Source organism: Aquabacter cavernae, assembly GCF_003993795.1.
In the GTDB taxonomy this organism is placed as follows: Bacteria; Pseudomonadota; Alphaproteobacteria; order Rhizobiales; family Xanthobacteraceae; genus Aquabacter; species Aquabacter cavernae.
This window is the reverse complement of sequence record NZ_RWKV01000004.1, coordinates 56,938-244,806: the sequence shown is the minus strand read 5'-3', so window position 1 is coordinate 244,806 and position 187,869 is coordinate 56,938. Positions and strand designations below refer to the sequence as shown.

At 68.0% G+C, this 187,869-nt stretch carries 168 protein-coding genes and 1 pseudogene (1 of these 169 only partly in view); 95 read left to right on the top strand and 74 right to left on the bottom strand.

Translation table 11 applies throughout. The features are described from left to right. Together EJJ38_RS04295 and EJJ38_RS04290 are read left to right on the top strand one after the other, a co-directional pair. Positions 1 to 108: pseudogene (locus EJJ38_RS04295) on the top strand (IS5/IS1182 family transposase); the annotation flags it as partial. Positions 109 to 304: 196 nt separating this feature from the next. Continuing rightward, positions 305 to 1,531 (top strand): hypothetical protein, encoded by a 1,227-nt coding sequence (locus EJJ38_RS04290; RefSeq protein ID WP_205666099.1) that lies wholly within the window; start codon positions 305 to 307, stop codon positions 1,529 to 1,531. A 28-nt stretch (positions 1,532 to 1,559) separates the two neighbouring features. On the opposite strand, the gene EJJ38_RS04285 is transcribed toward EJJ38_RS04290, so the two are convergent. Together EJJ38_RS04285 and EJJ38_RS04280 are read right to left on the bottom strand one after the other, a co-directional pair. Next, positions 1,560 to 2,114 carry an ActR/PrrA/RegA family redox response regulator transcription factor gene (locus tag EJJ38_RS04285; RefSeq protein ID WP_127088875.1) on the bottom strand — a complete coding sequence of 185 codons (555 nt, stop codon included), beginning with the start codon at positions 2,112 to 2,114 and terminating at the stop codon, positions 1,560 to 1,562. Between the two features lie 100 nt (positions 2,115 to 2,214). Next, positions 2,215 to 3,528 (bottom strand): ActS/PrrB/RegB family redox-sensitive histidine kinase, encoded by a 1,314-nt coding sequence (locus EJJ38_RS04280; RefSeq protein ID WP_205666098.1) that lies wholly within the window; start codon positions 3,526 to 3,528, stop codon positions 2,215 to 2,217. 262 nt (positions 3,529 to 3,790) lie between these two features. On the opposite strand from EJJ38_RS04280, the gene EJJ38_RS04275 reads away from it, so the two are divergent. Together EJJ38_RS04275 and EJJ38_RS04270 are read left to right on the top strand one after the other, a co-directional pair. Continuing rightward, complete coding sequence (locus tag EJJ38_RS04275) at positions 3,791 to 5,149, top strand: polyhydroxyalkanoate depolymerase (RefSeq protein ID WP_127088874.1); 1,359 nt, start codon at positions 3,791 to 3,793, stop codon at positions 5,147 to 5,149. Positions 5,150 to 5,315: 166 nt separating this feature from the next. Further along, positions 5,316 to 6,038, top strand: a complete 723-nt coding sequence (locus tag EJJ38_RS04270) for a M48 family metallopeptidase (protein WP_245454101.1) — start codon at positions 5,316 to 5,318, stop codon at positions 6,036 to 6,038. 84 nt (positions 6,039 to 6,122) lie between these two features. On the opposite strand, the gene EJJ38_RS04265 is transcribed toward EJJ38_RS04270, so the two are convergent. The 3 genes from EJJ38_RS04265 to EJJ38_RS04255 all read right to left on the bottom strand — a co-directional run bounded on the left by EJJ38_RS04265 (position 6,123) and on the right by EJJ38_RS04255 (position 9,755). Then, positions 6,123 to 6,527 carry a DoxX family protein gene (locus tag EJJ38_RS04265; RefSeq protein ID WP_127088872.1) on the bottom strand — a complete coding sequence of 135 codons (405 nt, stop codon included), beginning with the start codon at positions 6,525 to 6,527 and terminating at the stop codon, positions 6,123 to 6,125. A 912-nt stretch (positions 6,528 to 7,439) separates the two neighbouring features. Continuing rightward, positions 7,440 to 8,531 carry an AbrB family transcriptional regulator gene (locus EJJ38_RS04260; protein WP_127088871.1) on the bottom strand — a complete coding sequence of 364 codons (1,092 nt, stop codon included), beginning with the start codon at positions 8,529 to 8,531 and terminating at the stop codon, positions 7,440 to 7,442. A 30-nt stretch (positions 8,532 to 8,561) separates the two neighbouring features. Beyond that, positions 8,562 to 9,755 carry a pyridoxal phosphate-dependent aminotransferase gene (locus tag EJJ38_RS04255; RefSeq protein ID WP_127088870.1) on the bottom strand — a complete coding sequence of 398 codons (1,194 nt, stop codon included), beginning with the start codon at positions 9,753 to 9,755 and terminating at the stop codon, positions 8,562 to 8,564. 256 nt (positions 9,756 to 10,011) lie between these two features. Here EJJ38_RS04255 and EJJ38_RS04250 point away from each other — a divergent pair, with 256 nt between their 5' ends. From EJJ38_RS04250 to EJJ38_RS04230, 5 genes are all read left to right on the top strand, one after another. Then, entirely contained in the window at positions 10,012 to 10,602 is a 591-nt protein-coding gene (locus EJJ38_RS04250) for a malonic semialdehyde reductase (protein WP_127088869.1), read from the top strand. 324 nt (positions 10,603 to 10,926) lie between these two features. Next, a complete protein-coding gene (gene rho / locus EJJ38_RS04245; RefSeq protein WP_127088868.1) occupies positions 10,927 to 12,192 on the top strand; it encodes a transcription termination factor Rho in 1,266 nt (421 codons plus the stop codon). Between the two features lie 213 nt (positions 12,193 to 12,405). Continuing rightward, entirely contained in the window at positions 12,406 to 12,699 is a 294-nt protein-coding gene (locus EJJ38_RS04240) for a hypothetical protein (RefSeq protein ID WP_127088867.1), read from the top strand. 283 nt (positions 12,700 to 12,982) lie between these two features. Further along, complete coding sequence (locus EJJ38_RS04235; protein ID WP_127088866.1) at positions 12,983 to 14,419, top strand: glycosyltransferase family 4 protein; 1,437 nt, start codon at positions 12,983 to 12,985, stop codon at positions 14,417 to 14,419. A gap of 129 nt (positions 14,420 to 14,548) precedes the next feature. Beyond that, a complete protein-coding gene (locus EJJ38_RS04230) occupies positions 14,549 to 16,030 on the top strand; it encodes a glycosyltransferase family 4 protein (protein ID WP_127088865.1) in 1,482 nt (493 codons plus the stop codon). A 136-nt stretch (positions 16,031 to 16,166) separates the two neighbouring features. Here EJJ38_RS04230 and EJJ38_RS04225 read toward each other — a convergent pair whose 3' ends face one another. Next, positions 16,167 to 18,173, bottom strand: coding sequence for a thioredoxin domain-containing protein (locus EJJ38_RS04225; RefSeq protein ID WP_245454100.1), 2,007 nt, complete (start codon positions 18,171 to 18,173; stop codon positions 16,167 to 16,169). 30 nt (positions 18,174 to 18,203) lie between these two features. Between EJJ38_RS04225 and mnmE the strand changes: the two genes are divergently transcribed. From mnmE to mutS, 7 genes are all read left to right on the top strand, one after another. Further along, entirely contained in the window at positions 18,204 to 19,502 is a 1,299-nt protein-coding gene (gene mnmE / locus EJJ38_RS04220) for a tRNA uridine-5-carboxymethylaminomethyl(34) synthesis GTPase MnmE (RefSeq protein ID WP_127088863.1), read from the top strand. Positions 19,503 to 20,130: 628 nt separating this feature from the next. Next, positions 20,131 to 22,017, top strand: coding sequence for a tRNA uridine-5-carboxymethylaminomethyl(34) synthesis enzyme MnmG (gene mnmG / locus EJJ38_RS04215; protein WP_127088895.1), 1,887 nt, complete (start codon positions 20,131 to 20,133; stop codon positions 22,015 to 22,017). Positions 22,018 to 22,055: 38 nt separating this feature from the next. Continuing rightward, positions 22,056 to 22,751 carry a 16S rRNA (guanine(527)-N(7))-methyltransferase RsmG gene (gene rsmG, locus EJJ38_RS04210; protein ID WP_420836865.1) on the top strand — a complete coding sequence of 232 codons (696 nt, stop codon included), beginning with the start codon at positions 22,056 to 22,058 and terminating at the stop codon, positions 22,749 to 22,751. 46 nt (positions 22,752 to 22,797) lie between these two features. Then, the gene (locus tag EJJ38_RS04205; protein ID WP_127088862.1) at positions 22,798 to 23,640 is read left to right on the top strand and encodes a ParA family protein; all 843 of its coding nucleotides are present in this window, start codon (positions 22,798 to 22,800) and stop codon (positions 23,638 to 23,640) included. A gap of 58 nt (positions 23,641 to 23,698) precedes the next feature. After that, positions 23,699 to 24,562 (top strand): ParB/RepB/Spo0J family partition protein, encoded by an 864-nt coding sequence (locus EJJ38_RS04200; protein ID WP_127088861.1) that lies wholly within the window; start codon positions 23,699 to 23,701, stop codon positions 24,560 to 24,562. A gap of 438 nt (positions 24,563 to 25,000) precedes the next feature. After that, on the top strand, positions 25,001 to 26,656 hold the full coding sequence (locus EJJ38_RS04195; protein ID WP_127088860.1) for an inorganic phosphate transporter: 1,656 nt from the start codon (positions 25,001 to 25,003) through the stop codon (positions 26,654 to 26,656). A gap of 156 nt (positions 26,657 to 26,812) precedes the next feature. Next, positions 26,813 to 29,566, top strand: a complete 2,754-nt coding sequence (mutS, locus tag EJJ38_RS04190; protein WP_127088859.1) for a DNA mismatch repair protein MutS — start codon at positions 26,813 to 26,815, stop codon at positions 29,564 to 29,566. A 317-nt stretch (positions 29,567 to 29,883) separates the two neighbouring features. Here the strand turns inward: mutS and EJJ38_RS04185 are convergent, their stop codons facing one another. From EJJ38_RS04185 to ppc, 3 genes are all read right to left on the bottom strand, one after another. Further along, a complete protein-coding gene (locus tag EJJ38_RS04185; RefSeq protein WP_127088858.1) occupies positions 29,884 to 31,320 on the bottom strand; it encodes a hypothetical protein in 1,437 nt (478 codons plus the stop codon). Positions 31,321 to 31,356: 36 nt separating this feature from the next. Next, on the bottom strand, positions 31,357 to 32,652 hold the full coding sequence (locus EJJ38_RS04180) for an adenylosuccinate synthase (protein WP_127088857.1): 1,296 nt from the start codon (positions 32,650 to 32,652) through the stop codon (positions 31,357 to 31,359). Positions 32,653 to 32,782: 130 nt separating this feature from the next. Then, positions 32,783 to 35,584 (bottom strand): phosphoenolpyruvate carboxylase, encoded by a 2,802-nt coding sequence (gene ppc / locus EJJ38_RS04175; RefSeq protein ID WP_127088856.1) that lies wholly within the window; start codon positions 35,582 to 35,584, stop codon positions 32,783 to 32,785. 248 nt (positions 35,585 to 35,832) lie between these two features. On the opposite strand from ppc, the gene EJJ38_RS04170 reads away from it, so the two are divergent. The 5 genes from EJJ38_RS04170 (at position 35,833) to EJJ38_RS04150 (ending at position 42,065) form a co-directional block, all read left to right on the top strand. Further along, on the top strand, positions 35,833 to 37,593 hold the full coding sequence (locus EJJ38_RS04170; protein ID WP_127088855.1) for a type I secretion system permease/ATPase: 1,761 nt from the start codon (positions 35,833 to 35,835) through the stop codon (positions 37,591 to 37,593). Between the two features lies 1 nt (position 37,594). Next, positions 37,595 to 39,298: an HlyD family type I secretion periplasmic adaptor subunit gene (locus EJJ38_RS04165; protein ID WP_127088854.1), complete on the top strand. Its 1,704-nt coding sequence runs from the start codon at positions 37,595 to 37,597 to the stop codon at positions 39,296 to 39,298. Between the two features lie 156 nt (positions 39,299 to 39,454). Then, positions 39,455 to 40,204, top strand: a complete 750-nt coding sequence (locus tag EJJ38_RS04160; protein WP_127088853.1) for an electron transfer flavoprotein subunit beta/FixA family protein — start codon at positions 39,455 to 39,457, stop codon at positions 40,202 to 40,204. Then, on the top strand, positions 40,204 to 41,148 hold the full coding sequence (locus EJJ38_RS04155; RefSeq protein WP_127088852.1) for an electron transfer flavoprotein subunit alpha/FixB family protein: 945 nt from the start codon (positions 40,204 to 40,206) through the stop codon (positions 41,146 to 41,148). Before EJJ38_RS04160 ends, EJJ38_RS04155 begins: the two co-directional genes overlap by 1 nt. Positions 41,149 to 41,183: 35 nt before the next feature. After that, positions 41,184 to 42,065, top strand: coding sequence for a 3-hydroxybutyryl-CoA dehydrogenase (locus tag EJJ38_RS04150; protein ID WP_127088851.1), 882 nt, complete (start codon positions 41,184 to 41,186; stop codon positions 42,063 to 42,065). A gap of 89 nt (positions 42,066 to 42,154) precedes the next feature. On the opposite strand, the gene EJJ38_RS04145 is transcribed toward EJJ38_RS04150, so the two are convergent. Beyond that, entirely contained in the window at positions 42,155 to 42,454 is a 300-nt protein-coding gene (locus EJJ38_RS04145) for an antibiotic biosynthesis monooxygenase family protein (RefSeq protein WP_127088850.1), read from the bottom strand. Between the two features lie 247 nt (positions 42,455 to 42,701). Between EJJ38_RS04145 and EJJ38_RS04140 the strand changes: the two genes are divergently transcribed. Together EJJ38_RS04140 and EJJ38_RS04135 are read left to right on the top strand one after the other, a co-directional pair. Continuing rightward, positions 42,702 to 43,115: an EVE domain-containing protein gene (locus EJJ38_RS04140; protein WP_127088849.1), complete on the top strand. Its 414-nt coding sequence runs from the start codon at positions 42,702 to 42,704 to the stop codon at positions 43,113 to 43,115. After that, complete coding sequence (locus EJJ38_RS04135; protein ID WP_245454099.1) at positions 43,116 to 43,763, top strand: class I SAM-dependent methyltransferase; 648 nt, start codon at positions 43,116 to 43,118, stop codon at positions 43,761 to 43,763. It abuts the gene before it with no gap. A 40-nt stretch (positions 43,764 to 43,803) separates the two neighbouring features. Here the strand turns inward: EJJ38_RS04135 and EJJ38_RS04130 are convergent, their stop codons facing one another. Next, the gene (locus EJJ38_RS04130) at positions 43,804 to 44,181 is read right to left on the bottom strand and encodes a DUF423 domain-containing protein (RefSeq protein ID WP_127088848.1); all 378 of its coding nucleotides are present in this window, start codon (positions 44,179 to 44,181) and stop codon (positions 43,804 to 43,806) included. Positions 44,182 to 44,421: 240 nt separating this feature from the next. Between EJJ38_RS04130 and acs the strand changes: the two genes are divergently transcribed. The 4 genes from acs (at position 44,422) to EJJ38_RS04110 (ending at position 49,604) form a co-directional block, all read left to right on the top strand. Continuing rightward, complete coding sequence (gene acs, locus EJJ38_RS04125; protein ID WP_127088847.1) at positions 44,422 to 46,374, top strand: acetate--CoA ligase; 1,953 nt, start codon at positions 44,422 to 44,424, stop codon at positions 46,372 to 46,374. Positions 46,375 to 46,541: 167 nt separating this feature from the next. Next, entirely contained in the window at positions 46,542 to 47,561 is a 1,020-nt protein-coding gene (locus tag EJJ38_RS04120; RefSeq protein WP_127088846.1) for a sulfate ABC transporter substrate-binding protein, read from the top strand. A 205-nt stretch (positions 47,562 to 47,766) separates the two neighbouring features. After that, positions 47,767 to 48,234 carry a tripartite tricarboxylate transporter TctB family protein gene (locus tag EJJ38_RS04115; protein ID WP_127088845.1) on the top strand — a complete coding sequence of 156 codons (468 nt, stop codon included), beginning with the start codon at positions 47,767 to 47,769 and terminating at the stop codon, positions 48,232 to 48,234. Next, positions 48,225 to 49,604 carry an MmgE/PrpD family protein gene (locus tag EJJ38_RS04110; protein WP_164738398.1) on the top strand — a complete coding sequence of 460 codons (1,380 nt, stop codon included), beginning with the start codon at positions 48,225 to 48,227 and terminating at the stop codon, positions 49,602 to 49,604. Before EJJ38_RS04115 ends, EJJ38_RS04110 begins: the two co-directional genes overlap by 10 nt. Positions 49,605 to 49,742: 138 nt before the next feature. Here the strand turns inward: EJJ38_RS04110 and EJJ38_RS04105 are convergent, their stop codons facing one another. From EJJ38_RS04105 to EJJ38_RS04085, 5 genes are all read right to left on the bottom strand, one after another. Next, on the bottom strand, positions 49,743 to 50,432 hold the full coding sequence (locus EJJ38_RS04105) for a dienelactone hydrolase family protein (RefSeq protein ID WP_127088843.1): 690 nt from the start codon (positions 50,430 to 50,432) through the stop codon (positions 49,743 to 49,745). Between the two features lie 60 nt (positions 50,433 to 50,492). After that, on the bottom strand, positions 50,493 to 51,491 hold the full coding sequence (locus EJJ38_RS04100; RefSeq protein WP_127088842.1) for a tripartite tricarboxylate transporter substrate binding protein: 999 nt from the start codon (positions 51,489 to 51,491) through the stop codon (positions 50,493 to 50,495). Between the two features lie 25 nt (positions 51,492 to 51,516). Continuing rightward, positions 51,517 to 52,494 carry a Bug family tripartite tricarboxylate transporter substrate binding protein gene (locus EJJ38_RS04095; RefSeq protein WP_127088841.1) on the bottom strand — a complete coding sequence of 326 codons (978 nt, stop codon included), beginning with the start codon at positions 52,492 to 52,494 and terminating at the stop codon, positions 51,517 to 51,519. A 36-nt stretch (positions 52,495 to 52,530) separates the two neighbouring features. Continuing rightward, on the bottom strand, positions 52,531 to 54,048 hold the full coding sequence (locus EJJ38_RS04090; RefSeq protein ID WP_127088840.1) for a tripartite tricarboxylate transporter permease: 1,518 nt from the start codon (positions 54,046 to 54,048) through the stop codon (positions 52,531 to 52,533). Between the two features lie 111 nt (positions 54,049 to 54,159). After that, positions 54,160 to 54,756 carry a cysteine dioxygenase family protein gene (locus EJJ38_RS04085; RefSeq protein WP_127088839.1) on the bottom strand — a complete coding sequence of 199 codons (597 nt, stop codon included), beginning with the start codon at positions 54,754 to 54,756 and terminating at the stop codon, positions 54,160 to 54,162. Positions 54,757 to 54,880: 124 nt separating this feature from the next. Between EJJ38_RS04085 and EJJ38_RS04080 the strand changes: the two genes are divergently transcribed. Then, positions 54,881 to 56,479: a rhodanese-like domain-containing protein gene (locus EJJ38_RS04080; protein ID WP_127088838.1), complete on the top strand. Its 1,599-nt coding sequence runs from the start codon at positions 54,881 to 54,883 to the stop codon at positions 56,477 to 56,479. Positions 56,480 to 56,523: 44 nt separating this feature from the next. On the opposite strand, the gene EJJ38_RS04075 is transcribed toward EJJ38_RS04080, so the two are convergent. Next, the gene (locus tag EJJ38_RS04075; RefSeq protein ID WP_127088892.1) at positions 56,524 to 57,198 is read right to left on the bottom strand and encodes a GntR family transcriptional regulator; all 675 of its coding nucleotides are present in this window, start codon (positions 57,196 to 57,198) and stop codon (positions 56,524 to 56,526) included. A gap of 144 nt (positions 57,199 to 57,342) precedes the next feature. Beyond that, positions 57,343 to 58,290: a LysR family transcriptional regulator gene (locus tag EJJ38_RS04070; protein WP_127088837.1), complete on the bottom strand. Its 948-nt coding sequence runs from the start codon at positions 58,288 to 58,290 to the stop codon at positions 57,343 to 57,345. A gap of 164 nt (positions 58,291 to 58,454) precedes the next feature. Between EJJ38_RS04070 and EJJ38_RS04065 the strand changes: the two genes are divergently transcribed. The 4 genes from EJJ38_RS04065 to EJJ38_RS04050 all read left to right on the top strand — a co-directional run bounded on the left by EJJ38_RS04065 (position 58,455) and on the right by EJJ38_RS04050 (position 62,230). Next, positions 58,455 to 59,120 (top strand): RraA family protein, encoded by a 666-nt coding sequence (locus EJJ38_RS04065; RefSeq protein ID WP_127088836.1) that lies wholly within the window; start codon positions 58,455 to 58,457, stop codon positions 59,118 to 59,120. Positions 59,121 to 59,171: 51 nt separating this feature from the next. After that, entirely contained in the window at positions 59,172 to 60,143 is a 972-nt protein-coding gene (locus tag EJJ38_RS04060) for a Bug family tripartite tricarboxylate transporter substrate binding protein (RefSeq protein WP_127088835.1), read from the top strand. Positions 60,144 to 60,209: 66 nt separating this feature from the next. Next, on the top strand, positions 60,210 to 60,671 hold the full coding sequence (locus EJJ38_RS04055; RefSeq protein ID WP_127088834.1) for a tripartite tricarboxylate transporter TctB family protein: 462 nt from the start codon (positions 60,210 to 60,212) through the stop codon (positions 60,669 to 60,671). Positions 60,672 to 60,730: 59 nt separating this feature from the next. Then, a complete protein-coding gene (locus EJJ38_RS04050; protein WP_127088833.1) occupies positions 60,731 to 62,230 on the top strand; it encodes a tripartite tricarboxylate transporter permease in 1,500 nt (499 codons plus the stop codon). Between the two features lie 36 nt (positions 62,231 to 62,266). Here the strand turns inward: EJJ38_RS04050 and EJJ38_RS04045 are convergent, their stop codons facing one another. From EJJ38_RS04045 to EJJ38_RS04025, 5 genes are all read right to left on the bottom strand, one after another. Then, the gene (locus EJJ38_RS04045; RefSeq protein ID WP_127088832.1) at positions 62,267 to 62,890 is read right to left on the bottom strand and encodes a pentapeptide repeat-containing protein; all 624 of its coding nucleotides are present in this window, start codon (positions 62,888 to 62,890) and stop codon (positions 62,267 to 62,269) included. Positions 62,891 to 62,909: 19 nt separating this feature from the next. After that, complete coding sequence (gene leuB / locus EJJ38_RS04040) at positions 62,910 to 64,022, bottom strand: 3-isopropylmalate dehydrogenase (RefSeq protein ID WP_127088831.1); 1,113 nt, start codon at positions 64,020 to 64,022, stop codon at positions 62,910 to 62,912. Between the two features lie 100 nt (positions 64,023 to 64,122). Further along, positions 64,123 to 64,998, bottom strand: a complete 876-nt coding sequence (gene yddG, locus EJJ38_RS04035) for an aromatic amino acid exporter YddG (RefSeq protein ID WP_127088830.1) — start codon at positions 64,996 to 64,998, stop codon at positions 64,123 to 64,125. A 49-nt stretch (positions 64,999 to 65,047) separates the two neighbouring features. Beyond that, complete coding sequence (gene phbB, locus EJJ38_RS04030) at positions 65,048 to 65,770, bottom strand: acetoacetyl-CoA reductase (protein WP_127088829.1); 723 nt, start codon at positions 65,768 to 65,770, stop codon at positions 65,048 to 65,050. Between the two features lie 211 nt (positions 65,771 to 65,981). Further along, positions 65,982 to 67,160, bottom strand: a complete 1,179-nt coding sequence (locus EJJ38_RS04025) for an acetyl-CoA C-acetyltransferase (RefSeq protein ID WP_127088828.1) — start codon at positions 67,158 to 67,160, stop codon at positions 65,982 to 65,984. 270 nt (positions 67,161 to 67,430) lie between these two features. Here EJJ38_RS04025 and phaR point away from each other — a divergent pair, with 270 nt between their 5' ends. Continuing rightward, on the top strand, positions 67,431 to 68,009 hold the full coding sequence (phaR, locus tag EJJ38_RS04020; RefSeq protein ID WP_127088827.1) for a polyhydroxyalkanoate synthesis repressor PhaR: 579 nt from the start codon (positions 67,431 to 67,433) through the stop codon (positions 68,007 to 68,009). 385 nt (positions 68,010 to 68,394) lie between these two features. On the opposite strand, the gene EJJ38_RS04015 is transcribed toward phaR, so the two are convergent. The 3 genes from EJJ38_RS04015 to rpmF form a co-directional block, all read right to left on the bottom strand. Next, positions 68,395 to 69,681 (bottom strand): bifunctional diguanylate cyclase/phosphodiesterase, encoded by a 1,287-nt coding sequence (locus EJJ38_RS04015; RefSeq protein WP_164738397.1) that lies wholly within the window; start codon positions 69,679 to 69,681, stop codon positions 68,395 to 68,397. Positions 69,682 to 69,757: 76 nt separating this feature from the next. Beyond that, a complete protein-coding gene (locus EJJ38_RS04010; RefSeq protein ID WP_245454098.1) occupies positions 69,758 to 70,060 on the bottom strand; it encodes a hypothetical protein in 303 nt (100 codons plus the stop codon). A gap of 333 nt (positions 70,061 to 70,393) precedes the next feature. Next, a complete protein-coding gene (gene rpmF, locus EJJ38_RS04005) occupies positions 70,394 to 70,579 on the bottom strand; it encodes a 50S ribosomal protein L32 (protein WP_012115088.1) in 186 nt (61 codons plus the stop codon). Positions 70,580 to 70,946: 367 nt separating this feature from the next. Here rpmF and EJJ38_RS04000 point away from each other — a divergent pair, with 367 nt between their 5' ends. From EJJ38_RS04000 to EJJ38_RS03990, 3 genes are all read left to right on the top strand, one after another. Further along, positions 70,947 to 71,918 carry a peptidylprolyl isomerase gene (locus tag EJJ38_RS04000; RefSeq protein ID WP_127088825.1) on the top strand — a complete coding sequence of 324 codons (972 nt, stop codon included), beginning with the start codon at positions 70,947 to 70,949 and terminating at the stop codon, positions 71,916 to 71,918. 181 nt (positions 71,919 to 72,099) lie between these two features. Beyond that, positions 72,100 to 73,341, top strand: a complete 1,242-nt coding sequence (gene argJ / locus EJJ38_RS03995; protein WP_127088824.1) for a bifunctional glutamate N-acetyltransferase/amino-acid acetyltransferase ArgJ — start codon at positions 72,100 to 72,102, stop codon at positions 73,339 to 73,341. Next, positions 73,338 to 73,742, top strand: coding sequence for a (deoxy)nucleoside triphosphate pyrophosphohydrolase (locus EJJ38_RS03990; protein ID WP_127088823.1), 405 nt, complete (start codon positions 73,338 to 73,340; stop codon positions 73,740 to 73,742). Before argJ ends, EJJ38_RS03990 begins: the two co-directional genes overlap by 4 nt. Positions 73,743 to 73,746: 4 nt before the next feature. Here EJJ38_RS03990 and EJJ38_RS03985 read toward each other — a convergent pair whose 3' ends face one another. From EJJ38_RS03985 to EJJ38_RS03975, 3 genes are all read right to left on the bottom strand, one after another. Next, the gene (locus tag EJJ38_RS03985) at positions 73,747 to 74,214 is read right to left on the bottom strand and encodes an acyl-CoA thioesterase (RefSeq protein WP_127088822.1); all 468 of its coding nucleotides are present in this window, start codon (positions 74,212 to 74,214) and stop codon (positions 73,747 to 73,749) included. Positions 74,215 to 74,309: 95 nt separating this feature from the next. After that, complete coding sequence (locus EJJ38_RS03980) at positions 74,310 to 74,753, bottom strand: NfeD family protein (protein ID WP_127088821.1); 444 nt, start codon at positions 74,751 to 74,753, stop codon at positions 74,310 to 74,312. A 3-nt stretch (positions 74,754 to 74,756) separates the two neighbouring features. After that, a complete protein-coding gene (locus EJJ38_RS03975) occupies positions 74,757 to 75,746 on the bottom strand; it encodes an SPFH domain-containing protein (protein ID WP_127088890.1) in 990 nt (329 codons plus the stop codon). A gap of 134 nt (positions 75,747 to 75,880) precedes the next feature. Between EJJ38_RS03975 and EJJ38_RS03970 the strand changes: the two genes are divergently transcribed. Next, positions 75,881 to 76,465, top strand: coding sequence for a cob(I)yrinic acid a,c-diamide adenosyltransferase (locus EJJ38_RS03970; RefSeq protein WP_127088889.1), 585 nt, complete (start codon positions 75,881 to 75,883; stop codon positions 76,463 to 76,465). A 48-nt stretch (positions 76,466 to 76,513) separates the two neighbouring features. Here EJJ38_RS03970 and croR read toward each other — a convergent pair whose 3' ends face one another. Continuing rightward, the gene (gene croR / locus EJJ38_RS03965) at positions 76,514 to 76,972 is read right to left on the bottom strand and encodes a 3-hydroxybutyryl-CoA dehydratase (RefSeq protein ID WP_127088820.1); all 459 of its coding nucleotides are present in this window, start codon (positions 76,970 to 76,972) and stop codon (positions 76,514 to 76,516) included. A 219-nt stretch (positions 76,973 to 77,191) separates the two neighbouring features. On the opposite strand from croR, the gene EJJ38_RS03960 reads away from it, so the two are divergent. Further along, positions 77,192 to 77,620: a YbjN domain-containing protein gene (locus EJJ38_RS03960; RefSeq protein WP_127088819.1), complete on the top strand. Its 429-nt coding sequence runs from the start codon at positions 77,192 to 77,194 to the stop codon at positions 77,618 to 77,620. A 98-nt stretch (positions 77,621 to 77,718) separates the two neighbouring features. On the opposite strand, the gene EJJ38_RS03955 is transcribed toward EJJ38_RS03960, so the two are convergent. Continuing rightward, a complete protein-coding gene (locus tag EJJ38_RS03955) occupies positions 77,719 to 78,324 on the bottom strand; it encodes an OmpA family protein (protein WP_127088818.1) in 606 nt (201 codons plus the stop codon). A gap of 36 nt (positions 78,325 to 78,360) precedes the next feature. After that, complete coding sequence (locus EJJ38_RS03950; RefSeq protein WP_127088817.1) at positions 78,361 to 78,780, bottom strand: hypothetical protein; 420 nt, start codon at positions 78,778 to 78,780, stop codon at positions 78,361 to 78,363. Positions 78,781 to 79,199: 419 nt separating this feature from the next. On the opposite strand from EJJ38_RS03950, the gene rimP reads away from it, so the two are divergent. From rimP to pnp, 9 genes are all read left to right on the top strand, one after another. Beyond that, entirely contained in the window at positions 79,200 to 80,063 is an 864-nt protein-coding gene (gene rimP / locus EJJ38_RS03945) for a ribosome maturation factor RimP (protein ID WP_127088816.1), read from the top strand. Beyond that, entirely contained in the window at positions 80,063 to 81,670 is a 1,608-nt protein-coding gene (nusA, locus tag EJJ38_RS03940) for a transcription termination factor NusA (protein ID WP_127088815.1), read from the top strand. The genes rimP and nusA overlap by 1 nt, the downstream gene beginning before the upstream one ends. A 22-nt stretch (positions 81,671 to 81,692) precedes the next feature. Beyond that, positions 81,693 to 82,427: an RNA-binding protein gene (locus tag EJJ38_RS03935; protein WP_127088814.1), complete on the top strand. Its 735-nt coding sequence runs from the start codon at positions 81,693 to 81,695 to the stop codon at positions 82,425 to 82,427. Beyond that, positions 82,424 to 85,603 carry a translation initiation factor IF-2 gene (infB, locus tag EJJ38_RS03930; RefSeq protein WP_127088813.1) on the top strand — a complete coding sequence of 1,060 codons (3,180 nt, stop codon included), beginning with the start codon at positions 82,424 to 82,426 and terminating at the stop codon, positions 85,601 to 85,603. The genes EJJ38_RS03935 and infB overlap by 4 nt, the downstream gene beginning before the upstream one ends. 297 nt (positions 85,604 to 85,900) lie before the next feature. Beyond that, positions 85,901 to 86,317 carry a 30S ribosome-binding factor RbfA gene (rbfA, locus tag EJJ38_RS03925; protein ID WP_127088812.1) on the top strand — a complete coding sequence of 139 codons (417 nt, stop codon included), beginning with the start codon at positions 85,901 to 85,903 and terminating at the stop codon, positions 86,315 to 86,317. A gap of 65 nt (positions 86,318 to 86,382) precedes the next feature. Further along, complete coding sequence (truB, locus tag EJJ38_RS03920; RefSeq protein WP_245454097.1) at positions 86,383 to 87,387, top strand: tRNA pseudouridine(55) synthase TruB; 1,005 nt, start codon at positions 86,383 to 86,385, stop codon at positions 87,385 to 87,387. 121 nt (positions 87,388 to 87,508) lie between these two features. After that, a complete protein-coding gene (locus EJJ38_RS03915) occupies positions 87,509 to 89,107 on the top strand; it encodes an ABC transporter substrate-binding protein (protein ID WP_127088810.1) in 1,599 nt (532 codons plus the stop codon). Between the two features lie 274 nt (positions 89,108 to 89,381). After that, positions 89,382 to 89,651: a 30S ribosomal protein S15 gene (gene rpsO / locus EJJ38_RS03910; protein WP_127088809.1), complete on the top strand. Its 270-nt coding sequence runs from the start codon at positions 89,382 to 89,384 to the stop codon at positions 89,649 to 89,651. Positions 89,652 to 89,875: 224 nt separating this feature from the next. Beyond that, entirely contained in the window at positions 89,876 to 92,032 is a 2,157-nt protein-coding gene (gene pnp, locus EJJ38_RS03905; protein ID WP_127088808.1) for a polyribonucleotide nucleotidyltransferase, read from the top strand. Positions 92,033 to 92,243: 211 nt separating this feature from the next. Here pnp and EJJ38_RS03900 read toward each other — a convergent pair whose 3' ends face one another. From EJJ38_RS03900 to fabA, 5 genes are all read right to left on the bottom strand, one after another. After that, the gene (locus tag EJJ38_RS03900; protein ID WP_245454096.1) at positions 92,244 to 94,268 is read right to left on the bottom strand and encodes a methyl-accepting chemotaxis protein; all 2,025 of its coding nucleotides are present in this window, start codon (positions 94,266 to 94,268) and stop codon (positions 92,244 to 92,246) included. 106 nt (positions 94,269 to 94,374) lie between these two features. Continuing rightward, complete coding sequence (locus EJJ38_RS03895) at positions 94,375 to 95,148, bottom strand: bestrophin-like domain (RefSeq protein WP_164738396.1); 774 nt, start codon at positions 95,146 to 95,148, stop codon at positions 94,375 to 94,377. Between the two features lie 94 nt (positions 95,149 to 95,242). Next, entirely contained in the window at positions 95,243 to 96,091 is an 849-nt protein-coding gene (gene fabI, locus EJJ38_RS03890) for an enoyl-ACP reductase FabI (RefSeq protein ID WP_127088806.1), read from the bottom strand. A gap of 190 nt (positions 96,092 to 96,281) precedes the next feature. Further along, the gene (fabB, locus tag EJJ38_RS03885) at positions 96,282 to 97,499 is read right to left on the bottom strand and encodes a beta-ketoacyl-ACP synthase I (RefSeq protein WP_127088805.1); all 1,218 of its coding nucleotides are present in this window, start codon (positions 97,497 to 97,499) and stop codon (positions 96,282 to 96,284) included. A gap of 66 nt (positions 97,500 to 97,565) precedes the next feature. Next, positions 97,566 to 98,096: a 3-hydroxyacyl-[acyl-carrier-protein] dehydratase FabA gene (gene fabA / locus EJJ38_RS03880; protein ID WP_127088804.1), complete on the bottom strand. Its 531-nt coding sequence runs from the start codon at positions 98,094 to 98,096 to the stop codon at positions 97,566 to 97,568. A gap of 380 nt (positions 98,097 to 98,476) precedes the next feature. Here fabA and mscL point away from each other — a divergent pair, with 380 nt between their 5' ends. Beyond that, positions 98,477 to 98,914: a large conductance mechanosensitive channel protein MscL gene (gene mscL, locus EJJ38_RS03875; RefSeq protein WP_127088803.1), complete on the top strand. Its 438-nt coding sequence runs from the start codon at positions 98,477 to 98,479 to the stop codon at positions 98,912 to 98,914. A gap of 141 nt (positions 98,915 to 99,055) precedes the next feature. Here mscL and EJJ38_RS03870 read toward each other — a convergent pair whose 3' ends face one another. Further along, positions 99,056 to 100,117 (bottom strand): quinone-dependent dihydroorotate dehydrogenase, encoded by a 1,062-nt coding sequence (locus EJJ38_RS03870; RefSeq protein ID WP_127088802.1) that lies wholly within the window; start codon positions 100,115 to 100,117, stop codon positions 99,056 to 99,058. 10 nt (positions 100,118 to 100,127) lie between these two features. Continuing rightward, positions 100,128 to 100,826 (bottom strand): orotate phosphoribosyltransferase, encoded by a 699-nt coding sequence (locus tag EJJ38_RS03865; protein WP_127088801.1) that lies wholly within the window; start codon positions 100,824 to 100,826, stop codon positions 100,128 to 100,130. A 147-nt stretch (positions 100,827 to 100,973) separates the two neighbouring features. Here EJJ38_RS03865 and EJJ38_RS03860 point away from each other — a divergent pair, with 147 nt between their 5' ends. From EJJ38_RS03860 to EJJ38_RS03850, 3 genes are all read left to right on the top strand, one after another. After that, positions 100,974 to 102,017 carry a glycosyltransferase family 4 protein gene (locus EJJ38_RS03860; RefSeq protein ID WP_127088800.1) on the top strand — a complete coding sequence of 348 codons (1,044 nt, stop codon included), beginning with the start codon at positions 100,974 to 100,976 and terminating at the stop codon, positions 102,015 to 102,017. An 86-nt stretch (positions 102,018 to 102,103) separates the two neighbouring features. Next, the gene (locus tag EJJ38_RS03855; RefSeq protein ID WP_164738395.1) at positions 102,104 to 103,555 is read left to right on the top strand and encodes an O-antigen ligase family protein; all 1,452 of its coding nucleotides are present in this window, start codon (positions 102,104 to 102,106) and stop codon (positions 103,553 to 103,555) included. Continuing rightward, entirely contained in the window at positions 103,555 to 104,685 is a 1,131-nt protein-coding gene (locus tag EJJ38_RS03850; protein WP_127088798.1) for a glycosyltransferase, read from the top strand. Before EJJ38_RS03855 ends, EJJ38_RS03850 begins: the two co-directional genes overlap by 1 nt. A gap of 39 nt (positions 104,686 to 104,724) precedes the next feature. Here EJJ38_RS03850 and EJJ38_RS03845 read toward each other — a convergent pair whose 3' ends face one another. Then, the gene (locus tag EJJ38_RS03845) at positions 104,725 to 106,545 is read right to left on the bottom strand and encodes a sugar transferase (RefSeq protein WP_127088797.1); all 1,821 of its coding nucleotides are present in this window, start codon (positions 106,543 to 106,545) and stop codon (positions 104,725 to 104,727) included. Then, positions 106,542 to 107,612: a glycosyltransferase gene (locus EJJ38_RS03840; protein WP_205666097.1), complete on the bottom strand. Its 1,071-nt coding sequence runs from the start codon at positions 107,610 to 107,612 to the stop codon at positions 106,542 to 106,544. Before EJJ38_RS03840 ends, EJJ38_RS03845 begins: the two co-directional genes overlap by 4 nt. Before the next feature lie 155 nt (positions 107,613 to 107,767). On the opposite strand from EJJ38_RS03840, the gene EJJ38_RS03835 reads away from it, so the two are divergent. Genes EJJ38_RS03835 through EJJ38_RS03820 form a run of 4 tightly spaced genes read left to right on the top strand, consistent with a single transcriptional unit; the run spans position 107,768 to position 111,294 of the window. Then, a complete protein-coding gene (locus EJJ38_RS03835; protein WP_127088796.1) occupies positions 107,768 to 108,049 on the top strand; it encodes an STAS domain-containing protein in 282 nt (93 codons plus the stop codon). After that, a complete protein-coding gene (locus EJJ38_RS03830) occupies positions 108,046 to 108,405 on the top strand; it encodes a hypothetical protein (protein ID WP_127088795.1) in 360 nt (119 codons plus the stop codon). Before EJJ38_RS03835 ends, EJJ38_RS03830 begins: the two co-directional genes overlap by 4 nt. Before the next feature lies 1 nt (position 108,406). Further along, the gene (locus EJJ38_RS03825; protein WP_127088794.1) at positions 108,407 to 110,581 is read left to right on the top strand and encodes an SLBB domain-containing protein; all 2,175 of its coding nucleotides are present in this window, start codon (positions 108,407 to 108,409) and stop codon (positions 110,579 to 110,581) included. Between the two features lie 26 nt (positions 110,582 to 110,607). Continuing rightward, on the top strand, positions 110,608 to 111,294 hold the full coding sequence (locus EJJ38_RS03820; RefSeq protein ID WP_127088793.1) for a P-loop NTPase family protein: 687 nt from the start codon (positions 110,608 to 110,610) through the stop codon (positions 111,292 to 111,294). Positions 111,295 to 111,366: 72 nt separating this feature from the next. On the opposite strand, the gene EJJ38_RS03815 is transcribed toward EJJ38_RS03820, so the two are convergent. Both EJJ38_RS03815 and EJJ38_RS03810 read right to left on the bottom strand, forming a co-directional pair. After that, positions 111,367 to 112,839 carry a hypothetical protein gene (locus EJJ38_RS03815; RefSeq protein WP_127088792.1) on the bottom strand — a complete coding sequence of 491 codons (1,473 nt, stop codon included), beginning with the start codon at positions 112,837 to 112,839 and terminating at the stop codon, positions 111,367 to 111,369. Further along, positions 112,839 to 113,504 carry a hypothetical protein gene (locus tag EJJ38_RS03810; protein ID WP_127088791.1) on the bottom strand — a complete coding sequence of 222 codons (666 nt, stop codon included), beginning with the start codon at positions 113,502 to 113,504 and terminating at the stop codon, positions 112,839 to 112,841. Before EJJ38_RS03810 ends, EJJ38_RS03815 begins: the two co-directional genes overlap by 1 nt. Before the next feature lie 438 nt (positions 113,505 to 113,942). Between EJJ38_RS03810 and EJJ38_RS03805 the strand changes: the two genes are divergently transcribed. Genes EJJ38_RS03805 through EJJ38_RS03795 form a run of 3 tightly spaced genes read left to right on the top strand, consistent with a single transcriptional unit; the run spans position 113,943 to position 117,412 of the window. Continuing rightward, on the top strand, positions 113,943 to 115,481 hold the full coding sequence (locus EJJ38_RS03805) for a hypothetical protein (RefSeq protein WP_127088790.1): 1,539 nt from the start codon (positions 113,943 to 113,945) through the stop codon (positions 115,479 to 115,481). A gap of 9 nt (positions 115,482 to 115,490) precedes the next feature. Next, the gene (locus tag EJJ38_RS03800) at positions 115,491 to 116,459 is read left to right on the top strand and encodes a glycosyltransferase (RefSeq protein ID WP_127088789.1); all 969 of its coding nucleotides are present in this window, start codon (positions 115,491 to 115,493) and stop codon (positions 116,457 to 116,459) included. Positions 116,460 to 116,467: 8 nt separating this feature from the next. Further along, positions 116,468 to 117,412, top strand: coding sequence for a glycosyltransferase (locus EJJ38_RS03795; protein WP_127088788.1), 945 nt, complete (start codon positions 116,468 to 116,470; stop codon positions 117,410 to 117,412). Between the two features lie 12 nt (positions 117,413 to 117,424). Here EJJ38_RS03795 and EJJ38_RS03790 read toward each other — a convergent pair whose 3' ends face one another. Further along, complete coding sequence (locus EJJ38_RS03790; protein ID WP_127088787.1) at positions 117,425 to 118,450, bottom strand: GNAT family protein; 1,026 nt, start codon at positions 118,448 to 118,450, stop codon at positions 117,425 to 117,427. A gap of 155 nt (positions 118,451 to 118,605) precedes the next feature. Here EJJ38_RS03790 and EJJ38_RS03785 point away from each other — a divergent pair, with 155 nt between their 5' ends. The 3 genes from EJJ38_RS03785 to EJJ38_RS03775 all read left to right on the top strand — a co-directional run bounded on the left by EJJ38_RS03785 (position 118,606) and on the right by EJJ38_RS03775 (position 121,660). Then, the gene (locus EJJ38_RS03785; RefSeq protein ID WP_127088786.1) at positions 118,606 to 119,478 is read left to right on the top strand and encodes a chorismate mutase; all 873 of its coding nucleotides are present in this window, start codon (positions 118,606 to 118,608) and stop codon (positions 119,476 to 119,478) included. Between the two features lie 134 nt (positions 119,479 to 119,612). After that, complete coding sequence (locus EJJ38_RS03780) at positions 119,613 to 120,737, top strand: pyridoxal phosphate-dependent aminotransferase (RefSeq protein WP_127088785.1); 1,125 nt, start codon at positions 119,613 to 119,615, stop codon at positions 120,735 to 120,737. Further along, positions 120,734 to 121,660: a prephenate/arogenate dehydrogenase family protein gene (locus EJJ38_RS03775; protein ID WP_127088784.1), complete on the top strand. Its 927-nt coding sequence runs from the start codon at positions 120,734 to 120,736 to the stop codon at positions 121,658 to 121,660. The genes EJJ38_RS03780 and EJJ38_RS03775 overlap by 4 nt, the downstream gene beginning before the upstream one ends. Before the next feature lie 124 nt (positions 121,661 to 121,784). Here the strand turns inward: EJJ38_RS03775 and EJJ38_RS03770 are convergent, their stop codons facing one another. Continuing rightward, positions 121,785 to 122,756 (bottom strand): DMT family transporter, encoded by a 972-nt coding sequence (locus EJJ38_RS03770; RefSeq protein ID WP_205666096.1) that lies wholly within the window; start codon positions 122,754 to 122,756, stop codon positions 121,785 to 121,787. Positions 122,757 to 122,782: 26 nt separating this feature from the next. Here EJJ38_RS03770 and EJJ38_RS03765 point away from each other — a divergent pair, with 26 nt between their 5' ends. Beyond that, on the top strand, positions 122,783 to 123,358 hold the full coding sequence (locus tag EJJ38_RS03765) for a helix-turn-helix domain-containing protein (RefSeq protein ID WP_245454095.1): 576 nt from the start codon (positions 122,783 to 122,785) through the stop codon (positions 123,356 to 123,358). Positions 123,359 to 123,441: 83 nt separating this feature from the next. Here EJJ38_RS03765 and EJJ38_RS03760 read toward each other — a convergent pair whose 3' ends face one another. Beyond that, positions 123,442 to 124,509 (bottom strand): DUF2125 domain-containing protein, encoded by a 1,068-nt coding sequence (locus tag EJJ38_RS03760; RefSeq protein WP_127088782.1) that lies wholly within the window; start codon positions 124,507 to 124,509, stop codon positions 123,442 to 123,444. Positions 124,510 to 124,594: 85 nt separating this feature from the next. On the opposite strand from EJJ38_RS03760, the gene EJJ38_RS03755 reads away from it, so the two are divergent. Beyond that, positions 124,595 to 125,149: a gamma-glutamylcyclotransferase gene (locus EJJ38_RS03755; RefSeq protein WP_420836864.1), complete on the top strand. Its 555-nt coding sequence runs from the start codon at positions 124,595 to 124,597 to the stop codon at positions 125,147 to 125,149. Between the two features lie 16 nt (positions 125,150 to 125,165). Here the strand turns inward: EJJ38_RS03755 and EJJ38_RS03750 are convergent, their stop codons facing one another. From EJJ38_RS03750 to ftsE, 5 genes are all read right to left on the bottom strand, one after another. Then, complete coding sequence (locus EJJ38_RS03750) at positions 125,166 to 125,555, bottom strand: hypothetical protein (RefSeq protein ID WP_127088780.1); 390 nt, start codon at positions 125,553 to 125,555, stop codon at positions 125,166 to 125,168. Positions 125,556 to 125,645: 90 nt separating this feature from the next. Then, complete coding sequence (locus EJJ38_RS03745) at positions 125,646 to 126,440, bottom strand: lysophospholipid acyltransferase family protein (protein ID WP_127088779.1); 795 nt, start codon at positions 126,438 to 126,440, stop codon at positions 125,646 to 125,648. Positions 126,441 to 126,542: 102 nt separating this feature from the next. Continuing rightward, positions 126,543 to 127,190, bottom strand: coding sequence for a YdcF family protein (locus tag EJJ38_RS03740; protein WP_164738394.1), 648 nt, complete (start codon positions 127,188 to 127,190; stop codon positions 126,543 to 126,545). 211 nt (positions 127,191 to 127,401) lie between these two features. Next, a complete protein-coding gene (locus tag EJJ38_RS03735) occupies positions 127,402 to 128,352 on the bottom strand; it encodes a cell division protein FtsX (protein WP_127088777.1) in 951 nt (316 codons plus the stop codon). After that, the gene (ftsE, locus tag EJJ38_RS03730; protein ID WP_127088885.1) at positions 128,339 to 128,998 is read right to left on the bottom strand and encodes a cell division ATP-binding protein FtsE; all 660 of its coding nucleotides are present in this window, start codon (positions 128,996 to 128,998) and stop codon (positions 128,339 to 128,341) included. The genes EJJ38_RS03735 and ftsE overlap by 14 nt, the downstream gene beginning before the upstream one ends. A gap of 152 nt (positions 128,999 to 129,150) precedes the next feature. Between ftsE and hpt the strand changes: the two genes are divergently transcribed. Both hpt and EJJ38_RS03720 read left to right on the top strand, forming a co-directional pair. Continuing rightward, entirely contained in the window at positions 129,151 to 129,687 is a 537-nt protein-coding gene (gene hpt / locus EJJ38_RS03725; RefSeq protein WP_127088776.1) for a hypoxanthine phosphoribosyltransferase, read from the top strand. 99 nt (positions 129,688 to 129,786) lie between these two features. Next, complete coding sequence (locus EJJ38_RS03720; protein WP_127088775.1) at positions 129,787 to 131,121, top strand: SGNH/GDSL hydrolase family protein; 1,335 nt, start codon at positions 129,787 to 129,789, stop codon at positions 131,119 to 131,121. Here the strand turns inward: EJJ38_RS03720 and EJJ38_RS03715 are convergent. Further along, positions 131,067 to 132,539 (bottom strand): lipopolysaccharide biosynthesis protein, encoded by a 1,473-nt coding sequence (locus tag EJJ38_RS03715; protein ID WP_127088774.1) that lies wholly within the window; start codon positions 132,537 to 132,539, stop codon positions 131,067 to 131,069. The two genes, EJJ38_RS03720 and EJJ38_RS03715, sit on opposite strands and share 55 nt — an antisense overlap. 204 nt (positions 132,540 to 132,743) lie before the next feature. Here EJJ38_RS03715 and EJJ38_RS03710 point away from each other — a divergent pair, with 204 nt between their 5' ends. After that, positions 132,744 to 133,679, top strand: coding sequence for a glycosyltransferase family 2 protein (locus EJJ38_RS03710; RefSeq protein ID WP_164738393.1), 936 nt, complete (start codon positions 132,744 to 132,746; stop codon positions 133,677 to 133,679). Between the two features lie 44 nt (positions 133,680 to 133,723). Here the strand turns inward: EJJ38_RS03710 and EJJ38_RS03705 are convergent, their stop codons facing one another. Together EJJ38_RS03705 and EJJ38_RS03700 are read right to left on the bottom strand one after the other, a co-directional pair. Further along, positions 133,724 to 136,363 carry a TIGR02302 family protein gene (locus EJJ38_RS03705; protein ID WP_127088772.1) on the bottom strand — a complete coding sequence of 880 codons (2,640 nt, stop codon included), beginning with the start codon at positions 136,361 to 136,363 and terminating at the stop codon, positions 133,724 to 133,726. A gap of 128 nt (positions 136,364 to 136,491) precedes the next feature. Continuing rightward, complete coding sequence (locus tag EJJ38_RS03700; protein WP_245454094.1) at positions 136,492 to 137,034, bottom strand: MarR family winged helix-turn-helix transcriptional regulator; 543 nt, start codon at positions 137,032 to 137,034, stop codon at positions 136,492 to 136,494. A gap of 165 nt (positions 137,035 to 137,199) precedes the next feature. Here EJJ38_RS03700 and EJJ38_RS03695 point away from each other — a divergent pair, with 165 nt between their 5' ends. From EJJ38_RS03695 to EJJ38_RS03680, 4 genes are all read left to right on the top strand, one after another. Then, the gene (locus EJJ38_RS03695; protein WP_127088770.1) at positions 137,200 to 137,730 is read left to right on the top strand and encodes a flavin reductase family protein; all 531 of its coding nucleotides are present in this window, start codon (positions 137,200 to 137,202) and stop codon (positions 137,728 to 137,730) included. A 26-nt stretch (positions 137,731 to 137,756) separates the two neighbouring features. Beyond that, complete coding sequence (locus EJJ38_RS03690) at positions 137,757 to 139,241, top strand: 4-hydroxyphenylacetate 3-hydroxylase family protein (protein ID WP_127088769.1); 1,485 nt, start codon at positions 137,757 to 137,759, stop codon at positions 139,239 to 139,241. A gap of 61 nt (positions 139,242 to 139,302) precedes the next feature. Further along, positions 139,303 to 139,683, top strand: coding sequence for a cupin domain-containing protein (locus EJJ38_RS03685; RefSeq protein ID WP_127088768.1), 381 nt, complete (start codon positions 139,303 to 139,305; stop codon positions 139,681 to 139,683). Between the two features lie 51 nt (positions 139,684 to 139,734). Continuing rightward, positions 139,735 to 141,087 (top strand): amidase, encoded by a 1,353-nt coding sequence (locus EJJ38_RS03680; protein ID WP_127088767.1) that lies wholly within the window; start codon positions 139,735 to 139,737, stop codon positions 141,085 to 141,087. Between the two features lie 76 nt (positions 141,088 to 141,163). Here EJJ38_RS03680 and EJJ38_RS03675 read toward each other — a convergent pair whose 3' ends face one another. From EJJ38_RS03675 to EJJ38_RS03655, 5 genes are all read right to left on the bottom strand, one after another. After that, complete coding sequence (locus tag EJJ38_RS03675) at positions 141,164 to 141,490, bottom strand: PRC-barrel domain-containing protein (protein WP_127088766.1); 327 nt, start codon at positions 141,488 to 141,490, stop codon at positions 141,164 to 141,166. 68 nt (positions 141,491 to 141,558) lie between these two features. Next, entirely contained in the window at positions 141,559 to 141,924 is a 366-nt protein-coding gene (locus tag EJJ38_RS03670) for a helix-turn-helix domain-containing protein (RefSeq protein WP_127088765.1), read from the bottom strand. After that, positions 141,921 to 142,499, bottom strand: a complete 579-nt coding sequence (locus EJJ38_RS03665; RefSeq protein WP_127088764.1) for a Smr/MutS family protein — start codon at positions 142,497 to 142,499, stop codon at positions 141,921 to 141,923. Before EJJ38_RS03665 ends, EJJ38_RS03670 begins: the two co-directional genes overlap by 4 nt. After that, positions 142,496 to 143,704, bottom strand: a complete 1,209-nt coding sequence (gene mltA, locus EJJ38_RS03660) for a murein transglycosylase A (RefSeq protein ID WP_127088763.1) — start codon at positions 143,702 to 143,704, stop codon at positions 142,496 to 142,498. The genes EJJ38_RS03665 and mltA overlap by 4 nt, the downstream gene beginning before the upstream one ends. An 82-nt stretch (positions 143,705 to 143,786) precedes the next feature. Beyond that, positions 143,787 to 144,734 (bottom strand): glucokinase, encoded by a 948-nt coding sequence (locus EJJ38_RS03655; RefSeq protein WP_127088762.1) that lies wholly within the window; start codon positions 144,732 to 144,734, stop codon positions 143,787 to 143,789. A 415-nt stretch (positions 144,735 to 145,149) separates the two neighbouring features. Between EJJ38_RS03655 and EJJ38_RS03650 the strand changes: the two genes are divergently transcribed. Further along, a complete protein-coding gene (locus EJJ38_RS03650) occupies positions 145,150 to 145,869 on the top strand; it encodes a Tim44/TimA family putative adaptor protein (RefSeq protein WP_245454093.1) in 720 nt (239 codons plus the stop codon). Between the two features lie 7 nt (positions 145,870 to 145,876). Here the strand turns inward: EJJ38_RS03650 and EJJ38_RS03645 are convergent, their stop codons facing one another. Continuing rightward, complete coding sequence (locus EJJ38_RS03645) at positions 145,877 to 146,749, bottom strand: LysR substrate-binding domain-containing protein (RefSeq protein WP_127088760.1); 873 nt, start codon at positions 146,747 to 146,749, stop codon at positions 145,877 to 145,879. A gap of 153 nt (positions 146,750 to 146,902) precedes the next feature. Between EJJ38_RS03645 and EJJ38_RS03640 the strand changes: the two genes are divergently transcribed. Then, positions 146,903 to 147,820: a DMT family transporter gene (locus tag EJJ38_RS03640; protein ID WP_205666095.1), complete on the top strand. Its 918-nt coding sequence runs from the start codon at positions 146,903 to 146,905 to the stop codon at positions 147,818 to 147,820. Here EJJ38_RS03640 and EJJ38_RS03635 read toward each other — a convergent pair. Next, the gene (locus EJJ38_RS03635) at positions 147,810 to 148,547 is read right to left on the bottom strand and encodes an RluA family pseudouridine synthase (RefSeq protein WP_127088759.1); all 738 of its coding nucleotides are present in this window, start codon (positions 148,545 to 148,547) and stop codon (positions 147,810 to 147,812) included. The two genes, EJJ38_RS03640 and EJJ38_RS03635, sit on opposite strands and share 11 nt — an antisense overlap. A gap of 199 nt (positions 148,548 to 148,746) precedes the next feature. Between EJJ38_RS03635 and EJJ38_RS03630 the strand changes: the two genes are divergently transcribed. Beyond that, the gene (locus EJJ38_RS03630) at positions 148,747 to 149,271 is read left to right on the top strand and encodes a hypothetical protein (RefSeq protein WP_127088758.1); all 525 of its coding nucleotides are present in this window, start codon (positions 148,747 to 148,749) and stop codon (positions 149,269 to 149,271) included. A 39-nt stretch (positions 149,272 to 149,310) separates the two neighbouring features. Here EJJ38_RS03630 and EJJ38_RS03625 read toward each other — a convergent pair whose 3' ends face one another. After that, complete coding sequence (locus EJJ38_RS03625) at positions 149,311 to 150,159, bottom strand: prephenate dehydratase (RefSeq protein ID WP_127088757.1); 849 nt, start codon at positions 150,157 to 150,159, stop codon at positions 149,311 to 149,313. A 244-nt stretch (positions 150,160 to 150,403) separates the two neighbouring features. On the opposite strand from EJJ38_RS03625, the gene EJJ38_RS03620 reads away from it, so the two are divergent. The 9 genes from EJJ38_RS03620 to EJJ38_RS03580 all read left to right on the top strand — a co-directional run bounded on the left by EJJ38_RS03620 (position 150,404) and on the right by EJJ38_RS03580 (position 160,381). Further along, positions 150,404 to 151,084 (top strand): c-type cytochrome, encoded by a 681-nt coding sequence (locus EJJ38_RS03620; RefSeq protein WP_127088756.1) that lies wholly within the window; start codon positions 150,404 to 150,406, stop codon positions 151,082 to 151,084. A 217-nt stretch (positions 151,085 to 151,301) separates the two neighbouring features. Then, positions 151,302 to 153,191 carry an extracellular solute-binding protein gene (locus EJJ38_RS03615; protein WP_127088755.1) on the top strand — a complete coding sequence of 630 codons (1,890 nt, stop codon included), beginning with the start codon at positions 151,302 to 151,304 and terminating at the stop codon, positions 153,189 to 153,191. After that, complete coding sequence (locus EJJ38_RS03610; protein ID WP_127088754.1) at positions 153,188 to 155,098, top strand: extracellular solute-binding protein; 1,911 nt, start codon at positions 153,188 to 153,190, stop codon at positions 155,096 to 155,098. Before EJJ38_RS03615 ends, EJJ38_RS03610 begins: the two co-directional genes overlap by 4 nt. Before the next feature lie 29 nt (positions 155,099 to 155,127). Continuing rightward, the gene (locus EJJ38_RS03605; RefSeq protein ID WP_127088753.1) at positions 155,128 to 156,237 is read left to right on the top strand and encodes a microcin C ABC transporter permease YejB; all 1,110 of its coding nucleotides are present in this window, start codon (positions 155,128 to 155,130) and stop codon (positions 156,235 to 156,237) included. A gap of 3 nt (positions 156,238 to 156,240) precedes the next feature. Continuing rightward, positions 156,241 to 157,392 (top strand): ABC transporter permease, encoded by a 1,152-nt coding sequence (locus tag EJJ38_RS03600; RefSeq protein ID WP_127088752.1) that lies wholly within the window; start codon positions 156,241 to 156,243, stop codon positions 157,390 to 157,392. A 30-nt stretch (positions 157,393 to 157,422) separates the two neighbouring features. Then, a complete protein-coding gene (locus tag EJJ38_RS03595) occupies positions 157,423 to 157,689 on the top strand; it encodes a hypothetical protein (protein WP_127088751.1) in 267 nt (88 codons plus the stop codon). A gap of 3 nt (positions 157,690 to 157,692) precedes the next feature. Continuing rightward, positions 157,693 to 158,145 carry a type II toxin-antitoxin system VapC family toxin gene (locus tag EJJ38_RS03590; protein WP_127088750.1) on the top strand — a complete coding sequence of 151 codons (453 nt, stop codon included), beginning with the start codon at positions 157,693 to 157,695 and terminating at the stop codon, positions 158,143 to 158,145. Then, complete coding sequence (locus EJJ38_RS03585) at positions 158,142 to 159,773, top strand: ABC transporter ATP-binding protein (RefSeq protein ID WP_127088749.1); 1,632 nt, start codon at positions 158,142 to 158,144, stop codon at positions 159,771 to 159,773. The genes EJJ38_RS03590 and EJJ38_RS03585 overlap by 4 nt, the downstream gene beginning before the upstream one ends. After that, a complete protein-coding gene (locus EJJ38_RS03580; protein ID WP_127088748.1) occupies positions 159,770 to 160,381 on the top strand; it encodes an NUDIX domain-containing protein in 612 nt (203 codons plus the stop codon). The genes EJJ38_RS03585 and EJJ38_RS03580 overlap by 4 nt, the downstream gene beginning before the upstream one ends. An 18-nt stretch (positions 160,382 to 160,399) precedes the next feature. Here EJJ38_RS03580 and EJJ38_RS03575 read toward each other — a convergent pair whose 3' ends face one another. Next, a complete protein-coding gene (locus tag EJJ38_RS03575) occupies positions 160,400 to 161,194 on the bottom strand; it encodes a creatininase family protein (protein ID WP_127088747.1) in 795 nt (264 codons plus the stop codon). 168 nt (positions 161,195 to 161,362) lie between these two features. On the opposite strand from EJJ38_RS03575, the gene EJJ38_RS03570 reads away from it, so the two are divergent. From EJJ38_RS03570 to EJJ38_RS03555, 4 genes are all read left to right on the top strand, one after another. Next, on the top strand, positions 161,363 to 161,854 hold the full coding sequence (locus EJJ38_RS03570) for a MarR family winged helix-turn-helix transcriptional regulator (protein WP_127088746.1): 492 nt from the start codon (positions 161,363 to 161,365) through the stop codon (positions 161,852 to 161,854). A gap of 253 nt (positions 161,855 to 162,107) precedes the next feature. After that, complete coding sequence (locus EJJ38_RS03565; RefSeq protein WP_127088745.1) at positions 162,108 to 162,860, top strand: SDR family NAD(P)-dependent oxidoreductase; 753 nt, start codon at positions 162,108 to 162,110, stop codon at positions 162,858 to 162,860. A gap of 32 nt (positions 162,861 to 162,892) precedes the next feature. Further along, positions 162,893 to 163,849 carry a DMT family transporter gene (locus EJJ38_RS03560; RefSeq protein ID WP_245454092.1) on the top strand — a complete coding sequence of 319 codons (957 nt, stop codon included), beginning with the start codon at positions 162,893 to 162,895 and terminating at the stop codon, positions 163,847 to 163,849. Positions 163,850 to 164,013: 164 nt separating this feature from the next. Then, on the top strand, positions 164,014 to 164,883 hold the full coding sequence (locus EJJ38_RS03555; protein WP_127088744.1) for a type 1 glutamine amidotransferase: 870 nt from the start codon (positions 164,014 to 164,016) through the stop codon (positions 164,881 to 164,883). A gap of 46 nt (positions 164,884 to 164,929) precedes the next feature. Here the strand turns inward: EJJ38_RS03555 and EJJ38_RS03550 are convergent, their stop codons facing one another. From EJJ38_RS03550 to EJJ38_RS03525, 6 genes are all read right to left on the bottom strand, one after another. Next, complete coding sequence (locus tag EJJ38_RS03550; protein WP_127088743.1) at positions 164,930 to 165,841, bottom strand: hydroxymethylglutaryl-CoA lyase; 912 nt, start codon at positions 165,839 to 165,841, stop codon at positions 164,930 to 164,932. Beyond that, the gene (locus EJJ38_RS03545) at positions 165,838 to 167,844 is read right to left on the bottom strand and encodes an acetyl-CoA carboxylase biotin carboxylase subunit (protein ID WP_127088742.1); all 2,007 of its coding nucleotides are present in this window, start codon (positions 167,842 to 167,844) and stop codon (positions 165,838 to 165,840) included. The genes EJJ38_RS03550 and EJJ38_RS03545 overlap by 4 nt, the downstream gene beginning before the upstream one ends. After that, entirely contained in the window at positions 167,841 to 168,617 is a 777-nt protein-coding gene (locus EJJ38_RS03540; protein ID WP_127088741.1) for an enoyl-CoA hydratase/isomerase family protein, read from the bottom strand. The genes EJJ38_RS03545 and EJJ38_RS03540 overlap by 4 nt, the downstream gene beginning before the upstream one ends. Before the next feature lie 220 nt (positions 168,618 to 168,837). Further along, positions 168,838 to 170,445, bottom strand: a complete 1,608-nt coding sequence (locus tag EJJ38_RS03535; protein ID WP_127088740.1) for a carboxyl transferase domain-containing protein — start codon at positions 170,443 to 170,445, stop codon at positions 168,838 to 168,840. 152 nt (positions 170,446 to 170,597) lie between these two features. Next, entirely contained in the window at positions 170,598 to 171,236 is a 639-nt protein-coding gene (locus tag EJJ38_RS03530) for a TetR/AcrR family transcriptional regulator (protein WP_127088739.1), read from the bottom strand. A gap of 239 nt (positions 171,237 to 171,475) precedes the next feature. Further along, positions 171,476 to 173,092 (bottom strand): AMP-binding protein, encoded by a 1,617-nt coding sequence (locus EJJ38_RS03525; protein WP_127088738.1) that lies wholly within the window; start codon positions 173,090 to 173,092, stop codon positions 171,476 to 171,478. A gap of 172 nt (positions 173,093 to 173,264) precedes the next feature. Here EJJ38_RS03525 and EJJ38_RS03520 point away from each other — a divergent pair, with 172 nt between their 5' ends. The 7 genes from EJJ38_RS03520 to EJJ38_RS03490 all read left to right on the top strand — a co-directional run bounded on the left by EJJ38_RS03520 (position 173,265) and on the right by EJJ38_RS03490 (position 181,995). Then, complete coding sequence (locus tag EJJ38_RS03520) at positions 173,265 to 174,119, top strand: ABC transporter ATP-binding protein (protein ID WP_127088737.1); 855 nt, start codon at positions 173,265 to 173,267, stop codon at positions 174,117 to 174,119. Between the two features lie 17 nt (positions 174,120 to 174,136). After that, positions 174,137 to 176,074 carry a long-chain fatty acid--CoA ligase gene (locus tag EJJ38_RS03515; RefSeq protein ID WP_127088736.1) on the top strand — a complete coding sequence of 646 codons (1,938 nt, stop codon included), beginning with the start codon at positions 174,137 to 174,139 and terminating at the stop codon, positions 176,072 to 176,074. A gap of 145 nt (positions 176,075 to 176,219) precedes the next feature. Further along, the gene (locus tag EJJ38_RS03510) at positions 176,220 to 177,113 is read left to right on the top strand and encodes a branched-chain amino acid ABC transporter permease (RefSeq protein WP_127088735.1); all 894 of its coding nucleotides are present in this window, start codon (positions 176,220 to 176,222) and stop codon (positions 177,111 to 177,113) included. A 1-nt stretch (position 177,114) separates the two neighbouring features. Then, complete coding sequence (locus EJJ38_RS03505; protein WP_127088734.1) at positions 177,115 to 178,185, top strand: branched-chain amino acid ABC transporter permease; 1,071 nt, start codon at positions 177,115 to 177,117, stop codon at positions 178,183 to 178,185. Positions 178,186 to 178,247: 62 nt separating this feature from the next. Continuing rightward, positions 178,248 to 179,528, top strand: coding sequence for an ABC transporter substrate-binding protein (locus EJJ38_RS03500; RefSeq protein WP_127088733.1), 1,281 nt, complete (start codon positions 178,248 to 178,250; stop codon positions 179,526 to 179,528). Positions 179,529 to 179,693: 165 nt separating this feature from the next. Continuing rightward, entirely contained in the window at positions 179,694 to 180,542 is an 849-nt protein-coding gene (locus EJJ38_RS03495; protein ID WP_127088732.1) for an ABC transporter ATP-binding protein, read from the top strand. Positions 180,543 to 180,747: 205 nt separating this feature from the next. Then, positions 180,748 to 181,995, top strand: coding sequence for a phenylacetate--CoA ligase family protein (locus EJJ38_RS03490; RefSeq protein ID WP_127088731.1), 1,248 nt, complete (start codon positions 180,748 to 180,750; stop codon positions 181,993 to 181,995). An 11-nt stretch (positions 181,996 to 182,006) separates the two neighbouring features. Here EJJ38_RS03490 and EJJ38_RS03485 read toward each other — a convergent pair whose 3' ends face one another. From EJJ38_RS03485 to EJJ38_RS03470, 4 genes are all read right to left on the bottom strand, one after another. Then, the gene (locus EJJ38_RS03485; RefSeq protein ID WP_127088730.1) at positions 182,007 to 182,594 is read right to left on the bottom strand and encodes a hypothetical protein; all 588 of its coding nucleotides are present in this window, start codon (positions 182,592 to 182,594) and stop codon (positions 182,007 to 182,009) included. 61 nt (positions 182,595 to 182,655) lie between these two features. Beyond that, positions 182,656 to 182,841, bottom strand: a complete 186-nt coding sequence (locus tag EJJ38_RS03480; RefSeq protein ID WP_127088729.1) for a hypothetical protein — start codon at positions 182,839 to 182,841, stop codon at positions 182,656 to 182,658. Between the two features lie 175 nt (positions 182,842 to 183,016). Beyond that, positions 183,017 to 184,312: a flavodoxin-dependent (E)-4-hydroxy-3-methylbut-2-enyl-diphosphate synthase gene (gene ispG / locus EJJ38_RS03475; protein ID WP_127088728.1), complete on the bottom strand. Its 1,296-nt coding sequence runs from the start codon at positions 184,310 to 184,312 to the stop codon at positions 183,017 to 183,019. 129 nt (positions 184,313 to 184,441) lie between these two features. Beyond that, complete coding sequence (locus tag EJJ38_RS03470; RefSeq protein WP_338021842.1) at positions 184,442 to 184,879, bottom strand: Fur family transcriptional regulator; 438 nt, start codon at positions 184,877 to 184,879, stop codon at positions 184,442 to 184,444. A 289-nt stretch (positions 184,880 to 185,168) separates the two neighbouring features. Here EJJ38_RS03470 and EJJ38_RS03465 point away from each other — a divergent pair, with 289 nt between their 5' ends. Continuing rightward, a complete protein-coding gene (locus tag EJJ38_RS03465) occupies positions 185,169 to 185,954 on the top strand; it encodes a 3-hydroxybutyrate dehydrogenase (RefSeq protein ID WP_127088726.1) in 786 nt (261 codons plus the stop codon). A gap of 16 nt (positions 185,955 to 185,970) precedes the next feature. Beyond that, complete coding sequence (locus EJJ38_RS03460) at positions 185,971 to 187,011, top strand: patatin-like phospholipase family protein (RefSeq protein ID WP_127088725.1); 1,041 nt, start codon at positions 185,971 to 185,973, stop codon at positions 187,009 to 187,011. Positions 187,012 to 187,048: 37 nt separating this feature from the next. Here EJJ38_RS03460 and EJJ38_RS03455 read toward each other — a convergent pair whose 3' ends face one another. Further along, positions 187,049 to 187,869: the 3' end of a uracil-xanthine permease family protein gene (locus EJJ38_RS03455; protein WP_127088724.1), read on the bottom strand. 994 nt of this gene lie beyond the right edge of the window; 821 of the gene's 1,815 nt are visible here — the last part of the coding sequence; its start codon lies beyond the right edge, outside the window — the gene reads right to left on this strand; its stop codon occupies positions 187,049 to 187,051.

Sequence of the window (187,869 nt, the reverse complement as noted above, 5' to 3'; positions counted from 1 at the left end):
TTCGCCAAACTCAAGGACTGGCGCCGCATCGCCACACGCTACGACCGATGCGCCCACACCTTCTTCTCCGCCATCTGCATCGCAGCAACCGTCATCTTCTGGCTCTGATCAATGAGTCCTGAACCTAAGTATAACCCCTTGAGGGTCATCTCGATGGCTGTATCGAGGTAGCGTCTAAAGTAGCTAGGTCCCCGCTTCTTGTTGTCGCATGACTTTGATGCGACGGTACGTCCGAGGCTGTTTTCGGATCGAGGGTGGCATGGGGTTCCGGGCGGGTCTTTTCCTTTTTCTCCTCCTCCTGGGGGTGAGGCCCTCCCTGGCGCAGGAGATCTATATCGTCCCCCTCTCCGAGCCGAAGGACCGGACCATCTCGGTGGACCTCATCTGCCAGAAGGACGGGCGGGTCGGCCCCTTCATCAACATTTCCCGCCTGCCCCCGCGCGCGCAGCGCTCCGCCCACATCATCGCCAGCGTGAACATCGTGCGGAACGTGGATGTGTTCGACGGCACCGATCCGAACATGATCCATTTCCCCGCCACCTGGTCCTATGCGGACGGCCCGGCGGGAAAGCCGGGGCTCTATGTGGCGGTGGCCGATCTGCGGGCGCCCGAGACGGCGCCGTTCGTGGAGCGGATGCGCAGCCTCACCAATGATTCCCAGGTCTATATCCTCCAGTTCCTCTCCTCCCGCTTCATCGGCCTCCAGATCGAGCAGGAGCGCTTCCTCACCCAGATCGACAGCGCGGCTGTCAGCAATGCCCGCATCCAGGAGTGCCTGAAGTTCGCCGGGTTCGACACGGCGCTGTCGGCGGTGCGCGCGGAGCTGAAGGCGCCGGTGCAGAAGGCGGAGCTGAAGCAGCTGTGCCTCCAGACTTTCGGCTACAACCGGGCGCTGGAGGAATATGCCGGGCTCAAGCATGAGGCGGCGGCCTGGGTCTCGGGCTATGTCTCCTACCCCTTCGATGCGCGCGCCGAATGCTTCGGCGCCGCCGAGAAGGACAAGGACCGCATCACCACGTCTTTCCTGAAGGCGGCGGCCCAGGGCCTGCAACTGGACTATGCGGGCCTCGCGGCGGCGGCCCGGGCGGCGGAAATCCCCATGGCCACGCTGCTTCTGCTGAAGAAGGACTGGGGCGCGGGCGACCTGCCGGAAGTGGTGGACGCCGAGCGCAGCCGGGAGAAGGCCGATGTCGAGCGCCGGCTGAAATATGTCTATGTGCTCTATGCCCGCATCAAGTCCTGCGAGGAGGCGTTCAGCGACATGCCGAGCCGCCCCTATACGCGGGAGGAACTGGACACATACCGGGGCACCATGTCCCAGCTCTCCACCCAGTATGCGGCCGACTTCAATGCCGACGGACTGTGGGACGAGGCATCGGCCGATTACCCGGCCATGCTGTCGAAGATGCGCTCCAGCATCTGGCTCGATGCTCGGCTGGCGTCGGAAGGCTGCTCGCGAAACGGCAATACGTTCGAGGCGTTCTCGTCCAAGCTGGTGAGCCGGGCAGCCCGGCCGACCAAGGATTTCTGACGCCCGTCCTTCTGACCCCGCCGCGCCGTCAGCGCGGCGCGCGCTTGGCGAGGATGCGCTGGAGCGTGCGGCGGTGCATGGAGAGCCGCCGCGCGGTTTCCGACACGTTGCGCCCGCACAATTCATAGATGCGCTGGATATGCTCCCACCGCACCCGGTCGGCGGACATGGGGTTTTCCGGCGGCGAGGGCTTGTGGTCGCCGCTGGCCATGAGGGCGGCCACCACGTCGTCCGCATCGGCGGGCTTCGCCAGATAGTCCACCGCGCCCAGCTTCACGGCGGTCACGGCGGTGGCGATGTTGCCGTAGCCGGTGAGCACCACCGCCCGCGCGCCGGGCCGGTGGCGCTTGAGGGCGGAGATGACATCGAGGCCCGTGCCGTCGCCGAGCCGCATGTCCACCACCGCGAAGGCGGGCGGCGCGCTTTCCAGACAGGCGAGGCCCTCGGCCACGGATTCGGCGGCGGACACCGCGAAGCCTCGCGCTTCGAGGGCGCGCGCCAGACGCTGGAGGAACGAGCGGTCGTCATCGACCAGAAGGACGGAACGCTCGCTCTCGGCTTCGGGCAGGGTAGCTTCGGACATCAGGCACTTCCTCGACGCTTTTCAGCACACATATTGTTTTCGCGGCTTTTAGACCGGGATGACCCCTGTTGAGGTCAACAGGAGACAATATGTCGCAGAATTAGGCGGCGATCTCCAGCGCGTTCCGCATCCAGGAGATCTTTACCTCGGCGCCGCTATCCGGCGCAGGACGATTTTCCACCCACAACGTGGCGCCGGAGCGTTCCAGCAAGGTCTTGGCGATGAAGAAGCCGAGGCCGAGGCCGCTTTCCTCCTCCGCCGGGTCCTGCCGGTCCCGCCCGCGGCTCGTCACATAAGGCTGGCCGATCCGGTCGCTCACCTCGGGCGAGAAGCCCGGCCCGTCGTCGCGCACCACGATTTCCATGCGGGTGGTGGTCCAGCGGGCCTCCAGCTCCACCCGGCTGCGGGCGAAGTCCACCGCATTCTCCACCAGATTGCCGAGCCCGTAGATGAGGCCGGGATTGCGCGCCAGCACCGGCTCGTCCGAGCGGTCCGGCGGCAGCGCGACGGCGATGGTGATGCCGAAGTCGCGATGCGGCTGCACCACCTCCTCCAGCAGGTGGGAAAGCGGCATGCGGTCAAACGGGGCGTCGCCCGAGCCCAGCGAGGTGAGGGTCTGGAGAATGTCGCGGCAGCGCTTCACCTGGTCGCGCAGCAGGGCGATGTCCTCCGCATGGGGACTGTCCGGCGCCAGCGAGCGCTCCATCTCCTTCACCACCAGGGCGATGGTGGCGAGCGGCGTGCCCAGCTCGTGGGCGGCGGCGGCGGCGAGCCCGTCCAATTGGGAGAGATGCTGCTCGCGGGCGAGCACCAGCTCGGTGGCGGCCAGCGCGTCCGCCAGTTCGCGCGCCTCTTCCGCCACGCGCCAGGAATGCAGGCCGATGAAGCCGATGGACACGGAGATGGCCACCCAGGTGCCCGCCAGGAACAGATCGGGCAGCACCGGCACGTCCGGCCCCGCCCAGGGCAGCGGCCAGTGCCACAGGCCCACCGCCCCCGCGCAGATGGACGCGAAGCCGCCCAGCGTCACGGTGGTGGTCCAGGAGAGGGTGGTGGCCGAGATCATGACCGGGGCCAGATAGAGCAGCGCGAACGGATTGCTGAGGCCGCCGGTGAGATAGAGCAGCGCGGTGAGCTGGAGCACGTCATAGGCCAGAAGCGGGCCGGCCGAGAGATCAGTGAGGCGCTGGGCCACGGGGAAGCGCACCCGCAGCAGCAGGTTGAGCACCACCGACAGGCCGACCGCGCACAGGCAGGGGATGAAGGGCAAGGGGAAGCCCAGCATCAGATGCACCACCAGCAGCGAAACGATCTGTCCGGCCACCGCCAGCCAGCGCAGGCGAATCAGCGTGTCGAGGCGCAGGCCCAGTGTGCGGCCGTGCGCCAGAGCGGCGAAAACAGGGGAAGACATCATGATCGGTGCGCCGTCAAAAGCATCCGGAACGGAACCATAAACAATTGGAAGCGTCTCTTCATCAGAAGTCATTCTTTCTCCAGTGCTTTCGCGCGTCGCGAACGGCACCGGATCGGGCTGGTCGGATGGTGTCGTCTGTATGTACGGAAACGTTTACCTGTGCAGGACTATCGTTCCTGTCCCAGCTTTTCTGGGCAAGAATTGACCGTTTGATCGTTTCACGACACTGTCCTGGCAAAAGAAACAAGGTGAGGCAAACGTGATGGCCATCGGAGAATTCGGCGGAGTGCTGCGCCAGCCGGCGGTGACGGGGACCAATCTCTCCTCGCCGCTCTATTGGATGTACGAGATGGCCCATGCCGCGCTCAATCCCTCGCGCGCCATGGCCGATGCCAGCCGTCTGTTCTTCCGCAATCCCCTCAACCCAGCGTCCCACACCCCCATGGGCAAGTCCGTGGCGGCGGGCCTTGAACTGTATGAGCGCGCCACGCGCCGCTACGGCAAGCCCGACTGGCGCATTCCCCATGTGTCCGTGGCGGGCATGCGGGTGCCGGTGCATGTGAACACCGTGTGGGAGCGCCCGTTCTGCCGCCTGCTCCATTTCGAGCGCGCCTTCGAGCATCCCCCGCGCCGTCCCCAGCCGCGCCTCATCGTGGTGGCGCCCATGTCCGGCCATTACGCCACGCTGCTGCGCGGCACGGTGGAAGCGTTCCTGCCCACCCACGACGTCTATGTGACCGACTGGATCGACGCCAAGCTGGTGCCGCTGGCGGAGGGCGCCTTCGGCCTCGACGATTATGTGGACTATCTCATCTCCATCTTCCGCAGCTTCGGCGGCGACTGCCATGTGCTGGCGGTGTGCCAGCCGGCGGTGCCGGTGAGCATGGCGGTGGCCCGCATGGAGCAGATGGAAGATCCCTATGCGCCGCGCTCCATGATCCTCATGGGCGGCCCCATCGACACCCGCCAGTCGCCCACCGCCGTGAATTTGCTGGCGCAGGAGCGGGGCATCGACTTCTTCCGCCGCAATGTGATCACCCAGGTGCCCTGGCCCCATCCCGGCGCCATGCGCGCGGTCTATCCCGGCTTCCTCCAGCTCAACGGCTTCATGAGCATGAATCTGGACCGCCACCTGATCGCCCATGCGGACCTGTTCCGCCACCTGATCCGGGGCGACGGCGATTCGGCGGAGAAGCACCGCGAATTCTATGACGAATATCTCGCCGTCATGGACCTGGACGCCCGCTTCTACCTGGAGACCGTGGAGAGCGTCTTCATCACCCATGCCTTGCCCAAGGGCGAGATGACCCATCGCGACGAGCCGGTGCGCATGGAGGCCATCCGCAACGTGGCGCTCATGACGGTGGAAGGGGAGAAGGACGACATTTCCGGCGTCGGCCAGACCTATGCCGCCCACGGTTTGTGCCCCCATATCCCCGAGGAGAAGCGCGCCCATTGGCTGCAGCCGGACGTGGGCCATTACGGCGTGTTCAACGGCTCGCGCTTCCGCGCCGAGATCGCCCCGCGCATCTCGGACTTCATCCTCTCCCAGGAACTGCCCCGCCGCGCGGACGGGAGCGCGGGCGTGACCACCCTGCGGCCCCGCATCGTCACAAGCTGAGGAGGGCGCGCCCGACCGGTGTCATCGGCTGTTCCCTTTTCGTCCCAGTGCGGATTAGACTCATCGGGACGTGATTCCCCAGCCCGGTTTGCCGGGCGGGGCGCACCGAAACCCCGCATGGGCCTTTGATCGCATGCTGTTTCGCCGGCAGGACAGGGCGCCGAAAGTGCGCCCGCCCGAGACTATCGAGCTTGCCCTGGAGGGCGAGGTGGTGCGGGTCGCCGTGCGCCGCCACCCCTCCGCCCGTCGCCTCACCTTGCGCGTGCGCGCCGCCACGCGGGACGTGGCCCTGACCGCGCCGCCCCAGGTGTCGCTCGCCACCGCCGATGCCTTCGTCCAGCGCCACCGGGGCTGGGTGCAGGCGCGCCTCGTGCGGCTGCCGGAGAATGTGCCGTTCGCGGACGGCTCCGTGGTGCCCCTGCGCGGCGAGCCGCATCGCATCGTCCACCAACCCGGCGCCCGCGGCACCTGCTGGGTGGAGCGGGACGCGGACGGGGTGGGCCTGATCTGCGTGGCCGGCGACCAGCCCCATCTGGCGCGCCGGGTGCGTGACTTCCTGAAACGACAGGCGCGGGCGGACCTGCTGGAGGCGGTGCGCCGCCACGCCGCCGCCCTGAAGGTGGAGGTGGGGCCGGTGACGCTGCGCGATACGTCGAGCCGCTGGGGCTCCTGCGCGGCGGACGGGGCGCTGTCCTTCTCCTGGCGGCTGATCTTCGCGCCGCCCTCGGTGCTGGATTATCTCGCCGCCCATGAGGTGGCGCACCGGCTGGAGATGAATCACGGGCCGCGCTACTGGCGCAATGTGGAGCGCATCTTCCCCGCCCGGCGCACGGCGGAGGCCTGGCTGCGCGCGAACGGCGCGGGGCTCCACCGGTTCGGCGCGGAATAACTTGGGTGCGGAATAGTTCGGGCGCGGAATAGGCGCCTGTTCGGACAAGAGAAAGGGGAGGAGATGCCTCCTCCCCCGTCCGGCCTATTTGCGTGCGCCCACGGCGTAGCGACCGGCGCCCGCCACGAAATAGAACATGGTGCCGCCGATGAGGCCCAGATTCTTCAGGAACTGGATCTGCTGCATCATGGCCGGGCCGGCTTCGGTGATCTCCCAGAAGCGGTGCGCGGTGAGCGTTGCCACCAGGATGAAGCCGCCGGTCAGAACGGCGGTGATGCGCGGCACAACGCCCAGAATGAGCAGGATCGGAAGCGCGGTTTCCGCCACGCCCGCGACGACGGCCATGGCCTCGGGCGCCGGAACGCCCATGCGGGTCATGTAGCCGGTGGTGCCGCCGAGATCCAAAAGCTTCTTCACGCCCGACGGCAGCAGAAGCACGGCGATGAGGATCCGCCCGGCAAGAAGGGCGAGGTTGTCGAGGAACGTCATGGCTGGGTCTCGCTTGGGTCATGGCGCAGGCGCCGGTGCGACGCTTTTGGTGCGGGCCTTCCTTTCGCGCAATGCGGTCTCGCAACACATGCGTGTGATCGTTTTCTGGATCTCCTACAGGAAATGACGCTGATCATTCGGCGAACCGAAGTCATCGGCGGGGCGGATACACCCCTTCAGGCCCGCCTTCACATCTGCGCGCCGGGTGATTACCTGGAGGAAACCCATATGCGGTGAAGGCTGGGGCAGTCACGACGCATCATGCGGCGGGAAACCGATCCTTCGACTTTCGGAGGGTGGCACCACTGCCGGGCTTCGGTCGCGCGCATGACCTGCCCGATGCGCTGCGGGCGGCAGGCGATGCCGCGATGCGATCCCTCGCGGCGTTTCACAGTAGATTCCAAGTCATAAAACTGTATCATAGTGCCGTCACAACGTGTGATATTTTCTATCTTAGCGTCACGGTCGAGGTTGCAGGCGCCATGGCTATTCAAGCGACGGCGGGGCACGCAGAGGGCGAAGACCGCGTTACGGCTTGAGCGGTCCGACGGTTTTGGAGGTACCCGCACTCTCGCACTCCGCGCCGGTTGAGGGCGGAGGGCCAAAAAGTGTTGTGGTTGCCGGACGGGTACGGTGCTAACGGTTTCGCTTCAGGTTAATGGGGCGAAAAATGAACGGTGAAACAATCGCATCGCGCGCGGAAGCCGGCCCGGACGAACATGTGACTCCGACGTGCCGTCCGTCGAGCGATGGGCGCCGGCCTGCATGGGTGCACCCGCACTGCCGGGAAGTGCACATTGCCAGCGTGACGCTGGCGTCAGGCAACGGCGTTGTCGACGCGGCAGTTCTGTCCTGAGAGACGGGTCAGAACTACGGGCCCGTCCTGAAAAACGGCACTGAGCCCGCTGCGGCTCAGTCCCCCTTTTCCCGCCCCACCTGGAACAGCAGGTGGGCGAAGACCGGCAGCGCCACGGACAGCCCGGCGAAGCGGAAGATGTGGTGGGCGCTCATGAAGGCGGGGTCATAGCCGAGCGCGAAGCCGAGCACCGTCATGGTCTCCAGCGCGCCGGGGGCGAAGGCGGTGATCATCTTTCCCGCATCCTCGCCCGTCACCGCCGCCGCCGCCAGCGCGCAGGCCAGCGAGATGGCGAGCGCCACCACGAACGCGCCCAGCGAGGCGAGCAGGCAGTCCTTCAGGGTGGCGAGCGTCGTGCCCTTGAAGCGCACGCCCACCCCGGCCCCCAGGATCACGAAGGCGGGCACCATGAGCAGATCGGGGATCTGGGCATGGGACCAGTCCATGGCATGGAGCAGCGCGCTGGCCGCGAGGGCGCCGATGAGCATGCCCCCCGGTATCCGCGCGCGCGCCGCCAGCAGGCCGCCGGCGAGGCTCGCCAGCAGCAGCAGCGCCACCTCCAGGACCGAGGACGCCGTGCCCGCGGGCATCGCCACAGGGGCGCTCATGTCCACGCTGCCCACCCGGCCGAGGATCTGGGTCAGCAGGGCCACCAGCAGGAACAGCCGCACCGCCTGGGCGAAGGCGACGCGCCGCATGTCGGCCTCGCTCGCCGCCGCCATGGCGAGCACGGCCGAGAGCGCGCCGGGGGCCGAGGCGTAATAGGCCGTGGCGAGGCTCCAGCCCGCCACCTTGCGCAGGAACAGCGTGACCGCGCCCATCACGCCCACCACGCTGAGCGCCAGGAAACCCATGCTCACAGGCCAGGTGGCGGCCTGGCGCAGCATGTCGGGGGTCAGCGCCGTGCCCATGGAGGCGCCCAGCACCAGGAAGCAGGCGAAGCGCAGGGGTTCGGGCAGGCGGGACGGCGCGCCTGACAGCGCCTGCACCGTCACCGCCACCAGCGCGCCGGACATCCAGGGCGCGGGCAGGCCCAGGAGGAAGAAGCCGATCGCGCCCGCGCTCGCGACGGCAAGCGTCAGCAGCGTCGGCTTGAGGGCGACGCGGAAGCGGGTGCGCAAGGCAGTGAAGGAAAAGCGGCGCGGCATGAAGCGATAGGGCTCGGACGGTCGGGACGATCAGGCGCGGGCGGAAATCCAGGTGGCGAGCCGCCGCGCGGCTTCGCCGAGCTGGCCTTCCCCGCGCGCAAAGCACAGGCGCATGAAGCCCTCCCCGCCCGGCCCGAAGGCGGTGCCCGGCGCGATGCCGACCCCCGCCTCGTCCACCAGCGTGAGACCGAGGCGGCGCACGTCCTCCTCCCCCTCGATGCCGAAGAACAGGTAGAAGGCGCCCGGCGGCTTGGCGAGCCGCACCCGGCCGGTGGCGAGCAGCGCATCCGCCACCAATTCGCGTCCCGCGCGGGCGCGGGCCACCTGCTCGGCCACGAAGCCGTCGCCGTCATCCAGCGCGGCGATGGCGCCCCGCTGCATGAAGGCGGCCACGCCGGAGGTGGAATATTGGATGATATTCTCGATGATCTGGCCCAGCGCGGGATGGGCCTCGATCCAGCCGATACGCCAGCCGGTCATGGCCCAGTTCTTCGAGAAGGTCTGCACGAACAGGATGCGGTCTTCCGGCTCCATCACGTCATGGAAGGACGGCGCCCGCCCGCCCGCATAATGGAACTGGCCGTAGATCTCGTCCGCCACGATCCACAAACCGTGGCGCCGCGCCAGATCCAGCACGAAGGCGAGGTCATCGAGCGTCGCCACGAAGCCGGTGGGATTGGCGGGGGTGTTGAGGAAGATGGCGCGGGTGCGCGGCGTGACGGCGGCGGCAAAACGCTGCCGGTCCAGCGTGAAGCCCTCCGGCCCATAGGCGAAGGGCACGAACACCGGCACGGCGCCCACCTTCTGCGCGGCGGCGGGCGCATTGGGCCAGACGGGAGAGGGAATGAGGATTTCGTCGCCCGGCCCCAGCGCCATGGCGAAGGCGGTCTGGATGGCCTGCATGCCCGAGCCGGTGACGAAGAAGCGCTCGGGATCTTCAGCCATGCCGTAGAGGCGGGCGTGATAGCGCGCGAGCGCGGCGCGCAGGTCCGGCAGGCCGCGCTGCCAGGTGTAGAAGGTCTCGCCCCCATGGAGCGCGCGGGCGGCCGCCTCGCAGATGAAGGCGGGGGTCGGTACGTCGCCCTCCCCGGCCCAGAGCGGGATGGTGCCCTCGCGGCGGCGCCCGTAATTCATCACCTCCACGATGCCACTCTCGGGAAGATCCCGCACATGCGCGCGGACCTGATCGATCATGGCGTCGAGGGCGGGAGACGAGACGGGCATGGGGATTTCCAGGATGCGGCGGGACAGGCGCGCGGACCATAGACGGGTTCGCCGCACCGCGCCTCTGTGGATTTCTCAAGGCCGGGCTTTGGCCCTTGCGCCAGACGTGGACCTCGCCTGACCTTGCGGCATTGCACCGCTGCAAGGGGTGTCTTGCAGCACGGGGGCTTCAAACCGGGCGCCAAAACGCCTAGCTGGAGGATGAGGCCGCCTGCGCGGCCACCTTCCTTAGGTGTAATCCTGCACAGGTGTGACCATGACCTATCGCGTTGACCCTGCCGCCCTCGACACGCTGTTCTTCAAGGCGCGCTCCCATAATGGCTGGACCTCCCAGCCCGTCACCGACGCCGAGCTGCGCTCGCTCTATGAGGTGATGATCCACGGCCCCACCTCGGCCAACACCCAGCCGGCGCGCCTGGTCTTCCTCACCACGCCCGAAGCCAAGGAGCGCCTGCGCCCGGCGCTCATGGAGGCGAATTTGAAGGCGCTGGCCGCCCCGGTCATCGCGCTCATCGGCTATGACCTGGAATTCTACGACAAGATCCCCCAGCTGTTTCCCCACAATCCCGGCTTCCGCGACCTGTTCGTGAACAATCCGGGCATGGTGGAGCCCCACGCCTTCCGCAATTCCTCGCTCCAGGGCGCCTATTTCATCATCGCCGCCCGCGCCGTGGGCCTGGATGTGGGCCCCATGTCCGGCTTCGACCCGGCCAAGGTGAATGCGGAATTCTTCCCCGACGGCAAGGTGAAGGTGAACTTCATCGCCGCGCTGGGCCATGGCGACGAGACCAAGCTGTTCGACCGCCTGCCCCGCCTGCCCTTCGAAGAGGGCGCGCAGGTTCTCTGAGCCGGTCGCTTTTCTTGACGTTTGCGGGCCGCGCGGACCTTCCGCGCGGCCCTTTTTGCGTCCGTTTCCCGTTTCGCTGCGTGAAATGCGCCCAGCCGCCCGGCGGGGGGCTTGCGCGAGGCGGCGCGACTCCGCTAATGTTCCCCTGCTTTCCCCAACGCAGGCGATACGCGCTTCGCTTCTCCGGTCACATCAGAGACTCGGGTCGGCGCGTGAGGCGGAGCCAGATCACCCGGCTTTCCTGAAGACCTGCGGCTCCCCCAGCCCGGTACCCGGCTTCCTTCCGAAGTCGCATGCCCATTCAAGCTTTTGAGGCTTTCCCCGATGCGGGAAGTAAAACTCCAGGATCTCAAGTCTAAAACCCCCGTCGAGCTGCTCGCCTTCGCCGAAGAAAATCAGGTGGAGAATGCGAGCACCCTGCGCAAGCAGGAGCTGATGTTCGCCATTCTCAAGCAGCTCGCCGCGAGCGAGACCGAGATCATCGGCGAGGGCGTGGTCGAGGTGCTCCAGGACGGCTTCGGCTTCCTGCGCTCCCCCGACGCCAATTATCTGCCCGGCCCGGATGACATCTACGTCTCCCCCTCGCAGATCCGCCGCTTCGGCCTGCGCACCGGCGACACGGTCAACGGCCAGATCCGCTCGCCCAAGGAAGGCGAGCGCTATTTCGCGCTTCTCAAGGTCAACACGATCAATTTCGAGGACCCCGAGAAGGCGCGGCACAAGATCAATTTCGACAATCTCACGCCGCTCTATCCCGACGAGCGGCTGAAGCTGGAGCTGGAGGATCCCACCAAGAAGGATTTCTCCGCCCGCGTCATCGACATCGTCTCGCCCATCGGCAAGGGCCAGCGCGGCCTCATCGTCGCCCCGCCCCGCACCGGCAAGACCGTTCTGCTCCAGAACATCGCCAAGTCCATCACCGCCAACCATCCGGAATGCTTCCTGATCGTGCTGCTCATCGACGAGCGGCCCGAGGAAGTCACCGACATGCAGCGCTCGGTGAAGGGCGAGGTGGTCTCCTCCACCTTCGACGAGCCGGCCTCGCGCCACGTCCAGGTGGCCGAAATGGTCATCGAGAAGGCCAAGCGCCTCGTGGAGCATGGCCGCGACGTGGTGATCCTGCTGGATTCCATCACCCGCCTCGGCCGCGCCTACAACACGGTGGTTCCGTCCTCCGGCAAGGTGCTCACCGGCGGCGTGGACGCCAACGCTTTGCAGCGCCCCAAGCGCTTCTTCGGCGCGGCGCGCAATATCGAGGAAGGCGGCTCGCTGACCATCATCGCCACCGCGCTCATCGACACCGGCTCGCGCATGGACGAGGTGATCTTCGAGGAGTTCAAGGGCACCGGTAACTCGGAAGTCATTCTCGACCGCAAGGTGGCGGACAAGCGCGTCTTCCCGGCCATCGACATCACCCGCTCGGGCACCCGCAAGGAGGAGCTGCTGGTTCCCCCGGACGTGCTCAAGAAGATGTATGTGCTGCGCCGTATCCTCAATCCCATGGGCACGGTGGACGCCATCGAGTTCCTGCAGGACAAGCTCCGGCAGGTGAAGACCAATGCGGACTTCTTCGACTCCATGAACACCTGACCGGACACCTGACGGCCCGTCCGTCAGGCTCCCGGCATCCGACATTCCAAGGCGCCGCTCCCCATGGGGCGGCGCCTTTTCTTTTGTCTTTCGCCCTCCACATAGACTAGATATGCAATGGAAAGGTTTTGTTAAGGAGTTGAAGAAATGCTGTTACGTATTCTTTCTGTTTCTTTCATTTCTTTCGCTCTTTTCGCGTGTGTTCCCGAGAAGATGACCAAGCCCGGCGCGTCCCAGTCCGATTATGACGTGTCGCGCACCAAGTGCGAGGCGCGGGCCTGGGCACAACTGCCTGCGGCGCCCAGCACCTATCAGGTGGCTCCGGCCTATTCGTCCAATGCGGGCCACGACTGCGTGAAGAATTCCTACGGCAGCCATGACTGCACGCTCCGCCAGGAATGGCATCCGCCGGTCTATGGCACCAAGGACGCCAATGCGCCGGGCCGCGAGACCATCGTGCGCGCCTGCCTGCTTGAGGACGGCTGGTCCCCCGCCAGCGGCGGCTGATGTGGGCCTGCGTCCCTCGGCACGGCTGATCTTGTCCCGACCCGTCGGACATGCCGGGCGGGACAAGGTCCGTGCAGCAGATCCGCCGTCCGGACGCAGGCGGCGAAGGGCACAGGGACGTGCGCGGGCATTAAGACATTTCCAGGCCTTTGTTCCTGATTATGCTTGCGAAGGCCGGCGGATGGTCATCTTGCTGCGGCGCGACAGGTCAACGGAGCCGGACACGATGGCGGGTGGGAGCGGGGGGGAAGAGCGCGGGGCCCCTCAGGGGCGACGGCTATTGGTGGACTGCTCGCTCACGCCGCTGACCGGTACGCCCACGGGAATTCCGCGCGTCCTGCGCAAATACCTCACCTATGCGCCCGCCGCCGCGCGGGCCGCCGGCATGGACTTCATGGCGGTGGAGATTGCCGCGCCCGGCCGCTTCCGCCGTTTCCGCGAGGTCGGGGAGCCGCGGGCGGATCCTGGCAGGCCCCTGTCCGCCGGGGATATCGGTGCGCGGTGCGCCCTCGTGGTGCTGCGCTATGTGTCGCCGGTGCTGAAGCATCTGTTGCACCTCATCGGCGCCGTGCTGCCTGTGCGCCTGGTGCGCAAGACGACGGATCGCTGGGCCCGCTCGGCGGACAAGTTCGTTTCCAAATTCCGTCGCCGCTTCAACGTGCAGCCGCGTGTGCGTGAGGAGGTGACGTTTCGGCCGGGCGACGTGCTGCTCTGTCCCGGCTGCTTCTATCACATGGACATGGAGGACTACGCCGCCGCGCGGGCGCAGGGCGCCGAGGTGGTGGTGGTCCTGCATGACATCCTGCCGGTGACCGTCCCCCAGACCTTTGAGTATCCCTGGCGGTGGGATTTCAAGCAGCGCATCGTCCAGGCGCTGGATATCGTCGCGCATTTCTACTGCATCTCGCGCCAGACGCAGGACGAACTGAAGCGCTTTGCCGCCACGCTCGACAAGCCGGTCCGCACCGCCGTCGCCTATAACGGCATCGATCCCGTCGCGGTTGGGCCGGTCAGCCCGCCGTCCGATCCCGAACGGCGCGCGCTGTTGGCCCGCCGGCCATGGCTGATGGTTGGCACCGTGGAGCCCCGCAAGGGCTATGGGGAGGCTGTCGCCGCGTTCGAGGCCCTGTGGCGCGCGGGCTATGACCGCCCGCTGGTCATCATCGGCGGCAAGGGATGGCTCGCGCACGAGACCCAGGCTCCCATTCTGGAGTCTCCCTGGCTCGGCAAGAACCTGTTCTGGTTCCGGCAGGTGGACGACGAGACGCTTGCGGCCTTCTATGAGGGGAGCCACGCCTTGCTCGCGGCCTCCATCTCGGAGGGATTCGGATTGCCGCTGCTGGAGGCGCCGGCACATGGCCTGCCGGTGCTCTATCGGCAGGTTCCGGCCTTCCGGGAAATCCTGGGAGACCGCGCCCCCAGTTTCGCCTCCCATGAGGAACTGAAGGCCGGGCTCCTGGACATGGAGGCGCCGGGTCGGCGGGCGGAGATCTGCGCGGCCCTCGCGCAATTGCGTTGGTACGACTGGCCCAGCGTGGTGGAGGCCGTCGTGGCCGATCTCATGGCGCAGACCCGGACGCTCGATGCCTCCATCGTGCCGGAAGAGGTCATGCGTCCCGTCCGTGCCGGGGGCGCGGGGGTGGTCCAGCTGGACGTGGCGCCGGCCGGCAGCCTGCGGGGCGGGATGGAGCCGGTCAGCGGTCGGCAAGTGGCTGTGTAAGCGCGTGCCCAGTGGTCTGGTCCACGGCCGGGGGGCGTGACGTCCTTCGTCAAAGGACGGGACACGTAGTACGATCGGATTGCCGCCGGATACAGTCGATACCTGTGCGGTTGGCGGGGAAGTGGGTGAATGTCAGATTTGGAAACCGGCCGCGCGCCCGCGCGCATCCGGCGCATTATTGTGGACTGCTCGCACATCGCGCCGCATCACGCGCATACGGGGATTCCCCGTGTGGTGATGCGCTATGTGGAGTTGGGCGCCGAGGTGGCGCAGCGGCATGGCGTGTCCATGGTCTGCGCGCAATATATGCACGGCAGCTATCGCCGCCGGTCTGTGGATGCTCTCACGACGCCCGGCGCCGGCTTGCGGGAGCGACCGTCTTTCGGGCTCAAGCTGGCTTTGGAGGCGGGCCGTTACGGCTCGCGGGTGCTGCGTCACGGGGCGGGCCTCATGGCGGCGCTCGTTCCCGCGCGTCCGGTCCGGCGGGCGGCCGAGGCGGTCGCGCACTGGAGCGACGACCTGGTGCCCGCGCTCCGGCGCCGCGCGGCGGCGCGGCGGCCGGCGGGCGAGGCGCTCCGCCTTGGCCCCGGCGATATCCTGTTCTGCCCGGGCTACTGGCACGAAATGGACGCGCAGGTCTATCGGGACGCGCGCGAGCAGGGGGCCGACGTGGTGTTCGTCATCCACGACATCCTGCCCGTGACCTTGCCCACCCATTACCAATATCCCTGGCGGCGGGAATTCGACGAACGGCTCTCGGCCTCGTTCGGCCTCGTCAGCCAGTATTACTGCATCTCGCGCCAGACCCTGGCGGAGGTGGCCACCCATGCGGGCTGGCAGGGCCGGGAGGTGCGCGCCAGCGTCGCCTATAACGGCTTCGATCCCCAGCCCGCGCCCACGGGGACGGACGGGCCGCGCGGCGAGGTGGGCGCGGTGCTCGATCGCGCGCCCTGGCTCATGGTGGGAACGCTGGAGCCCAAGAAGGGCCATGCGGACGCCATCGCCGCCTTCACCCAATTGTGGGAGCGCGGCTATCAGCGCCCCCTCCTCCTGCTGGGTCGCCACGGCTGGATGAGCGAGCCCATCGTCGATGCCATCAAGACCTCGCCCTGGCTGGGCCAGCGCCTGTTCTGGTTCGAGGGGGTGGACGACGCCACGGTGGCGGCCGCCTATCGGCGCGCCCATGCGCTGCTGTTCGCGTCCCAGGCGGAAGGCTTCGGCCTGCCGCTGCTGGAGGCGGTGGCCCACGGCACGCCGGTGCTGGTGCGCGACATGCCGGTCTCACGCGAGGTGATGGGCCCGGGCGATTTCTATTTCTCCGACCGCCGCACCCTCATGGGCGCCATCCAGGCCCTGGAGGCGCCGGAGCGCCGCGCGGCGCTGGTCACCCGGCAGGGCGAGCTGGAGTGGTATCGCTGGCCCGATGTGGTGGAGGCCACCATCCTGGACCTGCTGCGCCGCCCCGGCACGCGCCGCGTGGGCATGGACCTGCTGGGCGACGTGCCGCGCGCGCGCATCCGCCCGTCCCAGGGGACGGATCGCGAGGTGCGCGCAGAAGTGGTGCGCGCAACCGAAGATTGCTCAAAGGTTGTTCCTCTGAGAAGGCCGTAGGCGGCCGATCGCCCCCTTCTCCATACCAAACGTCATCGAGAACAAAACGGCCGCTGGTGATGCTCGCAGGGGCCTCTGACGCGGGGTGATCTCCGCGCCCGCCCCTTGTTGCGCCGCACAAGGACGGTTTTGGCTCTTACGGACCGAAAGCCGCCTTGAGGGCCTCCGGATCGGTCACGGGCAGCGAACAGGCTCCGTCGCGGCACACGAAGGCCGCCCCGGAGGCTGCCGCCGCGTCCGCCTGGGCGCGGGCGAGGCTGCCGGCAGGCAGCTCCTCTCCGCTTCCGGCGCGGATCACCACCCGGTCGAGGAAGGGCAAGGCAAGGGCCGCCGCCGCGAAATCCGCCTGCCGGGCACCCACCACTGCGATCTCGGTGAGGGAGAGGCGGGTGAGAAGCGCGTTCAACGTCGCCCCATGGGCCACGGCATTTTTCGCCGCCGTGCCGGAAACCGCGTCCAGAACCCGGTCGGCCCGCGCCCGCAGATCGTCCCGCCCGGTGAGCGCGGCGAGGCGGAGCAGAGCGTCCGCGGCCACGGCCTGATAGTTGGGCTGGGCCTCGTCCATGGTGGCGAGCGGGCGCACCACCAGCGCGTCCGCATCGTCCGCCGTGAGGAAATAGGCCCCGCTCTGCGGGTCCGTATAATGGCGCTCCAGGGTCTCCAGGAACGCCTCGGCCTTGTGGAGATAGCCCGCCTCTCCGGTCGCCTCATGCAGGGCGATGGCGGCGCGGGCCATGGCGGCATGGTCGCCCGCAAGGCCGGGAAACACCCGTTTGTCCGCCCGCCAGGAATGGGCGAGCCGTCCGTCCTGCTCCATGAGGCGGCACACCGCGCCGAACGCCCGCGCGGCCAGCGCCACCCAGGCCCCCTCCCCCAGATAGGCTCCGGCCCGGGCCAGAGCGGCGATCATCAGGCCATTCCAGTCGGCCAGGATCTTGTCGTCGAGGCCGGGCCGCACCCGCGCCGCGCGGGCGGCCAGCAGCGTGTCCCGCATGGGGGCGAGCCGCGCCTCGTCTTCCGCGCTCACATCGCCCGCCTTCGTGCGGTTGAGGATGACCGCGTGCTCCCAGTTTCCCTCCGGGGTCACGTCATAGAAGCCGCCGAAAAAGGCGGCGTCCTGCGCGCCCAGAACGGCCTCGATCTCGCGCGCGGTCCACACATAGAAGCGCCCTTCATGGCCCTCGCTGTCGGCATCGAGGGACGCGGAGAAGGCGCCCTCCTGCGTCAGCATCTCCCGCTCCAGCCAGCCCACCGTCTCCCGCGCGCGGGCGAGGAAGAGCGTGTCGCCCGTGTCGCGGTAGGCCAGCGCCAGCAGCTCCAGCAGCTGGGCATTGTCGTAGAGCATCTTCTCGAAATGGGGCACCAGCCACATCTCGTCCACGCTGTAGCGGGAGAAGCCGCCGCCCAGATGGTCGTAGATGCCGCCCTCGCACATGCGGTTCAGCGTGAAGGCCATGGTGGCGCGCAGGCTCTCATCCCCGGTGCGCGCGCCGGTGCGCCAGATGAATTCCAGCAGGCCGCATTGGGGGAATTTCGGCGCGCCGCGCAGGCCACCATTCACCCGGTCGAACAGGCCCGCCAATTGGGTGGCGGCCCGGTCCAGCTCCTTCAGGCCGATCACCGCCTGGCCCTGGGGGCGGGCGGCTTCGGCGAGGCGGCTGAGCAGCGCCTCGCGATTCTGCCGGATCTTGTCCGGGCTCTCCGCATAGACCTCCGACACCTGCTGGAGCACGTCCGTGAAGCCCGGCCGGCCATAGCGGGAGGTCTTGGGGAAATAGGTGCCGCCCCAGAAGGGCGCACCCTCCCCGTCCAGGAACATGGTGAGCGGCCAGCCGCCCGCCTCGCCCAGATGATAGAGCGCGGCCATATAGATCTGGTCCACGTCCGGCCGCTCCTCGCGGTCCACCTTGATGTTTACGAACAGTTCGTTCATGAGCCCGGCGACGAACGGATCCTCGAAGCTTTCATGGGCCATCACATGGCACCAGTGGCAGGCGGCATAACCGACGCTGAGCAGCACGGGCTTGCCCGTGCGCCGCGCCTCGGCGAAGGCTTCCGGCCCCCAAGGCCACCAATGGACGGGATTATCCTGGTGCTGGAGCAGATAGGGACTCGTTTCGGCCGACAGGCGGTTCTCGCTCAAGTCCTGCTCCCGAAGTAAGGTGCGCGCGTCATGGCGTGTTATGAGACCATCTATGCTCTGTCCAGCGGGCGCCCGCCCGCCGGCATCGCCGTGCTGCGAATTTCGGGGCCCCATGCCCAGAATGCGGCCCGAACCTTGGCTGGGCATGTGCCCCCGCCCCGCAAGGCCACACTCGCGCGACTCACGGATGCGGCTGGGCATCCGCTCGATCGCGCCATGATGCTCTTTTTTCCCGCGCCCGCCAGCGCCACCGGCGAAGATGTGGTGGAGTTCCACCTGCATGGCGGCCGGGCCGTGGTGGCGGCTGTGATGGCCGCCTTGTCCTCCATCACCGGCCTGCGGCTGGCGCAGCCCGGCGAGTTCACCCGCCGCGCCCATGAGGCGGGAAAGATGGACCTTGCCGAGGTGGAGGGCCTTGCCGATCTCATCGACGCGGAGACCGAGGCCCAGCGCCGTCAGGCGCTGGCCCTCGCATCCGGAGCGCTCTCGCGCCGGGTGGAGGGCTGGCGCGCCCGGCTGGTGCGGGCGCTCATGCTGGTGGAAGCCGGGGTGGATTTCGCTGATGAAGGCGACGTGCCCGATGCCTTGCTCGCCCCGGCGCGGGAGGAGGCTGCCCTCCTGCTGAACGAGCTGGACGCGGCCCTGGAGGATGCCAAGCGCGGCGAGCGGGTGCGCGACGGCCTCGCCGTGGCGATTGCCGGGCCGCCCAATGCAGGCAAGTCCACCTTGCTGAATGCGCTGGCGGGGCGCGAAGCGGCCATCGTCTCCCACATTCCCGGCACCACGCGGGACATTCTGGAAGTGCATCTGGATCTCGCGGGGCAGGCGGTGACGCTCATCGACACGGCGGGCCTGCGGGAGACGGAAGACGAGATCGAGGCGGAAGGCATCCGCCGCGCCCGCGCCCGCGCCGCCTCCGCCGACCTCGTCCTGTGGCTGTCGCCGGACGACGCGCCGCCGCCCGCCGATCTCTCCGGCGCGGTGCGCGTGCGGACGAAGGCGGACATCTGCGAGGCGGCGGCCGATGCTGGAGCGGGTTTGTCTCTGTCCGCCCGCACGGGGGCGGGCATGGAGGCCCTGGTGGCGCTTCTCACCACCCGCGCCGACACACTCTCCGGCCGCGAACCCGCCCTCATCACCCGCGCTCGCCAGCGCATGGCGCTGATGGACGCGCGGGACCATCTGGCGCGCGCCACCATGGCATCGGCCGACGAACTGCTCGCGGAAGACCTGCGCCTCACCGCGCGGGCGCTGGATGTGGTGGTGGGGCGCGTGGATGTGGAGGACGTGCTGGACGCCCTGTTTCGGACCTTCTGCATCGGGAAGTGAGCAGCGCTGGCTCATGAGTCGGGCTGGCGCATGAGCCGCACGGGCGAGGCCACCCTAGGGCTTTGTAGGCTGTTTCACGTGAAACAGGGCCGCGTGGAGGAAGGGTGTCGTTTGCGCCTGACTTGGTCGGGGGGCGTTCTTCCCGTTCCTTTCGGTCCTTCCCCCTCCCTAGCCCTCCCCCGCAAGCGGGAGAGGGGATGCCGTTGTGCTTGGCTATGGATACGGCGCTCTCTTGGGAAGGTGTGCGTGAGTCGGTTTGGGCTCCGCGTAACCCACACGCGCGGCACACTCCCTCTCCCGCTTGCGGGGGAGGGATGGGGAGGGGGAAGGATGCAGAGCGACGGAAGGGGAATGGCGCAGGTCGAGGAGGAGGGGATTGCGTGCCGGCGACGAAAGGGGCTCATGCGTGACGGCCTCCACCGCACGCCCACTCCTCAATGGCACCAAGCCGTCCCGCTCAACGCCCCTCACCTCTTCCGTTTCACGTGAAACACCCCGCCTCCCACCGCCTTGCCTTGACGCCGCCGCGAAAGTCGCGTTTTCCAGAAGTCGAACAGAGATACCCCGCGCAGGACGCGAATGGCGGCGCGCAGCGCCGGAGGAGGCCGGCATGGGCCAGGCGACACAGATGGGCCAGACATTCGACGTGATGGTGGTGGGCGGCGGCCATGCGGGCTGCGAAGCGGCGGCCGCCGCGGCGCGCCTCGGCGCACGCACGGCGCTGGTCACCATGAGCGCGGCGACGCTCGGCGCCATGTCCTGCAATCCGGCCATTGGCGGTCTCGGCAAGGGCCATCTGGTGCGCGAGGTGGATGCGCTGGACGGGCTCATGGGCCGGGTGGCCGATGCGGGCGGCATCCAGTTCCGCCTGCTCAACCGCCGCAAGGGCCCCGCCGTGCGCGGGCCGCGCGCGCAGGCGGACCGCAAGCTCTATGCCCGCGCCATGCAGGACGCGCTCGCCGCGCAGGCGAACCTCACCATCGTGGAAGGGGAGGCGGCCGACCTTCTGGTGCAGGGGGGCTGCGTGACCGGCCTTGTCCTGGCGGACGGACGGTCCTTCACCTGCGGCGCCGTGGTGCTCACCACCGGCACCTTCCTCAATGGCCTCATCCATATGGGCGAGGTGCAGATCCCCGCCGGGCGCATCGGCGAGAAGCCCTCGCTCGGCCTTTCCGGCGCGCTGGCGCGGCTCGGCCTCGCGCTGGGGCGCCTGAAGACCGGCACCCCGCCGCGCCTCGACGGGCGCACCATCGACTGGGCGAGCCTGGAGATGCAGCCGGGCGACGAGGTGCCCGAAGCCTTTTCCACCCTCACCACCCGCCTGCCCAATCCCCAGGTGGAATGCGGCATCACCCGTACCACCACCGCCACCCATGATGTGATCCGCGCCAACCTCTCCCGCTCGGCCATGTATTCCGGGCGCATCGAGAGCAGCGGCCCGCGCTATTGCCCGTCCATCGAGGACAAAGTGGTGCGGTTCGGCGACCGGGAAGGGCACCAGATCTTCCTGGAGCCGGAGGGGCTGGACGACCCCACCATTTATCCCAACGGCATTTCCACCTCCCTGCCGGAGGATGTGCAGCGCGCCGTGCTCGCCACCATTCCCGGCCTTGAGAAGGTGGCCATGGTCCGGCCGGGCTATGCCATCGAATATGACCATGTGGACCCGCGCGAGCTGGCGCCCACCCTGGAGGTGAAGCGCGCGCCGGGCCTGTTCCTCGCCGGGCAGATCAACGGCACCACGGGCTATGAGGAGGCCGCCGCGCAAGGGCTGCTGGCTGGGCTCAATGCGGCCCGCCGCGCCGGGGGCGGGGAGGGGCAGGGTGGGGACGGCATCGTCATCGACCGGGCCCAGGGCTATCTGGGCGTGATGGTGGACGATCTGGTGACGCGCGGCGTCACCGAGCCCTACCGCATGTTCACCTCGCGGGCGGAATATCGCCTGACGCTGCGCGCCGACAACGCGGACCAGCGCCTCACGCCGCTCGGCCTCTCCTTGGGCCTCGTGGGGACGGAGCGCGCGCGGGCCTTCGCGCAGAAGGCTGCCGCCTTGGACGCCGCGCGGGAGCGGGCGCGGGCAGTGAGCCTCACCCCCAATGCCGCCGCCGCCCATGGCCTCCAGCTCAATCGCGACGGCCAGCGCCGCACCGCCTTCGACCTGCTGGCCTATCCGGAGATCGACATGGCCGTCATCTCCCGCATCTGGCCGGACTTCGCGGATCTTTTGCCGGCTATCTCCGAGCAGCTGGAGATCGACGCCAAATATGCCGTCTATCTCGACCGGCAGGCGGCGGATATCGCCACCCTGCGCCGGGACGAGGATCTGGCCCTGCCCGCGGACCTCGCCTATGGCGACCTGCCGGGCCTCTCCAACGAGCTGAAGGCACGGCTGGAGCGGGTCCGCCCCCGCACGGTGGGGCAGGCGGGCCGCATGGAGGGGATGACCCCCGCCGCCTTGGCGCTCCTCGTCACCCATGCCCGGCGCCGGGGACGGGCGGAACGCGCGGCGGTGTGACCCTCGCGAGCGCCGCGAGCATGGTGTGAATAGTGGGGATGATTACCGAGCAGCCGGTAATTTGGCGGAGCAAAGGGCGGATGAGCGGTAATTCCCAGGGCCGTAACGGGGTTGAGCGGCGTGTTTCACGTGAAACCATGGCCCGCCTCGATCTCATCGTTGATCTGCTAATGCATTGGCAGAAAACGATAAACCTCGTCGCCCCGGCGAGCCTCCCCCATGCCTGGACCCGCCACATCGACGATTCGCTCCAACTTCTCGACCATGTTCCCCAAACCCCTCTCCACTGGGTGGATCTGGGGTCCGGCGGTGGATTTCCCGGCCTTGTGGTCGCAGCCGTGCTGGCGGAGCGGGCGGGGAGCGAGGTGCATCTGGTGGAGAGCGACACCCGCAAGGCCGCTTTCCTCCGGGAGTCGGCGCGCAAGGCCGCGTTGCCGGTTCGCGTGCATCCTCAACGCATAGAGCAGGCGGCGCCCGCTCTGGCGGCGGGAACGGACGTGGTCTCCGCCCGCGCGCTGGCGCCGCTCCCCAAGCTGCTGGAGCTGGCCGCGCCCTTCCTCGCCGCAGGGGCGCTGGGGATATTTCCCAAGGGAAAGGATGCGGAGGGCGAATTGACCGCCGCCCGCAAAGGCTGGACACTCGACGCCGAACTTCGCCCGAGCCGCAGCGATCCCGACGCCCGGATCCTGCTGGTGCGGCGGGCGAACCCTGCGGCATCCTCTCCCGCGTCCTGAGACCCATGAGGGCGAAGGCACGGCAGCCAATGCGGAACTGCGGCACATGACCGAACACAGCTTCACCGCCCCGCTGGCCGGCGCGGGCGCGCCGCGCATCCTGGCGCTGGCCAACCAGAAGGGCGGGGTGGGCAAGACCACCACCGCCATCAATCTCGGCACGGCGCTCGCCGCTATCGGCGAAACCGTGTTGGTGGTGGACCTGGACCCCCAGGGCAACGCCTCCACCGGGCTCGGCATCGACCGGCCCCGGCGCAAGATCACCACCTATGACGTGCTCTATGGCGACGCCACCATGCTGGAGGCGGTGCAGCCGAGCGACGTGCCCGGCCTTTATGTGGCGCCCTCCAGCCTGGACCTGTCGGGGCTGGAGCTGGAGATTTCCGGCGAGCGCGACCGCTCCTTCCGCCTGCGCAATGCCCTGCGCGCTTTGGCGGGGGACCCGCAGGCGCCGCGCTTCACCTATGTGCTGGTGGACTGCCCGCCCTCGCTTTCGCTCATTACGGTTAACGCCATGGCGGCGGCCCATGCCATCCTGGTGCCGCTTCAGTGCGAGTTCTTCGCCCTGGAAGGGCTTTCCCAGCTTCTCAAGACGGTGGAGCAGGTGCGCGGGGCGCTGAACCCGGACCTCACCATCCACGGTATCGTGCTGACCATGTACGATGCCCGCAACAACCTGTCCGACCAGGTGATGGCGGATGTGCGCGCCTTCATGGGCGACAAGGTCTACGAGACCGTGATCCCCCGCAATGTGCGGGTCTCCGAGGCGCCGTCCTATGGCAAGCCGGTGCTGCTCTATGACCTGAAATGCGCGGGCTCGCAGGCTTATCTGCGCCTCGCCTCGGAAGTGATCCAGCGCGAACGCGCGGCGCGGGCCGTGGCGGCGTGAGGCAGTTGGATAAAGCGCGGGCAGCAAACAGGCCGACAGGACATAAGGACGTTTGATCATGGCGGAGGAAGGCCGGTCGCGGCTCGGGCGCGGGCTCGCGGCGCTGATGGGGGAGATGGGCGCGGAGGATGCGCGCCCCGCGCCCAGCCAGAAGGGCCGGGCAGGCGCCGGCGTGCCCATCGAGCATGTGCGCCCCAGCCCCCGCAATCCCCGCCGCACCTTCAAGGAGGAGGGGCTGGAGGAACTGGCCGCCTCGATCCGCGAGAAGGGCATCATCCAGCCCATCGTGGTGCGTTCCACGGGGCCGAACGCCTATGAGATCGTGGCGGGCGAGCGGCGCTGGCGCGCGGCCCAGCGGGCCGGGCTCCATGAGGTGCCGGTGGTGGTGCTCCAGCTCTCCGAGCGGGAAGCCATGGAGATCGCCATCATCGAGAACGTCCAGCGCGCGGACCTCAACGCGCTGGAAGAGGCCCAGGGCTACGAGGCCCTCATGGCCCAGTTCTCCTATTCCCAGTCGGACCTTGCCCGCGTCATCGGCAAGAGCCGCCCGCACATCGCCAACACGCTGCGCCTCATGAAGCTGCCGGATACGGTGAAGGCCTATCTGGCCGACGGGCGCATCTCGGCGGGCGCGGCGCGGGCGCTGCTCGCCCATGACGATCCCGAGCGGCTCGCCCGGCAGATCCTGGAAAAGGGCCTGACCGTGCGCGACGTGGAGGCGCTGGCCAAGACCAAGGCCGCCCTCACGCGCCCCGCCGCGCCCGAAAAGGATGCCGACACCCGCGCCCTTGAGAAGCGCCTGTCGGACCTGCTGGGCCTCGGCGTGGTGCTCCAGTCCAAGGGCGAGAAGGGGGAGGTGCGCATCCGCTATTCCGACCTCGACCAGCTCGACGACCTTTGCCGGCGGCTGGGGTTGGACTGAGGGGCGTTCTTCCTCGCAGTCCTGTTCGTTTTCCGCACGAGAGAGGGCGACCATTCCACTGAGGTACGAAGGCCATTCGCGGCTCCGTTCCTCTGTCTAGGTGCACCGCAGATTCCCTCTCCCGCTTGCGGGGGAGGGGTAGGGAGGGGGCCTTCAAGCAGAGCGGCGGTGTGGCGTTTCGAACTGTTGAGCTTTTCCCCCTCCCCAGCCCTCCCCCGCAAGCGGGAGAGGGGGGCAGGGCGCGCTTGAAGGCGGCCGGATGATCGCTTTTCAGCGGTCTCGTTGAGGGAACATTGGGGCACGGCACCCCCGCTTTGCCCCCCGCCTCCCCCTCCCTCCTCCCTCCTCCCCCGAGACGCCGTCCCCTCCCGCCCTCGTCATTCGGCCGTCACGCTCCTGGCGCATCCAACGCACCGCTACAGCGGCAAGGGGGTAGGGATGTCGGGAGCGGCAAGTCCGGCGGGCGGGCACGCGCACAAGCACAAGAAGGAGGCGCCCGGCGCCTCGCTGGACCGCAAGAACGGCACGCTGGAGGTGTTCGCCTTCTTCGCCGTCCTCGTGGGCGGCCTGGGCTATGTGGTGTGGTCCATCTGGGGCGACATGCAGGCGGCGGGCATCAGCAGCCTCGCCATGCTGCCCTTCATCATGCTGCTCCTGGCGCTGCTCATCGCGCTCGCCTTCGAGTTCGTGAACGGCTTCCACGACACCGCCAACGCGGTGGCCACGGTCATCTATACCAATTCGCTGCCCGCCCATTTCGCCGTGGTCTGGTCCGGCTTCTGGAACTTCCTTGGCGTGCTGGTCTCCTCCGGCGCGGTGGCCTTCGGCATCATCTCGCTGCTGCCCGTGGAACTGATCCTGAACGTGGGTTCGGGCGCGGGCATGGCCATGGTGTTCGCGCTGCTCATCGCGGCCATCATCTGGAATCTCGGCACCTGGTATCTGGGCCTGCCGGCCTCCTCCTCCCACACGCTCATCGGCTCCATCATCGGCGTGGGCATCGCCAACCAGATCATCCAGGGCCAGAGCGGCACTTCGGGCGTGGACTGGGGGCAGGCGGCCAATGTGGGCTATTCGCTGCTGCTGTCTCCCGTGGTCGGCTTCTTCGCCGCCGGGCTGCTGCTGCTCTCCATGAAGGCGCTCATCAAGAATCCCGCCCTCTATCGCGAGCCGAAGGCCAACAAGGCCCCGCCGTGGTGGATCCGCGGCCTTCTGGTGCTCACCTGCACCGGCGTGTCCTTCGCCCACGGTTCCAATGACGGGCAGAAGGGCATGGGCCTCATCATGCTCATCCTCATCGGCATCGTGCCCACCGCCTATGCGCTGAACCGCGCCGTGGCGCCGGAGGACGTGGCCCAGTTCCGCGCCCTGACGCTGGCCACCGCCGCCTCGCTTACCAAGACGCCCCTGGCGGACACCACGCCGGTGGACGACATCCAGAGCGCGGCGTCCGTCAATGCGCGCGCCCTGCTCACCGATTATGTGCGCGACCACCAGGTGACGCCCGAGACGGTGCCCGCGCTCGCCCAGGTGGCGCGGGAGATGGGGGCCATGGTGGCCACCACCTCCACCCTCGCGCAGGTGCCGGCGGCGGCGGTGCCCAACATGCGCAACGACATGTATCTGGCCTCCGAGACCATCCGCATCATGCTGAAGACGGGCGACCCCGCCTTCGAGCCGGAGACCAAGGAGAACCTCCTCGCCCTCAAGCGCTCGCTGGATGCGGCGACGAAGTTCATCCCGCTCTGGGTGAAGGTGGCGGTGGCCATCGCGCTCGGCCTCGGCACCATGGTGGGCTGGAAGCGCATCGTGGTCACGGTGGGCGAGAAGATCGGCAAGACCCATCTCACCTATGCCCAGGGCGGCGCGGCGGAGCTGGTGGCCATGGGCACCATCATGGCGGCCGACGAGTTCGGCCTGCCGGTTTCCACCACCCATGTCCTCTCCTCGGGCGTGGCTGGCACCATGGCGGCCAACAAGTCCGGCCTCCAGATGTCCACGGTGCGCAACCTCGCCATGGCCTGGATCCTGACCCTTCCGGCGGCCATCGCGCTCTCGGCGGGCCTCTATGTGCTGCTGCGGCAGATCATGTGAATGACGGGAGGGGGCGCCCGGCGCGGCCCCTTCTGATCCTGCGGAATGATGCAAAAGGCGGTTCGTCCCGGCGAGCCGCCTTTTGCCGTTCGCAAGATCGTGGACGGCGCGGCCCGCTCGCTTCCCACGCGCGGCGCGCGCCACTAGCGTGCCGCCATGGCCGCACTTCCCCAAGACGCTCCACAGGACGTCGCCGAACACCAGACCTCGCCCGACGCCACCCGCGAGGAGGCCCGCGCGGCGGGTCACGTCACGCCGGTCATGGCCCAGTTCGTGGAGATCAAGGCGGCCAATCCCGACTGCCTGCTCTTCTATCGCATGGGCGATTTCTACGAGCTGTTCTTCGAGGATGCGGAGAAGGCGTCCCAGGCGCTGGGCATCGTGCTGACCAAGCGCGGCAAGCATCTGGGCGAGGACATCCCCATGTGCGGCGTGCCCATCTCGCGCGCCGAGGAATATCTCCACAAGCTCATCGCCCTCGGCTTCCGGGTGGCGGTGTGCGAGCAATTGGAGGACCCCGCCGAGGCCCGCAAGCGCGGCGCCAAGGCGGTGGTGCGCCGCGACGTCACCCGCCTCGTCACGCCCGGCACCCTCACCGAGGATGCGCTGCTGGACGCCAAGCGGGAGAACGTCCTTCTGGCGGTGGCCCGCGTGCGTGCCGGCGAAGACAGCCACGCCTATGGCCTTGCCTTCGCGGATGTCTCCACCGGCAGCTTCCGGGTCGCGTCCTCCAGCCAGGAGACGCTGGCGGCGGACCTCGCCCGCATCGATCCCGCCGAAGTGCTGCTCTCCGACGCTGTGTATGACGACCCGGACCTCCGGGAGATCTGGCAGTCGCTGCCCGCCGTCACGCCGTTACCGCGCCAGGGTTTCGAGGGTGCGGGCGCGGAGCAGCGGCTCGCCCAGTTCTTCCGCGTGGCCACGCTCGACGCCTTCGGCAGCTTCGCGCGGGCGGAACTGATCGCGGCTGCCGCCATCGTCGCCTATGTGGAGCGCACCCAGCTCGGCGCCCGCCCGGCGCTCGCCCCGCCCAGCCGCGAGGCCGAGGGCGGTGCCATGCTCATCGATGCGGGCACCCGCGCGAATCTCGAACTGGTGCGCACCACCTCCGGCGACCGGCGCGGCTCGCTTCTGGCCAGCGTGGACCGCACCATCACCGCCGCCGGCGCCCGCCTCCTGGCCCGGCGCCTCTCCGAGCCGCTCACCGACCTTGCCGCCATCCGCGCCCGGCACGATGCGGTGGCGGCGTTGACGGAAGACCCGGAGCGCACCTCGACGATCCGCCGCCGTCTTTCCGGTGCGCCGGACCTTGCCCGCGCTCTGTCCCGCCTGTCGCTGGGGCGCGGCTCGCCGCGTGACCTGCTGGCCATCGGCCAGGGGCTGGAGGAGGGCGCTGCGCTGGCCGCGGATTTCCCGCCCGACGCCCCGGAGCGCCTCGCCGCCTGCGCCCGCGCGCTGGCCGCGCCCGACCCGCGCCTTGCGGGCGAACTCCTCTCCGCCCTCGTGGAAGAGCCGCCCCATCTGCGCCGGGACGGCGGCTTCATTCGTCCGGGCTTCGATCCGGACCTGGACGCCACCCGCGCTTTGCGCGACGAGAGCCGCCGCGTGGTGGCGGCGCTGGAGCGCCGCTATTGCGAGGAGACGGACATCAAGTCCCTCAAGATCCGGCACAATGGGGTGCTGGGTTATTTCGTCGAGGTGACCGCCCAGCATGGCGAGCGGCTGCGCGAGCCGCCCCATCTCGCCACCTTCACCCATCGCCAGACGCTGGCCGGCGCGGTGCGCTTCACCAGCCAGGAACTGGCGGACCTGGAAAGCCGCATCGCCTCGGCGGGTGAGCGGGCGCTCGCCATCGAGCAGGCTTTGTTCGAGCGGCTGGCGGGCGAGGTGGTGGCGAGCGCGGAGCCCATCCGCGCCGCCGCCGAGGCATTGGCGGAACTGGACGTGCATGCGGGCCTCGCGCGCCTCGCCGTGGACGAGCGCCATGTGCGCCCGCACATGACCGAGGGGCTGGATTTCGCGGTGGAGGGCGGGCGCCATCCCGTGGTGGAGCAGGCGCTGGCCCGCGCCAAGGACCCCTTCGTCGCCAATGATTGCGACCTCTCCGCCCCCGAGGGCGCGGAGGGCGGGCGCGTCTGGCTGCTCACCGGCCCCAACATGGCCGGTAAGTCCACCTTCTTGCGCCAGAATGCGCTCATCGCGGTCCTCGCCCAGGCGGGGTGCTTCGTGCCCGCCCGCGCGGCGCGGGTGGGCGTGGTGGACCGCCTTTTCTCCCGCGTGGGCGCGGCTGATGATCTGGCGCGTGGCCGCTCCACCTTCATGGTGGAGATGGTGGAGACCGCCGCCATCCTGAACCAGGCGACGCCGCGCTCCCTGGTGATCCTGGACGAGATCGGGCGCGGCACGGCCACGTTCGACGGCATGTCCATCGCCTGGGCGAGCCTGGAGCATTTGCACGAGGTCAATCGCTGCCGGGCGCTGTTCGCCACCCATTTCCATGAGCTGACGGCGCTCTCCCAGCGTTGCGCGCGGCTCACCAACGCCACCGTGAAAGTGACGGAATGGCAGGGCGACGTGGTGTTCCTCCACGAAGTGGTGCTGGGCGCGGCGGATCGCTCCTACGGCATCCAGGTGGCGCGGCTCGCGGGGCTGCCCCCGGCGGTCATCACCCGCGCCAAGGCGGTTCTGGCGGAGCTGGAAGCGGCCGAGCGGGCCTCGCCGGTCCAGAAGCTGGTGGACGACCTGCCCTTGTTCGCGGCTCTGCGCCGCGCGCCCACGCCCATGGAGGCGTCCCCGGCGGACGACCGCATCGGCACGGCCCTGGATGATCTCCAGCCCGACGAGATGACCCCCCGCGCCGCGCTGGACGCGCTCTATGCGCTGAAGGCCCTGCGGAAGTCACCGGGATAGGACTGATCGCCATTCAGACCGATGGATGGATTCCGGCCTCTTAGGGCCGTCATGCCCGGGCTTGTCCCGGGCATCCATGCCTCTGGGTCGAGTGTGTACCCGGCCGAGCCCCGTGGATGGCCGGGACAAGCCCGGCCATGACGCTGAGTTTTTGAAGGAAACGTCCCGGCCACTTGAATGTCGACAGGCCCTGGAGCGAGCCGCCTTCCCACCCGCGTGCGAAAGGGGCGCGGCCGGCTGCGATATGGCCGGTCGGAATCGTCACTGGGGTGGGAGAGGATGGGCCGCATCGGCCCCGTCTCACAGGGCCGAACCGATCAGTTGGCGGAGGGCGCGGGGACCGGGGACATGGGCGGGGGCACCTGGGGAATGAATTCGCCCCAGGCCGTGAAGGCATCCTGGAATGCCTGGTCGCCCGCCGGACCCTTCTCGAAGGCCAGGATCGCCCGCTTGTTGTTGGTGTAGACGATGGGGATGTCGATCCAGGGACGGCTCTGCAGGAGCTGCAGGTTGCGGTCCTTGTCCACGGGCACGGCCGAGAGGCCCACGAGGAAATAAGTGGGGTTCACCCGCACCGACAGGCCCGCCAGCGGTGCGCCCTGCGCGCTCTCGGTCTGCTTCATGCGGATGCCGGGCACGTTGGAGATGCCGCCATAGGCGAAATCCGGCGGCAGGGTGAAGCTCAGCTCGATGGTGTGCGAGGCCGGAAGCGCCGCGTCCGCATTGCGGCGCAGGGTGAAGGTGGTGCCGAGGCGGCCGGGAATCTGCACGTCGGCGCGGATGCCCACGTCCGGGGGCAGGCCGGGACCGGCATTGAAGGTCTCGGTCTTCCAGGTCACCGTGCCTTCATAGGTCTGGAGACCCTGGCTTCCGCCCGCGGCTTCCTCGAACAGATAGGCGCGCTGGGCGGTCATGCCCTGGCGCGGAGCCGGAGCATTCGGCCGCTGCGCGGGCGCAGCGCCGGACTGGGTGACCCGGTCTGCGCTCTTGGGCTGGTCCTGCCGCGCGGCTTCCGGCGCGGGCGCGGCGGGGGCCGCCGCGACGGGCCGCTCGGTGGCCCCGAACAGGGTCTCGCGGTTCACCACCGCATAGGCGCCACCCGCGATGAGGATGCCGATGAGGCCCACCATGAGCACGGTGCGCTGCCAGCGCGGCTTTCCGCCCGCATCCTTTTCGGCGGGAAGGCGGGGCCGCTCGTGGCGATCCTGCTTCTCCGCCACGCGGCCCCGCGCGAGGGTCGGCCGCGTGATGGTGGATTCGTCCAGCGGCACGTCGTCGTCGCCCGCCGTCTCGGACGCGGCGGCGGGCGTCTCCACGGCCGGGCTTGCCGCCACGGTCTTATCCGCCGGGGCGGTGTCGGCGGCGGGCTTGTCCGCGAGCGCCTTGTCCGCGATGGCTTTCGCGGCCACCAGGGGATCGGGCCGGCCCGCCGGTGCACGCGGCATCTCGGGGAGCGGCGCGGATGTGGGCAGGGGAGCGGCGGGAGGCGAAGGCGGGGCCTCCGCCGCTGCGGGCTCGTCTTCGGTCTCTGCGGGGGCGGGGTCGGGAACCTGGTCCGCCTCCACCCGCCGGATGGCCTCTTCCAGCGCCTGCCGCTCGCGCAGGATCTCGCCCTCGGGAAGCGGGGGCTCGACGCTGCGCAATTGCTTCAGGAGGGCACCCCGCGCGCGGTCATACACCGACTTGCGGCTCTCCCCTGTATTCTGGGAGAGACCGGAAATCGCGCGGACCAGGAGCGGATAATAATCGGCCATGAGCGGTGAGGATGCCCCGGAGAGGAAAAACCTAGGTTAATGCTCGAACGGGTTATGGACGAGAATGGTGTCGTCCCGTTCGGGGCTGGTGGAGAGCACCGCCACCGGGCAGCCGATCAGCTCTTCCACCCAGCGCACATACTTGACGGCGCCGGCCGGAAGATCGGCCCAGGAGCGGGCACCGGCGGTGGATTCCCGCCAGCCCGGAATGGTCTCGTAGACCGGCTCCAGCCGGGTCTGCGCGCCGCCCTCGCTGGGCAGGTGGTCGATCACGCGGCCGTCCAGCTTGTAGCCGACGCACACCTTGATCTCGTCGAAGCCGTCCAGCACGTCCAGCTTGGTCAGCGCGATGCCGGTGATGCCGCAGGTGCGCACGGTCTGGCGCACCAGAACCGCGTCGAACCAGCCGCAGCGGCGCGGACGGCCCGTCACCACGCCGAACTCGCGCCCGCGCTCGCCCAGCGCCCGGCCCACTTCGTCGGTCAGCTCGGTGGGGAAGGGGCCTTCGCCCACGCGGGTGGTGTAGGCCTTGGTGATGCCCAGCACGTAATCGAGCGCGGACGGGCCGACGCCGGAGCCGCTGGCCGCCGAGGAGGCCACCGTGTTGGACGAGGTCACATAGGGATAGGTGCCGTGGTCGATATCCAGCAGCGAACCCTGGGCGCCCTCGAAGAGGATGCGCTTGCCGGCGCGGCGCGCCTGGTCCAGCAGCTCCCACACCCGGTCCATGAAGGGCAGGACCTGGGGGGCGAGCGCGGTCAGTTCGGCGATCAGCGTGGCCGGATCCACTTCCGGCACGCCGAGGCCGCGCCGCAGCAGGTTGTGATGGGTCAGCAGGCGCTCCACCTTGGCGGGGAGCGTGGAGGGGTCCACGAGGTCCACGAGGCGGATGGCGCGGCGGCCGACCTTGTCCTCATAAGCGGGGCCGATGCCCCGGCGCGTGGTGCCGATGCGGGTCTCCGGGCTCGCCGCATTCTCGCGCAGCGCGTCCAGTTCCCGGTGCACGGGCAGGATGAGGGGTGTGTTCTCGGCGATGCGCAGGCGGTCGGGACCGACCACCACGCCCTGCTTGGCGAGGCGCGCCAGCTCGTCCACCAGCGCCTGGGGATCGAGCACGACACCGTTGCCGATGACCGAGAGCTTGCCGGGGCGCACCACGCCCGAGGGCAGCAGGGACAATTTATAGGTGACGCCGTTCACCACCAGGGTATGGCCGGCATTGTGCCCGCCCTGGAAGCGCACCACCACGTCGGCCTGCTCGGAGAGCCAATCGACGATCTTACCCTTGCCTTCGTCGCCCCATTGAGAGCCGACCACGACCACATTGGCCACGGCGGGGTCCTCCGAATTGCCGGGCGCCCAGGAGGCACGCCGCGCAAACACAGCAAAGCCCCGGTTTGGACCGGGGCCGTTGAGAGGGCGTCATAAAAGATCGCGCGGGGCGAGGCAAGGCGCGCCTCGCCTACCCACTGTTGCGAAGGCCCGCCGAGATGCCGTTGATGGTGAGCTGGATGCCGTGCAAAACCTTGTCGCTGGCGTCTCCGCCGCTGGTTTCGTCCGCCTGAATCCGGCGATGGGCCTTCAGCAGCTCGATCTGCACATGGTTCAGCGGATCGAGATAGGGGAAGCGGTTGCGGATGGAGCGGTGCAGCAGGGGATTGCCCTCCAGCAGGCGCGACTGGCCCATGATCTCCAGCAGGCGGCGCACCGTGGTCTCGTATTCCGCCGTGATGCGCGAAAAGATGCGCGCCCGCAGTTCGGCGTCCTCCACCAGCGCCGCATAGCGCGAGGCGACGGCGATGGAGCTCTTGGAGAGCACCATGTCCATGCTGGAGAGCTGGGTGCGGAAGAACGGCCAGTCCCGATACATGGCCCGCAGCTGCGCCATGCCGCCGGGATTGTCGGCGAGGAAGGCGTCCACGGCGGTGCCGAAGCCGTACCAGGCGGGCAGCATCAGGCGGCACTGGGCCCAGGAGAAGACCCAGGGAATGGCCCGGAGCGCCGTGATGGCGCGGGTCTTCTTCCGCGAGGCCGGCCGCGAGCCGATATTCAGCGTGGCGATCTCGGAAATCACCGTGGACGCCCAGAAATAATCCTCGAAGCCCGGCGTCTCGTAGACCAGGCCCCGATAGGCCTCGAAGGCCGACTGCGACAATTTCTCCATGGTCTCCAGGAAGGGCGCGGGCGGGGCGGCCTCGCTCGACTGGAGCAGCGTCGCTTCCAGGGTCGCCGCCACCATGATCTCCAGGTTGCGGCGGCCGACTTCCGGGTTGGAATATTTGGAGGCGATGATCTCGCCCTGCTCGGTGAGGCGGATCTGGCCGTTCACCGCGCCCACGGGCTGGGCGAGGATGGCGTCATAGCTCGGCCCGCCGCCGCGCCCCACGGAGCCGCCGCGCCCGTGAAACAGGCGCAGCTTCACCCCATGGCGCTTGAACACCTCGATGAGGTCGGTCTCGGCCTTGTACAATTCCCAGCCCGAGGTGACGAAGCCGCCATCCTTGTTGCTGTCGGAATAGCCCAGCATCACTTCCTGCACGTCGCCCCGGCTCGCCACCAGCGCGCGATAGGCGGGCAGGCCGAACAGGCGGTCCATCACCTCGGCGCAGGCCCGCAGGTCGCCGATGGTCTCGAACAGGGGCACCACATTGATGGTGCTGGTGCCATCGGCCCGCACGAGGCCCACTTCCTTCAGCAGGAGGGCGGCCTCCAGCATGTCCGAGACGCCCTCGGTCTTGGAGATGATGCAATTGGGGATCACCGCCTCGCCCAGCGCCGCATGGGCGATGGCCGCCTCCCGCAGGATGGCCATTTCCCCCTGCGTTTCCTCGCAATAATCGAGGAAGGGCGAGGAGAGCGGGCGGGCATTGGCCAGTTCGCCCGCCAGCAGCGCGATGCGGGCTTCCTCGTCCAGCCCCTCATAGCCGGTGCCGGGGGTCACCGCTTCCAGAAGCTCGGCCACGGTGCGCTCATGCACATCGGAATTCTGGCGCAGGTCCAGCGCGGCGAGATGGAAGCCGAAGCCGTCGGCGGCGCGGCGCAGGGTGCGCAGGCGCCCGCGCGCCAGGATGCGCGAGCCGTTCTCGGCCAGCGAGCGGGAGATGATGTCGAGGTCCGCGCGGAAATCCGCCGCCGTGCCATAGGGCTCCAGGCCCGGGGCGGCGGCGTGCGGCGTGCGCCCTTCCAACACCGCGGCGGCACCCTCCAGCCGCGCGCGCACCACCGACAGAGCGAGGCGATAGGGCTCGTCCCGGCGGCTCATGTCCTGGTCCGGGGAGAGGGCCATGAGCGCCCGCATCTCCTCGGAAACCGTCACGAGGCGCCCGGACAGCGACAATTCCGCCGCCAGGGTTTCGAGCTGCTCCAGATGGAAGCGCATGATGCGCTCCCGGTGCATGGTCACGGTCTCGCGCAGCACCTGCGCGGTGACGAAGGGATTGCCGTCCCGGTCCCCGCCGATCCAGGAGCCGATGCGCAGGAAGGAAGGCACTTCGGGCCCCTTGCCGCCGTCCAGCGCGTCCAGATGGTCCTCGATGTCGCAGAACAGGCGGGGCAGCTCTTCGAGGAAGGTGTAGTCGTAATAGGACAGGCCGTTGGTCACCTCGTCCATGACGGTGAGCTTGATCCGGCGTAGCAGTGCCGTCTGCCAGAGATTAAGGACGGCTTGGCGCAGCTCCTCTTCCTGGGCCGCCGCCTCGCGGGGCGTGGCGGTCACGCGCTCCGCCTGGTCGAGGATGCGGGCGATCTGCATTTCCCGGTTCAGCGTGCTCTTGCGCCGTACCTCGGTGGGATGGGCGGTGAGGACGGGGCTGATGAGCGTGTCGGCGAAGAAGTCCCGCAACTCCGGCGCCGAGAGGCTCGCGCCCGCCGCCCGCGCGAAGGCGTTGGCCACCGTTCCCGGGCGCGGTGCGGACCCGGCAATCTCGTGCGCCCTGTTGCGGCGGGTGTGGTGCACGTCCTCGGCGATGTTGGCGAGGTGCGAGAAATAGCTGAAGGCCCGCACGATCTGCACGGCCACCTCGGGCGAGAGGGTGGCGAGGATGGTCTCCAGCTCCTGGCGCGCGCCCTCGTCGGCATCGCGATGGAAGCGGATGGAGGTGCGGCGGATGATTTCCACCAGATGGTAAACGGGCTCGCCCTCCTGGGCGCGGACGGTGTCGCCCAAAAGGCGGCCGAGGCGGCGGATGTCGTCGCGCAGGGGCCGGTCCTTCTCGCTGGATTCCTCTGTCGCCTCGCCAATCACCGCCCAGACTGCACTCGACATGGCCATCCACCCCAGATTGTCCCTACTACTTTAGAAGGGATTTGTGCGTCGGCGAAAGCCCATGCGGCATCTGCGAAGCACGCGGCCCCCGCCGAGGCGGCGAGATTCGCGCCGGTTTCACGGAGTTTTAGCCTTCCCGCGGCCTCTGCCCCGGCGGAAGGCTTGCAACGGAAAGGCTTTGCGGCGACAAGCAAAGGGACAGTCAGACCTTCGACGCCTCGCGGGGGGCGGCCTCGAAAGGGTTTTTTATGGCACAGCCAATCGCGGCGCCCGGTGCGCCTGCTCCTCAAGCGACCGCGCTCGACGTGGCTCTGGCGGCCGTGAAGCCGGCCATGTGGAGCGTGGTCGCCTTCAGCTTCTTCATCAACCTGCTGGGCCTCACCGGCTCCATCTACATGATGCAGGTCTATGACCGGGTGCTGTCCTCGCGCAGCATCCAGACCCTGGTCCTGCTCACCCTCATCGTCGCCATCCTCTATGCGGTGGGCGCGGCGCTGGAAGGGCTGCGCACCCAGATGCTGGTGCGCGCGGGTGTGAAGTTCGACGACAGCGTGAAGGAGCAGGCGTTCGACGCCGTGCAGCGCGCCTCCCTGCGCAAGCCCTCGCCGTCCCATGTGCAGGCGCTGCGCGACGTGGACACGGTGCGCGACTTCTTCGCCGGGCCGGGCCTCATCGCCTTCTGCGACGTGCCCTGGGTGCCCATCTACATCATCTTCGCCACCCTGCTGCATCCCCTCTACGGGGTGCTGGTGGTGGTCGCCTGCATCATTTCCGGCATCCTCGCCGTCGCCAACGACCGGGCCACCCGGCCCATCCTCGACCGGGCGACGAAGGCCAACATCTCCGCCAACAATCATGCCCTGACCACGTTCCGAAATGCGGAAGTGCTCCAGGCCATGGGCATGGTGCGCCAGCTGCGCGATCGCTGGAGCCAGCACCGCGCCGCCGCGCTCGGCTGGCAGGGCCTTGCCTCCGACCGGGGCGCGCTGCTGGTTTCGGCCACCAAGTTCAACCGCGTCTTCATGCAGAGCCTGATCCTCGGCCTCGGCGCCTATCTCGCCATCAATCGCGAGATCTCGCCCGGCATGATGATCGCCGCCTCCATCGTGTGCGGCCGCTGCATCCAGCCCATCGAGGCCGCCATCGGCAACTGGAAGGGCATCGTCTCCGCCCGCTCGGCCTTCCGGCGCGTGCAGGAATTGCTGCGCTCCCTGCCGACGGTGGGCGCGCGCATGCGCCTGCCCGACCCCACGGGCGCGGTGCAGGTGGAAAACCTCGTGGTGCATGCGCCGGGCCGGGACGTGCCCGTGCTGCGCGGCGTGTCCTTCGCGGTGCCCGCCGGCTCGACCCTGGGCGTCATCGGCCCGAGCGCGGCGGGCAAGTCCAGCCTCGCCCGCGCCATGGTGAGCGTGTGGCCGCCCTCTGCGGGCGCCGTCCGGCTCGACGGCTCGGAACTGTCCCATTGGGATCCCGAGCAACTCGGCCGGGCGCTGGGCTACCTGCCGCAGGACGTGGAGCTGTTCGCCGGCACCATCGCAGACAATATCTGCCGCTTCGGCGAGCGCGACGATACCAAGATCGTCGAGGCCGCCCAGATGGCGGGCGTGCACGAGATGATCCAGCGCCTGCCGCAGGGCTACAATACCGAGATCGGCGAGGGCGGGGGTTCGCTCTCCGGCGGCCAGCGTCAGCGCGTGGCGCTCGCCCGTGCCATCTACGGCCGCCCGGCCCTGATCGTTCTGGACGAGCCCAATGCCAGCCTCGACGCCGCCGGCGAGCAGGCGCTCTCCACCGCCGTCCAGGCGCTGAAGGCGGCGGGCTCCACGGTGGTGCTCGTGACCCACAAGACCAACAGCCTCGGTTTGTGCGATCTTATCCTGCTGCTGAATGAAGGCGGCGTGCACGGCTTCGGCCCGCGCGACGAGGTTCTGGCCAAGGTGCTCGGCCCGCGCCTCGTGAAGCCCGAGGCCGGCATGACGCCGGTCAAGACCAAGCCGATGGAGGCGTGAGATGAGCGATCCGCTTCGTCCGCAGGACCCCAACCGTCCCCAGGCTCCCCAGGAGCCGCTGCGGCCCAAGAAGATGGTGCGCCCCAAGCCCGGCACCCGGCCCGCCGCCGCCCAGACGGCCGCGCCGTCCCCGGAGCCGCTGCGCTCCGAACCTCACAAGGCCTCCAATCCCGGTCCGGAATTCGCCGAGGCCGAAGTGTCGCCGGGCCGTGCGGATCTGGGCGTCCAGCGCCTCAAGAGCCTGATCGGCGACGCACAGGGCGCGCTCTCGCGCCATGTGCCCGAGAAGGCGGGGCCGCTGCTCGCCGGGGCTCGCCAGAAGCTGGTGCAGGTGAAGGATGCCATCCTTCCGCCCGTGCCGCCGGACAATGACATTCACGACGCGGCGTCCGGCATGCCCGCGCCGCGCCCCAGCGCCGATTATCGCCGCATCGCCAGCAAGGGCTACGGGCTCATCATCCTCACCTTCGGCGTGTTCGGCGGTTGGGCGGCGTTCGCCTCCATCGACAGCGCCGTGATCGCGCCGGGCGTGGTCTCCGTGGAGAGCCGCAGGCAGGTGGTGCAGCATCTGGAAGGCGGCATCGTCGCCGAGATCCTGGTGAAGGACGGCCAGAAGGTGAAGGACGGGGAGGTGCTGTTCCGCCTCGATCCCACGTCTTCGCTGGCCAATTACGATTCCGTGCGCGCCCAGCTCGACACGCTGCTGGCCACCGAGGCACGCCTGGAGGCCGAGCGCGGCATGGCCGCCGCCATCACCTTCCCGCCCAACCTGATGGCCCGCACCGACAATCCCGTGGTGAAGGCCGCCCTCGCCGACCAGCAGGCCCAGTTCCGCGACCGCAAGGCGTCGCTGGACGGACAGATGGGCATCCTCAACCAGCGCATCGTGCAGGGCGAGACGGAGATTGACGGGCTCGGACGCGAGAAGGCCTCCGCCGAGCAGCAGCTCTTCTATTGCGACGACGAGCTGGATGGCATCCAGAAGCTGTCGGACAAGGGCCTCGTCTCCAAGTCGCGCCTCGCCCAGCTCCAGCGCGAGAAGGCCCGCCTCCAGGGCGTGATCGGCCGCAACATCGCCGACACCGCCAAGGCGCAGGCCACCATCTCCGAGATGCGCATGCAGATCGAGCAGATCACGCAGAAGCAGCAGGAGGAGGTGGCGCAGCAGATCGTGGAGACGCGGCAGAAGATCGCGGACCTGCGGGAGAAGCTGAACATCTCCGAGAGCGTGCTGAAGCGCATCGACATCCGCGCCCCGCGCGCGGGCATCGTCCAGAACATCAATCCCAAGATCTACACCGTGGGCGCCGTGGTGCGGCCGGGCGACACCATGCTGGAAGTGGTGCCGCAGAATGACGAACTGATCGTGGATGCCCAGGTGCCCACCACGGACATCGACCGGCTCCATGGGGGCGTGGATCAGGTGGAAGTGCGGTTCCCGGCCTTCCATGCGCGCACCACGCCGCTCATCGTGGGGCAGCTGCGGAGCGTGTCGCCGGACCGGCTCATGGATGAGCAGACGCGCCAGCCCTACTATCAGGCGGTGATCTCGGTCAGCAACACGGACATCCCCGACGAGATGAAGTCGCGCCTGCGTCCGGGCATGCCCGCGGAGGTGATCTTCAACACCGGCGAGCGCAGCGTCATGAGCTACCTCACCCGGCCGTTGACGGACGCCTTGACTCACTCGTTCCGCGAGAAGTGAAACGGGGTTCCATCGGCGTTGACAGGGTTCCGGGCCACTCCTACGTTGCCGCCCCCAAGGTTTGCTGCGCTGCGGGCTCCGCAGCCACGACCGAGCTTCCGGGAGTTCATCCCGGAGCCTTGTCCAGACTAAGCCGGGCCAGGGAGCGCGCGCCGCATGAAGATCCTCGTCCCCGTTAAGCGGGTGGTCGATTACAACGTGAAGGTCCGGGTGAAGTCGGACGGAACGGGTGTCGAGCTCGCCAACGTCAAGATGTCCATGAACCCCTTCGACGAGATCGCCGTCGAGGAGGCCCTGCGCCTGAAAGAGGCGGGCAAGGCCACCGAGGTGATCGCGGTCTCCGTGGGCCCGGCCCAGGCCAGCGAGACGCTGCGCACGGCGCTCGCCATGGGCGCCGACCGGGGCATCCTGGTGAAGACCGACACCACCACCGAGCCCCTGGCGGTCGCCAAGATCCTCAAGGGCATCGTGGACGAGGAGAAGCCGGACCTGGTGATCCTCGGCAAGCAGGCCATCGACGACGACTGCAACCAGACCGGCCAGATGCTGGCCGCGCTGCTGGGCTGGGGCCAGGGCACCTTCGCCTCGAAGGTGGACCTTGAGACCGGCTCCGTCGCCGTGACCCGCGAGATCGACGGCGGCCTCCAGACGGTGAAGCTCACCTTGCCGGCCATCGTGACCACGGACCTGCGCCTCAACGAGCCGCGCTACGCTTCGCTGCCCAACATCATGAAGGCGAAGAAGAAGCCCATCGACGAGAAGACCCCCGAAACCTACGGGGTGGACGTGGCGCCGCGCCTGAAGGTGCTGAAGACCGCCGAACCCGCCGGCCGCAAGGCGGGCGTGAAGGTCGGCTCCGTCGCGGAGCTGGTGTCGAAGCTCAAGGACGAGGCCGGGGTGCTCTGATGACGACGCTGCTCATCGCCGAACACGACAACACGTCCCTCAACGGCGTCACCGCCAAGGCCCTCACCGCCGCCGCCGCCCTGGGCGGGCCGGTTCATGTGCTGGTCGCGGGCGAGAATGCCGGCGCGGTGGCTGAAGCCGCCGCCAAGCTCTCGGGCGTGGAGAAGGTGCTGGTGGCCGAAGGCCCCGCTTATGCCCATCGCCTCGCCGAGCCGCTGGCCGCGCTCGTCGTCTCGCTGGCGCCCGGCTATGGCGCCATCGTCGGGCCGTCCACCGCCATGGTGAAGAACGTGCTGCCGCGCGTCGCCGCGCTGCTGGACGTGATGCAGGTCTCCGATATCACCAAGGTGGTGTCGCCCGACACGTTCGAGCGCCCCATCTATGCGGGCAACGCCATCCAGACGGTGCAGTCCGGCGAGGCGAAGAAGGTGATCACCGTGCGCACGGCGTCCTTCGCCGCCACCCCCGAGGGCGGCTCCGCCCCGGTGGAGAGCGTCGCGGCGGCTGCCGATCCGGCGGTCTCCAGCTTCGTGGAGGAGGTCATCTCCGCCTCCGACCGCCCCGAGCTGACGGCGGCGAAGATCATCGTCTCCGGCGGCCGCGCGCTCGCCTCCAAGGAGAAATTCTCTGAGGTGATCGAGCCCCTGGCGGACGCCCTGGGCGCCGCTGTCGGTGCGTCCCGCGCGGCGGTGGATGCGGGCTATGCCCCCAACGACCTGCAGGTGGGCCAGACCGGCAAGGTGGTCGCGCCCGAACTGTATGTGGCCGTGGGCATCTCCGGCGCCATCCAGCATCTGGCGGGCATGAAGGACTCCAAGGTCATCGTCGCCATCAACAAGGACGAGGAGGCGCCTATTTTCCAGGTTGCCGATTACGGGCTTGTGGGCGATCTGTTCACACTGGTGCCGGAACTTAAGGCCGAGGTCGCCAAGGCCAAGGGCTGAGGCACGCGACCCAACAAGCGAAAGACGACAGCATCATGCCGCTCGAGATCAAGAAGGTCGGGGTCATCGGCGCCGGCCAGATGGGCAACGGCATCGCGCATGTCTGCGCGCTGGCCGGCTATGACGTGGTGCTGAGCGACCAGAGCGAGGACCGGATCCGGTCCGGCCTCGCCACCATCAACGGCAACATGGCCAAGCAGGTGTCGCGCGGCACGGTGACCGAGGAGGCGCGCCAGGAGGCGCTCGCCCGGATCCTGCCCGGCCACGGCATGGAAACGCTTAACGATTGCGACCTCGTCATCGAATCCGCCACCGAGCGGGAAGAGGTGAAGCGCAAGATCTTCGTGGACCTGTGCAAGGTGGTGCGGCCGGATGCGTTCCTGGCCAGCAACACCTCGTCCATCTCCATCACGCGCCTCGCCGCGGCCACCGACCGGCCGGAGCGGTTCATCGGCATTCATTTCATGAATCCCGTGCCGCTCATGGAACTGGTGGAGCTGGTGCGCGGCATCGCCACCGACGACGAGACCTTCGAGGCGTCGAAGGTGTTCGTCACCCGCCTGCACAAGACCTATGCGGTGGCGGAGGACTTCCCGGCCTTCATCGTCAACCGCATCCTGCTGCCCATGATCAACGAGGCCATCTACACCCTCTATGAGGGCGTGGGCTCGGTGGACGCCATCGACCGCGCCATGAAGCTCGGCGCGAACCATCCCATGGGTCCGCTGCAGCTGGCCGACTTCATCGGCCTCGATACCTGCCTTGCCATCATGCAGGTGCTCCATGAGGGTCTGGCGGATTCCAAGTACCGTCCCTGCCCGCTGCTGGTGAAATATGTGGAAGCGGGCTGGCTCGGCCGGAAGACCAATCGCGGCTTCTACGATTATCGCGGCGAGAAGCCGGTTCCGACCCGCTGAAGCAGCGCTTCGTGTGACGGCAAACCGTTAGATTTTGGGGCGCCCCTTCCGCAGAAGGGGCGCCCCACTCTTTTTAAAGACCGGCGTTCTCAGAAGCCGACAAAGGCTTCGCTGGTGTGGTGCACCTGGGGCGGGGCCGAGAAGGTGCCGCCCACCAGCGCGCGCCATTCCTGGAAGTCCGCGGAATTGCGGAAATGGACCATGTGGTCCTCCACCGTCTCCCACTTCACAATCAGGGTGTAGGATTGCGGCTGCTCGATGGAGCGCTCCACCTTCATCCCGTGGCATCCCTTCGCCCGCCGGAACAGGGGCACCGCCTTGCGTGCACCTTCCTCGAAGGCCGCTTCCTGGCCTTCCGTGACGGTGAGCTGGGCAATCTCGTGAATCATGGAAACCTCCCATTGGCGCCGGTCCGGCAGGCGGTCCGACGCGGCCCTTTCGGGGCCTTGCCTTGGCGCCTATCCCTCTGAAAAGGATGGCGGGCGAACCTTAAAGGCGAAATGGCGCCGCTGGAATCGCGGGCTATGGGGAACCGCCGAAATTCCGCACCGGCGCCTCCATGCCCCAAGGCCCCTTGCCAAAGCCCGCACGGCATCGCTAAAGCCGGTGGACACCCAATCATGCGGGAGCACCCAGATGGCCCATTGGCTCTACAAGTCCGAGCCCTTCAAATGGTCCTGGGACCAGCAGGTGGCGGCGGGCGCCAAGGGCACCCACTGGGACGGCGTGCGCAACCACTCCGCCAAGCTGAACCTTCTCGCCATGAAGGTGGGCGACCAGGGCTTCTTCTACCATTCCAACGAGGGCAAGGAGATCGTCGGCATCGTGGAAGTGATCCGCGAGGCCTATCCCGACCCCTCCGATCCCTCCGGCAAGTTCGTGATGGTGGACATCAAGGCCGTGCGCGCGCTGAAGACGCCGGTCTCGCTGGAGACCGTCAAGGGCGATCCGCGCCTTGCCGACATGGCGCTGGTGAAACTCTCCCGCCTCTCCGTGCAGCCGGTGACGGGCGCGGAATGGGACATGATCCTCGCCTACGGCGCCCAATAGGTGACGCTCGACCCCGAAGCTTTCGTGCGCGACGAGACGGTGCTGCGCCCGGTTCCGCTGGTGCCGGACATGGTGCTTCATCTGGCCGACGAAGCCGTGCCGCTCTGGCACCGCACGGAGGAGGAATTGGGGGAGATGGGCCTGCCGCCGCCCTTCTGGGCCTTCGCCTGGGCGGGCGGGCAGGCGCTGGCGCGCTATGTGCGCGACCATGAGGCGCTGGTGTCCGGGCGCCGGGTGCTGGACTTCGCCTCAGGCTCCGGTCTCGTGGGCATCGCCGCCATGAAGGCGGGGGCCGAGGCGGTCCTGTGTGCCGATATCGATCCCTTCGCCGCCGCTGCCATCGCGCTGAACGGGCGCGCCAACGGCGTGACGGTGGCGGTTTCCACCTCGGACATTGTCGGGCGGGATGACGGCTGGGACGTCATCCTGGCGGGCGACATCTGCTATGAGCGCGACCTCGCCGAGCGGGTGTTCGCCTGGCTCCTCGGCCTGCGGGCGCGGGGCGCGGACGTGCTGATCGGCGATCCCGGCCGGACCTATCTGCCGAAGGCGCGGCTGGAGCAGCTCGCGGAATACAATGTGCCCGTGACGCGGGACCTGGAGGACATGGAGATCAAGCGCACCTGCGTCTGGCGCCCTTTGCCCTGAGGCCAAGGAGCGGGCAAAGCCGGGCAAGCATGCCCGGCCGTCAGCGCGCCCGGGGCAGGATGAGGGCGCCGCCGATGCCGGCGGCGATCCATCCCGCGATCATGAGGGTGCCGCCGAACGGCGCGGTGCCCCAGAGCAGCTTGGTGTCCATGAGGGCGCGCAGGGCAAGATCGCCGGAAAAGAGCACCGTTCCCACAGCCATGGCCGAGGCGCCCACCAGCAGGAGCACGGCCCCGCGCGTCGCCAGCAGTCCGGCGGCTGCGAGCGCCGCGACGGCGGCGGCATGGATCATGAGGAACTGGGCCGCCGTGGCGAGCGAGGCGCCTCCCGCCATATGGGCGGAGACGGCGGCGGCCGCGACCCCGCTCGCGCCGAGCAGGCCGGCGACCAGCAGCAGCAGGCGGAACCAGGCGATCATCGTGTCTCTCCGGAAGTGCGGGCGGGTACGTGTGACCTGCTATAGGCCCATACGGAAGGGGCCGACAGGGTGCTGCTCAAGGGCCGGGGTGCGGCAAGAGGACCGTGCCGGGAGGGCCTGATCTTCGCCCAAAGTCTCGCTTCCGGCGCCTTGTGGAGCCTGTGTGGCCTGCCCATAATCCCGGCAACCAAAGGCGGCGCGTGCGCGCGGAACCGCTCACGCAAAGGAAGGGAACGAGCCATGTCCGACAAGATCTACGAAGTCCCGTCCGCATGGGCGGAGCGCGCCTTCGTCGATGCGCCCTATTACGACGTGCTCTACAGGCAGTCCGTTGAGAATCCCGAGGGGTTCTGGATGGAGCAGGGCAAGCGGATCCATTGGTTCGAACCCTATACCAAGGTGAAGAACACCTCGTTCGGTCCCGGCAACGTCTCCATCAAGTGGTTCGAGGATGGGGTGACCAACGTCGCCTATAATTGCGTGGACCGGCACCTTGCCGAGCGCGGCGACCAGGTGGCGATCATCTGGGAAGGGGATTCCCCCACCGAATCCCGCAAGATCACCTATCGTGAGCTGTATGAAGAGGTGAACAAGTTCGCCAACGTGCTGCGCAACCGTGATGTGCAGAAGGGCGACCGGGTCACCATCTACCTGCCCATGATCCCCGAGGCCGCCTTCGCCATGCTGGCCTGCGCGCGCCTGGGCGCCATTCATTCCGTGGTGTTCGCCGGCTTCTCGCCGGACAGCCTCGCGGGCCGCATCTCCGATTGCGGCTCCAAATGCATCATCACGGCGGACGAGGGCCTGCGCGGCGGCCGCAAGGTGCCGCTGAAGGCCAATGTGGACGCCGCCATCGCCCGCGTCGAGGGCGGGGTTGATCATGTGGTGGTGGTGCGCCGCACGGGCGGCACCGTGGACATGGAGCCGGGCCGCGACGTCTGGTACCACGAGGCCGCCGATCTCGTGACCGACGAGTGCCCGGTCGAGCACATGAAGGCGGAAGATCCGCTGTTCATCCTCTATACGTCCGGCTCTACCGGCCAGCCCAAGGGCGTGCTGCACACCACGGGCGGCTATCTCGTCTACGCCTCCATGACCCACCATTACGTCTTCGACTATCACGAGGGCGACATCTACTGGTGCACGGCGGATGTGGGCTGGGTGACCGGCCACTCCTATATTCTCTATGGCCCGCTCGCCAACGGCGCCACCACGCTCATGTTCGAGGGCGTGCCCAATTATCCGACCAATTCCCGCTTCTGGGAGGTCATCGACAAGCATCAGGTGAACATCTTCTACACCGCGCCCACCGCCATCCGCGCGCTCATGCAGGCGGGCGAGGAGCCGGTGAAGAAGACGTCCCGCGCCTCCCTGCGCCTGCTGGGATCGGTGGGCGAGCCCATCAATCCGGAAGCCTGGGAATGGTATCACCGCGTGGTGGGCGAGGGGCGCTGCCCCATCGTGGACACCTGGTGGCAGACCGAGACCGGCGGCATCCTCATCTCCCCGCTGCCCGGCGCCACGGCGCTGAAGCCCGGCTCGGCCACCAAGCCCTTCTTCGGCGTGGTTCCGCAGGTGGTGGATGCGGAGGGCAAGGTGCTGGACGGGGCCGCCGAGGGCAACCTCGTGATCGCCGACAGCTGGCCGGGCCAGATGCGCACGGTCTATGGCGACCATGAGCGCTTCGTGCAGACCTATTTCTCCACCTATCCCGGCAAGTATTTCACCGGCGACGGCTGCCGCAGGGATGCGGACGGCTATTACTGGATCACCGGCCGCGTGGACGACGTGATCAACGTCTCCGGTCACCGCATGGGCACGGCCGAGGTGGAGAGCGCGCTCGTCGCCCATCCCAAGGTCTCCGAGGCGGCGGTGGTGGGCTTCCCCCACGACATCAAGGGCCAAGGCATCTATGCCTATGTGACCCTCATGTCCGGCGAGGAGCCCAGCGAGGAGCTGCGCAAGGAACTGGTGACCTGGGTGCGCAAGGAGATCGGCCCCATCGCCTCTCCGGACCTGATCCAGTTCGCGCCGGGCCTGCCCAAGACGCGCTCCGGCAAGATCATGCGCCGCATCCTGCGCAAGATCGCCGAGGACCAGTTCGAGAATCTCGGCGACACCTCCACCTTGGCCGATCCCGGCGTGGTGGATGATCTGGTGAACAACCGCCAGAACAAGAAAAGCGCCGCCTGAACCTCTTCCGAACCCATGTGACAGACCGCCCGGGCCGTGCCCGGGCGGTTTTGTTTTTGGCCCGGACGAAGCCACGGCAACAGCCGTTTGAAACCCACGCTCATCTATGCTAATTAATTTCGTGAAATACGATTAAATACACTCACATAGAGTGAATAGGAGAGCCCATGCTGACCCGTCGCGCCTTTTCCGGTCTCGGCCTCGCCGCTTTGCTGGCGCCGGGAATTGCCTTCGCCCAGGCGGAGTACAAAGGCCCCAACACCCTCCTGAACGCCTCCTATGACATCGCCCGCGAGCTGTTCACGGCGGAGAACGAGAAGTTCGTTCCGGTCTGGAAGGAAAAGACCGGCCAGCAGGTGACCATCAACCAGAGCCATGCGGGCACCTCCCGTCAGGCCCGGGCCATCATCGAGGGCCTTGAGGCGGACGTGGTCACCTTCAACCAGGTGCTGGACGTGGACGTGCTGGCCAAGGCCGGTTTCGTCACCAAGGACTGGCAGTCCAAGTTCCCGAACAAGTCCTCGCCCTATTATTCCTTCCCCGCCTTCCTGGTGCGCGACGGAAACCCGAAGAACATCAAGGACTGGAACGATCTGGTGCGCGATGACGTGAAGGTCATCTTCCCGAACCCGAAGACCTCGGGCAATGCGCGCTACACCTATCTCGCGGCCTATGCCTATGCGCTGGAGCAGAACAAGGGCGACCAGGAGAAGGCCAAGGCCTTCGTGAAGAAGCTCCTGTCCAATGTGCCGGTGTTCGACACGGGCGGCCGCGCCGCCACCACCACCTTCGTGGAGCGCGAGACCGGCGACGTGCTGGTGAGCTTCGAGGCCGAGACCCTGTCCTATGAGCAGCTCTACAAGGACAAGAAGCTCAAGACCGTCGTCCCGTCCGTGAGCCTGCTGGCGGAATTCCCCGTGGCGGTGGTGGACAAGGTGGTGGATAAGCGCGGCTCTCGCCCGCTGGCCACCGCCTATCTGGACTTCCTGTTCACCCCCGCCGGCCAGACGGTGGCCGTGGAGGCCTATCACCGGGTGAACAACAAGGAGGTCATGGACAAGTTTCCGGGCCGCTTCTCGCAGGTGCGCCTCGTGACCGTTGAGGACGTGTTCGGCGGTTGGGAGAAGGTGCAGGCGGACCAGTTCGCTTCCGGCGCCATCCTCGATCAGGTGTTCGTGGGCCGCTGAACGCGACACGAACCGCAGACAATGGAAGGGCCTCCCTTGGGGCGGCCCTTTTTCTTTATGCGGGCGCTCTGGACCAAGGCGCTGGCTGACGGACATGAGGGGATCGAAGAGGCCCCAGCGGGGCTAAAAATCGTCGCTGCCTGATGACAATCCCTCATAAACATACTAATTCTATCGAATATAAAATAATCGGTAGATCTTTGAGATGCAGGCAGTATTGAAACGGCTCGACCTTCACGGCCTTGCCCTGGTCGGTTTCGGCCTCCTCGCGCTCCATGACGGCAGCCGCCTCGCCGGTCGTCTCGCGAAGAAGACCAACATCGATGCGGTCGGTCCTCACGGCTATATCGAGCTGCTCGGGATCGTGATGCTGGTGCTGGGCGCGCTGATGCTCGTTCGCCGGATGCCGCGGAGCCTGGGCGACACGCTGCCGCCCATCCCCTGGCGGGACCTCGCCATCGCCTTCGCTTTGCTGGTGGCCTATGCCTATGGCATCGGCATCATCGGCTTCACGCTGGCGACGTTCGCCTTCCTGCTGTTTTCCAGCCGCCATCTTTCGGCTCGATCCTGGCTGCGCTGCGGTGTCTTCTCCGCCGTGACCACGGTCAGCTTCTACGTCGCCTTTGTGCAGCTTTCCGACATGGCGTTGCCCAAGGGGGTCCTGTGGGGCTGAACGTCGCCCCGCCTGCGGGCGTCAGCCGGGAGCTTGTCGCCACATTCAATGGCTGGCGCTACGAGGACATCCCGTCAGAAGTGGTGGAGCGGTTGAAGCTCCTGGTGCTGGATACGCTGGGCGTCATCGCCGCCGCCTCCGGCCAGCGGGAGGTGGACATCGTGAGCCGGCGGCTCACCCGCTGGAGTGTCGGCGGCTCGGCCACGGTCCTCCTCGGCAAGACGAAGATGCCGCCGCCCTTCGCGGCCCTCATCAACGGCACGGCGGCCCATGCCCTCGATTTCGACGACATCCACGATGCGGCGCGGGTGCACACATTCGCGGTGCTGCTGCCCGCGCTGCTGGCGGTGGCGGAGGATGAAGGCGGCGTCAGCGGCCGTGATTTCCTCCTCGCCCTTGCCATCGGCGCCGAGCTGAATGCCCGTCTCGGCCTGGCCGCGCCCCGAACCCTCGCCATCGGCTGGCATCCCAGCACCATTCTCGGCGCGGTTTCGACGGGCCTTGCCGTGGCGCGGCTCATGGGCCTCGATACGGCGCGACAGCTGGGCGCCCTCGGCTTCGGGCACCATCTGGCGGCGGGGTCTTCCGAAAGCATCCTGTCCGGCGCGCCCAGCAAGCGTGTGGGCCTCGGCTTCGCCGCTCAGGCGGGCGTGATGGCGGCGAGCCTCGCGGCGGACGGTATTTCCGGCCCCGGGGAGCCGCTTGCCGGGCGTGCGGGCCTCTTCGCCCTCCAGCAGCGGGGAGAGGTGGACCCCGCCCAGCTCGTTGCGGATCTGGGGCAGCGCTGGGAGATCCTGGCCTATCAGGTGAAGCCCTATCCGTGCTGCCGCTGCTGCCATTCCGCCATCTCCCTCGGCGTCGGCCTGCATGGGGACGGGGTCGCGCCGGACGCGGTGGCGCGCATCGATATCGCGCTGTCGCGCCTCAATGCCGAGACCGTGGGCGCGGTCTATGAGCCGGCTCGCAATTCGCCCAGCCACGCCCAGTTCAATGCCGCATTCTGCTTCGCGGCCGCGTTGGCGGACGGGCAGGTGGGCGTCTCCACCTTCACGCCCGCCCGTTTCGCCGATCCGCGCCTCGTCTCCCTGGCCGCCCGGACCCAGGTGCACGCCGACCCGTCGATTCCAGAGGAGGCCATGGAGCCCGCCCGCGTGCGCCTGACGCTGCGCGACGGCACGGTGGTGGAGCGTGCCTTCGCGGGCGCGTCGGTTTTCGACGCGGGCACGGTGCTCCGGAAATCGCGCACCTGCTTCTTGGAGGGGCTCGGTGCGGGGCCGGAAGCGGTGGCGCGCCTTGAGGAGGCGGTGTTCGGCCTCGATCGCCTCGCGGATGCGTCCGCCCTCGCGGCGGCCTTTCCCGCTCGGGCGTGATCGAGAGCGTTTCAGCTTTTCATGGAAAAGCAGAAACGCTCACTCTTTTTGTTTTTCCGCGTTTCCTTCACGCGAACCGCTTCACACTTCGCTTGGAAACGCTCTAGCGGCGGCGGGCCAGACCCGCCGCCTGTCCCCTCACAGGCGCTTCAGCAAATCGAGGTTTCGCGCTGTGGCCAGGGCATCCGCCTTGGGCTCGTGGGGCGGGTGCCCGAACCGGGCGAAGCCGTGGCCGGCGCCCTCATAGACATGCGTCTCCACAGTCCCATGGGCCGCCGTGCGCCGTGAAATCTCGTGGGCGATCTCCAGCGGGATCAGCTTGTCCTCGGCGCCGAAATGGAAGAGTGCCGGCTGCCGCAGGGCCGCGATCTCATCCATGAACTTATGCAGGTCGGTGCCGTAATAGACGATGATCGCGTCCGGGTTCGACCGGGCGCCCGCCAGCACCGCGAGCTGGCCGCCGAGGCAGAAGCCGATGGCCGTGATCTTGCCCGTCACGCGCGGGTCGGCCCGCAAATGCCGGATGGCCGCGTCGAGATCACCGGCCACCTGGTCCGCATCCATGCGGGCATAGAAGGCGCGGCCCCGCTGCTGGTTCTCGGGCGTATAGTCCATGTAGACCGTCGCCTCGTCGCGCCAGAACAGGTCCGGGGCGAGCACCACGAAGCCTTCCGCCGCATAGCGGTCCGCGACCGCGCGCACCCAGGCATTGACGTTGTAGATTTCGCCCAGCAGCAGGATGGCGGGCCCCTGCCCTGACGGCGGCAAGGCGAGATACGCCTCCTGCCGCTCCCCGTCCGGATGCGCGATCTGAATGAACTCACCCATGCCTGTGGCTCCTGCTGTGCGGGCGGTGGATGGCGGGCGTATGGTGCCGCCCGCCAGTCCTCATTTGGCGAAAAGCTGCTGGGCCTCTGCGCGTTCGCGCGAGATGCGCGCCAGCGCCGCCTTTGAGTCGAGATGGAGCGGCTGGAGGCCCACATTCTCCAGGTCCTTCCTGAAGGAGGGCTCGGCCGACACTTCCGCGAGTGCCTTGTTCCAGGCAGTCACCACGTCGGCGGGCAAACCGGGCGGGCCGGAAATGCCCAGCCAGAAATACACCTCCACATCCTTGAAGCCCTGTTCCTGAGCGGTGGGGACGTCGGGAAGCTCGGCGAGGCGCTGGGGCGCTGCGACCCCGAGCACCCGGACCTTGCCGCCCTTCAGCGCCGCCGCCGCGCCGCCGGGGGTCGCGAGGCCGAGCTTCACATGGTTGCCTGCAACCAGGATCACCGCCTCGGAGCCGCCCTTGGACTGGATGGCCCGTGTCTTGGCCACATCCACGCCGGTCGCCCGGGCGAACTGGCGGAACAGGATGTCATGGGCGCCCGCCCCGCCGAGCGAGGTCCAGGTGAAGGTGCCGGGCTCCGCCTTCAGCGCGGCGGCGGCATCCTGCAGGGTCTTGTAGGGCGAGTCCGTGGGCACGATGAACAGGAGCGGCGTGAACGCGACCACGCCCAGAACCGTCCGGTCCGTCACCTTGAAGGGCAGGTCGGGCACCGCGGTATCCAGCCAGGAACTGGAGGGCGGCCCGTCCGCCAGCAGGGTGTAGCCGTCCGGCTTGGCGTTCATCACCTCGTTGACGGCCGGCACGGTGTTGCCACCCGGCTTGTTGATGGCGCGCACCGGCACGCCCCATTTGGCTTCGAGCGCCTTTGCGAGGACGCGGGTGCTGAGATCGGAGGCGGCGCCCGCCGAGAAGGGGACGATAAGCTCGACCGCCTTCTGGGGATAGGCCTGGGCCTGGGCGCCGCCCACCGAGGCGAGTGCCGCGAGGAGCAGGGCCGTTGCCGCCGAGGCGCCCCGGATGAGGCGGCGCGGCGCGTGGCGGAAGGAGAGGATCGGCATGAGCGGGGTTCCGTCGGGAAGAGGATCAGTTGGCGAAGAGGGCGCGGATTTCGGCCCTGTCCGTTTCGATGCGGGCGCGGGTCTGGGCCGCATCCTCGAAGGTCGGTTCGAGGCTCACGTTCTGAAGCTCCCGGCGCACCTCGTCCTCCGCCAGCACCTTGCGCAGCGTCCCGTCCCAGGTGGAGACGATGGAGGCGGGCAAACCGGGCGGGCCCGAGAAGCCGAGCCAGAACAGCACTTCCACGCCGGGAAAGCCGGCGGCGGCGGTGGTGGGAATGTCGGGCAGGGACGGCCAGGGCTTGGCGGATGCCACGGCCAGGGCGCGCACCTTCCCGCCCTTGAGCGCCGGGGAAATGGCGCTGATGGTGCCGAGGCCGAGCTTCACATGCCCGCCCGCCACCATGGTGACGGCCTCGTTGCCGCCCTTCAGCTGCACCGCGCGGGTGCGCGCCACGTCGATGCCCGCGCTCCTGGCAAGCTCGCGGAACAGCTGGTCCGGGGCGGTGGCGCCGCCAAGCGAGGTCCAGGTGAAGCTGGTCGGCTGCGCTTTCAGGTCGGACACCAGATCGGCGAGGGTCTTGTAGGGGGAATCGGCGGCCACGAAGAAGGCGAGCGGCGTGGTGGCGACGATGCCGATGAAGGTCCGGTCCATCACCTTGAACGGCAAATCGGGTTCGGCCGTGTCGAGGATGGCGCTCTGGGAGGGGCCGTCCACCAGGATGGTGGTGCCGTCGGGCTTGGCGTTCATCACCTCATTGACGGCGGGCACGGTGTTGCCGCCGGGCTTGTTGACCACCCGCACCGGCACTTTCCAGGCCCCTTCCAGCGCACGGGCGAGGACCCGCGCGCCCAGGTCCGTGGCGGCGCCCGCGGAGAAGGGCACGATCAGTTCCACGGGCTTTTGGGGATAGGCCTCCTGGGCGAAGGCCGGCTGCGCCAGACCGGCGCCAAGGGCCGCCGCCGCGAGAAGCCGGACGAAGCGGGGGAAGGTGTGGGAGGGCACGGGATTTCCTTTCCGGTGTGAAGACGAAGACGCGGCTCAGGCCTCGTTCGCGCCTTCGGTGATGAGCGTGCGCACCGCGCGCGAGCGCGTCTTGAGCAGGGTGATGAGGACCGCCACGGCGGCGGCGAGCAGCAGGAAGCCGAGTGCGATGGGCTGCTGGATGAAGATCAGCGGCGAGCCGTCCGACATGGCCATGGACTGGCGCAGCGACTGCTCGAACAGGGGGCCGATGAGGAAGCCCAGCACGAGCGGCGCCAGCGGCAGGCCCGCGCGGCGGAAGCCGTAGCCCACCACGCCGAACACGATGGCCACCCACACGTCGAACATGGTGTTGCGCGGCGCATAGGCGCCGATCAGGCACACGGCGAGCACGATGGGGGCCAGCACGGAATAGGGGATGCGGCTGATGCGCGCCCAGACGCCGACCAGCGGCAGGTTGAGGATGAGCAGGGCCGCGTTCGCCACCAGCATGGAGCCGATCACCGTCCAGCTCAGGAGCGGCTGCTGCTCGAACAGGAGCGGGCCGGGGGTGACGCCGTTGAGCAGCAATGTGCCCAGCAGGATGGCGAGCGGCGGGCTGGTGGGGACGCCCAGCGACAAAAGGGGGATGAAGCCCGCCATGGCGCAGGCATTGTTCGCGGCCTCCGGCGCGGCCACGCCCTCGATGACGCCCTTGCCGAATTGATCCGAGCGGCGGGAGAAGTACCGCTCCACGTCATAGGCGAGGTAGGAGGACAAGGCCGGTAGCATGCCGGGCAGGAGCCCGAGCAGGAACCCCACCACGCTGCCGCGCACCGAGGCGACAAGGCCGATCACCAACTCGCGTCCGCGCGGGATCATGGACCACCAGGAGCCGAGGCGGCCCGCATAGATCTTGTCCACCTTCTCGCCGATGCCGGTGAGCACTTCGGCGATGCCGAACAGGCCCACGAGGACGGGGACGATGTCGAAGCCCTTGGTCAGCTCCTGATAGCCGAAGGTGAGGCGCTGGGCGCCGGTGAGGGGGTCCGTGCCGGCGGCGGCGAGGAACATGCCGAACACGCCGAGGCCGAGTCCCGTGATGATGGATTTGCCGGCAAAGGAAACCAGCGCCGTCATGGAAAACAAGGCGAGCCCGAAATATTCAGGCGGCCCGAACGCGATGGCGATGTCGGCGATGCGTGGCCCGATGAAGCCGATGGCGGCCGCGCCTCCGATGCCCGCCAGGAAGGAGCCGATGGCCGAGATGGCGAGCGCCTCCCCGGCGCGCCCCTTCTGGGTCATGGCATAGCCGTCCTGTGCCGTGATGGTGGAGGCCACCTCGCCGGGAATGTTCATGAGGATGGCGGTGGTGGAGCCGCCATACATGGAGCCGTAATAGATGCCCGCCATCACGATGATGGAGCCCTCGGCGGGCAGGTACAGAGCCGCGGGAAGCAGGATCGCCATGGCGGAGGCGGGCCCGAGGCCCGGCAGCACGCCCACGAGCGTGCCCAGGAACGCGCCGGCGAACGCGAAGCCGATATTGGACAGGGACAAGGCGTTTGCGATGCCGTCGATGATGCCGACGCTCATGCTGGTACGACTCCTCCGAGCCATGTCCGTGACGGACGCAGCTGCGGCGATGTGTTGGGTCCGGAAGGGGAGGGGGCGGCGATCCGGCGTGGTGGCCGGATGCCCGGGGGATCAGCCCACCGTGGGGCTCATGAAGTTCTGGTTGTAGTTGGAGACACGGCCGGTCTCGAGGTCGAAGCCCTTGCGATCCGTCAACGTCTCAAGCGCGCGCCCGTAGAAATGGAACATGCGGGCCTTGCCGCCGCCCAGGATATGGACGGAGTGGATGTCGTCGCCCAGGAAGGCGATGCCCTGGCCGGGCTTCACCACCACCTCGTCCGCCAGCCGGAGCTGCGCGCGCTCGGGATCCGAGCCGTCGTCCTCGCGCACATAGACCCGGTTCAGCTCCTCGCCTTCCAGCGCCACGATCACCGCCCAGGTGCCGTGATTATGCGGCTTGGTCAGCTTGCCCGGGATCAGCGCGTTCAAATAGAGCGCGTGGGTGCGGTCCGCGTCCTCGTGCAGGCGATAGCGCAGCGAAAAGCGATCTCCGCCGGGCTCCGGCGCCGGAAAGTCCGAGAAGGGAAACAGGTCCGGCTCGGCGGCGAGCCCGTAAAGCTCTTCCCGCACCCGCTCAAGCTGCTCGCGCCCCACCGCTCCGGCGGTCAGCGCCTTCACGCGCTCGACGGTCGCGGCCACCCGCGCGCTCTGAATCCCGTTCAAGGCCATGATCCGATCCTCATTCCATCGCCTGTCTGCGATGTGTCCGTTTGCATACGATGATTAATCCACTTTATATATAGACATTATTCATTTCAACATCTCCCTGTCGAGAATTTGGAGTTCCACAGACATGCCCGCGAAAATTGCCTCGGCCGCGCTTCGCCATCGCATTGCGGACACAGGGGAACTTGCCGTCCTGGATGTGCGGGAGGCCGGCGAGTTCGGCCTCGGCCATGTGCTCACGGCGGCCAACCTGCCGCTGAGCGTGCTGGAGGCGGGTATCCCGGCCCTCGTTCCCCGCCGCGCGACGCCCCTGGTGCTGGTGGATGAGGCGGGGGAGGGGCGCGCGGATTTCGCCGCCGAACGTCTGGCCGGCCTCGGCTATTCCGACATCCGCGTGCTGGACGGGGGCCTCGCGGCGTGGGGGCAGGCGGGGTTCGCTGTGTTCGAGGGGGTGAACGTGCCCACCAAGGCCTTCGCCGAGGCGACGCTGGAGCATTTCGCGACACCGGAGATCACGGCCCCGGAGCTGAAGGCGCTGATGGCTTCCGACCGCCCGTTCACCCTGCTGGACGGCCGCACGGAGCATGAGCACACGGTGCGCTGCATTCCGGGCTCCACCAGCCTGCCGAACGGCGAGTTGATTCTCCACCTCGCCGATCTGGTCCCCAATGAAGAGGATCCGATCATCGTGCATTGCGCCGGGCGGACGCGCTCCATCATCGGCGCGCAGACCTTGATCTCGGCGGGTGTCCCCAATCCCGTCTTCGCTTTGCGCGGCGGCACGCAGGAATGGTCGCTGAACGGCTTCGCGCTTGAGCACGGGAACGAACGGGGCGCGCCGCCTCTGACCGACGCGGCGCGCGGACAGGCCGCGCAATTCGCGGCCCGGCTCGGTCATGGCGCGGAGGCGCTGGCCATTGATCCGGCTCGGTTCGCCGCATGGCGCGCGGATGAGGAGCGCACGCTCTATCTCTTCGATGTCCGCAGCCGCGCCGAGTATGAGGCGGGCCATCTGCCCGGTGCCGTTCATGCGCCCGCCGGCCAGCTCGTGCATGCGGTGGATCTGTGGGCGGGAACGCGCGGGGCGCGCATCGGGCTTGTCGATACGGCGCCCCACGCCCGCGCGGCCATGGCCGCCTATTGGCTGCGCCAGCAGGGCTGGGAGGCTGTGGTGGCTGGTTTCCTCGATGCCGCAGATTTCACACAGACGGGACGGCCCGCCCCCTTGCATCCGCCTTTCCGCGCGGCGCGGATCACCGCCGACGCGCTAGCCCAGGCGGAGGGTGTGAGGCTTTTGGACGTGGGAACGAGCGCGGACTTTCGCGCGCGTCACCTGCCGGGCGCGCAATGGCTGACACGGGCACGGCTTTCCGAGGCGCTGCTGTCGGTGGAACCGGGGGACGCCACACCTGTGGTGCTCTATGGCGATGATGGCGATGATCCCCGCCCGGATCTCATCGCCTCGGACGTGGCGGAGCAGGCGCCGACGCTTTCTGTCCGCGTGCTGGACGGTGGGCGGGCCGCATGGCGTGCCGCGGGATTGCCGACGCAGGCGAGCCCCGGGCCGTTTCCCGGTGGAGAGGCCATCGATGTCCTGCTCTGGCTTCATGACCGCCACACCGGAAATCTCGAATCCGCGCGGGCCTATCTCGACTGGGAACTGGGCCTGACGCAGCGGGTGGCGGAGGACGGGACGCTGCGGTTCGCGCTCCGGCACCCGGAATAAGATCGGCGCCCGGCCGTCAGGAATGGTCAATCAGTTGCGAAGGCTCACTCCCGAATCAGCGTGAGCCTTGCCTTGAGCGCACCCCGGATGTGCGCTTGGGCGGCGCTTTCCGCCCGGTCGGGATCACGCGCCGCGATGGCTGCGACGATCTCCCTGTGCTCCTGTGCGGCCGTGACCGGCCGCCCCGCGACGGCGAAGGTCGTTCCGCCGAGCAGGGCAATGCCGTCCTGAAGTTCCTGCAAAGCATGATCGAGGTATCGATTACGCGCCGCGCGGATGACCGCGCCGTGCAGGCGGCGGTTCAATCGCGCCATGTCTTCCGGGGTGCCTTCACTGGCTTCGAACGCGGCCTCGATCTCCACCAGCGCGTCGATCTCCGGCTGGGAAATGTGCTGCGCCGCCAGCCGCGCGGCCGCGCCTTCGAGGATCTCGCGCATGGTGTAGAGTTCGAGCACTTCGGCCGTGTCCAGCCGGCGCACCGTGAGGCCCCGCCCGCCGCCCGGCTCCACGAGGCGCTTCGTCAGGAGGCGGCCGAACGCATCGCGGACCGGCGTCCGGCTCACCTGAAGCTGCTGCGCGACGTCCTCTTCCCGCAACCGGTCGCCGGGCTGGTACGCGCCCGCGCGAATGGCATCGCACAGCGCGCGGAACACGGCCTCCGACAATGGCAGGCCCGCCTCCAACTCACCCAATGGCAAACCCTGCCGCTGCTCCTTGATTGCCTGCTGGCTGATGCTCGACACGCTTCACTCCCCTGAGGCCCCAATGAAGCATGCTCGCGGAACGTCAGCTAGTGCATCCGCTTGCATGGAGTTGCATTTCCAGGCACGTCCCGATCGCCTGAAAGGCCGGCCCGACCGGCCTCATGCGTATGGCGGCGCGGTGCCATCTGTCGGCCCATCACCGTAGGACGATGGGTGGGCATGTCCGCCGAACGCGAAGTCGCACGTCTGGTAAGCCAGCGCGGCAATGGTCCGGGAGACCGGATTGTCCAGGTGGAAGGCCGCATATTGGAGCGGCGCCTCCGGGCCGGTATCGATGGTCACCAGCTCTCCGGCATCCAGATATTGCTTGAAGTAATCCCGCGGAATGTAGGTCGCGCCCATTCCCGCCCGCGCCAGCTCCGCGAGCGCTTTCAGGCTGTTGCAGGTGATGGGCTTCTCCCAGTCGAGGCCCAGATGGGACAGGGCGGCGCGCATGCGATGGTGCAATTGGGAGTTTTCCGCATAGGTCAGCAAGGAGAGCTGGCCGAGCTGGCGGGCATCCCCGTCGCTGCCTCCGCTCTTCAGGACCTGCGGGCTGACCATCCAGGCATAATCGAGCCCTCCCAGCTCCACCACGGTGCAGTCCAGCTCGGTGCTGGGGCGCGGCCCCAGCACGAGGTCCAGGCGGTGTTCCATGAGCTGGGGCAGCATGTTCGAGACCACGTCGATGCGCGGCTCCAGGGCGATGCGCGGATAGACGGACTTGATCGCCGTCAGCAGCTTGGGGAGCCAGGTGAGCGCGATCATCTCGGTCAGGCCGAAGCGCAGGCGGCCGGTATAGCTTTGCGTGTCGCCGAGCGTGAACTCGATCCGGTCGCGCAGGCGCAGCATCGCGCCGAAATCCGCGATGATCTCCCGCCCCTTGAGGCTCAGTGTCCCCGGCGGCGCCTGCCGGTCGAGAACTTCGAGCCCGACCTGTAGCTCAAGCTCCGCGATCCGCTTGGAGATGGTGGACTGGCTGGTGTTCAGCCGGCGTGCGGCGGCCATGAAGCCCCCCAGGACATGCACCCAGTACACCGCCTCGATCTGCTTCAGCGTCACCTGCACGCTCGTTGTCCCCTTCAATGACCATACCGCCCGCCCAAATTTCACGGCCTGCGAATGCGGTATGAATTTTCTTCATCGTATCATATGTGATTTTATCGCTTGATTGTATATAATGTTGATGGTTTTTGTTTAATTAAGGTATGTTTTTCAAGTGGAGACTTGTGATGTCGCGTCCCGGTGGGCGGATTAATCTGGATTTCGAGCGGGTGTCGCAGGCGGTGGTGGATGCCGCCAGGGATCTCCCCGTAGCTGTGGTCGGCGATGTATCGAACCGTCTGTTCAGCTTCCCGGGGGGCTTCACCAATTACTCCCAGGCCGCTTTGTCTTTCGCGGGGCCTGCCTTCACCGTGCGCGTGCGGCCCGGTGACAACCTCTTCCTCCATAAGGCGCTGGACGTGGCCCAGCCAGGCGACATCGTCGTGTGCGACGCCGGAGGGGCGCTGGAAAACGCGATCATCGGCGAGATGATGAGCCGCTATGCCGCCTCCCGGGGCATCGCCGCGGTGATCATCGACGGCGCGGTCCGGGACCGGGCGGGTCTTGCTGATGTTCCGATCCCCGTGATCGGCCGGGGCGTCACGCCCAATGGCCCCTGGAAGAGCGGGCCCGGCGAGATCGGCTATCCCCTCGCCGCCGGCGGCCTCAGCGTCGCCGCGGGTGATCTTGTGATCGGCGATCCCGACGGCGTCCTGGTGCTGCCGCGCGCGGATGCTGCTGCGGTGATTGCCGCTGCCCAGGACCACCTGAAGGTGGAGCACCAATGGGCCGTCCAGATCCAGCAGAAGGCATGGCCTCGTGGCTGGGTCGATGAGGCCATCGCCAAGGCCTGACGCCTGCCTTTCCAAATGGACGTCACGTCCGCCCCTCAGAGGCAAAACCCCATGAAATTCCCTCTCCGCTTTCTTGCCGCCGGGCTGGCGGTCCTTCTGCCCACGGCCGTCATGGCCGACGAGCCCTACCCTCAGAAGCCGATCACGGTGGTGGTGCCCCAGTCTCCGGGCTCGGTGGCCGACATCATGGCGCGCGCCGTCAGCGGTCCCTTGTCCAAGGCGCTCGGCCAGCCTGTCGTGGTGGACAACCGCAACGGCGCGAGCGGCATCATCGGTGCGGAGCGCGTCGCCCGCGCGAAGCCGGACGGCTACACGCTGTTCGTCGGCTCCGTCAGCACCCACGGGCTGAACTCAGGCATCTACAAGACCCTGTCCTACGACCCCCTGAAGGACTTCGCGCCCATCACGCAGATCGCGGATTCCCCGCTGGTCATCGTCACCAGCCCGGAAAGCCAGATCCGTACGCTCAATGAGCTGATCGCCCGCGCCAAGGCCAATCCCGGCAAGCTCACCTTCGCTTCGGCGGGCAATGGCAGCGGCTCGCGGTTCACCGGCGAGCTTCTGAAGGCAAGCGCCGGTATTGACCTGACCCACATCCCCTATCGCGGGCCGGCGGAAGCGGTAGCGGCGGTGGTGGGCGGGGAGGCGACCATCGCCATTCCGTCCGCGCCGAGCACGCCGACCTTCATCAAGTCGGGACGTCTGGTGCCCCTGGCGGTGACCGGCACCACGCGCTCCGACCTGCTGCCGGACGTGCCGACCACCACGGAGCTGGGTCATCCGAGCATCGTCTTCACCAGCTGGACGGGCTTGTTCGCGCCCGCCGGCACGCCTCAGTCCGTCATCGACCTGCTGTACACCACCACCAAGCAGGTGCTGGCCCAGCCGGAGGTGAAGAAGGTCCTCGCCGATGCCGGCGCGACGCCTGTGGGGTCCACGCCCGCGGAATTCCGGGTCTTCGTGGAGGAGCAGGTCGCCAAATGGACCAAGGCGGCCAAGGACGCCAACATCGCCGAAAACTGACCGGCGCCAGCCCATCCCCTCCCCGCGCGGGGAGGGGCACCCCGTCATTCCGGCCCGGCAAGGCACATGAATCCAGCCATCCGCAACACGAGATACTTCTGCATCGGCCTGATCTATGTGGCGTCCGGCCTGCTGTTTCTCGCCCTGTCCTCGCAATACCAGTTCGGGACGCTCAGCAAGATGGGTCCCGGCTATCTTCCGACCGTACTCGCGATCCTGCTGACCGGGGTCGGCATCGTCTCGCTGGTCCTGTCCTTCTTCCTGGACGGCGCCCCGCTGCCGCGCCCCAACGTCCGGGCCCTCGTGCTCATCCTGTTGGCCGTCTGCGGCTTTGCCTTCCTGCTGGAGCGCGCCGGCCTCGTGATCGCGCTCGTGGCCCTGCTTGTCCTCGGGATGGCGGCGAGCCGGCACAATCGGCCGGACCTGACGAGCGCCGTCACCATCGCGCTGCTTGTGGCCTTCTGCGGGCTGGTGTTCGTCCAGGGGCTGGGGGTGCCCATGCCGTATCTGGGGTCGTGGTGGCATTGAGACCGCGTCGGCGGTCCGTCGTCCCATGAGGGCTCAGCCCTCACTTTCCGGAGCTTGTCTTGGACCTGCTGTCCCATCTTCAACTTGGCCTGTCCACTGCGGCCACGTTCGATAACCTTCTCTATTGCTTCGTCGGCGTCACGCTGGGCACCCTCATCGGCGTGTTGCCGGGCCTTGGTCCCGTGCCGACCATCGCCATGCTGCTTCCGCTCACCTTCGGCATGTCTCCCGACACGGCGATGATCATGCTGGCGGGCATCTTCTACGGCGCCCAATATGGCGGCTCCACCTCCGCGATCCTGGTGAACCTGCCCGGCGAATCCTCGTCCGTGATCACGGCCATCGAGGGACACCAGCTGGCCCGGCAGGGAAAGGCGGGGAAGGCGCTGGCCGTGGCCGCGATTGGCTCCTTCGTGGCCGGAACCATCGCGGCGGTGTTCATCGCGCTGTTCGCGCCGCCTCTGGCGGAGATGGCGATCCGCTTCGGCGCGCCGGAATATTTCTCGCTCATGCTGTGCGGCCTCGTGGCGGCGGTGCTGCTGGCCAACGGTTCGCTTCTGCACGGCTTCGGCATGATGGTGCTCGGCCTCCTGCTGGGGCTGGTGGGCACCGACGTCAATTCCGGCATCCAGCGCTTCACGTTCGGCGTGGGCGAACTGGCCGACGGGGTCGGCTTCGTGGTGGTCGCCATGGGCCTGTTCGGGCTCGGCGAGATCATGGCGAACCTCGATCGCCAGGAGGCGGGGCACAGGCCCGCCAGCCAGGTGGGCGGCCTGTGGCTGTCGCGCGACGACATGCGCCGCACGGCCGGCCCCATCCTGCGCGGGACGCTGTTCGGCTCGATCCTCGGCATCCTGCCCGGCGGAGGCGCGCTTCTGTCGTCCTTCGCGGCCTATTCGGTGGAGAAGAAGATCTCCCCCAATCGCCGCCAGTTCGGCCATGGGGCGCTCGAAGGCGTCGCGGCGCCGGAAGCCGCCAACAATGCGGGCGCCCAGACCTCCTTCATTCCCATGCTCACACTGGGCATTCCCTCAAACCCGGTCATGGCGCTCATGATCAGCGCCATGATGATCCAGGGCATCCAGCCCGGCCCCTCGGTCATGATCGACCGGCCGGAACTGTTCTGGGGCGTCATCGCCTCCATGTGGATCGGCAACGTGATGCTGCTGGTCCTGAACCTGCCCATGATCGGCCTGTGGGTGAAGCTGATCGCCGTCCCCTATCTCAGGCTCTACCCCGCCATCCTGATGCTGTGCGCGGTCGGGGTCTTCAGCATCAGCTCAAGCACGTTCGACCTCTATCTCATGGCCGGCTTCGGTGCCCTGGGATATGTCTTCGCCAAGCTGGAGCTGGAAGCGGCCCCTCTTCTTCTCGGCCTTCTGCTGGGTCCGATGATGGAGGAGTATCTGCGGCGCTCCCTGCTCCTGTCGGGCGGGGATATCGCGATCCTGTTCACGCGCCCGGTCAGCGCCACGCTGCTCGCTGTCGCTGCGGTGGGAACCGTCATCGTGATGTTGCCGGCCATCAAGCAGCGCCGCAGCAAAGTCTTCATGGAATGAGCGGGCGCTAGCGGCCGAGCGGGTTCTCCAGCGGTCCTAGAGCACCTTGAGCCCAAGCGTGCCCAAGAGGTCCGCCGCTTGCTGGCGCGAGATGATGGCGCCCTTGAACTTCGCCGCATCCATGAGCCGCAGGCTACCCAGGTCCGCGCCCCGCAGGTCCGCCCCCTGGAAGCGGGCATCCGTCAGATTGGCGTCCTTGAGGATGCAGTCGGTGAGCACCGCCTCGCGGAAGTCCGCCCGCCGCAGGTCGGCGTCCGCGAACGACACGCCGTCGAGGCGCGCGCGGTGGAAGGACAGGCCGGGCAATTGGGCGCTCACGAGAAGGCAGCGCGCGAAGGAGACGTGAAGCGCCACCGCGCCCGCCATGTCCGCGCCCGTCATCCGGCAATCCTCGAACGCGGTGGAGGAGAGCCGCGCGCCCATCCAGAGCGTGTTGTTGAGATCGCAGGAGAGGAAGCGCGCGTCCGTCAGGCGGGCGGTGGCGAAGCGAGCGCGGGGCGCCCGGCAGCGCTCGAAGACGCAGTCGTCGAGGTCCAGGTCCGACAGGTCCGCGTCGGCCAGCGTCCAGCCGGTGAAGCGGACCGGTCCGTCATGGTCGCGGATGGCCCGCTCCACGTCGCTCCGGCCCGCCGGATGGTCCGGCGCGGCGAGGATGTGCATGCGCCGCGCCTGCCCTTGCTCAGGCCGTGCCCGTCGAAAGCTCGGCGATGATGGCCTCGCCCATCTCTTCCGTTCCCACCACGGTGGAGCCGGGAGTGCGGATGTCGCTGGTGCGCTTGCCGGAAGCCAGCACGCCCGCAATGGCCGCCTCGATGCGGTCCGCCACCGGGCCCATGCCGAAGGAATAGCGCAGCGCCATGGCGAGCGAGCCGATCATGGCGATGGGATTGGCGATGCCGCGGCCGGCAATGTCCGGCGCCGAGCCGTGCACGGGCTCATAGAGCGCCGAGCGGCGGCCGGTGCGCTCGTCCACCGCGCCCAGCGAGGCGGAGGGCAGCATGCCCAGCGAGCCGGTGAGCATGGCGGCGATGTCGGAGAGCACGTCGCCGAACAGGTTGTCGGTGACGATCACGTCATACTGCTTGGGCCAGCGCACCAGCTGCATGGCCAGCGAATCCGCCAGATGGTGCTCCAGCTCCACGTCCGCATAGTCCTTGGCATGGACGGCGGTGACCACTTCCTTCCAGAGCACGCCGGAGCGCATCACATTGTGCTTCTCGGAGGAGGTGACCTTGTTGCGCCGGGTGCGGGCCAGCTCGAAGGCGACGCGGGAGATGCGGTCGATCTCGTAGGTGTCGTAGACCTGCGTGTCGATGGCGCGCTTCTGGCCGTTGCCCAGGTCCAGGATGGTCTTGGGCTCGCCGAAATAGACGCCGCCGGTCAGCTCGCGCACGATGAGGATGTCGAGGCCCTCGACCACTTCGCGCTTCAGCGAGGACGCATCCGCCAGCGCCGGATAGCACAAAGCCGGGCGCAGGTTGGCGAACAGGGCAAGGTCCTTGCGCAGGCGCAGCAGGCCGGCTTCGGGGCGCGCCTCATAGGGAACATCCGCCCATTTGGGGCCGCCCACGGCGCCCAGCAGGATGGCGTCCGCCGCCTTGGCCTTGTCCATGGCGGCCTCGGAGATGGCCGCGCCGTGGTCGTCATAGGCGCAGCCGCCCACCAGATCCTCTTCCACGGCGAAGGAGCCGAGGCCCTCGCTCTCCAGCCAGGAGAGGACGCGCTTCACCTGCGTCATCACTTCGGGGCCGATGCCGTCGCCGGGAAGAAGGAGGAGCTTATGGGTGGCCATTGGACTTTCCTGTGTGGCATGCCCTTCGCGCGGGCATCGTGATTTGGCGCGGAGTGCTAAAGGGTCGGTGACCCCGTGACAAGCCGTTGTGTCATGCGGTTCATCCCCGCGCGCGGGCGGCGATGCCCGCGCCGCCGACGATGAGTAGGCAGGCGAGGGCGAGCGCCCAGCTTGCGGTGGCGAAACCGAAGGCCACCAGCAGCAGGGTGGAGAGCACCGGCGCCGCATAGGAGGCGACGCCGAGGAAGCGCACGTCGCCCCGCTTCATGCCCACGTCCCAGGCATAGAAGGCGGCGCCCACCGGGCCGAGCCCGAGCGCGATCACCGCCCCCCATTCCACCAGCCCCGCAGGCCAGATGGCCGGCTCGGAGGCGAGATGGCACAGGAAGGAGAGGGCGGCCGTGCCGAGGCAAAAGCCGGCCACGGCCTCCGTGGGCACCTGCCCGAAGCGGCGCGAGGCCACCGAATAGGCCGCCCAGATGAAGGCGGCCGCGAAGGCGGCGGCATAGCCCGGAGCCGCCTGCGCGCTGAAGCCCGAGAGACCCTTGCCCACCAGAAGCAGGACCACGCCGCACAGGCCCAGCAGCGCGCCCGCCACATGGGCCGTCCGCAGGCGGTGGCCGGGCAGCGCTGCCGAGAGAAGGACGATGAGCAGCGGCCAGAGATAATTGACCAGCCCCGCCTCGGCGGGCGGCGCCAGCTTGAGGGCGGTGAAATAGAGGAAATGGTAGCCGAATAGGCCGCCCACGCCATGAAGCCAGGCAGAGAGGGGCTGACGCAGCACGCCAAGGCCCGGCCCGCGCAGGGCGGCCAGCAGGCCGACAAGGCCGCCTATGCCGAAGGTGAGCGCGGTGAGGAGAAAAGGCGGCACCTGGCCGGTGGCGGCGGTGAACAGCGCCAGCGTGGACCAGAGGGCGATGGCGAGAAGGCCGATGCGTGTCGCGGCGGCGCTGGAGGAGGATCCCGTCATGGCCATCTATGAGGTCGCCCATGCCCGGATCTCTCCGGGCATGGGCCTGTCCTGATCAGGTGATGTACTGCGCGCCGTTGGCGGTCAGCGTCGAGCCGGTGATGAAGCCCGCATTGTCGGCCGCGAGGAAGACCACGCAGCGCGCGATATCCTCGGGCTCGCCGAGGCGGCCCACCGGGATGGTGGAGACGATCTTCTTCAGCACGTCTTCCGGCACGGCGCGCACCATCTCGGTGCCGATATAGCCCGGCGCGATGGCGTTGACCGTGATGCCCAGCGCCGCGCTTTCCTGGGCGAGCGCCTTCACGAAGCCGATCTCGCCCGCCTTGGCGGCGGAATAATTGGTCTGGCCGAACTGGCCCTTCTGCCCGTTGATGGACGAGATGCAGACCACGCGGCCGAACTTGCGGGCGCGCATCCCCTCGATCACGTTCCGGGTCATGTTGAAGAGGCTGCTGAGATTGGTGTTGATCACCGCCTGCCACTGCTCCCGCGTCATGCGGTGCAGGGTGGCGTCGCGGGTGATGCCGGCATTGTTCACCAGCACGTCCACCGGACCGACCTCGGCCTCGACCTTGGCGATCCCGGCCTTGCAGGCCTCGAAATCGGACACGTCCCACTTGAACACGGGAATGCCGGTCTTCTCGTGGAAGGCGGCGGCGGCGGCATCGTTGCCCGCATAATTCGCGGCCACCTGATAGCCGGCTTCCTTGAGCGCGACGGATATGGCTTCGCCGATTCCCCGGGTTCCGCCGGTGACAAGAGCGGTACGCGCCATGTTCCTCTCCCTTTTCTCGTTTGCCTTGGTTCTTGGGTACCCCAACACAAAACCGGCAGCCTTGCTTCTAAGCAAGGATTCGCTTCCGTTCGAGCTTTTTTTGGCCCTCACCCGGTACTTGAGGGGGTGTCAAAAAGAAGGGCCGGCAAGGACAAGCCGGCCCTTCGATTCAAAGATCATCCGGACCTGCGGCGCGCCGCAAGAGCAGCAATCAGTCGCGGGCGAGGCACATGGCGATGCCCATGCCGCCGCCGATGCAGAGGGTGGCGAGGCCCTTCTTGGCGTCGCGGCGCTGCATCTCGTGCAGCAGGGTCACCAGGATGCGGGTGCCGGAGGCGCCGATGGGGTGGCCGATGGCGATGGCGCCGCCGTTCACGTTCACCTTGTCGGTGTCCCAGCCGAGGCCCTTGTTCACCGCGATGGCCTGCGCCGCGAAGGCTTCGTTCGCCTCCACCAGGTCCAGGTCGTCGATGGACCAGCCGGCCTTTTCCAGGGCGGCCTTGGAGGCCGGGATGGGGCCGGTGCCCATGATGGACGGGTCCACGCCCGCCTGGGCCCAGGAGACGATGCGGGCGAGGGGCGTCTTGCCCTCGGCGGCGGCGCGGCTGGCGCTCATGAGCACCACGGCGGCGGCGCCGTCATTGATGCCGGAGGCGTTGGCGGCGGTCACCGTGCCGTCCTTCTCGAAGGCCGGCTTCAGCTTCTGCATGGCCTCCATGGTGGCGCCATGGCGGATATATTCGTCCGCATCCACCACCACGTCGCCCTTGCGGGTGGAGATGGTGACGGGGACGATCTCCTCCTTGAACTTGCCGGCCTTCTGGGCCGCCTCGGCCTTGTTCTGGGAGGCCACGGCGAACGTGTCCTGGTCGGCGCGGGTGATCTGGAACTGGCGCGCCACATTCTCGGCGGTAACGCCCATGTGGTAGCCGTTGAAGGCATCCCACAGGCCGTCCTTGATCATGGTGTCCACGAACTCAAGGCCGCCCATGCGCTGGCCGTTGCGCAGGTTGGCGGCGTGGGTGGACAGGCTCATGGATTCCTGGCCGCCCGCGACCACCACGTCGCTGTCGCCGGTCTGGATGGCCTGGAAGCCGAGCGCCACGGAGCGCAGGCCCGAGCCGCACACCATGTTCACTTCCCAGGCGGGGCTCTCAATGGGAACGCCGGCGCCGATGGAGGCCTGGCGGGCGGGATTCTGGCCCTGGGCGGCGGTCAGCACCTGGCCCAGGATGACTTCGCTCACCGCGTCCGAGGGGACGCCGGCGCGCTCGAGCGCGGCCTTGATGGCGATGGCACCGAGTTCGTGGGCCGGCAAAGTGCCGAGGGCGCCGTTGAACGAACCGACCGGGGTGCGCGCGGCACCAACGATGACAACATCCTCACTCATGCTGGTCTCCTCGGCATTGGCTTTGGCGGGGCCTGATAGGCGGGCGATGGAGCCGAGATACCGCGCCCCGTGCGGTGCATCGTCGGTCGCCACACCGATGTCGTGTTAAAGGCGGTCAAAGTCAATGCGTGGCATTGCGGATCCGCCGGAAACCCTGATGTCGAAAGGGATCATGCTGCGCACAATCGCTATTCATGCTGCGCACAAAACAGTAGCCGCGGCGCGGGAAAGGCCGTACCCTTCGACCAGTCGAGGAAACGGATGAGCGAAATGGCCAAGACCCAAGAGCCAGTCACCATCAAGAAATACGCCAATCGCCGGCTCTACAATACCGGCACGAGCACCTACGTCACGCTCGAAGATCTCGCCACAATGGTGAAGGAAGGCGAGGACTTCGTTGTCTATGACGCGAAGAGCGGCGACGACATCACCCATTCTGTTCTGACCCAGATTATTTTCGAACAGGAAAACAAGGGGCAGAACCTGCTCCCCATCGCCTTCCTGCGCCAGATCATCCGGTTTTACGGCGACAGCATGCAGATGATGGTGCCGCGCTACTTGGAGATGTCCATCGACAGTTTCACCAAGGAGCAGGAGAAGTTTCGGGACCAGGTGGCCAAGTCGTTCACCAGCCCCAGCTTCGGCGGCTTTGATGATCATGTGCGCCGCAACATGGATATGTTCGAGCGTGCGTTCAACATCTTCATGCCGTTCAACAAGGGTGAGGAAGGCATGCCGCCTACGGCTCCGGCCACGCCCGAGCGGCCCGTGGACGATCTGGAAGCCCTGAAGCGTCAGATGGTCGAGATGCAGCAGAAGCTGGAGAAGCTGGCCTCCAAGCCCGAGTGATCGGGGGCCTGGGACGGCGCTCCCATATCCGCCTGCGTGACACGGGCCGCATGAAGCGGCCCGTTCGGTCCTGCCGCGCGGCAGGTTCGCGGCCATCATGCCGCAGGGCATTGCAGGCGGTTGTCCGGGCGTTTCGTGGGACGTGACTTTCCAGCAGAAGAACGCAGGGCTGCCGCCGGGGATATGCCAGGGTCGTGCGGCCCGTCTGCATTGAAGCTGGCAATGGTTCGTGCCGCTCCCTCAGCAGGAGCCCTGCGCAAGGGCCAATCGACATTCAGAGCGCTGGAAGGGTTGCGGCTTCTTGGTCCGTCATGGTCGGGCTTGTCCCGAGCACAACGCTGCCTTCCTATATCATCCGATCAGCCTGCTGGAATGTCGATCCGACCTAGGCGTTTTCGCCCGCAGGGTCGTAGGGCGTGGCGAGCCCGGTAAGCGCGCCCTGGATATAGTCGCAGCCTTCGGCCAGCAGGAATCCGGCCTCCTTCTCGCTGCGCACCCATTCGGCCACCGTCGAGATTCCCAATTGCCGGGCCAGCTGAAGCAGGGCGCGCACAAAGGCGCGGTCGTCCGGCGAGCGGGCCATGTTGCGGACGAAGCTGCCGTCGATCTTCACCATATCGACGCCGAGGCTGCGCAGGTTTCGGAATGATGTGGAGCCGGCTCCGAAATCATCCAGCGCCACGCGCGCTCCCAACTCGCGGGCTGTGCGAATGAATGTCCGGGCGGCGCTGAGATCGTTGACGGCAGCGGATTCGGTCAGCTCCACGATCACTCGGTCTGCCAGGTCCGGCGTTACTTGGTCGGCAAACTGCCTGAGCCAGGAATGATCGGCGATGGATGTGGGCGAGACGTTCACGGAGAGCCGGAGCGTGGGGTCCCGGCGCAGGGCCTCCATGGCATGGTCCAGCACATGCCGATCCAGGAAGCCGATAAGGCCGAGCCGTTCCGCCGCCTCGGCCATCTGGCCCGCTTCGGTCAGGCGCGCGCCGGACAAGGGCACGATGCGCGCGAGGGCCTCGTAGAAGAAGATCTGCCGGCTGGTGGTGTTCACCACCGGCTGGAGGGCGAGGAAGATGCGCCGGTCCCAGATGGCGCGGACGATCTCCTCGGCCGTGCGCTGGTTGGTGCGGCGGCGGCGCTCGATGCTGTCGTTGCGCTCATAGAGCCGGTAGGAGCCGCGGGCCTGCCGCTTGGCCTTGTCGAGCGCTTCCTGAACCGCGGCGAGCACGGCATTGAGGGTGGTCGCCCGCTCCGGGGCGATGACGCCGCCGACCGTGACCGTCACCGGCATGGGGCCGGCGGAGGTCTCGAAGGGGGCGGAGCTGACATCGGTGCAGATGGCGGCGGCCAGGTCCGCGGCGGCCTGGCCGGAGCCGTTCCGCCGCGAGAGGATGGCGAACTTGCCGCCCGAGAAGCGGGCCACGAGATCCGGCTGGGGCACCCGCTTGCGCAGGCGCGCGGCGATCTCGCCCACGATCTGGTCCACCACGGCGAAGCCGAACGTGTCGTTCATGCGGCCCAGGTGATCGATGCCCACCAGGAGCAGCGACCAGCCCTGGGCCCGGCCGGCGGGCTTCAGCAGTTGGATGAGCGCTTCCACCAGCAGGCCGCGCGAGACCTGGCCGGCGAACGCATAGGCGTCGCCTTCCGAATATGCGGGCGAGGAATGCACTCGCCTGTCATGCAAAGGGCCGTTCAAGGTCGGATCCGGAATTGTGGCCATATCCTAGATCGCATGCGCGCTTCCGTCATCCGCCGGACGCCGGCGAAAGGGCAACGTCCCTCTGCGCGACGCGGATGGAAACCGAGAAGCCGGTGATCACATCCAGGAGCATGATGCCCATAAGAAGGGCAAAGATGGATGTGGCGGCCTGCGGCACCAGCAGGAATTCAACGAGCGCGCCCACGAAGACCAGGACAGAGAGAATGTGGTCAACGATGGAGCGGGACGAGACACGGGTCGCCTTCAGCACCTCGAACAGGAAAACGAGAAGAGTGAAGGCGAGGAAGCCGTCTCCGACCGTGATGGTCCAGATGCTTCCGGACATCATGGCTATGTCGGCAATATGAGCGGCCCAGGCGACGCCGGGGGTGAGAAAAATGATGATGTTATAAATGGCCAACGGGACGATAAGCAGAGGGATCGGGGTAAGCATACGCAATCCTCGGTGGCCCATGCCCTTTCGGCCATCGGTCCTCGATGGGTCGCACATCCCTCTGGGAATGTCACTGCTGCAAGGTGCTTAAGGTGCCTTGCGCCGCGGGAGGGTTAACGCATCCCCGCGAGGTCTTGACCTGTGAGGTCCAGCACGCCCGGTCGCGGCCCCGAAAATGGGCCGCGTGCCGTCACCGCGCCCGCCGGAAAGCGGGCGCCGCGGCGTCGCTCAGGCTTCCGCCTTGGGCTTCAGGATCTGCCGGCCGCGATACATGCCGGTCTTCAGGTCGAGGTGGTGGGGACGGCGCAGTTCGCCGGAATCCTTGTCCTCGACATAGGTGGGCTGCTTCAGCGCATCGGCCGAGCGGCGCATGCCGCGACGGGACGGCGAGGTTTTTCTCTTCGGGACAGCCATGTCCAAAACTCCGGCAAACGTTGTGTTCGGCCCCGCCCGCAGCGTCGGTCCGCGCAGGCTAGCGAAACCATCTTTCTGGATTGGAGGCGCGCCTTATACAGCTTCGCGCGGGGAATCGGAAGGCCCGGACGACGGAAAGTTCGCTCACCCCCTCCGAAGCCGCAGGAATGCCGCGATTTCACCGCCGCCCTGCCATGGCGGGAGGGCCAGATGCGCCCCGCGGAACCTTCCGCAACCTCCGGCCGCGCGGGGCCTCTATTCAGGTGCCTCTATTCCCTTGCAAGGCCGGTGAAGCTGAGCGAGGGTGCGCCGCGCCGGGAGGGGCCTTGCGGCCGCCCGCGTGGAGAAACGAAGGACTTAGCCCATCATGACGCGCTCCGCCCACCCCGCCGTTCTGGCGGCTGCTCTTTCGGCTCTCGCCCTGGGTGTCGCACAAGGGCCGGTGATGGCCCAGACCCCGGCCCCCGCCAAGCCCGCCGCTCCCGCCGCCGCCGCGGCCCCGGCCGCCCAGGCGAAGCCGGCCGATGCGGATCCCATCGTGGCGACCGTGAACGGCACGCCCATCCGCGCGAGCGAAGTGGCCATCGCCGAGGAAGATATCGGCCCCGGCCTGCCCCAGGTGCAGGGCGAGCAGCGCAAGGAATATGTGCTCTCCTTCCTCACCGACATGACGCTCCTCGCCCAGGCGGCCCAGGCCCAGAAGCTGGACCAGTCCCCGGACTTCCAGCAGCGTCTCGCTTATGCCCGCACCAAGGCGCTCATGGAGGCGCTGATGCTGTCCGAAGCCAAGAAGGCGGTGACGGACGAGGCCAAGCGCAAGACCTATGACGAGTTCGTCGCCTCGACGAAGCCGGAGACCGAGGTGCGCGCCCGCCACATTCTGGTGGACGACGAGGCCAAGGCGAAGGAAATCGCGGCCAAGGCCAAGGGCGGCGCGGACTTCGCCCAGCTCGCCAAGGACAATTCCAAGGACAGCGCCGAGGATGGCGGCGATCTCGGCTATTTCGCCAAGGACCAGATGGTCCCCGAATTCGCCGAAGCCGCGTTCAAGCTGGAGAAGGGCCAGGTCTCCGATCCGGTGAAGAGCCAGTTCGGCTGGCACGTCATCAAGGTCGAAGACAAGCGCCAGAAGCCGGTGCCGACCTATGACCAGGTCTCCGATCAGCTCGACCAGTATCTGGTGCGCAAGGCCCAGACCGAGCTGGTGACCAAGCTGCGCGCCGACGCCAAGGTGGAAAAGACGGCGGCCCCCGCCTCCGCGGCTCCCGCTGCGACCCCGGCGGCTCCGGCCGGTGCGGCGCCCGCCGCCCCCGCCGCGCCTGCTCCGGCGAAGAACTGACGCGGGGCATTCCCGCCCATTTGGAAAGGGCCGCCCTGGGGCGGCCCTTTCTGTTTCCCGGGCTCCGGATTTCCGTGCCCGGCTCACTTCCGCCCGAAATTTCGGCAGCCCTTGCCTCCCGGCCCGAGCTGCGGCACACCCAGCCGTGCCGGATCTGTCCGGCCATGCCAAAGGTGGATCCATGTCTGCGTCCGTCTCGCCCCTCGCGCCCAAGACACTGCCCGAAGTGCCGCCCGTGCCGGGCGTGTCCTTCGCCACCGCCGAGGCTGGCATCCGATACAAGGGGCGCACCGACGTGCTCCTGGCGTCCTTCGCGCGGGGCACCACGGTGGCGGGCGTCACCACAAAGTCCCTGTGCCCCTCCGCGGCCGTGGAGTGGTGCCGCACGGTGCTGAAGAAGGGCAAGGCCCGGGGCCTCGTGGTCAATTCCGGCAATGCCAACGCCTTTACCGGCGTGAAGGGACGCGAGGCCACCAGCCTCACCGCCGAGATCGCCGCCAAGGCGCTGGGCTGCAAGCCGGGCGAGGTTCTGCTGGCCTCCACCGGCGTCATCGGCGAGCCGCTGGACGCCACCAAGTTCGAGGGCGTGCTCCAGGCGACCCATGATCGCCTCGCGCCCGGCCCGTGGGTGGACGCGGCGCGCGCCATCATGACCACGGACACCTTCCCCAAGCTCGCCACCGCCACCGTGGCGCTGGACGGCGTGGACGTGGTGATCGCGGGCATGGCCAAGGGCGCGGGCATGATCGCCCCGGACATGGCCACCATGCTCTCCTTCGTCTTCACCGACGCGCCCATCGCCGCCGACGTGCTCCAGAAGATGCTGTCCAAGGGCGTGCGCGACAGTTTCAACGCCGTCACCATCGACGGCGACACCTCCACCTCCGACACGCTGCTCTTGTTCGCCACGGGCGCCGCCAAGGCGCAGGGCGTCGCGCCCATCAAGTCCTTTGAGGACCCGCGCGTGCGCCCCGTGCGCAAGGCGCTCCAGAAGGTGCTGGCGGATCTCGCCGAGCAGGTGGCCCGCGACGGCGAGGGTGCCCGCAAGCTGGTGCGCGTGAACGTGACCGGCGCGGTCTCGCGCAAGTCGGCGCGCCGCATTGCCATGTCCATCGCCAATTCGCCGCTGGTGAAGACGGCGGTGGCCGGTGAGGACGCCAATTGGGGCCGGGTGGTCATGGCTGTCGGCAAGGCGGGGGAGCCTGCCGACCGCGACCGGCTCGCCATCTCCTTCGGCGACATCCGCGTCGCCGCCGAGGGCATGCGCGACCCGTCCTATGACGAGGCGGAGGTCTCCGCCTACATGAAGAACGACGTGGTTGATATCACGGTGGATCTCGGCCTCGGCAAGGGGGCGGACCGGGTGCTCACCTGCGATCTCACCAAGGAATATGTGGCCATCAACGGCGACTACCGCTCATGAAGATCACCCTGGTGGTGGCCTGCGCGCTCGTCGATGCCGACGGGCGCGTCCTGGTGGCCCAGCGCCCGGAAGGCAAGGCGCTGGCCGGCCTGTGGGAATTCCCCGGCGGCAAGATGGAGCCGGGCGAACGCCCGGAAGAGACGCTCATCCGGGAGCTGAAGGAAGAGCTGGGCATCACGGTGAAGGAGGATTGCCTCGCGCCGCTCACCTTCGCCAGCTACGCCTATCCGGACTTCCATCTGCTCATGCCGCTCTGGATCTGCCGCCGCTGGGAAGGGCAGGTCCAGGCGCTGGAGCATGCGGGGCTGAAATGGGTGCGCGCGGGCAAATTGCGCGAACTGGACATGCCCCCCGCCGACGAGCCCCTCATCCCCCCGCTCATCGACCTTCTCGGTCCCTGACACCTTATTCCGCCGGCGCCGACCCCATCAATGCGCCCAGCGCGGTGCGCAGCGCGCCGGGCAGGGGCACGGGGCGGCGGTGCTCGCGGTCCACATAGACATGGATGAAGTGGCCCTGGGCGCAGGCGGTGTCGTCCGCGCCCTGGAAGATGGCCACCTCATAGCGCACCGAGCTGGAACCGAGCTTGGCCACCCGCACCCCCGCCGTGATGGGCGCGGGAATCTCCACGCTGCGGAAATAGGCGCAGCGCGTTTCCACAACGAGGCCGATCACCGGGCTGCGGTGCGGGTCCAGCACGCCGCGCTGCATGAGATAGGCATTCACCGCCGTGTCGAAGAAGGAATAGAAGACCACGTTGTTGACGTGGCCGTAGATATCCATGTCCGCCCAGCGTGTGGTGATGGGATAGTGGAACGGATAGTCCCGCAGGCGGGTGGGGATTTCGCGGGCGGGCGCGCTGGGGCCGCTCATGGGTGTGGTCCTCGATGGTCAGTCATTCCAACGGCCCCGGTCTTTGGCCGGTGCCGCGTGGGTTTCGTTCAAGCTCATGGGCCTTCGGTATAAGATCAGGCGGGTTCGACGATGAGGACGGGGCCGGCGGCCCGCGTCACCCTCACGCGGGTGCCGCCCGGCAGGGCCGGTCCCTCGCAGCGCCACACGGTGTCGTCCACGCGCACCGTGCCGAAGCCGCCTTCGATGGCGCTCTCCAGCACCAGCACATGCCCCACTAGCGCGTCGGCCCGGCGGTTCAGGAACGGGCGATCGCTGGCCTTGTCGCGCGCAGGCGTGAAGCGGCGGCCGACGATGACGCTGATCACCGACAGGACGGCAAACAGCGCCACCTGAAGCTGCCAATCCAGGGCGAAGGCGAAGGAGGCCGCGCCGGTCAGTCCGGCCGCGATGCCCAGCCAGAGCAGCGAGGCGCCGGGCACCACCACTTCCAGGGCCAGCAGCAAGCCCCCGAGCGCGATCCAGCTCCAGGGGCTGGCCACCAGCGCCGCAAGGTCCATGGCTCAGGGCTCCCGGTCGGCAGGCGGAGGTGCCTTGGAAACGGATGGGCCGGTGGGGCCGCCGCTGCGGCGGGCGGGCGCGGCGGCGAAGGCGTCGCGCGCCAGTTCCCCGATGCCGCCCAGGGTGGAGAGCAGCGCCGTCGCCTCATAGGGCATCAGCACCACCTTCTGGTTCGGGGCGCCGGCCAGCCGCTCGAAGGCCCGCACATACTTCTCGGCGATATAGTAGTTGAGCGCCGCCGGATCGCCGCCCGCCACCGCGCTCGAAAGGACGCTCGTGGCCTTGGCGTCCGCCTCGCCCAGGCGCTCGCGCGCCTCCGCGTCGCGGAACGCGGCCTCGCGGCGGCCCTCGGCCTCCAGGATCTGCGACTGCTTCTGGCCTTCCGCCTTGAGGATCTGCGCCTGTCGCATGCCCTCCGCCTCCAGGATGGAGGCGCGTTTCTCGCGCTCGGCCTTCATCTGGCGCGCCATGGCGGCCACGAGGTCGGCGGGCGGGACGATGTCCTTGATCTCGATGCGGTTGATCTTCACGCCCCAGGGCGAGACCGCCGCATCCACCACCCGCAACAGGCGCTCATTGATCTCGTCGCGGTGGGACAGGAGCTGGTCCAAATCCATGGCGCCCATGACGGTGCGGATATTGGTGGTGGTGAGAGCGAGGATGGAGGTGTCGAGGCGGGAGACCTCGTAGCTGGCCTTGGCGGCGTCGAACACCTGGTAGAAGACCACTCCGTCCACCGAGACGGTGGCATTGTCCTTGGTGATCACTTCCTGGGTGGGCACGTCGTGAACCTGCTCCATCATGTTCACGCGATTGCCGATGCGATCGATGAACGGAATGATGAGGTTCAGGCCCGGAGTGAGCGTGCGGATATAGCGCCGGAAGCGTTCGACGGTGAATTCGTAGCCCTGGGGCACGGTTTTCACGCCCGCGAACACGATCGCCAGTGCAAGCACCAGCAGGACCAGGACGAAGAGGCTGGGGCCGCTCAAGAACATCGTGTCCTCCCAATGGGCTGCCGGGCGCCGCCACAATGCCCCGGCCCGCCGCCCAGGTCGAGAGCCCCGCGAAATGGGACGCCCCGCAGGGGGTGACGCGCACGGGCCGCGACTTTAAAAAGGGGCGCATGGTCAAGCTGAACAAGATCTACACGCGCACCGGCGACGACGGCACGACGGGCCTCGGCTCGGGCGAGCGCGTGGCCAAATACGACCTGCGGGTGGAAGCCTACGGGACCGTGGACGAAGCCAATGCGGCGGTGGGCCTCGCGCGGCTCCACCTCTCCCATCTGCCGGATGTGGACGCGCTTCTGGTCCGCATCCAGAACGATCTGTTCGATCTCGGCGCGGACCTGTGCACCCCCGAGCGGGAGGGCGCGCCGCCGCCCGCCTACGAGCCCCTGCGGATCGTGCCCTCGCAAGTGGATCGCCTTGAGGCGGACATCGACCGCCTCAATGCGGAACTGCCGGCGCTGCGCTCCTTCGTGCTGCCGGGCGGCGAGCCGGCGGCCGCCTATCTGCACCTCGCCCGCACGGTGTCCCGGCGGGCGGAGCGGCAGATGGTGGAACTGGCCCGCCAGCCGGGCGAAGTGGTGGGCAAGGCGGCCATCCAATATATGAACCGCCTCTCCGACCTGCTGTTCGTGGCGAGCCGCTACGTGAATGCGCGCGGCTGCGGCGACGTGCTGTGGGTGCCCGGCGCCAACCGATAGGGCATTTCCGTCACACGAGATCGCGCGCCGGGAACGCCGCCTTGCGGCTCAGCTGCGCCCGCCACCCGGCGCGGTCTCGGCGCGGGTGGGCACCTTGATCCAGGCTTCGCCGTCCAGCACCACGTCCGCGCCCACCGAGCAGGTGCAGGCGAGGCGCGCGCGGCGGCGCTCCGGCACCAGCTCGGCCACTTCCACCCGCACCACCACTTCGTCGCCGATCTTCACGGGCGCGCGGAAGTTGAGGGTCTGGGAAATATAGATGGCGCCCGGCCCCGGCAGGCGCGTGCCCAGCACGGCGGAGATGAGGCTCGCCGTATAGAGGCCGTGGGCGATGCGGTGGCCGAAGGGGGTCTTGGCCGCGAAATGCTCGGACAGATGGATGGGATTGCGGTCGCCCGTCACTTCCGCGAAGCCCACCACGTCCGAGGAGGCGATCACCTTGCGCAGCTCTTCGGCAAGGCCAACCGAGAGATCCTCGAAATACAGCACGCGAAGTTCGGGCAGCATGGTTTCCTCCTTATGGGCGCCCGGCATAGGCGCCGTGTTTGGTGCCGCGCGCAACCCCGCCGAACGGCGGACGGCGTCCCACCGCTCCGGTGTTTGCGCCCCGGCGGCACCGCTTGTAAGTTGCCCGCGCCAGCCGCCGCAAGGGGATGACGGGCCGTGCCCGCATCGCGGCGCCGCGGGGGGCGGCTGTCTCGGCCGTGCAGGCATCGGGAGAATGGAATGACGGATCTGGTTCGCACGGTCACGGTGGATGACCTTGCCGCGATGCTCCAGCAGAAGGGGTTCCGCGCGGAACCCGTGGAATGGCCCGGCGGCCGCGCCGCGCTGCGCAGCGCCACGGGAGGCGTCAGCTTCAACGTGGTGTCCGGCAACGGCACCAACGGCGCCTATCACGACTTCACCTATTTCGCGAGCTTCCGCATCGACGGGCTGCCGGTGGACGAGATCTGCGGCAAGTGGAACGCCGCGCGCCGCTTCGGCCGCGTCCATTCCCGCGACGGCTTCCTGAATTTCGAGATGGACGTGATGCTCGGCACCGGCGTCTCGGACGGCTATCTGGCGGTGACGCTGGAACTCTGGAACCAGCTTCTCAACGAGCTGCTCGCCGCCTTGCGCGAGGAAGCGGCCCGCACCGCTCCGGCCGCCTGAGGCCGCCTGCTTTCGCGGCCGGGCGATCCGCGAGCCTTAAATGAAAACAGCCGGGCAGAAGCCCGGCCGTTTGCGTTTCAAGCCGTGCGGCGTGGCGATCAGCGGATCGGCGCCGGGGTGGGGCCGACGCGGCCCACGGTGAAGATCTGCACCCGCCGGTTCACCGGGCTGGTGGGGTTCTTCGCGTCGATCAGCACTTCTTCGCCGAGGCCCACCGCTTCGAGGCGGTTCGGGCTCACGTTGAACACCGTGGTGAGAGCGTTCACCACCGCGTCGGCGCGGGCCTGGGAGAGCTTGAGATTGTAGTCGCGCGGGCCGGTGACGTCGGTGTTGCCGGTCACGATGAACTTGTAGCCGTGCAGGATCGGATTGTGCAGGGCGTCGGCGATGGAGCCGAGCGTGCCGTAGGACGCGGGATCGATGATCGCCGAGTTCAGGCGGAACTGGACCTGCACGTTGATCTGCGGAAGCTTGTCCAGATCGAGCGCGAGATTGGGACGGGTCAGCGCCTCGCCGGGATACTGCGCCATGTGCTTCTGCACGAGCTGGCGGAGCTGCTCGGCGGAGATGGCCGGGGCGGTCTGGGTGAAGCCCTGGAGGCTCTGGAGAATCTGGCCGTCGGAGAGCTGGGTCTGGGCCAGCGCGGGAGCGGCGGAGAGCGCGAGCGAGGCCGCCAGCGCGAAGCGGATCAGAGGCGACGTCATGTCGGTCGTCCTTCCTTTAACGTTCGGTTGGCGGGATCAACGATAGCCGGCGTCGGTGATCGCCTGGTTGCAGGCGGCCGAGACGACGTTCGTGGCTTCGAGCAGGCAGGAGAGCAGGTTGCCGTCCTGGGGGATCATGCCCTGGCAGAGCCGGGCCGCATCCGCGTTGCAGGTCTGGCCGATGGCGTCCTGCGCCGCATCGCGCTTGGCGATGGAGGCGGTGGCCATGGCATAGTCCGCCTGGCACTTGGCGGAGACCTGCGAGATCTTGGCATCCATGCAGGCCTGCAGCGCGCCGCCGCCCAGATTCACGGTCGGACACAGCTTGTTGATGTCCGGGCCGCAGCTCTTGGCAAGCAGCGCGCCCGCCTGTCCGTAGCTGATGGTCTGTGCGTTCGCCGCAACGGCGGAACCCGCGAGCAGCGTGGCCGCCAGCAGAATTCGAATGCCTCTCATCCTGTCCTCCCAACCCCAATGGTGGGCAATTGCTTACCAGAGGGCACGCCCCAACGTCAAAGAGCCGGTGGCGGGGGGACCGAAAAATCCGAAAAGTTACATCATCTTGCGCAAACAGGGCTGGGCGGGTGGTGACGAGGAGGGGTTTCGCGGCCGCCCTTGCATCGCGCGCCATTCCGTCTATAGTGCCGCGGTCCCTATTGGGGATACCTCAGAGCCATCCACGTTGAAGGTGATGAGAGTGGGGCCCCGCCGGGACCCGCTCCGTTTCTGCTTACGCAAATCCTTCCGCTGCGGATGCCGCGCCTTCGGGCTGCGCTGGGGGTGCGTTTCAGCAGGTGCAGGCATAGCAGCGGCTGCGGGTCCGGGTCCCCTGGGACTTCAGGCCCTCATGGCCGAGGAAAACGTCCCGGAGGGACATGAGCGATCCGATCGAAACCGCGGCCGCACAGGCCGCTGGGTCCAATGCCGCCGACGAGCCCCGTCTCATCACCGAGACCGGGGTCGCCGCCCGCATTGCCGCTTTGGTCGAGCCGGTCCTTGCGGATCTCGGCTATCGTCTGGTGCGCGTGAAGGTGTCGAGCCGCGATGGCGGCACCCTGCAGATCATGGCCGAGCGCCCCGACGGCACCATGTCCATCGACGATTGCGAGACGGCGTCCCGCGCCTTGTCCCCGGTGCTGGACGTCGAGGATCCCATCGCCAGTGCCTATCGGCTGGAAATGTCCTCCGCGGGCATCGACCGTCCCCTGGTGCGCCTCTCCGATTTCGTCCGCTGGGCGGGACATGAGGTGCGGGTGGACATGGCGGTCCCGGTTTCGGGCCGCAAGCGGTTCCGTGGCGTTCTCGTGGGCGCGACGGGCGGCGAAGCCCAGGTGAAGCGCCTGGATGCGCCCGCGAACGAGGACCCGCTGGTGAGCCTGCCGGTGCGCGACATCGGCGAGGCGAAGCTGGTGCTCACCGACGCCCTCATCACCGAGGCGCTGCGCCATGCCAAGGCCGTGCTGCGCGACCTGGGCGAGGACGAGGATCCGGACGCGGACGATGCCGGGCCGGACGAAGAGAAGGCGGCGCGCGACGCCGCCAATGCGGAGCGCGCCGGGCGCAAGAAGGCGGCCGAGAAGCGGGCGGCCCGCACCGACCGTGCCGCCCGCAAGGCGGCGCAGGCCGAGAAGGCCATGCGCAAGCCCCACAAGGTGGTGCGCACCGCCGCCGAGGACGCCGATCTCGAAACGATCAAACGAGCCGGGCGCGTCCCGGGCAAAGCGAAGGAGACGCACTGATGGTTGCCGTCAGCGCAAACCGGCTGGAACTGCTGCAGATCGCTGACGCGGTCGCGCGTGAGAAGACCATCGATCGCAGCATCGTCATCGCCGCCATGGAGGATGCCATCGCCAAGGCCGCGCGCTCGCGCTACGGCCAGGAGACGGACATTCACGCGGAGATCAATCCGCGCACCGGCGAGCTGCGTCTCGCCCGCCACCTGCTGGTGGTGGAAGAGGTGGAGAATTTCGCCACCGAGATCACGCTGGACGGCGCCCGTCGCCACAATCCGGCGGCGCAGGTGGGCGACATCATCGCCGATACCCTGCCGCCCTTCGATTTCGGCCGCATCGCCGCCCAGTCGGCCAAGCAGGTCATCGTGCAGAAGGTGCGCGAGGCCGAGCGCGACCGTCAGTATGACGAGTACAAGGACCGCATCGGCGAGATCATCAACGGCGCCGTGAAGCGCGTCGAATACGGCAACGTGGTGGTCGATCTCGGCCGGGGCGAGGCGATCCTGCGCCGCGACGAACTGCTCCCGCGCGAGACCGTGAAGGTGGGCGACCGCGTCCGCGCCTATATCTATGACGTGCGCCGCGAGCCGCGCGGCCCGCAGATCTTCCTGTCGCGCACCCATCCCCAGTTCATGTCCAAGCTCTTCTTCCAGGAAGTGCCCGAGATCTATGACGGCATCGTCGAGATCAAGGCGGTGGCCCGTGACCCCGGCTCGCGCGCCAAGATCGCGGTCATCTCCCGCGACCAGTCCGTGGACCCGGTGGGCGCCTGCGTCGGCATGCGCGGCTCGCGCGTGCAGGCCGTGGTGAACGAGCTGCAGGGCGAGAAGATCGACATCATCCCCTGGAATCCCGATATCGCCACCTTCATCGTCAACGCCCTTGCCCCCGCCGAGGTGGTGAAGGTGGTGCTCGACGAGGATCGCGAGCGCATCGAAGTGGTGGTGCCCGACGCGCAGCTGTCGCTGGCCATCGGCCGTCGCGGCCAGAATGTGCGCCTTGCCTCCCAGCTCACCGGCTGGGACATCGACATCATGACCGAGCAGGAGGAGAGCGAGCGGCGCCAGAAGGAGTTCGCCGAGCGCACCGCCATGTTCGCCGAGGCCCTCGACCTGGACGAGATGATGGGCCAGCTGCTCACCTCCGAGGGCTTCAGCTCCGTGGAGGAGATCGCCTACGTCCCGCTGTCCGAGCTGGCCTCCATCGAGGGCTTTGACGAGGAGACCGCCGGCGAGCTTCAGGCCCGCGCCCTCAAGCACCTGGCCGATGTCGAGGAAGCCCTCGACAACGAGCGCAAGGAGCTGGGTGTCGAGGACGACCTGAAGGACGTGCCCGGCGTCACCTCCAAGATGCTGGTGGCGTTCGGCAAGAACGACATCAAGAGCGTCGAGGACCTCGCAGGCTGCGCCACCGACGACCTCGTGGGCTGGGCCGAGCGCAAGGATGGCGAGACGGTTCGCTATTCCGGCGCCCTGGAAGGCTTCGAGATCGATCGCGAGGGTGCCGAGCAGCTCATCATGCAGGCGCGCGTCGCCGCCGGCTGGATCACGCAGGACGACCTCTCCCCGGCTGATGCCGAGGACGAGGGCGAGCCTGTTGACGATCCGTCCTGAGAGCCCAGGGAGATGACCCGGCGTGCTTTCGGAGCTGAACGAGGAAGAGACCGATGCGGGACCCCGCGGACTGACGTCCGCGCGGGCGCCGCTGGCGCGTCTGTGCCTCGCTACACGCGAGGTCACGCCGGTTGAGGAGATGATCCGGTACGTGGTGGCGCCCGACGGCGCCATCGTGCCGGATCTCGCCCGGAACCTTCCCGGGCGAGGCGCATGGGTCACCGCGACCCGCGCAGCGCTTGAAACGGCCCTGAAGCGGCGCGCATTCGGTCGCGCCTTCCGGGGCAAGGGCCAGTCGTCGGAAGGCTTGCCGGACCTCGTGGAGGCCCGGCTTCTGGCGGATGCCCGCGCCGCTCTCTCTCTCGCCAACAAGGCGGGCCGGGTGGTGACGGGTACAGTGAAGGTGGAGGTGGCCCTCCAGTCCGAAACGGTGGGAGTGCTGGTGCACGCCGCCGATGCGCGTCCCGATGGGGTGCGCAAGCTCGACGGGGCCGCCCGTCGCGCCGCCACTGCCGATCCGCAGGCCGAAGACTCGGTTCGGATGGTGGCTGTCGTCGACTGTCTTACAGGTGTCGAATTGGACTTGGCGCTTGGACGGTCAAATGTGGTACACGCTGCCCTGCTCGCGCATCCGACGACCGCAGGATTTCTCGCGCGCTGCCGAAGGCTGGAGCGCTGGCGGACTGGATTGTCCGACGGCTCCCGGCAACCGGCAGGCTCGCGCGGCGTACGGATGGCAGGAACGGAAACGGAATGAACGACACGAAGACCCCCGGCGACAAGACGCTCCACCCCACTCCCGGCAAGACGCTCACCCTGAAGCGCCCGGTGGAGCAGGGAACGGTTCGCCAGAGCTTCAGCCATGGCCGCTCGAAGGCGGTCGTGGTGGAGAAGGTGAAGCGGCGCGTGTTCGCGCCGGGCGAAACTGCGCCGGCGACCCCGACCCCGACCCCGGCTGCGCCCGCCGCACCGGCGGCAGCTCGTCCCGCTGCCCCGGCTGCTGCACCCGTCGCGCCCCGTCCTGCCGCGCCCGCTCCGTCCGCTCCGGTGGAGGCCAAGGCGCCTGCCGCGCCTGCTCCTGCCACCCCCGTTCCCGCTGCGCCTGTCGCCGAGCCCGCTCCGGCTCCGGCGCCCGTTGCTGAGGCTCCGGTGACGCCCGCTGCTGCGCCGACCCCGGCTGCGCCCGTGGCCGCCGAGGCCAAGGCGCCTGTCGAAGTGGCCGCGCCGTCGGCTGAACCCGCCGCTCCGGCGCCCGCCGCGCCGCAGGCCCCCGTGGCCGCCGCTCCCGTTGCCAAGGCGCCCGTCGCTGAAGCGCCCCGCGCGGCTGCGCCCGTCCGTTCGTCCGAGGCCCGTCCGGCGTCCGCGCCGTCGCGCTCCGGTGCGGCTCCGGCCGCCGGTGGTGCCCGCCCGTCCGGCAATGCGCCCCAGCGTGGTGGCGCAGCGCCGTCCCGCAGCGGCTCCGGCTCCGGCTCCGGTTCCGGCGCCCCGCGCGCCGGCCAGGGGTCCGGTCGTGACCAGGATCGTCGCGGCGGTGGCGGTGGTGCGCCGGGTCGTCCCGGCAGCAATCGTCCCTCCGGCTCCGGCGTCGTGCTGCGCACGCTGACCGAGGAGGAGCGCGTCGCTCGCGCCAGTGCTCTCGCCGATGCGCGGGTGCGCGAGGTGGAAGAGCGCCGCATGGCCGAGGAGCGCCGCGTCGCGGAGGAGGAAGCCCGCCGCCGCGCCGAGCGTGAGCGTGGCGAGCGCGCCGAGCGCGAGGCTGCCGAGGCCCGCAAGCGCGAGGAAGAAAGCCGCCGCGCCCAGGAAGACGAGAGCAAGCGTCGGGCCGAGCAGGAAGCGCGCAAGCGCTTCGGCGGCGAGGACCAGTCCGCCCGTCCGGGAACCGGCGCGACCTCGGCGCGTCCGCTGACGCCCCGCCCCGCCGGTGCGGCCCCCGCGGCCGGTGGCCAGGAGGACGACGAGCGTCGTACCGTGCGCCGCAGCCCCCTCCCGCCGCGCCCGGCGGCTCCCGTCAAGCTTCCCAAGGCGCCCGGCGCCGGCGAGAAGAGCCGCGGCCGCCTGACGCTGACCAACGCGCTGTCCACCGACGAGGAGCGCCAGCGCTCCGTGGCGTCGTTCCGGCGCCGTACCCAGCGCATGACCGGCCATCGCTCGCAGGAGACCAAGGAAAAGGTCCTGCGCGAGGTCGTTCTGCCTGAGACGATCACCATCCAGGAACTCGCCAACCGCATGTCGGAGCGGGGCGTGGATGTGATCCGCCTGCTCATGAAGCAGGGCCAGATGCTGAAGATCACCGACGTGATCGACGCGGACACGGCGCAGATCATCGCCGAGGAGTTCGGCCACACGGTGCGCCGCGTGTCGGAATCCGACGTGGAAGAGGGCCTGTTCGACACGGCCGACGCGCCGGAGATGCTGCAGCCGCGCCCCTCGGTCGTGACCATCATGGGCCACGTCGATCACGGCAAGACCTCGCTGCTCGACGCCATCCGCAAGGCCAATGTGGTGTCCGGCGAAGCGGGTGGCATCACCCAGCATATCGGCGCCTATCAGGTGACCTCGCCGTCCGGCAGCAAGATCACCTTCATCGACACGCCCGGCCACGCCGCCTTCACCGCCATGCGCGCCCGCGGCGCCAAGGTGACGGACATCGTGGTTCTGGTTGTGGCCGCCGATGACGGCGTGATGCCCCAGACGGCGGAGGCTGTCGCCCACGCCAAGGCGGCGGGCGTTCCGATCATCGTGGCCATCAACAAGATCGACAAGCCGGACGCCAAGCCCGAGCGCGTGCGCACCGAGCTGCTCCAGTACGAGATCCAGGTGGAGACCCTGGGCGGCGAGACCCTCGAAGTGGAGGTGTCCGCCACCAAGCAGATCAACCTGGACAAGCTGCTGGAAGCCATCGCGCTCCAGTCGGAACTGCTGGACCTCACCGCCAACCCCGAGCGGGCGGCGGAAGGCACGGTCATCGAGGCGAAGCTCGATCGCGGCCGGGGCCCCGTGGCCACCGTGCTGGTTCAGCGCGGCACGCTGCATATCGGCGACATCGTGGTGGCCGGTGCGGAATGGGGCCGCGTGCGCGCCCTCATCGCCGATACGGGCGACAACACCGCCACGGCGGGTCCCTCCTTCCCGGTGGAAGTGCTGGGCTTCAACGGCACCCCGGAGGCGGGCGACCGTCTCGCCGTGGTGGAGAACGAAGCCCGTGCCCGCGAGATCACCGATTACCGTCAGCGCCAGAAGCGCGAGAAGGCGGCGGCCCGGTCCGCCACCATCCGCGGCTCTCTGGAGCAGATGATGAGCCAGGTGCGGTCTTCCGGCCGCAAGGAATTCCCGCTCATCATCAAGGGCGACGTGTCGGGCTCGGTGGAAGCCATCATCGGCGCGCTGGAGAAGGTGGGCAATGACGAGGTGCAGGCCCGCATCATCCATTCCGGCGCGGGCGGCATCAATGAAAGCGACGTGACCCTGGCGGAGACCTCCGGCGCGGCCATCATCGCCTTCAACGTGCGCGCCAACAAGGAAGCCCGCGATGCCGCCGATCGGGCGGGCATCGAGATCCGCTACTACAACATCATCTACGACCTGGTGGACGACGTGAAGAAGGCCATGAGCGGCCTGCTCGCCCCCATCAATCGCGAGACGATGCTGGGCAACGCCCTCATTCTGGAGATCTTCAACGTCTCCAAGGTGGGCAAGGTGGCGGGTTGCCGTGTGACCGACGGCACGGTGGAGCGCGGCCAGCATGTCCGCCTCATCCGCGACAACGTGGTGATCCACGAAGGCAAGCTGTCCACGCTGAACCGCTTCAAGGATGCGGTGAACACCGTGGTGGCCGGCCAGGAATGCGGCATGTCCTTCGAGAATTACCAGGACATGCGCGCCGGCGACGTGATCGAGTGCTACCGCGTGGAAGTGGTGCAGCGCTCGCTCTGACCGCGCTGACCCTCGCTCCGTCGAGGCCGGGTCCATCCGGCCTCGATCCTCTCAGGCGGCGAGCCGGGCGATAGCCCGGTCCGTGCGGGAGAAGGGCTCAGGCGACCCGAGGTGGGTAACGGGTCCGGCGCGCGAGCGGCGGTCCCGGATGTCGCCGTCACAGGCGGCAAGCCCCCTCATTCCACCCCCTCTCCCCGAATAGGGCGCAGGGGAGATGATCCGTTTTCAGGGGTCGGCGGTCCAAGTCCGCCGAGCCTCATGCAAGGAGAGGCGGCGCCCGGCGCTGCCGAAACGAAAATGAGACATGAACAGAAGACCGGCGCTGGCCCCAGCCAGCGCATGCTGCGCGTGGGCGAACTGGTGCGCCATGCGCTCGCCGACATCCTCTCGCGCGGGGACCATCTGGACCCGGTGCTTGCCGGCCACATCATCACCGTCCCGGAAGTCCGCATGTCGCCGGACCTCAAGATCGCCACCTGCTACGTGATGCCGCTCGGGGGCAAGGACCTGCGGCCGGTCATCAAGGCGCTGGCCGCCAATGCCCGCATCCTGCGGGGCGAAGTGGCGCGCCGGGTGGAGCTGAAGTCCGTGCCGGAGCTGCGGTTCCGCGAGGACACCTCGTTCGGCGAGGCCCAGCATATCGATGAGCTGCTGCGTTCGCCCGCAGTGGCGCGCGACCTTCAGTCCGACAACGAAGAGAAGACCGACGAATGACGGCCATGGACCACGAGGCTCCCGCCCCTTCCGAGACTGCCGGCGAGGGCCACGAGCCGCGCGCGATGCGTGAACCCGGACACGGCCGTGAAAACGGCCGCGGGGGCCGCGAGCGCGACCAGCGCCCCCGGGCGCCCAAGCGCGACGTGGACGGCTGGGTGCTTCTGGACAAGCCCTCGGGCATGACCTCCACCCAGGCGGTGGCGGTGGTGAAGCGCCTGTTCGCCGCCAAGAAGGCGGGCCATGCCGGCACGCTCGACCCGCTGGCGTCGGGCTGCCTGCCCATCGCGCTCGGCGAGGCCACCAAGACCGTTCCCTACGTGATGGACGGGCGCAAGACCTATCGCTTCACCGTGCGCTTCGGCCAGGAGATGGACACGGACGATGCCGAGGGCCGCGTGGTGGCGGAAAGCGACGAGCGCCCCACCGACGAGGCCATCCGCGCCGCTCTGCCCGGCTTCCTGGGCGAGATCATGCAGGTGCCGCCGGCCTATTCGGCGCTGAAGATCGACGGCAACCGCGCCTATGACCTGGCCCGCGAGGGCGAGGTGGTGGAATTGCAGGCCCGCCCCATCGTGATCCATCGCATCGAGATGGTGGAGCGGCCGGACGCGGACCATGCGGTTCTGGAAGCCGAATGCGGCAAGGGCACCTATGTGCGGGCCATCGCCCGCGATCTCGGCCGCCTTCTGGGCAGCCGGGGGCATGTCTCCATGCTGCGCCGGGCCAGCGTCGGCAACTTCCTTGAGGAAGACCTGATCGGTGTGGAGGAGCTGTCGGAGCGCGCGGAGGCGGGCGACGAGGCGCTGTTCCAGGCCCTGGACGGGGTGGAAGTGGCGCTGGAGGATCTGGTGGGGCTGACCGTCTCGCCGTCCGACGCCCATCGCCTGCGCTGCGGGCAGGCCATCATCCTGCGCGGGCGGGATGCGCCGGTCATTGACGGCCATGTGGCGGTGTCCTGCCAGGGCTCGCTGTTCGCCATCGGCGATGCGTCCGGCGGCGAGGTGCGGCCCCACCGCGTCTTCAACTGGTCGCGCACCGTGCCGCGGGCGCTGAAGCGCTCGGCCTGAGGCGGGTGCCCCCTCTCGGGGCATCGTATACAAAAGTGTGATGCGCCTGCGTCCCGGATATCCGGCGCACGGCATACAATTTGCGAGGCACCCGCTTTCCCTCTTGGAGGAAGGACGCGGGATGCCTCGCAGATTATCGCTTATCGCCTCGGTCGTGTTCGGCCTTGCCCTTGGTGCAACGGCCCATGCGGAGAATGTCGTGCGCTACGGCATCTCCATGGCGGACATCCCCCAGACCACGGGCCAGCCCGATCGTGGGGCAGGTGCCTATCAATTCACCGGTTACACCCTCTACGACCCGCTGGTGGCCTGGGAAATGAACGTGGCCGACCGTCCGGGCAAGCTGGTCCCGGGCCTCGCCAGCGAATGGAAGCCGGATCCCGCCGATCCGAAGAAGTGGCTCTTCACCCTGCGGCCCGGCGTGAAGTTCCATGACGGCAGCGACTTCAATGCCGATGCGGTCATCTGGAACCTGGACAAGGTGCTGGACGACAAGTCGCCCCAGTTCGACAAGCGCCAGTCCGCCCAGGTGAAGACCCGTCTTCCCGGCGTCGCCTCCTACCGCAAGGTGGACGACATGACCGTGGAGATCACCACCAAGGACGTGGACAGCTTCTTCCCCTACCAGATGCTCTGGTTCCTGGTATCGAGCCCGGCGCAGTACGAGAAGGTGGGCAAGGACTGGGACAAGTTCGCGTCCAACCCGTCCGGCACCGGCCCGTTCAAATTCTCCAAGCTGGTCCCGCGCGAGCGCCTGGAACTGGTGCGCAACCCCGATTATTGGGACAAGAACCGCATCGCCAAGGCGGACCGCATGGTCCTGATCCCCATCCCCGAGGCGCTCACCCGCACCAATGCGCTGCTCGCCGGCCAGGTGGACCTGATCGAGACCCCCGCGCCGGACGCGGTGCCCCAGCTGAAGGCGGCGGGCGTCAAGATCGTGGAGAACGTCACCCCGCACGTGTGGAACTACCACCTGTCCGTGCTGCCGGACTCCCCGTGGCAGGACGCGAAGCTCCGCAAGGCGCTGAACCTCGCCGTGGACCGCGACGGCATCGTCGCCCTCATGAACGGCCTCGCCAAGCCCGCCAAGGGGCAGGTGGATCCCCAGAGCCCCTGGTTCGGCAAGCCCACCTTCGATCTGAAATACGATCCGGAGGCCGCGGCCAAGCTGGTGAAAGAAGCCGGCTATTCAAAAGAAAAGCCCCTGAAGGCCACCTTCATCATCGCCCAGGGCGGCACGGGCCAGATGCTGTCGCTGCCCATGAACGAATATATCCAGGCCTCCTTCAAGGAGATCGGCGTGGATGTGGACTTCAAGGTGGTGGAACTGGAGACCCTCTATACCCATTGGCGCAAGGGCGCGAAGGACCCGATGAATGCGGGCATCAGCGCCAACAACATCGCCTATGTGACCTCCGATCCGCTCTATTCGCTGATCCGCTTCTTCGATTCCCGGCAGGTGGCGCCGGTGGGCGTGAACTGGGGCTATTATTCCAACCCCAAGGTGGACGCCCTCATCGACGAGGCCAAGAAGACCTTCGACGTGAAGAAGCAGGACGAACTGATGGCCCAGGTTCACCAGCAGGTGGTGGACGACGCGGTGCTGGTGTGGGTGGTGCATGACACCAATCCCCATGCCCTCTCGCCCAAGGTGAAGGACTTCACCCAGGCCCAGCACTGGTTCCAGGACCTGACCACCATCGGCATGGCGCCGTAAGCCCTCATCGGCACGCCTCCTCCCGCCCGGCCACGGCAATCGTGCGCTCCGGGCGGGAGGGGCATCCCGGGCACGCCTTGCCCGCCCTGACTTTTCACTGGCTGAACCTGCGGATCCATGTATAGTCCGCGCCGCGTAGCCCCTTGGGCCACGCGCAGCTTCCGTTCGCCTCGACCGCGCTGGACGACATCCCGGCCCGGCCGCCGAACGGCCCGGTGGCATTCAGGCCGTAGGCCACGCCACCATAGATTTCTCTAAGACAAGGACAGTCCCGATGTCGATCACGACCGAGCGCAAGCAGACGCTCATCACGGAATATGGCGCGAAGTCCGGCGACACCGGTTCGCCCGAGGTGCAGGTGGCCATCCTCTCCGAGCGGATTTCCAACCTGACCCAGCATTTCAAGTCCCACAACAAGGACAACCATTCCCGGCGCGGCCTCCTGAAGCTGGTGTCCCAGCGCCGCAGCCTCCTCGACTATCTCAAGCGCAAGGACGAGGCCCGCTACAAGTCGCTGATCGAGCGGCTCGGCCTGCGTCGCTGAGCGAGGACGCCGGAGCGCGCCGCCCCATGGGCGGCGTGCATTCGGCGGGAGCCGACGCGGCGGGCATGGGGCTCGCCGCGGGTACGCGAAGCTAAAGGGAAGTCATGGCAGGATCGCCGGACGCAACCGTCGTGCGCAGCCCCGCTCCGGGGCGGCGAACGGGCGGTGCGTCCGGCCGTCTTGCTCATGGCTCCCCTCTTCGCTGAACGAAGAGAGATAATTCCATGTTCGATATCCATCGCGAAGAACTGGACTGGGGTGGACGCACGCTGGTCCTCGAGACGGGCAAGATCGCCCGTCAGGCGGACGGCTCGGTCCTCGCCACCTATGGCGACACCACCGTGCTCGCCACCGTCGTTTCGGCCCGTGAGCCGAAGCCCGGCCAGGATTTCTTCCCCCTGACCGTCAATTACCAGGAAAAGACCTACGCGGCCGGCCGCATCCCCGGCGGCTATTTCAAGCGCGAGGGTCGTCCGTCCGAGAAGGAGACCCTGGTCTCCCGCCTCATCGACCGTCCCATCCGCCCCCTGTTCCCGAACGGGTACAAGAACGACACCCAGGTGGTGGTGACCGTTCTCTCCCACGACCTGGAGAATGATCCGGACATCGTGGCCCTGGTGGCGTCCTCCGCCGCCCTCACCCTCTCGGGCGTGCCCTTCATGGGCCCCGTGGGCGCGGCGCGCGTCGGCTTCATCGGCGACGAATATGTGCTGAACCCCACCGTGGACGAGGTGAAGGAAAGCGCTCTCGACCTCGTGGTCGCCGGCACGGGCGACGCGGTGCTCATGGTGGAATCGGAAGCCAAGGAGCTGCCCGAAGAGATCATGCTCGGCGCGGTCATGTTCGGCCACCGCCACTTCCAGCCGGTGATCGAGGCGATCATCCGCCTCGCGGAGAAGGCCGCCAAGGAGCCGCGCGCCTTCGATCCCGCCGATCATTCCGCGCTTGAGGCCAAGATCCGCGAGATCGCCGAGAGCGACCTGCGCGCCGCCTACAAGATCCAGCAGAAGCAGGCCCGCTACGAGGCGGTCGGCGCTGCCAAGTCCAAGGTGAAGAAGTATTTCGAGGGCCTCGCCGTGGAAGGCCAGGCTGCGCCCCCGGCCCAGGTGGTGTCCGAAGTGCTGAAGGGCCTTGAGGCCAAGATCGTCCGCTGGGCGATCCTGGACGATGGCATCCGCATCGACGGCCGCGATGTGCGCACCGTGCGTCCCATCGTTTCCGAAGTGGGCATCCTGCCCCGCGCCCACGGTTCGGCGCTGTTCACCCGCGGCGAGACACAGGCCCTCGTGGTCGCTACCCTCGGCACCGGCGAGGACGAGCAGTTCATCGACAGCCTGGAAGGCACCTACAAGGAGCACTTCCTGCTGCATTACAACTTCCCCCCCTACTCGGTGGGTGAGACCGGCCGCATGGGTTCGCCCGGCCGTCGCGAGATCGGCCACGGCAAGCTCGCTTGGCGCGCCATCCACCCCATGCTGCCCGCCAAGCATGAATTCCCCTACACCCTGCGCGTGGTGTCGGAGATCACCGAGTCCAACGGCTCGTCCTCCATGGCCACCGTCTGCGGCACCTCGCTGGCGCTGATGGATGCGGGCGTTCCGCTCCGTCGTCCGGTGGCGGGCATCGCCATGGGCCTCATCCTGGAAGGCGACAAGTTCGCCGTGCTGTCCGACATTCTCGGCGACGAGGATCACCTCGGCGACATGGACTTCAAGGTGGCCGGCACGGAGCAGGGCGTGACCTCGCTCCAGATGGACATCAAGATCGCCGGTATCACCGAGGAGATCATGAAGGTCGCCCTCGACCAGGCGAAGGGTGGCCGCGCGCACATTCTCGGCGAGATGGCCAAGGCGCTGACCTCGGCTCGCGCCGAGCTGGGCGAGCACGCCCCGCGCATCGAGGTGATGAAGATCGCCGTGGACAAGATCCGCGAAGTGATCGGCTCCGGCGGCAAGGTGATCCGCGAGATCGTCGAGAAGACCGGCGCCAAGATCAACATCGAGGACGACGGCACCATCAAGATCGCCTCCGCCAATGGCGAGGCCATCAAGGCCGCCATCAACTGGATCAAGTCCATCGCTTCCGAGCCGGAAGTGGGCCAGGTCTATGAGGGCACGGTCGTGAAGGTGGTGGATTTCGGCGCCTTCGTGAACTTCTTCGGTTCCAAGGACGGCCTTGTCCACATCTCCCAGCTCGCCAAGGATCGCGTCGCGAAAAGCTCCGACGTGGTCAAGGAGGGCGACAAGGTGAAGGTGAAGCTCATGGGCTTCGACGAGCGCGGCAAGACCCGCCTCTCCATGAAGGTGGTGGACCAGGCCACCGGCGAGGACCTCGAGGCCAAGCAGAAGCCCGAGCGGGACGAGGCCGGCGCCGCCGAGTGATCGGCGCCCGACCCTGAATGCGAAAGGGCGGCCTCGCGGCCGCCCTTTCTTTTTGTCCCCGGCTTGGGGCAGGTTTCCTGATGGACGCCATGCGGCGTGCGCCGACGCCCCGCAGATCGGGGCTCCCCAATGAAAAACGGCCGGGCATGTGCCCGGCCGTTTCCGTTTCTCGCTCTGCCCGGTGCGTGGCCGGGGGAATAGGGGCGCGCCGTCAGGCGGCGCGCACCGTCTCCACGAAGGTCTGGACCTGACGGCGCAGGGACACGGCCTGCCGCGACAGGTCGGTGGCCGAGGACAGGACCTGCTGGGCGGCCGAGGCGGAGGCCTGCGCCGCCTGCTCCACCGCCGTGATGCTGCTGGTGACTTCGGTGGTTCCGGTGGCCGCCTGCTGGATGGAGCGGGCCACTTCCGAGGTGGTGGCGTTCTGCTCCTCCATGGCTGCCGCGATGGCGGTGGCGCCGGCCCGCAGCTCGCCGATGGTGCGGCTGAAGCCGGAGATGGAGGTCACCACGTCGCCGGTGGAGTCCTGGATGCCCGAGATGCGGCCGGAAATGTCGGCGGTGGCCTTGGCGGTCTGGCCCGCCAGCGCCTTCACTTCCTGCGCCACCACGGCGAAGCCGCGGCCCGCCTCGCCGGCACGGGCGGATTCGATGGTGGCATTGAGGGCCAGCAGGTTGGTCTGGCCGGCAATGGTGTCGATCAGGCTGATGATGGTGCCGATCTGGTCGGCGGACACGCGCAGCTCGCTCATCTGGCTGTTGGTGGTGTCCACCTCGCTCACCGCCTGCTCGGTCATCTGGGAGGAATGCTGGAGGCGGTCGCCGATCTCCCGCGCCGAGGCGGACAATTCCTCGATGGCGGCGGCCACCGCCTGCACGTTGGAGGTGGCGAGCTGGGCGGCGGCGGAAACCGAGGCGGCCTGGGCCGTGGTTTCCTCGGCTGTGGTGTTGAGGGTTTCCGAGGCGGCCTGCAGTTCGGTGGCGGCGGAGGCGACCATGTCCACCACGGCACCCACCGCGCTCTCGAACTGGTCGGCCAGCGCATTCATCTCCTGCTTGCGGCGCTCGGTGGCGGCGCGCTCCTCCGCGAGGCGTTCCTCGCGCTGGACCTCGGCCTGGGAGAGGCTGTCGCGGAAGAAGGCGAGGGCCCGCGCCTGGTCGCCGATCTCGTCGCGGCGGGTGGCGAAGGGGATCTCGGCGGACAAGTCGCCGCTCGAGACGCTTTCCATGGCATGGGTGATCTGGCGCACCGGCCGGGCGATGCCCACCACGGAATAGGCGGCGGAGCCGATGGCCGCGATGATGGCCACCACGGAGAAGATCAGGATCTGCAGCATGCCGCTCTGGAGGGCGGCATCGGAGCGCTCGTCCGCTTCCGCGGATTGCGCGGCGCTATCCTCGGTCACCTTGGCCAGCAGCTTCGTGGCCGCGACGGTGGAGGGCGTGCCCCTTTCCTCGACGATCTTCTTGCGCTTCTGGACCTCGGCGAGGCCCTGCTGAACCGATTGAACATAGGCCTGAAAGGCATTCTGGGCGGTGGTGACGGCGGCGCCGATCTGGCCGACATCGCCGAACTGCTCCTTCACCGTCCGGAGCGCCTTCAGCGCCCGGTCCTGCATGGCATTTATGAGGATGAGCTGCTTGCGGTCCTCTTCGAGGATGAAGGTGGCGGCGGAGAGGCTGATATTGTCCAGCATCTGCTCCAGCGGCTGGACCATCTGCATCACCTCGGGCTGGTCGAGGGGCACGAGCTGCTTGTTGAGGTTGGAGAAGCCGGTACGTGCGAGAATGTTCAGCGCCGGGCGGCTGTCCACCGAATTGAGCTGGGCCTGCTGGGACTGGTGGATCTCTTCCGCCACCGCCGCGATCTCGGTGAAGCGGGCCTTGAGCTTGCGGAACACGTCCCGGTCGTCCTCGTGGCTTTCGAGGTCGATCAGCTTGTCCAGTCCGCCCTGGGCCGTCTTCACGTCCGCCTGCACCTTGCGCAGCATGTCCTCGTTCTCGAGGTTCGCGAAGGAGAGGCGCATTTCGGTGGTGTTGAGGCGCACGCGCCCGAGGAGCAGGCCAACCTGTTCGGCCTCCTGGAGGATCAGCGCCTGACGCTCGGTCTCCGCATTGGCGGCTTCGATCTGGGTCAGGGCGGCTTGCCGGCTGACAATGACTCCGGCGGATAGAAGGATCAAAAGCCCGGACGCAATGCCCAGCTTCGCGCCGATCCCGAGACGCATGGCGTTCATGGCTTCACCTCCCTAAAAGGTTGAAACAACCTGGGCAAATGAAGGGAGCTTGCTTGTGCGAGACTTGCGCGGTCTTCGACTTTGGAAGCAGTAAAAAAAGCGATGCTTACCGGCAGTCGTGGGCTTCGATGAATTCAATCGCCCGAACAAGTGGTTGTGGCGAAATGGAGATAAAGCCGTCGAACGGCCCGCTCATTTCCAGGATCAGGAACAGCGCGCCGCCGATGGACAGGGCGCAGAGCAGGAAGCAGGCGACCACCACCCCGTTGGGCGGGGCGAACAGGCCGAAGCTGATGAAGATGAGCGCGAGCCAGACGATCAGGACCACCACGAAGATGGTGGGCACCGAGGCGGCGGCCTCCTCGCTCACGGTCCAGCGCGTGGTCAGGATGGCGCGCAGGTCGGTGAGCGCCACGCTGCGCACCTCCTGCTGCACGGTGGTGGTGGGGGCCCAGGTGCGCACGAACGTGTCGAGGTCCAGCAGAAGGTCGCTGGAGCTGGTTTCCACGCGGCGCTTGGGAAGGTTGGGCGCGTCCTTCCAGTTCTCCGCCAGGATGGCGCGCGTATAGTCCGCCAGCAGGTCCTGGGCCGGGCAGGCGTCCTTGCCCGCATGGCGCAGGTCCGCCTCCAGCGAGAGGACGTTCAGGGCATAGGTATGGACATCGCGATCGGTGGTGTCGAAATTGCCCTTCACCGATGCGGTCATCAGGCCGAGGATGAGCGAGGTCATGGCCGCGACCATGCCCACGCCCAGCTTCACCGTGTCCTGGGTGGAGGAGGAGACGTGGTGCGCCGAGAGGCGCTTGGCGATGAACATGGCGGCGAGCGCGCCGCCGAACATGCCGCCGAAGGCGATGATGGAGACGAGGGCAGGGGTCATGGGGCCATCCGCCGGGCCGCGGCGCCATGGGGCGGGTGCGCCGCCCGACTGCCGGGCGCGCCCAACATGAAGGGGAAGCGCCCGGCCATGTGGCTCACTCGGCGGCTTCGGGGGCGCTGTCGTGCGCGAGCTTGGCCTCGGCGTCTTCCTGGGCTTTGAGCACATCCGGGTGCGGCATGGAGATGATGTTGTAGCCGCTGTCCACGAAATGCACTTCGCCGGTCACGCCCATGGAGAGGTCGGACAGGAGATAGAGCGCGGAGCCGCCCACTTCCTCGATGCTCACGGTGCGCCGCAGGGGCGCGTGGCGCTTCTGGTAGTTGAACATCAGCCGTGCATCGGCAATGCCCGCCCCCGCCAGGGTGCGCACGGGACCGGCCGAGATGGCGTTCACGCGGATGCCCACCGGGCCGTAATCGGCGGCGAGATAGCGCACGCTCGCCTCCAGCGCCGCCTTGGCCACGCCCATCACATTGTAATTGGGCATCACGCGGGTGGAGCCGCCATAGGTGAGGGTGATGAGGGACCCGCCCTTGGTCATCAGCGCGGCCGCGCGCTTGGCCACTTCCGTGAAGGAGAAGCAGGAGATGACCATGGTGCGCGAGAAGTTCTCGCGGGTGGTGTCCGCATAGCGGCCCTTCAGCTCGGACTTGTCCGAGAAGGCCACCGCATGAACCAGGAAGTCGATGCTGCCCCAGCTCTCCTTGAGCTGGCTGAAGACCTCGTCCACGCTGGCGAGATTCTCCACGTCGCAATTGAGGACCTTGGTGGCGCCGATGCTGTCGGCCAGCGGCCGGACGCGCTTGGCCATGCCCTCGCCCTGATAGGTGAAGGCAAGCTCCGCCCCCTGGCCCGAAAGGGCCTTGGCGATACCCCAGGCGATGGAATGGTCGTTGGCCACGCCCATCACCAGGCCGCGCTTGCCCTTCATCAGGTCCTGCATCGCCGACTATCCTTCGTCACACGTCTTATGGGCGATAGCAGACGGCGGCGACGCGCGCCACCTTGCCCCTACCGCCCGCGCTCAACACACATTGCAGAGGCGCAACATTCGCCCGCGCGCCGAATGGGGCCCGGCTAAACCAGCCGCCCGGCCCTGTCCGATTGGTTGATCCCGCCGGCACGATCCGGGATCAGGCGTCCACGTGCTTCAGCACGAGGCACGCATTGGCGCCGCCGAAGCCGAAGCCGTTGGAGAGCACATGGCCGAGCACCGCATTGTCGATGCGCTCGCGCACGATGGGCATGTCGGCGAAGGCCGGATCGATCTCGTCGATATTGGCGCTCTTGGCGATGAACCCGTTCTGCATCATCAGAATGGAATAGATCGCCTCGTGCACGCCGGTGGCGCCCTGCGAGTGGCCGGTGAGCGACTTGGTGGCCGAGATGGGCGGGCACTTGTCGCCGAACACGGCGCGGATCGCCTCGATCTCCTTCAGGTCACCGATGGGGGTCGAGGTGGCATGCGGGTTGATATAGTCGATGGGCGCCTTGATGCCGGAAAGGGCGAGCTTCATGGCGCGCGCGGCGCCTTCGCCCGAGGGCGCGACCATGTCGGCGCCGTCCGAGGAGACGCCATAGCCGCAGATTTCGGCATAGATGCGCGCGCCGCGCGCCTTGGCCATCTCAAGCTCTTCGAGCACCAGCACGCCGGCGCCGCCGGAAATCACGAAGCCGTCCCGGTCCTTGTCATAGGCGCGGGACGCGACGGCCGGGCGGTCGTTATAGGTGGAGGACATGGCGCCCATGCCGTCGAACAGCACGGAGAGGGTCCAGTCCAGATCCTCGCAGCCGCCCGCGAACACGCGGTCCTGCTTGCCATAGACGATCTGCTCGTAGGCATTGCCGATGCAGATGTTGGTGGTCGCGCAGGCGGCCGAGATGGAATAGCTCAGCCCCTTGATCTTGAACCAGGTGGAGAGCGTGGCCGAGGCGGTGGACGCCATGGCCTTGGGCACCGCGAACGGCCCCACGCGCTTGGGGCCCTTGGTGCGGGTGATGTCCGCGGCCTCGACGATGGTCTTGGTGGACGAGCCGCCCGAGCCCATCACCAGGCCGGTGCGCTCGTTGGAGATCTCGTCGGGCTCCAGGCCCGCATCGCGGATCGCCTGTTCCATGGCCACATGGTTCCAGGCTGTGCCACCGCCGTGGAAGCGCATGGCGCGCCGGTCCACCACGTCCTCGGCCACCAGGCTCGGGGCGCCGTGCACCTGCGAGCGGAAGCCGAGCTTGGCATAGTCGTCCGCGAAGGAGATGCCGCTTTTGGCCTCACGCAGGCTGGCGAGCACTTCCTGCGTGGAATTACCGATGGACGAGACGATGCCCATCCCGGTGACGACGACGCGCCGCATGTCACCTCCTCTAAGGTGAAAAACCGAACCATGGCCGCCAAACATGGCGCCGCCTTGTCAGCGGTGTCAGCCGCCGGTGGCGGGGGCCACGTCCGCCTGGAACAGGCCGACCTTCAGGTCCTTGGCCCGATAGATAATCTCGCCATCGGCGGAGAGCCAGCCGTCCGCGACACCGAGCACCAGCTTGGAGCGCATGACGCGCTTGAAGTCCACGCCGTACACGACCTTTTGCACGTTGGGCAGCACCTGGCCGGAGAATTTCAACTCCCCGAGGCCGAGCGCACGTCCGCGACCGGGGGCGCCGAGCCAGCCCAGGAAGAAGCCCACCATCTGCCACATGGCATCAAGGCCCAGGCAGCCCGGCATGACCGGATCGCCCTTGAAGTGGCAGGGGAAGAACCAGAGGTCGGGATTCACGGCGAGTTCCGCGCGCACCATGCCCTTGCCGAATTCGCCGCCGGTCTCGGAAATCTCGGAGATGCGGTCGAACATGAGCATGGGCGGCAGCGGCAATTGCGCGTTGCCAGGACCGAACAGTTCCCCGCGCCCGCAGGCGAGAAGATCCTCATACTCGAAACTGGTGCGCCGATCCGCCATTCTCTCAGGTATCACTATGCTGCCCGTGGGGCTGAAGTTCCATTTCGGCGAAAGGACCGGCGCTGCCAAGTCACAGCTCCAGTCCGTCGCCGGACGCGGCACTCCCTAACATAGGCCTGGGCATGCTCAAAGTCATGAAAGCGTCACGGCCATCCCGGCGCTGTGAAAAAATGGCGCGGCGCGGGCGTGCGCCAAGCTCGCGCTTGAGGCAACCTGTCCCGCGCGCCGCCGGTCAATTGGCGGTGTCTCAGGCCGGCGCATGCGTCCGCCACGCTTGCGCCGCAAGTGGTTCGGTTCGTGCGCTTCTTGCAATAAATTACGAGACGGATTGACCGCGCCGGGGGATTCGCCCGGGTCGGGTCAGGCTCCAGGAGGCGAGAATGCTGAAGCAGTTCCGCGAGTTCGCGGTCAAGGGCAACGTGGTGGACCTTGCGGTCGGTGTCATTATCGGTGCCGCCTTCGGCAATATCGTGGCCTCCCTGGTGGCCGATATTTTCATGCCGCTCATCGGCGCCATCACCGGCGGGCTCGACTTCTCCAACTATTTTGTGCCGCTCTCCTCGTCGGTCACGGCGGACAATCTGGAGGATGCCAAGAAGCAGGGCGCGGTCATTGCCTACGGGCATTTCATCACGCTGGGCATCAACTTCATGATCGTGGCCGGGATCCTGTTTTTCCTCGTGCGCGCCATCAACACGCTGAAGGTGGAGGAAGCCAACAAGCCGGCTCCGCCGCCCACGCGCACCGAGGTGCTGCTGGAGGAGATTCGCAACTTGCTGGCCGCCAAGGCCGGGTCTGCGCCGCGCGGCGAGCCCTGACGGGAGAGCGGGCGGCGCGGCCTTCGCAGGAGGCGCGCCGCCGGTCTTTGGTCACCACAGCCCGGCCTCCGAGTGAGGACGGGTCGGGGCCGGGACAGGATGAAGGTCCGGGGCCGATGGCCCGGGATCAGCGGCCCGGGATCAGCGCAGGTCCGCGCCGACGGCTTCGGTGAGGCTGCGGAAGCCGTCCGCCTTCAGGCGCGCGGCGAGGTCGCGCTTGATGTCGCGCACCAGGCCCGGCCCGTGGAACACCATGGCCGAATAGACCTGAACCAGATGGGCGCCCGCCCGCACCTTGGCATAGGCGTCGGCGCCCGAGGCGACCCCGCCGCAGCCGATGAGCGGCAGCCGCCCGCCGAGCAGGCGCGCCAGCGCGCCCAGGCGCTCGGTGGAGAGCGCGAACAGCGGCCGTCCGGAGAGCCCGCCCGCCTCTTCCTTGTGGGAGCTGCGCAGCCCCGCGGGGCGCGAGATGGTGGTGTTGCCCAGGATGATCCCATCCACGCCCGTCGCCAGCGCCACGGCGCACACATCCTCAAGGGCGGCATCGTCCAAATCGGGCGCGATCTTCACCAGCAGAGGCGGTCGCTTAGCCGGCTCCGGGACGGCGGCGTTCCGCGCGGCAATGGCCCGTGCCACCAGATCCTGCATGGCGGCGCGCGCCTGCAGCGCCCGCAGGCCCGGCGTGTTGGGCGAGGAGAGGTTGCAGACCAGATAGTCGGCATGGGGCGCGGTGGCGGTGATACCAGCCACATAATCCTCGGCCGCATCCTCGGTGAGCTTGTTCTTGCCGAGATTGGCCCCGACGATCCCGCGCCGGGTGCGCTTGGACAGGCGCGCCACGAACGGCTCCAGCCCCTGGGAATTGAAGCCGAACCGGTTGATGACCGCCTCGTCCTCGTCCAGCCGGAACAAACGCGGCTTGGGATTGCCGGGCTGGGCGCGCGGCGTCACGGAGCCCGCCTCCACGAAGCCGAAGCCCAGCAAGAGCAGCGCGTCCACCGCCTCCGCATGCTTGTCGAAGCCGGCCGCCAGCCCGATGGGGTTGGGGAAGTCGCGCCCCCACAGGGATGTGCGCAGCACCGGGTCGTCCGGCTCGCTGAAACCGGGGACAATCCCCGCCTTCAGGGCGGAGATGGCCAGCCCGTGGGCGGTCTCCGGGGAGATGAAGCTGAGCGCCGGTCGCGCGAGGGCGTAGAAGTCCATCGTCTCTCGATTACTCCTTCATGCCGCCGGCCCCGCCATGGGCCTTGGACCAGGCGTGGGGATCGTTGAGGAAGGCCTCGATCTGGTCCACCTGCTGGGTGGAGAAGCGGTTCATGGTCTTCACGGCGGCGAGGATGTCCCACCAGGTGCACAGACGGTGCAGCGTCAGCCCCGCCTCGTCCAGGATGCCCGCCGCTTCCTTGAAGATGTCGTAGTAGAAGAAGACGAAGCAGTGGGCGCATTCGGTGTCCGCATTGCGCAGGGCCTGGACGAAATTCACCTTGCTGCGCCCGTCGGTGGTCAGGTCCTCCACCAGCAGCACGCGCGAGCCGGGCTCCAGATGCCCCTCGATCTGCGCGTTGCGGCCGAAGCCCTTGGGCTTCTTCCGGATATATTGCATGGGCAGCATCATGCGGTCGGCGATCCAGGCGGCGAAGGGAATGCCCGCCGTCTCGCCGCCCGCCACGCTGTCGAACTGCTCGAAGCCGATGTCGCGATAGATGGTGGAGATGCCGAAATCCACCAGCGTCTGCCGCACGCGCGGGAAGGAGATCAGGCGCCGGCAATCCACATAGACCGGGCTCGCCCAGCCGGAGGTGAAGATGAACGGCTCACCCTCGGACAGGCGCACCGCCTCCACTTCCAGGAACATGCGCGCGCTGAGCGCGGCAATGGTGGCCTTGTCGGGAAAGGCGGTGATGTTGGTCATGGCGGGCTCCAACCCTCTTGTCGCTGTCCCTGGCGGATATATCAGAGCCCGGGCGGGGAGAAAGATGCCATTGCGCGCAGCGGGCGGCTTCTCTCACGAATCTTAAAGCCTTCCGTGGAAGGATGCGGGCCGCGAACGGCGGGGAATGTGGCGGGCCAGATGGCGGGCGAGGTGTGGCAGCTGGTGGATTCCAGCGGGATCGGCGGGATCGAGACCCATATGCGGGTGCTGACGCGGGCCTTGAACGAGGCCGGCCGTCCCGCCCGCGTGGTGCTGCTCGCGCCCCATGGCGCCAATCCCTGGCTGGACCAGCTCAAAGCCGACGCCGTGACCTTCGAGGTGCTGGACGGCCGGTTCGGAACCCTTCTCCAGCGGCTGCGGACTGAGCGCCCGGCATTGCTCCATACCCATGGCTACAAGGCGGGCATCTTCGGGCGCCTCGCCGCGCGCCTCGCGGGTGTTCCCTGCGTCTCCACCTTCCATGCGGGGGAGCGCGGGCGGTTTCCCGTCTCGCTCTATCAGTGGCTGGACCGCCTGACGTCGCGCCTTGCCACGCGGATCGCGGTGAGCGCGCCCATTGCGGCGGACCTGCCGCAGCCGGTGGAGGTGATCGCCAATTTCGTGTCGGTCCCCGATGTCCCGCCGCCGCCGCCCGTGGCACGGGCCGTCGGCTTCGTGGGGCGGTTCAGCCCGGAGAAGGGGCCGGACCTGTTCTGCGAGATCGCCCGGCGCACCCCGCCGGACGTGGCGTTCGAGATGTTCGGGGACGGTCCCCTGCGCGCCGGGCTGGAACAGGCGTTCGGCGACCGGGTGCGGTTTCACGGGCTGGTGTCGGACCCGTCAACCATCTGGCCGCGCCTCGGCCTGCTGCTCATGCCCTCCCGCGCCGAGGGACTGCCGCTGGCGGCCATCGAGGCCATGGCGGCGGGCGTGCCCGTGGCCGCCGCGCGGGTGGGCGCGCTGCCCGATGTGATCCAGGCCGGGGAGAATGGCTGGCTGTTCCCGCCGCAGGACATCGCGGCCGCATGCGCGGCGGTGGAGGCATGGCGCACGGGCACGCCCGATGAGGCAGAGCGCCGGTCGCTGGAGGCGTGGCGCACGGCCCGCGAGCGGTTCGGGACGCAGGCGCGGCTGCCGCAGATCCTCGCCCTTTACGATGCGGCCCTCGGCCGGAAACGGGGGGCCGCATGACGCCGGGGCCTGACAATCCGGACCTGCCCGCCGCCCCGGGAAATGTAGTATATCTGCCGGGAGCGGCGGGAATGCGAGGCGCCCCCTTGAGCGACATCAGCGAGCCCCGGCGGCCCCCGGCGGAAGAGAAGCGGGAGACCCACTGGCGCGACATCATCGTCGCGCTGCTCGCGGTGGGCATCGTCTTCTTTGCCTGGATGGACCGACCCGGCATCGAGATCCCGCTGGCGGCGGGGGGCGGCGCGGTGATGGTTGTGCTTGCCTTCGCCCGGCCCGCCGTGCCCTGCATGCTGTTCGTGATCTTCTCGTTCCTGCGGATTCACGAAGCCTTTCCCTTCATGGTGACCTGGCGCATTCCGCAATTGCTGGCCCAGCTCTCTTTGCTGGTGATCTTCTGGCATCTGGTGCTGGCCCGCAGCATGCGCCCCTTCTGGACGCGCGAACTGATCCTGTTCGCCTCGTTCTTCGGCGTGATCACCCTGGGGATCGCGACCTCCACCTCGTGGGAGGACAGCTATCTCCAATGGTCGGACGTGTTCGTGAAGATCGCCGTCATCGTCATCGTCCTGGCCTGGTCCACCCGCTCGGCGGGTGACTTCCAGCTCATCGCCCGCCTGCTCACGGGGTCCGGCATCGCGGTGGCCTATGTGGCGCTCTACAACCAGTATCAGGGCATCGGCCTGGTGGAGGGGACCCGCGTCACCATCGGCCGCGCCGACGGGTCGGTGCTGGGCGATCCCAATGACCTGTCCCTGGCGCTGCTGTTTCCGTTGAGCTTCGCCGGCGCCCTGCTGCTGGGCCGGGTCAATTTCTTCGACCGCATGCTGGGCCTTGCGGGCTGCATCACCATCTTCTTCGGCATCCTGGCCACCCAGAGCCGCGGCGGCCTGCTGGGGCTGGCGGCGGTCTGCGCCATCCTGGCGAGCCGCTTCATCAAGAGCCGGGCCATGCTGATCAGCATCGGCGTGGCCGCGGTCTTCCTGCTGTTCGTGGTGGCGGGCATCGGCGGGCGTTCGTCCGGCGGCGAGGGGCAAGGCATCGACGAATCCTCGCAAGGCCGTCTCAATGCCTGGGGAACCGCGTTCAACATGGCGGTCCACCGGCCTCTGACCGGGGTGGGGCTTGGCAATTTCACGGCCAATTACTGGACCTACACCGACGAATGGGATGGCAAGCCCCATGCGGTGCATTCCAGCTGGTTCCTCGTGCTGGCGGAAACCGGCTTTCCGGGCCTCGCTTTGTTCCTGACGCTGGTCGGCTCCACCGCGCTCATGAGCTGGCGATGTATAAGGATCGTCACCACCACCGAGGTTGACCCAAGGTTGCACACGGCCGCCTATGCCCTCGCGGCCGGGCTTGGTGGCTATTGCGTGTCCGGCACCTTCCTGACCCAGGGCTTCACCTGGCCGTTCTATATCATCCTCGCCCTGGCCGTGGCGCTCCACAAGGTTCTGACCGACCAGAAGCAGCGGGATACTTTCCTCTTGCAGGGGATGTCGCCGCTGGTGCGCAACAGCCTGCCCTCGGGGCCCACCTGATGGCCGAAGGGACATCCCGCGACCTGGTGGTGTTCGGGGAGGATTGGGGCGGGCATCCGTCCTCCACCCAGCATATCGTCGGCCACCTGCTCCGCCTGCACCGCGTCATGTGGGTGAATTCCATCGGCCTGCGCCGCCCGCGCCTCACCGCCCACGACATGGCCCGCGCCTGGCGCAAGCTGACGGCGGCGGCGGCCCCAGCGGCCCCCCGCGCCGCCGTGCCCCTGCCGGATGGGCTGAAAGTGGTCTCCCCCTTCGCCATTCCCTGGCCGGGCAGCCGGCTGGCCGAGCGCATCAATGGAGAGCTTCTCGGCCGCCGCCTGCGGCCCCTCCTCCAGGAGGCGGGCATGGCGCGCCCCATCCTGTGGGCCTCGCTTCCCAGCGCGGTGGCGGCGGTGGGCCGGCTCGGCGAGCGGGCGGTGGTCTATTATTGCGGCGACGATTTCGGCGCCCTGAGCGGGGTGGACCACGGCCCGGTCCTCGACATGGAGCGCCGCCTCGTGGCGCGTGCCGACCTTGTGATCGCCGCGAGCGCCGAACTGGCGAGCCGCTTCCCCGCCCACAAGACCCATCTGGTGCCGCACGGCGCGGACCTCGATCTGTTCTCCCGCCCGGTCCCGCGCGCGCCCGATCTGCCGGACGGGCCGGTGGCGGGCTTCTATGGCAGCATCTCCGATTGGCTCGACATGCCCATGCTGGCGGCAGCGGCGCGGTCTTTGCCGGACTGGCGCTTCGTCTTCGTGGGGCCGGTGCGCACCGATATCTCGGCCCTGGAGGCCCTGCCCAACGTTACCTTCCTCGGCCCGCGCCCCCATGGGGCGCTGCCCTCCTATGTGCAGCACTGGACGGTGTCGCTCATCCCGTTCCTGGACACGCCGCAGATCCGCGCCTGCAATCCCTTGAAGCTGCGCGAATATCTTGCCAGCGGCACGCCCGTCGCCGCGACCCGCTTCCCGGCATTGACGCCGTATGAGGGGTTGGTTTCGGCCATCGATCCGGGCGGCGATCTGGCGCCGGCCATCCGCGCCGCGCAGCAGGCGAGGGATCCTGCCTTGCGCTGCGCCGCCGTGGCGCAGGAGGGCTGGGATCGCCGGGCGGCGGCGGTGGAGGCGTTGCTGGCGGGCCTGTGAGGCGCGGACGCCTTATGCCAAGGGCTGGGGCCGGCGGTCTTACTGGCCGCGTCCCAGGATCATGGTGGTGAATGTCCGCAGGATGATCCACAGGTCGGTCTTGATCCAGTCCATGGGATCCATCAGCCGCATGGCATAGGCGTGGTCGTAGGAGACCTTGGAGCGCACGTCCTCGATGGAGGCGTCATAGCCCTGGTTCACCTGGGCGAGGCCGGTAATGCCGGGCTTCACGCCGAAAGTGCGCTCCACATAGAAGGGGATCTCCGTCTCCAGCTTCTGGAAGAAGACCGGACGCTCGGGGCGCGGCCCGATGATGGACATGTCCCCCTGGAGCACGTTGAGGGCCTGGGGCAGCTCGTCGATGCGCGTCTTGCGCATGAAGCGGCCGATGGGCGTCACGCGCGGATCATTGGCGCTGGCCCAGACCGCGCCGCGCTTCTCCGCGTCGATATACATGGTGCGGAACTTGTAGAGATAGAACAGGCGCGTGAGGGTCGGCTCCGCCTGCCCCACCCGGAGCTGGCGATAGAAGACCGGGCCGGGGGAGGTGAGCTTGATGGCCAGGGCCACGGGAATATAGGCAATGCCCAGCACCACCAGCGCCATCGCCCCGAGGACGATGTCGCAGGCGCGCTTTCCGATGCGCACCACGGGGTGAATGAAATCGGTGTGTTCGTTGACCGTCACGATGCTCTGCCCCGCCCGTCCCCAGCGACCTTTGTCCTGTCCCGTGATCTGCCGCCACCCGCCGATGAGCCCCGCCATGTGCCCCTCGGTGAAATAGGCGGCCAGCCGCGCCAGTCGCGGCATGCCCCCAGGCTGCAACATGGCGATGACGGCGAGCGTATAGAAACCGATCTGTCCCGCCAGCAGGAATTGGTAGTAACCCGAACCCCCCAGCGCCAGAACCGCGTTGGCGGCGAGGGCGAGCACCAGCAGGAAGGGCGTGAAGGCGCGCAGCGCCTTGCCGGAGAGGAAAATGAAGGCAAGGCCGGGCCGACGCGGCGAGGCCAGCGGCCAGAGCCGCAGGGCCTGCTGCACATTGCCCGAGCCGATGCGCACGCGCCGCCGGAATTCCTGCGCCTGCTCGGTGCGCTCCTCCTCGGTGGCCACCATCTGCGTGTCGTAGACCGCCCGTGCCCCGCGCGCGAGGATGCGGGTGGGCAGGATCACGTCGTCATTGATGGTGTCCGGCTCCAGCGGCTCCCACAAGGCGCGGCGGAACAGATAGAAGGCGCCGTGCACGCCGATGGGCCCGCCCAGGGCCGCCTCGTCCACCTTGATCCGGGTCTGGTAGCGCCAATAGGAGGCCTCGCCCGCACTGCCCGCCGCGCGCAGGGCGTAGGTGGCGGCCACCACGCCCACCTGCGGGTCCGCGAAATGGCCGGCGGCCCGGCGCAGGCTGTCCGGCGACAGGCTGGCGGATACGTCCGACAGGCCCACAATGCCCTCGGCGATGCCGCCGATGACCTCGTTCAGCACCGCCACCTTGCCGCGATTGACCGGGAAGTCGAGGATTCGCGCATGGAGCCCGGCGCAATCCGGAGCCGCCAGGGCCGCGCGCGCGGCCTCCACCGTCCCGTCCGTGCAGCCGTCGCAGGCCACGATCACCGTCAGCCGGTCGCGGGGATAGTCGAGGCGCGCGCAGTCCAGGAGCTTGGCGCCGATGAAGGCGGCCTCCTGATAGGCCGGGATGACCAGCGTCACCTGCGGCAATGCCGCGGCGGCGGGCGCGGCGGTGGTGGCGGGCGGGGCGGGCCGGCGCGCCGCGAGGCGTCGCAGCAGCACGGGATAGACCGCGTGATGGTAGATGATGGCGGCGATGCTTGCCCAGAAGAGCAGGGTGGCCAGGACGATCACGACGCGGCTCCCAGCAGGGCTTCGTAGCTCGCCAACATGCGCGCCCAGGAATAATGGGACAGGACGAAGGCCCGGGGATCGCCCGTTCCAGGCTGGGCCAGCATCCGGGTGATTGCGGCGGCCATGGCCGGCGGATCCTCGGGGGGCACCACCATCCCCGTGTCCGGGCAGATGCCCTCACGCACCGAGCCCACATCGGTGGCCACCACCGGGATGCCGCAGGCCTGCGCCTCCAGCACCGAGAGCGGCAGGCCCTCATTGCGCGAGGGCAGGCTGACGAGGTCAAAGGCGGGATAGAGGGACGGCATGTCGCTGCGATGGCCGAGGAAGCGCACCCGATCGGACAGGCCGAGCCGCGCGGTCTGCGCCTGGAGGGCTTCCATCTGGCTGCCCTTTCCGATCAGGACCAGCATGGCGTCGGGTACGCCCGCCATGGCCGCGACCAGCACATCCTGCCCCTTCACCGCTTCGAGCCGCCCCGCCGCGCCGACGATGCGGGCGTCCTGCGGCAGGCCGAGCCGGGCACGGGCTGCCGCGCGGTCGCCGGGGACGAAGCGGTTCGTATCCACCGCATTGGGGATCACCTCCACCGGGCAGCCGGGCATCACCTCACGCACCGTCTGCGCCACATTGTGTGACACGGCCACCACGCGGGGGCGCACCAGATGGGCGGCGAGCCGGGCCAGGCGGCGGTCGCCGGCATCCTGATAGTGCCAGACATCGTGCTCCACATAAACGAATCGCGGCACGCCTGCGAGGCGCGCCGCCAGGCCGCCATAGAGAAGCGGGCCCACATGGTGAGCCAGTACCGCGCGCGGCGCCAGTTCACGCAGACGCCGGGCCAGGGTGAAGATAAATCCGGGCCGGATGCCGGGGGGCTTTTCCAATCCCTCGAAGGGGACCGGGCTTTCGGCCAAAGCGGGCCAGTTGCCGATGATCTGTTCCCGTGACCATTCAAGGCTTAGCACGCGGTTGTCGCCGGGAAGGCGCTCCGACAGATCGAGCGCGAGGGTCTCGATCCCACCCGGAATAAGGCGCTGGATCACTTGAACGACGTGTCCGCTCACCCGCGCCTCCGTCTTGGATCCGGCTCGCCGCAAGACCCTTATTTACCGCCTATTAAGGTAAATCGTCTGTTGTTGCGAGGGGGGCGAAGGCGCCGGTTCGCTGCGGTGCGGCTCCGATGTCCAGCAGTCCCGCGAAGCGCGCGGCGAGGAACAGCATGCCGAAGGTGGTTGAACTCAGCGATGACATGGACGCCTCGGGCATGGCGCGCATGAAGCCCCTGTTCGAAGAACTCGCCTTGGGTGCGGATGACGTCACGCTGGACCTCACCAATGTGGACTTCATCGATTCGTCGGGGGTGGGCGGCCTGGTGTTCCTTTACAAGCGCCTGCGCCTGAAGGGGCGGCAGCTTCGGCTCCGGGTCCCCAGGGGCCAGCCTCGCCAGATCATCCATCATCTGCGCCTCACGGACCTGCTTGATGAAGGCGGTGATGCATGATGCGCAAGGTCCTGCTCACGCTTCCGGTGCTCGCCCTCGCCCTCGCGGGGTGCGAAAGCACGAATTTCGTGCCCTGGCCGGCCCAGGGCACCGGGGGGCTCGCCGAGCGCCGCCCCTCGACGGACGGCCGTATCGATGCGCTCCAGGCGCGCCTGTTCCGTCTCGGCGAGCGCAATGCCCGCTATTACGCGGCGGCATATTACCAGGACGCCGAGCTGACGATGATCCGGGTGAGGCGCCTGTCGGAAGGCGGCTTCCCGGAGGATTGCGAGATCGAAATCGCACGCCTCAAGGTCCAGATGGACAAGATCGAGCGAATCCTCGCCACGGCGCCGGCCGCCGGCAAGGGAGCCTGACATGCGCGCAGTCGCCAGCCCCCGGCCTAAGGCAAGGCGCCCGGTCCTTCTCGGACGCGGGCTCGGCCCCGCTCTCCTCGCGGCGTTCCTCTGGCTGGCGGGGGCTGCAACGGCATTCGCCCAGAGCGTTCCCCAGAACGAGGATGTGCGGCTGCGGATCGGCGATATCCTGGAACTGTCCCTGCCGGGCGAGCCGGCGCTCAATGCCGAATTCCCCATCGACCGGCGCGGCCGCATCACCTTGCCCGAAGTGGGGGTGGTGGAGATTGCCGGACGCACGCTGGCCGAGGCGACCACCCTCATCCGCAATACCCTGTCCCGCGCCTACCGCTTCGTCAGTCCGCTCCAGGTGAGCCTGAAGGAGCGGCGGCTGTTCATCACCGTGCTCGGCTATGTGGGCAAGCCCGGCGAAGTGGACCTACCGGCCGATTCCACGGTCCAGGAGGCCATCACCGCCGCCGGAGGCGTGCTCCAGGGCGCCCAGCTCGACAAGTTCCAGATCCGTCGCGGCAGCCGTGTCACGATCTTCGACTACAAGAAGTATCTCGACACGGGCGATCCGAGCCTGCTGCCCACGCTCCAGCCGCTGGACGTGATCTTCGTGCCGTCCTCGCCCTCCACGGGCAACGTCCAGATCAATTTCGATGGCCGCACCCTGGCGGACCAGGGTGACGCTGCGGACGCGGCCACGGCCGTGAAGGTGTTCGGCGAGGTGAACCGCCCCGGCTCCTTCGCCTTCAAGGACGGCATGAGCGTGGTGGACATGATCATGCGCGCGGGCGGCGTGACGCGCTATGCGTCCATCGACCGGGTCCGCGTCATCGAGGGCGGCGATCCGAAGGTGTTCAACCTGCGTGCCTTCCTCGACACCGGCAATCCCGCCCTCATGCCCCGCCTCGCGCCCGGCGCCACCATCTTCGTGCCGAAGGAGGAGGAGGAAATCCGCCGCTCGGTCCGCACGGTCTATGTGATCGGCGAGGTGAACCGCGCGGGCGCGTTCGAGGCGCCTCCGGATGCGCGCCTGATCGAGATCCTGGCCAATGCCGGCGGTCCCACCCGCTTCGCGGACACCACCCGCATCCGCATCCTGAAGGCGGACGGCGGCACGGAGAATTTCAACCTCACGGCCTATTCCGACACCGGCAAGGGCACCCTGCCCGAGATCCTGCCCGGCGATGCGGTCTATGTGCCCGAGAAGATCGAATCGGCCGACCGTCCGTCCTGGCTGAAGATCCCGCCCTCGCGCGCGGTCGAGGTGGTGGGCGCCGTGATCCGGCCGGGCCGCTATGAATGGTCCAACGAAATGAGCCTGCTGGACCTTCTGGGCGAGGCGGGCGGCCCCGGGCCGCGCGGCGATCTCGCCCGCGTCCAGATGGTCCGCGCCCGCGGCGACGGCAAGGCCATAACCCTCGACCTCGCCACCTTCCTCTCCAGCGGTGGCTCCATCACCGACCTGCCGAAGATCCAGGCGGGCGATGTGATCCGGATTCCCGAACTGCCGTCCTCGCCCATCGACAACAAGGGCAATTGGGTGACCCTGCCCAAGGAGGATGTCATCTATATCATGGGTCAGGTGGCCATTCCCGGCCGCTATGCCTTCAACAAGAACATGACCTTCCTGGACATTCTGACGGCCGCCAACGGTCCCACCCAGACCGCGGACCTGCGCAATGTGCGCATCTCCCATCGCGGGCTGCCGGGGTCGAAGGTGACGCAGGTGAACCTTGCCCAGTATTTCGCCACCGGCGACGAGCGCCTCCTGCCCAAGGTGCGCGTGGGTGACGTGATCTTCGTGCCTGATCGGCAGAACAAGGACTGGTTCGAGGATCCAAAGGAAAACACGATCCGTGTTCTGGGTGCCGTCAGCAAGCCGGGCCGCTATCGCTTCTCCAACGACATGACCATCCTCGACCTTCTCGCGGAGGCGGGCGGACCCAGCGCGGACGCCTATCAGCAGAAGATCGTCGTGGTGAATCTCGGCTGCTGCCGCGAGCAGGCCCGCCTGTTCAATCTTGTGGAGTTCGCCCGCACCGGCGACATCACCAAGCTGCCAGTGGTGCAGACCGGCGATACGGTTTATGTACCCAACATCAATCAGAGCGACTGGAAGATCTTCACCGAAGCGATGCAGAATATCCTGCCCATCATCGCCCTCATCGCCGCGTTCGGCGGCTGACCCCAGAAGACGGGAGACGGTGCGCCATGTGGGGACGCGGCCTGCGCGAGGTTGAATCGGTCTATCTCGCCACCTTCGGCCAGGGCGCGCGGGTCGTGGGGATCACCAGCGTGCGCGGCGGCAGCGGCGTCTCGGTCCTGTCCGCGGCGCTCGCCGAGCGATCCCAGCGCCAGACCCGCACGCTGTTCATCGGCCTCTCCGATCCCACGGCGGCGGTCCCAGCCCAGGCGACCAAATGGCTGCCGACGGACGAGGACGTGGAAGACAATGTCGTCACCGATCCGCGCGGCTTCGACGCGCTGATTGCCGTTCCCAGCCCCGAGCAGAGCTTTGCCTTCCGCAATGCCGCCGCCATCCGCGGCATGCTGGACCGGCTGCTGGAGATCTACGGGGCGATCGTCGTGGACATGGCTGCCGTGGAGCCACGCGAGCGCGTCGCGGTGCCGGTGACCACCGTTGCGTCCGCATGCGAGAGCGTGGTGGTGGTCTGCCTTGCGGGCCGCGACACCCGCTCGGCGGTGAACCGGGCGGCGACCGCGCTGCGGCAGGCCAATGCGTCGCTCCAGGGCATCGTCATCAATGACCGCTACAACCAGACGGTGGGCGATGAGCTGGTTGACGGCGTGGGCCGCTTCCACAAGTTCGCGCCGGGCCTCGTGGAACGCTTCATCGGCTTCGTGCAGCGCACGCGCTTCCTGAACACCAAGCTCTGATTCCGCCGGGATATCCGGCGCCGCGCGCTGGCCCGCGGCCATCCGCGGCACCCGGCCATTGCTGCGCGCGGATCAGGCCGCGCGGGGCACCGGATCGATGCGCGGGATGCGTGCGATGATCGGCACGCCCAGCACGCGGGCGAAGTCCTGGGGACGGCGCAGCCGATTGTCCAGCAGTTCCGCCGCTCCCGCCAGAGCGCCTCCGAGGGCGAGGCCGGCGGCAATGCCCGCCAGCACATACAGGAAGTAGCCGGGCGTGACCTTGGTGGCCGGGTTGGCCGGCGGCTCCAGGGTCTTCACGCGCTCGGGCGCCTCGAACTGTCCCAGGGCGCCGGTCACCCGTGCCATCTCGTAGCGCTTGGCGAGCGTGTCGTAATTGTCCTGGGCGGTCTTCACCGCGCGGTCCAGGCTCTGCTGCTGGGCCTCGATGGGGCCGAACGAGGCGATGTCCCGCTGGAGCATCACCGAGGCCGCCTTGAGCTGCTCCACTTCCTTCTCCAGGCCGACCTTCTTGGCCTGCGCTTCCTGGAGCTTCTGGAGCTGGGAGACCAGGAGGGGGGCCGTGCGGGTGTCGCTGCTGTCACCGCTGCCGCCCTGCGTCACGCCCGCGGCGAGGTTCCAGAGCCGGTCGAGATCGGTGGATTCGATGTCGCGCGCGGAGGAGAGGAGATGCTGGCGCTCGCTTTCCAGGCGCTCCAGCCGGCGCGAGGCGGCCTGCACTTCGGAATGCTGGTCGGTGTAGCGCGAGCGCAGCGAGGCGAGGTCCGCCGAGACCTGGACGATGGATTCCTCGATGCGGCCGATGAGCGGATTGGTTGTGGCGAGGCGCCGGCGCAGGTCCTGCAAAGTCGCGTCCGCCGTGCCGAGGTCCATCTCCTTCTGCTCGATCTGCTGGTCGAGCTGGGCGAGCCGCGTGACGGTGCTGTTATAGATGGCGGGCAGCTTATCGGCGTTGGCGCTCTTGAAGTCCGAATAGGCACGCTCGGCCCGGTCCAGCGCCACCCGGCGCTCGTCCATCTGCCCCTTGAGGAAGCGTTCGCTGTCCTCCACGGCGGTGCGCTCGGGCGAGACCACGCGCTCGATGAAGCGCTTGGACAGTGCTTCCAGGGTGATGGAGGGCGAGGTGGGATCGAGCGCGCGCAGGCGCATCTCGATAATGTCATTGCCCACAAGCTGGATGTTTACCGCCGCCGAAAGGTTGCGGACCATGTTCTCCTTGTCGCGCGGATCGGTGGAGGGGCCCACCCGGCCCATATCCTCCAGCACGCGCCCCAGCACCACTTCCGAATGGGCGAGCGCGATCAGGGCCGATATGCGCTCCTTCAGGTTCGGATTGACCGCGATGTCGTTCAGGATCGGATTGAGCTTGGAGGGCTCCTGCACCAGCAGGGTCATGCGCGCCTCATAGCGCTGCGGCGCCAGGGTGGCGGCCACCAGCGCCAGGGGCGGCAGGAGCAGGACCGGGATGAAGGCAAGAAAGCGCCGTCGCCACGCCACCTGCAGCAGGTAGGCGAGCGTATCGGACGTGGTTTCAAACATCGCCATCAGCTAACCCGGCCCAGCACGATTCTCACAGTGTCCGGGGGAAAGCTGGGATCGTACAGCTGCTGGATCTGCCATCCCTCCGGCAGCAGCGATCTTACATTGCGTGCCCGCCTGTTCGCTAGAACCGCTTGTTCAAATGCGTTTGTTCCGGGGCCGGGACCGGTAAGTATCGTTACCTCGCTCTTAGCGGACAGCCGTGCGCCCTTGATTTTCTTGGCCATCGCCTCCTTCGCGGCAGCGGGCGGCTGCTCCTCGGAACCGTCGAAGGTGATCTCGAAGAGCGGCTTGGGTTCTTCAGGCTCCGGCGGCAGGGCCGGGGGGGCGGCAGGCCGGGCGGCCACCGGGGCCTGGGTCGGGGACGCGGCCGGGGCACCGACGCTCCCTGTGACCTCGCCGGGCCCATTGGTGGTCGCGGCCTGTGCCGTGGCATGCTGGCCGGGGGGCGATCCGTCGCCCCCGCTCTGGCGCGCACGCGCCAGCATGTCGTCCACCGACACGGCGCTGCCGCCGTTCGCATTGCCCAGCAGACGGTCCTCGGCCATGACCGACGCCGCAAGCTGCGTCGGAATGAGGGAGGCCGGATCGGAGGAGGAAGTGGCGCATCCTCCGGCCCCCAGGCACAGGAGGGCCGCCAGGAACGAGCGCACAGGACGCCGCGTCGGCATGTCTGTCTCCCGCAGGCGTGAAGACGAAGGTGCGGAAAACGCGCGAATCACATCGGAAGCTTAGAGCATTTTTTCTCCGGATGGGGACGGGGGGATGTGAAACAGGGCCTGTGCGCAACAGCTTACGGCGGAGCTGCCGGGCTATGTGCACATGGTGGTAACGACCTGCCTCTGTAGTCACCTCTCGGTGAGGCGCGCCGGTCTCCGATTCATTAAAGGCAAGGCGTTCACGCCTCTGAGGAGGGCTGGCCGGCGCAGTCTTCCCGGCAGAAGCGCAACGGCAGCGTGCATCGGGCCGGTTGGGTGGCCTGTCCTGGGGGCTCGGCCCCTAAATCTTTGAGGGAAAGCGATTCAGAGCCCGGCTGATCGTGCAGGCGGCGCTTCCCTCCGGGTCGATCGCGCTCTAGGAATTGGGGACGCAACGGCCCGGGGGCAGGAATGAGCGTGTCGCAGGCGCAACGCCAGTCGGGGGAGGCCCCGCCGCTCCCCTGGTCCATGAAGCTGCTGCTCGCGGGCTTCCTGGTGGCGTCCTTCGCGGTGAAGCTGATCGTCGCCTGGCGCTTCCCCAATGCCAGCTATGCCGACGTTACCATCCAATATCTGGAGCAGGCGCACCGCCTGTTGACCGGGCAAGGGCTGGTGCCCTGGGAATATGTGGTCGGTGCCCGTTCCTGGCTGACCGCGGGCCTGATCGCGCCCGGCATGAAGCTCGCCGCATTGGCGGGCGGAGGGCCCGATGCGCAGATCATGGGCGCGCTGGCGGTCTGCAGCCTGTTCTCGCTCACCTTGATCGTCCCCACCTTCCTATGGGGTTGGCGGTTCGGCGGGCCGGTGGGCGCGGCCATCTGCGGCGCATTGGGCGCCTTCTGGTTCGAGACCATCTATTATGCCGGCCATCCGCTGCAGGATTCCTTCGGCACCTATTGCCTCGTTCCCGCGCTCTATCTCGCCTATCCCAATGGCCCGGCCACCGGCTTCCGGCGCCTGCTCGCGGCGGGTGTCCTGTTCGGCCTCGCCACGGCGTTCCGCATGCAGCTCGGGCCGGTGGCGGCGCTTTGCGCCATCTGGGTTGCGCGCACCCACCCGTCCCGCTATCTGGCGCTGGGCCTCGGCGGCATTCTGGGCCTCGGCGTGCTCGGCCCGCTGGACTGGGCCACGTTCGGCGTGCCGTTCAATTCCATTATCCAGTATGTGAAGTATCAGGGGTCCACCATCGGCGAGACCGGCGACGGGAAATGGGGCTATGTGCCCTGGTACAATTACCCCGCCTGGATTCTGGCCTTCTATTCCGGGGCCTTCCCGCTCCTGTTGATCACGGGCCTCATCGGCGCGCGCCGGCTGCCGCTGCTGCTGGTGGTGTTCGTGTTCAACGTCGTCCTCCTCATGGCGGTGGAGGTGAAGAGCCCGCGCTACATGTATCCGGGCGTGCCGCTGGTGCTGACCTTGTGCGGCATCGGCATGGCCGAACTGGCGCTGCGGCTCTGGGAGGGGAAGGTGCGCACCTCGGTCCTGGCGGCGGGGGGCATCGCCTTCGTGGTGGTGATGTCGGGCCTGCTGGGCGCGTTCAGCCATTTCTCCTCCCACTGGCAACTGGGGCGCGGCACCATCCTCGCCACCCGTCAGGTGAATGCGGATCCCAATGCCTGCGGCCTCGCCATCGTGCCGGCCGGCACCTGGTGGATTTCGGGCGGTTATGTCTCCACCGATCCGCGCATTCCGCTCTACGGGGTGGATGCGGACAGCCCGCAGGCCAAGCAGCAGGCGAGCGCCTTCAACTACGCCATCACCTCCACTGAGACGCCGGACGACCCGCTGCCGGACCTGACGGCGCTCGGCTTCACCAATCTCGGTTGCCGCTCCAACGGAAGCCGGGGCCCGGCCTGCGTGTGGCACCGGCCGGGGACCTGTGTTCCGGGTGCGGCGCCGCCTTTGAAGGCCTCGATGCCCGGCTGGCTGGACGCGCCGCCCCAACGCTGAAGGTGGCCCATGCTGATCGTCACCAATTATGCGGCCCTGCCGGCCAGATGGCGCACCGCCTCGGGGATCGAAGGCGAGACCGTGCAGGCCCGCACGCTCGCCGAATTCAAGGCCCATGGCGCGCGCAAGGATGCGGTGTTCGTCATCAGCGGCGATGCCCATACGGTGATCCAGCTGGTGCTCGCCCGCCGGTTCCTGTCCGGATTCGCGCGGCCCATCGTGGCCATCGACCTCATCTTCCGCCGACCGTCCACGCTGAAGAGCCGGGTCTCCCATCTCCTGAAGCGCCCGTTTCTCTCGGGGGCGGACCTCTATATCAACTTCTTCGCCGATGCCCGGGGGCTTTCCGAGATCTACGGCATCCCGCCCGAGCGCTGCGCCTATGTGCCCTTCAAGGTCAATCTGGACCTGGACGCGGCGGCGCGGGCCGAGCGGACGGAAGAATTCGTCCTCACCTTCGGCCGCTCCATGCGGGACTTCGACACCTTCTTCGCGGCCATGGAGCGCCTGCCCTATCCCGGCGCCATCGCGCGGGTGAACCCGGAGAGCCTCGTCGCCCACGGCGCCCGCTTCACCCGGCCGCTGGACAAGCTGCCTGCGAATGTCGCCCAGCTCGACGATGACGGCTCCACCCATGCGCAGCTCGACATGCTGCGGCGGGCGAAGCTGGTGGTGATCCCGGTGGTGAAGTCTAGCTTCGTCGCGTCCGGCATTTCCACGGCGCTCAATGCCATGATCCTTGGAAAATGCGTGATCGGCTCGGAAGGGCCGGGCATGACGGACATCTTCGCCGACGAGATCATCGCCGTGCCGCCGGAAGACCCGGCCGCGCTCGCCGCCGCCATCGCGCGGGCCTGGACGGATGACAGCCTCCGGCAGCGCACCGCCGAAGCCGGGCTGCGCTGTGCCGAGCACCTGGGCGGGGAAGCCCAGCTGGCCCAGCGCCTCATCGACCGCATCGCCCTCACCTACGGTTAGGACGCCCCATGTCGCTCGCCGAAATGAAGCCCCGCCTCAGCGTCGTCATTCCCTCCCGCGACTGCCTGCCCTATCTGCCGGAGGCTATCGCCAGCATCCGCGCGCAGGAAGTGGGGGCGGTGGAGATCGTGGTGGTGGATGACGGGTCCAGCGACGGAACCTGGGACTGGCTGAGCGAGGCGGCCGTCTCCGATCGGCTGTTGTTCCCCGTCAAGGGGGCCGCCCAGGGTGTCGCCGCCGCACGCAATCTCGGGGTGCGGCGGGCCTCCGCGGACATCATCGCCTTCCTGGACGCGGATGACCAATATCTGCCCGGTGCCTTGTCCGACCGGCTCGGCCTGATGGAGCGCGATCCCGCCATCACGCTCACCTTCGCGGATATCATGTCGGTGGATCCCCAGGGCGGGTTGGTGGGCTATCAGTTCGACTACTGGCCCCTGTTCCGCGCCTTCCTTGCCGGGCGCTCGGGCCTGCTGCCGCTGGGGGCCAATGCCTTCCCCATCCTGCTGGCGGAAATGGTGTGCACCACCTCCTCGGTCATCACCCGCAAGGGTGCGCTGTCCGTGGTCGGCGGTTTCAACGAGACCTACCGCATCTCGGAGGACTGGGACCTCTGGCTGAAGCTCGCCAAGCTCGGGCCGGTCTGGTGCTCCACGCGCCGCGCCACGCGCTATCTGGTGCGTCCCGGCTCCACCTCCCGGAACATGGCGGAGCTGGCGCGCACCATGCATCAGGTGTTCGACGCCCAGGCGCCGGATCCCTCGCGCATCCCCCAGCCCTGGCGCGGGGTGGCGCAGGCGCGGGTGCGCGTCGCCGAGGCCGAGGCGGCCATGGTGGCGGGGCGTCATTTCGAGGCCATGTGCCGCCACCTGTCGGCCTTCACCGTGGCGCCGTCTCTGGTGGTGGCGAAGAAGGCGGCGGCCGACGGCCTGAGATTCCTGCGCCTGAAGTGAGATCGGGCCGGATCAGCTGAGATCGCCGCCCAGCACCACCAGGTCGCCCGGCTTGGAGGGGCCGGCCGTCTCCCTGCTGCCGAGCCGGACGAAACCGAGCGGCGTGCCGGGGCGGGGGAAGAACAGCGCGCCGCGCAACAATACCCCCGCCTGGAGATCGTTGGTGTGGAGCACCACGCTGCCGCAGCCTCGCTCGGCCGCCTGCGCCACCAGGGCCTTCATGGCGGCAAGGCGCAGCTTCGCGTTGGCGGCGAGCCATTCCCGTACCACGAGGACGGGCAGCGCGCCCGCTTTCCGGGCCTGCGTGAAGAGGATGAGGGCGTCGGGCGTGTCCGCATCCCCCAGCACCAATTGCTCATATGCGCCGTGCGGCTCGGCGGCGTAGCGCCAGGCGAACCAAGCGACGGACTTGTCGATGCTGCACTTGGCGGTGCGCGGCATGGGCGGGGGCAGCACGAAGCGCGTCTCGGCCGTTACGGGGGTGATGCGGGCGCGGGCGTCGTGACCGCCGCGCGCATGGGAGCGTATCAGCGCGGTGAGCGGCGCGGCCAAGGCGGCGGGCAGCAGGCCGGGAGCGGCCAGGGGGCGCACCCAGCGCTGCACCTCGCCTCCATCCACTGCGTCCAATTGGGTTATGATCAGCGGCTCGGCGGCATCGCCGGGCCGGCCATAGACCAGCCGGAAGCCGCGCTGCTCAGCCGCCGCATAGCTCGCCCGGGCCAGGGTTTCGGAAAGGCCCTGCCCTTCATAGCCGGGATGAATGACGGTTTCCGCTGCGCGGCAACCCATGACCGGCACGCCGTTCAGCAGCAGCGGGGTGGCGCGGAGCGCGTGGAGGCCGACGCAGCGCTCCCCCTCCAGGGCCAGCATGGGAGGCAGGGGGTCGAAGGGGGCATCGAACAATGCCCAGCCCAGATGGTCCATGGACCGTCCGGGACCCCGCACCGTCTCATACAGCGCATGGATGGCCGGGAGGTCGGCACGGGTCGCAGGCGCCTGTGTCCAGCACGGCGCATGCGCCCCTTGTTCCTGCGACATGGTACTCCCTTGAGGCCGCGGCACGCGGCGGGCTGTTTTCCGGCCTTGCCGCAGCCCTGTCAACGCGCCGGCGCGCGCAGTGGCGGGCCGTTTCGCGCAACAAACCTTTGATCTCCGCCCGCCGGGGGGATAGAGGAACCCGGCCGGTGAAAGACATGACAACGAACGCCACCATCCCCGACCTTCCCCAGCTTCGCGCCGAGATCGATCGTATCGACGAAGCCATGCACCGCCTCCTCATGGAGCGCGGCGAGATTATCGATCGCCTCGTGGAGGTGAAGCGCCACCAGGGCGGGGAGGGCGGTTCCGCCTTCCGGCCCGCCCGCGAGGCCGCCATGATGCGCCGCCTGGTGGACCGCCACCGGGGGCTCCTGCCGTTGGACACGGTGGAGAGCATCTGGCGCGTCATCATCTCCACCTTCACCTATGTGCAGGCGCCCTATGCGGTGCATGCGGACCTGTCCGTGGGCGAGGCGCCCATGCGGGACAGCGCCCGTTTCCATTTCGGCTTCACCACGCCCTTCATGCCCCATATCGGCCCGCGCGCCGTGGTGGAGGCGGTGGCGGCGTCCACGGGCGATCTCGGCCTGCTGCCGGCCGTGACCCTGCCGGGCGGGGATCCCTGGTGGACCGCGCTGGAAGCCGAGGCCGCGCCCAAGATCATCGCCCGCCTGCCCTTCGTGGAGCGGGCGGACCATCCGGCGGCCCTGCCGGTCTTCGTGGTGAGCCATCCCATCGCGGACGCCGCCGTCACGGAAATCGAGCTGTGGAGCGTGCGCGTTTCCGGCTGGGTGCCCCAGGCGGCCGCCGCCTTCGCGGGGCATGGCGAATTGCTGGCCGCCCCTGCCGATCCGGCCCCCGATGCCGTCGCGCTGCTCATGAGCGTTCCCACCGGCGGGCGTGATGCCGCGTTCGGCGTGCTCTCTGGCGCGGGTGCGTGTGTCGATGCCTTCCATTTCGTGGGCGGCCATGCCGCCCCCTACCGCCTCGGGGCGGACGGCCGCGCCCGTTCCGCCTCGACGTCTTAGAGCCGGATGTGGTGAGGCGAGATCGTTCGGCGATCCCGTCTCACCACTGAACCCGTCTCTTTTCAGAAAGCGAGAGCGCGTTCCGATCCGGCCGGACCGGCGGGATCGGATGAGGCTCTTGCCCGGAGTTCGCCATGTCCGCCCTTGTGCCCGAGCGCACCATCCATGCCGTGCCCACGCCCCGTCCGGGGGTGATGGCCATCGACGCCTATGTGCCCGGCCGCAGCCAGGCACCCGGCGTCGCCAAGGTGTTCAAGCTGTCGTCCAACGAGACGCCGCTCGGCGCGAGCCCGCGCGCTCGCGCGGCCTATATTGAGGCGGCTCACTATCTCGCCGATTATCCGGACGGCAGCGCCATCCTGCTGCGCGAGGCCATCGGTGCGGTGCACGGCATCGATCCCGCGCGCATCATGTGCGGGGCGGGATCGGACGAGCTTTTGGCGCTGGCGGCCAAGGCCTATCTGGGGCCGGGCGACGAATGCGTCTTCTCCCAATACGGCTTCCTGGTCTATCGCATCGCCACGCTGGCGGCGGGCGCCACGCCCGTGGTTGCGGCGGAACGCGACCACACGGCGGACGTGGACGCCATGCTGGCCTGCGTGACGCCCCGCACGCGGGTGGTGTTCCTGGCCAATCCCAACAATCCCACCGGCACCTACCTGCCCTATGCCGAGGTGGAGCGCCTGCATGCGGCGCTGCCCCGCCATGTGCTGCTGGTGCTGGATGCGGCCTATGCGGAATATCTGCACCGCCCGGATTTCGACCCTGGCCAGCGCCTCTCCCTTGAGGCGCCCAACGTGCTGATGACCCGCACCTTCTCCAAGATCCACGGGCTTGCGGCGCTGCGGCTCGGCTGGGCGGTGGGGCCGGCGGTGGTGATCGATGCGCTGAACCGGGTGCGCGGGCCGTTCAACGTGTCCGGCCCGGCCATTGCGGCGGGCATCGCGGCCATCGCCGACAGTGCCCATGTGGCGGCGGCGGTGGCCCATAACGACCATTGGCTTCCCAAGGTCTCCCGGCAGGTGGCGGAACTGGGTCTCGCGGTCACGCCCTCTGCGGCGAACTTCGTGCTCATCCATTTCGCCGATGTGGCCCAGCGGGCGGCGGCGGATGCCTTCCTGACCCAGCGGGGGCTGATCCTGCGGCCCGTGGGGGCCTATGGCCTGCCCAACGCCCTGCGCATGACCATCGGCTCGGAAGAGGCGAACGTCCTCACCGTGCATGCCCTCTCCGATTTCCTCGCGGGAGCGGCGCGGTGAGCGGGCCTCTCGTGGATCGCCTGACCATCATCGGCGCGGGCCTCATCGGCTCCTCCATCGCCCGTGCGGCCCGTGAGAAGGGGATTGCCGCCCAGGTGGTGGTCTCCGATGCCGATCCGGCCGTGCGCGCACGGGTGCGGGAGCTGGGCTTTGCCCATGAGGTGCCCGAGACCGCCGCCGAGGCGGCGCGCGGAGCGGACATTGTCATCGCCTGCGTCCCCGTGGGGGCTTCCGAGGCGGTGGCAATCGAGATCGCCCCCACGCTGAAGGCCGGGGCCGTCGTATCGGATGTGGGCTCGGTGAAGGGCGCGGTGGTGGAGGCCATGGGGCCCCACATTCCCCCGCACGCCCATCTGGTGCCCGCCCATCCCGTGGCGGGAACCGAGTTTTCGGGACCGGACGCCGGCTTTGCGAGCCTGTTCGAGAACCGCTGGTGCATCGTCACCCCGCCGGACGGCGCGGACGAAGCGGCAGTGGAACGGCTATGCGCGCTGTGGCGGGGCATGGGCGCGAATGTGGAGACCATGACCGCCCGGCACCATGACCTGGTGCTCGCCATCACCAGCCATGTGCCGCATCTCATCGCCTACAACATCGTGGGCACGGCGGCGCATCTGGAGGAGACGCTCACCTCCGAGGTGATCAAGTTCTCCGCCGGCGGCTTCCGGGACTTCACCCGCATCGCCGCCTCCGACCCCACCATGTGGCGCGACGTGTTCCTGAACAATCGCGAGGCGGTTCTGGAGATGCTGGGCCGCTTCAACGAGGACCTGTCCCAGCTCCAGCGGGCGATCCGCTATGGGGACGGGGAGGCGCTGTACGACCATTTCGCCCGCACGCGGGCCATCCGTCGGTCCATCATCGAGATGGGCCAGGAAACGGCGGCGCCCGATTTCGGCCGCCGCACGCCGGACGTGAAATAGCGCGGGGCTTATGGAAACCTCATGAGAAAAGGCCCGCGAGCAACGCTCACGGGCCTTTGGTCAAGCCCGCGCGGCGCTTGAGCGAGACCCATTTGGCACCGGTCAAAGACCGGAGCCGATGGTATCAATCCGCCTTGCGGGCCTTCAGGCGCAGTTCGCTCACGATGACGCCCAGCACGATCAGCGCCGCGCCGAGGATGGCGAGGGCGGGAAGACGCTCGCCTGCAAGCCGTCCTGCAATGCCCGCCCAGACCGGCTCGCCGGCATAGATGACGGTGGCGCGGGTGGGCGAGACGCGCTTTTGCGCCCAGTTCATGGTCACCTGGATCAGGGCCGAGGCGATGCCCAGCGTGCAGGTGGCGATCACCAGCGTCCAGGAGAAGGCGGGAACCGCCTCGCCCACCACGGGCATGGCCAGGAAGGCGAGCAGGGAGGCAACGCCCAGCTGCACGATGCTCACCCGCCGCACATCCACCGAGCCGGCGAAGGTGCCCACCAGCAGGATTTCGGCGGCGATGGCGAGGGTGGCGATGAGGGTCAGCACTTCGCCTTCCCCCAGCCCCAGCGACGCGCCGTCCGGACCCGCCAGCAGCACGAGGCCCGCAAAGGCGAGGCCGATGCCGATCCAGGCCATGATATGGGGCCGCTTGCGCATGACCGCCCATTGCAGCAGCGGCACCAGCGGCACATAGAGCGCGGTGATGAAGGCCGACTTGCTGGACGGGATGGTCTCCATGCCCTTCGCCTGCAGCGCATAGCCGAAGAAGATGGAGACGCCCACGAGGGCGCCCGCCGCCAGCTCGCGCCGGGTGATGCCCTTCAGGGCCGAGCCGAACACCGCCATGAGCGCGAGCGTCGCGAAGCCGAACCGCATGCCCGTGAGCATGAGCGGCCCGGTATGCGTCAACAGGCCGTGCACCACCAGGAAGGTGGTGCCCCAGATCATGGTGATGCCGACCAGCGCGGCCTCGCTGCCTCGCGTTCCCGCAAGCTTGCCCTTAAGCTGCGACAGGAGGCTCTCCCGGCGCGGAGCGCGCGGGGGGAAGGTGTGGCCTTCCAAGCGGGCCACGGGCGTGGGAGTGGGTGTGTGCAACATAGTGCGCAGGTTCTATGAGCAATATAGTGCGCAGTCAAGAACCGGATTCCGCCTCCCGGCCCGATGTACTGGCGTGCGTCGGTGACAATATCCGCCGCCTGCGCCAGGAGGCGGGTCTCAGTCAGGCGGCATTGGCCGAGGCGTCGGGCCTGAGCCGGCGGATGATCGTGGGCATCGAATCCGGCGAGGCCAATATCAGCCTCAGCAATCTCGATCGCATCGCCGCCGCGCTGGGCACCAGCTTCTCCCATCTGGTGCGCGCGCCGGAGGCCCAGGACGGCACCCGCATCCGCAGCCTGCTCTGGCAGGGCGAGACGCCGGAAAGTCGCGCGGTGCTGCTGGGCACCGCCCCGGCCGTGAGCGAGGTGGAGATGTGGACCTGGGCGCTCGCGCCGGGCGAGCGCTATGAGGGCGAGACGGCGGCGAGCGTGGGCTGGAGCGAGATGCTCTATGTGCTGGAGGGCGTGCTGGAGGTGGAGATGGAAGGCGGCACGCGGCGCGTGGAGACCGGCGACTTCCTGATCTTCCGCAGCGATCGCCCCTATATGTTCGTCAATGTCGGCACCGGCACGCTGCGCTTCATCCGTAGCCTCGCCATCTGAGCGCGAGCCCGTAGACGGGCGCCAAGAGCAGCTGACTCTTAATCAGCGGGTCTAAGCGCGTCCCCACGGCTTTCCGGGGCGCGTCAGAACAAGGGCGGGATGATCCCCATGGGCACCTTGCCGAGCTGCACCGCGCCTTCCTTCAAGGTGACCGAGAAGGTGGTGCCCCGGCGGCCCGCCACGTCGCCCGGCCGCCCGGCGAGAGCGAGGGCGTTCACGATGGAGGCGATCTCCGGGGAAATGATGCCGCCTTGGGCCAAGGCGCGGGTGAGTTCGTCCACCCCCGAGAAGCCGATGCTGACCGCGCCGAACACCCGGCCCAGCGGGTCCACGCCCAGCGCGCCGTTGGCGGTGAGCGCGGCCTTGGGCGTGGTCAGGCTGAACGTGTCCACCTTCAGGGTGCCGTTGGCGGCGGACCAGGCCTTGATGCGCTCGGGGAGCGACATGGGCTGGAGATTGTCTATCGCCGTCACGCTGCCCTGGAGCACGAGATTGACCGGCCCGGCAACGCCGCCGCCGCCGGCAAGGCCGGGATTGTTGCCGTCCACGAGACCGATCGCATAGTCCACGCCGTCGGGTCCGCCTGCGCTCGTGTGCGGGGTGCGGCGGGCATGGGCCTCGAAATGCTTGGCCGTGAACAGGGTCTGAGCCGTATCTCCCGGGGCCGACTGGATGGCGGGATTGTCCACCGTCAGCGAGAAGCGCTGCGCGATGCCATCCATATTGGCGACGCCGCTCATCTGCAGCAGGGACCATGTGGCGCCGTAGACATGGCCTGTGGCGAGGTCCTGCACCTTCGCCGGGCCTTGGAATTCCGCGACCATATGGTTCGGCGCCCAGACCTGCGCCACCGCATGGCCGGCAGCGGCGGTGATGCGCACCGTGTCGCCCGTGCCGCGCAGGGTCAGGGAGGGCTCGGCGCACATGAGCTCGAAGCGGAAGGGAAAGCCGCCGAGCGTGCGGTCCTTGCAGTCCCACACGCGGCCGAGCATGGCTTCGCGCGCCACCCAGGCGTCCAGCTCCCGTTCCGCATGGGCGGAGGCAAAGAACCAGAGCCCGCTCCAGCAGATGCCGAGCACCACCACGAGCAGCAGCGGAACGGCCATGATCCAGGGCTTGCGGCGCCGGGGCGCGGGAGAAATGACGGTCATGCGCCTTCCTGGTCCATATCGGCTTGCAGGGGAGGGAAGGCGCTGTTAGGCGACGGGAAGTGCCGACTTGTCAATGTGTGCCCTCGTGAAACCGCCTCCCGCCCCTGATCCCGACCGCTGGGTGTTCGGTTACGGTTCCCTCATGTGGAATCCCGGCTTCGCTTTCGCGGAGCGCGTGGAGGCGCGCCTCATCGGTGCCCACCGGGCCCTGTGCATCTATTCGTTCCATCATCGCGGGACGCCCGAGCGGCCGGGCCTCGTGCTCGGGCTCGACATTGGCGGCTCGTGCCGGGGCATCGCCTATCGGGTGACGGCGGCGGACTGGCCGCAGACCCATGATTATCTCACCGCGCGGGAGCAGATATCGGGGGTCTATCGCGAGGCCACCCGCCGCATTCGCCTGCTGGACGGGTCCGGCCGGGACACGCCCGCGGTGGTCTATCTGGTGAACCGCGCCCATGCCCAATATGCCAAGGGGCTGGACCATGAGGCGCAACTGCATCTGGTGCGGGCGGCCCACGGCCAGTCCGGGCCGAACCGGGATTATGTGACCTCCACGGTCTCGGAGCTGAAGGCCATGGGTATCCGCGATCCCGGCCTCTCCTGGATCGCCCACCGCCTCCAGGAGGGGCGGGACTGATCCGAGGACCTGCGCCTCAGGCGGCGCGGCGTCCGGCGCGGGCGGCCAGCGCTTCGCTATGGACCGGGCGCGCGGTCATCTGGTTCGCGGGCGCGGTCTGAACGGGCATGGGCTGGGCGCGCGGCGCCGGGGGCGCCAGCAGGGCCTGGAGGCTGTCGGGCGCGTCCTCTCCCATCACATGGATGTGGATTTCTTCGGCCATGAAACGCGCGGCGGCCTTGCGGGCGGGCTCTCCCGTGGGGCCGGCCCAGAGGGCGATGGGCCCCGCCGGCGTGCGGCGCGCCACCACGGCGAGGGCGTCGGAATAGTCCGGCGCCGTGTCGGTCTCATAGACCGAAAAGACGTGCCTCCGGCCGTCCTGGTCGCGCCAGAAGCGGAAGCGGGGACCGAGGGGGCCGCTCTTCAAACCGGAGAGCCGACCCGCATCGACCAAGGGAACGAGGAACGAATCAGTCGCATTCATGAGAACGAAAATAGAACACGGGGGACCGGCAGATCAAGACTTTTCCACAGGGCGGGATAGCGGGGATAATTTCGTAACCTTACCGCTTTCCTGCGGCGGCGGGTCTTCGCCCAGTTCCGCCCACCCCTGGGCCATGAGGCGGTTGCTGGACGCCTCGATCTCGCGCTCGATACGGGCCGCGAACACACCGCGCGGAAGCTTGGCCGGAACCGCCGGTAGGATCTCGGCGCGGATGATGCCGGGACGGATCGGTTTGCGGCGCGGCCAGAACACGCCGGAATTCAGCCCGATGGGAACGCAGGGCACGCCGAGGCTGGCATAAAGGTGCGCCACGCCGAACTTGTATTGCGGAGCGGCGCCGGCCGGGCGCCGTGTCCCTTCCGGGAAGATGAGGATCTGCCGCCCCTTGTGGCACTCGGCCGCCGCCCGCTCCGCCATGGCCTTGAGCGCCACGGCGCCCGCGCCCCGGTCCACCGGGATCATGCCCGCGCGCCAGAGATACCAGCCGAAGATGGGGATCCAGGTCAGCTCCCGCTTCAGGATGAAGGTGGGATCGTCGAACAGGAGCAGCAGAGCGAGGGTTTCCCACGCCGACTGGTGCTTGGCCGCCACCAGGAGCGGGCCCTTCGGAATGTTCTCCCGCCCGGTGATCTCGGAGCGGATGCCGCCCACATAGCGCGCCACCAGCAGGCATGCCTGCAGCCATGTGCGCACGCCCTGCCACAGCCAGCGGCGCGGCATGAACATGAAGGGCAGGAGCAGGACGCCGAACACCGCGGTGACGGCGTAGAAGGCGATCTGGAACACAATGGAGCGCAGCAGGGTCAAGGCGGTCCCCGAAAAGGCGGCAGGCCGGGGTCCAATAGCGCGAAATGGCGCGCGCGGCCATTCAGGTTCGACACGACGGGTTCGATGCCGCAGGGCCGGGCGTCAATGGGTGGCGGCGGCCTGGGGGGCGTTGGCGGTCGCGGGCGGCGGCTTCTGCGTTTCGTCGGGCTCTCCGGTCGGCGCCACCGCCTGCAAGGGGCGGATCTTGGCGTGGGCCATGAGATATTTGACGTACTCCTTCATGAGGAGCTTGGCGGTGTGCGGCTCGCTCCACCATTGCGCGTCCTGCATCCGGTCCGTCACCACGGGGAAGGAGATCAGCTCCACTTCCGGCATCATGCGGCCAAGCTCGAACAAGGCGCGGGGCATGTGCCAGCTGGAGGTGACCACCACCAGGGAGCGGAAATCCCGGCTGCGGGTCCATTCCGCCACCTCGATGGCATTGCCCCAGGTGTTCAGCGCCTTGCGGCCGAGATCCACGCAGCAGTCCAGCAGGGTGTCGCCATTGGGCAGGGTCCGGCGCAGTTCCTCCGCCGAGGTGGTGCGGTTCACCCCGGAAATGAGCATGCGCCGCCCGTGGCCCCCCGCCAGGAGCTGGATACCGTCAGACACCCGCGAGGCGCCGCCCGTCAGCACCACGATGCCATCCGCCGGCTTGAGGACCACCGGCTCGCGACTGGCGATGCGGGCGGTGAACAGGGCGAAGCCCGCCAGGAAGGCGAAAGCCGCCACGCACACGACACCGCCCACGGCAAAGGCCGCCCGGCGCAGCCAGCGTCGGCCGCCCGTGCCAGTCCCCGCCGTACGCGCCCTTGCGGCGCCATCGCCGCGAGGCATAGCCGCTCCGGTGTTCGGTTCCATCAGTTCAGGATGGCTCCAGAATGCGGCGCTGGCGAGGAAAAATCCGCGCCGGCAAAGGGCATGGCCAGAGGCCCCCGCCCGCTTTTCGCCCGGGAAAAGGTCATTGGATGGTCCGCAGGGTGCGGTAGACGGTGATGCGCGAGGTGAGCGCGGTCACGCCCGCCGCCACCATCACCGCCAGCACCATGCCCCCATAGCCCAGCAGGCCCGGCTCCAGCCAGGAGAGGACGCCGGGGCTTTCCGGATCGCCGCCCGCGCCGATGCGCGGCATGAGGCTGAAGCCGAGAAACAGGAGCGCGGCGAGCGATCCGCCGATCATCCCCCCCTCGGCGCCGATCTTGAGGAAATGACGCTGGAACTGGGCCGCGATGAAGCCGTCCCGCGCGCCGACGAAGTGCAGAACCTCCACCACGGTGCGGTTGGTGGCCACCGCCGCGCGGGTGGCGAACACGACCGAGAGGACCGTGGCGGCCGTCACCAGGGCCAGAACGCCGAGCCCCACGATGATGACGCCTTCCGCCATGGCGCCGAGGCGGCGCGACCAGGTGCGGTGGTCGTCCAGGGTGGCGGTGGGGATGCGGTCGGTGAGCACGCGGCGCAGCCGGGTGAGGTCGGGCGGGGAGGAGGCATCGAGGCGCAGGACGATGATGCGCGGCACCGGCAGGTCCGACAGATCGAGCCCCGTGCCGAGCCAGGGTTCCAGCAGCCGCGCGGTGTCCTCGGACGTGAGCACATGGGCGGCGGTGACGCCGGGTGTCTGGGTGGCGATGTCCGTGGCGGTCTTCACCTGCGCCTCCACGGAGGCGGCATCCCCGGCGCGGATCTGGATGGTGACTTCCCGCGCCACGTCCGAGCGCCAAGTCTGCGCGGTGGCGCGAATGCCCATGACGGTGCCCACCGTCAGGGCCGCGAGGAAGGTCATGATGGCCACCACCGCCACCAGCGCGCGCCCTGCCACGGTGGCGCGCGGCACGATGGGGGTGAGCGAGCGGGCCTTGGGGGCGGGCTTCGCGCGGGGCTCGGGGGGGCGGGTGGCGTCAGTCATAGACATAGAGCCGTCCGTCCGAGATCACGAGGCGGCGGGCGTCGAACTGGTCCATGAGGGCGATGTCGTGGGTCGCCAGGAGCACCGAGGTGCCGGACTTGTTCAATTCGATGAACAGGCGCAGCAGGCGCCGGGCGAGGGTGGGGTCCACATTGCCCGTGGGCTCGTCCGCCAGCAGGAATTCCGGGCGGCCGATGAGCGCGCGGGCGATGGCGGCGCGCTGCTTCTCGCCGCCCGACAGGACCGGCGGCAAAACATGCATGCGGTCGCCGAGGCCCACCCAGTGCAGGATCTCCGACACCTCGGCCCGGTAGCTCGTCTCCTCCTTGCCGAGGATGCGCAGGGGCAGGGCCACGTTCTCATAGGTGGTGAGGTGGTCCAGCAGGCGGAAATCCTGGAACACGATGCCGATGCGCCGCCGGATCACCGCCACCTCGTCCGGGTCCAGGGACGAGACATCCCGGCCGAACAAAGTGATGAGGCCGCGCGTGGGCCGTAGCGACAGGAAGAGGAGGCGCATGAGCGTCGTCTTGCCCGCGCCCGAGGGGCCGGTGAGGAACTGAAACGAGTTGGGAGCGATGTTGAAGGTCACGTCCTTCAGCACCTCGGGTCCCATCCCGTATCTCAATCCGACATTCTCGAAGCGGACCAACTTCTTCACCCTGAACCGAATCAGCCGCGACGGGCCCTGCCCACCATAAACCCTCGGCCGGGGCTTTGGGACCGCCGAACGCCTCCGGGTGCGCATGCGCTGGACGGTTTGCGCGCGCCGGGCCATTCTTGCGCTGCAACGAGAGAGGAACGATGCCCCTTCCCCCGGTCAAGGTTCTGTTCGACGAGAACCGCATCGCCGCCCGAAACCGAGAACTGGCCAACGAGATCGCCGATGTCCGGCCCGAAAAGCTACTGGTGATCGCCGTCCTGAAAGGGTCGTTCGTGTTCGCGGCGGACCTGATCCGCGCCCTTCATGCCTCCGGGCAAGCCCCGGAAGTGGAGTTCCTCCACCTCTCTTCCTATCGGGATGCCACCGTCTCCTCCGGCCAGGTGGATATCCTGCGCGACGTGGAAAGCGACGTGCGCGGACGAGACGTGCTGCTGGTGGACGATATTCTGGAATCCGGCCGGACGCTGGCTTTCGCGAAGGACCTGCTGGCCGCGCGCGGGGCGCGCAAGGTCATGGTCTGCGTGCTGCTGGAGAAGCCCGGCAAGCGGGCCGTGCAGGTGGAGCCCGATTTCGTGGGCTTCGAGTGCCCGGACCTGTTCGTGGTGGGCTACGGCATGGATGTGGCCCACGCCTTCCGTCAACTGCCCTTCATCGGCGTGGTGGAAGGGTTGGATTGATTTTCCATGCCGCTGTACCGGTTCTGGCTGCGCCTGGGCAGGTCGCTCGGGCGCGACGAGTCCTTGGCATAAGGGCGGGGCGGCGGACAGGGGGGTGGAATGGAGCGGGGGAAGGGCATCCTGCGAGATGTCGTGCTGTGCGTGATCATCACGGTATGCACAGTGGTGTTCGTCGCCGGCGCGGGGGAAATCTATCTGCGCCTGGCGCGCCCGTTCCTGTTCGATGACCAGCCCCAGGTGACCGTTCCCGGCGTGGGGCTGCAGTATCAGCCCGGCGCCATGGTCCACCGCACCAACCAGCTGGATTTCTGGGTGAGCGAGCGGGCCAATGCCGACGGGTTCCTCGCCGCCCCGCCCACCCCCTATGCCCGGGCGCGCGACGCCTGCCGGGTCGCCCTCATCGGCGACAGCATGGTGGACGGGCGCGAGGTTCCCATCTCGGAGAAGATGCAGACGCGCATGGAGGAACTGGCGCCGGGCCTCGTTCCGGGCGCCCGGCTGATGGTCAATGCCTATTCCTACACCGGCGCCGGCCAGCTCAATCAGCTCGCCTTCTATGACCGCTATGCAGCCAAGTTCCGGCCCAACGTCATCGTCCTGGTGTTCGTGCGGAACGATTTCGCCAACAATTCCGTCCTGCTGGAAGCGATCCGCTATGGCTTCAGCCCCGATCATCCGCCGCGTGCCTATGCCCAGCGGACAGCGGGCGGAAGCATCCAGATGCTGTCCATGGACGACGGCTGGCGCGACCACGTCATGAATACCGCGCGCGCCCAAGGCTTCGCGCAGCGCGCGCATCTCTGGCTGACGCTCCACTCCTATTTCTACAATTGGATCTATGTGCGGCTTGCCATGGTCACCCCGCACTTCGCCGCCTGGCTTTATGGCTACGACCAGGGGCAGGCGAACCTCGCGCGGCTGGAGGCGCTGCGGCAGAGGCCCGGCAACGCGGCGCTGCTGGAAGGCTATGACGGCCACAGCGCCAGCAACGACAATCCCTTTACCGCCTTTGGCTCCATCGACGAGCCCTTCGCGTCCGAGAAGATGCCGCCGGCCTTCGAGGAGGCCATCGCCTTCACCGGCTTCGCCCTCGACCAGTTCCTGGCCCGCGCCCAGCGGGATGGCGCATCCCTGGTCATCCTGTCCACCGAGAACATGCGCCAGTTCGATCCTCCGGGAGACCGGCGGTTCAAGCGGTTGGAAGCCCTGGCCCAGGCGCGCGACATCCCGGTGATCGATCTTTATGATTTTATCCGGAGCCAGGGCCGGGACGCGAAGGACGCATCCTTCGTCCATGAGCCTCACTGGAATGCGCAGGGCCACCTCTGGGCCGCGCAGGCGCTGCTGGACTACATCAAGGCCCATCCGGCCCTGTGTACTCAGGCGGGCGGGCGGGCCAGTACCGGGCCGGCTTCGCCCGGCGGCGGGCGGTAGGGCGAGAGCAGCCTCAGCCCATAAGCCACCGCCACGGTGGCCGGCAGCGCGACGAGGCCACCCAGGAACACCCAGAAGCCGGGCAGCAGCGCGAAGGAGGCCGCCGTGGTGGCGGCCGCCACCGCCGCCACGAGGCTGAGGCGGCCGAAATCATAGGGCAGGCGCACATAATATTGGGACACCAGGTGGATCACCACCGTGCGCGCCAATTGTGCGATCAGCGTCGCGGCGATGGCGCCGGAGACGCCGTAGGGCGGGATCAGCAGCCAATAGAGCACCAGCACCACGGCGGCGCCGAAGGCATTGGTGGCCAGCGGCACGAAGCCGTCACGCCGCAGGAAGCTGCCCAGTTCCAGCAGGCTCGCGACTTCCTGCACCGCATAGATCAGCGCGATCCAGGGAATGAGATAGATGGCGGGATGATAGGCAGCGGGGGTCAGGAGCTGGATCACGAGCGGCCCGCCCAGCGACACCGCCACGGCGGCGGCCATGATGATGACCAGGCCAAGCCCCACCACATGGGCGCTGCGCGCCACGCCGTGGGGTTCGTAGAGCACGATGAAGCGCTTGGGGAACCACCACATGTGGAACGGCTGGAGCAGCACTGCCGTCATAATGCCGATGCGCACGGCCACGCCGTAGACGCCCAGTTCCGCCGTGCCCACCGCATCCGCCAGGAACCAGCGGTCGAGGCTGCCCAGCGCGAACATGGCCAGCGCCGAAACCAGGAGCGGGCCGGAAAACAGGGTGAGCGGCCACCAGTCGATGCCGCGCACCCGCACCCCGGTTTCGCGTAGCACGATGACCGCGACGGCCACGCCCTGCACCACGGTGGCGATGGCGCCCGCACCCAGCACGCCCGCAAGGCCGAAGCCGGACACGAGGAGGGTGGCCGAGAGACTCGCGAACAGCACCGCCCGCACCATGCTCAGGGTGAAGAAGGTGGCGGCCGCCCCGCGGATCCGCAGCCAGGTGAGGCCGACGCCCAGAAGCCCCTCCATGGAGAGCGTCACCACCAGGATGCGCACCTCGGTGACGTTCGGGTTGCCGGGAAGGAGCTTTGCGATCTCGCCCGCCGCCGCGAATCCCGCCGCCGCGAGCACGGCCGAGGTCAGGATGGCGACGGCGAAGATATGGGCGCAGACCTCCCGCCGCTTCTCCCAGGTCTCCGCCGTGCCCACGAATCGGCTCAGCGTGGTGGGGAGGGCGAGGCCGAACACCACCGCGCCCACGTCCGCCAGCGCCAGCAGCACTTCCAGTCGGCCGTATTCCGACACCGAGAGGAAATGCGTGTTCACCGGAAGCATCAGCAGGCTGACGGCGCGCGTCGCGATCAGGCCGATGGCGTAATAGGCGCTCTCGCGCACGGCGGCCGCACGGCCGAAGCTCTGGATACGTGAGGTCAGCCGGGAGAGCATGAATGAGCCGCAAGGTTCCGGCGGGGGTGCCAGGATCGCGCAAAGGCAGGATCTCGCCTGGGTTTGCACAGGGATGGGCCGGAATCAACCACACCTTTGCTGGATCCAGGGCGGAGGCGGAGAAATCCATGGACGGGGCGAAAACCGTGCGCATGATGTCGTCCGTCACTCCCTCCGAAGCGGCCGGCGCCCCCGTAAATGCCCATGATGAAGCTCGATGTCATCTGCGCGACCTATAACCGCGCCGACCTGCTGCGCAACGCCCTTGCGAGCCTCGCCGCCGCGCGGGTCCCGCCCGGCCTCGCCGTGCGCGCGGTGGTGGTTGACAACAATTCCGGCGATCATACGCGCCGCACGGTGGAGGCGTTCGCCGCGCAGGCGCCCTGGCCGGTGCTCTACCTCTTCGAGCAAAGACAGGGGCGCCACCACGCGCTGAACTGCGGCATCGCCGCCTCGGACGCCGACCTTATCGCCCATTTCGACGACGACGAGGTGGTGGATGGCGAATGGCTGGCGGTGATGGCGGCCACTTTCGCCGATCCGGCCGTGGACTATATGGGCGGGCCGGCCTTCCCCATCTGGCGCGCGCCTCCGCCGGACTGGCTGCCGACCGGCGCCTATACCGGCGTGCTGGGCATCGTGGACAATGGCCCGGTGCGGCGAGCCTATGGCACGCCGGGCTTTGAAGGCATGCTCACTGGGGCCAACTGTGCCTTCCGCAAGCCGATCCTTGATGCCTGCGGCCCTTATTCCGATGCCTTCATGTATGCGGAGGACCGCTATCTCTGGGGGCGGTTGAAGGAGATCGGCGCCCGCGGCTGGTGGGTGCCGGAGCTGATCGTCCATGCGGAGGTGCCGCAGAAGCGGCTCACCAGGGACTATTATCGCCGCTGGAGCGTGCAGGAAGGGCGCAATCTCGGGAAGATGGCAAAAGGGCAGGCCGGACTTCTCCTCGGTGCGCCGCGCTGGAAATGGCGGGCGGCGGTGCAGAATGCCGCCATCGTGACCATGGGCGCACTGTTCGGCAGCGGCTCCCCGAGCCGGCGCTTTCATGCGGAATTGGACCTGCGCCAGTTCGCTGCCTACTTCGCCGCCCGCAACCTGCCGTTTCTTCCCGAGGGCTATTACGACCGGGCCTGACCGGGCCGAGCAGGCGTTTTCGGGCTTCCAGTTCCCGTCTGCTCTCAGAAGTTTTCCAGAAGACGCTCGATGTAATCCAGCTCGATCTGCGGGCGCGAGGTCTGCTCCAGGCGGCGGCGCAATTCCTCCAGAACCTGCCGGGCGCGCTGGACGTCCATCTCCTCGGGCACCTTCACCGAATAGTCGTCCCCGTAATCCTGGTTGCGCATGGGGCGCCCCAGCGGGTCGGTGCGCTGGGCCTGCTCGCCGGAGGGGCCGCCCGGGCCCGGTCCGTCGGAGCCGCCCGGCTGGCCTTCGGCGAGCGCCTGCGCGCCCTGGCGCAGGGCCTGGAGCGCGCGGCCCTGGGCATCGAGGGCGCCCTGTCCGTCGCCCTGTCCCAGCGCCCGCTCGGCATCGCGCATGGCCTGGTCGGCGCGGCCGAAGGCATCTCCGGCGCGGCCCGCCGCGCCGCCCTGGCCGTCCTGGCCCTCGCCATCCTGTCCCTGCTGGCCTTGACCTTGCTGGCCCTGTTGTCCCTGGCCTTGTCCCTGCTGCATGCGGCGCAGCTGGTCCATCATCTCGCCGAGGCGCTTGCGCAGTTCGCCCTGTCCCTGCTGGACGTCGCCATACTCGCCCTCACGGCCCTGCTGCTGTCCCTGCTGGCCGCGCTGTCCTTGACCTTGTTGTCCCTGGCCTTGCTGTCCCTGCTGACCCTGGCCCTGGCGATAGGTGCGGTCGCGCAGGCGCTGCTGCTCCTGGATCATGTTGCCCAGTTCGCCCTGGCCCTGCTGTCCCTGCTGGCGGCCCGCCTGGCGCGAGCCGGGGCGCATGTTTTCCATCATGGCCTGAAGCTCATCCAGCATCTGGCGCGCCGCGTCGCGGGCGCCCGAGCGGGCGAGATTCTCGATGCGGTCCATCATGCGCTGGAGATCCTGGGGGCGCATGACGCGGGTGTTGGGGTCGAGCGGCCGGGCATCGGTGCCGCCGTCGCGCCGCGCCTCCTCGGCCAGCTGGCGCATCATCTTGTCCATGGCGGCGCGCAGATCCTGCATCAGCCGCTGGATTTCCTCGTCGGGCGCGCCGCGCTCCAGCGCCTCGCGCAGGGCCTCCTGGGCGGCCCGCAAGGCGCGCTGCGCGTCGGAGAGGTCGCCGTCCTCAATGGCGAGGGCCATGTCCCAGAGATAGTCCACGACGCCCCGCAGGTCGTCGTCATTGCTGGCATTGCGCAGGCGCCAATAGGCGGAGCGCACGCCGAGATATTCATTGGGGGCGATGCCGAACTGGTCGGGCGCGAGGGTCAGCGCCGCCAGCACGCCCTCCACCTGGGTGCGGGCCGCCACATCCAGCGCGAGCCGCCGCCGCTCCTCCACCAAAGCGCGGGCGAGGGGCTTGGTGAAGGGCCGGGCCGGCAGGCGGAAGATCTTGGTTTCGCTCGACGCTTCCTGGCCCGCCTCGTCGCGGGCCTTGAGCGTGATGGCCACCCGCGCGCCCGCCCAGGGGTGGGCGATGAGGTCGCGCGAGGCCTGCGCGCCCGACTTGGCTCCGGGAGCGGGCACCGTCAGCGGGAAGTCCGGCGGGGGAATGAGGGGGGTGCCCGCCACGGGATCCGGCGCGCCGGGGCGCGGGAAGAAGGGCTTTTCGGGCGGCAGGGCGGCGAAGGTGGCATTGGCCTCCTTCACCCCGTAATCGTCCTCGATGCGGTAGGTGAGGACGAGGGTGTTGCGCGGGCCCGGCTGCGGATCCTTCACGAAGGAGATGGCCGGCTTCTGGTCCTCGGAGGCGGCGAACCGCCAGAAGACCGAGCGCTGGTCCGGCCCGGTGGCCGTCACGCTGCCCGCCGAGCCGATGGTGAAGCGCCGCTCGACCGCGCCGGGCGTCGCGGGCTTCTGCGGGTCCGCGGCCTCGGGCTTCACCTCGGCGATGCCGCCTTCGGTCTTCAGGCCGCCATCGTCGAGCCCCACCGTGCGCACCACCAGCGTGCTTCCGGCGGGAACCGTGAGCGCGGCCGCATGGGTCTGCGTGGGATCGTCGGAGCGCAGGCCCGGCAGCACCACGGGCGGGCGCCCGGTATAGCCGGGCGGATCGATCCAGGCATCCAGGCGATAGGCCTTGGGCGTGACCACGCCCCGCCAGTCGAACGCGGCCTTCAGGCGCGAGAGATGCTCGCCCGAGGCGAGGAAGAAAGTGGCCACCACGGCGAGGAGCGCCAGGGCGCGGTAGGCGCGCGGGTCGCGGGTCGCCAAAGCCGGGGCGGGAAGGCCGGGGCGCAGCGCGCGCGCGGAGCCCAGCATGCGGGAAAGATGGGCGCGCCAGAGCGCGCTGCCCACCGGGTCGTCGGGCCGGGTGGCGAGGGAATCGGCCAGCGCCGTGGCGGGCCGGTGGGCGAGCCGGCTGCCGCGATCGAGGCGCGCCAGAGCGTCCGCGCGGTCCGGCCGGCGCACCTTGAGCAGGGGAATGAAGCTGAGGATGAAGGCGAGCGCGAACAGCACCACGCCGACAATGCGGCCGAGCGGCGGGAGATGGACGAACAGCCCGGCCCAGGCGACGGCCAGGAAGATGCCGACGACGCAGGCGATCAGGGCCAGCGGCGGCCACAGGCGCTCCCACAGGAGCACCCATCCGGCGCGTTTGACGGCGCGGTCCAGTGAGAAGGCCGCTTCACCCGCCGCATCCCGCGGCTGTTTCCGTTCCGGTGTCGCGCTCACGCGCCCTCCGCATCAGCCAGCCAAGGGGGCAGCTTATCACGGGATGACCGTGAGGCCAGCGCGGGCGCGGCCCCGGCGGCTCACGACTTAGTCAGGAGGCATGTTCCCGGGAGACCAGGGGCGCCCGCTCACTCTCCGGCCACGGGCACGGCCTCCGGCAAGGTGCCGTCCGGCGCGAGGTCCGCGATGAGGCGCAAGGTGCGCTCCCCGGTGCCCGCCAGCTTGGCGGTGACGGCGCGCAATTGCTGGAAATCCCGCGCGGTCAAAGGCTCGAACAGCATGTCGTTGGCCGGGCATTGCACCCGCGTCATGACATTGAGCCGCCGCACCGCCTCCTGCGTCACCCGCAGCACCACGCGGCGGCGGTCCTCGGGATTGACCGCCTTGGTCACCAGCCCGGCGGTCACCAGCTTGTTCACCTCGATGGTGACGAAGGCGCCGGACAGGTGCAGGTGCTCGGCGAGCTGGTTCACGCCCAGCTCGCTTTCGCTCTCGGAGAGGCGGGCGATGGCGGTGAGAACGGTATATTGCGTGCCCGACAGGCCGATGAGCTGGCCCAGCCGGTTGCGCACCTCCTGGATGGCGGAGGCGAACGCCAGCATGTCGTGCACCAGCTCGCGGAACTCATGGTCCGAGCCGTCCACCAGCAGGGCTGCGCGTGATGCGGTCAAAGGCAAAGCTCCCGTCTGCTTGGACGCCTTAGCTGCCATGACCCCCACTCCGACACCATTTGCGCTTCGCTCCCTCTTAAGAACGCATGCTCTTGACGTCCATGCAATTCTGATATTAGCTTTGTCACAAAGATAATATCCTCTCCAGATCATGGGCCGCGTCATATGGACACCGCCTTTTCCCAGTCCCGCTCCGCGCCGCCGGCGGCGTTCGATCCGCGCGCCTTCCGGGCCGCGCTCGGCCACTTCGCCACCGGCGTCGCCGTGGTCACCGCCTCCACCGCCACAGGCGAGGTGGTGGGCATGACCATGAGTTCGTTCAACTCGGTCTCGCTCGACCCGCCTCTGGTGCTCTTCTCCGTTGCGCGCTCGGCCTATTCGCTGCCCGCCATGCGCGGGGCGAAGGGGTTCGGCATCAACATTCTGGGCCAAGGCCAGCAGGATCTCTCCAACCGCTTCGCCCGCGCGCTGGAGGACAAGTGGCACCAGGTGGACCACCATTTGAGCCAGCACGACGCCCCGCTTCTGGCGGGTGCCATCGCCCATTTCGAGTGCGAGCCCTATGCGCGCCATGACGGGGGAGACCACGAGATCTTCCTCGCCCGCGTGGTGCGCTTCTCATCGCCCGAGGCGGGCGACCCTCTCATCTTCTTTCGCGGCCGCTACCACGCCCTCGCTTCCGGCGCCGATAGCTGAAGACCGCACCTCCAGAGGACAAGACCATGGTGAAGACCGGAGCCCAGCACATCGCCAGCCTCAAAGACGGGCGTGAAATCTTCCTCGACGGACGGCGCGTGGTGGATTCCACCACCGATCCGGCCTATCGGGGCGCCATTGCCTCGGTGGGGCGCATGTTCGATTTTCACAGCGCCCCGGAAAACCGCGCGCTGATGACCTTCGAGACGGACACCGGCACAGATGCCAACCGCATCTGGCAGTTGCCGGAAAGCTATGAGGAGCTGAAGACCCGCCGCAAGGGCCTGGAAGCCTGGACCGAGCTGCATGCGGGCTTCCTCGGCCGCGCGCCGGACCACGTCGCCTCCTGCATTTCGGGCATGTATATGGGCCTCGATGTGTTCGAGGCCTATGACCCGGCCCGCGCCAAGGCGCTCGCGGACTATTACCGCTATGCCCGCGACAACGACCTCTACCTCACCTATGTGATCATCAATCCCCAGGCCGACCGCTCCAAGAGCACGGCGGAGCAGGCGGACCCCTTCCTGTCCGCGGGCATCGTGGACCGGGATGCGGAGGGGATCACCATTCGCGGCGCCAAGATGCTGGCCACCGGCGGCATCATGGCCAACGAGGTGTTCGTCACCTGCATCCAGCCGCTCCAGAAGGGCGACGAGCCCTATGCCATCTCCTTCGCGATTCCCATGAACGCGAAGGGGCTGAAGATCATGTCCCGCAAGTCCTACGAGGCGGCGTCCCCGTCCGTGTTCGACAACCCCATGGCGAGCCGCTTCGACGAGAATGACGCGGTGCTCTATTTCGACGACGTGAAGGTGCCCTGGGACCGGGTGTTCGTGGCCGACAGCATCGAGATGACGGCCAAGCAGTTCCACGGCACGCCGGCCCATGTCTACCAGAACTACCAGGCGCAGATCCGCCTCTCGGTGAAGCTGAAGTTCCTCCTCGGCATCGCCCGGCGCATCACCGAGGTGAACGGCACCACCAATTTCCCCCAGGTGCGCGAGACGCTGGGCCAGCTCGCCGCCGAGGCCGGCATGATCGACGCCTTCGTGGCCGCCATGGAAGCGAAGGGCACCCATTACGGGCGCTATTTCGTGCCGGACCGGCACACGCTCTATGCCGCGCAGACCATGGCCCAGCAGGTCTATGGCAAGATCATCACCACCCTGCGCGAACTGGCCGGCGGCGGCATGATCATGCTGCCCTCCTCGGTGCATGATTACGAGAACCCGGAGCTGGCCGCGCTCATCGCCAAGACCCAGCAGTCCCCGGCCGCCAGCGCGGAGGAGAAGGTGAAGTTCTACAAGCTCGCCTGGGATGCGGTGGGCTCGGAATTCGCCTCCCGCCATGCGCAGTATGAGATGTTCTATGCGGGCGCCAGCTTCGTGGTGAAGGGCCATTCCTTCCGCACCTATGACTGGGCGGGCGCGGGCGCGCTGCTGGACCGGATGATGGCGGGCTATGACCTCGCCGACGAGATTTCCCCCGCCCCGGCCCGCGCCGCCGAGTGACCTCTTCAAGAAGATACGACCCCTTCAAGAGGACAGAACACCTTCAAGAGGATTTGCCGCCATGGCCATCAACAAGATCCACGACGAGTTCCACACCCTCGACCTCGCCACCGGCTGGGAGGTGCCCGCTGGCTATCCCAAGGGCATCCAGCAGAAGATCCTCTCCGGGGCGCTGGACGAGGAGAACAAGCGCGGCTCGCGCACCCGCCTGCTGCGCTTCGATGCCGGCGAGTTCACCACCAAGCCCTTCGTGCATGCGTATTGGGAAGAGGTGTTCCTGGTCTCCGGCGACCTGACGGTGGGCAATGACGAGAAGGGCGAGGGCGGCGAGGCATTCGCGCCCTTCACCTATGCGGTGCGCCCGCCGGGCGCCTTCCATGGCCCGTTCAAGTCGGAAAAAGGCTGCATCCTGCTGGAAATCCATTATTTCGATCCGGCCTGATCCTTTTCCTCCCCCGCGCCCTCAGGGCGCGGGTTTTGCATGTGCGGTGCCATGTCCTCCTCGAAGCCCACCCTCGCCTCCCTCGCCCAGGACCTCGCCGAAGGGCGTACCAGCGCCGTCGCTTTGCTGGAGGACTGCCTCGCGCAGATCGACGCGCCGGAGGGAGAGGGCGCCCGCGCCTTCACCCGCGTGAACCACGCGGCGGCCCGCACGGCGGCGGAGGCGCAGGACCGGCTGCGGGCGGCCGGGGCGGCGGGCTCGCCCTTCGCGGGCATTCCCATCGCCATCAAGGATTTGTTCGACGTGGCGGGGGAGGTGACCACCGCCGGCTCGAACGTGCTGGCGGATGCACCGCCCGCCCGCGTTGACGCCCCCGCCGTGGCGCGCCTGCGCAAGGCGGGCTTCGTCCATGTGGGCCGCGCGAACATGACCGAGTTCGCCTATTCCGGCCTCGGCATGAACCCCCATTACGGCGACCCCCGCGCGCCCTTCGAGCGCGCCGTGGGGCGCGTCTCCGGCGGCTCCACGTCCGGCGGCGCGGTGGCGGTGGCGGATGGCATGGCCCATGCCGCGCTCGGTACCGATACGGGCGGTTCCTGCCGCATCCCCGCTGCCTTCTGCGGCATTGTCGGCTTCAAGCCCACGGCGCGGCGCGTGCCGCTGGAGGGGGCCTTCCCGCTCTCCGGCTCGCTGGATTCCATCGGCCCGCTGGCCCGCTCGGTAGCCTGCTGCGCGGCGCTGGATGCGCTGCTGTCCGGCGCGGAGCCCCCGCCGCTCACGCCGCGCCCGGTGAACGGCCTGCGGCTGCTGATCCCCACCACCGTGGCGCTGGACGATCTCGACGCCGAGGTGGCGCTCGCCTTCGAGGCGGCGGTGGAGCGCCTGTCCCGCGCGGGCGCCAAGATTTCCTCCGGCCCCTTCGCGGAGTTCGGCGAGATTGCCGGGCTCAACGCCAAGGGCGGCTTCACGGCGGCGGAGAGCTATGCGGTGCACCGCGCGCTGCTGGCGGAGCGCGAAGCGGGCTATGACCCGCGCGTGTCGGTGCGCATCAAGCGCGGCGCGGGCCAGTCGGCGGCGGACTATCTGGATATCCTGGCGGCCCGGCGCAGCCTCATCGCCCGCGCCACGGCGCGCCTCGCGCCCTATGACGCGCTGCTCCTGCCCACGGTGGCCATCCTGCCGCCGCGCATCGCGGACCTGGCCACCGACGAGGATGCCTATGGCCGCGCCAACCTGCTGGCGCTGCGCAATCCCACCTTGATCAACATGATCGACGGCTGCGCGCTGTCTCTCCCCCTCACCACGCCCGGCGGCGCCCCCGCGGGGCTCATGCTGGCGGGGGCGGCGGGAACGGATGCCGCCCTGCTCGCCATGGGCGCGGGCGTGGAGGCGGTTCTGGACTGATGCCAAGCCCGCGCGGCGCTTGAGCGACACCTGCTTGGCGCCGGTCAAAGACCGGGGCCGTTGGTATGAGCATTCCTTACGCGGCGGGCGCGGGGGCGGGCCAGCCGTCCTCGTCTTCCTCCGGGTCGTCCGGGGCGCTGCGCATCTGGGCCAGGGGAATGCCGAGCACGAACCCCTTCTGGCGGTCGTCATAGGCAAGGCTCGTCCAGGGCACGTCCTGGTGCTCGCCGCCCATGCCCAGAATGGAGCCGATGGCCAGCACGGCGGTGCGGACCTGCCCGGTGCGCTCGTCGATCAGCAGATCGTGAATGATGCCCACATGGGCGCCCGCCGTGTCATAGACGTCGGACCCCTTGATATCGCCCGCGGCCACATGGCCGGGCGTGCTCGTCTCGTGGATCATGGGAGCCTCCTCATTCTCTCGCGCCAGCCCGTTTCCAAACCAACGAGGGGCGCGACGGGAGGTTCCCCTCAGCCCCTCCGGCGCAGGATCTTGAGGCGGCCCAGCAGCTCGGCCACGGCCTCGGGCGGCAGGTGGGCGATCTCGCGGGCGAGGAGATTGGCCAGCTCGGTGGCTTCCGGCGAGAGGCCCGCCGTGTCCACCACGATGCGCGGATGGGAGAGTTCCGCGAGGCGCTGGAGGTCTTCCGCCTCGTCCCAGATGACGTTGAAATAGGCGATGATGCGCTGGACCATGGCCCAGGTGGGCCGGCCGCGCTTTCCATTCTCCAGGGCCGAGAGATAGGTGGGGCTGACGCCGATTGTGGTGGCCATCTGGGAGAGCGTCACCCCGCGCTCGGCCCGCAGGTCGCGCAGGCGCCGGCCGAACGGGGTCATGGCGTGCCGTCCCCGCGCCGCCGCCGGATGCGCACATAGAGCGCGCCTTCCCCACCATGGCGCTGCGCGGCGGGCTCGAACCCCACCACGAAGGCGCGCAGCACGGGATCCGCCAGCCAGAGCGGCACCGCCCGGCGCAGCACGCCGCGCTCGGGCAGGCCGTGCATGGACGATCCGTCCCGCTCGCCCAGCCCCCGTTCAGCCGCCCCCTTGCCGGTGATGACCAGCACCAGCCCGTGCCCCAGCCGCTGCGCTTCCATCACGAAGGCGTGCAGCCGCCGGTGGGCGGACGCCTGGGTGAGGCCGTGCAGGTCGATGCGCGCATCCACCTCCGCATTCCGCCCCAGCCGGCGGCGCATGCGCGGCTCCAGGGCGGCGAGGGGCGGGGGCGGCTTGGCGACGGGTGCGGGAATGGCTGCGGCCAGCGGGGCCACCTCCGGCTTGGGGGGCGCGGGCGGGACCGCCTCCTCAGGGGGCGGCGCCTGCGGGTGGAGCGGGGTCACCGAGCGGATGACATGGTGCCAGAGCGCGCGCTCCTGCGCATCGAGGGTGCGCGCGCGGCGCCTGCGGCTCACGGCGCCCGGCTCTCGAAGCGCGGCACCAGCAGCGTGAAGGTGCCGGGATGGCGGATGCGGCCCGCCACCAGCCCCGGCCCGGTGCCCGCGCCGAAGAACAGGTCGGCGCGGGCGGGGCCGACGATGGCCGAGCCGGTGTCCTGGGCGATCATCAGGCGGCGGAAGGGGGCGCGGTCGCTGTCGCCCTCCAGGGGCAGTTCCGCCTCGATGAAGACCGGCGTCCCATAGGCATGCAGCGCCCGATCCACGGCGATGGAGCGGCCGGGGGTCAGCGGGACGCCCTGCGCGCCCAAAGCCCCGTCCGTGCCGGACAGGGGGACGGCCTTGAAGAAGACGAAGGAGCGGTTCTCCCGCATCAGCGCCCGTCCGGCGGCGGGGTCCGCCTCGATATAGCGGCGGATGCGGTCCATGCTCATGTCCTCGCGGGGCACCAGCCCGCGCTGGATGAGAAGGCGGCCCACCGGCAGGTAGGAATAGCCGTTATGGCCGTCATAATTGAGCCGCAGCACGCCCCCGTCCGCGAGGCGGATGCGGGCCGAGCCCTGGATCTGCATGAAGAACAGGTCCACCGGGTGCTCGATCCAGGCGACCTCCAGGCCCTTGCCCGCCAGCGCACCGTCCTCGATGGCGGCACGGTCATAATAGGGCACGAGGACATCGCCCTCCTTGCGCATCACCTGGCCCCGATTGCCGTCGGCGGGCGGGCGCAGGGCGATGAGGTCGGCGGGGCGGCCATAGATGGGCACGGTGAAGCGCGCGGTGCGCACCGGCGAGCCGTCCACTTCCGGCTCGTAATAGCCGGTGAGGAAGCCGGGCGGGTTGGCTTCCGGCACGATGCGGTAGGCGCGGAAATTGGCCTCGAAGAACAGGCGCGCCACCTGCTGGGAGGGCGCGTGCCCCCCCAGGGCGCCGGAAACGGCCCGCGCGGCGGCGCAGGCGGTGCGCAGGCCGGGAACCAAGGTGGTATTGGAGGCGGGGCCGACTTCCTTCGGCGTCACGGCGAGCGCGCCGCAGCTTGCGCGGAAGGTGGCGAAGGCGGCGGGGGCATCGTCCTGCACCCAGCCCGCAACAGCGGGGAAGGCGAGGGGCTGGAGGGCCGCGCCGGGGATTGCGGGGGTCGGCACGGGGCGCACCCGGCCTGTGTCCGCCGCTGCCGGTCCGCAGGCGGCGAGGAGGAGGACAAGGGCGCGCAACCAATGAGACATGACATTCTCCCGGCCCCGATCGGCCTTCGCCCGAGAGTTGGCGGGACCGGCCGGGCGGGTCAAGGCCCGTGCGTGCGTGGGGTCAGAGCGCGGCCAGCAGGCGGCGTCCCACGGCGGCGGCGCCCACGAGGCCGGGGGTGGGGTGAACCACCACCTGCACCGTGATGGAGGCGAGGTGCTCGTGATAGGGCGGATGCTCCTCGAACGCCTTGCGGAACGGGGAGGCGGCGAACAGCGGCGCCATGGCCGCGCCCACGCCGCCGGCGATGAACACCCCGCCGAGGGCGCGCACCAGCAGGCAATAGTCCCCCGTGATCCGGCCGAGAAGGCGCAGGAAGACGTGGCAGCTCTCCAATTCGCGGGCATGGCCGCCCAGCGCCGACTGGATGATGGCGTGGGAGGTGGCGGTCTCGCCGCTGAGGATCCGGTGCAGGCGCACGAGGCCGGGACCGGAGAGGACATGCTCCACGCTGACCGGACCCAGCTCGCGCACCAGATGGGCGACGATGCGGGCCTCGTCGGCGGTGACGGCGCCGAGCCGCACATGGCCGCCTTCGCCGGGCAGCACTTCGTAGGATTTCTTTTCGGGATGGGGAATGAGGGTGGCGGTGCCGAGCCCGGTTCCCGGTCCGCAGACCAGGATGGGTGCCCCCTCCTTGGCATGGCCCACGCCCACCTGGATCAGGTCGCTGCGCCCGAGGCTGCGCACCCCATGGGCCAGCGCGGCGAAGTCATTCAGCACGGCGAGCGCATCGAGGCCCAGGGCGCTGGCGAGGGCGGGCCGGCGGAAGCTCCAGGCCCGGTTGGTCATGCGCACATCGTCGCCGTCCACAGGGCCGGCGATGGCGAGCACGCCCGCCCGCGGCCGCTCACCGGAGAGCGAGCCGAGATAGGCTCCGAACATTTCCTCCAGGCTGCCATAGCCGTCATTGGGCTCGACCCTGACGTCGAACGCCGCGCCATCAAGCCCGGCGCGGGCGATACGGGTGGTGGTTCCGCCGATATCGGCCAGCAGGATGGTGGGGGGCATGGGGCATCCAGAGGTGAGACTGAACGCATCCCGGATTCCTGTGACCGAATCAAGGATCAGGAGCGATCATGTCTCAGGAAAATGCGTCGCAGGTCAGCTGGTTCCCCCATGCGGACGGCAATGGCGCGGGGGGCGCAGGGGCCTGGATCCCGCGGCGGTCCTTTCGCGTTCCCCCCGGTGGCGTCGGCGTCTCGCCTGCCGTAAGGTGCGCTTATGTGGCGGACACGGTGCGGGCGGGGCTGGAAAAGCCGCGCCGAAGACGTACATATCGGACATCCCCGGTCGGTCGGTCGTCGTAATGGCGTCCGCAAGCGGGGGGACGAGGCCGTAACCTGCGCCGTAAGGGGCGGGGATGGTCTCAGGGCGTGAATCTGGCGGGGCGGCAAGCCGGTCCGTCGCAGCATGGCGAAGCGCAGTGCTCGACATCTATACGATCATCTTCCTGGCTCTGGCCGTGTTCATCTTCATCCGGCTGCGGAGCGTGCTGGGTCAGCGGACCGGGCGCGAACGCCCGCCTTATGACCCCTATTCCCGCGACCAGGCCCGCCCGGTCCCGCCCGCGTCCGACAAGGTCGTCACGTTGCCCCAGCGCAACATGGACCTGCCGGGCCAGGTTCCCCCCGCGGACGACGAGGCCGAGCCGCCGCGCTTCCGCTGGGAAGGCGTTGCGCCGGAAGGCTCGCCCGTGGCTGATGCCCTCGACCAGATCGCCCAGGCCGAGCCCGGCTTCGACGCCAAGCATTTCCTCGTGGGCGCAAAGTCCGCCTACGAGATGATCGTGCTCGCCTTTGCCGGCGGCGATCGCCGCGCGCTCAAGGACCTGCTCTCCAAGGATGTCTATGACGGCTTCGTCGCGGCCATCTCCGAGCGCGAGGCCCGGGGCGAGACCATGGAATCGCGCTTCATCTCCATCGAGACGGCGGATCTCCTGGATGCCAGCGTGCGCCAGCGGACCGCGCAGGTGACGGTGCGCTTCGTCTCCAAGCTCATCACCGCCACCCGTGGGCGCGATGGCAGCGTGGTGGACGGCAGCCCCGACACGGTGGCGGATGTGACCGATGTGTGGACCTTCGCCCGCGACCTCGGCGCCCGCGACCCCAACTGGAAGCTGGTGGCCACCGAAGCCGCCGCCTGATCCGTCTTCAGGCCGACAAGGACACCGGAGCGGGATCGCCCGCCGCTCCGGCGCAGAAGCGGGCGAGCGTCGCGGCCAGATCCCGCGCCGCGCCCCCCGCCCCAGGCGCGAGGGCCAGCGCCAGTTCCGTGGGCGCGATGGGCGGCAGGCCCATATCCTCCAAAATCCGATGTTCCCCGGTCACGTTGCGCCGTGACAGCAGCGCGATGCCGAGGCCGCAGGCCAGCGCCGCCTGGAGCCCCATGAGGTTGGGGCTCTCATAGGCGATGCGCCAGCTGCGCCCCGCCGTCTCCAGCGCCCGGATGGCCCGGTTGCGATAGACGCAGCCGGGGGTGAAGGCCACCAGCGGCACCGGGTCGCCATCCGGCACGGGCAGGCCCGCGCCCGCGATCCAGACCGGCTGCTCCCGCCAGCTTGCCACTGCATCGCCCGCGCCCGGCTCGCGCTTGTAGAGCGCCACGTCCAGCGCGCCGCGCGCAAGGTCGGCGGCCAGTTCGCAGGACAGGGCACACCGCACCGAGAGCCGCACCGTCGGCCGCGCACGGGCGAACGCGCCCACCGCGCGGGTCAGCGCATCCAGGGCGAAATCATCGGGGATGCCGAGCCGGACCATGCCGCCGGACGGCTCGCCCACCGCCGCCTTGGCTTCCGCACTGAGGGCGAGCAGGCGCCGGGCATAGCCCAGAAGCCGTTCCCCTTCCTCCGTGGTGCGCACCGTGCGCCCCTCGCGGACCAGCAGCGGGCGGCCCACGCTCTCCTCCAGCCGCTTGATCTGCTGGCTGACGGTGGACTGGGTGCGGTGGACCCGTTCGGTGGCGCGGGTGAAGCCTCCGGCATCCACCACGCTCACGAAGGCCCGGAGCAATGCGAGGTCCAGCATGACCCATCCATTCGAAAATCGACTGACAACAGCCTAAAGATCGAATTTCTCAATGCAAGTGCGGCATGCTTTCCTTCCCCTGCGCCAGGACTTCCAAGGAGACGCGCAATGACCTACGCAGGGACCAAAGGGCTTCGGGGAGGAGCCTCCTCCATGCCCGACGCCTCGATGCCCGATGCTTCCGTGCCGAACGCTCCGCGCGCCGCCGCGCCGCGCCTCAACGCGACTCCGGGCCTCATCGCCCTGTTCTGCATCCTCTGGAGTTCCGCCTTCGCCGCGGGAAAGGTGGCGGTGGCCGATTGCCCGCCTTTGACGCTGCTGGCCACGCGGTTCCTCATGGCCGGCGCCATCCTGCTGACCGTCACCTTGGTCCTCGGACGCTTCAAGCGCCTGTCACTGCGCGAATGGGGGGCGCTGGCATTGGCCGGCACGCTGAACAACGCGCTCTATCTGGGCCTGAGCTTCAGCGGCCTTGCCACCGTCTCCTCCGCCTTCACCGCCGTGATCATCTCGGCCAATCCGCTGCTCACCGCCTTGGTGGCGGGGCCGATCCTGGGCGAGCGGCTCACGGTGCGCAAAGCCATCGGGCTGCTGCTGGGTTTCCTCGGCGTCATCGTCGTGCTGCGCTCGCGCCTGGCGGGCGGGCATGAGGCGCTGAGCGGCACGCTGCTGGTGCTGGCGGCGCTGGTGGCGCTCACGGCGGGCACGCTCACCTATAAGCGCTTCGGAACCTCCGCCGATCTGTTCCAGGCCAGCGGCATCCAGTGCCTGGCGGGTGCCTTGGCGCTCGGGCCGGTGGCGCTGTTCCTGGAGAATCCCGCGTCCGCCCATCTTTCGGCGGCGTTCCTGGGCTCGTTCGCCTATCTGGTGGTGGCGGTTTCCGTGGGCGGCTACACGCTCTGGTACTTCATCCTCAACCGCTCCAGCGCCACCGAGGCCACGGCGCTGCACTTCCTCATGCCGCCGCTGGGCCTGCTGTTCGGCTGGCTGCTGCTGGGCGAGCCGGTGCCCCTGCTGGATATCGTGGGCATCGTGCCCATCGCCGCCGGAATCTGGATGGTCACCCGCTGAAGGCTTGGTCCGCCAGGGTGCCGAGGCTTTCCGCATCGGCCCCGAGGGCGGCCAGCGTCTCGCCGATATGGGCGGGGAGGGGGGCCGAGACCGCCAGAGGCGGGCCGTTCTTGGCCACCGGCAGCACGATGCGGCGCGAATGGAGATGCAGAACCGGGCCGCCCGGCAGGCGCGAGGCGCCGCCATAGATGGAATCGCCCAGGATCGGCGTTCCCAGATGCGCCAGATGGGCGCGCAACTGGTGGGTGCGCCCCGTTATCGGGGAGAGGGCGAGAACCGCCAGCCCTTCGCCCCGATACAGCACGCGCCAGTCCGTCACCGCCTCCAGGGCGCCGGGACTGTTCTTCGGCACCGCCTGCATCCACCAGCCGCGATGGGGCGAGCGCTTGGCCAAGGGCTGGTCGATGCGCCCCGTCTCCTCCGGCGGCGCGCCGCGCGTGACCGCCAGATAGGTCTTGTCCACCCGCCCCTGCGCGAACAGGGCATTGAGCTGGGCGATGGCCTTGGGGTGGCGCCCCAGCACCAGGCAGCCGGACGTGTCCTTGTCCAGCCGGTGGGCCAGCTCCGGGCGGCGCGGCAGGCCGAAGCGCAACTCATCCAGCAAATCGTGCAGCGTCACCCCGCCCTTGGGGCCGGGATGGACCGGCAGGCCCGCGGGCTTGTCGAGCACGAGCGTCATCCCGTCGCGGTGGAGGATGCGGTCGGCGATGGCGTGGGAGGGTGTCATGACAAAAGGGGGCCGAAGGCGTGGAAAAAGCGGCGGAGACGCGCGTGTCGGATGCTTCCTTGGCCCAGCGCGCCGTCCGCGTCCAGCGCTTCCGGGAGGGGCGGCCCGCGCCGTGGCGGGGCGCACCGTCGCACGATTTTCATAATCGACATGTCACAAGCGCTATCCTACCGTTCTCAGAGTTTAGCGGAACCCGGCCATGGCCCATACAAGAAAGACCGAGCAGCGCCTGCTCACCGCCGATGAGATGGAATTCGTCGAGAAGGCGCGCCATCCCGTCCTGGCCACCCTGAGCCATGCGGACCTGCACGCGCTCATCCACCATCTGCGCGACCGTCGCGACCGCGCCCAGACCATCGCCAACAACCAGCGCCGGGCGCTGCGCGGCAAGGGCGGCCGGGGCGAGGTGACGTTCGAGAAGGCGGATTCCGGCAATCGCCAGAAGGCGTCCGTGCTCACCGACGCGCTCACCCGCGCGCGCCGCGAGATGACGCGCCGCGAGGCGGAGGACGCCCGCGAGGCGCTGATCCTGAACGCCCGCCGCGCGCTCGGCCTGAAGACGGCGGCCGGCTCCGCCGACCATCCCGGCGCGGGCCCGCACGCCAATGAAGGCATGCACGCCAAGCCGAAGACCCGCCTCGACCGCATCGGCAGCCGCTCCGGCGAAGCGGGCCGGGTGCGCAAGTTCGTGGCGGTGGCCCAGGCCAAGAAGGACGGCCGCTGAGCATCCGGGGGCCGGCTTCGGACCGGCCCCCGCCTTGCCTCAGCTCTGGACGAGGCCCAGGCGATAGGGATGGGCGGGATAGACGCCCAGGATGCGTAGTTCGCGGGAGAAGAAGGCCAGTTCCTCCAGCGCGAATTTCAGGCCCCGGTCGTCGGGGTGCCCGTCCACGTCCGCATAGAATTGCGTGGCCGTGAAGGCGCCGTCCATCTGGTAGGATTCCAGCTTGGTCATGTTGACGCCGTTGGTGGCGAAGCCGCCCAGCGCCTTGTAGAGCGCGGCGGGAACGTTGCGCACCCGGAACACGAAGCTGGTCACCACCGGCCCGTTGCCCGCCGGCGCCCACTCGCCTTCCCGGGCGAGGATGACGAAGCGCGTGGTGTTGTGGCTCTCGTCCTCGATATTCTCGGCCAGGATGTCGAGGCCGTAGAGTTCGGCGGCAAGCCGCGAGGCGATGGCCGCGCGGGTCACGTCCCTGGCCTCCGCGATCTCCCGCGCCGAGCCCGCCGTGTCCGCGCCGATCACCGGGGTGAGGCCCAGCGTGCGCAGCACCTTCCGGCATTGGCCGAGCGCCATCACATGGCTCTGGGCGCTCTTGATGGTGGAGAGGTTCGCGTCCTTCACGGCCATGAGCTGGTGCGACAAAGGCAGGAAGAACTCGCCGATGATGGCCAGGCTCGCCCGGGGCAGCAGGTGGTGGATATCAGCCACGCGCCCGGCGACGGAATTCTCGATGGGGATCATGGCGAGGTCGGCGCTGCCGCCCTCCACCGCTGCGAAACAATCCTCGAAGGTGGCGCAGGGCACCGCCTCATGGTCCGGATAGGTCTCGCGGCAGGCGATGTGGGAATTGGCGCCCGGCTCGCCCTGAAACACGATGCGGCGGCTCATCGGCCTCACGTCCTTGTTGTTGCTGCCGCGCATATCCACCCTCGCGGCGCCGATGTCCATACGGTCGGGGTCCGGACCGCGCGAAGCCGTTGCGATGCGTGGCATTGGGGCGCGGCCCCGACGGGTTGCACCCGTTCGGGCAACATGATTACTGTCCGGCAGGTTTAGCCCGCGCATGGCGCGGTGCCGCGATTTGCGCGCTGTGCTGGATAGAAAAAGTGGGGCTCCGAGGAGCGAAGCGCCGATGAATAGTTTTGAATTAAACAAGATCGCAGGAGCGGTGCTCGGGACGCTGACGCTGACCTTCGGCCTCGGCATCTTCTCGGAAATCCTGTTCGCTCCCGAAGCCCCCGCCAAGCCCGGCTACGACATCGTCGTTCCCGATGGGCCGAGCGAAGCCCAGGCGACGGCCGCGCCCGCCGTGCCGATCGAGGAATTGTTCGCCAAGGCGTCCATCGAGAAGGGCGCCAATGTCGCCAAGCGGTGCGGCTCCTGCCACAACTTCCAGGAAGGCGCCGGCGCCAAGGTCGGCCCCGACCTTTACGGCGTGGTGGACCGCCCCGTGGCGAGCGCCCCCGGCTTCGCCTATTCGGCGGCCATGAAGGCCCATGGCGGCAACTGGACGCCCCAGGAGCTCAACGCCTTCCTCGTCAATCCGAAGGCCGACATTCCCGGCACCGCCATGGCGTTCGCCGGCATTCCCAAGGAGACGGAGCGGGCGGACCTGATCGCCTATCTGAACTCCCTCTCCCACAATCCCAAGCCGCTGCCCACGGCTGCCGCCGCCCCCGCCGCTGCGCCTGCGGATGCCAAGCCTGCGGATTCCAAGCCCGCAGACGCCAAGCCTGCAGACGCCGCGCCCGCGCCTGCGGCCCCCGCCGCGCCGCCCACGGGCGATGCCGGCCAGTCCACCGCCCCGAAATGAGGCGGCGCCGGTTCGTCCGGCACAAGGGATGATCCATCGCGAGAGGGCCGGTCCTTGGGGGCCGGCCCTTTTCGTTTGGACCCTTGTCCACGGTGACGGCGGGCTTCTCACCTGATTTTGCGCGCCGCGCCGCCGTGCGCCTTTTTTCTGCCGTCGCGTCAGGGGTCATTATCGGCTATGGCGCTTTAGTCCCGTCGCGCCGATCCGGAGCCCGTTGATGCGTTTGTCCGCCCGCCGCTTCGCCTTCGCCCTGGCCCTCGTGCTCGGCACCGCCCCGGCCCTGGCACAGCAGGCGCCCGCCGCGTCCGAGACGCCCGCCGCCGCTCCGGCGGCGTCCGCGCCCTTCCGGTTCGCCACCTCGCTCATGGGCCAGCCGAAATATCCGCCGGACTTCAAGCATTTCGACTATGTGAATCCGAACGCCCCCAAGGGCGGGCTGGTGCGGTTCGCGGAATCCGGCACCTTCGACAGCTTCAACGCCATCGTGCCGCGCGGCGCGGTCTCGGCGGGCATCGGCCTCATCTATGACACGCTGACCACCCAGTCGCGGGACGAGGTGGCAACCGCCTATGGCCTGATCGCCGAGGGCCTGTCCTATCCGGAGGATTTCTCCTCCGTCACCTATCGCCTGCGCGCCGATGCCCGCTGGCATGACGGCAAGCCCATCACGCCCGAGGACGTGGTCTGGTCGTTCGATGTCATCACCAAGAACAGCCCGGGCCAGGCCTTCTATTATCGCCATGTGAAGGACGTGCAGAAGACCGGCGAGCGGGAGGTGACCTTCACCTTCGACCAGGGCGGAAACCGCGAGCTGCCGCAGATCGTCGGCGAGATGCTGGTGCTGCCCAAGCATTGGTGGACCGGCACCGACGGGGCCGGGAAGGCGCGCGACATCACCCAGGGCACCCTGGAGCCGCCGCTCGGGTCGGGCGCCTATCGTATCAAGTCCTTCGTGCCCGGCCGGAGCGTGAGCTACGAGCGCGTGAAGGATTATTGGGCCAAGGATCTGCCCGTGAATGTGGGCGCCAACAATTTCGACGACATCCGCTACGAATATTTCCGCGACGACACGGTGGAGCTGGAGGCGTTCAAGGCCGACCAGTACGACTTCCGCGTGGAAACCTCGGCGAAGAACTGGGCCACCGCCTATGACTTCCCCGCCAAGGCGGATGGCCGGGTGATCCTCGAAACCTTCGAGAACAAGGCCTCCGGCGTCATGCAGGCCTTCGTTCCCAATTTGCGCCGGGCCAAGTTCCAGGACCAGCGGGTGCGCCGCGCGCTCAATTATGCGCTCGATTTCGAGAGCATGAACCACACCCTGTTCTTCGACCAATATACCCGCATCAACAGCTACTTCTCGGGCACCGAGCTGGCCTCGTCCGGCCTGCCCACGGGCATGGAGCTGGAGATCCTGAACACCGTGAAGGACAAGGTGCCGCCGGAGGTGTTCACCAAGCCGTTCACCAATCCGGTGAACAAGGCGGAGGATGGGCGCCGGGCCAATCTGCGTGCCGCCTCCGAACTGCTCAAGCAGGCGGGCTATCAGGTGAAGGGCAAGCAATTGGTGGACGCGAAGGGCGAGCCCTTCACCATTGAGATCCTCATCAACAGCCCGCCCTTCGAGCGTGTGGCGTTGTTCTATAAGCCGGGCCTGGAGCGGCTGGGCATCGCCGTGTCGGTGCGGATGGTGGATTCCTCCCAATATATCAACCGCGTGCGGGCCCGCGACTTCGACATGATCATCGCCGCCTGGGGGCAGTCTCTCTCCCCCGGCAACGAGCAGCGCGATTCCTGGGGCTCGGAGAGCGCCAAGCGCGAGGGCTCGCGCAATTATGCGGGCATCGCCAATCCGGCGGTGGACGCGCTGATCGACAAGGTCATCTATGCCCGCTCGCGGGAGGAACTGGTGGCCTCCACCCAGGCGCTCGACCGGGTGCTGCTGTGGAACGACTATGTGGTGCCCGCCTGGACCCTGCGCTACACCCGCACGGCCCGCTGGGACCGCTTCAGCCGCCCGGAGACGCTGCCCAGATACAGCTATGAATTCCCCACCATCTGGTGGTGGGACGCGGCCAAGGCCGCCAAGGTCGGGGCGCCCCCCCAATGACGCAGGGCCTGCTCGCCCGCCGTAGCGTGCTGCGCCTCGCGGTTGCAGCGAGCGCGGCCGCGCTGTCCCGGAGCGCCTTCGCACAGGCCCCTGCACCGGACGCGGCCCAGGATGCGCCCGCGCCTGCATCGCCCGCGACGCCGCGACACGGCCTGTCCTCCTTCGGCGAGCTGAAATATCCGGCGGACTTCCGTCATTTCGACTATGTGAATCCGGCCGCGCCCAAGGGCGGCGCCTATTCGCTGATCGGCCCCACGGCGGCCTATAATCAGTCCTTCCAGACCTTCAATTCGCTGAACGGCTACATCCTGCGCGGCGACGCGGCGCAGGGGCTGGCGCTCAATTTCGATAGCCTCATGACGGGCGCGGCGGATGAGCCGGATTCGCTCTATGGCCTCGTGGCGCGCTCCGTCACCATTGAGGAGGGCGGGCAGCTTTATCGCTTCCGCCTGCGGCCGGAAGCCCGCTTCCATGACGGCACGCCGCTCACCGCCGAGGATGTGGCCTTCTCCCTCACCACGCTGAAAGCGTCGGGCCATCCCTTGATCCGGCAGGCGCTGCAGGAATTCATCGGGGCCGAGGCCGAGGCGCCGGACACGCTGGTGGCCCGCTTCACGCCCACCCGCCCCCGCGACGTGCCGCTCTATGTGGCGGGCCTGCCCATCTTCTCGAAGGCCTATTACGCCACGCGCCCCTTCGAGGAGACGACGCTGGATCCCCCGCTCGGCTCCGGGCCGTACAAGATCGGCCGGTTCGAGAGCGGGCGCTTCATCGAGCATGACCGCGTGCGCGACTATTGGGGCGCGGACCTGCCGGTCAATCGCGGGCGGTTCAACTTCGACACCGTGCGCTACGAATATTTCCGCGACCGCGACGTGGGCTTCGAGGCCTTCAAGGCGCGGGCCTATCTGTTCCGGCAGGAATTCACCTCCCGTGTCTGGGCCACCCAGTATGATTTCCCCGCCGTCGCCGATGGCCGGGTGAAGCGGGACGTGCTGCCGGACCATACGCCGTCCGGCGCGCAGGGCTGGTTCTTCAACACCCGCCGCCCGAAATTCGCGGACCGCAGGGTGCGCGAGGCGCTCTCCCTCGCCTTCGACTTCGAATGGACCAACAAGAACCTGATGTACGGCCAATATGACCGCACCGTCTCGTTCTTCCAGAATTCCGACCTCATGGCCTCCGGGCTGCCCGATGCGGCTGAGGAGGCGCTGCTGGCGCCCTATCGCGACCGCCTGCCGGCCGACGTATTCGGCGCGCCCTACGTGCCCCCGGTGGGCGACGGCTCCGGCCAGGACCGCGCCATGCTGCGCCGCGCCGCTGCGCTGCTGAAGGAGGCGGGCTATCAGGTGAACCAGGGGCGGCTGCTGGACCCGAAGGGCCAGCCGCTCACCATCGAGTTCCTGGACGATGACGGCTCCTTCGAGCGCCACACGTCGCGGCTCATCGCCAATCTGAAGGTGCTGGGCATCGAGGGCTCGTTCCGCATGGTGGATCCGGCCCAGTATCAGTCCCGCCTGAAGGATTTCGACTTCGACGTGGTGGTGCGGCGCTATTCGGTCTCGCTCAATCCCGGCGAGGAGCTGCGCGCCTTTTTCGGCAGCGAGGCGGCCCGCATGAAGGGGTCGAACAATCTGTCCGGCATTTCCGACCCCGCCGTGGACGGGCTGATCGCCGTGGCGCTGGCGGCGCAGACCCGCGCGGAACTGGTGACGGCCTGCCGCGCCCTCGACCGGGTGCTCCGCTCGGGCCGCTACTGGATCCCCCAATGGTATAAGCCGTCCCATTGGGTCGCCTATTGGGATGTGTACGAGCGGCCCCCCACCTTGCCAAAATACGCCATTGGCGTGCTCGATACGTGGTGGACGCGGCCGTCCGGCGCGAGCGCGCCGGCAAAGGGCGGCTGACCCCGCCGACGCCCGAACCTGGAGACCCGATGCTCGCTTATATCCTCCGTCGCATCGCCCTCATGATACCGACCATCCTCGGCATCATGCTGGTTTCCTTCGTGGTGATTCAGTTCGCGCCCGGCGGCCCCGTGGAGCGCGTCATCGCGCAACTGACCGGCGACGACGTGTCCGCTACCGCCCGCGTCTCGGGCCAGGGCGGCGATTTTGCGGGCGGGGCCATGGCGCCCGGCGGCGGCATGGACGCCTCGGCCTCCAAATATCGCGGCGCCCAGGGGCTCGACCCGAAATTCATCAAGGAGCTGGAGAAGCAGTTCGGCTTCGACAAGCCGGCCCATGAGCGCTTCTTCCAGATGATCTGGAACTATGCGCGCTTCGATTTCGGCCGGTCCTATTTCCGGGATATCGGCGTTCTCGACCTGATCGCCGAGAAGCTGCCGGTCTCCATCTCGCTCGGGCTCTGGATGACGCTGCTGACCTATCTCATCTCCATTCCGCTGGGCATCGCCAAGGCCATGCGGGACGGGACGCGGTTCGACATGTGGACCTCGGCGGTCATCATCGTGGGCTATGCGGTGCCCTCCTTCCTGTTCGCCATCCTGCTCATCATCCTGTTCGCGGGCGGCTCCTTCCTGGACTGGTTCCCCTTGCGCGGTCTCACCTCCGACAATTGGGCGCAGATGTCCTGGCCGGAGCGGATCCTGGACTATGGCTGGCATCTGGTGCTGCCGCTCACCTCCATGGTGCTGGGCGCCTTCGCCACCATGACCCTGCTCACCAAGAACTCGTTCCTGGAAGAGATCCGAAAGCAATATGTGACCACGGCCCGCATGAAGGGCCTGAGCGAGCGCAAGGTGCTCTACGGCCATGTGTTCCGGAACGCCATGCTCATCGTCATCGCCGGCTTTCCCGGCGCCTTCATCTCCGCCTTCTTCACCGGCTCGCTGCTGATCGAGACCATCTTCTCCCTGGACGGGCTGGGACTGCTGGGCTTCGAGAGCGTGCTCAACCGTGACTATCCGGTGGTGTTCGGCACGCTCTACATCTTCTCCCTGGCGGGCCTGATCGTCGGCCTTCTCTCCGATCTCACCTATATGATGGTCGATCCGCGCATCGACTTCGAGACGCGGGAGGTCTGAGCCGTGGACACCGTTGCGAGCCCGCAGGCCATCCCCGCCACCCCCGCGCCCCACAAGGCCTGGCTGTCGCCGCTCAATCGGCGACGCCTGCGCAATTTCCGCGGCAGCCGCCGGGGCTGGTGGTCCTTCGTCATTTTCATGGTGCTGTTCGTGCTGAGCCTGTTCGCCGAATTCCTGGCGAACGACCGGCCGGTCCTCGTGGAATATGACGGGGGCTATTACATGCCCGTCTTCCGGGACTATCCGGAGACCACGTTCGGCGGCGATTTCGAGACCACGGCGGATTATCGCGACCCGTATCTCCAGAAGCTGATCGCGGAGAAGGGCGGCTGGATGATCTGGCCGCCGGTGCGCTTCTCCTATTCCACCCACAATCTCGACCTGCCGACCCCCGCCCCCTCGCCGCCCACCTGGATGCTCACCGAGGCCCAGTGCAAGGCGGTGGCGGAGCGCAAGGGCCTGAGCGGCTGCTCGGCACTGGAATACAATTGGCTGGGAACCGACGACCAGGGCCGCGACGTGCTGGCGCGCCTCATCTACGGCTTCCGCATCTCGGTCCTGTTCGGGCTCGCCCTGACCCTCGTCTCCTCGGTGGTGGGCGTGGCGGCGGGTGCCGTGCAGGGCTATTTCGGCGGCTGGGTGGATCTCCTGTTCCAGCGTTTCATCGAGATCTGGAGTTCCATCCCCGCGCTCTATCTGCTGCTGATCATTTCCTCGGTGCTGGTGCCCGGCTTCTGGGTGCTGCTGGGCATCCTGCTATTGTTCTCATGGGTGTCGCTGGTGGGGCTGGTGCGTGCGGAATTCCTGCGGGCGCGGAACTTCGAATATGTGCAGGCGGCCCGCGCGCTGGGGGTGGGCGACTTCACCATCATGATGCGCCACCTTCTGCCCAACGCCATGGTGGCGACGCTCACCTTCCTGCCCTTCATCCTGTCCTCGTCGGTGATGACGCTCACCGCGCTCGACTTCCTCGGCTTCGGCCTGCCGCCGGGCTCGCCGTCGCTGGGCGAGCTTCTGGCGCAGGGCAAGGCCAATGTGCAGGCGCCCTGGCTCGGCCTCACCGGCTTCTTCACCGTGGCGCTCATGCTGAGCCTGCTCATCTTCATCGGCGAGGCCGTCCGCGACGCCTTCGACCCCCGCAAGACCTTCGCGTGATGTGATAGGATTGCGGATGGAGAGCGCGCCATGAACAAGGTCGTCCGCGAGCATTACCCGGTGGAAAAGCTGCCTGATGACCTGCGGGAGGGATTTCCCGCGGGGGCGAAGGTGACCGTTACGCTTGAGGATGATGCGATGTCCGCCGACCTCTTTAAGCAACAAGTCGATGAGATTCTTCGCAATCCGAAGCCGATGACGCTCACGGAAGCCCGCGCGCTTGTGGGTGAGCGCGGGACGACGGCCGAAGAAGCGGTACAGCGCATTCGCTCTCTGCGTGACGAGTGGGATGCGTGATCCGTGCAGCTTTATTTCGATGCCAATGCCCTGATCCAGGCGGTGGAGAAATCGGACCGGGAAGCACATGCCTTTGCGGACATCATCCAGGGCGCATCACGCCAAGGACTGAAATGCGTGTCCAGCGAGTTGTCCTTGGCTGAGCTTCTCGTCGTCCCGCTTCGCAATGCAGACCTTCCGCTGATCGCGGCCTTCAGCAATCTGCTGTCCGGCACCGGGGATGCGCAGTTCTTCACCGTGCCGGTTTCCCGGGACGTCCTGCTGCAGGCGGCACGCATTCGTGCGGAGGGCGGCCAGGGATTGAAGCTTCCCGACGCGATCCATCTCGCGACCGCCGAGCTTTCCGGCTGCACGCATATCATCAGCGGCGACAAGCGTTTGTCCCGCCACACACGCTTGCCGGTCTGGGACCCGATCGGCGCGGACCTCCCTGCATTCATCGGGTTGCTGTCATGACCGTCACTCCCCTCCTTTCCGTCCAGGACCTCTCCGTCGCCTTCCGCCGGGAGGGGGGCGAGGCGCTGGCGGTGGACAAGGTCTCGTTCGACGTGAAGCCGGGCGAGACGGTGGCGCTGGTGGGCGAATCCGGCTCCGGCAAGTCGGTCACGGCCCTGTCCGTGCTCAAGCTGCTGCCCTATCCCAGCGCGAGCCACCCCTCGGGGCGCATCCTGTTCAAGGGGCGCGACCTGCTCCAGCTTCCCGAGCCCGATCTGCGCGCGGTGCGGGGCAATGACGTGACCATGGTGTTCCAGGAACCCATGAGTTCCCTGAACCCGCTCCACACCATCGAGAAGCAGATCGGCGAGATGCTTCTGCTGCACACGTCCATCACCGGACGGGCGGTGCAGGCGCGCATCGTGGAATTGCTGCACGAAGTGGGCATTCCCGATCCGGAAAGCCGCCTGTCGGCCTATCCGCACCAATTGTCCGGCGGCCAGCGCCAGCGCGTCATGATCGCCATGGCGCTCGCCAACGAGCCGGACCTGCTCATCGCCGACGAGCCCACCACAGCCCTCGACGTGACCGTGCAGGCGCAGATCCTCAAGCTGCTGAAGCAGCTTCAGGCGCGGCTCGGCATGGCCATGCTGTTCATCACCCATGACCTGGGCATCGTGCGCAAGATCGCCGACCGGGTGTGCGTGATGCAGAAGGGGCGGATCGTGGAGCAGGGGGAAGCGGAGGCCACCTTCCGGGCGCCCCAGCACCCTTATACCCAGGCCCTGCTGCGGGCCGAGCCCAAGCCCGATCCCGCCCCCGCCTCTCCCGATGCGCCGGTCATGGTGGCGGCGGAAGATTTGAAGGTCCATTTCCCCATCAAGCGCGGCATCATGCGGCGCACCATCGGCCATGTGAAGGCGGTGGACGGGGTCAGCGTCTCCATCCACCAGGGCGAGACGCTGGGCGTGGTGGGCGAATCCGGCTCCGGCAAGACCACGCTGGGCCTTGCTTTGCTGCGGCTCATCTCCAGCAAGGGGCCCATCCTGTTCCTCGGGCAGCGCATCGACGGGCTGAAGTCCGCCGGCATGCGGCCCCTGCGGCGGGACATGCAGGTGGTGTTCCAGGACCCCTATGGCGCGCTGTCGCCCCGCATGTCGGTGGAAGACATCGTGGGGGAGGGCCTCGCCGTCCACCAGAAGGGCCTGTCGCCCCAGGACCTGGAGGCGCGGGTGATTGCGGCGCTCACCGATGTGGGCCTCGATCCCGAAAGCCGCCACCGCTATCCGCACGAATTCTCGGGTGGGCAGCGCCAGCGCATCTCCATCGCCCGCGCCATGGCGCTGGAGCCGTCCTTCGTGGTGCTGGACGAGCCCACCAGCGCGCTGGACATGCTGGTCCAGGCGCAGATCGTGGACCTGCTGCGCGCGCTCCAGAAGAAGCGCAACCTCACCTACATGTTCATCTCCCACGACCTGCGGGTGGTTTCCGCTTTGGCGAGCCGCATCCTGGTGATGCGCCACGGCAAGGTGGTGGAGGAGGGGCCGGCGCGCGACGTGTTCGAGCGGCCGCGCGAGGACTACACCAAGGCCCTGTTCGCCGCCGCCTTCAACCTGGACACCGCCCATGCGGGCGTCGTCTCCCAGTGAGTTCTGACGGCCCGAAGGGCGATGCGCCCGCCGATGTGGTGCTGGGCGCGCCCAAGGTGCTGGCGGATGCTTTCCTCGGCTATGAAACCTATGAGATCCACCTGTCCCATCCCGGCGGTGGGCAGAGCGTGCTGAAGCGCGATGTGGTGCGCATGGGGCCGGTGGTGGGCATCCTGTGCGTCGATCCGGCCGCAGGCTGCGTGGTGCTCATCCGCCAGTTCCGTCTCTCCGCCCATTTTGCCACCGGGCGGGGCGACATGATCGAGCTGCCCGCCGGGCGGGTGGAGGCGGGCGAGGACATCGAGGCCGCCGCCCGCCGCGAATGCGCGGAGGAGACCGGCCTGACGCCGCTGCGCATGCGGCGCATGTTCGATGTGATGCCGTCGCCCGGCGTGCTCGACGAATATGGGACGCTCTATCTGGCGGACGTGGAGTCCACCCTGCTGCCGGAGCGGGCGGGCCTTGCCGACGAGAACGAGGTGACCCACCCCTTCGCCTTGCCCCTGGACGACGCCTTCCGCCTGCTGGAGGAGGGGCGCTGCTATAACGGCTATCTGGTCATGGCCCTGCAATGGCTGGCGCTCAATCGCGCCACGCTCGGGCTCTGAGCCCGGCAGGCATCGGCATCAGGAGCGCGGTGCGGGCCTGAAATCGTCCATGTCGAACCGCGCCACGTCTTCCAGCAAGGCGAGAAAGCCCTCGACCCCATGGGATATGGCCGCTTCGCCCATGGCGGCGGTGGCGGCCGCCGCATTCCCCATGGCGCCGGACGGGTGCAGGTCCTCGCTCATCCAGCCGAACCCCACCGGATGGTTGGCGCGCAGCACGGCGAAGCGTTCTTCCATGGCGCGGCTGAAGGGCACGAAGTCGCGCGCCTCCTCCATGCGCACGAGGTCCGGGCGGAAGGCCAGCATCAAGGCGGTCTCGATGGTCCCGCCATGGATGCCATGGGCGCGCTCCTGCGCCGTGAACAGACCCTCGGGATAGCCGAAGCGGTGCATGGAGGCGGTGATCGCCAGCATGGCGTGCCGCTCGCGCAGGCGCCGGGCCAGGATGTCGATGACCGGCACGTTGCCGCCATGGGTGTTGAGGATGACAAGGCGCCTGATGCCCACCGCATGCACCTGCGCGCAGATCTCGCCCCAGGCGGCCAGAGCGGTCTCCGGCGAAAGGCTGAGGGTGCCGGGAAACGAGAGGTGCTCCGCCGAGGCGCCGACCGCCTGGACCGGCAGGACCAGGACCGGCCGACCGGCAAGGCGCGCATTGATGCGGGCCACATAGCCCTCGGCAATGGCGAGATCGGTGCCCACGGGCAGATGCGGGCCGTGCTGCTCCACGGCGGCGACCGGCAGGATGGCGATGGCCTGCGCGGTGTCCAGCGTCGCCATTTCGCGTGTGGTGAGATCGGCCCAATATGGCATCGTGGTCTTCGCCTTTGTGCCTTGTTCCCGCGCCGGGGGCGGAAATGTCAAGATCGTGCTCCGCCTTCGCAAAATTGTAAGCCGGCGCGTGGATAAGTACGCTGCGTCGCGCATGGTCGCGGGCGCATGGAGGCGTTCGGGGGCGCCCCGGCCGCCAAGGGGGATGGGATGAAGGATCCGATTGCCAAGTCCATCGGCTATCGCCTCACGCATACGGCACGCCTGCAAAAGGCCCTGTCGGCGCGCCTTCTGGCGGATCTCGGGCTGTTTCCCGGCCAGGAGGCGGTCCTGAAGCTCCTGGTGGAGCAGGACGGGCGCACCATGGGCGATCTCGCCGGGGCGCTGCGGGTTCGCCCGCCGACCGCGTCCAAGACCATTGCCCGGCTCACAAACCAGGGCCTGGTGGAACGCAAGGCCACGGACGGCGACGGGCGGCTGGTGCGCGTCTACCTGACCGATGCCGGGCGCGAGCGCGGCGGGTCCATCGACCGCATCTGGGAGGCCCTGGAGGCCGAGATGGTGGCCGGCCTCGACAACAAGGAACGCAAGCGCCTGCGCAAGCTGCTGCGCAAGGTGGAGAAGAATCTCGCCCAGCGCCTCGGCACGGACGGCGGCGTGGATGACGAAGGCGAGGCGGGCGAAGAGGACGACGAGGGCTGATCCCGGAAGGCTCCGGCTTTTCCCTCCGGCCTTTTCCAAGACTGCGTGTTCCAAGACTGCGCGGCTCCGGCCTAGGCTGGGGCCGATGCCTCGGCGGCGGGGCGCATGGTTTCCCCTTTGAACGCGCTCCGCGCATGGGGCGTCTCGCCCTCATGCGCGGAAAGGGCGTTCCCATCGGCGTCGGGGCAGGCTATCGATGACATCTAATCGATTAAGAGTCGCGACAGGGATCGCGGCCGGTCAGGGGAGAGACATGCCCAACGCCATAGACCTCAACCAGCGCTGCGCCGTCGTGACCGGGGGCGCACAGGGGATCGGACGCGCCATCGTGGAGCGTTTCCTCGCCTCCGGCGCGCGCGTCGCCATCTGGGATCGCGACCTGGACCTCGCCCGCCGCACGGCGGCCGAACTCGACGCCGACAAGGTGAGCGCGGTGGAGGTGGACGTGACCAGCCTGCCCGCCGTGGAGAGCGCGGCCCGGCAGACCCTCTCCGCCCTCGGGCGGATCGACATCCTGGTGAACAATGCCGGCATTTCCGGCCCCAATACCAAGCTGTGGGAGTATCCCCCGGAGGATTGGGCGCAGGTGCTCGCCATCAACCTCACCGGCCCCTTCAATTGCTGCCGCGCGGTGGTGCCCGCCATGATCGCGCAGAATTACGGCCGCATCGTCAATGTGGCCTCCATCGCCGGCAAGGAGGGCAATCCCAACGCCTCGGCCTATTCGGCCTCGAAGGCGGGGGTGATCGCGCTCACCAAGTCGCTGGGCAAGGAACTGGCGGGCTATGACATCGCGGTGAATTGCGTGACGCCCGCCGTGGCCAAGACCGCCATCTTCGACCAGATGACGCAGGAGCATATCGACTACATGCTCTCCAAGATCCCGCGCGCCCGTTTCGTGAAGGTGGAGGAGGTGGCCGCCACGGTGGCTTTCGCGGCGTCCGCCGATTGCTCCTTCACGACCGGCGCCGTGTTCGATATTTCGGGCGGTCGCGCCACCTATTGAGGCGCGAATCGCTTCCGAGGCACTGACGGCCCATGCGCCCCTCCCAAAAGCCCGGCGGGGCGCCGACCCGATCCCCACCCATCCCGCTGCCCGCCGGCGGCGGGTCCACCATGGTGGGCATCGGGCTCATGTGCCTCGCCGTCATGTCCTTCGCGGTGACGGACGCCACCGCGAAATGGCTGGGCGCCTATACCAGCGTGTTCATCATCGTCTGGGCGCGCTACGTCATCCATTTCCTGCTCTCGCTGGTGGTCTTCAATCCCTGGACCGTGCCGGGCCTGCTGCGCACCCGGCGGCCGGGCCTGCAGATCCTGCGCTCCACCCTGCTGTTCGCCACCACCGGGATGAATTTCCTGGCGCTCCAGTTCCTGCAGCTGGACCAGACTGTCTCCATCATGTTCTCGGCGCCCTTCTTCGTGGCGCTGTTCGCCGGGCCGCTGCTGGGCGAATGGATCGGCGCGCGCAAATGGGCCGCCATCATCGTGGGGTTCGCGGGCATCTTGCTGGTGGCGCAGCCGGGCACCGGCATCCATCCCGCCGCTTTGCTGTCCTTGGCCGCCGCCGTCACCTACGCGCTCTATGCCATCACCACGCGCATGCTGGTGCCCTATGATCCGACGCCCACCACCTTGTTCTATTCGGCGCTGGTGGGCTCCATCGTGGCCACCCTGCCGCTGCCCTTCGTGTGGGTGACGCCTGATAATCCCATGGTCTATGCGGCCATGCTGGCTTTGGGCGCGGTGGCAGGGGGCGGGCATTTCCTGCTCATCCTCGCCCATGCGCGGGCGCCCGCCGCTACGCTCGCGCCGTTCATCTATGTGCAGATCCTGGCCATGGTGGGCTTGGGCTGGCTGGTGTTCGGCCATGTGCCGAGCCTGTGGACCCTGGCGGGCGCCGCCATCGTGGTGGGCTCGGGCATCTTCCTCCTGTTCCAGGAGCGGCGGGCCATCCGGACCACGCCGCCGCCGGACGCATCCTTGAACCATTGACCCTGGCCCGGCGGGGGCTTGTCCGTCGCGCCCGGCGGCGTGTCCGCTGCGGCGCGCGACGCCCCATGCCCGCCGCTTCGTCGAAAATGCGTTGGATTTCCTCGCTTTCGTCAAAATGAGCGCTATGGTGCAAGGCGGAATAAACAGGCACCGAACGCAGCATCATGTCTTCCGCACGCCTCCTCGTCCTTGAAGGAAACACCGCCGAAGCCCGCGCCCGCCAGGTGAAGTTCGGCGGGGAAGCCGCCAGCGAGGGCTATGCGCGTCTGTTGCGCGAACTGTTTCCCCATGCGGTGGTGGACATCTGCTATCCGGCCGATCCCGGCGCGAACCTGCCCGATTCCGGCGGCCTGGAAGGCTATGACGGCATCGCCATCACCGGCTCCTCGCTCAACATCTATAATCGCGGCCCCGAGATCGAGCAGCAGATCGACTTGCTGCGCGGCGCCTTCGCCACCGGCACGCCGGTGTTCGGCAGCTGCTGGGGGCTCCAACTCATCACGGTGGCGGCGGGCGGCGTGGTGCGCAAGAATCCGCGCGGGCGCGAAGTGGGCTTCGGCCGCCGCATCCGCCTCACCGAGCACGGCACGGGCCACCCCATGTTCGAGGGCAAGCCGCCCGTGTTCGAGGCCATGACCGTGCATCTGGACGAGGTGGAGACCTTGCCCGAGGGCGCCCGGCTGCTGGCGAGCAACGACCATTCCGTGGTGCAGGCGGCGGAGATTCCCGTGGGCCAGAACGGCATGGCCTGGGCGGTCCAGTACCATCCCGAATATCCGTTCCGCGAAATGGCGGCCATCTTCCGCCGCCTCAGCCCCTCTCTGGTGGCCGAGGGCTTCTTCCGCGACGAGGACGAGGAGGACGCCTTCATCGGCGATCTCGAAGCCCTGGAGCGGGATCCCCAGAATCACGCGCTGGTCTGGCGCAACGGGGTGGATGGCGCGGTCATCTCCAAGGATCTGCGCACCCTGGAGATCCGCAACTGGGTGCAGCACCAGGTGATCCCCACCCGCGCCAGGCGTGGGCGGGGCTGACCCGCCCACGCAAAACCAAGAGATTTGTGGGCGGGGCAGAGGCGTTTCAGGCCGCGAGCGCCTTGGCGGCCAGGGCCTGCGCCACGCGGGAGGCGGGAACCCGGCCGAGGGCTGTGGTGATGGCCCGGCCCGCCGCCGCGAGGGCGTCGAGATCCACGCCGGTGCGCACGCCGAGCCCGTCCAGCATGTAGATGAGATCCTCGGTGGCCAGATTGCCCGAGGCGCCCTTGGCATAGGGGCAGCCGCCCAGGCCCGCCACCGAACTGTCGAAGGTGGAGAGGCCGAGTTCGAGGCAGGCCAGCACATTGGCCAGCGCCTGCCCGTAGGTGTCGTGGAAATGGAGCGCGGTGCGCTTGCCGCCGATCTCCAGCGCCACGGCGGCGGCCATGTTGCGCGCCGTGTCCGGCGTGCCGACCCCGATCGTGTCGCCCAGCGAGATTTCGTAGCAGCCCATGGCCGCCAGCGCCGTGGACACGCGGACCACGTCCGCCACCGGCACCTCGCCCTGATAGGGGCAGCCGAGCACGCAGCTCACATAGCCGCGCACCGCGATGCCTGCCTCCTGGGCGGCGTCCACCACCGGCTCGAACCGCTCCAGGCTCTCGGCGATGGAGCAGTTGATGTTCTTCTCGCTGAAGGCTTCCGAGGCGGCGGCGAACACCGCCACCTCCTCGACGCCGGACGCGATGGCCGCCTCCAGCCCCTTCATGTTGGGCACGAGGACGGGATAGCGCACGCCCGCGCGCCGGGTGATGGCGGCCAGAACCTCGGCCGTGTCCGCCATCTGCGGCACCCATTTGGGCGAGACGAAGCTGCCGCTCTCGATGACCGGCAGGCCCGCCGCGCTGAGCGCATCGATGAGCGCCACCTTGGCGGCCAGCGGCACGCGCCCCGGCTCGTTCTGAAGCCCGTCGCGGGGCCCCACTTCCACGATGCGCACGTCTGCGGGGCGGCTCATTCGGCGTCCTCCAGGATGAGAAGCTCCGCGCCCTCGTCCACAAGGTCGCCGACGGCGAAGCGCACCGAGCCGACGATGCCGTCGCGCGGGGCAGCCACCGTATGCTCCATCTTCATGGCTTCCACCACCACCAGCGCGTCGCCCTTGCGCACTTTGTCGCCCGCGCCCACCGCCACGCGGGTGATGGTGCCGGGCATGGGCGCGACGAGGCGGCCCGCCGTGCCCGTGGCCTCGATGGAGGCAAGGCGCGGGTCCACATGGTCGAGGCTGGCTTCCGCGCCCGCCGCGAACACGGTGAGGCGCTGGCCGGCACGCACCACGCGGGCGCGCATGCGCACCCCGTCCAGCCGGGCCTCCAGCGTGCCGTCCGCCGCCATGGCGCCTTCCACATGGACGCTGGCGCCCTCGGGAAGGTCCAGCCGGAAGCCGCCGGGCACGTAATGGGCGCGCACCGCGATGCGCTCGGCCCCCGCCGCGAAGGTGAGGTCCACGAAGGCGGAGCGGTTCAGCCGCCAGCCGGGGGCGAGGCCCCAGGGCGAGAAGGGATCCTGCGCTTCCGCCGCCGCCGCCGAGGCGCGGGCCTCGTCCAGCAGCAGGAACAGGGAGGCCAGCGTCAGGTCGCGCGCGCTGGCGGGCGCGGGGCCGGGCAGGAGTTCCGCCCGGTGGCGCTCGATGAAGCCCGTGTCCAGCTCCGCCGCCGCGAAGGCGGGGGTGGCGAAGATGGCCTGGAGGAAGGCGCGGTTGGTGGGCAGGCCCACCACTTCGGTGGCCGCGAGCGCCGCCGACATGCGGCCGGCCGCTTCCGCCCGGTCGGCGCCGTAGGTGATGATCTTGGCGATCATCGGATCGTAATGGATGGAGACCGAATCCCCCGCCCGCACGCCCGAATCCACGCGCACGCCGGGAATGGCGGCGGGCAGGAGCAGATGGTCGAGGCGCCCCACCTGGGGCAGGAAGTCCTTGTCGGGATCCTCCGCATAGAGGCGCACCTCGAAGGCGTGGCCTTCCAGCGGGATGTCCGCCTGGGAGAGCGGCAGCTTTTCGCCACGCGCCACCCGGATCTGCCATTCCACCAAATCCTGGCCGGTGATGGCCTCGGTCACGGGATGCTCCACCTGCAGGCGGGTGTTCATCTCCATGAAGAAGAAGCCGTCGCCCTCGGCGATGAATTCCACCGTCCCGGCACCCACATAGCCCACCGCCTTGGCGGCATCCACGGCGGCCTGCCCCATGCGGGCGCGCCGCTCGGGACTCATGCCGGGGGCGGGGGCCTCCTCCACCACCTTCTGGTGGCGGCGCTGGATGGAGCAGTCGCGCTCGTGCAGGTAGACGCAATTGCCGTGGCTGTCGGCGAACACCTGCACCTCGATATGGCGCGGCTTGGTGAGATATTTCTCGATCAGCACCCGGTCGTCGCCGAAGGCGTTCTTGGCCTCGCGTTGCGCGGAGGCGAGGGCCTCCGCGAACTCGCCGGCCTCCCGCACCACCTTCATGCCCTTGCCGCCGCCGCCGGCGGACGCCTTGATGAGCACGGGATAGCCGATGCGGTCCGCCTCGCGGGCGAGCAAAGCCGGGTCCTGGTCCTCGCCGTGATAGCCGGGCACGAGCGGCACGCCGGCTTTCTCCATGAGCGCCTTGGCTGCGCTCTTGGAGCCCATGGCGCGAATGGCGGAGGCGGGCGGGCCCACGAAGGCGATGCCCGCTTTCTCGCAGGCATCGGCGAATTCGGCATTCTCCGAGAGGAAGCCGTAGCCGGGATGGATGGCGTCCGCCCCCGCCTTGCGGGCGGCGTCCAGGATGGCGTCGATGCGCAGATAGCTCTCGCGCGCCGGGGCCCGGCCGATGGGATAGGCCTCGTCCGCGCTCTCCACATGGAGTGCGCGGGCGTCCGCCTCCGAATAGACGGCCACGGTCTTCAGGCCCATGTCCCGCGCGGTGCGCATGACCCGGACCGCGATCTCGCCGCGATTGGCGATGAGGAGGGTGCGGATGGGCCGGGTCATGAATGCCCCCATTCGGGTTTGCGTTTTTCGAGAAAGGCGGTGAGGCCCTCGCGCCCGTCGCGGCTGGCGCGCTGGTCGGCGATGCGGCGGGACGTGTCGGCGATCACCTCGTCCGACAAGGGCTGGTCCACGGCGGCCACCAATTGCTTGGTGGCGGCGATGGCGGCGGGACTGCCGGCGGCGAGCGCCTTCAGATATCGCGCGATGGTGGCGTCCAGCGCGTCAGTGGGCACCACCTCGTGGATGAGGCCCAGCGCCAAGGCGGTCTGCGCGTCGAAGCGCTCGGCGGTGAGGAAATAGCGCCGCGCCTGCCGCGCGCCCATGGCCCGCACCAGATAGGGGCTGATCACCGCCGGGATGAGGCCGATACGCACCTCGGTGACGGCGAACAGCGCCTCCGGCACCGCGACCGCGATGTCCGAGCAGGCGATGAGGCCGATGGCGCCCGCGAACGCGGACCCCTGCACGCGGGCGAGCGTGGGCTTGGGGCAGGCGTCGATGGTGTGCATGAGGGCGCCGAGGCGCCTGGCATCATCGAGATTATCCTCCACCGAATAGGCCGCCATGCGGCGCATCCAGTTGAGGTCTCCCCCCGAGCAGAAGGAGGGTCCTTCCGCCCGCAACAGGATGGCGCGCACGGCCGGATCCTGCCCGGCGGCGGCGTAGGCGGCGGTCAGCGCCGCGATGAGCGCGTCGTCGAAGGCATTGTGCACTTCGGGACGGTTCAGGGTGAGGACGGCGACGCCGTCCTGATGGGTGATGAGGAGGCTCATGGGTGGCTCCTCGGGAGGTTGCGGGCCATTGCCCCCTCCCAACCCTCCCCCGCAAGCGGGAGAGGGCTTTTCCGTTCAGCTGACCGCACGCTCCCTCTCCCGCCCGAACTCGGCTGTTGCCGCGTTCGGTTCGATAGCGTGCCGAAGTCGGAAGCATCCGACTTCGGTGCGGGGGAGGGTTGGGGAGGGGGCAGACGCAACGCTGCGGGCATGGAACCCATCACATGCGGAACACGCCGAAGCGTGTCTCCCTCGTGGGGGCGTTGAGCGTGGCGGAGAGGGCCAAGGCCAGCACCATGCGCGTGTCGGCGGGGTCGATGACGCCGTCGTCCCACAGGCGCGCGGAGGAATAATAGGGGTGGCCCTGGCGCTCATACTGGGCCTGGATGGGCGCCTTGAAGGCGTTTTCCTCGTCCGCAGACCAGGTGCCGCCCTTGCCCTCGATGCCGTCGCGCTTCACCTGGGCGAGCACGTTGGCCGCCTGCTCGCCGCCCATGACGGAGATGCGGGAATTGGGCCACATCCACAGGAAGCGCGGATCATAGGCGCGCCCGCACATGCCGTAGTTTCCGGCGCCGAAGGAGTTGCCGATCACCACGGTGAATTTCGGCACGCTGGCGCAGGACACCGCATTGACCAGCTTCGCCCCGTCCTTGGCGATGCCGCCGCTTTCATATTTCCGGCCCACCATGAAGCCGGTGATGTTCTGCAGGAACACCAATGGGATGTTCCGCTGGCAGCACAGCTCCACGAAATGGGCGCCCTTCAGCGCGCTCTCGGAGAACAGGATGCCGTTATTGGCGATGATGCCCACCGGATAGCCGAAGATGCGCGCGAAGCCGGTCACCAGCGTCTGGCCGTAGAGCGGCTTGAACTCGTCGAACTCGGAGCCGTCCACGATGCGGGCGATGATCTGGCGGACATCGAAGGGCTTCTTCGGATCCTGCGAGACGATGCCGTAAATCTCCTCGGCGTCGTAGAGCGGCGCGCGGGGCGGCGTGATGTCGAGGCCGTGGGCCTTGGAGGTGTTGAGATTGCCCACGATGGTGCGGGCGATGCCCAGCGCATGGGCGTCATTCTCGGCCATGTGGTCGGCAACGCCGGAGACGCGGGTGTGCACGTCCGCGCCGCCCAACTCCTCGGCCGTGACCACCTCGCCCGTGGCCGCCTTCACCAGCGGCGGGCCGCCGAGGAAGATGGTGGCCTGGTTCTTCACCATGATGGACTGGTCGGCCATGGCGGGCACATAGGCGCCGCCCGCCGTGCAGCTTCCCATGACCACGGCGATCTGGGCGATGCCCTCCGCCGACATGTTGGCCTGGTTGAAGAAGATGCGGCCGAAATGCTCGCGGTCCGGGAACACCTCGTCCTGGTTCGGCAGGTTGGCGCCGCCGGAATCCACCAGATAGAGGCAGGGCAGGTGGTTTTCCCGGGCGATGGCCTGGGCGCGCAAATGCTTCTTCACGGTGACGGGAAAGTAGGTGCCGCCCTTCACCGTGGCGTCGTTGGCGACGATCATGCACTCGCGGCCGGACACGCGGCCGATGCCGGTGATGATGCCGGCTGCGGGCACATCGTCGTCATACATGCCGAAGGCGGCGAGCTGGCTGAGTTCGAGGAAGGGCGAGCCCGTGTCCAGCAGGGTGCGGATGCGGTCGCGGGGCAGGAGCTTGCCGCGCTTCAGATGGCGCTCGCGCGCCACCGCGCCGCCCCCTTCCGCGATGCGCTCCACATGGCCGCGCAGCTCGGACACGCTGGCGGCCAGCGCCTCGCGGTTGCGGGCATAGGTATCGGAGCGGCGGTCCACCGCATCCTCGATGATGGCCATGGATGCCTCACCTCTTTGAGCGTGCAGGAAAAGGAGCGAAACGGCCGAACAGGCCGCGCGGGTGCATCCCGCGCCCCAATCCTCCCAAATGCCGATCCAGGTCGGCTTGGAAACGATCGTACGTTTTTTTATTGCGGGCGCAAGGGGCGATTTCAGGCCCGCGCGCGACGGCGCGGCGCGGGGAGGGCGGCGGCGACGTCCGGCCGGGCCACGCCATCCAGGACGAGGCCGGTATAAAGCGCCACCAGCTCATCCTGGCTCAGGCGCCCGTCATCGCGATACCACATGCAGATGCCGGTGAGCATGGAGATGATGGCATAGGTGGCCACCATGGGCTCGGGCACATGGAAGGCGCCGCGCGCCGCGCCCTCGCGCAGGGTGGTCTCCAGCATGGCCTCATAGTGCCGGCGCATCTCCACCACGGTGGCGCGGTGGGGCGCGTCCAGCGAGCGGATCTCCATATTGGCGATGAAGACGTGGGCCGACCGCGTCATGTGGTAGCGCAGGTGGAAATCCACATAGGCCTTCAGGCGGGGCACCGGCCCCTCGATCCCGGCCATGGCGGCCTCGGCCTTGGCGATGAGGTCCTCCATATGGTCGCGCACGATGTCGAACAGGAGGCTCTGCTTGTTCTCGAAATATTTGTAGAGCGAGCCGGACTGCAGGCCCACCTCGGCCGCGAGCTGGCGCAGGCTCATGGCCTCATAGCCGTGCTTGTAGATGAGCTGGACGCCGGCCTCGCGGATGGCCTTCGCCGTCCGTGCGCCGTTGGATCCCACTGTGCGCGCCATGTCTCTCTCGACCGGATGGCCCTTGTGCGGGCTTTCAGTCCTCTCGCCGGGCCTTTCCGCCGTCGCGGGCCCGGAACGTTTCGGGATGACCACCCCAAGGATAATCACCGTGTAGAGTGAGTGCCCTCGGTCGGACGCGCAAGCCGCAGGGGCGCAAAAAGCGCCGTCATGCTCAAAAAAACGTTCGATTGTTTTCGGTGGGCGGCGGGAAGGCGGGCAAGCGGGCATCACGTCAGACGTCAGTCTTTCTGCATGGAAATGGCATGAGATGCGCGGCCGCTATAGTGGACGAGGCCGTCCTCATCGATGAACCCGGTATCGCCGAGGACATAATAATCGGTGCCGAACTGAAAGCGCCGCTTCGTGTTGGTTTCATCCTTGAAATAGGAGCGAAACCAGAACAGCGGCGATCGTTTCACGTCGATGGCCAGAAGGCCCTCGGTTCCGGCGGGCAATTGGACGCCGTTCTTGTCCAGAACCGCCAGGGCGAAGCCGGGCATGATGCGCCCCACCGACGCGCGCTGCGATGAAGACGGGTCGCGGGGGTCATAGGTCATGCCCACGATCATGCCGGTCTCGCGGTGGCCATACTGGTTGATCAGCGGCACTTCCAGCTTCTGCGTCACCCAGGACACCACGTCCGGCGGAAGCGGTTCGCCGCCCACGGTGACCTGCCGGATGGCGAAGGGGGCGGCGGCATCGTTCGGATCGCCCCGTCGCCACGCCTTGATCTGCGAGGGGGCGGCCGTGAGGTTGGTGACGCGGAACTTGGACAGGACCCGATAGCCCTGCGAGACGTCATAGGGACCATCGCAGAACAGGATCGAGCATCCGATGAGGAGCGGGCCGATAAGGCCGTAATAGATGCCGTATTCCCAGCCCTGGTCGGCCATGTTCCAGTAAACGTCCTCGTCGCGGACATCCATGCTGACCCGCATGTATTTCTCGATCCCGGCCAGAGCGCGCACCGGGGTGAGAAGCCCGAGCTTCGCCTCCACGAAGCTGGGCGCATAGGTCATGGTGAAGGGGTCGTTCTCCCCGTAGGTCTCCACGGTTTCGAGCGGCTCGGACGCATAGATGGACGACCAGAACTGCGTCACCTTGCTGTCGAGGCGGTTAATCTGATCGCCCTCGATGAGGCACACGAAGGTCTTGCCCGTGATGTAGCGGGAGGCGCGCTCGATGAGGAAGCGGTTGGCGACGATGGCCTTCACGCCGCCCGCCCTCAGCCGCGCATCCACGGCGGCGGGCGAATAGGTGGAGAAGAGCGGCATATAGACCGCCCCGATCCGCCAGATGGCGAGCGCCGTGATGACCAGCTCGACGCCCTTGGGCAGCAGGACGGCCACCCGGTCGCCCTTCCGCACGCCCGCACCGGCAAGGACGCGGGCGAAGCGGGCGGAATATTCCGCAAGCTTGCCGTAGCTCAGTTCCGATGTCTGGCCGGAAACGGTTTCGTGGATCATGGCGGGATGGGCGCGCTTCACCGCCAGGTGCCGATCGCACAGGAGGTGGGCGAGGGGAATCTTGGCGCCGCTATATTTGCCGTGCTGCGGGAGCGAGGACGGCGGGGCAACGTCCGTCTCTGGGTGAGGCGCATCGGCCGCGCCGATGCCGGAGAAGAACGGGCCCAGGCCATAGCTGCGGCTCTCGGCATCATAGGCCAGCAGGGTTTCATGGACGAGCGTGCTTGCCAGCCGGTGGGCGGTGGCCTTGGACAGGCCGGTGGCCTGCATCAGATCGGCGAGCCGCACCGCGCGCGGGGATGCATTCGTCACCACCCGCAGCAGGGAAATGGCCCGGCCGAGGCTCTGCGCGCCTTTGGGCGCGGCATTGTCTTCTTCATTATGGTCCATGTCTTACAATGTGAGACAGAACGGGGCCGGTCGCAATAATTTCCCGGAATGCGGGCATTGCCCTTGAAATAACCGAACGCTCGATAGATAATCTCGTCAAGATTATCTCACAATGTGAGACATTGGCCAAAGAAGCCAACCCGCCAAAGTGTGGGAATTCGGGAGAGGAAGCATGTCGACTGCCAATGCCTCAGGCGCATCGGCCGCCGCCGCACCGCTGTTGAATGTCGCTGACATCTCGCTGCGTTTCGGCGGTCTCAAGGCGTTGAGCGAAGTCGGCTTTTCAGTCGGCAAGGGCGAGCTGTTCTCCATCATCGGGCCCAATGGCGCGGGCAAGACCTCGCTGCTGAACTGCATCTCCGGGCGCTATTCGCCCCAGGAGGGCGCGGTGATGTTCGAGGGTCGCGACATCACGCGGCTGAAGCCCAACAAGCGCGCCGCCATCGGCATCGGCCGCACCTTCCAGAACCTCGCTCTGTTCAGCCACATGAGCGTGCTGGACAACATCATGGTGGGCCGCCACCACCTCCTGAAGAACAATCTCCTCACCGGCGCGCTCTACTGGATCGGCGGCGCGCAGAAGGAGGAGCTGGAGCACCGCCGCAAGGTGGAGGACGTCATCGACTTCCTCGACATCCAGCATGTGCGCAAGTCCACTGCCGGCACCCTGTCCTACGGCCTGCGCAAGCGCGTGGAGCTGGCCCGCGCGGTGGCCCTCGAACCCAAGCTCATTCTCCTCGACGAGCCCATGGCGGGCATGAACCTGGAGGAGAAGGAGGACATGGCCCGCTACATCGTGGACCTGAACGAGGAATGGGGCATGACCATCATCATGATCGAGCATGACATGGGCGTCGTCATGGACATCTCCCACCGGGTCATGGTGCTCGATTTCGGCCGCAAGATCGCCGAGGGCCTGCCCGAGACCATCCTGGCCAATCCCCATGTGAAGAAGGCCTATCTGGGCGAGGAGGACGAGGCGCTGGAAGATCCGGACGCCGTCTCCCCGCAGGCTGTTTCGGCGTAAGGGGCGGGGGAACGTACATGTCTGCCTATCCCGATCTGTCGGTTCACGACACCCTTCCCAAGCTGCTCGAACTGCACGCCCGCAATCATCCCGACGACATCTGGTTGCGGGAGAAGGATCTCGGCATCTGGAATTCCTATTCCTGGCGCCAGGTGTCCGATCGCGTGCGCGCCATGGCGCTGGGCCTGGAGACGCTGGGCGTCGCGCGGGGCGACGTGGTGGCGCTGCTGGGCGACAACCGCCCCGAATGGCTCATGGGCGAGATCGCCGCCCATGCGGCGGGCGCCATGAGCCTGGGCATCTATCGCGACGCGCTCGCCGACGAGGTGGCCTATCTCATCACCTATGCGGACGTGGCGGTGATCTTCGCGGAGGACGAAGAGCAGGTGGACAAGCTCCTCCAGCTCGAAGACCGCATCCCCACGGTGCGCCACATCATCTATTCGGACCCGCGCGGCCTGCGCAAATATGAGGATTCCCGGCTGGTGTCCCTGGCCGAGCTGGAGCAGAAGGGCGCCGCGCGCCATGCCGCTGCCCCGGGGCGCTATGCCGAACTGGTGGCGCAGGGCTCGGGCGCGGATATCACCATCCTGTGCACCACCTCGGGCACCACCTCCCATCCCAAGCTCGCCATGCTCACCTGCGGCGCGCTGCTGAACCATTGCGGCGCCTATCTGGAAGTGGATCCGCGCGGACCGCAGGACGAATATGTCAGCGTGCTCCAGATGCCCTGGATCATGGAGCAGATCTACGCCTTCGGTCAGGCGCTCATCTCCCGCATGAAGGTCAACTTCGTGGAGGAGCCCGAGACCACCATGGCCGACATGCGCGAGATCGGCCCCTCCTTCATTCTGTTCGCCCCGCGTGTGTGGGAGCAGATCGCCGCGGATGTGCGCGCCCGCATGATGGATGCGTCCGCCTTCAAGCGCGTCATGTTCGAATTCGGCATGAAGCTGGGCCTGCGGGCGCTGGACGAGGGTCGCCGCTCCTGGCTCGCGGATGTCATCCTGTTCCGGGCGCTGCGCGACCGGCTGGGCTTCACCAACCTGAAGTCCGCCGCCACCGGCGGCGCGGCGCTGGGCCCGGACACGTTCCGCTTCTTCCTGGCCCTGGGCGTGCCCATGCGCCAGCTCTACGGGCAGACCGAACTGCTGGGCGCCTACACCATCCACACCGCCAAGGATGTGGATTTCGACACGGTGGGCGTGCCCATGGCGGGGGTTGAGCTGCGCATCGAGGATCCCGATCCCAACGGGCTCGGCGAGATCGTCACCCGTCATCCCAACGCCTTCACCGGCTATTACCGCAACGACGAGGAGACGCAGAAGTCCTTCGACGCCGGCGGCTGGATGCGCACCGGCGATGCGGGCTTCCTGAATGCCAAGGGGCATCTGGTGGTCATCGACCGGGTGCGCGACATGGCCGCCACCGTCCATGGCGACCGCTTCTCGCCGCAATACATTGAAAACAAGCTGAAATTCTCGCCCTACGTGGCCGAGGCGGTGATCCTGGGCGACGGGCGCACGGATCTGGCGGCCATGATCTGCATCCGTTTCCCCATCGTGGCGAAATGGGCGGAGAAGAACCGCATCGCCTTCACCACCTATACCGATCTCTCCGCCAAGCCCGAGGTCATCGCGCTGCTCAAGCGCGAGGTGGAGACGGTGAACAAGACGCTGGCCGAGAAGCAGCGCATCGCCCGCTTCCTGCTGCTCTACAAGGAGCTGGACGCGGACGACGGGGAACTGACCCGCACCCGCAAGGTTCGGCGCGGCGTCATCAACGAACGCTATGGCGATATCATCGACGCCATGTATCGCGGCGATCCCCGGATCGACGTGGACACCACCATCACCTTCCAGGACGGCACCAAGCAGCGCATCAAGACCGTGCTGGACGTGGTGGCCCTGGAGACCGGCACCGCGCCGTCCGCAGACAAGCGGAGGGCGGCATGAGAACGGTTTGCATCGGGCGCCACATGGTTCCCGCGCCCGCTTGCGGGGAACGGCTGGGGTCGCCCCGCCCATTCGCCATCACATCGTGCCCTTCCCCCTCCCAACCCTCCCCCGCAAGCGGGAGAGGGCTTTCGCGGGCTTCCCGATGAATACTCAGCTTTTCATCCAACTCGTGGTCAACGGGCTCATCATCGGCTGCCTCTACGGCGTGGTCGGCATGTGCTTCGTGCTCATCTACAAGGCCTCCCAGGTGGTGAACTTCGCCCAGGGCGAGTTCCTGCTCATCGGCGCCTGGACCTGCTGGTGGCTGCTCACCTACTGGCAGATCCCCTTCTTCTGGGGCTTCCTGTTCTCGCTCGCCTTCATGATGCTGTTCGGGCTGGCGCTCCAGGTGGTGGTGCTGCGTCCGCTCATCGGCGAGCCGGTCATCTCGGTCATCATGGTGACCATCGGCCTGTCCATCTTCTTCCAGGCCTTGATGAAGTGGATGTTCGGCACCTTCGCCCAGCCCTTCCCGCCCATCTTCTCCGTGCAGAAGGTGGAGATACTCGGGCTTCAGGTGCAGACCGCCTATCTCATGTCCACCGGCGTCTCGCTGGCCATCATGGCGGGCTTCGCCTGGTTCTTTAAATATTCCCGCATGGGCCTCGCCATGCGCGCCACCGCCTTCAACCAGCAGGTGGCCCAGTCGCTCGGCATCTCGGTGCGCCAGGTGTTCGCGCTCTCCTGGGGCATCTCGGCGGCGGTCTCCGCGGTGGCGGGCGTGGTGGTGGGCATCGTCAACGGCGTGTCCTCGGCCCTCTCCTTCTTCGGCATCAAGGTGTTCCCGGCGGTGATCCTGGGCGGCCTCGACAGCGTGCTCGGCGCGGTGGTGGGCGGGCTCATCATCGGCGTGCTGGAGAACGTGGCCCATTACTTCGACAGCCAGTTCCTCAAATGGGGCAACCTCTACGAGATCGTCCCCTTCTACGTCCTGATCGTCATCCTGATGATCAAGCCCTACGGGCTGTTCGGAACCCGCGACATCGAGAGGGTGTGACATGGCCATGACCACCATGCGCCCGTGCGGCGACTTCCGCACCAGCTACCGGGCCGACCAGACCATCTTCGCCACGCGCGTGACCTTCGCCTTCGTGGTGCTGGGCGTGGTGCTGCTGGCCTGCGCCCCGCTGGTGCTCAACAACTACTATCTCAGCCTGATGATCCAGATCGGCTATCTGGGCATCGCGGCCCTGGGGCTGAACATCCTGGTGGGCTTTTCCGGCCAGATCTCCATCGGCCATGCTGTGTTCTTCGGCTTCGGCGGCTTCGCGTCCGCCTTCCTCGCCGAGCATGGCGTGCCGGTGCCTATCGCCATCGTGCTGGCGGGCATGTGGACCACGGCGGTGGGCCTCCTGTTCGGCATTCCCGCCGCGCGGGTGAAGGGGCTCTACCTCGCCATCGCGACGCTGGCCGCGCAGTTCATCCTGCAGGACTTCTTCGTGCGGGCCGAATGGTTCACCGGCGGCACCCATGGCGCGCTGGCGGCCCCGTTCGAGATCTTCGGCTACGACATGTCCGGCGATCAGCGCTACTTCTACGTGGTGCTGGTGTTCGTGGTGGTCATGTATCTGTTCGCCGCCAACCTCATGCGCACCCGTGACGGGCGGGCGCTGATCGCGGTGCGCGACCATTATCTCTCAGCCGAGATGATGGGCGTGAACCTCACCAAATACCGCACCATGGCGTTCGGCATCTCGTCCTTCTATGCGGGCATCGGCGGTGCGCTCTATGCCCACTATATCGGCTTCATGTCGGTGGAAGGGTTGGACATCCTGTTCTCCATCCAGTTCCTCGCCATGATCATCATCGGCGGCCTCGGCTCCATCATGGGCTCGCTGCTGGGCACCATCTTCATGGTGCTGCTGCCGGAGGTGACCCAGGCGCTGGCGAGCGCGTTGCAGGGCAGCGCCATCGACAAGGCGCTCCACCTGAAGGACGGCATCACCTACATGCGCGAGATGCTGATCGGCGCCGTCATCATCCTGTTCCTCATCTTCGAGCCGGACGGCCTCGCTCACCGCTGGCGCCAGATCAAGGCTTATTGGAAACTCTTCCCGTTCTCGTATTGACCCCTTTCCGAGGCGGCGCAGACCGCCCGGCAGGACCCATGGAAACACGCAAGGAGAGACATATGAAGAAGATCGCATTGTCGCTGGTCTCCGCCCTCGCTTTGGCCAGCGCCACGCCTGCACTGGCGCAGAGCATCAATATCGGCCACCTCGCCGACTATTCCGGCGGAACCTCGGACGTGGGCCAGCCCTACGGCCAGGGCGTGCAGGACACCATCGCCTACATCAACAAGAATGGCGGCGTGAACGGCAAGCAGATCAATTCCGACTTCGTGGAATACGGCTACCAGGTGCCGCGCGCCCTGGCCGCCTTCAAGAAGTGGGTCGGCAGCGAGAAGGTGGTTGCCATCCAGGGCTGGGGCACCGCCGACACCGAGGCGCTGGTGGGCATGGTGACCAAGGAGGAGATTCCCTATTATTCGGGCTCCTACTCCGCCTCCCTCACCGATCCCAAGGGCAAGGTGAACGAGAAGAGCGAGCGCGCCGCGCCGTTCAACTTCTTCTACGGCCCGTCCTATTCCGACGCCGCCCGCGCCATGGTGCAGTGGGCCGCCGACGACTGGAAGGCCAAGGGCGGCCAGGGCAAGCCCAAATGGGTCCATATGGGCGCCAACCACCCCTATCCCAACTCGCCCAAGGCGGCGGCGGAAGCCTATGCCAAGGAGCTGGGCTTCGACGTGCTCGACCCGATCACCTTCGCCCTCACCCCCGGCGACTACACCGCCCAGTGCCTGACCATGAAGCAGTCCGGCGCCAATTACGCCTATCTGGGCAACACGGCCGGCTCCAACATCTCCGTGCTCAAGGCGTGCGAGACGGCGGGCGTGAAGGTGCAGTTCCTGGGCAATGTGTGGGGCATGGGCGAAGAGGCCATGAAGGCCGCCGGCTCGGCCGCCAACGGCCTCGTCTTCCCGCTGCGCACGGCGGTGACCTGGACCGGCAACGCGCCGGGCCTCGCCACCTTCAAGGATGTCTCCAAGATGTCCGACCCGAGCGGCAACGCCTATCGCACCGTGCATTACATGACCGCCGTGTGCACCGTCATGTACATGAAGGAAGCCATGGAGTGGGCGGACAAGAATGGCGGCGTGACCGGCGTGAAGATCCGCGACGGCATGTACCAGAAGACCGACTGGGTGCCGAAGGGCACGGAAGGTGTCTGCGTGCCCTCCACCTGGACCACCTCGGACCATCGCCCCACCACCACGGTTGAGCTGTATCGCGCCGTGGTGAAGGGCCCCACCGACGCGCCGCTGGCGGACCTCGTGAAGAGCGGCACCATCGCCCTCGACAAGGTGGCCACCATCCAGCTGCCCCGGAAGACCGAGCTGCAGGGCTGGTGAGGCCGACCGCCCGGCTCATCCCCCTCCCAACCCTCCCCCGCAAGCGGGAGAGGGCTTCTCTCAGGCACGCCGCAAACTCCCTCTCCCGCTTGCGGGGGAGGGATGGGGAGGGGGCTCGGGGGCGCAGACGGGGTGGGCAGGATTTAACGCGAACAGGATCACGCCATGTCCAACGCCGCGCTCAAGATCGACCGGGAAGCCGCGCCCCTCGCCGGGGAAGCGCCGCCCATGCTGTCGGTGAACAATATCGAGGTGGTCTATAACGACGTCATCCTCGTCCTGCGCGGCCTGTCGCTGAAGGTGCCGCAAGGGCAGATCGTCGCTTTGCTCGGCTCCAACGGGGCGGGCAAGTCCACCACGCTCAAGGCCATTTCGGGCCTGCTGAAATCCGAGGACGGCGAGATCACGCGCGGCGACGTGACCTTTCTCGGCGAGAAGATCAACGGCATCGAGCCCGACAAGATCGTGCGGCGCGGCATCTTCCAGGTGATGGAGGGGCGGCGCATCATCTCCGACATGACGGTGCTGGAAAACCTGCGCCTCGGCGCCTTCACCCGCCGCGACAATGGGGTGAAGGACGATATCGAGCGCGTCTACGGCTATTTCCCGCGCCTCAAGGAGCGCACGGGCCTTGCCGGCTATCTCTCGGGCGGCGAGCAGCAGATGCTGGCCATCGGCCGGGCCATGATGGCGCGCCCCAAGCTGATCCTCATGGACGAGCCCTCCATGGGCCTCTCGCCGCTGCTGGTGAAGGAAGTGTTCGCCATCATCAAGCAGCTCAACCGGGACCTGGGCGTCACCATTCTCCTCGTGGAGCAGAATGCCCGCGTGGCGCTCTCGGTGGCGGATACCGGCTACATCATGGAGCAGGGCAAGATCGTGCTGGACGGCACGGCCGAGCAGCTCCAGTCCAACGAGGACGTGAAGGAATTCTATCTCGGCCAGGGCGGCGGAGAAGAGCGCAAGTCCTTCAAGAACCTCAAATCCTTCAAGCGCCGCAAGCGCTGGCTGTGAGAGTGCGCGGCCTGTGAGGGGCGAGGCATTCCCCCTCCCAACCCTCCCCCGCAAGCGGGAGAGGGCTTTTGCGTTGTGTTCGCGGAACCCAGGCGGGTGGGCGCCTGGGCCGTGTGGTGCCTAGAGATCACCGATCGCGCACCCTGCCCCCTCTCCCGCTTGCGGGGGAGGGTTGTGGAGGGGGAAACGGCGCAGGAGCCATGAGATGACCGACACCACCCGCTTCTACGACGCCCTGGAGACCCGCGACCCGCAGCAGCGGGAGGACGCCCTCATGGCCGCGTTGCCGGGCCAGGTCGCCACCGCGAAGGCGCGCTCGGCCTATTTCGCGGAGCTGCTGAAGGACGTGGACGCAGCGACCGTGACGAGCCGCGCCGCGCTGGCGAAGCTGCCCGTCACCCGCAAGTCGGACCTGCCCTTCCTCCAGCCGAAAAGCCTGCCCTTCGGCGGCCTCAACGGCACGAAGCCGGGCGGGCTCGCGCGCATCTTCATGTCGCCGGGGCCCATCTATGATCCCGAAGGGCGCCGCCCCGATTACTGGCGCTTCGCCCGCGCGCTGTTCGCCACCGGCTTCCGGGCCGGGGAGGTCGTGCACAACACCTTCTCCTATCACCTCACGCCCGCCGGCTCGATGATCGAGAGCGGCGCCCATGCGCTGGGCTGCGCGGTGGTGCCCGCCGGTGTCGGCCAGACCGACCTGCAATTGCGCGCCATCGCCGACATCCGCCCCGACGGCTATGGCGGCACGCCGTCCTTCCTCAAGATCCTCGTGGACAAGGCCCGCGAGGAGGGGCTCGACATCTCCTCCCTGAAGAAGGCGCTGGTGACGGGCGAAGCCTTCCTGCCGCCCCATCGCGCGGCCCTGCGCGAGGCGGGCATCACGGCGCGCCAATGCTACGGCTCCGCCGATCTCGGCCTCGTCGCCTATGAGAGCGAGGCGGAGGAAGGGATGATCCTCGACGAGCACGTCATCGTCGAAATCCTGCGCCCCGGCACCGGCGATCCCGTGGACAGCGTGGGGGACGTGGGCGAGGTGGTGGTGACGCTTCTGGAGGAGGATTATCCCCTCATCCGCTTCGCCACCGGCGATCTCTCCGCGCTCATGCCGGGCGTCAGCCCCTGCGGGCGCACCAATGCGCGCCTGCGCGGCTGGCTCGGCCGGGCCGACCAGGTGACCAAGATCCGCGGCATGTTCGTTCACCCCGTGCAGGTGAGCGCGGCGGTGAAGAAGCACCCGGCGGTGGCCAAGGCCCGCCTCGTGGTGAGCCATGACGGCACCAGCGACGACATGCTTCTGGAAGTGGAAGTGGCGGACGCCGCCGCCCTCGCGCAGGACGCCCTGCTGGATGATCTGCGCGCCGCCACCAAGCTGCGCGGGCGCCTCTCACTGGTGGCGCCCGGCACGCTGCCGGAGGATGCGAAGACCATCGAGGACCGGCGAAAGGTGGGGTGATTATCTAATGTTTAGGGGGCAGACGATTTAGAAATGCGGACATAGAGCGCCTTGAGCATCAGAAATACCGCCATATCATCGCGGCGTTCAGATAGAAGATAAACAAGTATATCGTGCCGCAGGTCTTCTGTTAGGCGAAATTCAAAATTAGAGACTCGATCAATCCTGGCATTTTCAAACCAATTCAGAACCATAATGCAGAATTCAAATGCTAAAAATGTGCCGCGCCCTGCTGCTAAGTCTTTTCGCGTTTCTTCAAGATCATTTTTTGAACCTGAAAATTCGAAATCCCGAACCGATTCGGCGTCAAATTCATAAAGTTCTTCAAGCCACTCTATGGATGCCAGATTGACAAGCAGAAGGGCCATTATCTTCAAATGAGAAAGACCATTAGAATCTTTCATAACATAGGTGGCTTCCCACCTATCCACTCCCGCTTTCCAATTTTCGTGAGCGATTTCCAGGTGGGATTGATTGAATTTAAAACTATATCCAATAGCTTGAGAAGTAATCGTGCAGGCACGCAAAAAATCTCCGCGAAAAGCGGAGAAGTCGGAGATCCAATTGTCCAGGCATTCTTCAGTGAGGACGATAAGCATGGCGAATCGCGTGGAAAGAGATATTAATTCTCGATACACGCGATCCGCTTGGTAAGCTAGCTCACTTAGTTGCGGTTGAGGTGGTCTCCACCTCACTAATGAGCTGACGAGTGGTCTTCAGGCAAAGCGGGGCACTGTAGCCGACCGGAAGCTTCGGGCGGCTATTTGTAAAAAGCAGCTTGAAACGCTCGTTGTCACGCTCAACGATGCGTTTGCTACCATTGCCTGCTGCCAAATCCGCAGACATCACTCGATCCTCTTTCTACAATGCGCATTTTTGCATAACTGCTATGCAAAAATCGCATATATGATTGCTATTATCGCAACCACAAGTTATCAAGTCAATGTAAGTTCCATGCGGTCATCATGATCGCAAAAGCCTTAAAAATTCAGATTGGTATTGCAGCTTCTGATTGAAGGCCTCATTCCGCCGCATCCGCCTGTTCGGCGCCGGCCGTCGCGCCCACGCCGTAGCGCTTCTCCACATAGTCTTCCACCAGGGCGCGGAACTCCTGCTGGATGTTCGGGCCGCGCAGCGTCACGGCTTTCTTGCCGTCGATGAAGACCGGGGCGGAGGGGGTTTCGCCGGTGCCGGGAAGGGAAATGCCGATATCGGCATGCTTCGATTCGCCCGGCCCGTTCACGATGCAGCCCATCACCGCCACGTTCAGCGCCTCCACGCCGGGATAGGACTGCTTCCACACGGGCATGCGCTCGCGGATCATGTCCTGCACGCTCTGCGCCAGTTCCTGGAACACGGTGCTCGTGGTGCGCCCGCAGCCGGGGCAGGCGGCGACCAGGGGCACGAAGGTGCGCAGGCCCATGGTCTGCAGGATTTCCTGCGCCACCTGCACCTCGCGGGTGCGGTCGCCGTTGGGCTCGGGGGTGAGCGATACGCGGATGGTGTCGCCGATGCCCGCCTGGAGCACCACGCCCATGGCGGCCGTGGAGGCGACGATGCCCTTCGAGCCCATGCCCGCCTCGGTGAGACCGAGATGCAGCGCATAGTCCGAGCGGCGGGAGAGTTCGGAATAGACCGCGATGAGGTCCTGAACCGCCGAGACCTTGGCGGAGAGGATGATGCGGTCGCGCCCCAGGCCGATTTCCTCGGCGAGCGCCGCCGAGAGCAGCGCCGAGCGCACGAGGGCCTCGCGCGTCACCGCCCGCGCCTCGGCGGGCTTGGGCAGCTTGGCGTTCTCGTCCATGAGGCGGGTCAGCAAGTCGCTGTCCAGCGAGCCCCAATTGGCGCCGATGCGCACCGGCTTGTCGTGGCGGATGGCGGTCTCGACGATGGCGGCGAACTGCCGGTCCTTCTTGTCGCCGAAGCCCACGTTGCCGGGATTGATGCGGTATTTCGCCAGCGCTTCCGCGCAGGCCGGATGATCGGCCAGCAGCTTGTGGCCGATATAATGGAAATCGCCCACCATCGGCACGTCGATGCCCATGGCGAGCAGCTTCTCGTGGATATGGGGCACGGCGGCGGCGGATTCGTCCCGGTCCACCGTGATGCGCACGATCTCCGAGCCCGCGCGGGCCAGCGCGGCCACCTGGCGCACGGTGGCCGGGATGTCCGCCGTGTCCGTATTGGTCATGGACTGGACCACAACCGGCGCGCCCCCGCCCACCAGCACCCGGCCCACCGGCACGCCCACGGTGAGCTTGCGCACGGCAGGGCCGGCTTCGAGCAGTTCATCGGGCACGACGCGGGCGAGGGTCATGATGCGGTCCTCACGGGGAACGGCGATTGGGTAGGCGCCCCACCCGTGCGCGTCAATGCCGGGCGAACGTGTCGAGGCCGTGGCCGGAGCGGTTCGCGCTGGGGAAACCCGGGAATCGGTCCGGTCGGGTCAGTTCCGCTCGCGGCACTGTGCGCAGAGCCCGTTCAGCTCCAGCACGCGCTGGCGCGGCTCGAAGCCCGCCGCCCGGGCCGCCCAGGCCAGATCCCGCCCCACGGCGTGGGAGGTCACTTCCCGCGTGTCGCCGCAGGCCTCGCAGATGAGGAACAGCGCCACCTCGCCCGCCTCATGGGCATGGCCGCAGGCGAGGAAGGCGTTGCGGCTCTCGATGCGGTGGGCCAGCCCTTCCGAGACCAGGAAGTCCAGCACCCGGTAGACCGACATGGGCGGCGGCTTCTCGCCGTCGCTCGCCAGCCGCTCCACCAGTTCGTAGGCGCCCAGCGGCACATGGCTTTCAGCCAGCGCCTCCATCACGCGCCGTCGCAGCGGGGTGAGGCGCAGGCCCTTCTCGGCGCAGCGCTGCTCCACCCGCGCCAGGGCGCCGGCCACGCACTGTCCGTGGTCATGGTCGTGCGCGTGAGGGTCGCGGGCAACGGTGGCGGGATCGGGCAGGGCAGCAGGCATAAGAGATAGTGTAACGCGACCCGCGCGCGGTTTCCAGGCGAATGCCGCAAGGTAAGGCTTTGTCGTGCGCCGGGATGGCAGGCCCCCGTTGCACCGCATCGTTTTGCGGCGCAAGGTGCGCGGCGCAGCGGGACGTGACGCCATCGTCACAGCCTGCGGGTTAAATCCGGTGCGGTGCCGCTCGGGCGCCGTTTCGCCATCATGGGGTACCAGCATGTCCTTGAAGGGTAAGGTCGCCGTCGTCACGGGCTCCACCAGCGGGATCGGTCTCGCCATTGCCCGCGCCTATGCCGAGCAGGGCGCGAACCTCGTCATCAACGGCCTCGGCGATGCGGCGGCGATCGAAGCCGAGCGCGCCAAGATCGAAAGCGATTTCGGCGTGAAGGCGCTCTATTCCGACGCCAACATGCTGAGCCATGTTGAGATCGAGGGCATGGTGAAGCTTGCGGAGACCGAACTGGGCTCCTGCGACATCCTCGTGAACAATGCCGGCATCCAGTATGTGGCCCCGGTCGAGGAATTCCCCATTGAAAAGTGGGACCAGATCATCGCCATCAACCTGTCGGCCGCTTTCTACGCCACCCGCGCCGCCGTGCCGGGCATGAAGGCGCGCAAGTGGGGCCGCATCATCAACACCGCCTCGGCCCATGCGCTGGTGGCCTCGCCGTTCAAGTCCGCCTATGTGGCGGCCAAGCACGGCATTGCCGGCCTCACCAAGACCGTTGCGCTGGAGACGGCCACCTTCGGCATCACCTGCAACGCCATCTGCCCCGGCTATGTGTGGACCCCCCTGGTGGAGAAGCAGATCCCCGACCAGGCCAAGGCTCGCGGCATCTCCGAGGAGCAGGTGAAGCGTGACGTGCTGCTGGCCGCCCAGCCCACCAAGGAGTTCGTGACCGTCGAGGAAGTGGCCGCGCTCGCTCTGTGGCTGACCTCCGACGGCGCCCGCTCCATCACCGGCACCATGCAGCAGATCGACGGCGGCTGGGTCGCCGAATGACGGCGGGGAGGCGGTGATGGCCCGCTCCGGCGCCGTCAAGCCTCTCTCCCTCGCGCTCCAGGGGGGCGGCGCCCATGGCGCCTTCACCTGGGGCGTGGTGGACCGCTTCCTCGAAGAGGAGCGCTTCCCCATCGCGGGCATATCCGGCACCTCCGCCGGGGCCATGAACGCGGTGGTGATGGCGTCCGGCCTTGCGCGCGGCGGTCCTGCCGAGGCGCGCGCCGCGCTCACCAATTTCTGGCGCGATGTCTCGCGCGACGGGCGGCTCTCCCCGCTCCAGCGCACCGCCTTCGACCGCATCATGGGCAATTGGTCGCTGGCCAAGAACCCGGCCTATCTGGCCCTGGAAGTGGCCAGCCGCTTCCTGTCCCCCTACGATTTCAACCCGCTGAACCTCAATCCGCTGCGCGAGATCCTGGAAGCGCATGCCGATTTCGAGGCGATCCGCTCCTCGGACGTGAAGGTGTTCGTCTCCGCCACCAACGTGCATACGGGCCGCGCGCGCATCTTCGGTCACGAGGAGATGACCGCCGACGCGGTGATGGCCTCCGCATGCCTGCCCTTCATCTTCCAGGCGGTGGAGATTGACGGCGTGCCCTATTGGGACGGCGGCTATATGGGCAATCCGCCGTTGCTGCCGCTCTACCAGAAGGTGGGGGCCGACGACATCCTGCTGGTGCAGATCAATCCCATCCTGCGCGAGGAGACGCCGCGCACGGCGGCCGAGATCCAGAACCGCATCAACGAGATCACCTTCAACGCCTCGCTGCTGGCCCAGCTTCGTGCCATCGACCAGACCACCCAGCTCATCGAGCAGGGGATGCTGTCACGTCTCGCGCTCGGTGCCTCGGGCTTCCGCCGGGTGCGGCTGCACCGGGTGGGCGGGGCGGAGCATCTGGTGGATCTCGACCTGTCCTCCAAGCTCAATGCGGAATGGGCCTTCCTCCAGCACCTGCGCGACCTCGGCCGCGCGGCGGCGTCCGACTTCATCGCCGCCCATGGGGATGATGTGGGGAAGAAATCCACCCTCGACTTGCGGCTGGAATTGGCGGACTGAGGCTGAGGGGCGAAGCGCCCGGACGGCATAACCCGCTCTAATGGTCGAAGCGCAGGGTGATGCGCGCCCGCGCGCCGTGGCGCCCGAAGGTCACCTTGTCGCCGAGCCGGGTGAGCATGTAGGCGGCGAACGCGGCCACCTCCTGCGCGTCGCCCAGAAGCGCCTCCGGCGAGGGGCGCTCCTTCGGCGCCTCCATCACCTCGCCCGTATAGAGCAGGAACACGTCGAGATGCGCCTCGTCGAAGCGCGCGCGCAGCTCCACCGTGCCGTGGGCGATGTCGTTGTCCTGCAGCAACTCCAGGGCCTGCGCGGCCACCGGGATGGCCGCCGCCACCACGTCGCGGCGCGCGCCCCACAGGCCGCCCTGCCGCTCCAGGAAAGCCTGGACGGTGAGGAAGGCATTGGAGCCCAGCGGCACGACTTCCCCGGTCTCGCGGGAGATGCCGATGCGGAACAGGAGGTTCAGCAGGATGGCGCTGCACGCCGCCACGGTGAGCGGGGTGGAGAAGAGCGGCTGCGCCCAGAGCGGAAGCTGCGCATTCAGCGGCAGGAGCGCCACCGAGAGCCCCGCCAGCATGGAGAGCCCCACCAGGAACACCCGCCGCTCGGACAATCGCCGGGAGAGGATGAGGTCCATGCCCGCCACCAGCAGATAGGCGGCGGTATAGAGCAGGATGCCGCCGATGACCGGCGAGGGGATGAGGGTGAGGGCGACGATCACCTTCGGGAAGAAGGCCGTGGCCAGCATGGCGACGCCCGCCGCGATGCCGATGACGCGCGCGGTGGCGCCGGTGGCGAAGGCGAGGCCCACGGCCGAGGAGGAGAGCGAGGACTGGAAGCCCGTGGTGAGGCCCTGGA

Coding starts and splice junctions, on each gene's coding strand:
- EJJ38_RS04285 (WP_127088875.1), bottom strand. CDS start 2,114: ATGTCCGAAGCTACCCTGCCCGAAGCCGAGAGCGAGCGTTCCGTCCTT.
- EJJ38_RS04280 (WP_205666098.1), bottom strand. CDS start 3,528: ATGATGTCTTCCCCTGTTTTCGCCGCTCTGGCGCACGGCCGCACACTG.
- EJJ38_RS04275 (WP_127088874.1), top strand. CDS start 3,791: ATGGCCATCGGAGAATTCGGCGGAGTGCTGCGCCAGCCGGCGGTGACG.
- EJJ38_RS04265 (WP_127088872.1), bottom strand. CDS start 6,527: ATGACGTTCCTCGACAACCTCGCCCTTCTTGCCGGGCGGATCCTCATC.
- EJJ38_RS04260 (WP_127088871.1), bottom strand. CDS start 8,531: ATGCCGCGCCGCTTTTCCTTCACTGCCTTGCGCACCCGCTTCCGCGTC.
- EJJ38_RS04255 (WP_127088870.1), bottom strand. CDS start 9,755: ATGCCCGTCTCGTCTCCCGCCCTCGACGCCATGATCGATCAGGTCCGC.
- EJJ38_RS04250 (WP_127088869.1), top strand. CDS start 10,012: ATGACCTATCGCGTTGACCCTGCCGCCCTCGACACGCTGTTCTTCAAG.
- rho (WP_127088868.1), top strand. CDS start 10,927: ATGCGGGAAGTAAAACTCCAGGATCTCAAGTCTAAAACCCCCGTCGAG.
- EJJ38_RS04240 (WP_127088867.1), top strand. CDS start 12,406: ATGACCAAGCCCGGCGCGTCCCAGTCCGATTATGACGTGTCGCGCACC.
- EJJ38_RS04230 (WP_127088865.1), top strand. CDS start 14,549: ATGTCAGATTTGGAAACCGGCCGCGCGCCCGCGCGCATCCGGCGCATT.
- mnmE (WP_127088863.1), top strand. CDS start 18,204: ATGGCGTGTTATGAGACCATCTATGCTCTGTCCAGCGGGCGCCCGCCC.
- mnmG (WP_127088895.1), top strand. CDS start 20,131: ATGGGCCAGACATTCGACGTGATGGTGGTGGGCGGCGGCCATGCGGGC.
- rsmG (WP_420836865.1), top strand. CDS start 22,056: ATGATTACCGAGCAGCCGGTAATTTGGCGGAGCAAAGGGCGGATGAGC.
- EJJ38_RS04205 (WP_127088862.1), top strand. CDS start 22,798: ATGACCGAACACAGCTTCACCGCCCCGCTGGCCGGCGCGGGCGCGCCG.
- EJJ38_RS04200 (WP_127088861.1), top strand. CDS start 23,699: ATGGCGGAGGAAGGCCGGTCGCGGCTCGGGCGCGGGCTCGCGGCGCTG.
- EJJ38_RS04195 (WP_127088860.1), top strand. CDS start 25,001: ATGTCGGGAGCGGCAAGTCCGGCGGGCGGGCACGCGCACAAGCACAAG.
- mutS (WP_127088859.1), top strand. CDS start 26,813: ATGGCCGCACTTCCCCAAGACGCTCCACAGGACGTCGCCGAACACCAG.
- EJJ38_RS04185 (WP_127088858.1), bottom strand. CDS start 31,320: ATGGCCGATTATTATCCGCTCCTGGTCCGCGCGATTTCCGGTCTCTCC.
- ppc (WP_127088856.1), bottom strand. CDS start 35,584: ATGTCGAGTGCAGTCTGGGCGGTGATTGGCGAGGCGACAGAGGAATCC.
- EJJ38_RS04170 (WP_127088855.1), top strand. CDS start 35,833: ATGGCACAGCCAATCGCGGCGCCCGGTGCGCCTGCTCCTCAAGCGACC.
- EJJ38_RS04165 (WP_127088854.1), top strand. CDS start 37,595: ATGAGCGATCCGCTTCGTCCGCAGGACCCCAACCGTCCCCAGGCTCCC.
- EJJ38_RS04160 (WP_127088853.1), top strand. CDS start 39,455: ATGAAGATCCTCGTCCCCGTTAAGCGGGTGGTCGATTACAACGTGAAG.
- EJJ38_RS04155 (WP_127088852.1), top strand. CDS start 40,204: ATGACGACGCTGCTCATCGCCGAACACGACAACACGTCCCTCAACGGC.
- EJJ38_RS04150 (WP_127088851.1), top strand. CDS start 41,184: ATGCCGCTCGAGATCAAGAAGGTCGGGGTCATCGGCGCCGGCCAGATG.
- EJJ38_RS04145 (WP_127088850.1), bottom strand. CDS start 42,454: ATGATTCACGAGATTGCCCAGCTCACCGTCACGGAAGGCCAGGAAGCG.
- EJJ38_RS04140 (WP_127088849.1), top strand. CDS start 42,702: ATGGCCCATTGGCTCTACAAGTCCGAGCCCTTCAAATGGTCCTGGGAC.
- EJJ38_RS04130 (WP_127088848.1), bottom strand. CDS start 44,181: ATGATCGCCTGGTTCCGCCTGCTGCTGCTGGTCGCCGGCCTGCTCGGC.
- acs (WP_127088847.1), top strand. CDS start 44,422: ATGTCCGACAAGATCTACGAAGTCCCGTCCGCATGGGCGGAGCGCGCC.
- EJJ38_RS04120 (WP_127088846.1), top strand. CDS start 46,542: ATGCTGACCCGTCGCGCCTTTTCCGGTCTCGGCCTCGCCGCTTTGCTG.
- EJJ38_RS04115 (WP_127088845.1), top strand. CDS start 47,767: ATGCAGGCAGTATTGAAACGGCTCGACCTTCACGGCCTTGCCCTGGTC.
- EJJ38_RS04105 (WP_127088843.1), bottom strand. CDS start 50,432: ATGGGTGAGTTCATTCAGATCGCGCATCCGGACGGGGAGCGGCAGGAG.
- EJJ38_RS04100 (WP_127088842.1), bottom strand. CDS start 51,491: ATGCCGATCCTCTCCTTCCGCCACGCGCCGCGCCGCCTCATCCGGGGC.
- EJJ38_RS04090 (WP_127088840.1), bottom strand. CDS start 54,048: ATGAGCGTCGGCATCATCGACGGCATCGCAAACGCCTTGTCCCTGTCC.
- EJJ38_RS04085 (WP_127088839.1), bottom strand. CDS start 54,756: ATGGCCTTGAACGGGATTCAGAGCGCGCGGGTGGCCGCGACCGTCGAG.
- EJJ38_RS04080 (WP_127088838.1), top strand. CDS start 54,881: ATGCCCGCGAAAATTGCCTCGGCCGCGCTTCGCCATCGCATTGCGGAC.
- EJJ38_RS04065 (WP_127088836.1), top strand. CDS start 58,455: ATGTCGCGTCCCGGTGGGCGGATTAATCTGGATTTCGAGCGGGTGTCG.
- EJJ38_RS04060 (WP_127088835.1), top strand. CDS start 59,172: ATGAAATTCCCTCTCCGCTTTCTTGCCGCCGGGCTGGCGGTCCTTCTG.
- EJJ38_RS04055 (WP_127088834.1), top strand. CDS start 60,210: ATGAATCCAGCCATCCGCAACACGAGATACTTCTGCATCGGCCTGATC.
- EJJ38_RS04045 (WP_127088832.1), bottom strand. CDS start 62,890: ATGCACATCCTCGCCGCGCCGGACCATCCGGCGGGCCGGAGCGACGTG.
- leuB (WP_127088831.1), bottom strand. CDS start 64,022: ATGGCCACCCATAAGCTCCTCCTTCTTCCCGGCGACGGCATCGGCCCC.
- yddG (WP_127088830.1), bottom strand. CDS start 64,998: ATGGCCATGACGGGATCCTCCTCCAGCGCCGCCGCGACACGCATCGGC.
- phbB (WP_127088829.1), bottom strand. CDS start 65,770: ATGGCGCGTACCGCTCTTGTCACCGGCGGAACCCGGGGAATCGGCGAA.
- EJJ38_RS04025 (WP_127088828.1), bottom strand. CDS start 67,160: ATGAGTGAGGATGTTGTCATCGTTGGTGCCGCGCGCACCCCGGTCGGT.
- phaR (WP_127088827.1), top strand. CDS start 67,431: ATGGCCAAGACCCAAGAGCCAGTCACCATCAAGAAATACGCCAATCGC.
- EJJ38_RS04010 (WP_245454098.1), bottom strand. CDS start 70,060: ATGATGTCCGGAAGCATCTGGACCATCACGGTCGGAGACGGCTTCCTC.
- rpmF (WP_012115088.1), bottom strand. CDS start 70,579: ATGGCTGTCCCGAAGAGAAAAACCTCGCCGTCCCGTCGCGGCATGCGC.
- EJJ38_RS04000 (WP_127088825.1), top strand. CDS start 70,947: ATGACGCGCTCCGCCCACCCCGCCGTTCTGGCGGCTGCTCTTTCGGCT.
- argJ (WP_127088824.1), top strand. CDS start 72,100: ATGTCTGCGTCCGTCTCGCCCCTCGCGCCCAAGACACTGCCCGAAGTG.
- EJJ38_RS03990 (WP_127088823.1), top strand. CDS start 73,338: ATGAAGATCACCCTGGTGGTGGCCTGCGCGCTCGTCGATGCCGACGGG.
- EJJ38_RS03985 (WP_127088822.1), bottom strand. CDS start 74,214: ATGAGCGGCCCCAGCGCGCCCGCCCGCGAAATCCCCACCCGCCTGCGG.
- EJJ38_RS03980 (WP_127088821.1), bottom strand. CDS start 74,753: ATGGACCTTGCGGCGCTGGTGGCCAGCCCCTGGAGCTGGATCGCGCTC.
- EJJ38_RS03970 (WP_127088889.1), top strand. CDS start 75,881: ATGGTCAAGCTGAACAAGATCTACACGCGCACCGGCGACGACGGCACG.
- croR (WP_127088820.1), bottom strand. CDS start 76,972: ATGCTGCCCGAACTTCGCGTGCTGTATTTCGAGGATCTCTCGGTTGGC.
- EJJ38_RS03960 (WP_127088819.1), top strand. CDS start 77,192: ATGACGGATCTGGTTCGCACGGTCACGGTGGATGACCTTGCCGCGATG.
- EJJ38_RS03955 (WP_127088818.1), bottom strand. CDS start 78,324: ATGACGTCGCCTCTGATCCGCTTCGCGCTGGCGGCCTCGCTCGCGCTC.
- EJJ38_RS03950 (WP_127088817.1), bottom strand. CDS start 78,780: ATGAGAGGCATTCGAATTCTGCTGGCGGCCACGCTGCTCGCGGGTTCC.
- rimP (WP_127088816.1), top strand. CDS start 79,200: ATGAGCGATCCGATCGAAACCGCGGCCGCACAGGCCGCTGGGTCCAAT.
- nusA (WP_127088815.1), top strand. CDS start 80,063: ATGGTTGCCGTCAGCGCAAACCGGCTGGAACTGCTGCAGATCGCTGAC.
- infB (WP_127088813.1), top strand. CDS start 82,424: ATGAACGACACGAAGACCCCCGGCGACAAGACGCTCCACCCCACTCCC.
- rbfA (WP_127088812.1), top strand. CDS start 85,901: ATGAGACATGAACAGAAGACCGGCGCTGGCCCCAGCCAGCGCATGCTG.
- truB (WP_245454097.1), top strand. CDS start 86,383: ATGCGTGAACCCGGACACGGCCGTGAAAACGGCCGCGGGGGCCGCGAG.
- EJJ38_RS03915 (WP_127088810.1), top strand. CDS start 87,509: ATGCCTCGCAGATTATCGCTTATCGCCTCGGTCGTGTTCGGCCTTGCC.
- rpsO (WP_127088809.1), top strand. CDS start 89,382: ATGTCGATCACGACCGAGCGCAAGCAGACGCTCATCACGGAATATGGC.
- pnp (WP_127088808.1), top strand. CDS start 89,876: ATGTTCGATATCCATCGCGAAGAACTGGACTGGGGTGGACGCACGCTG.
- EJJ38_RS03900 (WP_245454096.1), bottom strand. CDS start 94,268: ATGAACGCCATGCGTCTCGGGATCGGCGCGAAGCTGGGCATTGCGTCC.
- EJJ38_RS03895 (WP_164738396.1), bottom strand. CDS start 95,148: ATGACCCCTGCCCTCGTCTCCATCATCGCCTTCGGCGGCATGTTCGGC.
- fabI (WP_127088806.1), bottom strand. CDS start 96,091: ATGCAGGACCTGATGAAGGGCAAGCGCGGCCTGGTGATGGGCGTGGCC.
- fabB (WP_127088805.1), bottom strand. CDS start 97,499: ATGCGGCGCGTCGTCGTCACCGGGATGGGCATCGTCTCGTCCATCGGT.
- fabA (WP_127088804.1), bottom strand. CDS start 98,096: ATGGCGGATCGGCGCACCAGTTTCGAGTATGAGGATCTTCTCGCCTGC.
- mscL (WP_127088803.1), top strand. CDS start 98,477: ATGCTGAAGCAGTTCCGCGAGTTCGCGGTCAAGGGCAACGTGGTGGAC.
- EJJ38_RS03870 (WP_127088802.1), bottom strand. CDS start 100,117: ATGGACTTCTACGCCCTCGCGCGACCGGCGCTCAGCTTCATCTCCCCG.
- EJJ38_RS03865 (WP_127088801.1), bottom strand. CDS start 100,826: ATGACCAACATCACCGCCTTTCCCGACAAGGCCACCATTGCCGCGCTC.
- EJJ38_RS03850 (WP_127088798.1), top strand. CDS start 103,555: ATGGCCGAAGGGACATCCCGCGACCTGGTGGTGTTCGGGGAGGATTGG.
- EJJ38_RS03835 (WP_127088796.1), top strand. CDS start 107,768: ATGCCGAAGGTGGTTGAACTCAGCGATGACATGGACGCCTCGGGCATG.
- EJJ38_RS03830 (WP_127088795.1), top strand. CDS start 108,046: ATGATGCGCAAGGTCCTGCTCACGCTTCCGGTGCTCGCCCTCGCCCTC.
- EJJ38_RS03825 (WP_127088794.1), top strand. CDS start 108,407: ATGCGCGCAGTCGCCAGCCCCCGGCCTAAGGCAAGGCGCCCGGTCCTT.
- EJJ38_RS03820 (WP_127088793.1), top strand. CDS start 110,608: ATGTGGGGACGCGGCCTGCGCGAGGTTGAATCGGTCTATCTCGCCACC.
- EJJ38_RS03815 (WP_127088792.1), bottom strand. CDS start 112,839: ATGGCGATGTTTGAAACCACGTCCGATACGCTCGCCTACCTGCTGCAG.
- EJJ38_RS03810 (WP_127088791.1), bottom strand. CDS start 113,504: ATGCCGACGCGGCGTCCTGTGCGCTCGTTCCTGGCGGCCCTCCTGTGC.
- EJJ38_RS03805 (WP_127088790.1), top strand. CDS start 113,943: ATGAGCGTGTCGCAGGCGCAACGCCAGTCGGGGGAGGCCCCGCCGCTC.
- EJJ38_RS03800 (WP_127088789.1), top strand. CDS start 115,491: ATGCTGATCGTCACCAATTATGCGGCCCTGCCGGCCAGATGGCGCACC.
- EJJ38_RS03795 (WP_127088788.1), top strand. CDS start 116,468: ATGTCGCTCGCCGAAATGAAGCCCCGCCTCAGCGTCGTCATTCCCTCC.
- EJJ38_RS03790 (WP_127088787.1), bottom strand. CDS start 118,450: ATGTCGCAGGAACAAGGGGCGCATGCGCCGTGCTGGACACAGGCGCCT.
- EJJ38_RS03785 (WP_127088786.1), top strand. CDS start 118,606: ATGACAACGAACGCCACCATCCCCGACCTTCCCCAGCTTCGCGCCGAG.
- EJJ38_RS03780 (WP_127088785.1), top strand. CDS start 119,613: ATGTCCGCCCTTGTGCCCGAGCGCACCATCCATGCCGTGCCCACGCCC.
- EJJ38_RS03770 (WP_205666096.1), bottom strand. CDS start 122,756: ATGTTGCACACACCCACTCCCACGCCCGTGGCCCGCTTGGAAGGCCAC.
- EJJ38_RS03760 (WP_127088782.1), bottom strand. CDS start 124,509: ATGACCGTCATTTCTCCCGCGCCCCGGCGCCGCAAGCCCTGGATCATG.
- EJJ38_RS03735 (WP_127088777.1), bottom strand. CDS start 128,352: ATGTCTATGACTGACGCCACCCGCCCCCCCGAGCCCCGCGCGAAGCCC.
- hpt (WP_127088776.1), top strand. CDS start 129,151: ATGCCCCTTCCCCCGGTCAAGGTTCTGTTCGACGAGAACCGCATCGCC.
- EJJ38_RS03720 (WP_127088775.1), top strand. CDS start 129,787: ATGGAGCGGGGGAAGGGCATCCTGCGAGATGTCGTGCTGTGCGTGATC.
- EJJ38_RS03715 (WP_127088774.1), bottom strand. CDS start 132,539: ATGCTCTCCCGGCTGACCTCACGTATCCAGAGCTTCGGCCGTGCGGCC.
- EJJ38_RS03710 (WP_164738393.1), top strand. CDS start 132,744: ATGATGAAGCTCGATGTCATCTGCGCGACCTATAACCGCGCCGACCTG.
- EJJ38_RS03695 (WP_127088770.1), top strand. CDS start 137,200: ATGGACACCGCCTTTTCCCAGTCCCGCTCCGCGCCGCCGGCGGCGTTC.
- EJJ38_RS03690 (WP_127088769.1), top strand. CDS start 137,757: ATGGTGAAGACCGGAGCCCAGCACATCGCCAGCCTCAAAGACGGGCGT.
- EJJ38_RS03685 (WP_127088768.1), top strand. CDS start 139,303: ATGGCCATCAACAAGATCCACGACGAGTTCCACACCCTCGACCTCGCC.
- EJJ38_RS03680 (WP_127088767.1), top strand. CDS start 139,735: ATGTCCTCCTCGAAGCCCACCCTCGCCTCCCTCGCCCAGGACCTCGCC.
- EJJ38_RS03675 (WP_127088766.1), bottom strand. CDS start 141,490: ATGATCCACGAGACGAGCACGCCCGGCCATGTGGCCGCGGGCGATATC.
- EJJ38_RS03670 (WP_127088765.1), bottom strand. CDS start 141,924: ATGACCCCGTTCGGCCGGCGCCTGCGCGACCTGCGGGCCGAGCGCGGG.
- mltA (WP_127088763.1), bottom strand. CDS start 143,704: ATGTCTCATTGGTTGCGCGCCCTTGTCCTCCTCCTCGCCGCCTGCGGA.
- EJJ38_RS03655 (WP_127088762.1), bottom strand. CDS start 144,734: ATGCCCCCCACCATCCTGCTGGCCGATATCGGCGGAACCACCACCCGT.
- EJJ38_RS03645 (WP_127088760.1), bottom strand. CDS start 146,749: ATGCTGGACCTCGCATTGCTCCGGGCCTTCGTGAGCGTGGTGGATGCC.
- EJJ38_RS03640 (WP_205666095.1), top strand. CDS start 146,903: ATGCCCGACGCCTCGATGCCCGATGCTTCCGTGCCGAACGCTCCGCGC.
- EJJ38_RS03635 (WP_127088759.1), bottom strand. CDS start 148,547: ATGACACCCTCCCACGCCATCGCCGACCGCATCCTCCACCGCGACGGG.
- EJJ38_RS03630 (WP_127088758.1), top strand. CDS start 148,747: ATGGCCCATACAAGAAAGACCGAGCAGCGCCTGCTCACCGCCGATGAG.
- EJJ38_RS03625 (WP_127088757.1), bottom strand. CDS start 150,159: ATGAGCCGCCGCATCGTGTTTCAGGGCGAGCCGGGCGCCAATTCCCAC.
- EJJ38_RS03620 (WP_127088756.1), top strand. CDS start 150,404: ATGAATAGTTTTGAATTAAACAAGATCGCAGGAGCGGTGCTCGGGACG.
- EJJ38_RS03615 (WP_127088755.1), top strand. CDS start 151,302: ATGCGTTTGTCCGCCCGCCGCTTCGCCTTCGCCCTGGCCCTCGTGCTC.
- EJJ38_RS03610 (WP_127088754.1), top strand. CDS start 153,188: ATGACGCAGGGCCTGCTCGCCCGCCGTAGCGTGCTGCGCCTCGCGGTT.
- EJJ38_RS03605 (WP_127088753.1), top strand. CDS start 155,128: ATGCTCGCTTATATCCTCCGTCGCATCGCCCTCATGATACCGACCATC.
- EJJ38_RS03595 (WP_127088751.1), top strand. CDS start 157,423: ATGAACAAGGTCGTCCGCGAGCATTACCCGGTGGAAAAGCTGCCTGAT.
- EJJ38_RS03585 (WP_127088749.1), top strand. CDS start 158,142: ATGACCGTCACTCCCCTCCTTTCCGTCCAGGACCTCTCCGTCGCCTTC.
- EJJ38_RS03575 (WP_127088747.1), bottom strand. CDS start 161,194: ATGCCATATTGGGCCGATCTCACCACACGCGAAATGGCGACGCTGGAC.
- EJJ38_RS03570 (WP_127088746.1), top strand. CDS start 161,363: ATGAAGGATCCGATTGCCAAGTCCATCGGCTATCGCCTCACGCATACG.
- EJJ38_RS03565 (WP_127088745.1), top strand. CDS start 162,108: ATGCCCAACGCCATAGACCTCAACCAGCGCTGCGCCGTCGTGACCGGG.
- EJJ38_RS03560 (WP_245454092.1), top strand. CDS start 162,893: ATGCGCCCCTCCCAAAAGCCCGGCGGGGCGCCGACCCGATCCCCACCC.
- EJJ38_RS03555 (WP_127088744.1), top strand. CDS start 164,014: ATGTCTTCCGCACGCCTCCTCGTCCTTGAAGGAAACACCGCCGAAGCC.
- EJJ38_RS03550 (WP_127088743.1), bottom strand. CDS start 165,841: ATGAGCCGCCCCGCAGACGTGCGCATCGTGGAAGTGGGGCCCCGCGAC.
- EJJ38_RS03545 (WP_127088742.1), bottom strand. CDS start 167,844: ATGACCCGGCCCATCCGCACCCTCCTCATCGCCAATCGCGGCGAGATC.
- EJJ38_RS03540 (WP_127088741.1), bottom strand. CDS start 168,617: ATGAGCCTCCTCATCACCCATCAGGACGGCGTCGCCGTCCTCACCCTG.
- EJJ38_RS03535 (WP_127088740.1), bottom strand. CDS start 170,445: ATGGCCATCATCGAGGATGCGGTGGACCGCCGCTCCGATACCTATGCC.
- EJJ38_RS03530 (WP_127088739.1), bottom strand. CDS start 171,236: ATGGCGCGCACAGTGGGATCCAACGGCGCACGGACGGCGAAGGCCATC.
- EJJ38_RS03525 (WP_127088738.1), bottom strand. CDS start 173,092: ATGGACCATAATGAAGAAGACAATGCCGCGCCCAAAGGCGCGCAGAGC.
- EJJ38_RS03520 (WP_127088737.1), top strand. CDS start 173,265: ATGTCGACTGCCAATGCCTCAGGCGCATCGGCCGCCGCCGCACCGCTG.
- EJJ38_RS03515 (WP_127088736.1), top strand. CDS start 174,137: ATGTCTGCCTATCCCGATCTGTCGGTTCACGACACCCTTCCCAAGCTG.
- EJJ38_RS03510 (WP_127088735.1), top strand. CDS start 176,220: ATGAATACTCAGCTTTTCATCCAACTCGTGGTCAACGGGCTCATCATC.
- EJJ38_RS03505 (WP_127088734.1), top strand. CDS start 177,115: ATGGCCATGACCACCATGCGCCCGTGCGGCGACTTCCGCACCAGCTAC.
- EJJ38_RS03500 (WP_127088733.1), top strand. CDS start 178,248: ATGAAGAAGATCGCATTGTCGCTGGTCTCCGCCCTCGCTTTGGCCAGC.
- EJJ38_RS03495 (WP_127088732.1), top strand. CDS start 179,694: ATGTCCAACGCCGCGCTCAAGATCGACCGGGAAGCCGCGCCCCTCGCC.
- EJJ38_RS03490 (WP_127088731.1), top strand. CDS start 180,748: ATGACCGACACCACCCGCTTCTACGACGCCCTGGAGACCCGCGACCCG.
- EJJ38_RS03485 (WP_127088730.1), bottom strand. CDS start 182,594: ATGCTTATCGTCCTCACTGAAGAATGCCTGGACAATTGGATCTCCGAC.
- EJJ38_RS03480 (WP_127088729.1), bottom strand. CDS start 182,841: ATGTCTGCGGATTTGGCAGCAGGCAATGGTAGCAAACGCATCGTTGAG.
- ispG (WP_127088728.1), bottom strand. CDS start 184,312: ATGACCCTCGCCCGCGTCGTGCCCGATGAACTGCTCGAAGCCGGCCCT.
- EJJ38_RS03465 (WP_127088726.1), top strand. CDS start 185,169: ATGTCCTTGAAGGGTAAGGTCGCCGTCGTCACGGGCTCCACCAGCGGG.
- EJJ38_RS03460 (WP_127088725.1), top strand. CDS start 185,971: ATGGCCCGCTCCGGCGCCGTCAAGCCTCTCTCCCTCGCGCTCCAGGGG.